The 230,686-nt window shown below is 69.1% G+C and carries 180 protein-coding genes and 29 pseudogenes (2 of these 209 cut by a window edge); 116 read left to right on the top strand and 93 right to left on the bottom strand.

Going from position 1 to position 230,686, the window contains the following annotated elements; translation table 11 throughout:
- From OH809_RS02115 to OH809_RS02090, 6 genes and pseudogenes are all read right to left on the bottom strand, one after another.
- Positions 1-446, bottom strand: the beginning of a protein-coding gene (locus OH809_RS02115; RefSeq protein WP_406424546.1) for a hypothetical protein. 568 nt of this gene lie to the left of the window's left edge; the window shows 446 of its 1,014 coding nt (coding positions 1-446); its start codon is at positions 444-446; its stop codon lies beyond the left edge, outside the window.
- A 43-nt stretch (positions 447-489) separates the two neighbouring features.
- On the bottom strand, positions 490-1,023 hold the full coding sequence (locus tag OH809_RS02110) for a hypothetical protein (RefSeq protein ID WP_406424548.1): 534 nt from the start codon (positions 1,021-1,023) through the stop codon (positions 490-492).
- A gap of 93 nt (positions 1,024-1,116) precedes the next feature.
- Positions 1,117-1,335 (bottom strand): hypothetical protein, encoded by a 219-nt coding sequence (locus tag OH809_RS02105; protein ID WP_406425436.1) that lies wholly within the window; start codon positions 1,333-1,335, stop codon positions 1,117-1,119.
- A gap of 583 nt (positions 1,336-1,918) precedes the next feature.
- Positions 1,919-2,107 carry a ferredoxin gene (locus OH809_RS02100; RefSeq protein ID WP_406424550.1) on the bottom strand — a complete coding sequence of 63 codons (189 nt, stop codon included), beginning with the start codon at positions 2,105-2,107 and terminating at the stop codon, positions 1,919-1,921.
- A gap of 31 nt (positions 2,108-2,138) precedes the next feature.
- Positions 2,139-3,335: a cytochrome P450 gene (locus OH809_RS02095; protein WP_406424552.1), complete on the bottom strand. Its 1,197-nt coding sequence runs from the start codon at positions 3,333-3,335 to the stop codon at positions 2,139-2,141.
- Positions 3,336-3,777: 442 nt separating this feature from the next.
- Positions 3,778-3,923: pseudogene (locus OH809_RS02090) on the bottom strand (ketosteroid isomerase); the annotation flags it as partial.
- Positions 3,924-4,205: 282 nt separating this feature from the next.
- Between OH809_RS02090 and OH809_RS02085 the strand changes: the two are divergent.
- The 6 genes and pseudogenes from OH809_RS02085 to OH809_RS02060 all read left to right on the top strand — a co-directional run bounded on the left by OH809_RS02085 (position 4,206) and on the right by OH809_RS02060 (position 8,629).
- Positions 4,206-4,460, top strand: a complete 255-nt coding sequence (locus OH809_RS02085; protein ID WP_406424554.1) for a WhiB family transcriptional regulator — start codon at positions 4,206-4,208, stop codon at positions 4,458-4,460.
- Positions 4,461-4,476: 16 nt separating this feature from the next.
- Complete coding sequence (locus OH809_RS02080; protein ID WP_406424556.1) at positions 4,477-4,827, top strand: YkvA family protein; 351 nt, start codon at positions 4,477-4,479, stop codon at positions 4,825-4,827.
- A gap of 188 nt (positions 4,828-5,015) precedes the next feature.
- On the top strand, positions 5,016-5,468 hold the full coding sequence (locus OH809_RS02075; RefSeq protein ID WP_406424558.1) for a hypothetical protein: 453 nt from the start codon (positions 5,016-5,018) through the stop codon (positions 5,466-5,468).
- Positions 5,469-5,714: 246 nt separating this feature from the next.
- Positions 5,715-5,906 carry a hypothetical protein gene (locus tag OH809_RS02070; RefSeq protein WP_406424560.1) on the top strand — a complete coding sequence of 64 codons (192 nt, stop codon included), beginning with the start codon at positions 5,715-5,717 and terminating at the stop codon, positions 5,904-5,906.
- A 586-nt stretch (positions 5,907-6,492) separates the two neighbouring features.
- Positions 6,493-7,160 (top strand): annotated as a pseudogene (locus tag OH809_RS02065) (bile acid:sodium symporter); the annotation flags it as partial.
- A gap of 167 nt (positions 7,161-7,327) precedes the next feature.
- Positions 7,328-8,629 carry a lipase gene (locus OH809_RS02060; protein ID WP_406424562.1) on the top strand — a complete coding sequence of 434 codons (1,302 nt, stop codon included), beginning with the start codon at positions 7,328-7,330 and terminating at the stop codon, positions 8,627-8,629.
- Here the strand turns inward: OH809_RS02060 and OH809_RS02055 are convergent.
- Positions 8,560-9,036 (bottom strand): annotated as a pseudogene (locus tag OH809_RS02055) (DUF6262 family protein); the annotation flags it as partial. The gene OH809_RS02060 and the pseudogene OH809_RS02055 sit on opposite strands and share 70 nt — an antisense overlap.
- An 825-nt stretch (positions 9,037-9,861) precedes the next feature.
- Here OH809_RS02055 and OH809_RS02050 point away from each other — a divergent pair.
- The 3 genes and pseudogenes from OH809_RS02050 to OH809_RS02040 all read left to right on the top strand — a co-directional run bounded on the left by OH809_RS02050 (position 9,862) and on the right by OH809_RS02040 (position 11,995).
- Positions 9,862-10,776: an SDR family oxidoreductase gene (locus tag OH809_RS02050; protein WP_406424564.1), complete on the top strand. Its 915-nt coding sequence runs from the start codon at positions 9,862-9,864 to the stop codon at positions 10,774-10,776.
- A gap of 65 nt (positions 10,777-10,841) precedes the next feature.
- A pseudogene (locus OH809_RS02045) lies at positions 10,842-11,142 on the top strand (transposase family protein); the annotation flags it as partial.
- Between the two features lie 592 nt (positions 11,143-11,734).
- Entirely contained in the window at positions 11,735-11,995 is a 261-nt protein-coding gene (locus OH809_RS02040) for a hypothetical protein (protein WP_406424566.1), read from the top strand.
- A 69-nt stretch (positions 11,996-12,064) separates the two neighbouring features.
- On the opposite strand, the gene OH809_RS02035 is transcribed toward OH809_RS02040, so the two are convergent.
- The 3 genes from OH809_RS02035 to OH809_RS02025 all read right to left on the bottom strand — a co-directional run bounded on the left by OH809_RS02035 (position 12,065) and on the right by OH809_RS02025 (position 14,316).
- Positions 12,065-12,604: a DoxX family protein gene (locus tag OH809_RS02035; protein ID WP_406425438.1), complete on the bottom strand. Its 540-nt coding sequence runs from the start codon at positions 12,602-12,604 to the stop codon at positions 12,065-12,067.
- Positions 12,605-13,082: 478 nt separating this feature from the next.
- A complete protein-coding gene (locus OH809_RS02030) occupies positions 13,083-13,427 on the bottom strand; it encodes a hypothetical protein (RefSeq protein ID WP_406424568.1) in 345 nt (114 codons plus the stop codon).
- Between the two features lie 304 nt (positions 13,428-13,731).
- Positions 13,732-14,316 carry a helix-turn-helix domain-containing protein gene (locus OH809_RS02025; RefSeq protein ID WP_406424570.1) on the bottom strand — a complete coding sequence of 195 codons (585 nt, stop codon included), beginning with the start codon at positions 14,314-14,316 and terminating at the stop codon, positions 13,732-13,734.
- 121 nt (positions 14,317-14,437) lie between these two features.
- On the opposite strand from OH809_RS02025, the gene OH809_RS02020 reads away from it, so the two are divergent.
- The 8 genes from OH809_RS02020 (at position 14,438) to OH809_RS01985 (ending at position 21,239) form a co-directional block, all read left to right on the top strand.
- Positions 14,438-15,274 carry an EamA family transporter gene (locus tag OH809_RS02020; RefSeq protein ID WP_406424572.1) on the top strand — a complete coding sequence of 279 codons (837 nt, stop codon included), beginning with the start codon at positions 14,438-14,440 and terminating at the stop codon, positions 15,272-15,274.
- 40 nt (positions 15,275-15,314) lie between these two features.
- Entirely contained in the window at positions 15,315-15,962 is a 648-nt protein-coding gene (locus OH809_RS02015) for an FMN-binding negative transcriptional regulator (RefSeq protein WP_406424574.1), read from the top strand.
- Positions 15,963-16,001: 39 nt separating this feature from the next.
- Positions 16,002-16,709, top strand: coding sequence for a B3/4 domain-containing protein (locus OH809_RS02010; protein WP_406424576.1), 708 nt, complete (start codon positions 16,002-16,004; stop codon positions 16,707-16,709).
- Positions 16,710-17,384: 675 nt separating this feature from the next.
- The gene (locus tag OH809_RS02005) at positions 17,385-17,660 is read left to right on the top strand and encodes a hypothetical protein (RefSeq protein ID WP_406424578.1); all 276 of its coding nucleotides are present in this window, start codon (positions 17,385-17,387) and stop codon (positions 17,658-17,660) included.
- Positions 17,657-18,877 carry an enoyl-[acyl-carrier-protein] reductase FabV gene (fabV, locus tag OH809_RS02000; protein ID WP_406424580.1) on the top strand — a complete coding sequence of 407 codons (1,221 nt, stop codon included), beginning with the start codon at positions 17,657-17,659 and terminating at the stop codon, positions 18,875-18,877. Before OH809_RS02005 ends, fabV begins: the two co-directional genes overlap by 4 nt.
- Before the next feature lie 305 nt (positions 18,878-19,182).
- Entirely contained in the window at positions 19,183-19,722 is a 540-nt protein-coding gene (locus OH809_RS01995) for an NUDIX domain-containing protein (RefSeq protein WP_406424582.1), read from the top strand.
- A gap of 482 nt (positions 19,723-20,204) precedes the next feature.
- Positions 20,205-20,858, top strand: a complete 654-nt coding sequence (locus OH809_RS01990) for a peptidoglycan recognition protein (RefSeq protein WP_406424584.1) — start codon at positions 20,205-20,207, stop codon at positions 20,856-20,858.
- Between the two features lie 45 nt (positions 20,859-20,903).
- Positions 20,904-21,239: a hypothetical protein gene (locus tag OH809_RS01985; protein ID WP_406424586.1), complete on the top strand. Its 336-nt coding sequence runs from the start codon at positions 20,904-20,906 to the stop codon at positions 21,237-21,239.
- A 280-nt stretch (positions 21,240-21,519) separates the two neighbouring features.
- Here the strand turns inward: OH809_RS01985 and OH809_RS01980 are convergent, their stop codons facing one another.
- The 12 genes and pseudogenes from OH809_RS01980 to OH809_RS01925 form a co-directional block, all read right to left on the bottom strand.
- Positions 21,520-21,825: a gas vesicle protein K gene (locus OH809_RS01980; protein WP_406424588.1), complete on the bottom strand. Its 306-nt coding sequence runs from the start codon at positions 21,823-21,825 to the stop codon at positions 21,520-21,522.
- Positions 21,801-22,028: a gas vesicle protein gene (locus OH809_RS01975; protein ID WP_406424590.1), complete on the bottom strand. Its 228-nt coding sequence runs from the start codon at positions 22,026-22,028 to the stop codon at positions 21,801-21,803. The genes OH809_RS01980 and OH809_RS01975 overlap by 25 nt, the downstream gene beginning before the upstream one ends.
- The gene (locus OH809_RS01970) at positions 22,015-22,851 is read right to left on the bottom strand and encodes a GvpL/GvpF family gas vesicle protein (RefSeq protein WP_406424592.1); all 837 of its coding nucleotides are present in this window, start codon (positions 22,849-22,851) and stop codon (positions 22,015-22,017) included. Before OH809_RS01970 ends, OH809_RS01975 begins: the two co-directional genes overlap by 14 nt.
- A gap of 77 nt (positions 22,852-22,928) precedes the next feature.
- A pseudogene (locus OH809_RS01965) lies at positions 22,929-23,276 on the bottom strand (gas vesicle protein); the annotation flags it as partial.
- 9 nt (positions 23,277-23,285) lie between these two features.
- Positions 23,286-24,200, bottom strand: a complete 915-nt coding sequence (locus OH809_RS01960; RefSeq protein WP_406424594.1) for an SRPBCC family protein — start codon at positions 24,198-24,200, stop codon at positions 23,286-23,288.
- 5 nt (positions 24,201-24,205) lie between these two features.
- On the bottom strand, positions 24,206-25,036 hold the full coding sequence (locus tag OH809_RS01955; protein WP_406424596.1) for a histone protein: 831 nt from the start codon (positions 25,034-25,036) through the stop codon (positions 24,206-24,208).
- Positions 25,033-25,299 (bottom strand): gas vesicle protein GvpG, encoded by a 267-nt coding sequence (locus OH809_RS01950; RefSeq protein ID WP_406424598.1) that lies wholly within the window; start codon positions 25,297-25,299, stop codon positions 25,033-25,035. Before OH809_RS01950 ends, OH809_RS01955 begins: the two co-directional genes overlap by 4 nt.
- 1 nt (position 25,300) lies before the next feature.
- Entirely contained in the window at positions 25,301-26,041 is a 741-nt protein-coding gene (locus OH809_RS01945) for a GvpL/GvpF family gas vesicle protein (protein WP_406424600.1), read from the bottom strand.
- 3 nt (positions 26,042-26,044) lie between these two features.
- Positions 26,045-26,377 (bottom strand): annotated as a pseudogene (locus tag OH809_RS01940) (gas vesicle protein); the annotation flags it as partial.
- A 56-nt stretch (positions 26,378-26,433) separates the two neighbouring features.
- A pseudogene (locus tag OH809_RS01935) lies at positions 26,434-26,553 on the bottom strand (gas vesicle protein); the annotation flags it as partial.
- A 268-nt stretch (positions 26,554-26,821) separates the two neighbouring features.
- Positions 26,822-27,714, bottom strand: a pseudogene (locus OH809_RS01930) (iron-containing redox enzyme family protein); the annotation flags it as partial.
- Positions 27,715-28,028: 314 nt separating this feature from the next.
- Entirely contained in the window at positions 28,029-28,229 is a 201-nt protein-coding gene (locus OH809_RS01925) for a CsbD family protein (protein ID WP_406424601.1), read from the bottom strand.
- Positions 28,230-29,414: 1,185 nt separating this feature from the next.
- Between OH809_RS01925 and OH809_RS01920 the strand changes: the two genes are divergently transcribed.
- The 10 genes and pseudogenes from OH809_RS01920 to OH809_RS01875 all read left to right on the top strand — a co-directional run bounded on the left by OH809_RS01920 (position 29,415) and on the right by OH809_RS01875 (position 41,152).
- Entirely contained in the window at positions 29,415-29,570 is a 156-nt protein-coding gene (locus tag OH809_RS01920) for a DUF6131 family protein (protein WP_406424603.1), read from the top strand.
- 309 nt (positions 29,571-29,879) lie between these two features.
- Positions 29,880-30,583, top strand: a pseudogene (locus OH809_RS01915) (PP2C family protein-serine/threonine phosphatase); the annotation flags it as partial.
- Between the two features lie 393 nt (positions 30,584-30,976).
- A pseudogene (locus tag OH809_RS01910) lies at positions 30,977-31,227 on the top strand (Tn3 family transposase); the annotation flags it as partial.
- A gap of 83 nt (positions 31,228-31,310) precedes the next feature.
- On the top strand, positions 31,311-32,438 hold the full coding sequence (locus OH809_RS01905) for a tyrosine-type recombinase/integrase (protein WP_406424605.1): 1,128 nt from the start codon (positions 31,311-31,313) through the stop codon (positions 32,436-32,438).
- A 172-nt stretch (positions 32,439-32,610) separates the two neighbouring features.
- The gene (locus OH809_RS01900; RefSeq protein WP_406514822.1) at positions 32,611-33,279 is read left to right on the top strand and encodes a hypothetical protein; all 669 of its coding nucleotides are present in this window, start codon (positions 32,611-32,613) and stop codon (positions 33,277-33,279) included.
- Between the two features lie 76 nt (positions 33,280-33,355).
- Positions 33,356-34,042, top strand: a complete 687-nt coding sequence (locus OH809_RS01895; protein WP_406415694.1) for a hypothetical protein — start codon at positions 33,356-33,358, stop codon at positions 34,040-34,042.
- 221 nt (positions 34,043-34,263) lie between these two features.
- Positions 34,264-35,061 (top strand): hypothetical protein, encoded by a 798-nt coding sequence (locus OH809_RS01890; RefSeq protein ID WP_406415692.1) that lies wholly within the window; start codon positions 34,264-34,266, stop codon positions 35,059-35,061.
- Between the two features lie 3,258 nt (positions 35,062-38,319).
- The gene (locus OH809_RS01885) at positions 38,320-38,544 is read left to right on the top strand and encodes a DUF6381 family protein (protein WP_406415690.1); all 225 of its coding nucleotides are present in this window, start codon (positions 38,320-38,322) and stop codon (positions 38,542-38,544) included.
- Positions 38,545-38,896: 352 nt separating this feature from the next.
- Positions 38,897-39,442 (top strand): annotated as a pseudogene (locus tag OH809_RS01880) (hypothetical protein); the annotation flags it as partial.
- Positions 39,443-39,784: 342 nt separating this feature from the next.
- A complete protein-coding gene (locus OH809_RS01875) occupies positions 39,785-41,152 on the top strand; it encodes an IS30 family transposase (protein WP_406416556.1) in 1,368 nt (455 codons plus the stop codon).
- On the opposite strand, the gene OH809_RS01870 is transcribed toward OH809_RS01875, so the two are convergent.
- The gene (locus OH809_RS01870) at positions 41,127-41,795 is read right to left on the bottom strand and encodes an IS3 family transposase (RefSeq protein ID WP_406415688.1); all 669 of its coding nucleotides are present in this window, start codon (positions 41,793-41,795) and stop codon (positions 41,127-41,129) included. The two genes, OH809_RS01875 and OH809_RS01870, sit on opposite strands and share 26 nt — an antisense overlap.
- Entirely contained in the window at positions 41,792-42,109 is a 318-nt protein-coding gene (locus OH809_RS01865; RefSeq protein WP_406415687.1) for a transposase, read from the bottom strand. The genes OH809_RS01870 and OH809_RS01865 overlap by 4 nt, the downstream gene beginning before the upstream one ends.
- A gap of 560 nt (positions 42,110-42,669) precedes the next feature.
- Between OH809_RS01865 and OH809_RS01860 the strand changes: the two genes are divergently transcribed.
- Entirely contained in the window at positions 42,670-43,227 is a 558-nt protein-coding gene (locus tag OH809_RS01860; protein ID WP_406415685.1) for a hypothetical protein, read from the top strand.
- A 1,374-nt stretch (positions 43,228-44,601) separates the two neighbouring features.
- Here OH809_RS01860 and OH809_RS01855 read toward each other — a convergent pair.
- From OH809_RS01855 to OH809_RS01840, 4 genes are all read right to left on the bottom strand, one after another.
- Positions 44,602-45,726, bottom strand: a complete 1,125-nt coding sequence (locus OH809_RS01855; RefSeq protein ID WP_406424662.1) for an MFS transporter — start codon at positions 45,724-45,726, stop codon at positions 44,602-44,604.
- A 790-nt stretch (positions 45,727-46,516) separates the two neighbouring features.
- On the bottom strand, positions 46,517-47,464 hold the full coding sequence (bla, locus tag OH809_RS01850; protein WP_406514821.1) for a class A beta-lactamase: 948 nt from the start codon (positions 47,462-47,464) through the stop codon (positions 46,517-46,519).
- Between the two features lie 209 nt (positions 47,465-47,673).
- Positions 47,674-47,841, bottom strand: a complete 168-nt coding sequence (locus OH809_RS01845; protein WP_406415682.1) for a hypothetical protein — start codon at positions 47,839-47,841, stop codon at positions 47,674-47,676.
- A 796-nt stretch (positions 47,842-48,637) separates the two neighbouring features.
- The gene (locus tag OH809_RS01840; protein ID WP_406415680.1) at positions 48,638-49,108 is read right to left on the bottom strand and encodes a transglycosylase SLT domain-containing protein; all 471 of its coding nucleotides are present in this window, start codon (positions 49,106-49,108) and stop codon (positions 48,638-48,640) included.
- A gap of 1,969 nt (positions 49,109-51,077) precedes the next feature.
- Between OH809_RS01840 and OH809_RS01835 the strand changes: the two genes are divergently transcribed.
- Entirely contained in the window at positions 51,078-51,689 is a 612-nt protein-coding gene (locus OH809_RS01835) for a hypothetical protein (RefSeq protein WP_406415678.1), read from the top strand.
- A gap of 514 nt (positions 51,690-52,203) precedes the next feature.
- Here OH809_RS01835 and OH809_RS01830 read toward each other — a convergent pair.
- Positions 52,204-52,359, bottom strand: coding sequence for a hypothetical protein (locus tag OH809_RS01830; RefSeq protein WP_406415677.1), 156 nt, complete (start codon positions 52,357-52,359; stop codon positions 52,204-52,206).
- A gap of 349 nt (positions 52,360-52,708) precedes the next feature.
- Here OH809_RS01830 and OH809_RS01825 point away from each other — a divergent pair, with 349 nt between their 5' ends.
- The 4 genes and pseudogenes from OH809_RS01825 to OH809_RS01810 all read left to right on the top strand — a co-directional run.
- Positions 52,709-53,767, top strand: coding sequence for an NAD(+)/NADH kinase (locus OH809_RS01825; protein ID WP_406415675.1), 1,059 nt, complete (start codon positions 52,709-52,711; stop codon positions 53,765-53,767).
- Between the two features lie 185 nt (positions 53,768-53,952).
- Positions 53,953-55,797 carry a glycoside hydrolase family 15 protein gene (locus OH809_RS01820; protein ID WP_406415673.1) on the top strand — a complete coding sequence of 615 codons (1,845 nt, stop codon included), beginning with the start codon at positions 53,953-53,955 and terminating at the stop codon, positions 55,795-55,797.
- Between the two features lie 427 nt (positions 55,798-56,224).
- Positions 56,225-56,986, top strand: coding sequence for a MerR family transcriptional regulator (locus OH809_RS01815; protein ID WP_406415672.1), 762 nt, complete (start codon positions 56,225-56,227; stop codon positions 56,984-56,986).
- Between the two features lie 141 nt (positions 56,987-57,127).
- Positions 57,128-57,521: pseudogene (locus tag OH809_RS01810) on the top strand (AfsR/SARP family transcriptional regulator); the annotation flags it as partial.
- Positions 57,522-57,650: 129 nt separating this feature from the next.
- Here the strand turns inward: OH809_RS01810 and OH809_RS01805 are convergent.
- Together OH809_RS01805 and OH809_RS01800 are read right to left on the bottom strand one after the other, a co-directional pair.
- A complete protein-coding gene (locus OH809_RS01805; RefSeq protein ID WP_406415670.1) occupies positions 57,651-58,670 on the bottom strand; it encodes an alcohol dehydrogenase in 1,020 nt (339 codons plus the stop codon).
- A gap of 647 nt (positions 58,671-59,317) precedes the next feature.
- Positions 59,318-59,512, bottom strand: a complete 195-nt coding sequence (locus OH809_RS01800) for a hypothetical protein (protein ID WP_406415669.1) — start codon at positions 59,510-59,512, stop codon at positions 59,318-59,320.
- Between the two features lie 571 nt (positions 59,513-60,083).
- Here OH809_RS01800 and OH809_RS01795 point away from each other — a divergent pair.
- The gene (locus tag OH809_RS01795) at positions 60,084-60,569 is read left to right on the top strand and encodes a lamin tail domain-containing protein (protein WP_406415667.1); all 486 of its coding nucleotides are present in this window, start codon (positions 60,084-60,086) and stop codon (positions 60,567-60,569) included.
- Positions 60,570-60,584: 15 nt separating this feature from the next.
- Here OH809_RS01795 and OH809_RS01790 read toward each other — a convergent pair whose 3' ends face one another.
- Positions 60,585-61,082 (bottom strand): hypothetical protein, encoded by a 498-nt coding sequence (locus OH809_RS01790; RefSeq protein WP_406425458.1) that lies wholly within the window; start codon positions 61,080-61,082, stop codon positions 60,585-60,587.
- Between the two features lie 245 nt (positions 61,083-61,327).
- Between OH809_RS01790 and OH809_RS01785 the strand changes: the two genes are divergently transcribed.
- The 3 genes from OH809_RS01785 (at position 61,328) to OH809_RS01775 (ending at position 66,369) form a co-directional block, all read left to right on the top strand.
- A complete protein-coding gene (locus OH809_RS01785) occupies positions 61,328-62,344 on the top strand; it encodes a serine hydrolase (RefSeq protein WP_406415665.1) in 1,017 nt (338 codons plus the stop codon).
- Between the two features lie 816 nt (positions 62,345-63,160).
- The gene (locus OH809_RS01780; RefSeq protein WP_406415664.1) at positions 63,161-63,904 is read left to right on the top strand and encodes an IPT/TIG domain-containing protein; all 744 of its coding nucleotides are present in this window, start codon (positions 63,161-63,163) and stop codon (positions 63,902-63,904) included.
- A 434-nt stretch (positions 63,905-64,338) separates the two neighbouring features.
- Positions 64,339-66,369: an IPT/TIG domain-containing protein gene (locus OH809_RS01775; RefSeq protein WP_406415662.1), complete on the top strand. Its 2,031-nt coding sequence runs from the start codon at positions 64,339-64,341 to the stop codon at positions 66,367-66,369.
- Between the two features lie 87 nt (positions 66,370-66,456).
- Here the strand turns inward: OH809_RS01775 and OH809_RS01770 are convergent.
- Both OH809_RS01770 and OH809_RS01765 read right to left on the bottom strand, forming a co-directional pair.
- A pseudogene (locus OH809_RS01770) lies at positions 66,457-66,857 on the bottom strand (RNA-guided endonuclease InsQ/TnpB family protein); the annotation flags it as partial.
- 107 nt (positions 66,858-66,964) lie between these two features.
- Positions 66,965-68,005, bottom strand: coding sequence for a LacI family DNA-binding transcriptional regulator (locus OH809_RS01765; protein WP_406415660.1), 1,041 nt, complete (start codon positions 68,003-68,005; stop codon positions 66,965-66,967).
- Between the two features lie 191 nt (positions 68,006-68,196).
- Between OH809_RS01765 and OH809_RS01760 the strand changes: the two genes are divergently transcribed.
- The 4 genes from OH809_RS01760 to OH809_RS01745 are packed head-to-tail and all read left to right on the top strand — an operon-like array spanning position 68,197 to position 71,720.
- A complete protein-coding gene (locus OH809_RS01760; protein WP_406415658.1) occupies positions 68,197-69,099 on the top strand; it encodes an ABC transporter substrate-binding protein in 903 nt (300 codons plus the stop codon).
- A complete protein-coding gene (locus OH809_RS01755) occupies positions 69,096-70,208 on the top strand; it encodes an amino acid ABC transporter permease (RefSeq protein ID WP_406415656.1) in 1,113 nt (370 codons plus the stop codon). The genes OH809_RS01760 and OH809_RS01755 overlap by 4 nt, the downstream gene beginning before the upstream one ends.
- A 1-nt stretch (position 70,209) precedes the next feature.
- Positions 70,210-70,953, top strand: a complete 744-nt coding sequence (locus OH809_RS01750) for an amino acid ABC transporter ATP-binding protein (protein ID WP_405691165.1) — start codon at positions 70,210-70,212, stop codon at positions 70,951-70,953.
- Positions 70,950-71,720, top strand: a complete 771-nt coding sequence (locus tag OH809_RS01745) for a type 1 glutamine amidotransferase (protein ID WP_406415655.1) — start codon at positions 70,950-70,952, stop codon at positions 71,718-71,720. Before OH809_RS01750 ends, OH809_RS01745 begins: the two co-directional genes overlap by 4 nt.
- 325 nt (positions 71,721-72,045) lie before the next feature.
- Here OH809_RS01745 and OH809_RS01740 read toward each other — a convergent pair whose 3' ends face one another.
- Positions 72,046-73,002, bottom strand: a complete 957-nt coding sequence (locus OH809_RS01740; protein WP_406415653.1) for an SMP-30/gluconolactonase/LRE family protein — start codon at positions 73,000-73,002, stop codon at positions 72,046-72,048.
- A gap of 122 nt (positions 73,003-73,124) precedes the next feature.
- Between OH809_RS01740 and OH809_RS01735 the strand changes: the two genes are divergently transcribed.
- The 4 genes and pseudogenes from OH809_RS01735 (at position 73,125) to OH809_RS01720 (ending at position 76,515) form a co-directional block, all read left to right on the top strand.
- Positions 73,125-74,111, top strand: coding sequence for an ArsR/SmtB family transcription factor (locus OH809_RS01735; protein ID WP_406415651.1), 987 nt, complete (start codon positions 73,125-73,127; stop codon positions 74,109-74,111).
- Between the two features lie 357 nt (positions 74,112-74,468).
- Complete coding sequence (locus tag OH809_RS01730) at positions 74,469-74,792, top strand: hypothetical protein (protein WP_406415650.1); 324 nt, start codon at positions 74,469-74,471, stop codon at positions 74,790-74,792.
- Positions 74,746-75,762 (top strand): annotated as a pseudogene (locus OH809_RS01725) (hypothetical protein); the annotation flags it as partial. The gene OH809_RS01730 and the pseudogene OH809_RS01725, both read left to right, overlap by 47 nt.
- A 234-nt stretch (positions 75,763-75,996) precedes the next feature.
- Positions 75,997-76,515 (top strand): hypothetical protein, encoded by a 519-nt coding sequence (locus OH809_RS01720; RefSeq protein ID WP_406415649.1) that lies wholly within the window; start codon positions 75,997-75,999, stop codon positions 76,513-76,515.
- 117 nt (positions 76,516-76,632) lie between these two features.
- Here the strand turns inward: OH809_RS01720 and OH809_RS01715 are convergent.
- From OH809_RS01715 to OH809_RS01700, 4 genes and pseudogenes are all read right to left on the bottom strand, one after another.
- Positions 76,633-76,881 (bottom strand): annotated as a pseudogene (locus tag OH809_RS01715) (transposase); the annotation flags it as partial.
- 85 nt (positions 76,882-76,966) lie between these two features.
- Positions 76,967-78,412 carry an argininosuccinate synthase gene (gene argG, locus OH809_RS01710; RefSeq protein ID WP_406415648.1) on the bottom strand — a complete coding sequence of 482 codons (1,446 nt, stop codon included), beginning with the start codon at positions 78,410-78,412 and terminating at the stop codon, positions 76,967-76,969.
- Between the two features lie 185 nt (positions 78,413-78,597).
- Positions 78,598-79,596 (bottom strand): type I glyceraldehyde-3-phosphate dehydrogenase, encoded by a 999-nt coding sequence (gene gap, locus OH809_RS01705; protein ID WP_406415646.1) that lies wholly within the window; start codon positions 79,594-79,596, stop codon positions 78,598-78,600.
- Between the two features lie 103 nt (positions 79,597-79,699).
- A complete protein-coding gene (locus tag OH809_RS01700) occupies positions 79,700-80,656 on the bottom strand; it encodes a GlxA family transcriptional regulator (protein WP_406415644.1) in 957 nt (318 codons plus the stop codon).
- A 362-nt stretch (positions 80,657-81,018) separates the two neighbouring features.
- Here OH809_RS01700 and OH809_RS01695 point away from each other — a divergent pair, with 362 nt between their 5' ends.
- Positions 81,019-81,933 (top strand): class II fructose-bisphosphate aldolase, encoded by a 915-nt coding sequence (locus tag OH809_RS01695; RefSeq protein WP_406415642.1) that lies wholly within the window; start codon positions 81,019-81,021, stop codon positions 81,931-81,933.
- A gap of 326 nt (positions 81,934-82,259) precedes the next feature.
- Here the strand turns inward: OH809_RS01695 and OH809_RS01690 are convergent, their stop codons facing one another.
- The 6 genes from OH809_RS01690 to OH809_RS01665 form a co-directional block, all read right to left on the bottom strand.
- Positions 82,260-83,042: an ABC transporter permease gene (locus OH809_RS01690; protein WP_406415641.1), complete on the bottom strand. Its 783-nt coding sequence runs from the start codon at positions 83,040-83,042 to the stop codon at positions 82,260-82,262.
- The gene (locus OH809_RS01685) at positions 83,039-84,043 is read right to left on the bottom strand and encodes an ATP-binding cassette domain-containing protein (RefSeq protein ID WP_406424660.1); all 1,005 of its coding nucleotides are present in this window, start codon (positions 84,041-84,043) and stop codon (positions 83,039-83,041) included. The genes OH809_RS01690 and OH809_RS01685 overlap by 4 nt, the downstream gene beginning before the upstream one ends.
- A 77-nt stretch (positions 84,044-84,120) precedes the next feature.
- Positions 84,121-84,966, bottom strand: coding sequence for a DUF4097 family beta strand repeat-containing protein (locus tag OH809_RS01680; RefSeq protein WP_406415639.1), 846 nt, complete (start codon positions 84,964-84,966; stop codon positions 84,121-84,123).
- An 82-nt stretch (positions 84,967-85,048) separates the two neighbouring features.
- The gene (locus OH809_RS01675; RefSeq protein ID WP_406415637.1) at positions 85,049-85,567 is read right to left on the bottom strand and encodes a hypothetical protein; all 519 of its coding nucleotides are present in this window, start codon (positions 85,565-85,567) and stop codon (positions 85,049-85,051) included.
- Positions 85,568-85,822: 255 nt separating this feature from the next.
- On the bottom strand, positions 85,823-87,082 hold the full coding sequence (locus OH809_RS01670) for an RNA polymerase sigma factor (protein WP_406415636.1): 1,260 nt from the start codon (positions 87,080-87,082) through the stop codon (positions 85,823-85,825).
- Entirely contained in the window at positions 87,079-87,450 is a 372-nt protein-coding gene (locus OH809_RS01665) for a YciI family protein (protein ID WP_406415634.1), read from the bottom strand. Before OH809_RS01665 ends, OH809_RS01670 begins: the two co-directional genes overlap by 4 nt.
- A gap of 273 nt (positions 87,451-87,723) precedes the next feature.
- On the opposite strand from OH809_RS01665, the gene OH809_RS01660 reads away from it, so the two are divergent.
- Positions 87,724-89,217 carry an MFS transporter gene (locus OH809_RS01660; RefSeq protein ID WP_406415633.1) on the top strand — a complete coding sequence of 498 codons (1,494 nt, stop codon included), beginning with the start codon at positions 87,724-87,726 and terminating at the stop codon, positions 89,215-89,217.
- A gap of 8 nt (positions 89,218-89,225) precedes the next feature.
- On the opposite strand, the gene OH809_RS01655 is transcribed toward OH809_RS01660, so the two are convergent.
- Together OH809_RS01655 and OH809_RS01650 are read right to left on the bottom strand one after the other, a co-directional pair.
- Positions 89,226-90,695, bottom strand: a complete 1,470-nt coding sequence (locus tag OH809_RS01655; RefSeq protein WP_406415631.1) for an IS200/IS605 family accessory protein TnpB-related protein — start codon at positions 90,693-90,695, stop codon at positions 89,226-89,228.
- 395 nt (positions 90,696-91,090) lie between these two features.
- Positions 91,091-92,212, bottom strand: coding sequence for an IS630 family transposase (locus OH809_RS01650; protein ID WP_331743599.1), 1,122 nt, complete (start codon positions 92,210-92,212; stop codon positions 91,091-91,093).
- A 433-nt stretch (positions 92,213-92,645) separates the two neighbouring features.
- Here OH809_RS01650 and OH809_RS01645 point away from each other — a divergent pair, with 433 nt between their 5' ends.
- Entirely contained in the window at positions 92,646-94,187 is a 1,542-nt protein-coding gene (locus tag OH809_RS01645; protein WP_406415630.1) for an FAD-dependent monooxygenase, read from the top strand.
- On the opposite strand, the gene OH809_RS01640 is transcribed toward OH809_RS01645, so the two are convergent.
- The gene (locus tag OH809_RS01640; protein ID WP_406415628.1) at positions 94,180-94,848 is read right to left on the bottom strand and encodes a ScbR family autoregulator-binding transcription factor; all 669 of its coding nucleotides are present in this window, start codon (positions 94,846-94,848) and stop codon (positions 94,180-94,182) included. The two genes, OH809_RS01645 and OH809_RS01640, sit on opposite strands and share 8 nt — an antisense overlap.
- 205 nt (positions 94,849-95,053) lie before the next feature.
- Between OH809_RS01640 and OH809_RS01635 the strand changes: the two genes are divergently transcribed.
- The 6 genes and pseudogenes from OH809_RS01635 to OH809_RS01610 all read left to right on the top strand — a co-directional run bounded on the left by OH809_RS01635 (position 95,054) and on the right by OH809_RS01610 (position 102,165).
- Positions 95,054-95,986 (top strand): NAD(P)H-binding protein, encoded by a 933-nt coding sequence (locus OH809_RS01635; protein ID WP_406415626.1) that lies wholly within the window; start codon positions 95,054-95,056, stop codon positions 95,984-95,986.
- A gap of 177 nt (positions 95,987-96,163) precedes the next feature.
- Positions 96,164-96,376, top strand: a pseudogene (locus OH809_RS01630) (zinc ribbon domain-containing protein); the annotation flags it as partial.
- Between the two features lie 253 nt (positions 96,377-96,629).
- Positions 96,630-96,818: an acyl-CoA carboxylase epsilon subunit gene (locus OH809_RS01625; protein WP_406415624.1), complete on the top strand. Its 189-nt coding sequence runs from the start codon at positions 96,630-96,632 to the stop codon at positions 96,816-96,818.
- Positions 96,819-96,943: 125 nt separating this feature from the next.
- Positions 96,944-98,530 carry an acyl-CoA carboxylase subunit beta gene (locus OH809_RS01620; protein WP_406415622.1) on the top strand — a complete coding sequence of 529 codons (1,587 nt, stop codon included), beginning with the start codon at positions 96,944-96,946 and terminating at the stop codon, positions 98,528-98,530.
- A gap of 320 nt (positions 98,531-98,850) precedes the next feature.
- Entirely contained in the window at positions 98,851-99,732 is an 882-nt protein-coding gene (locus OH809_RS01615; protein WP_406424658.1) for a BTAD domain-containing putative transcriptional regulator, read from the top strand.
- A gap of 141 nt (positions 99,733-99,873) precedes the next feature.
- On the top strand, positions 99,874-102,165 hold the full coding sequence (locus OH809_RS01610) for a (Fe-S)-binding protein (RefSeq protein WP_406415621.1): 2,292 nt from the start codon (positions 99,874-99,876) through the stop codon (positions 102,163-102,165).
- A gap of 186 nt (positions 102,166-102,351) precedes the next feature.
- On the opposite strand, the pseudogene OH809_RS01605 reads toward OH809_RS01610, so the two are convergent.
- Positions 102,352-102,543: pseudogene (locus OH809_RS01605) on the bottom strand (IS982 family transposase); the annotation flags it as partial.
- 312 nt (positions 102,544-102,855) lie between these two features.
- On the opposite strand from OH809_RS01605, the gene OH809_RS01600 reads away from it, so the two are divergent.
- The 8 genes and pseudogenes from OH809_RS01600 (at position 102,856) to OH809_RS01565 (ending at position 112,536) form a co-directional block, all read left to right on the top strand.
- Positions 102,856-103,524, top strand: coding sequence for a ScbR family autoregulator-binding transcription factor (locus tag OH809_RS01600; RefSeq protein WP_406415619.1), 669 nt, complete (start codon positions 102,856-102,858; stop codon positions 103,522-103,524).
- A gap of 609 nt (positions 103,525-104,133) precedes the next feature.
- Complete coding sequence (locus OH809_RS01595) at positions 104,134-104,955, top strand: BTAD domain-containing putative transcriptional regulator (RefSeq protein WP_406415617.1); 822 nt, start codon at positions 104,134-104,136, stop codon at positions 104,953-104,955.
- A 297-nt stretch (positions 104,956-105,252) separates the two neighbouring features.
- Entirely contained in the window at positions 105,253-106,005 is a 753-nt protein-coding gene (locus tag OH809_RS01590; protein ID WP_406415615.1) for a thioesterase II family protein, read from the top strand.
- A gap of 95 nt (positions 106,006-106,100) precedes the next feature.
- Entirely contained in the window at positions 106,101-107,054 is a 954-nt protein-coding gene (locus OH809_RS01585) for an aromatase/cyclase (RefSeq protein ID WP_406415614.1), read from the top strand.
- Positions 107,055-107,231: 177 nt separating this feature from the next.
- Positions 107,232-108,444 (top strand): annotated as a pseudogene (locus OH809_RS01580) (RNA-guided endonuclease InsQ/TnpB family protein).
- Positions 108,445-108,768: 324 nt separating this feature from the next.
- Complete coding sequence (locus OH809_RS01575) at positions 108,769-111,726, top strand: condensation domain-containing protein (protein WP_406415612.1); 2,958 nt, start codon at positions 108,769-108,771, stop codon at positions 111,724-111,726.
- A gap of 244 nt (positions 111,727-111,970) precedes the next feature.
- Positions 111,971-112,111, top strand: a complete 141-nt coding sequence (locus tag OH809_RS01570; protein WP_406415611.1) for a hypothetical protein — start codon at positions 111,971-111,973, stop codon at positions 112,109-112,111.
- A gap of 101 nt (positions 112,112-112,212) precedes the next feature.
- Entirely contained in the window at positions 112,213-112,536 is a 324-nt protein-coding gene (locus OH809_RS01565) for a DUF6059 family protein (RefSeq protein ID WP_406415609.1), read from the top strand.
- Positions 112,537-112,588: 52 nt separating this feature from the next.
- Here the strand turns inward: OH809_RS01565 and OH809_RS01560 are convergent, their stop codons facing one another.
- From OH809_RS01560 to OH809_RS01515, 10 genes are all read right to left on the bottom strand, one after another.
- Positions 112,589-113,179 carry a malonic semialdehyde reductase gene (locus tag OH809_RS01560; RefSeq protein WP_406415607.1) on the bottom strand — a complete coding sequence of 197 codons (591 nt, stop codon included), beginning with the start codon at positions 113,177-113,179 and terminating at the stop codon, positions 112,589-112,591.
- A 183-nt stretch (positions 113,180-113,362) separates the two neighbouring features.
- Positions 113,363-114,340 (bottom strand): 3-oxoacyl-ACP synthase III family protein, encoded by a 978-nt coding sequence (locus OH809_RS01555; RefSeq protein WP_406415605.1) that lies wholly within the window; start codon positions 114,338-114,340, stop codon positions 113,363-113,365.
- 188 nt (positions 114,341-114,528) lie between these two features.
- Positions 114,529-115,704: a hydroxymethylglutaryl-CoA synthase gene (locus OH809_RS01550; RefSeq protein WP_406415603.1), complete on the bottom strand. Its 1,176-nt coding sequence runs from the start codon at positions 115,702-115,704 to the stop codon at positions 114,529-114,531.
- A gap of 4 nt (positions 115,705-115,708) precedes the next feature.
- Positions 115,709-116,770 (bottom strand): hydroxymethylglutaryl-CoA reductase, encoded by a 1,062-nt coding sequence (locus OH809_RS01545; protein WP_406415602.1) that lies wholly within the window; start codon positions 116,768-116,770, stop codon positions 115,709-115,711.
- On the bottom strand, positions 116,767-117,858 hold the full coding sequence (gene fni, locus OH809_RS01540) for a type 2 isopentenyl-diphosphate Delta-isomerase (RefSeq protein WP_406415600.1): 1,092 nt from the start codon (positions 117,856-117,858) through the stop codon (positions 116,767-116,769). Before fni ends, OH809_RS01545 begins: the two co-directional genes overlap by 4 nt.
- A complete protein-coding gene (locus OH809_RS01535) occupies positions 117,855-118,988 on the bottom strand; it encodes a phosphomevalonate kinase (RefSeq protein WP_406415598.1) in 1,134 nt (377 codons plus the stop codon). Before OH809_RS01535 ends, fni begins: the two co-directional genes overlap by 4 nt.
- Complete coding sequence (mvaD, locus tag OH809_RS01530; RefSeq protein WP_406415597.1) at positions 118,988-120,040, bottom strand: diphosphomevalonate decarboxylase; 1,053 nt, start codon at positions 120,038-120,040, stop codon at positions 118,988-118,990. The genes OH809_RS01535 and mvaD overlap by 1 nt, the downstream gene beginning before the upstream one ends.
- On the bottom strand, positions 120,030-121,037 hold the full coding sequence (mvk, locus tag OH809_RS01525) for a mevalonate kinase (protein WP_406415595.1): 1,008 nt from the start codon (positions 121,035-121,037) through the stop codon (positions 120,030-120,032). The genes mvaD and mvk overlap by 11 nt, the downstream gene beginning before the upstream one ends.
- Before the next feature lie 1,656 nt (positions 121,038-122,693).
- A complete protein-coding gene (locus OH809_RS01520) occupies positions 122,694-122,879 on the bottom strand; it encodes a hypothetical protein (RefSeq protein ID WP_406415593.1) in 186 nt (61 codons plus the stop codon).
- Complete coding sequence (locus tag OH809_RS01515; protein WP_406415591.1) at positions 122,876-123,289, bottom strand: hypothetical protein; 414 nt, start codon at positions 123,287-123,289, stop codon at positions 122,876-122,878. The genes OH809_RS01520 and OH809_RS01515 overlap by 4 nt, the downstream gene beginning before the upstream one ends.
- Positions 123,290-123,990: 701 nt before the next feature.
- Here OH809_RS01515 and OH809_RS01510 point away from each other — a divergent pair.
- The 13 genes and pseudogenes from OH809_RS01510 to OH809_RS01450 form a co-directional block, all read left to right on the top strand.
- A pseudogene (locus tag OH809_RS01510) lies at positions 123,991-125,946 on the top strand (FAD/NAD(P)-binding protein); the annotation flags it as partial.
- A gap of 69 nt (positions 125,947-126,015) precedes the next feature.
- Entirely contained in the window at positions 126,016-127,455 is a 1,440-nt protein-coding gene (gene pcaB / locus OH809_RS01505) for a 3-carboxy-cis,cis-muconate cycloisomerase (RefSeq protein ID WP_406424656.1), read from the top strand.
- Between the two features lie 572 nt (positions 127,456-128,027).
- Positions 128,028-129,578, top strand: a complete 1,551-nt coding sequence (locus OH809_RS01500; protein ID WP_406415590.1) for an FAD-dependent oxidoreductase — start codon at positions 128,028-128,030, stop codon at positions 129,576-129,578.
- A gap of 409 nt (positions 129,579-129,987) precedes the next feature.
- Positions 129,988-131,706: a cytochrome bc complex cytochrome b subunit gene (locus OH809_RS01495; RefSeq protein WP_406415588.1), complete on the top strand. Its 1,719-nt coding sequence runs from the start codon at positions 129,988-129,990 to the stop codon at positions 131,704-131,706.
- A gap of 348 nt (positions 131,707-132,054) precedes the next feature.
- Complete coding sequence (locus OH809_RS01490; RefSeq protein ID WP_406514820.1) at positions 132,055-132,411, top strand: DUF3099 domain-containing protein; 357 nt, start codon at positions 132,055-132,057, stop codon at positions 132,409-132,411.
- Positions 132,412-133,001: 590 nt separating this feature from the next.
- The gene (locus tag OH809_RS01485; protein WP_406415584.1) at positions 133,002-134,078 is read left to right on the top strand and encodes a type III polyketide synthase; all 1,077 of its coding nucleotides are present in this window, start codon (positions 133,002-133,004) and stop codon (positions 134,076-134,078) included.
- Positions 134,075-134,632, top strand: coding sequence for a cupin domain-containing protein (locus tag OH809_RS01480; RefSeq protein WP_406415582.1), 558 nt, complete (start codon positions 134,075-134,077; stop codon positions 134,630-134,632). Before OH809_RS01485 ends, OH809_RS01480 begins: the two co-directional genes overlap by 4 nt.
- A gap of 14 nt (positions 134,633-134,646) precedes the next feature.
- Entirely contained in the window at positions 134,647-135,795 is a 1,149-nt protein-coding gene (locus OH809_RS01475; protein ID WP_406424654.1) for a DegT/DnrJ/EryC1/StrS family aminotransferase, read from the top strand.
- 182 nt (positions 135,796-135,977) lie between these two features.
- The gene (locus tag OH809_RS01470) at positions 135,978-137,564 is read left to right on the top strand and encodes a class I adenylate-forming enzyme family protein (RefSeq protein ID WP_406415580.1); all 1,587 of its coding nucleotides are present in this window, start codon (positions 135,978-135,980) and stop codon (positions 137,562-137,564) included.
- 61 nt (positions 137,565-137,625) lie between these two features.
- Positions 137,626-137,831, top strand: a pseudogene (locus tag OH809_RS01465) (adenosylhomocysteinase); the annotation flags it as partial.
- A gap of 145 nt (positions 137,832-137,976) precedes the next feature.
- Positions 137,977-139,050, top strand: coding sequence for a polyprenyl synthetase family protein (locus OH809_RS01460; RefSeq protein ID WP_406415579.1), 1,074 nt, complete (start codon positions 137,977-137,979; stop codon positions 139,048-139,050).
- 240 nt (positions 139,051-139,290) lie between these two features.
- Positions 139,291-140,055: a helix-turn-helix transcriptional regulator gene (locus OH809_RS01455; RefSeq protein WP_406514819.1), complete on the top strand. Its 765-nt coding sequence runs from the start codon at positions 139,291-139,293 to the stop codon at positions 140,053-140,055.
- 237 nt (positions 140,056-140,292) lie between these two features.
- A complete protein-coding gene (locus tag OH809_RS01450; RefSeq protein ID WP_406514818.1) occupies positions 140,293-141,561 on the top strand; it encodes a cation:proton antiporter in 1,269 nt (422 codons plus the stop codon).
- Positions 141,562-141,938: 377 nt separating this feature from the next.
- Here the strand turns inward: OH809_RS01450 and OH809_RS01445 are convergent.
- Positions 141,939-142,187: pseudogene (locus OH809_RS01445) on the bottom strand (IS982 family transposase); the annotation flags it as partial.
- 586 nt (positions 142,188-142,773) lie between these two features.
- Between OH809_RS01445 and OH809_RS01440 the strand changes: the two are divergent.
- The 5 genes and pseudogenes from OH809_RS01440 to OH809_RS01420 all read left to right on the top strand — a co-directional run.
- Positions 142,774-143,341, top strand: a pseudogene (locus tag OH809_RS01440) (2-oxoacid:acceptor oxidoreductase family protein); the annotation flags it as partial.
- An 860-nt stretch (positions 143,342-144,201) separates the two neighbouring features.
- Positions 144,202-145,587 (top strand): MFS transporter, encoded by a 1,386-nt coding sequence (locus OH809_RS01435; RefSeq protein ID WP_406514817.1) that lies wholly within the window; start codon positions 144,202-144,204, stop codon positions 145,585-145,587.
- A gap of 511 nt (positions 145,588-146,098) precedes the next feature.
- Positions 146,099-146,221 (top strand): hypothetical protein, encoded by a 123-nt coding sequence (locus OH809_RS01430; protein ID WP_406415572.1) that lies wholly within the window; start codon positions 146,099-146,101, stop codon positions 146,219-146,221.
- Between the two features lie 12 nt (positions 146,222-146,233).
- A complete protein-coding gene (locus OH809_RS01425) occupies positions 146,234-146,743 on the top strand; it encodes a sigma factor (RefSeq protein ID WP_406514816.1) in 510 nt (169 codons plus the stop codon).
- 37 nt (positions 146,744-146,780) lie between these two features.
- Positions 146,781-147,422 carry a TetR/AcrR family transcriptional regulator gene (locus tag OH809_RS01420; protein WP_406415570.1) on the top strand — a complete coding sequence of 214 codons (642 nt, stop codon included), beginning with the start codon at positions 146,781-146,783 and terminating at the stop codon, positions 147,420-147,422.
- Between the two features lie 179 nt (positions 147,423-147,601).
- Here the strand turns inward: OH809_RS01420 and OH809_RS01415 are convergent, their stop codons facing one another.
- From OH809_RS01415 to OH809_RS01405, 3 genes are all read right to left on the bottom strand, one after another.
- The gene (locus OH809_RS01415) at positions 147,602-149,185 is read right to left on the bottom strand and encodes a DUF6851 domain-containing protein (protein WP_406415569.1); all 1,584 of its coding nucleotides are present in this window, start codon (positions 149,183-149,185) and stop codon (positions 147,602-147,604) included.
- A 124-nt stretch (positions 149,186-149,309) separates the two neighbouring features.
- Complete coding sequence (locus OH809_RS01410; protein ID WP_406415567.1) at positions 149,310-149,438, bottom strand: hypothetical protein; 129 nt, start codon at positions 149,436-149,438, stop codon at positions 149,310-149,312.
- A gap of 119 nt (positions 149,439-149,557) precedes the next feature.
- Positions 149,558-150,475, bottom strand: coding sequence for an aromatic prenyltransferase (locus OH809_RS01405; protein WP_406415566.1), 918 nt, complete (start codon positions 150,473-150,475; stop codon positions 149,558-149,560).
- Positions 150,476-150,870: 395 nt separating this feature from the next.
- On the opposite strand from OH809_RS01405, the gene OH809_RS01400 reads away from it, so the two are divergent.
- Together OH809_RS01400 and OH809_RS01395 are read left to right on the top strand one after the other, a co-directional pair.
- Positions 150,871-151,809: an aromatic prenyltransferase gene (locus OH809_RS01400; RefSeq protein ID WP_406514815.1), complete on the top strand. Its 939-nt coding sequence runs from the start codon at positions 150,871-150,873 to the stop codon at positions 151,807-151,809.
- A 490-nt stretch (positions 151,810-152,299) separates the two neighbouring features.
- A complete protein-coding gene (locus tag OH809_RS01395) occupies positions 152,300-152,803 on the top strand; it encodes a DoxX family membrane protein (protein ID WP_406415562.1) in 504 nt (167 codons plus the stop codon).
- Between the two features lie 286 nt (positions 152,804-153,089).
- On the opposite strand, the pseudogene OH809_RS01390 reads toward OH809_RS01395, so the two are convergent.
- Positions 153,090-153,407, bottom strand: a pseudogene (locus tag OH809_RS01390) (RNA-guided endonuclease TnpB family protein); the annotation flags it as partial.
- Positions 153,408-153,573: 166 nt separating this feature from the next.
- On the opposite strand from OH809_RS01390, the pseudogene OH809_RS01385 reads away from it, so the two are divergent.
- Positions 153,574-153,917 (top strand): annotated as a pseudogene (locus tag OH809_RS01385) (RNA-guided endonuclease InsQ/TnpB family protein); the annotation flags it as partial.
- 183 nt (positions 153,918-154,100) lie between these two features.
- Here the strand turns inward: OH809_RS01385 and OH809_RS01380 are convergent.
- On the bottom strand, positions 154,101-155,381 hold the full coding sequence (locus tag OH809_RS01380) for an NAD(P)/FAD-dependent oxidoreductase (RefSeq protein WP_406415561.1): 1,281 nt from the start codon (positions 155,379-155,381) through the stop codon (positions 154,101-154,103).
- A gap of 479 nt (positions 155,382-155,860) precedes the next feature.
- On the opposite strand from OH809_RS01380, the gene OH809_RS01375 reads away from it, so the two are divergent.
- Entirely contained in the window at positions 155,861-156,274 is a 414-nt protein-coding gene (locus OH809_RS01375; RefSeq protein WP_406415559.1) for a cytidine deaminase family protein, read from the top strand.
- A gap of 240 nt (positions 156,275-156,514) precedes the next feature.
- Here the strand turns inward: OH809_RS01375 and OH809_RS01370 are convergent, their stop codons facing one another.
- From OH809_RS01370 to OH809_RS01345, 6 genes and pseudogenes are all read right to left on the bottom strand, one after another.
- Positions 156,515-157,438 (bottom strand): phosphotransferase, encoded by a 924-nt coding sequence (locus tag OH809_RS01370; RefSeq protein ID WP_406415557.1) that lies wholly within the window; start codon positions 157,436-157,438, stop codon positions 156,515-156,517.
- A gap of 450 nt (positions 157,439-157,888) precedes the next feature.
- Positions 157,889-158,950, bottom strand: a complete 1,062-nt coding sequence (locus OH809_RS01365; RefSeq protein WP_406415555.1) for an alpha/beta fold hydrolase — start codon at positions 158,948-158,950, stop codon at positions 157,889-157,891.
- A 23-nt stretch (positions 158,951-158,973) separates the two neighbouring features.
- Complete coding sequence (locus tag OH809_RS01360) at positions 158,974-160,233, bottom strand: esterase/lipase family protein (RefSeq protein ID WP_406415553.1); 1,260 nt, start codon at positions 160,231-160,233, stop codon at positions 158,974-158,976.
- Positions 160,234-161,090: 857 nt separating this feature from the next.
- Entirely contained in the window at positions 161,091-162,191 is a 1,101-nt protein-coding gene (locus OH809_RS01355) for a hypothetical protein (protein ID WP_406415552.1), read from the bottom strand.
- A gap of 688 nt (positions 162,192-162,879) precedes the next feature.
- Positions 162,880-162,993: pseudogene (locus OH809_RS01350) on the bottom strand (Lrp/AsnC family transcriptional regulator); the annotation flags it as partial.
- Positions 162,984-163,115 (bottom strand): hypothetical protein, encoded by a 132-nt coding sequence (locus OH809_RS01345; RefSeq protein WP_406415550.1) that lies wholly within the window; start codon positions 163,113-163,115, stop codon positions 162,984-162,986. The pseudogene OH809_RS01350 and the gene OH809_RS01345, both read right to left, overlap by 10 nt.
- A 141-nt stretch (positions 163,116-163,256) precedes the next feature.
- Between OH809_RS01345 and kynU the strand changes: the two genes are divergently transcribed.
- Both kynU and OH809_RS01335 read left to right on the top strand, forming a co-directional pair.
- Positions 163,257-164,528 carry a kynureninase gene (kynU, locus tag OH809_RS01340; protein ID WP_406415549.1) on the top strand — a complete coding sequence of 424 codons (1,272 nt, stop codon included), beginning with the start codon at positions 163,257-163,259 and terminating at the stop codon, positions 164,526-164,528.
- On the top strand, positions 164,525-165,952 hold the full coding sequence (locus OH809_RS01335; RefSeq protein ID WP_406415547.1) for an amino acid permease: 1,428 nt from the start codon (positions 164,525-164,527) through the stop codon (positions 165,950-165,952). Before kynU ends, OH809_RS01335 begins: the two co-directional genes overlap by 4 nt.
- A 36-nt stretch (positions 165,953-165,988) precedes the next feature.
- Here the strand turns inward: OH809_RS01335 and OH809_RS01330 are convergent, their stop codons facing one another.
- The 4 genes from OH809_RS01330 to OH809_RS01315 all read right to left on the bottom strand — a co-directional run bounded on the left by OH809_RS01330 (position 165,989) and on the right by OH809_RS01315 (position 170,816).
- Positions 165,989-166,849: a PaaX family transcriptional regulator C-terminal domain-containing protein gene (locus OH809_RS01330; RefSeq protein WP_406415545.1), complete on the bottom strand. Its 861-nt coding sequence runs from the start codon at positions 166,847-166,849 to the stop codon at positions 165,989-165,991.
- Positions 166,850-166,948: 99 nt separating this feature from the next.
- Positions 166,949-167,998 (bottom strand): carbon-nitrogen hydrolase family protein, encoded by a 1,050-nt coding sequence (locus tag OH809_RS01325; RefSeq protein ID WP_406415543.1) that lies wholly within the window; start codon positions 167,996-167,998, stop codon positions 166,949-166,951.
- A 2-nt stretch (positions 167,999-168,000) separates the two neighbouring features.
- Positions 168,001-170,352, bottom strand: coding sequence for an FAD-dependent monooxygenase (locus OH809_RS01320; protein ID WP_406415541.1), 2,352 nt, complete (start codon positions 170,350-170,352; stop codon positions 168,001-168,003).
- A complete protein-coding gene (locus OH809_RS01315) occupies positions 170,349-170,816 on the bottom strand; it encodes an acyl-CoA thioesterase (RefSeq protein ID WP_406415539.1) in 468 nt (155 codons plus the stop codon). The genes OH809_RS01320 and OH809_RS01315 overlap by 4 nt, the downstream gene beginning before the upstream one ends.
- Positions 170,817-170,915: 99 nt before the next feature.
- On the opposite strand from OH809_RS01315, the gene OH809_RS01310 reads away from it, so the two are divergent.
- From OH809_RS01310 to OH809_RS01295, 4 genes are all read left to right on the top strand, one after another.
- Positions 170,916-172,028 (top strand): cupin domain-containing protein, encoded by a 1,113-nt coding sequence (locus OH809_RS01310; RefSeq protein ID WP_406415538.1) that lies wholly within the window; start codon positions 170,916-170,918, stop codon positions 172,026-172,028.
- Positions 172,029-172,065: 37 nt separating this feature from the next.
- Entirely contained in the window at positions 172,066-172,983 is a 918-nt protein-coding gene (locus OH809_RS01305; protein ID WP_406415536.1) for a fumarylacetoacetate hydrolase family protein, read from the top strand.
- Positions 172,980-173,765 (top strand): Asp/Glu racemase, encoded by a 786-nt coding sequence (locus tag OH809_RS01300; RefSeq protein WP_406415535.1) that lies wholly within the window; start codon positions 172,980-172,982, stop codon positions 173,763-173,765. Before OH809_RS01305 ends, OH809_RS01300 begins: the two co-directional genes overlap by 4 nt.
- A 140-nt stretch (positions 173,766-173,905) precedes the next feature.
- The gene (locus OH809_RS01295; protein ID WP_406415533.1) at positions 173,906-175,531 is read left to right on the top strand and encodes an AMP-binding protein; all 1,626 of its coding nucleotides are present in this window, start codon (positions 173,906-173,908) and stop codon (positions 175,529-175,531) included.
- A gap of 199 nt (positions 175,532-175,730) precedes the next feature.
- Here OH809_RS01295 and OH809_RS01290 read toward each other — a convergent pair whose 3' ends face one another.
- Together OH809_RS01290 and OH809_RS01285 are read right to left on the bottom strand one after the other, a co-directional pair.
- Complete coding sequence (locus OH809_RS01290; RefSeq protein WP_406415531.1) at positions 175,731-176,348, bottom strand: TOPRIM nucleotidyl transferase/hydrolase domain-containing protein; 618 nt, start codon at positions 176,346-176,348, stop codon at positions 175,731-175,733.
- Between the two features lie 280 nt (positions 176,349-176,628).
- Positions 176,629-176,832 (bottom strand): hypothetical protein, encoded by a 204-nt coding sequence (locus OH809_RS01285; protein WP_406415530.1) that lies wholly within the window; start codon positions 176,830-176,832, stop codon positions 176,629-176,631.
- A 376-nt stretch (positions 176,833-177,208) separates the two neighbouring features.
- Between OH809_RS01285 and OH809_RS01280 the strand changes: the two genes are divergently transcribed.
- Positions 177,209-177,436 carry a transposase gene (locus tag OH809_RS01280; protein ID WP_406415528.1) on the top strand — a complete coding sequence of 76 codons (228 nt, stop codon included), beginning with the start codon at positions 177,209-177,211 and terminating at the stop codon, positions 177,434-177,436.
- Between the two features lie 243 nt (positions 177,437-177,679).
- Entirely contained in the window at positions 177,680-180,352 is a 2,673-nt protein-coding gene (locus OH809_RS01275) for an alpha-L-fucosidase (protein WP_406415526.1), read from the top strand.
- A 370-nt stretch (positions 180,353-180,722) separates the two neighbouring features.
- Here the strand turns inward: OH809_RS01275 and OH809_RS01270 are convergent, their stop codons facing one another.
- The 3 genes from OH809_RS01270 to OH809_RS01260 all read right to left on the bottom strand — a co-directional run bounded on the left by OH809_RS01270 (position 180,723) and on the right by OH809_RS01260 (position 186,971).
- Positions 180,723-181,085 (bottom strand): hypothetical protein, encoded by a 363-nt coding sequence (locus OH809_RS01270; RefSeq protein WP_406415524.1) that lies wholly within the window; start codon positions 181,083-181,085, stop codon positions 180,723-180,725.
- A 211-nt stretch (positions 181,086-181,296) separates the two neighbouring features.
- The gene (locus OH809_RS01265; protein WP_406514814.1) at positions 181,297-185,973 is read right to left on the bottom strand and encodes an aminotransferase class I/II-fold pyridoxal phosphate-dependent enzyme; all 4,677 of its coding nucleotides are present in this window, start codon (positions 185,971-185,973) and stop codon (positions 181,297-181,299) included.
- A 296-nt stretch (positions 185,974-186,269) separates the two neighbouring features.
- Positions 186,270-186,971 carry a TetR/AcrR family transcriptional regulator gene (locus OH809_RS01260; protein WP_406415520.1) on the bottom strand — a complete coding sequence of 234 codons (702 nt, stop codon included), beginning with the start codon at positions 186,969-186,971 and terminating at the stop codon, positions 186,270-186,272.
- Between the two features lie 359 nt (positions 186,972-187,330).
- On the opposite strand from OH809_RS01260, the gene OH809_RS01255 reads away from it, so the two are divergent.
- The 5 genes from OH809_RS01255 to fabF all read left to right on the top strand — a co-directional run bounded on the left by OH809_RS01255 (position 187,331) and on the right by fabF (position 193,317).
- Positions 187,331-189,601 carry an MMPL family transporter gene (locus tag OH809_RS01255; protein WP_406415518.1) on the top strand — a complete coding sequence of 757 codons (2,271 nt, stop codon included), beginning with the start codon at positions 187,331-187,333 and terminating at the stop codon, positions 189,599-189,601.
- Positions 189,598-190,626, top strand: coding sequence for a hypothetical protein (locus OH809_RS01250; protein WP_406415516.1), 1,029 nt, complete (start codon positions 189,598-189,600; stop codon positions 190,624-190,626). The genes OH809_RS01255 and OH809_RS01250 overlap by 4 nt, the downstream gene beginning before the upstream one ends.
- 214 nt (positions 190,627-190,840) lie before the next feature.
- Positions 190,841-191,653 (top strand): IclR family transcriptional regulator, encoded by an 813-nt coding sequence (locus tag OH809_RS01245; protein ID WP_406415514.1) that lies wholly within the window; start codon positions 190,841-190,843, stop codon positions 191,651-191,653.
- A 74-nt stretch (positions 191,654-191,727) separates the two neighbouring features.
- Positions 191,728-191,976, top strand: coding sequence for an acyl carrier protein (locus OH809_RS01240; RefSeq protein WP_406415513.1), 249 nt, complete (start codon positions 191,728-191,730; stop codon positions 191,974-191,976).
- A 78-nt stretch (positions 191,977-192,054) separates the two neighbouring features.
- A complete protein-coding gene (gene fabF / locus OH809_RS01235) occupies positions 192,055-193,317 on the top strand; it encodes a beta-ketoacyl-ACP synthase II (protein ID WP_406415511.1) in 1,263 nt (420 codons plus the stop codon).
- A 129-nt stretch (positions 193,318-193,446) separates the two neighbouring features.
- Here the strand turns inward: fabF and OH809_RS01230 are convergent.
- A pseudogene (locus OH809_RS01230) lies at positions 193,447-193,626 on the bottom strand (helix-turn-helix domain-containing protein); the annotation flags it as partial.
- Positions 193,627-193,798: 172 nt separating this feature from the next.
- Between OH809_RS01230 and OH809_RS01225 the strand changes: the two are divergent.
- Positions 193,799-194,677, top strand: a complete 879-nt coding sequence (locus tag OH809_RS01225; RefSeq protein ID WP_406415510.1) for an IclR family transcriptional regulator — start codon at positions 193,799-193,801, stop codon at positions 194,675-194,677.
- 237 nt (positions 194,678-194,914) lie between these two features.
- Here OH809_RS01225 and OH809_RS01220 read toward each other — a convergent pair whose 3' ends face one another.
- Positions 194,915-196,036 (bottom strand): PP2C family protein-serine/threonine phosphatase, encoded by a 1,122-nt coding sequence (locus tag OH809_RS01220; RefSeq protein ID WP_406415508.1) that lies wholly within the window; start codon positions 196,034-196,036, stop codon positions 194,915-194,917.
- A 582-nt stretch (positions 196,037-196,618) separates the two neighbouring features.
- On the opposite strand from OH809_RS01220, the gene OH809_RS01215 reads away from it, so the two are divergent.
- Positions 196,619-197,647 (top strand): TrmB family transcriptional regulator, encoded by a 1,029-nt coding sequence (locus OH809_RS01215; RefSeq protein WP_406415506.1) that lies wholly within the window; start codon positions 196,619-196,621, stop codon positions 197,645-197,647.
- 582 nt (positions 197,648-198,229) lie between these two features.
- A complete protein-coding gene (locus tag OH809_RS01210; RefSeq protein WP_406415504.1) occupies positions 198,230-201,619 on the top strand; it encodes a S8 family peptidase in 3,390 nt (1,129 codons plus the stop codon).
- Positions 201,620-201,865: 246 nt separating this feature from the next.
- Here OH809_RS01210 and OH809_RS01205 read toward each other — a convergent pair whose 3' ends face one another.
- From OH809_RS01205 to OH809_RS01190, 4 genes and pseudogenes are all read right to left on the bottom strand, one after another.
- Positions 201,866-203,197, bottom strand: a complete 1,332-nt coding sequence (locus tag OH809_RS01205) for an RNA polymerase sigma factor (RefSeq protein ID WP_406415502.1) — start codon at positions 203,195-203,197, stop codon at positions 201,866-201,868.
- Positions 203,170-203,589, bottom strand: coding sequence for a YciI family protein (locus OH809_RS01200; protein ID WP_037699834.1), 420 nt, complete (start codon positions 203,587-203,589; stop codon positions 203,170-203,172). The genes OH809_RS01205 and OH809_RS01200 overlap by 28 nt, the downstream gene beginning before the upstream one ends.
- A gap of 135 nt (positions 203,590-203,724) precedes the next feature.
- Entirely contained in the window at positions 203,725-203,928 is a 204-nt protein-coding gene (locus tag OH809_RS01195; protein WP_406415500.1) for a hypothetical protein, read from the bottom strand.
- 24 nt (positions 203,929-203,952) lie between these two features.
- Positions 203,953-204,101 (bottom strand): annotated as a pseudogene (locus OH809_RS01190) (IS5/IS1182 family transposase); the annotation flags it as partial.
- A 16-nt stretch (positions 204,102-204,117) separates the two neighbouring features.
- Here OH809_RS01190 and OH809_RS01185 point away from each other — a divergent pair.
- Both OH809_RS01185 and OH809_RS01180 read left to right on the top strand, forming a co-directional pair.
- Positions 204,118-204,573 (top strand): hypothetical protein, encoded by a 456-nt coding sequence (locus OH809_RS01185; protein ID WP_406514813.1) that lies wholly within the window; start codon positions 204,118-204,120, stop codon positions 204,571-204,573.
- Positions 204,574-204,997: 424 nt separating this feature from the next.
- Positions 204,998-205,126, top strand: a pseudogene (locus OH809_RS01180) (IS630 family transposase); the annotation flags it as partial.
- Positions 205,127-205,200: 74 nt separating this feature from the next.
- Here the strand turns inward: OH809_RS01180 and OH809_RS01175 are convergent.
- Positions 205,201-205,578, bottom strand: coding sequence for a nuclear transport factor 2 family protein (locus tag OH809_RS01175; RefSeq protein ID WP_024757633.1), 378 nt, complete (start codon positions 205,576-205,578; stop codon positions 205,201-205,203).
- Positions 205,579-206,782: 1,204 nt separating this feature from the next.
- Here OH809_RS01175 and OH809_RS01170 point away from each other — a divergent pair.
- Genes OH809_RS01170 through OH809_RS01160 form a run of 3 tightly spaced genes read left to right on the top strand, consistent with a single transcriptional unit; the run spans position 206,783 to position 210,134 of the window.
- A complete protein-coding gene (locus OH809_RS01170) occupies positions 206,783-207,634 on the top strand; it encodes a hypothetical protein (protein ID WP_406415496.1) in 852 nt (283 codons plus the stop codon).
- On the top strand, positions 207,631-209,745 hold the full coding sequence (locus OH809_RS01165) for a hypothetical protein (RefSeq protein ID WP_406514812.1): 2,115 nt from the start codon (positions 207,631-207,633) through the stop codon (positions 209,743-209,745). The genes OH809_RS01170 and OH809_RS01165 overlap by 4 nt, the downstream gene beginning before the upstream one ends.
- On the top strand, positions 209,742-210,134 hold the full coding sequence (locus OH809_RS01160; RefSeq protein ID WP_406415492.1) for a hypothetical protein: 393 nt from the start codon (positions 209,742-209,744) through the stop codon (positions 210,132-210,134). Before OH809_RS01165 ends, OH809_RS01160 begins: the two co-directional genes overlap by 4 nt.
- Before the next feature lie 33 nt (positions 210,135-210,167).
- On the opposite strand, the gene OH809_RS01155 is transcribed toward OH809_RS01160, so the two are convergent.
- Complete coding sequence (locus OH809_RS01155; protein ID WP_406415490.1) at positions 210,168-210,914, bottom strand: phosphotransferase family protein; 747 nt, start codon at positions 210,912-210,914, stop codon at positions 210,168-210,170.
- A 528-nt stretch (positions 210,915-211,442) separates the two neighbouring features.
- Here OH809_RS01155 and OH809_RS01150 point away from each other — a divergent pair.
- Together OH809_RS01150 and OH809_RS01145 are read left to right on the top strand one after the other, a co-directional pair.
- On the top strand, positions 211,443-211,736 hold the full coding sequence (locus tag OH809_RS01150; RefSeq protein WP_406415488.1) for a hypothetical protein: 294 nt from the start codon (positions 211,443-211,445) through the stop codon (positions 211,734-211,736).
- Between the two features lie 203 nt (positions 211,737-211,939).
- On the top strand, positions 211,940-213,124 hold the full coding sequence (locus OH809_RS01145) for a TIGR03118 family protein (RefSeq protein ID WP_406415486.1): 1,185 nt from the start codon (positions 211,940-211,942) through the stop codon (positions 213,122-213,124).
- A gap of 210 nt (positions 213,125-213,334) precedes the next feature.
- On the opposite strand, the pseudogene OH809_RS01140 reads toward OH809_RS01145, so the two are convergent.
- Both OH809_RS01140 and OH809_RS01135 read right to left on the bottom strand, forming a co-directional pair.
- A pseudogene (locus OH809_RS01140) lies at positions 213,335-213,958 on the bottom strand (ATP-binding cassette domain-containing protein); the annotation flags it as partial.
- Positions 213,959-214,046: 88 nt separating this feature from the next.
- Positions 214,047-218,270, bottom strand: coding sequence for a S8 family serine peptidase (locus tag OH809_RS01135; RefSeq protein ID WP_406415484.1), 4,224 nt, complete (start codon positions 218,268-218,270; stop codon positions 214,047-214,049).
- A gap of 97 nt (positions 218,271-218,367) precedes the next feature.
- On the opposite strand from OH809_RS01135, the gene OH809_RS01130 reads away from it, so the two are divergent.
- Positions 218,368-219,330, top strand: a complete 963-nt coding sequence (locus OH809_RS01130) for a helix-turn-helix domain-containing protein (RefSeq protein WP_406415483.1) — start codon at positions 218,368-218,370, stop codon at positions 219,328-219,330.
- 225 nt (positions 219,331-219,555) lie between these two features.
- On the opposite strand, the gene OH809_RS01125 is transcribed toward OH809_RS01130, so the two are convergent.
- Positions 219,556-220,458, bottom strand: a complete 903-nt coding sequence (locus OH809_RS01125) for a hypothetical protein (RefSeq protein ID WP_406415481.1) — start codon at positions 220,456-220,458, stop codon at positions 219,556-219,558.
- A 280-nt stretch (positions 220,459-220,738) separates the two neighbouring features.
- Here OH809_RS01125 and OH809_RS01120 point away from each other — a divergent pair, with 280 nt between their 5' ends.
- Complete coding sequence (locus OH809_RS01120) at positions 220,739-221,089, top strand: Ig-like domain-containing protein (protein ID WP_406415479.1); 351 nt, start codon at positions 220,739-220,741, stop codon at positions 221,087-221,089.
- 478 nt (positions 221,090-221,567) lie between these two features.
- Here the strand turns inward: OH809_RS01120 and OH809_RS01115 are convergent, their stop codons facing one another.
- On the bottom strand, positions 221,568-222,116 hold the full coding sequence (locus OH809_RS01115; RefSeq protein WP_406424652.1) for a glycoside hydrolase domain-containing protein: 549 nt from the start codon (positions 222,114-222,116) through the stop codon (positions 221,568-221,570).
- Positions 222,117-222,228: 112 nt separating this feature from the next.
- Here OH809_RS01115 and OH809_RS01110 point away from each other — a divergent pair, with 112 nt between their 5' ends.
- The 4 genes from OH809_RS01110 to OH809_RS01095 all read left to right on the top strand — a co-directional run bounded on the left by OH809_RS01110 (position 222,229) and on the right by OH809_RS01095 (position 227,709).
- Entirely contained in the window at positions 222,229-224,682 is a 2,454-nt protein-coding gene (locus OH809_RS01110) for a beta-N-acetylglucosaminidase domain-containing protein (RefSeq protein ID WP_406415477.1), read from the top strand.
- Positions 224,683-225,186: 504 nt separating this feature from the next.
- Entirely contained in the window at positions 225,187-226,704 is a 1,518-nt protein-coding gene (locus OH809_RS01105) for an alkaline phosphatase (RefSeq protein WP_406415475.1), read from the top strand.
- A 70-nt stretch (positions 226,705-226,774) separates the two neighbouring features.
- Positions 226,775-227,311 (top strand): hypothetical protein, encoded by a 537-nt coding sequence (locus tag OH809_RS01100; RefSeq protein ID WP_406415473.1) that lies wholly within the window; start codon positions 226,775-226,777, stop codon positions 227,309-227,311.
- Positions 227,312-227,373: 62 nt separating this feature from the next.
- Positions 227,374-227,709, top strand: coding sequence for a hypothetical protein (locus tag OH809_RS01095; RefSeq protein ID WP_406415471.1), 336 nt, complete (start codon positions 227,374-227,376; stop codon positions 227,707-227,709).
- Positions 227,710-228,046: 337 nt separating this feature from the next.
- Here OH809_RS01095 and OH809_RS01090 read toward each other — a convergent pair whose 3' ends face one another.
- Complete coding sequence (locus OH809_RS01090) at positions 228,047-228,538, bottom strand: FBP domain-containing protein (RefSeq protein ID WP_406415469.1); 492 nt, start codon at positions 228,536-228,538, stop codon at positions 228,047-228,049.
- Positions 228,539-228,622: 84 nt separating this feature from the next.
- On the opposite strand from OH809_RS01090, the gene OH809_RS01085 reads away from it, so the two are divergent.
- The 3 genes from OH809_RS01085 to OH809_RS01075 all read left to right on the top strand — a co-directional run.
- Positions 228,623-229,204 (top strand): TetR/AcrR family transcriptional regulator, encoded by a 582-nt coding sequence (locus tag OH809_RS01085; protein ID WP_406415467.1) that lies wholly within the window; start codon positions 228,623-228,625, stop codon positions 229,202-229,204.
- A gap of 56 nt (positions 229,205-229,260) precedes the next feature.
- Entirely contained in the window at positions 229,261-230,445 is a 1,185-nt protein-coding gene (locus OH809_RS01080) for a GDSL-type esterase/lipase family protein (RefSeq protein ID WP_406415465.1), read from the top strand.
- A 214-nt stretch (positions 230,446-230,659) separates the two neighbouring features.
- Positions 230,660-230,686: the beginning of an RNA-guided endonuclease InsQ/TnpB family protein gene (locus tag OH809_RS01075; protein WP_406514811.1), read on the top strand. Its footprint extends 1,188 nt past the window's final position; 27 of the gene's 1,215 nt are visible here — the first part of the coding sequence; its start codon is at positions 230,660-230,662; its stop codon lies off the right edge, out of view.

Raw genomic sequence — 230,686 nt, 5'->3', positions numbered from 1 at the left:
ACCTCCCCGGGTCCGGGCTCTTGTCCTGTGATCATGTGATCCAGCCCGAACACGAACAAGGTGTCGGTGTCCGCCAGTACCCGCTCGTCGAGCGGGGTATGGAAACCGGCCTGGTCGATGCGTTGGTATACGGGGACGGGATGTCCGGTGGTCTCCTCGACGAACTGCTGGAACGGCACCCAGGCCCAGAAGAACAACTCCAGTGAGCCGGCGATGCCTTGCTGGAACTGCAACGGCTCGGACCACTTCGGGTCCTCGTAGGCGGGCCAGGTCACCCGCCGGACCTCGGTCATGGTGGAGAACCGGTTGTCCAGCTCGGCAGGGTTCCTGCCCGCCTCCGCTGGATAGCTCCACGAGACGTAGATGCTCACCCGTCGCCGACCAGGGGTGTGTTCACGCGGGATGTGGTTCTGATTGTAGGTGCGTGCGGTCGTGACCTCGTTCATCTGGTCTCCGATCCACAGTGGGACGAGCGTGCGGCAGCCGCTCTCACTGCAGTTGGTCGAGCATCTCCGACAGCGCGCTCTTGATCCGCAGAGCCTTCTTGATCTCGTCGGCCGTGACGAACGGATATTCGCCGTACTCGATGAAGCTCGGGCAGTGGTGTTCACGCACGAACCTGACGAACGCCTCGGGGTTGGTCTTCCAGTCCTCGGGAAATCCTTCGAGGTTCTCGAAAGCCGTGCTCACCCCCGCCTTGCTGAAAAGGGCGACGGCGTCCTCGGTGTACTTGTCGAAGTCGGTGTCGAAGATCCCCTGATACATGAAACGAGTATCATCGTCGAAGAGTACCCAGCGCAGGTAGTGCAGTTTCAGCGGCGCCAGAAGATACGGATCCCGCTCCAGCGCCTTGGCCAGGGTGTTGCCGTGCTCACGGATTGCCTCGGCTCGGCCCGGCTTGACCCTCGCGACGATGGTGAACCCGTAACACGCCGGTGTCTTCGGAAAAACGGGGCCGTACTTCCCCTGCTCGAGATGGCCCGTCTCCTTGGGGATGACAGTCGCCTGCGGCTTGATCTCCATATCTGCTCCCTCCCGCCACCTACCGGCCGGGAACAACTCCCCTCATCGTGCCACGCAGCCACTCCATCCGCCTCATGAACAGCACCGTCGTGATCAGGAGCCTCGCGTGCGGGCAACACCGTCAGCAGCCTGGCCGGATCGGGCCTCGCGGATCTGGGTACGGTGCCCCTTGGCCGATTGGGACGACAGGTCGTATTTCGCGAGTTCATCTGCGGGCAGCTTCACGAGGTCGGCCACGTGGTCGACAGCAGCCCGCGGGAACTCCTCGCCGAACTGGGAGAAACGGCCCTCCAGCTCGAAGAACTTCAGCATCGGCACGAAGCCGAACCGAGTCGTCCTGACTTGTTCGCGGCCAAGTCCCAGTCATCGCCCACCGGCGTCCAGCACGCCACGACCTTCTCCGGTGACCACTCCCGGCGCATGTCTGCTCTCCCGCCCTTCGCCGTTCGGTCGGGCGGCCTGGCGAAGCGGTCGACTACGAGGAATCGCCAGAACGCGGCGGCCGCTTTGCATCTGGGGTCAGAGACAGGCGTCCGGGGCCGAGAATGAACGCCGGGTTCTGATCGGTGGATTCCCGGACTCCGCCTTCGGCGGACTGCACACCGACCTGGTCCGCCCTTGCGAGTCACCCGGGCGAGCAGGAGGGCGGGCGGGCGCGAACCTGAAATCCGTTCACCTGGTCCTGAACTCGCGCCGCCCCTGTTTACCGGGGGACGATCGGCGGTAGCGAGTCTCCCGCAGGCGGCGTACGACCTGTGCAGGATCCCCCGCGGCCGGCGCGGGTGCGGGGCCGGGACCTTCGGCGCAGCTTCTGTCCCGTGTGCCGACACCACCCGGCGACAGCGGCCGGGGCGGATCGGCCGTCAGCGACAACGTGATCCACTCAGCGTGCGGGCTATGTGATCGTGATCGCTTGTACGGGGCAGGCGCGGGCCGCCTCCCCGACCAGGGGGCCGGCGGCGGCGTCCTCGTGGTCCGGCAGCAGTTTGCTGAAACCGTCGTCGTCCTGGGTGAAGACCTTCGGTGCGGCAAGCACGCACTGTCCGGCACCGATGCATACATCCGTGTCGATACTGATCCGCATCACAACAGGGTCCTTTCCGTTCGGATTTCGGTCACCACGCCACCGGCAGTTCAACCATGCCTTGGATAGTGTCACCCGGTTTGAACGGGATATCGTCGGCGGCTACCGCGAGCCGTAGTCCCGGAAGACGGTCGAAGAGCGTACGCAGCGCGATCTCCATTTCGGCCCGCGCCAGATTCTGGCCGAGGCATTGATGGATACCGAAGCCGAAGGCGACGTGGTTGTGCGAATTCCGTCCGAGGTCCAGTTCGTCCGGCGAGGGATATGCGGCCTCGTCCCGGTTGATCACGGACGTGGACAGGATGACGCCGTCCCCGGTCCGGATTGTCACCCCGCCCACTTCGATGTCCTGGGTAGCCACCCGTGACATTCCGTCGGCGATGGAGAGGAAGCGGAGCAGTTCCTCGACGGCAGTAGGCATCAAGTCCGTGGAGGCGCGCACCCGGGCCAACTGGTCGGGATGCTGCAGCAGAGTGAAGGTACCGAGCGAGATCATGTTCGCGGTCGTCTCGTGACCGGCCACGAGCAGGATTTCGGCCAGTCGGACCAGTTCGTCGTGGTTGACGGCCCCGGTGTCGAGCTGTTGGGTGATGAGCTCGTCGAGCAACCCTTCGCCGGGGGCGGACCGTTTGCGTTGGATCAGGGCTCGGAAGTAGTCGTCGAGTGCGTCCCGTGCGGCCTCGATATCGCTGGCTGCAGGGCCGCGCAGCAGCCTGCGCGACTGCGACTCGAAGAACTCGTGGTCGGCGTAGGGCACCCCGAGAAGCGCACAAATGACCATGGACGGAACGGGCAGCGCGAAGGCACTGACCAGATCGGTCGGCGGGCCCTGCTCGATGATCGCGTCCAGCAGTCTGTCCACGGTCTCCTGGATCCGCGGCCGCAGGGCCGCTGTGCGTTTGACCGTAAAGCTCGGAATCAGCATCCGTCGTTGAGCGTTGTGCTCGGGGTCGTCGAGGCCGACCAGTTCGACGCGTCGCGAAGTGGTCGCTGCCACCCGCTCAGTGACCACGGGAAACGCAGGGTTCTCCCGGTCGGCCGACAGCCGCGGGTCGACCAGCAACGCACGCGCCTCCGCATGCCCGGTCACGAGCCACACGGTGCGGCCGTCGAAAAGCCGGGCGGGGGACACCGGCTGTGGTCCCCGGTGCGCAGGCCGGTACCCCGTCGGCGGGTGGTAGGGGCAGGTTCGGTCCTGCGGAAAGGAAATGGTCTCAGTGTCTTCCATGGCGGACCTCGCAAACAGGGTGGGGGATTCCTGCCGGCCTCTCCCCACTGGATTCCTCAGGCACCCAAATGGTCTAGTGAGTGTTCGGCCAACTCGCCGTGGACCGTTGATTCCAGCTGCTGCCTCGCCCGGGCGCTGTGAGCCACCGAGGTGATGCGCCCGGGTTTCCGTACGTAGTTGGGCACGCGCCGCATACGGAGTGCGTGCCTATGGACCCATGAATCAGGACTGCAGCGAGAATGGGGCGACGAGGTCGGCCATGTTCTGCGCGTGCGGTTCTGACTCACGTACGTCATACACGCTATGGAAACCGATGTCGGTTGCCACGCCGATATTCACGAGAAGGGAGGCCGTCCGGCCATCCGCTGAATGGAAGGACGGGGCGCCGTCCCCCTGCACACGACAATAGAGCCGCCTCGTTGCCGTCTACGAGGATGCGCTAGATCTTGGTGGCCGCACGCCCCGGCATCTGATGCTCGGCAAGCTCGCAGTAGTGGGAGGCGGCGTCGGCGCGGGTGAACCGTGACGGATCCACGGGGTGGCGGCGTAGCCGTGTTCGGCCTCCGGCCAGTCCAGCTCGCCGGCGCCGGAGGCCCACGCGGTTACCTCCCAGGTGTGCGCACACATCCCCATCAGTGGTCAGCCCGCCCCGCACTTCGTCAGCCGGGGCGGAGACTGAGTTTCGTTGTCCCCGAAGGTCTTCCCCGCGCCCGCCGCGATCACCTGCCACCTGCTTGATACGGCAGAGGAGGACCGTTCCATGGGGGAAATTGGCCGCGTGCACAGCTCGCGATGGGGTTTCAGGGGGCCGATGCAGGTCACCCGTAAGGCACGAACCATACGGATAACCGGCCATTGGGAGCGGGACACATGGAGAACTGGCGTACGTACGCGGCCTGCCGTGACGAGGATCCCGACCTGTTCTTCCCCATCGGGAGCACAGGTCCGGCGCTGGTGCAGACCGAGGAAGCGAAGGAGGTGTGCCGGGGATGCCCGGTGCGGAAGCAGTGTCTGGAGTGGGCCATGGAGAACGGTCAGGACTCCGGCGTATGGGGCGGGCTGGGCGAGGCCGAACGGCGTGCGCTGAAGCGACGCACGCGCAGGCGTGCTCAGGAATCCGGATGAGGACGGACTATGCACCATGGACACCAGGGCCTGGATTCTTGTCGGCGCGGTCGCCGCACTGCTCACGATGGGGGCTGCCGGCGTACTTCTGGTCAGGCTGTTCCGCGCAAGGAAGCTGCTGATCGACGCGGGGGTCCCGCTGCGCAGCAAGGCGTTGGTGTGGGCCGCGGTGATTTACACCGTGTGCCCTGTCGACCTGATCCCCGACCCCGTCTATCTGGACGACATCGCGTTCCTGTGGTTGGCCCTGCGTTCGCTCTCCGCCCCCGGCCCCGGTCGACTCGGGCGCCGCGTTCCTTGCGAAGGGTGGCCGGGCCCCGCGTCCGACGAGACCGCAGACATAGTTGATCGGGATGGAAGCAAGTGACATACGGTAGTTGCGTCGCCGTCCTCGTTGAGCGCCGGGAGTCTGATGACGAGAGAAGCCAATGGTTCAGAGAACTTGTGCATGTCATCGGGTGGGACGAGAAGGCGCTGCCTGAGGGGGAGCGCTGAGCACTGAAATGGGTGCTCATGGGTCCAGCACCTTGATCCACCCCGTGGGCGCCGGGGTCTTTGGCTTTCCCGCGCCTCGCCACAGCGGAGCAGGTCCAGGCATGGGTGGAGCTGGCCGAGCTGTCCCAGGATCCGGACTTCCGCGCCGGCATGCGGGGGATGGCCGAGGGCCACATGGCAGAGCGTACGAAGGACGGGACCACGCGACTGGGCCGCGACGTTGCGGCGGTGGTCCGTGACCAGGTTGCTCCCGCGCTTGCAGACGGCACCGACCCGGCCTCGCCCCGGGCGGATCCGGTCATCGCGGCGATCACGGCGCATTACGCGTACGTCACCGCCGGCCCCAACGACGTCGAGCTCCGGCGTCGGCTGCTGTCCTGGCTGGAGACCGCGAACGACCCGCGCCGAGACAGGTACTTCCAGCTGGTTGCAGTGATCAACGGCTGGACCGCCCCGCACGGCCTGACGCCGGCATTCGACTGGACCATTCAGGCCTTGCGCGCCCGGTTGTAGCCAGGGCGAACGGCTCGTGCAACGGCATGGCCGGACGACTCGGACCATGCCGCTTCCGCCTTGCCGCGACTTGCCAGCTCGACCTCTGACACCCACAGGGCACGCAGGACAAGGAGAGCGCAACCAGGGCGCTACCACCTCGCCCGCGAACACGAACGCCTACACCCACCCCGACCAGTACGACTTCGACCTCACGGACTGATCGGCGACCTTTCCTCAACGCGAACGACACCCTCCGGAACAAGCGTGCCCGTGCCGCGCCGGTGGCGATGCCTGCGCGCGGTCACCCGGGGCGTCAATCTCCCGATCGACGAGGCCCTCGCTGTGGAGGCCGCCTGCTTCGCCGCCACCGTGCCGACCGACGGCGTACGGACCGGTCTGCGCAGGTTCCTGGACCGCACGGCCGTCTCCGACGTGCCGTTCACCCAGGCGAGGTGAGCGTGTTGCCCCGCCCGGTGCACCGCGCGCAGCGCCTCCCCAAGCCCGACCGCCAGGGCCCGTAGGGCGAGCTCGGGCAGCATCCCGTGCCGCTGCACCCAGTCCGCGAGCCAGGGCGCGGCCACATGCTCCGTGGCCAGCCACTGAGGCCGCTGCCCCGCGGGACTGAAGTCCACAACCGGCACGGCTGTGGCTCCTGTGGAGGGACACCACGACCTGGGGATTCGTCAACTCGATCATGCGACGTTCGTTGGCCGTCAAGACGTCATTGCAGGTGGCCGAGACTGATTTCCTCGCTGCAATGGTGACGCACAAGCAGACCGACCCGGGCATGGCTGCGGTTGCGTCCGCCATCAAGTCGACGGTCAAGGGCGGCATCGGCAAGCTGCGCGAGCGTCCCCAGAGCACCGGTTACCAGCGCACCGTCGAACGGTACGTCAAGGGCCAGTTCAGGAAGCCGCATGCGGACCTCGCGGCCCGGCTCGCCGGTGAGGTCCGCATGCGGTGGCAGATGCGAGTGAAGGAGAAGGCGAAGAAGCAGGCCGCCACCTCCACCGGCATCGTCGTGGAGACGAGGGCCAGGTTCGAACATGCCATCAACCCGGTTTTCGGTGCCCTGCTGTTCGTCACCTTCCTCCAGGTCACCGCTGCCGAACTGTTCCGCTCCCTGCGCGATGGCCGCTTTCTCGCAGCCACCCTGGTCGTGAACTTCGTGGTCGTACCGCTGGTCGTCGCCGCGGTGTTCGCCTTCCTGCCCGCCGACCAGGCCGTCCGGGTCGGTGTCCTGCTCGTGCTGCTGTGCCCGTGCGTCGACTACGTGATCGTCTTCTCCGGGCTGGCCGGCGGCTCCAGCCGGCGCCTGCTCGCCGCCACCCACTCCTCCTCGTCGCGCAGATGCTGCTGCTCCCCGGGTTCCTGTACCTGTTCATCGGCTCCGACCTGGCCGACATCGTGGAGGTCAGCCCGTTCCTCGAAGCCTTCGTCGTCCTGATCGGCATCCCCCTCGCGCTGGCCTGGGCTCTGCAGGCGTGGGCCGCCCGACGCCCGGCCGGACAGAAGGTCGCCGACGCCGCCACCACGACGATGGTGCCGCTGATGGCCGCGACACTGCTGGCCGTCGTCGCCTCCCAGGTCCCCAAGCTTGGCGGCAGCCTTACCGACGTCGCCGCCGTGATCCCTTTCTGCGCGGCGTTCCTTGGCCGCCCGGCGGCAATGTCTTCCACCGCGCTCTGGCTTTTCCGTACGCCGACGCCGCAGCGAGCACGGGGTGCTGGGGTGTCGAGTCCGCACACCTCCGGTGGTGATGGCCGTCGCAGGGCGGTAGAGCGAACGGGGGTATGCACCAGGATGGCCCGGAGGCCTGCACCAGTGCGTCGAGGTTCGCAACAGGCGAGGCTGAACTGAACTTTGTTGAGCCACACTTGGAGGAACTCGTGGTCATCCCCGCCTCATCCTCGTCGCGCAGCAAAACCCGGTACCGCGGCGGTCTTCGGGCGGCCGTGACAGCCGTCTGCTGCGGCCTGCTGCTGAGCGGGCCGGCCGTCGCCACCGCCGCCACTGAGCCCGCCGCTCATGCCCGGACGCAGGCGCAGCACGAGGAGCATGGCCGGGGCTCACTGGTCTCCGCCGAGAAGCTGTACACGCTCGCGACCCCGCACGCCGTGACCGCCGAGCTGGGCGCGGCCGGGTTCGAAGACGACACCGTCCGGTACGGCGTGGTCGCGTACCGGCTGGTCTACCGGACCGTCGATCCGTACGGACGGCCCACCACGGCGAGCGGGCTGTTCGTGCTGCCGCTCACCAGCGAGGGACGGTTGCAGGCGGTTTCCTTCGCCCACGGTACTGGCAGTTACAAGGACGATTCCCCGTCCATGCAGCGCGGCGAGTTCGTGTCCGCACCGGTGATCGCGCACGCGGCGGCCGGTGCCGCAGGGGTCGCGCCCGACTATCTGGGGATGGGCAACGGACCCGGCTTGCACCCCTGGATGGACATCGGCTCCGAGACCACGGCATCCCTGGACATGCTGCGGGCGGCCCGCGCCTTCGCGCCCCGCACCGGACATGTCATGGTCACCGGCTTCTCACAGGGAGCCTCGGCAGCTCTGGGTCTCGGCCGGGCCCTGGAGGCGGGTGAGGACCGTTGGTTCCGGCTGGGCGCACTGGCACCGGTCAGCGGCGCGTACGACTTCGGCGGCGCGGAGTTGCCCGCGCTGCTCGAGGGCAGGCTCGAACCCAAGTCCAGTGTGCTGTACGCGGCGTACACCCTGGTGGCGTTCAACAGGCTCCACCACATCTACGACAGCCCTGGCGAGGTTTTCCGAGTCCCTTATGACAGCACCGTCGAGGCGCTTTTCGACGGCGCCCACACGGGGGAGCAGCTGATACGGGGCACCCCGGGCGCTCTGGACGAGCTGCTGACCGAGCACGGCCGCGAGCTGCTGGCGCATCCGACGGGGCAGATGGCGGCGGCGCTGCGTACAACTGACGCCGTATGCACCGACTGGGCTCCCCGTAGCCCGGTCCGGCTCTACATGGCGAGCGGGGACGAGCAGGCCGTCACCGCCAACACCGCGCACTGCCAGGCGGCTCTGCTCAGGAACGGCGTGGCCGCCCCGGCCGTCGATCTCGGCAATGTCGACTACCACGGATCCCGTCACCTGGGGTCCAATGTCGCGGCCACGCCGGCGATCGTGCGCTGGTTCAGTGAGTTGCGCCGACGGTGACGGTTCTCGGTCTCCGCTGCGCGGGCATCCGCGGCGGGGCGATGGTTCTCGCTGGTCAGCTCCGTGAGTCGTTTCTGAAGGTCGCGGCCGTCCATCTGGTCGAGCTGTCGACCGAGTTGAAGGCGCATGCCTTCGCGCAGGTCGCGGACTTCGTCGCGGAGCCGGGAGATCTCCTGGCGGGCCAGGAGAAGTTCGGTGTGTGCGCTGGTCGGGCTGAGGGTGAGTCCGGCGGCTTCGGCCCGGATGGGTTCGAGGGCCTGGCGCTGGCGGGCCTGGTCGATGTGCTCGCGGACGCCCGGGGCATAGACGAGCCAGGTGGACACTCCGGCCTGCTTGGCGACGGCGGCAAACGTGACGGTCTCGCCCGCCTGGAGCATGTCGTGCACGGCCTTGAGCGCCCGACTCCTCTTGGTGAGGCTGTCCCGTGGTGAGGCTGTCCCGACGACGGGCTGCCTTCAGCACGTCCCCTGACGTCGGGCGGGCAGGTCATGCTCACGGTCATCCTTCGGCCTGATGACAGTCAGCGGCAGCAGCTTGTGGTCCTGGGTGGCTCGGACCTTCCGCAGGATCGAGCTGGCCTCTTCCACTCTGGTTCGTTCCTCGTCAGGCATGTCGTCGAGTTGTTCGCGCATGTTGTTGAGCACGTCGGTGAAGGCGGTGATCTGGGCGATGACCGGTTCACACGGCGCCCACCGGTGCCGGGGACAGGGCCAAGAGCACAGCCGGGGGCGCCGCCGACCGCCGCACCGCTCCCGAAGACAATCCGTGTCACTCCGGAACGTCGGCACCAGGCCGGATCATCCGAGTTTTTCGGCACCAGGCGCCTCAACCCGATCTGCCCGCCACGTCCCAGCCATGGCGTTGGCAGCCAGCTGACCTCTGGAGAGGCCGTCCCTACAGTCTCGCTAAGGCATTCGGACGGCAGCGCCAGCGCCCTGGTTCGCCTCGTTGGCTCAGCACCACACCTGCTTGAGCCACGACCTCGGGGATGCCGCGGGTGCGGGTGGCCCTGAAGTCGTGCACCGCGCGTGGCAGGTCCCGCGCGGTGCACGCGAGAGCACGTCGTCATCCCTGCCTGTCCGGTGCAACCGATCCATAAGTACCGATCCACGCGACGTTGCAGCCGTGCTTGGGAAAACATGACAGAAGGTGTCCGGTTTCTGCGCAACCATCCTGTCGGCGGTGCTCGCACGGGCGTCGGCGCAGTGCGTCAAGGACACGGAAGGACACGCATGTCAGCAACACTGGACGGAAAGGTCGCTCTCGTCGCAGGGGCGACGCGGGGAGCCGGCAGGGCGATCGCAGTGGAACTCGGCGCGGTTGGAGCTACCGTCTACGTAACTGGCCGTAGCACACGGGGGCAACGCTCGGAGTACAACCGCCCCGAGACCATCGAGGACACCGCCGATCTCGTGACCGAGGCGGGAGGTCACGGCATCGCGGTCCCGACCGACCACTTGGTTCCTTCCCAGGTCCGAAGCCTGGTGGATCGCATTGCATCCGAACAAGGCCGGCTGGACATCCTGGTCAACGACATCTGGGGCGGTGAACTCCTCTTCGAATGGGACACCCCCGTGTGGGAGCACGACCTCGACAAGGGATTGCGGCTGCTCCGGCTCGCGGTGGAGACCCACGCAATCACCAGCCACCACGCTGTTCCCCTCCTCCTGCGGAATCACGGTGGACTGGTGGTCGAGATGACCGACGGCACCGCCGAGTACAACCGGGACACTTACCGGGTCTCGTTCTTCTACGATCTTGCCAAGGCCGCGGTGCTGCGCATGGCCTTCGCGCTGGGCCACGAACTCGGTCCGCGGGGCGGCACAGCGGTGGCACTGACGCCCGGGTGGATGCGTTCGGAGATCATGCTCGACCACTTCGGCGTGACCGAGGAATCGTGGCATGACGCGCTGGAGCGCGAGCCGCACTTCTGCATCTCCGAGACCCCGTTCTACGTCGGGCGAGCCGTCGCTGCCCTGGCCGCCGATCCCCAGGTGAGCCGTTGGAACGGGCAGTCGTTGTCCGGCGGTCAGCTCGCCCAGGTTTACGGCTTCACCGACGTTGACGGCAGCCGGCCAAACGCCTGGCGGTACATCCTCGAGGTTCAGGACGCGGGCAAGCCCGCCGACGCCACCGGATACCGCTGAACCGCAATCAACTCTCGCGGTTCGGTTCAGCGCCGAAGGCTCCGGCACGGAATCGGGGGCACCTCCGGATCGCCGCCGATCGGCCGCACTATTCCGGGAAACACCGCAAGCACGGCATGAACGTTCAGGGCATCGCCGATCCGTTCGGTCGTCTGCTGTGCGCCTCGTCGCCCGCGTTGCCCGGCGCGGTCCATGACACCGCGCAGCCCGTACCCAGGGCAGCATGGGTGCCCTGGCCCGCGCCGACACCCGTGCTGGACCGACAGCGGATAACGGAGTGCAGGCGGCACCGTCCGCGCTCCCTCCCGCGGACGTTGGGGAAGCCTGCCAGCCGGAGAGCAGGCCAACGACAGCTCGCGCGTGGAACAGCCCGAGCCGAAGACGCCACGCTCACACCGCGGGCCAGCGGCAGCAATAGCATCAGCCAACTCGTAATCTGCTGCTCCAGCCGTTGCCGGGTTTCCTCAAGAACTTCCCGCAGAATGATCAATGGAGTGATCGGGTCCAGCTCGGTGTCAGGTTCATCAGGTCGCGGGGGTAATGGAATGGCGCAGGGCGAAGAGGTGGAAAGGCAGCGACGACCTGTGCGACGTGATCGAGCCGTTCCAGCCGAAGGTCGACCGCCGCACGAGCCACCCAGATTGCATACGTCTCAAAGAGCGGCGGAGTTTCAGGAGATTCTGTTCCTGCCGCACACGGCGATTGCCTGGGATTATCTGCCACAGGAGTGGGGCTCCGGCTCGGGGATAACCTGCTGATGACGTCCAACTTCACCAAAGAGCAGCACGGAACCTGCTCCGAGTACTGCGCGCCACCCGCACCGATGGCACCGTTCTCGAGCTCACCCCACCCCTCTGACTCACCACGCCCGCCGGCACCCTCGATCCCCCCGGGCGGCCGCCCCCTCACCGACCCGAGCGGCCGCACCGTCGTCGTCACCGTCCACCAGGAGTAGCCCATGACCACCGAGCAGGAAGCCCGCGACGCCATCCACCACGCCTTCGGCGAGACGGCACACGCCGAAATCGAGACCTTCCCGGCCGGGAACCTCTCCATCACCATCACCAAGGGCAAGCACGCCGCAACCATCGACGGGCATCCTGAAAGCGGCTGGGGCTGGACTGTCGACCCGGGCGAGGACGACGGCTTCAGCGGTCACGAGAACGTTGCGACCACCCTCGACGAGGCGCTCGCCAACGTGCGTGCCGCACTTATCTGACCTGGACGAAAGAGGCTCGAACAGCAAGGTCCGAAGGCCAACTGGCCCTGCCTCAGAGAAACGGCCATGCTAGAGGCCGAGCACGATGGCGGCGCCAATGCCACCGAGACACAGAGCGAAACCTGCTTCGCGCCAGCCGCCCTTTCCCCAGCGGAATGGGTGGTCCAGGGCGAGCCGCCCCGGGCCGGTGGCGGCGATGCCAAGTGCAACGGCGGCGATGCACACGTTGTACTCCACGCCGCCTTGGAATTCCCACAAACCGTGTGACGCGGTAACGGTCACCATGGCATTGATCATCACACCGATCAGGGCAGCCGCTGCCAGTGGCGTGAACAGACCCAGAGCCAGGCCGATGCCTCCCAGAAACTCGGAGCCACCGCCGATGACGGCGTAGACGTTTCCAGGGTGATATCCCAGCGCGGTGAACCCCTTGCCCGTGGCAGTGAGGCCGTCGCCACCGAATAGGCCGAAGAGCTTTTGGGAGCCGTGCCCCGCCATCAGCAGGCCGAACGTGATCCTGATGAGGAGCAGACCGCAGTCGCCCGCGGACACTGCCGACCGCGCCGGAAGGGCCGCAGGTTCGGGGGAGGCGCGCAGTCGCTCAGCGATGTAGTTCACCGGGAGCTCTCCTCTGCCCCGAGATCCCGGGACGGTGCCGACGGACCACCGCGGAAGCAGCAGGGCGGGTTGTCCGGTCACCATGACGCCTTCAAGGCATGCCATGCGTGGAGGACCGCGACGCTGCGGGGACACAGCCAGAACTGGAAGACAGCGGGATCACTGCCGGCGTTCGCGCGTCAGTCCGGTCAGGCCGCCGGTCGTTCTCGATATGAGCATGTGACATCGGCTTTGTCTTCTATCATGGCCCCTTTCCTCGTTCCGTGCCGACCGCGCGGCGGGGAGGGGCATGCATTGCCTGCGGCCTGCGGCCTGCGGCCTGCGGCCTGCGGCCTGCGGCCTGCGGTGGACGGGGCGGGCCCGGGTGCGGGCCTGCTTGGTGAGCTCTGGCCTTGGCGTTCCTGCCCTGTCTGCCACGGCCGGGCAGCCTTGGCGGACAGGGCTCACTCGCGCTGGTTCAGGGCTCTTGTCAGCTCGCGGTTGGCGGCGCGGGCGGCCGCCAGCTCTTCGGTCCGTTCGTCGAGTTGGCCTCGTGTGGCGGCGAGTTCCTGGTCAGCATCGTGATGCGTTGCTGGAGCTGGTCGATGTCGGCTGCGGCCCCGAGGCCGGATTCGGTCCAGGCGGTCTCGCCGAGCATTGCGGCAAGGTGCTTTTCCAGTTGTCGCACTCGGGATGCCAGGCGTTTGTTGCGCTCCAGCGCGTTGGCCAGGTTGGTTTGCAGCGAGACTCGGCTGACCGTCGTGATGCGGCCCTCCTGCGGTGGGGCGGTGGCAGCGGCGTGGACGCGGTCGCATGCCTCGGTCTCGCGTGACACCGCGATATCTGTCCGGGCTGGATCGCTCTGCTCTGTCCGAGGGACTCGCCGGGACGGCCCGTCGTGCCGCTCGCATCCGAAAATCGAACACACGTACACATTGATATGTGCCCACGTACGACTTTCCCCACTTTCTCTAGGGGAGTCACTGTGGCGCGAAGCGAGTCGGAGCGACCTTCCGCAGTTCAGCGCAATTTTTAGCGACCGTAGCAAGCGCAACAGATGTGGCGCTATCGCCGGTTCAGGTGATCTGCAAGGCCGGGGTGGTTCGCATGGATCAACAACCTGACCCGCGTTGCGCGGGTCAGGTTGTGGAGGCAGGGCCGGGCGGCAGGTGAACCGTCATGATCAGGTGGCAGGTTTCGGCGCCGGAGCCGCGGTAGGCGTGGGGGGTATCGCCGTCGAAGGTGGCGGTCTGTCCGGCTTCGACGACGTGCTCGGTGCCGTCGACGACCACGGTCATCCGGCCGGACGTGACGCTGACGGTTTCCACGACTCCGGCCTGGTGGGGGTGGCTGGGGTACTCCTCGCCGGGCTCCAGTTGCCAGCGCCAGACCTCGACCGGGGCCGGGCCTGAGGTCGTCAGCATGAGCCGGGCTTCGCTGCCCTGCGCTCCGGTCCACAGGGGGGCCACGGCGTCGGCGGTCACGACGCGGACGCGGCCTTCGGTCGGCCCTTCCATCAGCGCGGACACCGAGATGCCGAGAGTGTCGGCCAGCCGGACCAGGGTGGCGAAGTTGGGGTTGCCCTGAGCTTTCTCCAGTCCCACCAATGCGCCCTTGCTGACCTGGGCACGTCGGCCGAGCTCGTCCAGGGACAGGCCGGCGCGAGTGCGGGCCGCCCTGACGTTGTGCGCGAGCGTCCGCAGGGCTGCGGCTGTCTCGGCCATCCGATCACCATCCTCGCGAGTGGACCGCTGGAATGCACCGTGCGGTCGTTTGGTTGACACGTCCCGGTCGATCCGTTGTACGGTTTAGTCGTTCCATTGAAATGGTAAGGGATGACCGACCGTGATCGCTCTGCTGCTGGCCCTGGGCAGCTCACTCGCTTACGGGTGCGCCGACTTCCTCGGCGGCCTCGGTGCCCGTAGGGCTCATGTGCTGCGTACCGTGGTGATCGCGGCCCCGGCCAGTCTCGTGGTCGAGCTGCTGCTGTGGCCGTTCCTCGGCGCCTCGTTCAGCGCCGGTGCTCTCGGCTGGGGCGCCGCGTCCGGGGTCGCCTCGGCCGCCGCGTTCGCCCTGCTCTACCGAACCCTGGCGATCGGTCCGATGAACGTCCTGTCGCCCGTGACTGCCGTGGTGTCCGCCGCGCTGCCCGTCGGTGTGGGTCTGCTGCAGGGCGAGCACCTGGGCGCCGCCGGGCTGGTGGGTCTGCCGCTCGCGCTGGTGGCGGTGGTACTGGTCAGCGCCGGAAACGGCGCCGGGTCGGCGCGCCCTTCACGTACCGCGCTGCTCCTGGCCCTAGGTGCGGGCGCCGCTATCGCCCTTCAGCTGATCTTTCTGCACCAGGCGCCGTCCGGCAGCGGGGTGGCTCCGCTGATCGTGGGCCGGGCGGTCTCCTCGGCCGTCACCCTGGCCGCAGCAGGGCTGATGCTCCGCAAGCTCGGATCCGAGCGACCCCCATACGCGATGTCGGCAGCCGCAGGTGTGCTGGACTCCATGGCGAACCTGCTGTTCCTGCTCGCCGCCCGCAGCGGGGACCTCGCCGTCGTCGCCGTGATCACCGCCCTCTACCCGGCTGGCACCGTCCTGCTCGCCCGCAGCGTGCTCGACGAACGCATCCACCGCGGCCAAATTGTCGGCCTGGGTACCGCCGCCGTCGCCGTCAGCCTCCTCGCCCTGACCTGAGCGAGCCCGCTGCCCACCCCTCCTACGCAAGGAGAACCGCATGTTCATCCAGCCCTGGGACGCCGGCCTGGACGAAGTCGAATGGCAGACCTGGATCGCCGAAGGACACGACTTCGGAATCCTGAGCGTCAACGGCCTGCACGGCTACCCGCCCATCGCCGTACCCACCCACTTCACCAGCGACGGACCCCGCCTCCTGGTCCACCTCGCCCGGCCCAACCCGTTCTGGAAGGCGATCGAGCACGACCCTAACGTCCTCCTCACCGTCATCGGCGACTACGCCTTCATCCCAGGCCCCTGGCGCGCCAAGGCCGGCACCCCACTCCACGACGGCGTCCCCACCAGCTACTACACGGCTGTCCAGTTCACCTGCCGCGCCAGCATCGTCGATGACCCCGCGGCCAAGGCCGAGCTGCTGCGTCGCCAGCTCGCCCACTTCCAGCCCGACGGCGACCACGCCCCCGTCGTCGTCGACCAGCCCCCCTACGGCCGGATGCTGCCCGGCATCCGCGGCCTGAGCCTGGAAGTCACCGAAGTACTGGCCAAGTTCAAATACGACGACCACAAACCCGTCGAGCACCGCACCGCCGTCGCCGGCCACCTCACCGCACGCGGCCAGGGCCTCGACGCCCCCACCGCACGCCAGCAGCGCCGCCGCCTGGACCGCATCGGCCCCTGGAAACCCTGACTCCCACCCCGCACGCGCACACGAAACGGAACCCCGCACATGACCGACTTCCGCCTCGCCCCCGCCATCGCAGACGCCTTCCCCTACACCCTCGTTGCCCTGGTCACCGCCACCGGCATGCGCGGCCACGAACCCTGGCCCCAGACCGCCGCCGCCCTGGAAGACCTGGAGCAGCAGCTCGCCGACGGAACCTGGCAGCCCGCCGACGAGACCGACCCCCGTATCGAGGCGTGGCACACCGGCTACCGCTCCTTCGGCACCAACCCCCGCCGCATCCGCCCCAGCGTCGACGCGCTCGGCCGCCGCTTCGCGAAGAAGGGGACCCTGCCGCGCATCAACCCGGCCGTCGACTCCTACAACGGCGTCTCCGTGCAGTACGGCCTGCCTGCCGGCGCCTTCGACCTGGACCACGTCACCGGCGACGTCGACATCCGCCACGCGGACGGCACCGAGTCCTTCACCCCGCTCGGCGAACCCAGCACCGTCGAGAACCCCAACCACGGCGAGGTCATCTACGCGGACACCACCGGTGTCCTGACCCGCCACTGGAACCACCGCGACGCCCACCGCACCCGCGTCACCGAGGACTCCACACACGTGGCCTTCGTCCTCGAAACCCTCCACGCCACCCGTGACGGCCACCTCCTCAAGGCCGCAGCGGAGGAGTTGCAGGGGCTGCTTGCCCTTCACGCCGAACAGACCGCGGTGTATTACCTCAGCCCGGCTCAGTCCCACGTCACCGTCTGAGGACCTTCACCGCCCCCTGGGCCCCCGGTGTCGCGCCAGGAAAGCCCCCGCAGATCCTGTGGACTTCTCCGGGCAGCCGTGACACGAGGCTCACACGCGCTGGTTCAGGGCTCTGGTCAGCTCGCGGTTGGCGGCGTGGGCGGCCGCCAGCTCTTCGGTCCGTTCGTCGAGTTGGCTTCGTGTGGCGGCGAGTTCCTTTCGCGTCGGTGGGCCGAGTCGGCCCGCCGGCCGTCGGTCATAGGGTTGGTCATGCGGTCCTTCCGGGACGCAGGTCGGGCAGTGGCTGGCGGATACGGGGAAGACCAGCACCCGGATCCCAGGATCAAGAACCGTCGCAAGACAACAACGACGACAGGGATGCCATGTCACACCACAGCAGGCGGAACCCTGGAGGACGCCACGAACTGGTGCAGGCTCAGCGAGACTGGAACTCCACGTACCAAGCGCTCGCCTGCTGCACCTGTCCGCCCGGATCCAGTGGCATCCCTTCTGGACCTCCGATCCCGGCCGGAGCATCGCGGCCCGGGTGGAACGCCGCCGCCAGGCCCGTCCGGACAGTCGATCAGCGACGCGAGCGGGATGAACGTTGCGAAGTCTTCGCTCACCGCCCCGGCCTGCCACGAGCACCGGGATCGGCCGGTGCGCTGCCGTCCTGGATCGGCGCGGGGGAGGCGCGTGATCGCCCAGACGTTCACGGAGGTCCTTGCCGCGGTCACCGGCAGGTCGGTGACCGAGTGCTCGGAGTCCTGTCGGGTGCCGGAGTCGGGGCTGGGCGTGGCCGGCCTGACCCTGCTCGAAACAGTGGAAACTCTCCAAGGTCGCCTCATCATTACTGTTCCCGACAAGGTGACCGACCGGGTCCGCACGGTCCGAGACTTGCAGGATGCGGTGAGCACTCCGGTGTCCGCCGCGCCCCTGGACATATCGACCGGCAAGGACAACTTCTCATGACTGAACGCATCGTCAGTTCCCGCTCCCGCGGATTCCTGTTCCTCGACTCACACCCTGCCGGCTGCACCCGGCTCGTCCAGGACATGTGGCAGGCCGTTCCCGAACCGGCGCAGGAGGGTCGTACGGACGCGGACGAGGCGCCCGTCGCGCTCGTGATCGGCTCGTCCGCCGGGTACGGGCTGGCCGCCACCATCGCAGGACTCGCCAGGGCCGGTATCCGGGGCGTCGGCGTGTCCTTCGAGAAGGCGCCCGGCCGCCGAACCGGAACGGCCGGCTGGTACCGGACTGCCGCAACGGCCGAACTGGCCGTGAAGCACGGGCGGGACTTCGTGTTCCTCAACGGCGACGCCTTCTCCGACACCCTGAAGGACCAGGTCGCCGACCTCCTCGACAAGCGGTTCGGCGGGAAGCTCGACTACCTCGTCTACTCCGTCGCAGCCCCCCGCCGCACCGACCCCGACACCGGCGTCACGTACGCGTCCGTGCTCAAGCCGATCGGTGAGGCGTACCGCACCAAGACCCTCGTCTTCGACGGCGACGGGGCACCCGAGGTCACGACAGTCGAGACCGGGCCGGCCGAGGGCGACGACATCGAGCAGACCGTCGCCGTCATGGGCGGCACGGACTGGGCCCGCTGGATCGACCACCTCGCCGGGCGCGACCTGTTGGCACAGGGGTTCGCCACTGTCGCCCTGTCCTACATCGGGTCGCCGCTGACCGCCTCGATCTACCGGCAGGGCACCATCGGTGCGGCCAAGGCCCACCTCGAACAGACCGCCCGGGACCTGAACGACCGGCTCGTCAAGGAAGTCGACGGCCGAGCCCTGACCTCAGTCAACGGGGCTGCCGTCACGCAGTCCAGCACGGCGATTCCCGGCATCGCGCTCTATGTCGGGCTGCTGCGTGGCGTCCTCGAAGACGCCATGGTCCCGCCGATTGTCCAGCTCACCCAGCTCTGGGACCAACTCACCGGCACCACACCCCTCGACGTCGACGACGAGGACCGCATCCGCCTCGACACCTGGGAGCTGACCCCCGCCGTCCAGGAGGCCGTCGCCGAACGCTGGAATACCGCCACCACCGAGAACATCCCGACCCTCGCCGCCCTCGACTGGTTCACCGTCCAGGTGCAGCAGCTCTACGGCTTCGCCGTTCCCGGCATCGACTACGCCGCGCACGTCGAGACCGACGTCCCTTGGCCCCAGCGCACCACCTGACACCCAGGAGGAACGCCATGCACCCGCGATGGTGAGTCGTTTGCGGCGGGCGCGGGGGAGCGGCACACGGAGGTTGAAGGAGACCAGTTCGTCGCCCATTCAGTGCGACCCGGCGCTGGTCAGGACGTAGAAGTGAGCGCTCTCCAAGTCACCTACATACGACCACGGTTGGGCGTCTCGACTGTCCCGCCCGCGATGCCGGAGAGCTGCCCCTGATCCTGCCGGTTGCCGATACTGGGCGGCCGAGGAGATCGCACTGGTTGCGTCATCATTCTGCGCCAGGCTGCCGATGCTGGACGGAACCCGTGGGCAGCGCCGCTAGCGCCCTTTTCCATGAGTCCTGCGAAACTGCCCCCGACGAGTACTACGCATCCCTGCCCAAGCACATCGCCGGAGCCGGAGCGATCCTCCACGATGCAGCAGACCGCATCCTGGTGGTCAAACCGTCCTACCGCAACGACACCTGGGAGATCCCCGGCGGCGGGCTGGGCGGGGGAGAGGACCCGCTGCACACAGCCCGGCGCGAGGTCAAGGAAGAGCTGGGCATCGACCACGCGCCGGGCCGGCTGCTGGTCGTCGACTGGATACCGGAGCAGGTCGATGGCCGCCCGCCGCTGGTCAACTACCTTTTCGACGGTGGTCTGATGTCCCAGGACGAGGCTGAGAACCGACTCCACCTGGACCGGGACGAGCTCGCCGAATGGCGGCTGGCCACCCCCGCTGAGTGGGACACCCTGCTCGCCCCGCACATGGCCCGCCGCCTGCGCGCCTCGTCCCGCGCCCCGGCCGAGGGCAGCACCGTCTACCTGCAGCACGGCTTCGACCCCACCCGTCCCGAGAACTGACGCCGTCGAAACCTCCGGTGCAGCATCCATCGGATCACCGACATGGTGAAGGCCATCGTTGTCCCTCCCCGCACCTCACCCTGATGTGGGAAGGGCTCACCCTCGGCCCCTTGGGGGAGCTGGTAGGTGTGTCGAAATGCTCGCCTGACTGCACTAACCCGGCGCGCGCAGTGAACCTCCTATGGCAATGCTATTGGCCATACGCGCTCCCGCCGTCCCCTCGGCGAAAGACTAAAGAAGGTTTTCCTGTGCGTTTGTACCGGATAGTACTGTGGGTCACGATTCCTATGGCAGTTCCTCTCATGGCGGCACCGGCCGGGGTGACGACGGCCGGTGCCATCGGACGGACGATGCCGCGAGGCCCTCTTTCGGTGTGGCGGCCCGGAGCAGTTCCGGAGCCGGCTATCGAATCCGTGCGGCCGTTCCCAGCCCTCGGAGCGGCGGCAGTGGCATTTCCCCATTCCGCACCTCGGCCCGCCATCGTGTCACGGACCCAATGGCGGGCCGACGAGACCCAACGCGACCCCCATGCCCACTACGCGGAAGGGGTGGCGGCGGTCTTCATCCATCACACCGACACCCCCAACGACTACGACTGCGCGGACGTCCCCCGTACCCTGCGCAATCTGTATACGGGCCAGACCCGTGACCAGCGATGGGGAGACCTCGGCTACAACTTCCTCGTCGACAAATGCGGCACCATTTACGAAGGCCGTGCCGGCGGTGCCGACCGCCCCGTCATCGGCTCCCACACCATCGGGTTCAACCAGGGCACTGCGGGGATCGCGGCGATTGGCACCTTCGGAAGAGGGACGCCAGTGCCCGCAGTCATGGAACATGCGATCGCGGCCCTCGCCGCTTGGAAACTCAGCTTGCGCGGCATCGACCCCACCAGCAAGGTGCGGCTCACGTCCACAAATGACAAGAGCCGCTACACGAAGGGCACTTCGACCGAATTCGACGCCATTTCCGGCCACCGCGACGGCTACGCCACTGACTGCCCGGGGGAGGCGCTTTTCGCCCGACTCCCTGCGATCCGCACCAAGGCTGCCGGCCTCCAGGGCAGGTCCCCACGAGCATCCTCTGGCGCCGGGCTCCCCACGCCCTTGCATAGCCTCCACCGCGGCAGCCAGTGACGGTCATCAGGACCCGGGCCGCGCTGCTACAGCAACAGCGAAACCGTGACGCCCTTCGGGCGCTTCGTGCCCAGGCTGGAGAGCGACTTGGCTACGCTCTGCTCGACCGAGCGGGACACACAGGACTCCAGCGAGTACGGACGCGTCGTCGTACCTGCACACTGCGTGTCATCAGGCACAGAACCATCATCAGAACCACAATGTGACCTGAGCGACACCCCGAGTGCCAAGGAGCAGGCACAGCAGGCCCTCTACGAGGCAATCACCGACCAGGCCAAGCACCTTACCCAGTGCAAGGGGCAGGGCAATGCGGCCGAGGCGCTGAAGCGCCTTGCTGAGGCGTATGCCTGGATCGCCAATCCTGGCAAGTTGCCGCACTGACGACGCACCCGGCGCCACACAACCCACCCGGGCATCGGGCTTCACCCCCCATCGCCAAAGGGGTGGACCATGCCACAGCGGTACGTCGACAGCGCGGCGTGAATCACGCGCTCCGCATCGTCTTGGGCTCCTGCACCTGCGGACTCCGAGCAATCACCGACTCGTCCACGATGTCGTTCATGCCCGTCGGCCCCTCGCCCCGCCGCCCTAGCCCGATGCCCAAAGGGTTGAGTGCCCGCAGTCGTACGGGTGACGGCCTCGCCGCCTGACGTCCGCGCGATCAGCGAAGCCCATCGGGAAGGAGTGTGCCCAAGGGGCCGAGGTCGAGGTTGAGGTCCTCACGTCGCAGGTCGTGTTGGGCGCACAGTTCGGTCATGCGCTCGTCGAGCAGCATGAGGGTCGTTCCCATCCGCTCCTCTTGTTCCTCGGTGAGGTCTCCCTGATCGAAACGGCGGATGGCTTGACGTTCCATGAGCTGGCGCAGTAGTTCGACGACGGTCAATACCAACGAGGCCAGATCGCGACCGACGTTTTCGCGGTCGATATCCACGTGCGTGTCCATCACAGGGGCCCGCTGTCGGTCCATGGGGCGGGCACACGATCGTTCACGGACGAGAGCAGTGCGTGCAGGGACAGCCGTACCAGCGGAACTTCGGCGATCGCGATCACCAGGTCGCCGCTGATGACGACGCCTGTGGCCAGCACCCGGTCCAGGAGGTCGACCAGAGGGACCCCGATGGGTGCACCGCTGTCCGGGCCGCGCCAGGCCACCGCGTCAGTACTGGTCATTCTCGTCACGTCCTTCTGTGAACGAGTACGGGACCCAGGGGCCCGAGACTTCGATCTCGACATCCTGCAACGCTGCCTGCCGACGAAGGGACTCGACCGCAGCGGTCAGCTCCGCTTCCCGCCCCTTCGTGACGAGGTAGGCGGCATTCATGACTTGTCGACGCTCCTTGCCCGTGACCTCGGCGCTGTGCAGTCGGCGTCGCACGGAAGCGGCGGCGTACGTCCGCAGAGTGCGGTCCACCTGCTCCGCTACTTCCAAGGCTGCGTCAAAGCGCTGCTCCCAGGCCCTTTGGCGCCCTCGCGCCCGACTCAGGTAGGCCCTGCCACTGCCTGCCGGAGGTGCTGAACCAGGGGACCGGCCCGACGAGTCCATGGATCCGTCTTCCGGATATGCCGTTGTCGGCCGCGGAGGACTGCCGGCGCTCGTGTTCCCTTCCAGTCGGCTCACGGCGTGCACCTTGACGGCCCACTCGGCATGGCCTTCGACACGGTCCAGTGCCTGGCCGAAGCGCCGTGTGTTCTCGCTCAGGGCAGCAAGGGCCCGGACGTCGTCCCGGTAGAGCGTGGCGAGCGGGAGAGGCACGACGGCCCCATAGACGGATGCGGCGGTCACGACCTCGTGGTGAGCCCTTGCGCAGTGCTCGAGCTCCTCGAGCTTCGCCAGCCGTCGGCGCAGTGCGTCTTCGGAGAATGCAGTTGTCGGTACGTCCTGCACGACAGCGGTCTGCTCTCCCACGGAGAGCAGACGGAGGGGACCACCGTCGGTATGCCCTCTTACCTGCTCCAGAACAGTCGGATCACAGGTGCGGGAGACGGCTTGCACGTACGTGAAACAGGCCGCCGACCCGCTGTGGGGGCCGGTGTCGCAATTGGCTTGGAAGTGCGAGGCGACGCTCGCCTGCGCTGTGGTTCCTTCGTCCTGGCCGGTGCGGAATCGGTGTCGGTCTCCAAGGCCTCGACCCTTGCACGCAACTGCTGGTTCTCTTCAGCCAGAGCGTTGTGTGCGGCACGGGAAGACAGCGCCGGATCGGTCTCCCACCAGTCGATGCCTGCCTTCTTGGCGGTGTCGACAGATGCGACGAACAGGCGCAGACGGATGGTGAGGAGTTCGATGTCCAGCAGATCGATCTTGATATCGCCCGCGATCACGATGCCTTTGTCGAGGACACGCTCAAGGATGTCGGCAAGGTTCGTCGTGCCCCCAGCAGACGTCGATGGCGCGTTCTCCCATGTGTCCAGCTGTGTCACCAAGGCTCCTCAACGCTCGGCGTCCTCATATTCGTGCTCATATTCGTCCTCCTCGTCGCTCCCCTCCTCGTCCTCGTCGTACACCGAGTCCTCGTCGTACTCCTCGTTCTCGGTGTCGTCGTCCTCCAGTCCTTCTTCGTGGCTACGGACGACCTCGCCGTCGCGGATCTCTCCGCGCCAGCCCTCGACTTCTTCGTCGCCTGCCAGCGTGACGTGGCGGCCGAAGTGCTTCAGGTCGAGGCGCAACCGCCTGCCCTGAGCACGCCACAAATTTCCGGTCTTCTCGAAGAAGCCCGAGGGGTAGTACTCGACCACCAGCACGATGCGCGTGAGGTTCGGTGTCAACTCGTGGAAACTGACGGCGCCTCGCGTACTGCCCTTCGATCCGTCGGACGTCCATACGATCCGGTCGTCGGGCACCTGCTCCTGGACCGTCGCATGCCAACTGCGCGCCGAAGGCCCTACTTTCACCTTCCAGTCGGACGTCGTTTCGTCGGCCTGGGAGACGCTGCGCACGCCCTTGGTGAAGCTGCTGAAGTCCTCGAACTGGGTCCAGTGATCGTAGACCGTACGCACGGGGAGCCCGACGTCGAGCGTTTCGACGATGTTCGTGACCTTGGTGTTGCCACCGCCGCCGCCACCACCACCCGTGAAGGCGTCCTTGACCTTGCCGACGACTTTGTCCTTGACGCTCTTCGCCTTCGCCGAGACCAGGGCCTTGACCGGTGATTCGCCACCAAGGATGCGGGAAAGCCCGCCGCCCTCGACGGTGTCGGAGAGCTGGTCGGTCAGATCGGCGACTTTGTCGCCGGCCTTGCCCATCCATTCCTGCGCCTGGGCACCCAGGTAGGCAGCAAGTTCGTCCTTGAGCTGATCGAGTCCCGAGCCGCGTTCCTTCTGGTCCTGCCTCTGGTGTGCAGCCACAGCCGTCACCGCCCCCGCCCGGATCGCGAGGGCGTTCTGCTGGAAGTGGTTCGCTTGGACGCCGTCTTCTTGGCCGCCGCCTTCTTCGATGGAGCCCTCTTGGCCGCTGTCTTCCTCGCCGGGGCTGTCTTCTTGGCCGCTGTTTTCTTGGCCGGAGCCTTCTTGGCTGCAGCCTTCTTCGCGGGGGCGGTCGTCTTTGCTGAAGCTGTCTTCTTGGCGGGGGCTGTTTTCTTGGCCGCTGTCTTCTTGGCCGGTCGATGCCTCGGAGTGTGAGTCTTCTCGGCAGGCGCGGAGGGGTGTGACGTGCGCTTTTGGCCTTCACCGCGCCGACGCGCGGGCCTTGAGGGTTCCGGCTCCTCCTGCTCGGCCTCTTCTTCCTCTTCCTCTTCTTCAGGTTCCTCTTCTTGCTCTTCTTCTTCGCCCTCCAGCTCCTCCTCGTATGGTTCTTCTTCCTCCTCCTCTTCCTCGTACGGTTCCTCTTCGTCCTGGTACTGCTCGTCCTCGTCGTACTCGTCTTCCCCCCGTGCGGTGAGCGACTGAGTGCGGTCATGCAGCGCATCGGCCAGCGAAGCGAGCCTGCGGTCAGCCGCGGCCGCCACGGCCGAGCGACCCGCGCTCATGAATTCGCCCCTGACCTGGTCGGCCAGCTCGGCGAACTGGGGGTTCTCGTTCAGTTTCTGCAGCCCTTGGGCGAGCATGTCCCTGGGTGTCAGCCCGAACTGACGTCCAGCCAGGTAGGAGCCGACTGCGAAGGCCAGCTTGGCCTTACGCGTCCTCCCGAGGACATATCCGCCTGCGATCGCCGCTGCCAAAGCGATCTTTGTACTTTCGTTCATGATCTTCTTCCTTCAAACTGTGGAGGCGGGGCGGAAGACGAGCGCCTCTCGAGAAGATCAAGCAGGCGCTCCTCCTCCCTGTCGAACTGCTCCTCGTCGATTTCGCCGCTGTCGAGCGCTCGGTTCAGTGCGCAGAGCTGCGCCCGGATGACCGCCGGGTCATGCAGTTCCTTGTCCGCCGCATCGACGAGCCGTTCGGAGATCCAGATGACACCCCGAACCGGCGCCAGCGGAAGGAGCGCCACCGCAGACAGAAGCCCCATGTCAGACACCTGCTGGCGCGGCATCGGAGGGAACGAAGCTGTAGCAGGGAAGAGGGCCGGTCAGCCGGAGGACCGCCCTGCCCGGCTGAGCGGCGGCCCATTCTTCGACCGTGCCGCTGAAGCGATCGAGGTCCTTATTGCGGACGAGGTAGGACACATTGAGGGCACACCCCTCGACGTCCGGCCCCTGCCGAACCTCAGTGGCCAGCTCACCGAGAGCATCGGCCACATGGTCAGCGAGTTGCCGGGCGCGACGCCGGAGCCCGGGCGCCACCGCCTCGCCCAAGCGCACGCTTGCCTCGTATCCAGGGCGCCGGCGGACCTCCTCGCGAAGTCGGCGCACTTGTTTGTCCTCACGGACTAGATCCGCGAGCGAGCCCTCCGACGGCATGGCCTTGAGGTTCATCTCGACCTGACCGTCGATCCTCTCCAGAGCAGCCAGGTACTCGTCCCGCCGGGCCACAGCCCCAGCCAGTACGGTGTTGTCGTCCGGCGAGACCACTCCGAAGCGCATCGGAAGTACGGGACCATGGAGGGACAGGTCCTCCAGAAGGGTCTGATGGGCCATCAAGTCACGTCGCCGGGCTCGCAGATGCGCGGGCGCCGTACCGACCACCGCCGTGAGACCGGCCTGAGTCAGCAGCCTGACCGCAGCCGCGCTGCCTCCGAGTCCGAGGCCGGCGGCGGGCGGAGGGTGCCCTGCTCTGGTGACGGCGTACACGTACACGCCTGTGGAGTCCATCGGTCACTCTTCCTCTGCTGTGCTACGGCTTCGGGCCCGGGGCCTTTCGCCGGCGCGACGGGAAGCGCTGCGGCGACGGGGCTGCGACTCTTCAGCCTCCTCTTCGGCCTCGTCGCCGATGCCCAAGGTCTCCTTGACCTTTCCGCCGATGGGCTTCGCAGCCCTCTTCGCTCCGGCTTTCCCCACGCTCTTGGCCATATCGCCGCCAAAGAGTTCGGGCACCGTTGCGCTGCAGGTGTCGTGCTCCAAGTCGAGTCGATTGCAGGCTTCGGCGAAGCGCAGATACGTATCCACGCTGGCCACGACGATCCGGGCGTCCACCTCGAGGATCTCGACCAACCGCCGTCGTCGGATCGGGACACGGCGGAGACCCCCTCGGCATCGCGGTCGATCAGCCTGGCCAGGCTCTGGCGCGCGTGCTGAGCAGCGTCTTCCGCGCCCCGTAGCTTGTCGGCTCCTGAGGAAGCGGATCGTGAGCTGGGGCGGGGGCGCCGTGCGCGTTCCTCTGGCATGCCACGAGTCTGTGCACGACTGGTGGAAGGTGCGCGCGGGAGGTGACCGAACGGGTGGCGAGTGGCGCGACAGTGTCAAGTGATGGGTGGGCCCCACCCCGCCAGCGGCTTCTACAGGGCGCGTGTGTCATTGACCGCGGCGCCATCTCGGCACTGCTGTCGCCTTCCGCTGAGTGGCCGAGGCTGGGCACATGGACGAGGACCTTGAGGTTGATCGCGATGGTCGAGCGACCGGAGACTGAGGCGAGGTGGGGTGCCTTCACTCGCTTCACAGCGGCGTGTGGCGGAGTGCAGGGGGTTTGCGGAGCGAAGAGACTCCGGCGCGCCAGGCGTTCCAGAATTGGTTTCCGAGGCGTTCTTCCAAATGTTCGGTCGCTTGGATGCCGAAGGCCACAGCCGCTTCCAGTTCGGGCTCGTTGTCGAGGAGCCCGCCGATTACCTCATGACGGACTACTCGCTCATGGACGGCGTCCGCTTCGACGTGTTTTGTGTAGAAGGATTCCGCGGCGGCACCTGCCCGTGTGTGTTTCATTGTTTGAGCCAAGCGCCGGGAAGCAGGTGATGAGGTGACTTCCACTGCGGCGAAGTGACCGACCAGGGCTCCGCGAAGCGTCGGTGCAGTCCGAAGAGGGACATCAGATTGACCAGCGCGAGCATTTCGGCGCTGCCTTCGTCGAGGTAATAGCCGTACGCGCTGCGGAACTCAAGGTCAGTCATCAGGTCTGCCTATAGCTGAGCATGTACGCGGTCCGCGTGTCCGCCCCCGTACTCGTCGAAGGCGACAGCGGCCATGCTTGCCTTGGCTCGGCCGCGAAGCCTCGGCAGCACCCAGGCGTGCGGACCGGCTTCCTTGAGGTGGTACAGCAACCGTTGTGCGGCGTACTCGCGCAAGTGTCACAGTTCGCCGTGTAGCTGCAGAAAGTGCGACACCCCGGTTCCGTGGACCGGTTCGGCGATGATGGGCGCGAGAGCGCTTTCCGTGCATTCCGAGTGCGTTACTTCTGCACGCAGCGTGTCCAGGAAAATATCCCCAAGTTAGGCGTGCAATGTCAGAATAGTCGGATATCATTCCAACAACCTTGCATCCACCTCGGCGAAACCGCAATACTGGAGCTCGTAGCAGATGTGCAACGCAAGTTGCAGATCGTCACTGTACGGATCGCCATTCTTTATTCACCTGGGGATTGGCAATTCTCCAAGCTCATTCAAATATGCGAGGACGGAATTCTGGAAGGCAACTTTTCGGGATGCTCGGGTCCATTTTTTCGGCGGTGTCGTATCCCTCAATGCTCTCGATCGTTCCTGAAGGAAAAGCAGCTGCCACCACTCCAGCGTGGTGTCGATAGTCGGGATCCGGCCATCCATGTCGGGGCCGAAAAGGGCTTGTATGTGTCGCCATGTCAGGACTGTGTCCGAGCGTCCTGATCTTCGAAGCCCGAGTCCCCCGCCGCGGGACGGGGGCTCGCTTTCTCAGGTCACTCGTCGTCGGTGATGAGCGGGTCTTTCAGGCTGGACTTCCCAGGAATGTTCTTCCGGGTGTCATCCAATGCTTCCTTGGCCCGGCCCTTGGCTTGGTCGGCTTTTCCTTCGGCTACCTTGGCGTGGTCGCCGGTCATCTTGCCCATTGCTTCCTTGGCTTTGCCCTTGATCTTGTCCTTGCCGCTACCGCCAGTCACTGTGTGCTCCTTGCGTGGATGTGTCTTTGCTCTGTCAAGCTAGGTCACAGCTGGACGAGTCGCACGGCGGTGGGGGACCGGCGCCCGCGGTTACGCACGAGTGCCCAGCGCTTTTCGTAACGGCTCCTTCCCCGGACTCGACCGTCCGTGGATGCAGCAATAACGCCAGCCCGCAAGCTGACGCTATTCGAGTGCGTTCTGCTGGCCCCCGCCGGGTGATCGCTCAGGCGCTCGGCTACTATCGGGTCGCCGCCCCCCCGTCTCGGCACTGCATCTTGAGCCGATCCGCCCCTGGCGACCACTCACGGTGACGAGGACGCCGCTCAACGTGAGACCATGAAACGCGCGGGACGCGTGTGCATCGCAAGGCGGAGGAAGGGCTTCCTCATACCCGGCGTATTCGGACGTTCCGACAACGCGGCGAGGTGCGTACCTGTCGTCGTGCGCCCGCCGGGGATTACGGGACATTAGTCCGGGGGCCACCGGTGCGCTGGGCTGCCTTGCCACTCCACCCACCGAGGATCGTCAAGCACTTCTTCCGGGTCGGACAGGCCGGCGCCCTCAAGGAACGCGACCAGATCGCGGTCGGAGTGGGCCAGCCCGAGGACCTCGTCCCTACCGGTTCGATGCACACTTACTATCCGCCCGCCCGTGGGGGACGGCGTATGCACGGTGATCAACGCCGCGGTCATGCAACCAGAATGCAGCTGTTCTCCCCGCGCCGCAGGTCGACATGGTCGAAGTGCCGCGTGCGCTCCTTGATCAAGTCGATCAAGAGACGCTGCAGGCGGTGCTGATCGGGGCTTCTCGGTTGAGCGTCCACCCGCGCCCACCGTGCGCGTGCGGTCTGCTCCACCGCATCCTCGGCGAAAGGACCTGTCGGCCTGCTGAGCGGGCTGCCTTGCGCGTTGCAGGCGGGACGGCAAATGGCGCCGGCAGAAGGGGTCGACGCCCACGAGGCGAGGCGGCGCATGGGTGTACGGGTTGCCGGGGCCCACCCGCAGGACGACTCCTTGCTCCCAGCTTCGTGAACCTGCCGCCAGGCGCTAGCACAGGCATCCTGAGATTGCGTACATCATCGGGACGGTGCACCCGGTCAGTGGTGGGTGTTTCCCGGGACTGCGAGCCAATGCGGAGGAGCACGGCCATGAGCGATAATTCGCCTTGCGGAGACTGGACAGCGCCATGATCGTCCTCGGTGTCATTCTGCTTGTGATCGGGCTGGTGACCGGAATTTCGATTCTATGGACCATCGGAGTTGTCCTCGCCGTTATAGGCGTCACCCTATGGATTCTCGGCGGCGTCGGTCACGCTGTGGGCGGGAGGCGCCACTACTGGTGAGCGTTGTTCCGACGACCGGAAGGCGTGAAGCGTTTGCTCCCGGACGAGACATCGAGCGTCGCTGTCAAGGCCAGACACTCGATCTTCTCCGAGGCGTCCCTTGATTGCCTGCGCACCCAGTTGAGCTTCGATCATGTGGTTTTCCATCAATTCCATAACTATTCAGAAGGGCTGTCGGTTCGTCATACCTGGCAGGTCTGCCCGTAAGGATGGGACAGTACGAACGCAGTCACGTCCTCCACCCGGTGGATGATCCACGCCACCTGTCCGTCCGGCCCGAGCACAGGGGTGTTGATCGGGGACCACCACCGCCAGGTCGCCGTCACCTTGCAGGAGGCCATGCTTCACTCGCCCGACCTGGCCGGGCATCAGGATGTCGCGGTGCGCTACCTGCCCGCTGCCGGATCTCTGAACGTATGCGGTGACTGGTACGACCTGGTCGACCTGCCCGACGACGGCTTCGCCGTCGCGGTCGGTGACGTTGTCGGCCACGGCCTGGAGGCCGCCGCCGTCATGGGCATGCTTCGGAGCGCACTGTCCGCCGCCGTCCGAGCCCTCCACGAGCCCGCCAAGGCGCTGGAGGTTCTGGGCCTGTACGCACGCTCGGTCGAAGGTGCGCTGACCACCACCGCGGCCCAAGTCGTCGTCGCCCCCCACAGCCGCCGCATTGCCTACAGCAGCGCCGGCCACCTCCCGCCGGTCCTGGTGCACCACGACGGCACCATCGATCTGCTCGACCAAGCCACCGACCCGCCACTGGCAGCCCGTCCCAAACACGTCCCGCCCCCCAAGCCGAGCTGCGCTACACCCCCGGCGAGACCCTCGTGCTCTACACCGACGGCCTCGTCGAACGCCGCGGCGAGGACATCGACGCCGGCCTGCACCGACTTGCCGACGCACTCGCCCGCTTTGCGCGCCTCAGCCCCGAACGTCTCGCTGACGCCCTGCTCGCCCGCCTCGGCGTCAGCGCCGGCGCCCGCGACGACATCGCCCTGATCGTCGTCCGTCTGTAGGCCCCTCGGCGCGGGCAAAGGGCGTCCGGGAAGCCCGTCGGTAGTGGTCCAAGCTTTCGCTGTTGGCGAACCGGCGTATGCATGGTGGCAGCCTGGGAGATCAAGCACACCCGGGCCAAAAAGGGGCTTCGTGCTCCCGGGATGTGGGTCTTGGACCAGCTCGGTCCCGATGGCAGGGATCCCGACTGGAGCCCCGAGACGTTGGCGTCCGACACCCTCGACGCACTGGCTCTCACCGCCTCACAAGCCAGTGCTTTCGCGGAGTGCTGGCATGATCTGGTCATTGAGCAGATCCGAGAGCTGCGCCGGAATAAGAACCTGACGGCCCGTCTGGGAAGGTTCGTCAGCCATTTTCAGTCCGGCCCCACGCGAGATCAACTTCTGATCTGGCGCGGCTTGGTCGCTTCGGTGGACGGGATGCGGTTCGTTGTGCCGGTCCTCTCGGTGTAGGCGCGGTCGAACCCGAGGTATTTCGGGCGACGAGGCGGCGCGGCATGGCTCAACATGATCAACGCCCGGCGGCCGGGCTCGGTGGACGAGTGGTGGCCGGCACCCCGTGTGACTCGCTGTACGTGCTGGACGTCCTCTACGACCGCGACGGCGGCAAGCGCCCTGAGATGATCGTCACCGACACCGCGAGCTATGTTGTGACCTGGACACCTCATACCCCGTTAGCCCGAAGGAGCGGCCGGACAGGCCGTCAGACGGGGCTGTTCCGGAGGTTCCTGTGCGTGTCCTGCACCAGCGTGGAGACGATGGGTCGTACCTGGTCGAGCTGCTCGGCGACACGGGTGAGCCGATCGAGGTCGCCTCGGGGTTCCTGCGGTTCCTGGCCGCGCGGGACTGCTCACCGAACATGCTCGTGTTGTACGCCTATGATCTGCGGCACCTGTGGCGGTTCTTCGGCGAGCGCGGCCTGACCTGGGACCGGTTCGCCCCGCCACACGCGATCCCGTTGCTGGAGTACCTACGCTCGGTGCCATCACGCCGCCCACGGCACCGCATGGTGCTCACCGTTGCGACGGTCACCCCGGACGGGCCGGCCACCAAGCTCGCGGCGACCACCGTGAACCGGATCCTGGCTGCAGTGTCTTCCTTCTGCGAGTACGCCATCCTCGCCGGGCTGCTGGACCGGGCCAACCCGATCGAGAAGCGGCCGGACCCCGCACTGCAGCGGGTCTTCGAGCGGCACCAGCCGTTCATGGGGCGGGCCAGTCTCCAGCGCCCCGTGCGCCGCGCGGTCCGGGTCGAGACCGTCCAGCGGCTGCTTCGGCCGTTGGACGACGTTCAGGTCGAGGCACTGATCGGCGAGCTGGGGTCGGTACGCGACCGGGCACTGGTCCTGCTGATGCTCCAAGGCGGGCTGCGGCCCGGGGAGGTCCTCGGCCTCCACCTGGAGGACATCGCCTACGGCCGGAGGCGGGTGGTGATCCGCCACCGCGACGACCACCCGAAGGGCGTGCGGTCCAAGTCGAGGTACGAGCGCGTGATGGACTTGCACGAGCCCGAGGCCCTGGCCGCGGTCAGCGCCTACGTGATGGGCGGCCGGCCCACGGACGCGGAGACGCCGCTGGTGTTCCTGATCGGAGGCCGCGGGGCCCGCCGGCTGGAGCCGCTCGGCTACGACGGACTGGTGCGGTTGTTCGCCCGCGCCTCCACTCGGGCCGGGATCCGCGAGCCGTGGGTGACCCCGCATGCCCTGCGTCATACTCACGCCACACGCATGTGGGAGGGCGGGATGCGGGAGTTGACGCTGCAGAAGCGACTGGGTCACGCCTCTCCGGAATCGACTCGTATTTACACGCGGGTCTCCGATCCGGCCGTGGTGGCCGAGTGCAACCGCGCCCTCGGCTGATACAGCAACTCGGCTGCCGGGGAGGGGAAGTGAGGGCCGAGACCGTCTCCGCGGCGGCGATTGTGGCCAGCCAGGGATCATTCCGCATCAGCATCGCAGCCGGTGGCACTGCCCGGAGGAGGAATGGCGCGCCCACGTCCAGGGCCAGGACGGCAACCGGCAGTACCAGCTGATGAAGCTGCGATTCCTCCGACAGTTTGTCGAGCGCTGGCCCAGGCTGTCCGGCTGGTTCGGCGCCCCGCTGGTCGAACGGGTCGGCCGGTTGCACGGCGAGCCGTACCGCTGTCCGTCCCACCCGGCGTGCTTCCGAGCCCGCACCTACCTGGTCTACCTCGTACTGCGCGGCTACACGACGTTCGACTGCCCGTGGCTGTTCGCCCCTGGGCAGCTCGCCATCATCGAGCCGGCCGCAGCACTCGGCATCGACCTGGGCGCCAAGCAGCTTGTCGACGACGCCATCGACCTGGGCTTCAGCCCGAACTCGGCCCGTCAGGCGATGCACTGGTCGGTCAGCCGCATCGCCCTGCGCACCGGCGTGTTCGACGTGACTGTGATCACCGAGGACCGTTTCGCCGATGCACTGCAGGTGATCTGGTTCTTTGCCGGCCACTCGGGCCTGGAGCGGTTCTACCGCTGTCGCCCGCGCTACCTGGAGGGCGCCGCCAAGAGCTGGATCACCCACCTCCACCGACTGCAGGTCGTGCTCTACTACCGCGGCCAGGTCGCGGCGGGGCCCCGCAAGCTGATGCTGTCTTGGAAGCCACCGCTGCTACTGCCCCCGCAGGTGCAGGCCGTCGCGGAAAAGTGGCTCGTTGTCCGGCGGCTGATCGACGACCGTTGACAAGCTGGAGCTTGCGGTCCGCCGCTTCGGGGATTGGCTTGGCGAACACCATCGCGAGATCGGCTCGTTCGCGGACGTGACCCGCGACCACGGTCTGGGCTGGCTTCAGCGCATCGCCGAGACGCCGACAGGGCAGACCGGCAAGCCCCTGGGTGTCGTATCCCGGATCCAGCGGAGCTCGGGGCTGGGTCAGTTTTTCCGGGGCACCGCCGCCTGGCAGTGGGACGGCGTCCCCGGCTACAGCCTCATCGGCCCCGGCGGCTCGCCGAAGTCACCGGTCAAGGTCCCCCGGTTCATCCCCGACGGCGAACTGGACTGGCTGATGCCGGTGGTCGGGCAGATCGCCTGCCCCTTCCAGTGCGCCGTCCTGCTGGTCGCCCGCTGGTCCGGCGCCCGCCGGGACGAGGTCCGCCGCCTGCCCGCCGACTGCCTGGACCGCTACCCCGACGGCACCGCCCGCCTGCGGCTTTCTGCCGGCAAGACCTTGTCGGGTACCGTTCGGCGAGGCCCGCAATACCTTCCCGAAGTACGCGTCAGCGTCGGTCGGCTTCATCTCCCACAGTGGCCGGCCGTACCAGGACCGCATCTGTTCCGGGTGCCCGACGTCCCCGCGGATCGTGCCGTCCGCCAGCCCAGGCTCGTCCAACGTGAGAATCGGTGGGGGTGGTGGGTGGTGGTTGTTCGGGGTGGTGGTGGGGGTGTGGTTTGTGGGTGTGGTGGGTTGGGGTGGGGTGCTGCTGGGTGGGTGAGGGGGTGGGGGTAAGTCGCTCGGAAGGGCTAATCGTGTGCCAGGGGGGCTTGCTGTCTTATTGTTTGACGGTGTGTCAGGTGGTGGTGGGGTGGGTGGGGGGTGGTGTGTGTACACCCGGTTGGCTCTGTGGTGTCACGCCGTGAGCCCGCCCGATATGACAGGTAATGGGGCGATAAGTACGTTCGTTTCAGGTCGGCTGCCCGGCCGGCGTCTCTGAGACAGGAAGAAGTGACATGACCACGCGTACCGTCGCTGTGACCGCTGCCGTAGTAGGCGCAGCGGTTCTGGCTACTACTGGCATTACGTATGCCTCGGCTGCCGGGTCGGCTCCGGCTGCTCCGTCCGTTCAGCAGGCTGCTCCGGCTGTTGCTCCGCTTAGTGGTGACGGCGGGAATGGCAACGGAAACGGAAACGGGAACGGGAACGGGAACGGGAACGGGAACGGGAACGGGAACGGAAACGGGAACGGAAGCGGGAAGGGGAACGGCAACGGGAACGGGAACGGAAGCGGGAACGGTAACGGGTTCGGGAACGGGAACGGGAACGGGTTCGGGAACGGGAACGGGTTCGGGAACGGGAACGGGAACGGGTTCGGGAACGGGAACGGCGGTGGCGGCAAGGGGAACGAGGGAGGCGGTTACGGCGGTGGCGAGCGTGGCGGCAATGAGCGTGGCGGCAACGAGCGCCGTGGTCACCGGGAGGGCCGGATCTTCATCAACGAGCGGTCGTACTCCGCCCGTGGGGAGGAGGGCTGCATCACGGTGGTGAGCGGTCTGGGTGCCAAGAGCTTCAACGTCCGTAACGACAGCCGCCGCACCGTTGAGTTCTTCCGTGGGGCGACCTGCGACAACGGTTCCCCGGTCGCGACGGTCGGTCCCTGGAGCACCAGCAACGGTGTCTTCACCCGCAAGCACATCCGCGGCGGTGTGTTCGTCCGCAACGGCGTCGTGGGCAGCTTCCGGGTGGTCCGGGACCACTTCGACAGGTTCGACAGGGACGACAGGGGCGGCGGGGACGACAGGGAGTGGTAAGGGACCACTGTGACAAGTGGTGACAGAGCCGCTTGCGTCATAGGGAAGCCCCGGCCCGTCGGAATCGGGCCGGGGCTTCCGGCATGCGGGGCACCTGTGAGCGGGTGCCTGTTCGGGGCGGTGGTGCGTGTGCGTGGCGGGTGTCCGGTGCCCTGTGGATCGGCTTCGCCATATTAGGTGTTCGCTGCTGTCGCGTGTGCCGTGGTGGGCGGGCTCGGACGGCTGAAGCCCTGTGATCCGGGCTTCCGGGGGATTGCTGGTGGGGTGTCCGGCTGCCTGGCCGGCTTGTTCGGGTGCGGCTGGGTCCGGCCGCGAGAACGCACGGTCTTCAGGGCCGTGCATCGTCCGCCGCGACTGCGTGTGCGTGCGCGGTTGCTTCACCCGGTCGTGGCCGGCGGTGGCCGGACGGTTGTCACCCCCGCCGCCACCGGCCCTTTTCCTGTTGTGGCCTGCCTGGCTGCCGGCCCTTTTCTGTTGTGGCCTGCCTGGCTGCCGGCCCTTTCCTGTTGTGGCCTGCCTGGTTGTCTGTCCTGTCCCGCGGTGGGGTGTTTTGCCGTGTGGTGGTCTGCCGTGTGGGGTGTGCTTGCTGTGGCCTCGGGTTCTGTGCGGTCTGCCCGGCCGGTTGGCCGGTGGTGCCGGTTTTGTGGGCAGGCTGCTTACCGGGTGCCTCCGGGCAGCTGTGGGGTGCCGGTATTGTGTGTTGTTTTCTTCTGGTGCTCTGCTTGCAAGCCCGGTGTCAGCGATCGCGTCGGGACGATGGCGGGCACTGGTCATATCCGTTGCAGCCGTGGCCTGTTGTGGGCGCCCGGTTTCCTGGTGCGTTGCGAGCACCGGTTTCCTGGACGGTCGGGGGTGCCGGTCTTCCAGCGCTGTTGTGGGCGGGGGTCTCCTGGCCCGTTGCGAGTGCCGGCTCCCTTTCTGTTGCGTGCGTTGGGCTCCTGGCGTGTCATTGGGCGCGGGTTTTCTGGCCTGTTGTGGGCGCCTGGTCCCTGGCCTGTTGTGGGTGCCTGGTCCCTGGGTTGTTGTGGGTGTCGGGTTTTCTGGGTTGTTGCGGGGGGAGCAGGCCCGCTTGGACGCGTCCCGTTCTGCCGACGTGACGTGCGGTGGCGTGCCTGCTCGATCTGCCGACTACCCCTTGCGTACCGCACCTGAAACCCGGCACGGGACCGGGTGAAGGCCTGGCGGGGCTGTGTGGCTGGGGCCGGGGGTGTCCGGGTGCGGGTGCGGGTGTGGCTGGCGGACGGGTGGGGTGTTCGTGTGCGGCCTGCCCCGGGTGTCCGGGTGTGCGGGGTGTCCCGGGTGTCCGGGGTGTCCGGGGTGTCCGGGGTGTGCGGGGTGTGCGGGGTGTGCGGGTGTCGTGGGTGGCTGTGTGTGGGGGTGGGTGTGTCCGGGTGGTCGGCGGTTGGTTGGTGGCTGTTGGGGGTGTGGTTTCGGGGCGGGGGTGTTGGGGTCTGTGGTTTGGGTGTTGGGGTCTGTGGTTTGGGTGTTGGTGGTTCAGTGGGAAATGGGGGACGGTGCTGGTCCATGCGGGTTACTAAAACGACAATATGCGTGCCGGTGTCGGTTGGTGTGTGGCGGGGGTGTCACTGTTCACGCACTTCCCTGCGATCGTGAGAGTGTCATGAAACTGCTTCCCAGGATTTTCAGACAGTCGAAGGACCCGGCTGACGCAGTCGTTTTGCGGCGGCTTGAGGAAAGTATCGAGAGCGCCGGTTACTGGGCGAAGAGGATGCCGAGGGAAGCGGCCCGTGTGGTGCGTAAGGTTCGTTTGTATACCCTGGCCGCGGCGGTACTGAGTCTTGTCACGGGACTTCTGGCCTGGCCGGTTATCGGTGGATCGTCGCAGCTGACGGCGCAGGTGTTCGTCTCGGTGCTGTCGGGTCTTGCTGCGTTGGCGGTTGTCGTGCCGCATGCCACCGGTCTGAGTGATCGCGGTGATGAGTCCATCAGGCTGTGCAGCACCTATGGTGCGGTGTACCGCGAGCTTGTGGAGGTGCGGGGGCGGCTTGCTGCCGGATCCCTGGATGATCCCTCTCGTGTGGCTGACGTCATCGGTCAGTTCGAGCACATTCAAGAACGCAGGGATGCGTTGGCGCTTGTGGCCGGGGACGGGCATCTGGGGGGTGCGTGCGGTGTGGGGGCGGTCAGGGGCGGCGGGCGGTGGGGGCGCACTGGCCTGGGCGGACTGCGGGAGATCACGGGGCCGTTGCTGCCGTCGGCGAGGGTGCGCCCGCAGGCCGGCCGGACGGCGGGTGGCGATGACGAGGCCGTTCTTGCCGCGCTCGTCTGCGTGTTGAGGGGTGGGTGCGAGCCGCGGCGGGTGCCGCTGTACTCCAGGGTTTCGTCGTCCATGGTGTACCGCTTGTTCCGGGTCCGGTCCCGGGCCGGGGGCCGGGTGGCGTCTTCACCGGGGGGTGCTGGACGTATCCGCCGGCTGGGGCGTGCTGGTTCCTTGACGAGCCGTCCCCGGCTCGGTGCGGGTACGGGTCGCGGGGGCGGTGATTCTGCGGGTCTTGGCCCCTTGGATGGTGACGGGCCGGGTTCTGCGGTGCAGCTCCTGCGCGACGCTGCCGGTGTGCCCCTGATCCTTGGCGTTTCAACGGGCAGCACCCAAGACGCCAGGGCCTGAAACCGGCCGGCCCCTGCCGGGCTCTGTGCTGCACGTCGGCATCCTGGCGGCCTTGCGGCCCGCCCCGCGACAGGCAGTGGGCTTGAGGTGCCGTGCGACTTTGCTTGCGGTGTTGTTGTCGTCCACCGACGCTCCGCGTCGATTCTTTCCTGGGTCTTGCCGTCGAAGCCGCGTGATGCCGCTCGCTGATCCACTCCCCTCGTGGGGGAGGCCGCCCGGTGTGCGGCTGGTTGGCGACACGTCACACGGTCGCACGGGCATGTCCTGGTGGGGGTCTGTCAGCTCTGCGGCCGGGCCGGGCCACGGTGGGCGGGTGGTGCGGCCTGTCTGATGAACAGGGCGGATGCCGGGTGGCATGCGGCGGGGGAGGGGCGCCGCACGCTCCCGCCTGGGTGGCGGACCGTTTCACCGGGAGGCAGGAGGCGGCGCCGGCCCGATCGACGGGACCGCACGGCATGGCGAGCGGCACCGCGGCAGAGCGGGACGCGAGGGGCGCGTTCTCGACGTGACGTGCCCTCTTCAGGGCCGGCTGCCTGCGGTGATTGCGCACGGTGACCCTCCCGGGTGCGTAAGCGGCACAGCGCTGGTTGGCTGCGATGTGTCCCACCTTCCCGTCCCCAGGAGTGATGATGAGCATTGCAGGCGAGTCCGCCAGTCGTGCGCAGCAGATGCAGGACAAGGTCCGTGAGCTGAACGAGCGTGCCGAGCAGACGAGCGATCCCAAGGAACGCCGCAGGCTGCACGACGAGGCCCGGCGCATGCAGGAGCAGTCCATGAAGGAGGGCGGACGCGCGGCCGAGGACAGGCCCGTGCGCCGTGCCGGCAGCCGGAAGGACGAGTTCCCGCCCCGGTGACGCACCATTTGCGTCCAGCGGTACCGATGGCCTCCCCCCGCACTGCGGGGGGAGGCCGTCCGCGCTTTGTGGCGGTCTCGGAAAGCTGGCAGGAACTGCGAAACCGGTGCCGCCGGTGCCGTGATGACAGCTGTCGGCGTTCGCGTGAAAGTGGCTCTGGCAAGATTTTTTGTAGCCGGAGATCATCCCGGTGCGGCGGTCGGCCTGTTTGCGGGGTGGGCAGCCTTTGGGTGTGGGCTGTTGAACTGTCAAACCTGTTACCGCACTTGGCCGGGATGCTGGTGTTCTCGGTCGATACTTCCGGTCCTCTCGTGGTGATCGGGGCGACTACGCGCTCTAGTTGTCCAGCGGGATGCAGCGGGTGCGGCGTCCTGAGCGACTGGATCCACAGCCGCTGTGTCCGGCACCTCGATGCAGCGATCGGCGGCCGGCCGGTCCGGATCGACTTGAGTGTGCGCCGTCTGACTTGCGAGAACGCGGCTCGGCGAAGGTGACCTTCGCCGGGCAGGTGCCGGGGCTGACCGTGCGCTACCAGCGGCGAACGCCACTGCTTCAGCACCAGGTCGAGGCGGTCGGCGTGGTGCTGGCCGGCCGGGGCGGGGCCCGGATGCTGCGCGTCATGAACGGCAGACTCTCCCGGTCCACCGTGCTCACTGAGCTGATGCGGATGCCGCTGCCGCCGCTGGTCACGCCCACAGTGCTGGGGGTGGGCGACTTTGCGTTCTACGGCGACACCTCCAACACCCTCCTGGTCGACGCCACGACCCGTCTTCCGCTGACGCTCTGGGAGGGCAGGGACGCCGAACAGCTCAGCCGATGGCTCCGCACGCATCGCGGCGTCGAGATCGCTTGCCGCGACGGCTCCCTCCCCTACCGGCAAGGCATAGCCGGCGCTGCCCCCGACGCCATCGAGGTCAGCGACCGCTTCCACCTGTGGCAGGGCCTGTCCCGGCGCGTCCAGGACAGGCCAGTGACGGTGACGTCGTCGCGCGTTGTAGTACGTGAGCCATCGGAAGATCTCCAGCCGGGCCTGAGCCGTCGTGGAGATACGTCTTCTTGTGCACAGCTTCTCGTTTCAGCCCCTGCCACAGGCTCCCAGCCAAGGCGTTGTTGTAACTGGAGCCGACCCGGCCCATGCTCCGCCGGATCCTGTGCTTGCCGCAGACCTGCGCGAACGCCGCCGAGGTGTACTGGGTGGATTCAACCGGTCGTCGCAACACCTCGATCATGGAGGTGTCCGATGGGGCGACCGGCAGGGTGGACGACGGCGGTGACGGGGCGCCCGGCGATGCGGTCTCCGGGCAGGCCGCCGGTCCGCCGGGATGTGGAGCGTGCCTTCTGGAAGAAGATCGCTGATGGGCTGACCAGCGAGGACGCGGCGATCGCGTGCGGTGTGTCGGGGCCGGTCGGCTCACGATGGTTCCGGGAACGTGGCGGTATGCCGTCGATCGAGCTGGGCCCGGTGTCGGGCAGGTATCTCTCCTTTGCAGAGCGCGAGGAGATCGCTGTGCTGAAGGCTCAGAACACCGGGGTCCGGGAGATCGCCCGTCGGCTGGGCAGGCACCCGTCCACTGTTTCGCGGGAACTGCGGCGCAATGCGGCCACCCGCAGCGGACAACTCGCCTACCGGGCGTCGATCGCGCAGTGGAAGGCCGAGCTGGCCGCGCGGCGGCCGAAGCCGTCCAAACTTGCCTGCAGCGAGCGGCTGCACGAGTACGTCCAGGACCGCCTGGCCGGAGAGATCCGCCGCCCGGACGGCATGCCGGCGCCGGGACCTGCGGCACCGCCGTGGAAGGGACGGAACAAGCCGAGGCGCCAGGACCGCCGTTGGGGCAACTCGTGGAGTCCGCAGCAGATCTCCCACCGGCTGAAGGTCGACTTCCCTGATGATGATTCCATGCGCATCTCTCACGAGGCGATCTACCAGGCCCTCTATATCCAGGGCCGGGGAGCACTCAAGCGCGAGCTGGTCGCCTGCCTGCGCACCGGCCGTGCGCTGCGGGTGCCCCGGGCTCGCACCGCCGGCCGGGGGAAGAAGTTCGTCACCGAGGACGTGCTGATCAGTCAGCGGCCGGCCGAGGCGGAGGACCGGGCGGTCCCCGGCCACTGGGAGGGCGACCTCATCATCGGCCTCAACAGCTCCGCGATCGGCACCCTGGTCGAACGCACCAGCAGGTTCACGATGCTGCTGCACCTACCGCCCATGCCCGGCCACGACGGCACACGGGCCAAGAACGGCCCCGCACTGGCCGGCCACGGAGCCGCAGCCGTACGTGACGCCCTGACGGAAGCGATCACCCGCCTACCCGCCCAACTACGCAAGTCCCTTACCTGGGACCAGGGTTCGGAAATGGCGCAGCACGCCGAACTCCGCATCGACACCGGCCTGGAGATCTACTTCGCCGACCCGCACAGCCCCTGGCAGCGCGGCACGAATGAGAACACCAACGGGCTGCTACGGCAGTACTTCCCGAAGGGCACCGACCTCAGCAGACACACCCGCGAGGATCTCGCTGCCGTCGCAGCTGCCCTCAACGGCCGCCCCCGCAAAACCCTGGGCTGGAGGACACCCTCCGAGACTCTCAACAGTCATCTACTATCAACATAAAACGGAAGTGTTGCGACGACTCCTTGAACCCGGGCTGCGGCCCGCGGTCGCAGTGGAACACGGCACCGGCCACCTTCCCGCCGCGGGCTGCCACCGCCATGTCCAGCGCGTCGATAACCAACTCGGCCCGCATCTGCGGTGCCATCGACCGGCCGAGCACCCGGCGGGAGCAGATGTCGATCACGCAGGCGAGGAACAGCCACTGGCTGCCGAACCAGATGTAGGTGATGTCACCGCACCACCGCTGATCGAGCCCGGAGGCAGTGAAGTCCCGCTGCAGCAGATCCGGCAGTGGCGGCGCCACCGGGTCGGGGACGGCCGTTAGTCTCCTGCTGCGCAGATGGCGCCCGACGATGCGGTGCACGCGCATCAACCGCGCCACCCGCTTGCGGTTCACGTGGTGCCCGGACCCTTGCAGTTCGGCGTGGGCGCGCAGGGCCCCGCAGGTCTCGCCGGACTCGGCGTGGATCTGGCGGATCTCGGCCGCCGGAGCGTCGTTGGCGGCCTGCCGCTCGGCACGGGCGTCCGCCCCGGCAAGCCACCGGTAGCAGCCCGAGCGGGAAACCCGCAACACTCGGCACAGCTGCTGGACGCCGAACTCGCCGGCGTGCGCGCAGATGAAGTCCCAGCGCCGGGACGTCACTTCATCTCCTGGGCAAAATACTGGGCCGCCCGGCGCAGGATCTCCCGCTCCAGTTGCCATTCCTTCTCCGCCTTCAGCAGGCGCGCATTCTGCGCCGGCAGCCGGGCCGGCTCCGCGCCCTGCGCGTCGGTCTGCCCCGAACCGCCCGCTGCGGCCTGGCCACCGCCCTCGGCCGCGCGCAGCCACAACCGCAAGGTCTCCCGGGTGATACCCAGGTCAGCGGCGACGTCCTTCATCGTCCGCTGCCCCGCCGAAGCCCTCCACAACGCCACCGCGTCCGCCCGGAACTTTGGGGTGTATATCCGCCCTGCCATGTGAACCATCTTCCCGGACCATCAAGATCCGCCATCAGAGTGTCCACATCGCAGGGGCACCTCACCTACCTGATGACCTGCGCGAACGTACAGCGCCGCTGTGCCGGCCCGTCAGCCCCGGCGGCACCGGTATCCGAGGAAGGGCCGTCCGGGCCGGGGAAACAGTTTCGATGACGGTTGTTCAGTAAAGGCCTCTTCTGCACCCCCTTCGATGACGGTCATTCAGCACGCAAGGGGCGTCGATGGAAGTCATGCGGGGCGACGGGGATGATTGCGTTTGCCGGCGTGCCGGAATCAGGCGGCCTGCTGCCGACAGGGTGACCGGGCGTCAGCGAGTCGCCCGGAAAGCCTAATGATGTGCCAGGCATGCGTACCATTCCCCAGTTTTGACGGTTCATCAGTTAATAGGTTGGTGTGCGAGAAGTGCCGTGCGTACACCCGGTCGGCCCTGTGGGATCGCACCTCCGGTATTTCCGATATGACAGCTCATGGGGTCGTCAGTACGTTCGTCTCAGGTCGGCTGCCCAGCCGCCGGCGTCTCTGAGACAGGAAGAAGTGACATGACCACGCGTACCGCCGCCGTGGCCGCCGCCGCAGCAGGCGCAGCGGTCCTCGCCACCACCGGCATCACCTACGCCTCGCCGGCCGGGTCCGCCCAGGCCGCCCCGTTCGTCCAGCAGGCCGCTCCCGCGATGGCTCCCGCCGGTGGTGGCAGCGGCGGCAGCGGCGAGGGGGACCAGGGCCGCGACCGCGACCGTGACCGTGACCGTGACCGTGGCTACGACGACGACGACGACTACGACGACGGCTACGGCTACGGCTACGGGGAAGAGGGGCGGATCCACTTCAACGAGCGGACGTACTCCGCTCACACGGACGGCTGCATCACCGTGGTCAGCGGCCTGGGCTCGCGGAGCTTCAACGTCCGTAACGACAGCCGCAAGACCGTCGAGGTCTTCAGTGGGGTGACCTGCGACAACGGTTCCCCGGTTGCGACGGTCGGTCCCTACAGCACCAGCAACGGTGTCTTCACCCGCTTCGTCCGCGGGGGCGTCTTCGTCCGCAATGGCGTCGTGGGCAGCTTCCGGGTCGTCGACAACTACCGTGACAGGTGGTGACAGAGCCATCTGCATCCCAAGGAAACCCCGGCCCGTCGGAATCGGGCCGGGGTTTCCGGCATGGGGGACACATCGCGGCGGGTGCCCGGTCCCGGGCGGCCGCACCACGTGTGCGGCCCACGCCCGGTGCCCCATAACACCTGCTACGCCATACTAAGTGTTTACCGAGGCCCCCGCGTGTCGCGCCAGGCGGACTCGGCGGGCCGCGGTCCTGCGAACCCGGTCGAAGGTGCCCGGTCGCCGGGCCGGCTCGGTTGGGGCCGTCCGCAAAAACACGCTCGCGGCCAAGATCGCGCAGACCCTCCCGTACCAGGGGCAGGGCGGCGGATGCGGCACACGGATCGCCTGACCGGCAGGGGCCGGGACCTGTGGCCCCCCTTGCTGTGGCGCTTTGGCAGTGGGGCGAAACCTGCGTCGCCGGTCGCGGGGGGCCCGGTCCGGGGACATCCGGCACAGCCGGTGCGGTGCCCCGGTTGACCTCGTGCCGACTGTTTTGGTGAGCATGCTGTGCTCGCCCAGGGTCTTTCGTCTGGACCGGGCCGGATCGCGGAGCGGCTGGTGTGGCCGTGGTGCGTGCAGCCGCAAGGCGCAGGAAGCAGCCCACACGAAGGGGGGTCCCCCTATGCCTTGAGGGCCATGGGGGAGTCGGCGGCTGGAGGCCAGGCCGCAGATGTGCGTACCGGGCCCCGTGAGCCCAGCATGATCCGAACGAGAGGCCGTAGGTCCTGGGACGTTGCCCGGTGTCGTCCCGCTCAGCCGTTTTTCCGGTGTCTGCGGCGCGTACGCAGGAAAGCGCGGCAGGATGTACAGCAGTTGCGGGTCCGGCGCGGCCCCGGCGAGCCGTGGGCCGGCCACCGCCGCGAACGGGAGCAGGAAGCCGGTCACCAGCATTCGCGCCACCGCGGCCCGGGTGCGTACCGCGGGCAGGGTTCGGCCGTCACGGGAATCCAGCCGGCGGGGAGATCCTGGACTTCGATGGCGGCGTGCTGGTGTCCGGTGCCGGCCATGCGGGAGAGGCCGGCCATCGCCACCGCTGCGAACAGCGTGTACGTGGCGGTGACGGGATCGTGCAGGCCGTACAGACCGGTGTGGAAGGCGGCTACGGCTGAGAGCGTGACCCGGACGGCCCGTCGGCCCGCGCGGAGGGGGGTGCCCGTGCCGTGCCGCAGTGCGGTGACGGCCCGGCGCAGTGCCGGGGTGCCGCGTGCCCGGGCCGGTGGCGCTGCCGGCGTCCTCCCAAGGGCCCATGGCCGGCACCCCTGCCCGCTTGCCCGGTTCCAGGATCACATCCGCCCCGAACCGCCGCACGGGTGCGGGCGGTTCGGGGCACTCGCCCCCTGGTGTTCGCCGCCGTGGGCAGGCGCCTGCGGGCGCTCAGGCCCGCCCGGGCGGATGCCGCCACAGGTAGCCGCCCGCCGTGGCGGCCAGCAGCGTCACGCAACCTGCGAACACCAGGCCTGCATTGCGCAGCCCCAGTGCCACCGCCAGCGCGCCGATCCCGATGACGGGCACCGAGATTCCCGCGTACGCGACGACGAAGAACGCCGAGATGGTGGCGCCCCTGTGGGTGTCCGGAGCCAGCGTGCTCACCACGGTCAGGCCTGCCCGGAAGGCCAGCCCCTGGCCGATGCCGCCTGTCACGGCACCCGCGAGGAGGACCGGCAACGACGCCAGCAGCAGGGACGACCCCACCGCAAGCAGGCCGGCCACCAGCACCAGGCAGCCGACGGGCAGGGCGTTGCGCGTGCCGACGGGGCCCATCAGCAACTGCCCGCAGGCCGAGGCGCAGAAGACGCAGAAGACGACGGCGCCGGACACGGCCAGGTTGTGCACGCCCAGTGTCTGGGTGAGGAAGGCCGGCGCGACCGCGGTGAACAGGCCCAGCAGCGAGAATCCGGCGAAGGCGGCGAGTGCGCAGGGCGCGAACACACCGCGTACCTCGGCGGGGACGACCATGCCCTGCGGCCGCAGCGGGGGCCTGGCGCCGCTGCGGTGCACGGTCTCGGGCAGCAGCGAGGTGACAGCCACCGCGGCCGCCAGAAGCGCCAGATGGGTCAGGAACGGCAGTTGCAGCGGCCACGGCGCGTACTGGGCCAGGGTCCCCGCGACCAGGGGGCCGAGTCCCAGGCCGCCCATGTTGGCCGCGGTCGCAGCGAATCCTGCGCGGGCACCGCGCCCGGCGGGTGCCAGTTCCAGTACGGCGGCCGTGCCCGTGCCGCTGAGCAGTCCGGCGGAGAACCCCGACAGGACACGACCGGTGAACAGCAGCGGCAGCCCGCCCTCGAGCAGGAAGCACACCGCGCTCAGCGCGGCCAGTCCCAGCGCGCACAGCAGGACCGGGCGGCGGCCGAGAACATCGGAGAAGCCGCCGGCCAGGAGCAGCGCAGCAATCACACCGATGGCGTAGACGGCGAAAACCACGGTGACGATCAGTTCGGAAAAACCGATCTGCAACCGGTAGAGCCCGTACAGCGGTGTCGGCAGGGTCGTGCCTGTCATCCCGACCGCGAACACACCCGCCGCAGCCAGATATCCGGGCCGGACGGCGCCCTGCTGACGGCCTGTTTCCTGGTTGGTCACAACTCACCATAGGCATCGGACCAGGCGCGCAGAGGCGTCGGCTTCGCCGCAGACGGGCCGATGCACAAGCGCCACCAACACGGCGGAGCCTGCGCCACCCCCTGCTGCCACCGGCCCGCCGGCCCCGCTCATCACCCTCGCGGCAGCCGGGCGCCTTCGTGGATCTGCGAACGCAGGCCATCAGCAAGGACAGGATGGTGGCGGCAGGAAGCAGGAACATCCTCAGCGGACAAACCCCGGCTGACGGTCCTGGACTGCCTGCGTCCTGGACCGCCTCGTCGGCGGTTGCCTTGGTGCCCACCCCCTCCGGCCCCGTTTCCCCCGGCCCAGAAGCCCTGCCGGTACGTGGGGGAGCGGGCGGCCGTCAGGCCGCGCCGGCAGCCCACCGCCAACACCGCCGAACGGGAGGCGACCAAGGCCCGTGCGCAGACCCATTCGTCCGGTGCCACCCGGCCGTACGGCAGTGCCGACCCCATTCGGCCCCGTCTGCCGCGCGGCCGCGCCGGAGCGGGCGGGATCGGGGGCAGCATGGAAGCGGAAGCCCGCCCGGGAGCCCTTCGCACGTCGACCGGGCGGGCCGCCGTTGTGCAGCCCGCCCCGTTACTGGCGGCCGTCGCACACGGCTGCAACGGTCTGCCGACACACGGTGGGCGCCGTCGTGCACGCCGGCGAAGAACGCATGCATGCCACCCCGGTGCCGCCTCGGTGGTCAGCTCAGGGCCGCAGCCAGAACGCCGGCCGTCTTGGCGACCAGAGGGTTGTCGGCGGGGGCGTCCCGGCCGGGCTTGGTGGTCATGACGGCCAGGACCACCGGCGGGCGGCCGGGGGGCCAGGCGACGCCGGCGTCGTTGTTGCCGCCGTAGCTGCCGCCGGCGGTCTTGTCGGCGACGGTCCAGCTGGCAAGAAGCCCGGTGCGGAAGCGTTCACCGCTGGTGGTGTTGGCGAGCAGCCAGCCGGTGAGCAGCCGGCTGTCGCGGGGGGCGAGCGCGTCGCCCAGGACGAGGCGGGCATAGGTCCGCCCGATCGCGCGAGGTGTCGTGGTGTCCGTCTCGCGCCATGGCTCCGCCGAGTTCAGCTCGGGCTCCCACCGGTCGAGGCGGGTGACCGGATCGCCGATGGAGCGGCACAGGCGGGTGATGGCGGTGGGGCCGCCCAGTTCCCGGAGCAGGAGGTTGGCCGCGGTGTTGTCGCTGTGCGTGATGGAGTACCTGCACAGGTCTGCGACCGTCATCCCGCGGGAGAGGTTCTCGGACCTGCCGGTGATCGGCGAGTGGCCGCAGGCCTCCACGTACTGCGCGGTGTAGCGGATACGGCGGGCCAGGAACTCGCCGCCGCGGTCCAGATCGCGAAGGACCGCAGCCGCGCCGATGGTCTTGAACAGGGAGCACATCGCGAAGCGCTCGTCCGCCCGGTACACCACCGTGCGGCCCGTGGCGGTGTCATGGGCGTACGCGCCGAGCCGGGCGGAGTGCTCCCGCTCCAGGGCGCGCAACTGCCCGGTGACCCGGGCCGCCGCGCCGGGCGCGGCTGAGGCGGCGTGCGCGGGGGGCGGCGGGGATACAGCGGCCGGGGCGGCCCCGGCCCCGGCGGCCAGGGCGGCCCCGGCGGCCAGGACCGTCCGGCGGGTCGCACGGGCTCCGATGGATCGCACAGTCATGTGCCTTCCTTCGTACGGCGGGACGTCTGCCATGACATCAGCTCCCGCCCGGCCGGCCGCAATGACCGCACCGACCGCTGCCCGGTGCCCCTGGCCGTCAACCGCTCGAAGCCGGGCGGCCCGGCATCGCCACCCGCTGCGGCCGGGGCGGCTCCGGAACGGCGGAGCCGGCCTCCGCGGTTGCCGGGGCTGGCTGGTGTGGTGGTGTGTCAGGCGGTCTCGGTGAGCGCCTTGCGACGGGGCGGCAGTGTGCGTGCGGTCACGGCGAAGGCCAGGGCGGTGAACGCGGCGGTGGTCAGGAAGGCTGTGCGGGCGCCGGGTACGAACGCGCCGGGACGGCGCCTGCGCAGTACACCGACACGATCCCACAGCGGCATGCCGCGACATGCCCCGGCCGGGCTCTGCCGGATGGCCGGCCTCGAGATCACCCGGATCGAACGTGTGCTGCGACAACGTCTCGCCCTGCCGCAAGAGCGTCCTGGGGCGGCAGGTCCGGGCCGGCCCGGGAGCAACCGGCAAACACCTTGCCCCTCACCGGCTACGGACCGACGGCCGAACGCTTCGACCGCTTCCTGCTCGACGAGTGGGCCCGGGCCGCGGCCCCGCACCAGCAGCACCGGACGAACAGCGGCCCTGGCGGACTTCCTCGACACCTGCAACCGCCACCGCCGGCACACCGCGCTCGCGCGCCGGCTGCCCATCACCCGCATCAACAACCGTGCCGGTCAGTCAATCCGGGCCGGCCCCGTCTGCGGGGCGCTGATCCGGCACGCCGCGGCGTCCGGCCCGCACACAACTGCGCAGCCTGGCCCTCGGGCTGCCCGTGGGGCACTCGAGCACCATCGGCTGCCTCCACCACAACAGCACTGAGCACCGGCCGGCGGGGGTGCGCCGGCACTTCGACGCAGCTCCTCCTGGAAACGGCGCGGGACCGGGCCGCCTTGACCGCGGCCACGATGCTTCGGCGCGCCGCAGAGTCAGGATGTGCCGCCGGTGGCTGCGGGAACGCTGCCACCAGCCGGCCGGTCACGAACACTGCCCCTGCAGTGGTCCGCCCGGTCGGCCTGCTGCGAGGGCTGACCGCCCAGGGCTGACCGATCAGCCTGGGGGCGGGTCCGCAAGGCCGGGCCCCGGGCATGTTCCGGCCGGGTCCGGCCACACCGGCACGTCCGGTCAGTAGGCCGAGTTGACGTGGTCGATGGAGCCGTAGCGGTGGGCGGCGTAGTTGGCGGCGGCGGTGATGTTGGCGACCGGGTCGTAGATGTTCTTGGAGGTGCCGCTCACGTGGTACGTGTTGAACGTGGGGTCGATGACCTGGAGCAGGCCCTTGGACGGGATGCCCTTGGTGGCGTTGGAGTCCCAGTTGTTGACGGCGTTGGGGTTGCCGCTCGACTCGCGCATCAGGTTTTTGCGGATGCCTTCGTAGGTGCCCGGGATGCCCTTCGCGTGCATGACCTTCAGCGACTCCTTGATCCAGGTGTCGACGTTGCCGCCGCCGGACTGGGCGGGGGTGGCGGCCGAGGCTGCCGGGGCGCCTGCGACGGTGCCGGCCACGACCGCGGCACCGGCTGCGAACATGCCCAGCGAGATCTTCTTGGTCCTGGCCATGCGGGCGAACTTCGTGGACATCGCGTTGAACTGCATTCGGTAATTCCTCATCTGTTGTCGGGCGATGCCAAGAATTATTAAGCGAAGGAGAAATGCGGGTCAATGGGCCCCTTTTACTATTCGAATTCGTACCGGCTGAACAAAATGGTTGAGGAATCGCCGTCAAGGCTGCGGAACGTGCCGTGACGGGTCTACTAACCGGCTTCATAGTGACGCCCGTCATATGGCCCACTCCACACGGCAAATGCCTCAAATTGGCACAAGAGTGGCGTAAGTCATGTGGCCTGCGGCACATTAAGGGCGCTCTATTCGCTCACCGTAATTCCGAATGAACACGCTGTACGGGCGGCAGTGCGGCGGGCTGTCGGCGTGAATCGGCAAGGAATTCTGACCGGTGGCCGGCGCGTGACCGCCTCCGGTGGCGGCACGCGACGGCGACACATGGCGGCGGCACGCGGCGCGGACCCCTGCCGTGCAGCATTCGCCTTCTTCGAGGACGGTCACGACTGCGCCGCACGGTCTTCCACCACGGAATCCTCCTGGTCCGCGGAGCCCGGGGCCTGTGGCGCACGGTGGTGGGGGGACGGTCCGGGACCTTGAAGAGCTCGCCACCGAGCGCCGCGACTGCACGGCCCCCGAGGTGGCGCCCCGATACCCGCCCATGGGGTGTCGGCGGCCGGTGCCGTGCTCGCGCCGGCCATTGCGCTCGCAGTGCTCAAACGGGGGTTGCGGTGCCTGGCGAACGGTCAGGGGTCATCCTGTCCTCGGCCGGCTTCGGTGCTCCATCGGCGCGCCACCGGCCTCGGCGGGTACCGCGCCTGCCGCTGCACCTTGCGAGCACTGCCCGTACGAGAGTCTGCCGCCGCTTGACTCCAGCCGGTCCGCGGGCGCCTTTCAGCGGCTCGGCGATGCCGGCGGCCCTGTCCCGGAACAGGTCACGAAGCTCAACGGTGTGGCGGGGGATCTGGCGGCCAGGGGCCTGACGCTGCCGCAGGACTTCGTCACGTTCCGGACCGGCGCGCATGTACGCGCGTATATACGCCTCGCCCGGCGCCGCGGCGGTTGTCGGCCGCAGTCCGTAAGAGATCGCGGCATTCCTGCGTCCTCGGCGCGCCGCAGGGCTTCTTGGTGGTGGCCCCGCCGGCGCGCGGTCCCTGGCCGGTGCGGGACCGGCACCGTCGACGGCGCCGCCGGTATCCCGCGCGCTCCCCGGCGGATCCCCGGCGGATCCCCGGCACTGCCGGCCGCGCTCTTTGGCGAGCCGGCGTCCGCGCAATCCCGCTTCGCGCCGAGCGGCTTTTCCCCGGCCGGGCGGGATGTCCGCCGGTCCAGCCTCGAAGCAGCGAAGGAGCAGGTCGTGTGACTGCCCGGCGCCCTTGGCCGTGGGCGGGCCGGCCGTGGGCCGTCCAGGGCCGCCCGCATCCGGGGTCGCACGCTCCCTGGGTGCGGGGGAGTCCCTCGAACTGGTCGTACTCCCGCGGCCGGGCTGCCGGATGTCTTCGGTCCGGGCCCCGCCGACGTCGGCCCCGGAGCCGGTCTGCGACCCGGCGTTCGCCATGCCCCCGGTAGTGGCCGGCCGCGAAGCGCCGCTGGGGATCGCCGTCTCTCCCGAGCCTGCACCTGCGGGCTGCCGGTCCGCGGAGGCATCGGCGGAGCAACAGGGGTGTGGTGGGTCGCTGTGGCGGCCGGGGCGGTGGGTGGGTGGCGATGACGGCTGTCGGGGGCGGTGGGGGGTGAGGTTCTGGGTGTGCTGGATCCGCGTCCGTGCTGCCGAGAGGGTGATCGGGCGTCATGAAGTCGCCCAGAAGGCCTAATCGTGTGCCAAATAAGCTTACTTTCATATGTATTGACGGTGCGTCATGTGTCGATCGATGTGCGGTGCGGGTCGTTCGTACACCCGGTCGGCCCCCTGCCGATACGTCCGATATGACAGCTAAAGGCGCCATAAGTACGTTCATTGCAGGCCGGTTGCCCGGCCGACCCTCAGAGACAAGGGAGAAGTGACATGAAGACGCGTACCGTCGCCGTGACCGCAGCCGCAGTGGGCGCCGCGGTCATCGCCACTACCGGCATCACCTATGCCTCGGCCGCCGGATCCACCCAGGCTGCCCCGTCCGTCCAGCAGGCCGCCCCTGCTGTTCAGCAGGCCGCCCCTGACGCGGCTCCGCTGGGTGGTGAGGGCGGGAACGGCGGTGGCGGCAAGGGGAACGAGGGAGGCGGCTACGGCGGTGGCGAGCGTGGCGGCAACGAGCGTGGCGGCCACGAGCGCCGTGGTCACCGGGAGGAGGGCCGGATCTTCATCAACGAGCGGTCGTACTCCGCCCGTGGGGAGGAGGGCTGCATCACGGTGGTGAGCGGTCTGGGTGCCAAGAGCTTCAACGTCCGTAACGACAGCCGCCGCACCGTTGAGTTCTTCCGTGGGGCGACCTGCGACAACGGTTCCCCGGTCGCGACGGTCGGTCCCTGGAGCACCAGCAACGGTGTCTTCACCCGCAAACACATCCGCGGCGGCGTGTTCGTCCGCAACGGCGTCGTGGGCAGCTTCCGGGTGGTCCGGGACCACTTCGACAGGTTCGACAGGGACGACAGGGGCGGCGGGGACGACAGGGAGTGGTAAGGGACCACTGCGACAAGTGGTGACAGAGCCGCTTGCGTCATAGGGAAGCCCCGGCCCGTCGGAATCGGGCCGGGGCTTCCGGCATACGGGGGAATTGCCCGGCAGACGCCCGGAACCCCCTGCACCCGCTACGCCGTGCCCGGCGTTCACCGAGGCGCCCCGCGTGTCGCCGTAGCCGGCACCCTGCGGACTACGGCGGATCGAACACTGTGCGGTCCCGGTTCCACCGGATCCACCTGCGCACCGGAGAGCGGCCAGGCCTGTGAAGGCCCGAGCGTCGCCCCAAGGGGGAAAGCCCTCGTGGCGCGATGAGCCCGGCGGACTCGTACACCTTGCAGGCTCGGGCTCTGTCCGCACGGCGACGGCGCGGGGAGCACCGGGATCGCACCGGCGGGACGGCCACGACCCGCGGCTTGAACACTGTTCCGCGGTGGCCCGCCGTGCGTACACCTCGATCTCGATGCTCATCGGGGGCCGGCGCCGCACATGAGCATCGTGGCGGCCGGCCCGGCCTTCAGCTTTCGTCGTCCTCCGCCCGGCGCTCGCCCTCAGCCTGGGACGGCTGGGTGCGTGTGGTGGCCGGATGCCGCTGCTCAGCCGGATTCATGTCCTCTTCCAGCCTCTCGCCCTCGGCCTGCGACGGAGTCGGGTACCCGTCGGTCGGGCGCATGGGTGCCTCCACCGTCGGAACACATGCATACAAAATGAGCGTAAACGCCACGATGTGCGGCCGCTGCTCATGCCGTTCGGTGCGGTCTGCGGATAGCGCGAGGACTTTCGACACCGGCAGGGCAGGAAGAGCTCTTCCCGGACCGCGTGGAAAAGACCGGGCGCCGGCTCCACGGCAACCCGAGGCCGGTGCTGCAGCAGCCGGCGCTGCGACGGAGGCCGGACCGGTCCGTGTTCACGTCTTGTCCTGACCGGCGCAGGAGAGGGACGTTACCGGCCGGTCCGGTGAGCCTGCGGGAAGATCCGTTGGGATCTGCGCGGCTTGCCGGGGCGTTCTACGGTGAGAAGTGATGCCTCTGAATCGGCTGGGTCTGGTTGTCCACCAAGGCCGCCCCGCCGCCGTCGCGGCGGCGCGGACCGCCCGCATGTGGTGTGCCGCGCGCGGCATTGCCTGCACCGACATCGACGTGTGGCGGGAGGGGGAATCGCGGCACGGCGGCCAGGAGGAGGCCGAAGCAGCAGGCCACCCCGGGCTGATCATCACGTTCGGCGGTGACGGCACGTTTCTGCGCGGGGCGCGGATCGCCGCCAAGGACGGGGCAGCGGTGCTGGGCGTGAACGTGGGCCGGCTCGGCTTCCTGACCGAGATCACCACCGACCAGGTGGAGGACGCTCTGGACGTTCTCCACCGCGATCAGGCGGTGATCGAGGAGCGGATGGTGCTCACGCTGCGCGCGTCGCGCCCGCTTCGGACGCCCGTCGGCCTGGACACGGTGCTGTGCTACGGGCGCGGTCCCGCCCTGCCCGCACCGGCCGTGCGCCCCACCGGGGTGCAGAGGGCCGGCTGGGGTGTCGCCCTGGACGTCACCGCCGTCAATGACGTGGTCCTGGAAAAACTCGCCCGGGACCGGCAGGCGAGCGTGGCCGTGTACCTGGCCGGGCAGCTGCTCGCCTCCTACTCGGCCGACGCGGTGATCGTGGCGACCCCCACCGGCTCGACCGCCTACAACTTCGCCGCGGGAGGGCCGGTTCTGGACCCCGCCGCCGACGCCATCGTCTTCACCCCGGTCGCTCCGCACATGGCCTTCGACCGCACCGTGATAGCCGCGGTCGACGAGGCGGTCGTGGTACACGTGCTGCCGCACTCCGGCCAGGTGGCCGTGAGCATCGACGGGCAGACGCGCGGAGTACTGGAACCGGGGGACTGGGTGGCCGCCTACCGCGCACCGTACCGGCTGCGCCTGGCCCGTCTGGCACCGCTGGCGTTCTACCACCGGCTGCGCGAGCGCTTCCAGCTGGCCGACGCCCCGGCGGCCGCCGTCGACCAGACCCCGCTCTTCCACCGGCCCGACACCCCGCCACCCGACGATCTGGCCCACCTGCGCCGGCCCACGCCGCCCGCCGCATGAACGCACGGCCGGTGATTGTGCCGGCTCTGCGAGGCCGGCGAACCCGCCGCCACATCCGCGGCGCGGCACCCGGCGGTGGCGGCTGAAGCAGCAGAGCCAGGTACAAATGCGTGGGCGATTTAAACTGCTGTCAGGGTTGTTTTCGGCTTCACGGCGGTGGCGCCGCGGTGGCAGGGAGGCCTGGCATGGCGTTCGAGAGTGCCGGATGCAGTGGATACGGGCAAGGGGCGGGTTCCCCGCGCTACCTGCCGATCGCCGACCACGGCCTGATCGGCGACCTTCGTACCGTCGCGCTTGTGGGCACCGACGGCACGATCGACTGGTACTGCTGCCCGCGATTCGACGCACCCAGCGTGTTCGGCTCCATCCTGGACGCGGACCGGGGCGGATCGTTTCAGCTGGCCGCCGACGTGCCCGCGCGGACCCGCCAGTTCTACTTTCCCGACACCAATGTGCTGATCACACGGTTCTTCGCCACGGACGGGGTGGGCGAGATCCAGGACTTCATGCCCATCGGCGACGAATCGGGCGAGGTCCACCGGCACCGGCTGATCAGACGCCTGCTCTGCGTCCGGGGCTCGCTTCCGTTCACCGCGCGGGTGGCTCCCCGCTTCGGATACGGGACCGAGCCGCACAGCGCACGCCTTGAGGGCGACAGGGCGTACTTCGAATCCAAGAACCTGTCCCTGGCACTGACGGCCACCGTGCCGCTCGAATGCGACGGCACGGACGCCTGGTCACACTTCAAGCTGCTGGAAGGCGAGTCCGCGGTCTTCGCCCTCGACCGGATCGGGGCAGAGGTCGCTGTGCGCGGGTGTGCCCGGCGCGAGGCGGAGGACGAGTTCCAGGCCACAGTCCGCTTCTGGCGGCACTGGCTGGGCGCCTCGCGCTACCACGGACGGTGGCGGGAGATGGTGCACCGCTCCGCGCTGACCCTGAAGCTGCTCGTCTACGCGCCGACCGGCGCGATCGTGGCTGCGCCGACGACGAGCCTGCCCGAGGAGATCGGATGCGGGCGGAACTGGGACTACCGGTACACGTGGGTCAGGGACGCCGCGTTCTGCATCTACGCCATGCTCAGGCTGGGCTTCACATCGGAGGCCGAAGCGTTCATGGGCTTTCTGTCCTCCTGCATCATGTGCGAGGACGAGGCCACCGGACCACTGCAGATCATGTACGGCATCGACGGACGCCGCGAGCTGCCCGAGCACGAAATAACCCATTTCGAGGGGTACTTGGGGTCGTCCCCGGTGCGGGTGGGAAACGCCGCCGCAACCCAGCTCCAGCTGGACATCTACGGAGCGCTCATCGACTCCATCTACCTGTACGACAAGTGGGGGCAGCCCATCAGCAGCCACCGCTGGGACGAGGTCGGCGCCGTGGTGGACTGGGTCTGCGACCACTGGGACCAGCCGGACGAAGGCGTCTGGGAGATCCGCGGGGGACGACGGGACTTCTTGTACTCGCGCCTGATGTGCTGGGTGGCGATCGAGCGGGCCATGCGCATGGCGACCCGGCGCGGCCTGCCTGCCGATCTGGTCCGGTGGGGGAAGAGCCGTGACGCGATCTACCGGCAGATCATGAGACGCGGCTGGTCGGCCGAGGCCGGCGCCTTCGTCCAGCAACTGGACGGCGACGTCCTGGACGCCTCCGTGCTGATGATGCCCCTGGTCAAGTTCATCTCCCCGGTCGACCCGAAATGGCTCGCGACGCTGGACGCCCTGGGCACGAAACTGGTCGCCGACTCGCTCGTCTACCGCTACGACACGGGAGCCAGCCCGGACGGCCTGCCGGGCACGGAGGGCACTTTTTCGATCTGCTCATTCTGGTACATCGAAGCCCTCACCCGGGCCGGCCGCCTGGAGGAGGCCCGCCTGGCCTTCGAGAAAATGCTCACCTACTCCAACCATCTCGGCCTGTACGCAGAGGAAATCGGACCGACCGGAGAACAACTCGGCAACTTCCCGCAGGCCTTCACCCACCTCTCCCTCATCAGCGCCGCATTCAACCTCGACCGCGCCCTCGGCTGAACCCGCCGGATCCGAGGGACGCCCGAACACGCCGCCCGGCACCGCCCGGCCTGCGGCCGCCGTCTGCGGGCCTGCGCCCACGGCCGTCGCCGTTGCGCCAGGAGGTGCGCTGCACCACCGAGGGCGCCGTGCTCACGATCGGTCACCGGCCCGAGGAAAGCGGCGCACTGTGCGGTGGATGCCCCCGGTGGCGACGCTTCCCGACGCGCCACCCCAGCCGCCGCATACCGCTGCCACGGGCGGTTGACGCGGATCGGACCGCACAGGGGGCCGACGGCGCAGGCCGGCCGGGCGGTGCACGCGCACGAAGGGCCCGGTGGGGCGCAGATTCTGGGTGCCGGGCTTGAAACTGCCGCTGCGGCAGCTTCTACCGTCCTTCACAGGCCCGGAGAGACCGGCCCGGTGAAGCACTCGTGAGGGGGCAGCGATGACCTGGCCGATCGCGGAGGTCGCCCGGATGTCGGGCGTGACGGCCCGGACACTGCGGCACTACGACCAGATCGGCCTGCTGCCACCCGCCCGGATCGGCACCAACGGCCACCGCTACTACGAGGCGCACCAGCTGTTGCGGCTGCAACAGATCCTCGTACTGCGGGCGCTGGGACTGGGACTGTCCGAGATCGGCCGGATCCTGGCCGCGCAGGTCGACGAACTGGACGCCCTGCGCGGCCACCACCGCCGGCTGCTCGCCGAGCGGGACCGGCTTGACGCCCTGGCCGGCACCGTCTCCCGCACGATCACCGAACTGGAGCAGTCCAGAAAGGACGGCAGACCCATGACCAGCATCAACCGACCGGAGAACCTGTTCGAAGGCGTCCAGCCCGCCCAGTACACAGAGAGCCTGCGTGATTTCCCGGAGCTGGCCGAGAGGATCGAGCAGCACACCTCGACGATGAGCCAGGCCGAGATCGACGCGGGACACCGCGAGCGCACAGCGCAGATGATCCGGCTGGCCGAGCTCCTGGCCGCCGGAACGCCCGCCGACGCCGGCCCGGTGCAGGCCGAGATCGATGCCCAGTACCGGGCACTGGCCGAGCTCCGAACGGTCCGCGCCGCGGAGTATCGCGCGATCGGGCGGGCCTGCGTGGACAACGAGCAGTGGCGCGCGGCGTACGAGGCGATCGCGCCGGGCCTGGCCCAGTACCAGCGGGACGCCATCGAGGTATACGCCACCACCCGGCTGAGCTGAGCCGGCACCGGCCACCGGGGCGCTCCTGATGTGCTGCCAAGCGTGGCGTTCCGGCCCTGACAGGGACAGCCGGGCAGCGTACACACCTCCTGATCCACAGGCCCATGCTCACACGCGCCTCCCGCTCGTTCATCTGCGCAGATGACCACCGACCTGACCTTGCTGCCGCAAGTGGCCTACCGCCGCCAGGAGATCACCGCCCCCCGGCTGCGCGGGCTGCTCGCGCTGCTTGCCGAGGATCTGCACACGGGCTGCAGCACCGGGCGGCTGGTGCAAGGGCTGTGGCCCGAGGAGTTGCCGGACCGGCAAAGCGGTGCAGGTGCTGGTCTCGCGGCTCTGCTCACAACTCGGCTCCGACGATATCGCCACGACCCCGGCCGGCTATCGCCCCGCCCTGGACGAGGAGCAGGTCGACAGCTCCGCGCTGCCGCTGCGCGCGGCCGCCGGCGCGGAGCGGGCCCGGGCCGCAGACCACGGCGGGGCGCTGGCCGAGGCCGAGGCAGGGCTCGCGCTGTGGGACGGGGCCGTGGCCGCAGCGGAGAACCCGTGCCGTCCGTCATCCCGGCCAGGGGAGAAGGGGATGCGATGCAGCGCGCAGTGCCCGTGCCGGGGCGCGCAGGGAAGGCTCGCCGACCCGCTCCACGCACCCGGTTGCAGCTGGTGGTCAGTTGCCGGTGGTGAGCACCATGCGGAAACGGGCTGCGCCGCTGAGCATCCGCTGGAAGGCGTCGTCGGCTTCCTCCAGCGGCACCGTCTCCACCATCGGCTTCACCCCGGTCTGCGCGCTGAACGTCAGCGTGTCCTGGACGTCCTGGGCGGTGCCGGACGGGTGGCCGTGGACGGAGCGGCTTCCCCCGATCAGCTGCAGCGGGCTGATCTGCAGCGGCTCGGGGGTAACGCCGAGGACGATCAGCTGCCCACGGTGACGCAGGCCGTCGACGGTGGCAGACATCGCGTCGGAGTTGGCCGCCGTGGCGAGCACGACGCGGGCGCCCCCCAGCGCTTGGAGGGCTTCGGCGACGTTGACGGCGCTGCTGTCGATGTAGTGCCGGGCGCCGAGCTCCCGGGCCAGTGGCTCCTTGCCCCGGCCGCGGGCGATGGCGACGGTGTCGAAGCCGAACTGGTTGGCGTACTGGACTGCGAGGTGTCCCAGGCCGCCGACGCCGAGGATCGCCACGAGGTCACCAGGCCGGGCAGAGCTGTGCCGCAAAGCGTTGAACGTGGTGACGCCGGCGCAGCCGAGCGGCGCGGCCAGGACGGCCGGCAATCCGTCAGGAATGCGCGAGAGCGCGTTATCGGGGGCCACCATGGCGTCGGCGAAGCCGCCGGGATAGGCCCAGCCGGGAACCTGAAGGTTCTGGCAGTCGATGAAGTCGCCTTCACGGCAGGGCAGGCAGTGGCCGCAGTTGCCACCGAACCAGCCGACCTCGACGCGGTCGCCGACCTGCCATCCGGTCACGCCTTCGCCGAGGGCGTCGATCCGCCCGGCGACCTCGTGGCCGGTGACCAGCGGGAACTGCACGCCGGGAAAGCCGGCGTTGACGAAGCCCGCATCGGTGTGACAGATGCCCGCCGCCTCGACGGTGATCCGGACGTGGCCGGGGCCGGGCTGCGGCAGTTCCCGCTCGACGATTTCGAACTTCCCGCCCGCGGCGCTGACCTGGGCGACACGCATCGTGTTCATGGACCTCTCCGTTGTAGGACAAGGGGAAGGGGGAGGCACGAGACCGGTCTCATGCCGGTCGAAACCAAGGCTCGTACGGCTGTTCCAGAGAACGGAATTCCCGAAGGACATAACCGGTCAAGAGATTACTGTTCAGGGTATTCCCGATCTCCCGAAGGACCCGGCAAGCCGGGCGCACGAAGAACTCCCGGAAAAGAATGCCCGTGCCGTTCCAGGTCCTGACCGGCCGATCATGCGCGGAGCCCCGGTGAGCGCGGGCGTCCTGCTGTGTGAGGGGCACCGCCCTCCAACCGACCGGCAAGGAGTTCACAACTGCTGGGCAAGCACAACGTTTTGGCGAACGTGGACACGATGGGGTGAACGGTGTGACGAGCTGCGGGTACGCCCGGCGGGGTGTGCGTAGCGTTCTCGGTGCGATCTGGGACGCCGGGTGTGGCGTCAGCAGTCGGGGCCCCCGTGTCACCAGCGAGATGGTTCGGGGCCTCCCCGTCGCCTCCGGCCACACCCACATGGCCAGGTCGTAGGGATTCCGCCCGCCCGGGACGGACCGCATACGGGATATGCGTCGCCGACCGGGACGCGAAAGCGGAGTACCAGTGCGCCCAAGACCGTTCGGGGCGTGCCGGTGAGACGGGACTCACTCCTGCTCACTGCCCAGGAACGGTGACGAAGAACCCGTCACCGTCCAGCATCCGCCACAACGGAGCCGGGAACCCGGTGAACGCCCGCTGGTTCTGCACGCTCGGGATCACCGCGCGCCCGCACCGCTGCGTACCGCTCGGCCCGTTCGTCGCCGTGCGGGTCTGCGCGAGGATGCCGAAGTTCGACGAACCGTCGCCCACGGGGGAGGCCAGGCGTCGTCGACGCCAACGGCCACCCCGCGCTGCTGACCACCATCGACGGCGGCGAGCAACTGGTGGCGCTCGATGTGCGAGACGGCCGGATCCACGGCATCTTCGCCGTCCTCAACCCGGACAAGCTCACCCACGTACTGATCTGACCTGTCCAGCCCGCAGCTGTCGAGGAAGGCCGCACTCTGCGGGCGGGTGTTCGGCCGCACGATATGTGTCTGAATTGCGTGGCATCGTGGCTGTTACCGATGGGCGTGCTGCTGGACGGGTGGCTTGCGGGGCGGTGCGGCGGGGTGCGTGGAGGCCGGAAAAGGCTTGCCCCCGGTTGCGGAGCGGGTGCGTGGATCCGGCAGTCGATGTCAGGGGCACGCCCGGGCGGGATGTGTGATCAATACAATCGCGAGTTACGGAAATGTCCGCATTAAGTAACACGAACCGGAGTCGCTGCCGGTGGCGGGGGAGGTGCTCCAGGCTGTGGGTTCTCGGCCTGAGGGGCCGGGAACCGCACCGCGCAGCATGGCCCTTGATTGGGTCCTGGGCGCCCTTACTTGAGGGGATATCAATGTCTGCTTCTCGTACCGTCCGCCGCATCGCCGCTACCGCTCTGGCAGCCGGCTCCGTCGTCGCCGCGGCGGCGATGCCGGCAGCCGCCGACAGCGACCACGGCCACGGATACGGGCACGGCCGCCACCACTCGTACTCCACGGTCGTCCTCGGCGACATCCAGTACGACAGCCCCGGCCGTGACGACTGGTCGAACCGGTCCCTGAACCGGGAGTGGGTCGAGGTCACCAACACCGGCCGCCGCGCGGTCGACCTGGACGGATGGACGCTCTCCGACCGCGACGGCAACCGCTACCGCTTCGACGACCTGCGCCTGCCCGGCTACGCCACGGTCCGCGTCCACACCGGGCGCGGCTATGACACCCGTCGGGACGTCTACCAGGGCAGCCGGGACTACATCTGGAGCAACTACGCCGACAAGGCCACCCTGCGCGACGACGACGGCCGCACCGTGGACACCCAGTCCTGGGGCTACCGCCGCTGACCGGCCCCTGCCCCGTCACTGACCAAGGGCGCACCTTCTGACCCCGGCGTGCCGCCCTTCCGAGCCGGCGTGCCACCACCCACACAGGGTGGTGGCACGCCGCTCTCGTATGTCGGCGGCCCCCGGTTCTCGCCGCTCAGCACGTCCAAACGGATCGGCGTGAAGGCCATCGCCATCGAGGACCTGGACTTCGCGGCGGAGAAGACCCGCGAGAAGCACGGCCGCAAACGACGCTTTGTGCAGATCGACCTCGTTCGACTTCAGTACCGCCGAACGCAGTTCCTCCCGCCACTGGGTGTTCGCCAGCGACACGGCCACTGCCTTTGCCGTCCTGTCCTCGATGCGGGTCGCGACGGCTCCGCCTCGCGGGGCGGCCCGGTCGCGGACCGGGCGTACGGAGCGGGACGCGGACTGCTCGGCCTGCGAGAGCGGGTCGCCGTCCACGGCGGCGACCCGAGCGCCCGGCGCCGCCTGGGCGGCGCCGGGCGCGTCCGCGCCCGGATCCCGCTTCACGGGACGCGCCCGCCGACGAAGCCGCGGCCACCGACTGGTCGGCCGCGCTCATCGACTCGACAGCGGCCCGCCTGTCATGGTCGCCATGAGCGGCTGGACCCGCGCGGAAAGTTCATTAATGACCTCATTGAGTGATACTTCCGCAGAGTCCACTTATAGGTAGTGTGTGCGGAATCACGAACCGTGTCGCGCAGCTGTTACGTGGGACATAGCTATTTCACGGATGGTCTTTTTATCCTCGCGCCATGTCTCGCCATTCGTTCGCTCCACTGGTCGTCACGTTCGCCCGGCACCACCCTTCGCGCTACGCCCTGGCCGCACTCGCGCTCGTCATGACCGGCTGGGCGGCGACGGGCGGCTTCGCCGACGCGGCCGGGGCCGACGAGGCGCGGACCGTCCCGCGGTCGGGCCCGACCGCGGGGACGGTGTCCGGCACCGCCCGGCCGGCCGCGATCCTCGCGCTGCCGTCCGCGTCCGCCACAGTGGCGCACTCGCCGTCGGTGTCCGTGGCGGCCCTGCGGACCGCCGGGACCGGTGTGGCTCCTGACCAGGCGCTGTCCCGGCGGCTCGCGCCGGTCGTGGCGGCCACCCCCGCCTCGCTCTCGGTGGCGGTGCTCGATCCGGCCGACGGGCGCGCGGCACGATACGGCGTGCGGGCGGGGACGACGTACGACACGGCGAGCATCGTGAAGGTCGACATCCTGGCTGCCCTGCTGCTCAAGGCACAGGACGAGCACCGCGGGCTCACGGCGCAGGAGAAGGCGTCCGCCGCGTCGATGATCCGGATCAGTGACAACGCGTCCGCCGACGCGCTGTGGCGCGTGATCGGTGAGGCGCCGGGCCTGAACGCCGCCAACGGCAGGCTCGGCCTGACCGGCACGACCGGCGGCGGCGACGGGCACTGGGGGCTCACCCAGACCACCGCGACCGATCAGCTCGCCCTGCTGAGCGCCGTCTTCGGCACCGACTCCCCACTGGACCAGGCGTCCCGGGCCTGCCTGCGCGGCCTCATGGGCGGCATAGCGGCAGGCCAGGACTGGGGTGTGTCGGCGGCCGGCCCCGTCACCGGCCTGAAGAACGGCTGGCTGCAGCGGACCGCGACGGGCCGCTGGGACGTCAACAGCATCGGTCTGGTCCGGGTGGACGGACACGACCGCCTGGTGGCGGTGCTGTCGCGGGGCAGCGTCAGCATGGCGGACGGTGTCCAACTGGTGGAGAAGGCGGCCAAGGCGGCCGTCCAGGCTTTGGACCAGACGGCCTGACCCCGCAACCGCCACCAGGGCGCCGTCGGATCGGTGGTTCCGGTCTGGCGCAAGGACCTGGAGGTGTCCGCGCCGTCTCTGGACTGCCAGGGAATCATGCACATCCCGGCCGACCGTGAACGCACCGGTGAGGACGGTGAGTTGAGCTGCAGAGAGATCACCGGGGGCTGGAGCTGGTGGCGGGGGAAGGTGGGGGAGTACGGTCGAAGGCAAACCAGCCGGCGGCGCGTGGCTGGCCGGTCGAGGACGCCGGCGGATGCTCCCGGCTCGCCGATGCCGTGCGAGGCGGCGGCTCATGGCGCACCGGACGCGGAGCGGCCGCCGGCGTCGAACAGCAGGCATCTCGGCCCCTGGCAGGGGCGGTCGAACGGATACCGGACAGTGATCCCGGAAGATAAATTTCCCGGCCGCCAGTCATATATAGCTATAAACGGCTATTCGCGAATGCGCTATGAGTGTGCCGGGTTTCGCTCCTGAGCGCCCAGTCGAATGACTGACTTCCGGCCTTTGGGTCTTGTGTTCCGATTCACCCTGGTGGGTTAATTCTCATAACCCAATCGGCGAGACGTATGAATGCTCAAGTTTTGCGATAAAGCGCTCCCGATCCTGCGGCAGCAGACATGTGCAGGATCCCTCCCCGCCTTGGTGACTCGGACTGTGCTCCGGCGGCCCTACACCGCCAATCGAACATCAGTACAGGGTCACAGCAAAGCACTTGGCCAGGGGGAGCGCCTCATCGCATGAGGACGTACGGCGAACCGAACGCCTCACTCACTGCTCGGAAATGTACCCCATTTCGAGCGAAGGAGGAATCTCATGCCCATCAGTCCGAACCAGGGATCCAGCGGCGGCGGCACTCTCGTCACCATCACCGGCACAAATCTCTCCGGTACCACCGCGGTGCTTTTCGGCACCCGGTCCGCGACCGCCGTCACCAATGTCTCGCCCACCCAGGTCACCGCCGTCTCCCCTTCCGGCAACGGCGCGGTCGGCGTCACTGTGACCACCGCGGGAGGGGCGAGTAACCCGATCTCCTTCTTCTACGTGGGGGCGCCCTTCAAGCAGTCCATCAGTCCGACGGCCGGGTCGACCGCGGGGGGTGAGACCATCACCATCACGGGAACCGGCCTCTCCACTGCCAGCAGCGTCTCCTTCGGCGCCAACACAGCCGTACCAACGGTGGTGTCCGACAATCAGATCACTGTGGTCGCACCCGCCGGCGCCGCGGGCGCGGTCGGTGTCAGCGTCACAACGGCGGGCGGCACCAACAACGGCCTGTCGTACACGTACGTCGCAGCGCCGACCGTGACGGCGGTGGCTCCGGCCTCCGGTCCGACGTCGGGAGGCACGGCGGTGACCATCACCGGAACCGGCCTTGCAACCACCACCGAGGTCACCGTCGGCGGCACCCCGGCGCCCTTCACGGTGCTTTCCGACACAGCGGTGTCCGCCTTCACCCCGGCCGGGGCCGCAGGCCCCGTTGATGTCGTCGTGAGCAACGACGCGGGCAGCGCGACCGCCACCGGCGCGTTCACGTACGTCACCGGCCCCGGCATCTGACCGCGCCCCCACGGCGCGATCACGTTCGGGGACCCGTCCTACCGGGAGCGGACGCGGTAGCTCCGCAGGACGCCACTTCCGCTCCTCCAAGGGCCCCCGGCCCGGAACCCCTTCCGGGCCGGGGGCCGCGACCCATTACTCCGTTCCACCGGCCCGTACCGGGCCACCTGACACGCTCGGGCGACACAGTGGACAACAGCGACCACCCGGTAACGGCCGTACGACCGAGTGTCGTCGCCGGGCGGCGGGACCACGGTGAAGTTCGGCACCAAGTCGGCCACCATCACCGCGAACACCGCCACCGCGGTCGGCGCACCGTTCAAGGCTTCCCTGAGCGCCACCTCCGGGGCCGGCGCGGGCGGGAACAGCCATCACATCCCACGGGCCCCCGACCGGCACCCGCCGTTGGCCCTTGGCAGAGAGGTACCACGGACATGTCGCAACAGCCCCATCCGGCGGCCGCAGTAGCGGTAACCCTGCCCACGCCCACGTTGACTGTTGTCCATCCCGATCAACGCTCCGGCTCAGGATGTACCACGGTCAGTCTCCGAGGGAGTGGTTTCACGGGTGCGACGGCGGTGAGGTTCGGAACGGACAGCACGGTGTCGTTCGATGTCCTGTCAGACACGGCCATCTCGGCTATGTCTCCTGCGGGCAGCGGTACCGTGCAGGTCGCGGTCACCACCCGGGGGGGCACCAGCAACAGCCTCTCCTTCTTCCTCCTCGCGGCGCCGGCCCTCAGCGTGGTTGCTCCGAGTCAGGGGCCGGTCTCGGGTGGGACGACGGTGACCCTGACCGGCACCAACCTGACCGGGGCGACCGCGGTGAGCTTCGGCGGTACGGCGGCGTCGTTCACGGTGGTCTCCGCCACCCAGGTCACCGCCACCGCCCCGCCCGGAACCGCAGGACCCGTCCAGGTCACGGTGACCACCCCGGGCGGCACCAGCGACGGACTTTCCTACGCCTATGTCGCGGCGCCGGCCCTCAGCGTGGTTGCTCCGGGTCAGGGGCCGGTCTCGGGTGGGACGACGGTGACCCTGACCGGCACCAACCTGACCGGGGCGACCGCGGTGAGCTTCGGTGCCACGGCGGCGGTGTCGTTCACGGTGGTGTCCGCCACCCAGGTCACCGCCACCGCCCCGCCCGGAACCGCAGGACCCGTCCAGGTCACGGTGACCACCCCGGGCGGCACCAGCAACGGATTCACCTACTTCTTCCTCAACACGCCCAGCCTCACCGGGCTTTCACCGAGTCAGGGGCCCGGCGGGACGGTGATTCTGACGGGCACCAACCTGACCGGGGCGACTGCGGTGAGCTTCGGCGGTACGGCGGTGTCGTTCACGGTGGTGTCCGCCACCCAGGTCACCGCCACCGCCCCGCCCGGAACCGCAGGACCCGTCCAGGTCACGGTGACCACCCCGGCCGGTACCAGCAACGGACTCACCTATACCTACCTGGCGGCGCCGATCCTCACCGGGCTTTCTCCGGGTCAGGGGCCGGTCTCGGGCGGGGCTACGGTGACCCTGACCGGCACCAACCTGACCGGGACGACCGCAGTGAAGTTCGGTGCCACGGCGGCGGTGTCGTTCACGGTGGTCTCCGCCACCCAGGTCACCGCCACCGCCCCGCCGGGAACCGCAGGACCCGTCCAGGTCACGGTCACCACCCCAGGCGGTACCAGTGGCGGCCGCGCGTACTTCTACGTCAACGCGCCAGCCCTCACGTCCGCGGCTCCGAGTCAGGGGCCGGTCTCGGGTGGGACGACGGTGACCCTGACCGGCACCAATCTGACCGGGGCGACCGCGGTGAGCTTCGGTGGTACGGCGGCGGCGTCGTTCGGGGTGGGTTCCGCCATCCAGGTCACCGCCACCACGCCGCCCGGAACCGCGGGGCCGGTCCAGGTCACGGTGACCACCCCGGGCGGCACCAGTAACGGACTCACCTACTTCTTCCTCAACCCACCCGCTCTCACCGCGCTTTCCTCCAGTCAGGGGCCGGTCTCGGGCGGGGCCACGGTGACCCTGACCGGCACCAACCTGACCGGGGCGACCGCGGTGAGCTTCGGCGGTACGGCGGCGGCGTCATTCACGGTGGACTCCGCCACCCAGATCACCGCCACCGCCCCAGCGGGCAGCGGGACGGTGCAGGTCACGGCCACCACCCCGGGCGGCACCAGCAACAGCCTTTCCTACGCCTATGTCGCGGCGCCGGCCCTCAGCGCGGTTGCCCCGAGCCAGGGGCCGGTCTCGGGTGGGACGACGGTGACCCTGACCGGCACCAACCTGACCGGGACGACCACGGTGAGCTTCGGCGGTACGGCGGTGTCGTTCACGGTGGTCTCCGCCACCCAGGTCACCGCCACCGCCCCGCCCGGAACCGCAGGACCCGTCCAGGTCACGGTGACCACCCCGGGCGGCACCAGCAACGGACTCGCCTACAGCCGAATCCAGCCACCCGGCATCTGACACCTCCGCAAGCCGTCGCACCAGACCACGCCCCGACCCACCTGCCCTCTTGTGACTCCTCCACCCCCTGAGGGGGGTGGCTCCTCGCTATGACGGTTGGGCTTCGCGACGGACCGGCCCGGCCCGTAGAACGCTGATTGCTCCAACTGTGTCGGCGTGCGCGGTGTGGCCGCAGGCGACGCAGTGGAACTTCTCCTGGGTGGGCCGGTTCTCCTTGACGGTGTGCCGGCATGCGGGGCACCGCCGGGAGGTGTTGTGGAGGTCCACGGCCGTCACTTCCCGTCCGGCGCTTTCAGCCTTGGCGTTCAGGATCGTCAGGAACACCCCCCAACCGGCATCGTTGATCGAACGGTTCAGTCCCGCCCTCGCACCCGCCCCGTTGGGCAGGAACCCGCCCAGCCGGCCGGGGTCGGGCTTCGGTTCGGGGCCCGCCTCATGTGGGAGATCTTGAGGTCTTCGTGCACGATGAAGCCATGCGCGCGTACAAGATCCCCGCCTGAAGACGGGGACTCCCTCCGAAGAACAGGGATGGGCTGCCATCCCTGACCCCGCATCAGCGGCACCTGGTCTGCGCCATGTGCGGGCCCGGCACCGTTCACGCACGGAGTGTGGACCTCCGGACCACGACACTGCACGGCACCATCACATTGCGCGGTGCTTTTCCGTCCAGGACATCGATCAGCATCGTCACGGATTCGGCGCCCAGGCGGCGCGCGTCCAGGCTCAGGGCGGTCAGCGGTACATCCCAGTCCTCGGTGCCGCAGGACTGGTCGCTCTCGCGCATCACGCTGACCATCAGGTCGTCGGGGATGCGCAGGCTCAGTCTCCGGGCCGCGATCACCAGGGCCTGGCCGTATGTCTCGTTGAGGCCGTGGACCGCGTCCGGGCGGTCGGGGCCGGACAGAAGCCGTAGCGCCGCCTCCACCGGATCCTCGGAGGCAGCCGGTGTCTTGACGAGCGCCGGCCGGCCGGCCGCGGTGCACCACTCGCGGTAGAGGCGCTCGCAATCCTGGGTGTACGCGTCGGGTTCCGGGCCCGAGAGGAGACCGACCCGGGTGGCGCCGGAGTCCCGCAGGTGGTCGAGGACTTCGGCCATGCCATGCTCCAAGTCGCTCTCCACGGTGGGTACATCATCGTATCCCGGATCGATGGGGCGGCCGTCGGTGACCACCGGCATGCGGCGCCGCGCGCAGTCCGCGAGCAGCGGGTCCTCCCGTAACGGGTCGACGATGATGAGGCCGTCCATGGGGACGCGGGCCCACAGCCCGGAGGCCGGATCGCTGGGGACGACGACGAGGGCGTAGTCCCGCTCGACGGCGGTCATGGTGGCGCCGGCGGAGAACGCCGCATAGTACGGGCGGTAGGTGCCGGCCCACGGGCGGTCCGACATGTGGCCCACGGCCAGTCCGAGGATGCCGGTGCGTCCGGACACCAGTCCGCGGGCCACGGGGTCGGGGCGGTAGCCGAGTTCCTCGGCAGCGCGGCGGACGCGCTCGCGGGTGGCCGGGGCGATCTGGCCCTTGCCGCGCAGGGCGTGGGACACGGTGGTGATGGACAGGCCGGTGGCCTGCGCCACGTCGCGGATACCGATCCGCCGGCCGAGCTTCCCGGCCCGTGTCGATTTCCGGCTGGTCATGCTTTGGTCGCCCTTCCGTGTCATCCACCGAGCTCCAACGCGCGGCGGCCTCAAGAGTGCCAGAGAACGGCCTGTCCGCACCCTCGAACCCCAAAACGTTTTTCTTTCGCTGACCTCGAGGTCTTGACGTACAAAAACGTTTTGGGCAGTGTAGCGCCACTACTTCCCGACACCTCTCCTCTAGGAGCTACATGCGCAGCGTCCGTCCGTTTGCCTTGCCCGCACTCACCGCCGCGTTGCTCGCCGCCCTCACGTCCTGCAGCGGTTCCGCGGTCGGCAGCGATGACTCCACCACCCACACCACCGACGCCAAGGGGTCCCGCACCTACGGCACGTGCAAGGTGACCGGCGCCCGCGGCTCGATTCACCTCAAGACCGTCGAGAAGGGCACTCTCACCGTGGTCGGTGACCTTCCCAGCCCCGGCTGGTGGAACGGCGACACCGTGCGCCGGATCGACAGCGGCTACGAGTACTGCATGGCCGCGAATCTCGCCTACCGGGCCGGCCTGTCCAAGCTCACCGTGCGCAATGTGTCCTTCGACGCGCTCGTCGCGGGCAAGGCCCAGGACTTCGACATGGCGCTCGCGGAGATCTCCATCACCGACGCCCGCCGCAAGGTGGTGGACTTCTCATCGCCGTACTTCTCCTCCGACATCGGCGTGCTGGTCGAGTCCGGGTCCAAGGTGACCAAGGACAACATCGGGGGCCAGCGGCTCGGCGTGAAGCAGGGCACTACGGGCGCCGACTTCGTCCGCGACCACCTCCACCCGAAGAGCCAGCCGAAGGTGTTCGCGGGCGATGTCGAGTTGCAGGCCGCGCTCCAGGCGGGCCAGATCGACGCCGCGCTCACCGATGTCGCCATCGTGCTCGGCAAGGCCCAGGAGTCCAAGGGCAAGCTCAAGGTGATCGGGCAGTACGACACCGGAGAGTCGTACGGAGCGCTGTACCCCAAGGGCGGCAAGAACTCCGCCGCCCTCGACGGGGCCATCGACGCGATGAAGAAGGACGGCACGCTCGACAAGCTCTCCTCCACCTACCTGGCCGAGGCCTTCGGCGGGGACCCGGCGGCGATCCCGGTATGGAGCGCCAAGTGAGCGTGTCCTCCGATCTGTTGACCGTGCTGAAGACCGAGCGGACCGAGCCGCCGAAGGCCACCGCGCCCCGGCCGGCGCTGCCGCTCGCGGCCGCCGCGGTGGCGGCCGTCCTGGTCACCGTGACACTGACCGCCGCCACTGCCCAGTCCGTGAGCAAGGCCCTGCCCGGCTCCGGCCTGCCGGTCGCCGGCGGTGCGGTCGTCGTGGCCGTCGCCGTGCTCACCCTGCTGAGGCCCGCGCTGCGGGCGGTGCGCTCGGGCCGCGCGGCCGCCACGGCCTGGTCCGAGGACCGGCGGGCCGACGCCCGGCGAGCCGCGTCCGAGGGCCGCGAGGACGCCCGGACCGTACTGGGCTGGTGTCTGGCCGCACTCGTCCTGCTCGGCTCGGTCTGGTTCCTGTTCGCCAACGACCGTGCCGTGCAGCGCACTTTCCTCGACGGCGAAGTGATCGGGATCAGCCTGCGGGAGATTGCCTCCGCGTTCGGCACCAACCTCTTCATCGCCGTCGCCGCGCAGATCCTGATCCTCGTCTGGGGGCTGGCGCTCGCTCTCGCCCGGATGGCGCCGGGGCGTACCGGCCGCCCGCTGCGACTGCTCGCCACGGCGTACATCGACGGCTTCCGCGCCGTACCGGCGATCATCGTCATCTATCTGATCGGCTTCGGACTGCCGCTCGCCGAGGTGCCGGTGCTCAGCTCGCTCAGCCCGGTGTGGTTCGCGATCCTCGCGCTCACCCTCACCTACGGCGCGTACGTCGCCGAAGTGTTCCGGGCCGGCATCGAGTCCATCGCGCCCGGCCAGAGCGCGGCGGCCCGTTCACTCGGCCTCTCGCACAGCGCCACGCTGCGCCATGTGGTGCTGCCGCAGGCCACCCGCCGCGTCGTACCGCCGCTGCTCAACGACTTCATCAGCCTGCAGAAGGACACCGCGCTGGTGAACGTCATCGGCACCATCGACGCCTTCAACCAGTCGAAGATCTTCGCGTCCAACCACTTCAACCTGTCCTCGGTGACCGTGGTCGCGGCGCTCTTCATCCTCATCACGATCCCGCAGGCCCGGTTGGTGGACCGGCTGGTGGCACGTGAGCAGCGCCGCGGCAAGGGAGCCTGACATGGCCTTCATCGAGATCGACGGGGTGCACAAGAGCTACGGGGAGACCCCCGTGCTCCGCGGCATCGACCTGACCGTGGCCCAGCACCAGGTGGTGACCCTGATCGGCGCCTCCGGCAGCGGCAAGTCCACTCTGCTGCGCTGCATCAACGGCCTGGAGGAGATCAGCGGGGGTGAGATCCGGGTCGGCGGTGATGTCGCCTCCGGCCGCGGCACCGATGTGGACCGGCTGCGACGCGATGTCGGCATGGTCTTCCAGCACTTCAATCTGTTCCCGCACATGAGCGTGGTGCGCAATGTCGCCCTCGCGCCGATGCAGGTGCGCGGGATACCGCGCGCCGAGGCCGAGGAGCAGGCTCGCGCCCTGCTCGCGCGGGTCGGCCTGGCCGACAAGGCCGACAGCATGCCCGACCGGCTCTCCGGCGGTCAGCAGCAGCGGGTGGCCATCGTACGTGCCCTGGCCACCGGCCCCCGCGCACTGCTGCTCGACGAGATCACCTCGGCCCTCGACCCCGAACTCGTCGCCGAAGTACTGGCCATCGTCCGCGAACTGGCCGAGGGCGGCATGACCATGCTGCTGGCCACCCATGAGATGGGCTTCGCCCGGGAGGTGTCGAACAAGGTGTGCTTTCTTCATCAGGGCGTACTGCTGGAGGAAGGGCCGCCGGAGCAGATCTTCGGCGACCCTCAGCAGGAGCGTACCCGCGCCTTCCTGCGCCGCATCGTCGAGGCGGGGCGACTGTGAGCGGCGCCCGGGTGCTCGTCGTGGAGCACGAGGACGGCACGGGCCCGGCCCAGTTCGGTGAACGCCTCGCCGAACAGGGCCTGGTGATAGACCTCTGTCGCCCCTGGGCGGGCGACCCGCTGCCCGGCACCCTGGACGCATACGACGGGCTGCTGGTCCTCGGCGGATCCATGGGCCCGTACGACGAGGAGCAGGCGCCCTGGCTGCCAAAGGTGCAAAAACTGCTGCGGCAGGCCGTAACCCGGGACCTTCCCACACTGGGGATCTGTCTGGGCATGGAACTGCTGACAGTGGCCTGCGGGGGCGAGGTCCGCCACGCCGCCCTGCCCGAGGTCGGACTCAATGACCTGATATCCCATCAAGCGGCTTCCGCGGACCCGCTGTTCGCGCCACTCGTGGACCAGGGCAGCTGGTTGCGCGCAGTGCAGTGGCACTGGGAGGAGACGGCCACCCTGCCCGAGGGCGCCGTTGCGCTGCTCACCAGCGAGCGCTGCACCCACCAGGCGTACCGGATCGGCACGGCTGTGTGGGGTGTTCAGTTCCACCCCGAGGTGCTGGCCGATGACATACGCACCTGGGGCGCGTCGGACGTCGGTCCGCTGCACGCCCTGGGCCTTGAACCGGGCGGAGTCGTTGCCGAGGTGGAGCGCGAGGAGAAGCGGCTGCGCACGCTCTGGGGGGCTTTCGCCGAGCAATGGGGGTGCATTGTTGCCGACGGCACGGGCCCGTCCGCCCGACAGCGCATTCCAGTGGAGCGGCGGCCATGAGGGCCCGATGACGGTCGGACCGGCCGGGCTGCGGGCGTGGTCGGTCCAACCGGTCCTCCCCGCCGGCAACGGGTCGATATGAGGCCCCGAAACCGCCACACTCCCCACGTGCACACACGGTTCCCGGTGCGCACCGACTACGCCCGGGCACGAGGTCTGCTCCGGCACCTCCCAGTCCGTCGCTCAGCTGTCCGCCGGCAGGGGCCGGTAGCCGATGGAGCCGCCGCAGGTGTGCAGCGCCCTGACGCACGCGCCGTCCACGACGATCGACGGGCGTGACGCCCATCGCCCCACCGCCCACGCCGAGTCGTGCGGCAGGCACCCGTCAGCGGCGCGGGCAGGTCGGGTCGTCGATCGCGCTGACCGTGTAGGGAGGCAGGCCCGGAGGGTCATCCAGCTGGCTGTTGACGACGTACAGTCGGCAGCCGTGCCGGGCGAGCGCGGTGGGCAGGTCGAACGGCTCGCCGGTGATCCGTTCGGTCACCGTCCCCGTGCGCAGCTCCTCGTCCAGCTCGGCGATGTACACGCCGTGCGGGGCGCCGTAATTGAGCACAGCGTACAGCGTCCGGCCCGACAGAAGCATCCCGTCCGCCCCGAACGACTCACCGCCCAGGCGTAGTTGCTCGATCACGCGCGTCGCGGTGTCCACCCGCCAGACGGCCTCGGTTCCGTTGGACGACACCAGCAGGGTCTTGCCCGAGCGGTCCGCCACGATGCCGTTGAGCAGCCAGTACTGCGCCGGGAACTGCGGGAACGCGGACCGGATGTCCAGCCACGGTTCGAGCTGCCCCGGGCGGCCGTGCCGGAGAGGGGCCCGCAGGACCACTGGATTGGCCCAGTCCGTGACGTAGACGGCGTCCTTCGTGATCACCAGGTCGTTGAGATCCGGCGCGCCGAGCGGACCGGGCGCGGCCGTACGCTCGGCCAGCAGCCTCCCGTTGCGGTCGTGGACGGTGAGGACAGCGCCGCCCACCGAGAACACCCACCCGTGCCTGTCGGTGTGCACGCCGAGGGAACTGGGGCGGCTTTCGATTCCCTCGGCGCGGAACACGTCCAGGCGAGGGTCGCGGACATGGCCGCGGTACAGCGCGCCGGTGCCGTCGGAAGACACGTACACGGTGCCGTCCCGGTCGACAGCGATCCCCTCCGGCAGGACGCCGGGGGCGTCGGAGACGACGTAGGTGCGAGGCAGCGGACGGGCGACGGCCCGCTCGGGAGTACCGCCGAAGACGGCGGCCAGGACGGCGGCGAGGAGACAGAGGAATCGTGAGGTGGCGCGCATCGTTGGGACCTCCAGGAGTTCATGGACCGGCGTGTCCCACGCGAGCCTGGCCGATACGCGATCCGGCCGCATCGCCTTTCGGCTCTCGCGGAAAGGCGTGGCCGGGCCGATAATCAGGCGGCGTGATCCGCTTACACTTCTCCGACGCCGACCTGCGCCAGGTCACGGTGGCCCAGGCTCCCGACGCCCTGCTGGAAACGGCACTCAGCGTGCGTCGTCTCCGGGGCGGGACGCCCACCGGGGGCCTCACGCGCCCCGCCCTCAGCCAGTGGCACAAAGCGATGCGGGACACCCGCCCCCGGCCCGGTGTCCTGCTCGACCTCGTTCCCCGCAACGGTTTTCTGCCGGACTTCCTTCAACAGCCGACGGCCCGGGACTTCGCCACCGCACTCGACCTCGTCACCGGAACTCCCGCCGAACAGCTGGCCCTGGATCTGGGGCTGGCGGACACGCCTGGGTGGAACGGTTCCCTGGAGCAGCCGAGTCACTGGGCGCGAGAGCTCGCGAACGGCTCACCGGCGGCACGACGGGCCCTGCAGCGCGACCTCCAGGGGTACTTCACCTCGGCGGTCGCCCCGCTGTGGCAGCGGGTGAGGGCCGACGCCATGGCCGACCGGGCGGTGCGCGCCGAGATGCTGCTACGCGGCGGGGTCGACGCCCTGCTCACCACGCTCAGCCCCACATGGAGCTGGCAGGCGCCCGTACTGACTCTCCCGTCGACGTCCCGGCACGACATCCCGCTGTGCGGCCGCGGACTGCTGCTCGTACCGTCCTGGTTCGCGGTGAGCGCCATGGTGATGTACCGGCCGGAGAAGCCGACGGTCCTGGTCCATCCGATGCTGCTCGCCGAGGAGCCGGTCTACTCGTCCGACGTGCTGGGACCACTGCTGGGCCGGACAAGGGCAGCTGTGCTCGCCGTTCTGCGCGTCCCGGCCACCACGACCGCGCTCGCCGAACGTGCCGGGACCTCCTTGGCGACGGCCAGCCAGCACGCCACCGTTCTGCGGAACGCCGGACTGGTGGACACCGCCCGGACGGGCCTGTCCGTCCTGCACAGCCTGACCCCGCTCGGACTGGCCCTGCTGACGGGTGAGGAACCGTCGTCCTGAGGCCCGCCCCGGCTCAGAGCCTGTCGGGTGACCTCTGATCGGGCGGCCACGCCCTGGCACGCACGCTTCCGGCGTTGCCGAAATGCCCTGGTAGCTCCGCTACAAGGCCATCCCGGCGCCTTGGAATCGCACGCACCATGCCGCGTCCGCTCTCCGATCGAAGGTCACCCGACAGGCTCTCAGAGGCGGAACCGACCTGATCAGACCTGACAGCTCGTACTGCGGGCGGGGTGCCGCCCGGTCGGCCCCGTTGATACGGCACTCGGCTTCCTGCGGAGCGCTCAGCCCGCCGGCTGGTGCACACCGTGTTCGAAAACCCGAATGCATTGGCCTGCGCGGTCCTGGGACCATGCCCGAATGCCCCAGCGTCTCGAACCCACAATCATCCGGAACACGTACCGCATCCCTGCCCCCGCCGGGCCCGCCGGGCAGGGAGGGGCCGCAGCACGGCAGTTCGACGCCGCGCTGATGTCCGTGGGCTTCAAGCTCTCGGCGAACCTGCTGGAGCATCTGTCGGAACTGGCCGAGGAGACGGTCGTCGACACCGCCGTGCGCACACTGGACACCGTCCGCGAGATGGCCGGCGACCACGTCCAGCACAACGTCTACTTCGCCGACTTCCCGGCCAACGTGCCAGGTCGCCCCGCAGGCTTCCGGCCGGGTCCTGCTGTCGGTCCGTGAGCACTTCCGCAACCGGACGGACGAGACGGGCGAGCCCCGCGTCTTCGTCAACCGCCTCGGCCGTGCCTGGGTCACCACCGACACCCGTCCACCCGTGCTGCCGCCCGAGCGCAAGCGCCTGATCGCCGCCCTGGACGCCGAGACGCGCCGCCGCCTCCTGGAGCCGGGGCACCTGCTGATCGACCCCGACGTCCTCGACGTCGCGCTCCCGCTCAGCGGCCAGGCGACGGCCGCCGGGCTCGGCGTGCTGCCCCGCGGCTCCCTCTCCCCGGTCGACGGGGAACTGCTCCGGTTCTTCGTCCACTGCAAGCAGACCAGCCGCACCACCGACTTCGACCTGTCCGCGCTGCTCCTGAACGCCTCGTACGGGACCGTCTGCCGGCTGTCGTACACCGCGCTCACCCAGGTCGAGGGCGAGCACTCCGGGGACGTCACCGACGCGCCCGACGGCGCCTCGGAGTTCATCAACCTGCGTCTGGGGGCTGTGCGCGGCACCTTCATCGTCCCGCAGGTCAACATCTTCTCGGGAGAGGGCTTCGAGGAGGTCAAGGAGTCGTTCTTCGGCTTCATGCTGCGCGACGCCGAACAGCAGGGCCGCCCCTTCGAGGCGCGCACCGTACGCATGAAGCCGGAGCTGCGCGGCCCGGGCAGGGTCGCGCTGCCGCTGGCGTTCCTGCGCGGGCGCGACGGCAGCTGGCGCGCGAAATGGCTGCACCTCCACCTCAAGGGCAACCCGGCTTGCAACCAGGTCGAGGGAAACCGGGTGTCGGTCGCGACGCTGCTGCGCGGCATCGTCGAGCGCGACTACCTCACCGTCCGGTATCTCACCGACCTGATGGGCGGCCGCGCCACGGCCACCACGCTGTGGGACGGCGAGACGGTCCCGGACGGCCCGGGTCCCCGGCTTCCCACCACCCGGCACGGTGCACGGTTGCACCACCCGGGAAAAAGCTGCAGGGCCCTGGTCTGAGGGCCCAGGGCCCAGGCGTGCGCATCCCGAGGGATCGAAGATGCGCACGCCACAGGGCCCAACACCCGTAACGAGGGGCACGTCACGGGGGCCACGCCCCGAGTCCGGCAGCAGACGCCAAGTACCTGAAGGCACTCTGAGCCGCCGCTGCCCCGAACGCATCAACGCGATGTCCTCGACAGAGACCGGCGAGCGGTGCGTGCGCTGCCTCCTTCGTGCGGTGAAGCTGAGAACGTGAGCATCAGAAGCGTGCACCCGGTGAGTGCGGAGCAGATCTACGCAGCCCTCGTCGCCCTGGGGGCTGAACCAGTACTGGATCCGGACGTGTGGCCCCAGGGCCCGCAGGCCGAGGACCGGCTGCGACTGCTGGGCGCCCTGCTGGCCAAGACAGAACTGGAAATCACCGCCTCGACCGGCATGGGCGGGCAACCGCTGAAGGACGTCGCCGAAGCGCTTCTCGGATGGACGGAGCAGGCAGGACCCGACTCACAGCTTTCGTCCGTCGTGCTGGCGAACCGGTTGCAGCTCACCGCGGTGCAGCTCATGGGGACCGAGGAGGAGGGGCCTCCTCGCCGGGCGGCGTCCTGGGCGGCCGTCGTGGCGGCTACGGACGCACTCAGCGCCCGGCTCTATTTCGAGCGCGGTGACATTCGGGCCACCCGGCGAGCTCTCGACCGGACGGAGGCATCGGTCATCGCGATCCTGGAGGGCTTGCATGACCTCCGCGTAGCCATCGGCGATATCGAGGATTGAAGTGCTCTCCCGGTTGATACTTGAAGCCAGGAGATTCCTGCTTACCTTGCGGCAGCGGGCTTGACGCCTTCACCCCCGCCCTGAAGGACTCTGCTGAGGAATGCGTGATTCGGGTGGTCAGGCCGCGAGCATCAGGGCTTCGAGGCGGGAGGTGCGGGTGCCGCGGAGTGGGGTGCCGGTCAGCCATCGGTCGATGCGGATGATGTTGATCGCGGTGGCGGCGAAGACGTGGCCGAGGCGGGTTGCGGGCAGGCTGCGGTAGCGGGTGCGGCGGAGTCCGGTGACGCGTACGGCCTGGGAGATCGTGCCCTCGACGCCGGCCCGGACCTTGTAGCGCTCTTTCCACTCGTCGGTGTCCTGGGCCCGGCGGGCGGCTTCGAGGCCCCGGCCTCCCGGCTGCGACCGGGCTCGGCCGCTCCGGTTCCCTGCCCGGAGCGGGCCGACGCACCGGTCAGTCGGTGCCGAACTCCATCGCGGCGCGGTCCAGCAGCTCGTCGTCGCCGGAGACCTCGCCGCGGGAGGCGATGGCCTCGGCGCCGCCCTCCGGCATGGTGCCGATCAGGCCGGTCGCCGCCTGGGCGGCGCCGATCAGCGCGGGGTGGGTCGTGCCGACGATGCCGAGGCCGGCGTACTGCTCGAGCTTGGCGCGCGAGTCGGCGATGTCGAGGTTGCGCATGGTGAGCTGGCCGATCCGGTCCACCGGGCCGAACGCCGAGTCCTCGGTGCGCTCCATCGAAAGCTTGTCCGGGTGGTAGCTGAACGCCGGGCCAGTGGTGTTCAGGATCGAGTAGTCCTCACCGCGCCGCAGTCGCAGGGTCACCTCGCCGGTGACCGCCGAGCCGACCCAGCGCTGCAGCGACTCGCGGACCATCAGCGCCTGCGGGTCCAGCCAGCGGCCCTCGTACATCAGCCGCCCGAGGCGCCGTCCCTCGTTGTGGTAGTGGGCGAGGGTGTCCTCGTTGTGGATCGCGTTGACGAGGCGCTCGTACGCGGCGTGCAGCAGCGCCATGCCGGGTGCCTCGTAGATGCCGCGGCTCTTCGCCTCGATGATCCGGTTCTCGATCTGGTCCGACATGCCCAAGCCGTGGCGGCCGCCGATCGCGTTCGCCTCCATCACCAGGTCGACCGGGGAGGCGAACTCCTTGCCGTTGATCGTCACCGGGCGGCCCTGGTCGAAGCCGATCGTCACGTCCTCGGCGGCGATCTCGACCGAGGGCTCCCAGAACCGCACGCCCATGATCGGTTCCACGGTCTCCACGCCGGTGTCGAGGTGCTCCAGTGTCTTGGCCTCGTGGGTGGCGCCCCAGATGTTGGCGTCGGTCGAGTACGCCTTCTCGGTGCTGTCGCGGTACGGCAGCCCGTGGGCGACCAGCCACTCCGACATCTCCTTGCGGCCGCCCAGCTCGGAGACGAAGTCGGCGTCGAGCCACGGCTTGTAGATGCGCAGGTGGGGGTTGGCGAGCAGGCCGTAGCGGTAGAACCGCTCGATGTCGTTGCCCTTGAACGTCGAGCCGTCGCCCCAGATCTGTACGTCGTCCTCGAGCATCGCCCGGACCAGCAGAGTGCCGGTGACGGCGCGGCCGAGCGGCGTGGTGTTGAAGTAGGCACGGCCGCCCGAGCGGATGTGGAACGCGCCGCAGGCGAGCGCGGCCAGGCCCTCTTCGACCAGCGCCTCTCGGCAGTCGACCAGGCGCGCGATCTCGGCACCGTAGACCTTCGCGCGGCCGGGCACCGAGGCGATGTCGGGCTCGTCGTACTGGCCGATGTCGGCGGTGTAGGTGCACGGGACGGCACCCTTGTCGCGCATCCACGCGACCGCGACGGAAGTGTCGAGGCCGCCCGAGAAAGCGATGCCGACGCGCTCGCCGGTGGGCAGGGAGGTGAGAACCTTAGACATGGGAAGAGTATGTATTTATCTGCATGATTATGCAAGGCGACTCCGCCGCACGACATCGATCGCCCCAGCCACCGCAGCCGGGGCGATCCAGACCCTCGCAGGATCAGAGCGTCGCTGCACCAGAGCGCTGACGAGAGGTGCTGGGCAGCGCGGTCTTCGGCGGTGGGGACCGCCCCGGCGTCCGTTCAGCGAGCGGCGAGCAGCGTGACCGTGTCGATCACGCGGTTCGAGAAGCCCCACTCGTTGTCGTACCAGGCGACCACCTTGACATGGCGGCCGTCGACGCGGGTGAGGGCCGAGTCGAAGATCGACGAGGCCGGATTGCCCGTGATGTCGGATGACACGAGCGGGTCGTCCGAGTACTCGAGTACGCCGGCCAGCGACCCCTGTGCCGCGGCGCGGTACGCCTCCAGCACTTCGTCGCGCGTCACGTCGCGCGTAACGGCCGTGTTGAGTTCGACGATCGAGCCCACCGGAACCGGCACGCGGATCGAGTCGCCCGACAGCCTGCCGTCGAGGTTCGGCAGCACGAGGCCGATCGCCTTGGCGGCGCCCGTCGTGGTCGGCACGATGTTCACAGCGGCGGCGCGGGCGCGGCGGGCGTCGCGGTGCGGACCGTCCTGCAGGTTCTGCTCCTGCGTGTAGGCGTGCACCGTCGTCATGAAGCCGTGCTCGATGCCGGCGAGCTCGTCGAGTACCGCGGCCAGCGGCGCAAGTGCGTTGGTCGTGCACGAGGCGTTCGAGACGATCGTGTGCAGGGCCGGGTCGTACGCGTCGGTGTTGACCCCGAACGCGAGCGTGACATCAGCGCCGTCCGACGGCGCAGTGACAAGCACCTTCTTCGCGCCCGCGTCGAGGTGGGCGCGGGCGGCCGCAGCCGACGTGAAGCGGCCGGTCGCCTCGAGCACGATGTCGACGCCGAGCTCGGCCCACGGCAGCTGCTTCGGTTCACGCTCGGCGAGCACCGTGATGCGACGGCCGTCGACGACGAGGACGCTTCCGTCGACCGCCACCGGGCGACCCAGCCGGCCGGCCGTGGTGTCGTAAGCGAGCAGCCGCGCAAGAGCGGCGGGCTCCGTGAGGTCGTTGACGGCGACGACCTCGAGGTCGCTGTCGCGTTCGAGCAGCGCGCGCAGCACATTGCGTCCGATGCGGCCGAATCCGTTGATGGCGATGCGAGTCATGAGCGATGTCCCTTCTGTTCGCCATCAGGTTCGCGCCCAGCATCCGCCCGCGACAGCGGCGTGATCGCCATGGTCCAAAAGGATCTCGCCACGTGATGGCGGGCTATTCGCCCTGGGTGAAGGTGCGCCGGTACTCGCTTGGCGTGGTGTCGAGGATGCGCTGGAAGTGCAACCGCAGATTCGCACCGGTGCCGAGACCGACGTCGGCGGCTATCTGCTCGACGCTCCGCTCCGAACGCTCGAGCAGCTCACGGGCCACGTCGATCCGGGCGCGCATGACCCACTGCATCGGCGTGTACCCCGTGTCTTCGACAAAGCGCCGCGAGAACGTGCGGGGCGACACCGTCGCATGCTGAGCGAGCGCATCGAGGGTGAGGGGCTCGCACAGCCGGTGCAGCGCCCACTCGCGGGTGGCGGCGAACCGTTCGCCGAGCGGCTCGGGCACGCTGCGCGGCACATACTGCGCCTGGCCGCCGCTGCGGTAGGGGGCCGCGACCAGGCGCCGGGCCGCGTGGTTCGACGCGGCAACCCCGAGGTCGCCGCGCAGAATGTGCAGGCACAGGTCGATGCCCGAGGCGGCGCCGGCCGACGTCAGCACGCTGCCCTCGTCGACGAACAGGACATTCTCGTCGACCTGAACGAGCGGATGCTTCGCCACAAGCGCCCGCGTGTAATGCCAGTGGGTCGTGGCGCGCTTGCCGTCGAGCAGGCCCGTGGCGGCGAGCGCGAACGCGCCCGTCGAGATGGCGGCAAGCCGCGCACCCCGATCGTGGGCGGCGGTCAGCGCGTCAATGACGGCCTGCGGCGGGTCGTCGCGGTCCGGGAACCGGTAGCCGGGGACGAAGACGATGTCGGCCCACGCAAGCGTGTCGAGCCCGTGGGTGACGTAGTACGACAGGCCGTCGCCGCCGGTCACGAGGCCGGGTGCCGCGCCGCACACCCGCACCTCGTACGGCATGCTCGCGCGGGTCGTGAAAACCTGCGCAGGAATGCCGACATCGAGCGGCTTCGCACCCTCGAGCACAAGGACGGCGACGCGATGAAGGCGGGAGGCTGGCACGGGAAAGAGGGTACGCGGGGGTGCGGCTTCGATACGCCGGCTCCGTGGGCAGGTCAGATGAGATGAGGTGCCGAGGAGTGCCCGATGCTCAAAAAAGCGTGACACCCACACTTACTGCGCAACTTCAATCACGCTTGGGCAGAAACTATGGGCCCCGCCCGAGCCGCTGTCAATGCCACGCCCGACCCCTGTTTTCCCGCCGTCCGCCAGCTGATCCGGCTTGCCTGCCGCCTCATCTGCGACCGTCCCACCCTCCACGGGTGCACACTCGTGCGTGAATGACGCCCTTTGCGAGCACGTGCAATCATGATTGCCCGCGCCCTGCAGTCCGGGGCACCCAACGTGCTGCCTTGGAGGCTCCCTTGACGCTCGCAGCCATCGGCCCGATGCTCTCCGACGGCCGGGCGCACCACCGCCCCGTCGCCGCCTTCGACGCCCACACGTTCGAGCACCTGCAGGCGATCGTGGCGGGGGCAGAGCTGGCGGGCCGCGGTGTGATCATCCAGATCGGCGAGACGGCGGTGGACCATCACGGTGGGCAGCTCGCGCCACTCGCCCGGGCCGCCGCCGAGATGGCGCGCACTGCCACCGTGCCGGTCGGGCTCCACCTGACGAAGGTGCGCAGGACCGCACTGCTCGCCCAGGCAGCGCACTGTGGCTTCGGCTCGATCATGTACGACGCCGGTCATCTCTCCTACGTCAGAACCGTCGCCGTGACCCGGGACGCGGTCTCGTGGGCGCACGAGCAGGGGCTCTGGGCGGAGGCGGAGTTGATGGACACCGGGGACCGCGGGGCTCCGCGTGCCGCACGGATCGGCACGTCGCCCTGTCCACACGGAGCGCACCTCGCCCCCGGGACAGCCCAGGAGTTCGCCGACGCTACCGGCGCCGACGCACTTGTACTCAGCGGCGAAAGCCACCCCTTCGGCACCTGCACGGCGGATGACCACCGCTCGCTGCTCGCCGGGCTGCGGACAGCGGTGAACGTGCCTCTCGTCCTGCGGGAGTTGTCCGCGGCGAACGCAGCAGAACTGAGGGCAGCGGTCGTCGCGGGCGTGGCCAAGCTCGGCTTCGGGCGCGCTCTCGACGCCGCGATGACGCGGGCGCTGCGCGACAGGCTCGCGGCGGGTGGCACGCAGGACCCAGCCGTCTACCTCGCTGCCGCCCGCCGGGCGATGGCGGACGTGGTCGCCAACCTCATCCAGACCCTGGAGGGCCCGGACGCCGGGACGAGCCCGTGCACCCCTGCCGGAAAGCACCACGCCGGACGGCATTGACGGCCTGACGGGCCGGCTTGGCGGGGGTTTCCAGCGTCGTGAGCAGCTGCAGGGCGGCGCCGGGCCGGGAGTGGTTTCGTGATCAGCCGTCGAGCCGGCTGCGGTAGTGCATGGGGGGCGACGCGAAAGGGGACCCTGGTCCGCCCGGTACCGGAAGAATCCGCCCGCCGGCCGATCTCGGAAAGGCGCTCCGACACGGTGAGTGGAGCACCCGGAACCTCACCGCAAAGCCCTCTGCCGGACCACTGCGAGCAGAGGGCTCTGCGTGCATCGGGCCCTCCGCCGTGGCGCGTGTACGAGATCGGCCGAGGTGGAGAGATGGGCTCTCAGCGCTTGGTGGTGCTGTTGAACAGCGAGCGCGACCAGACGTAGCCGACCAGGGCGATGCCGGCGCACCAGGCGAGCGAGATCCAGCCGTTGTTGCCGATCTCCGAGCCGGAGAGCAGGCCGCGCAGCGTCTCGGTCATCGGCGTGAACGGCTGGTTCTCGGCGAACCAGCGCAGGCCCGGCGACATCGAGTCGGCCGGCACGAACGCGGAGCCGAGGAACGGCAGGAACTGGACCAGCAGTGGCTTGTTGCTCGCGGACTCGACGGTCTTGGAGATCAGGCCGAGCGCCGCCGACAGCCAGGTCACCGCGAACGCGATGGCTGCGAGGAGGCCTGCGGCGGCCAGCCACTCCAGTGGGCTCGCGTCCGACCGGAATCCGACGGCGAGCGCGACGCCCACGACCAGGACGATGCACACCATCGTCTGGATGACGCTGCCGATGACATGCCCCGTCATGAACGACGAGCGTGTGATGTTCATGGTGCGGAAGCGGTTGATGATGCCCTCGGTCATGTCGGAGCAGACCGCGATCGAGGTCGACATCGAGCCGGCGGCCACCCCCATGATGATGATGCCCGGTGTCAGGTAGTTCAGATACGCGTCCCGGCCGCCGCCCATGCCGGCGCCGATCGAGTCACCGAAGGCGTACACGAACAGCAGCAGCATCAGGATCGGCGTCATGGCGCTGCCGAACCCCACGGCCGGATAGCGGATCGCGTGCTTGAGGTTGCGCCGCAGCATCGTCATCGAGTCGTGCACGGTGTAGGTGAGGGTGCTCATCGCAGGGTCTCCTTGACGTGAAGCGGGGAGCCGGTGCCGGTCTTGGTGGTGCCGTCGCCGGTCAGGGCGAGGAATACGTCGTCGAGGTCGGGGGTGTGCACGGAGAAGTCGGCGGCCCGGATGCCGGCGGCGTCGAGCCGGTCGAGCAGGGCGCGCAGCGCGTCGAGGCCACTGTCGCCCGCCACGCGCAGGGCGAGGTTCTCGTCGTCTCGGGCCGCGCCGGGGAAGGCGGCGGCCGCGCGCTCGTACTCGGCGGTGTCGGTGAACCGCAGCCGTACGTGGCTGCCGGGGATCTGCGCTTTGAGTTCGTCGGCGGTGCCCTCGGCGACGATCCGGCCGCCGTCGAGCACGGCGATCCGGTCGGCCAACTGGTCGGCTTCCTCCAGGTATTGGGTGGTGAGGAAGACGGTGGTGCCGCCCGCGACCAGCGAGCGCACCGTGTCCCACATGGTGCGGCGGCTGCGTGGATCGAGCCCGGTCGTCGGCTCGTCCAGGAAGATCACCTGGGGGTCGCCGACCAGCGTCATGGCGAGGTCGAGCCGGCGCCGCATCCCGCCGGAGAAGGTCGCGGCCCGCTTGTGCGCGACGTCCGCGATGTCGAACCGCTGAAGCAACTCCTTTGTACGGGAGCGCCCTTCACGCTTGCCGAGGCGCAGCAGGTCGGCCATGAGGAGCAGGTTCTCCTCGGCGGTGAGCAGGTCGTCGAGCGCGGCGAACTGCCCGGTGACGCCGATTGCGGCGCGCACCGCGTCCGGTGACGTGGTGACGTCGTGGCCCGCGACCTGGGCCTGCCCGCCGTCGGCGGCGATGAGCGTGGACAGGATCTGCACGGTGGTGGTCTTGCCGGCGCCGTTGGGCCCGAGCAGTGCGAACACGGACCCGGCCGGGATGCGCAGATCGATGCCGCCCAGCACGGTCTTGTCGCCGTACGACTTGCGCAGACCGACGGTGGAGACGGCGGCGGGCGACTGCAGACCGTCACCCCGCCTGGGCGTGGGCATGACAGAAGAAGGCATGGAACCCTCCCGTTCGAAGGCTGAAGTGACTGGGGGAGTGGGCGAGTTGGCGGGACCAGTGCTCAGGCCCGGGCGCGGAGCACGTCGATGTTGCCGTTACGGGTCCGGGCGCGAACCTCGACGGTGTCCTCGGTCTTCTGCGGGGTCTCGGAGGCGGTGAGCGTGTTGCGCACCTGCCCGGAGCCGGAGCTGGCGTCGATCCAGGCGGCGGTGCCCTCGCGGATGCCGACCTCGATGGCGCCGTAGGAGGTCTCCAACTGGACGGTGCCGCGGGCCACGTCGGCGACGCGCAGGGTGCCGTGGGCGGTGGTGGCGGCGACCGAGCCCTCGGCGCGCGCGATGTCGATGTCGCCGTGGGCGCCGCTCACCCGCAGGTCGCCGGTCACGGCGCCGACGGTCGTGGTGCCGTGCGAGTTCTTCAGGACGGCGGGGCCGTCGACGGCGCCGACGCGCAGGCTGCCGGAGCTGGTGGTGATCTCGGCCATGCCCTCGACCCGGTCGACGGTGATCGAGCCGTGGGAGGCGGTCAGCTGGAGCGGCCCGGTCGCCTCGAGGCGGACGTCACCGGACGAGGTCTTCACGCGGACCTCACCGAGCCGCCCCTCGCCGAGCACCTGGGCCCAGGCGCCGGTCATGTCGACGCGCGAGCCCGTGGGCAGTTCGACCGTCACGTCGACGGTGCCGGTGCGCCCGAAGAGATTGCGCGGCCTGGGCGTCCTGACCGTCAGGGCGCCGTTCGCGTACGTGACCTCGGTCTGGTCGGCCGACCGCACGTCCTGATCCCGCTTCGGGTCGCGGGGTTGCACCTCGACGACCGTGTCGAGGCGGTCGCCCGCGGTGAACCGGATGGAACCGGCGTACACGTGGGCGGTGGCCGAAATCGGTTCGGGAGTGTCAAAAGAAGGCATGGCTGTCCCGTCCTCTTGAGTCTTCGGGTCGTCCCCGCTGGTGGGACGTGGTGTGGGTGAAGTGGGGCGGACGCGGGCGCGGCTAGCGCACCCAGCCCGTGAAGTGCTGTCCGATGGTGTGGGTCTTCTGCGTCGTACGCGGCCGCGTGCCGCCGTCGACCGCGGCCGACACGGCCCGCACCAGCCACGCGTTGACCGACAGGCCCTCGCGGCTCGCGGCCTCCTCGGCGCGCGCCTTGAGGTGGGCCGGCAGACGCAGATTGACGCGGGCGATGCCGCCCTCGTCGCCGTCGGCGGGCGCCTGCGCCTTGAGCGGTTCGACGGGCGCGGCGACCGCTTCCGTGGGGCCGCCGTCGGCGGGCGGCGGCGTCACCACGAAGTCGGGGTCCAGCCCGCGCAGCCGTACGTCGACCGAGCCGGGGGCGAGCTCGCGGGTGATCTCGTCCATCGCGGCGGAGAGCACATTGAGCATGGTCAGACGGGTCGCCGACTCCAGAGGAGCGGTGAGCCGCTCGGCCAGCTCGCGGGCATCTTCCCCGCCCGCTTCGGCGGCCACCGCGAGTTCGCGGCGCAGGGTGTCGACATACGGAGTGAGGTCCATGACGTTATGATGGCACCATCATGGCACCATGCGCAAGTCTGAGTGGCGCCTTATGGGGGGGGCGGGCTTGAGGGTGGCCGCCCTGAGCTGGCAAAAGGCGAAGGGGTCGACCTGAGTCATTGTGGCGCCATGCGTGCCCATGTGCTTTCCGGAGCGTGGAATGATGTCGTGCGGCACCGGATGATGCCAAGTGGTGCCACCCGGCACCATGTGGTGCCATGCGATGTCTACCCGGTAGGTAGGCGTCCTCGCAGCTCAGTGGCTGTGACTCGGCACTGCATCGATCGCAACACCTGTGGTGCCAAGGCGTGTCACCCGGCTGGCCCGGGACTCCAGGTAGCGTTGCTCGGCCATGCTGGCGGTGGACTTCGCGGCGCGCCGGTAGTGCTCGTACGCCCCGGCCGTGTCGCCGGTCCTCTCCAGCAGATGCGCCCGCACGGACAGCAGCCGGTGGTGCCCGGCCATCCGCTCGTCACTGTCCAATGTGGACAGCAGGGCCAGCCCGGCCGGCGGGCCCTCGGTCTCGGCGAGCGCGATCGCCCGGTTGAGGGTGACCATCGGGTTGGGCGCGATCCGTTCCAGAATCAGGTAAAGGGTGTGCACCTGCGGCCAGTTGGTCTCCTCGGCCGTGGCCGCGTCGGCGTGCGTGGCGGCGATGGCGGCCTGCAGCTGGTATGACCCCAGCGCCGGGCCGGCCAGCGACGCCTTGACCAGCTCCAGCCCCTCGTCGATCAGCCCGCGGTCCCACTTCGCACGGTCCTGCTCGTCCAGCGGCACCAGGTCGCCGGCCGCCGTCGTACGCGCCTGACGGCGGGCGTGGGTCAGCAGCATCAGCGCGAGCAGCCCGGTCACCTCGCCGTCCTCGGGCAGCTGCGCGTGCACCATCCTGGCCAGCCGGATCGCCTCGTGCGCGAGGTCGGCGCGGTGCAGCTCGCTGCCCGAGGAGGCGGTGTAGCCCTCGTTGAAGATCAGGTAGAGCACGTGCAGGACGACTCGTAGCCGCTCCTCGCGCTCCGCGCCGTCCGGCAGGCTGAACGAGCTGCCGGCGGCCTTGATGCGCTGCTTGGCCCGGCTGATCCTGGCCGCCATCGTGGCCTCCGGCACCAGGAACGCGCGGGCGATCTCGGCAGTGGTCAGGCCGCCGACGGCCCGCAGCGTCAGGGCGGTCTGAGAGGCCGCGGTCAGCGTCGGATGGCAGCACAGGAACAGCAGGACGAGCGTGTCGTCGGTGTCCGGTACGTCCTCGGGCACCACCTCGGTGGCCGTCGCCGACTCCCGCTCGCGGCGCGCGTGGTCACTGCGCATCTGGTCGATGAGCCGCCGGGACGCGACAGTCACCAGCCAGCCGCGCGGGTTGTCCGGCACTCCCTCGGCCGGCCACTGCACGGCGGCGGCGAGGACGGCCTCCTGCACGGCGTCCTCACACCCTTCGAACTGGGCGTGCCGACGTACCAACGTGCCGAGGACCTGCGGCGTGAGCTCACGCAGCAGGTCCTCGAAGTCCGGTGCTGTCATGCCTCCAATTGTCCGTCAGCGAACATCACCTGCCGCACCTCGACCCCCAGACCCTCGATCGCGGTGTCCGGGATCTGCGCTGCCAGCTCGATCGCCCGATCCTTGTTCTCGCAGTCGATCAGGTAGAAGCCGCCCAGATACTCCTTGGACTCCAGGAAAGGGCCGTCGGTCACCACCGGCTGGCCGCCTCGTACGGACACCACAGCGGCCTGTGACGGGTCGACCAGCGCCTGCGTGGTGATCAGCTCGCCGGACGTCTTCAGTACCTCCATGAACTTGCCGTGGCCGTCGCCGATCGCCGCCTTCTCCTCGTCGGTCAGCGCATCGATCACGGCCGGGTTGATATGCATGCTGATCAGGAACTTCATCTCGTGCTCCTCGTGGTTCGCGAGCCCCGGCTGGGCCCTTCGCCCGGTTGGTCGGAGCCGCCGCCGTTGTCTTGACATCCCCGCCGACACGTTCGCATGAGTTTTTCGCCGTCGCATCGCCCGGACCGTGAAGTCGTCATGTCCGGTGACACCTCACCGTGGGTGACGCCCCACAGTGGCGGACGCGAGAGATTTCCGTCCGTACCGATGTCAAGAAGCTCTCGACCGCTCCGACCAACCGGCGAAATGTCGAGAGAACAGGGAGTTTCGGATATGCGAGTCAACCGGGCATGGCTGGGACTGGTCGTCCTCATGCTGCCGACATTGCTCGTCGCGATGGACATGACGGCGTTGCTCCTCGCGCTCCCACGGCTGAGCGCCGACCTGGGTGCCACCAACGTCCAGCAGCTGTGGATCAGTGACAGCTACGGACTCATGGTGGCCGGCCTGGTCATCACGATGGGTACGCTCGGCGACCGGATCGGCCGCCGACGGCTGCTGATGATCGGCGCAGCGGCGTTCGCGGTGCTGTCGGTCGTGGCCGCCTTCGCGGTCAGCCCGCTGATGCTGATCGTCGCGCGTGCGCTGCTGGGCGTCGCCGGCGCGACCCTGGCGCCGTCCACACTTGCCTTGATCACCAACATGTTCCGCGACGAACGGCAGCGCGGGCAGGCCATCGCGATCTGGGCGACCTGCCAGTTCACCGGCGGCGCGCTCGGACCCGTACTCGCCGGATTCCTGCTCCAGTACTTCTGGTGGGGATCGGTGTTCCTGGTCGCCGTGCCGGCGATGGCGTTGCTGCTGCTCGCCGGGCCGGTCCTGCTGCCGGAGTTCCGCAGCGACCAGGCCGGCCGGCTGGACCTGGCCAGTGTCGGTCTTTCGCTCGTGGCGGTGTTTTTGATGATCTACGGCATCAAGCAGCTGACCGACGAGAGCGTGCCAGTCGTGCCGGCGGTGGCCCTCGTCGTCGGCGCAGCCATCGGATTGCTGTTCGTACGCCGGCAACTGCGGCTTCAGACGCCGCTGCTGGACCTGCGGCTGCTGCGCAACCGCCCGTTCACGGCCGTACTCGTCGCGCTGGTCTTCGCCGGCATCGCCATGGCTGGTACGGGCCTGCTGGTGACCCAGTACCTGCAGAGCGTGCTGGGCTTCTCGCCGGTCGCGTCGGCGGTGCTGTTCGCACCCATGGGCCTGGGCGTGGCGGTCGGCACCATGGCCGCGCCGGCGCTGGCCCGGCGGATGAAGCAGACGACCGCGATCGCCGGCGGGCTGGTGGGGTCGGCGCTGGGCAGCCTGCTGCTGGTCGGCATCGACACTGCGAGCGCCCTGCCGCCGGTGATGATCGGCATCGCCGTACTGGCGCTGGGCACCGGCCCCCTGTTCGCGCTGGGCACCGGGCTGGTCGTCGGGTCCGTGCCGCCGGAGCGCGCCGGCTCGGCGGCGTCGATGTCGGAGACCGGCAACTACTTCGGCGGTTCGCTCGGCTTCGCGCTGCTCGGCGTGGTGGCCGCAGTGGTCTACCGCAGCCGGATGGACGGCACGTCCGACTCGCTGGCCGGCGCAGTCGCCGCCAGCCAGCACCTTCCCGCCGGCCAGGGCGCGGAACTGCTGCACACCGCACGGGAGGCGTTCACCGCCAGCCTGCACGTCACCGGCGTTGTCGCCGCGGTCATCTTCGCCGGGCTGGCCCTGCTGATCCTGACCATGCGCCCGGCAACCCGGACCACCCCGGCCGCACTCCCCGACTACGAGGCGACTCGCTCGTAGAACCGTTCCTAACCAGTGTGCGTAAGTGAGTCTTGGACCCACTGTTGCGTGCTGGGCGCATCCCGAACGGTTTTGGATGCGCTGGGTTCCCGCTTTCGCTTCCCCCTCGGCGACGGTCCTCCAGGGGGCCGGTCCGTTGTGGGTGGGCGGGTTCCCTCACGCCCCCGGTCACCTGGTCCGGCCTGGACGGTCCGATGCCCCGCACGATCACTCCGGTCGTGCGGGGGCGGTGCCGTCCGACGCCGGACCGGGTGTCCGAGGGCGCGTCGACCGATCGCGATGCCCGCGGCATCGTGACGGGACATCTTTCGGTGGGGGGTGGCCAGCGGTTTCTGCCAGTGCCGGCCACCCCACTGGGAGGTGTAGGCGGGGTCGACCGCGATGATCGCGAGACCGTGTTCGGCGGCCATGGACACGAGCCGGGCCTTGAGCTTGCCGGTCGGGATGCCGGAGATGAGCTGCCGGAACCGTTTCCGGCGGCCGTGTTTCTCGCGGGTCTTCTCGGTGGTGAAGTCGAGGTCCTCGATGCCGATCGCGGCGACACCGACAGACTTGGCCCAGTTGATCAGGCGGGTCAGCGCGTGGCGGATCTGTGCGTCGCGGTGGCCGGCCGAACCGGACAGGTCGTAGCCGAAGCGGTGCGGGTCACCGACCGGATTGCCGTGCCGGTCGAGAAGGTAGGCGGCGAAGTGGTCGGCGTTGGTGTCGACGCCGATCATGCCCTGGGCGCGGGCAGTCTCCAACGGGATGGTCTGCACCACGGGGCGTTGCCAGGACGCGGTGAGATACCAGCGGCCTCGCTCCGTATCGAGATGGATGCGGTAGGCCACGGCCCGGTTCGCTTCGATGCGGTCGGCCCACTCCGCGCCCCGGTGCGCGAACGCCACGGTGGAGGCGAGGACGTACCGGCCGTGCCGGGCGTTGGCCAGGTGCGCGAGCGGGGCAGGCAGCTTGATGCTGACCTCGCCGTCCGGGGTGACGCGGATCGTCTCGTTCCCGAACCGCTTCCCCGACTCACCGTCAGCGGCGATGAACCAGCGCGCCGCCTCCCACCGTTCCCGCCACTGGTCTTCGGTGAGCCGGGCCTGGGTGAGATGGTGGCGGGTGTTCAGGAGACGTTTACCGCCCCGCACCACCCGCACCCGCCCGGCCTGCCAGTCGACGACAGCAGCAGCATGCCTGGCTTCCAGTGCCGCGACACGGCGGGACTTGCGGAACCACTCGCCCTTCGACCGGTAACCGCCCGCAGCCCGCTTCGTTCCGGGCTCCCCGACCGGGAGGGACAGCCGGTGCCGCAGCATCTTGATCCCGGCCGCCAGCTTGCGAATGTGCGCCGCCTGGCAACGGCGTGCGAGCGCCCACTGATCGTGCGTGGCCTTGGTGATCGCACCCGCGATCCGCGACGACGACAGCGCCGTCAGCCGCTGCGAGCGAGAGCCCGCTCCGACATGTGTTCGGCCGCCCGAGGACCAGCTCACTCATGTTGTGCGGCGGCGGGTCCAGTAGAATTTGAAGCCTGAGAACAGCGCAGTGCCGGCGATGTAGAGCGCTGCCTCGATCAACTGAAAGGGCCAGTAACGCCTGTTCGGGGGTAGGTGGCTGTCGCATGGAGATCCTGCTTCGCCAAGCAGTCGATCGTTTGCGCGAACTGGCCTGGTGTCATGCAGGTGCTGAGCTTGGCCGCGCGGGGAGACTGTCCGGCCGGGTCGAGTGCGTGGCCGGCGGATACGACCCAGGCGTCAGGGAGCGAGATCTGTTAACTCGCCCAGATGGCCCGGCGCGAACGCCCCGCGGCAACCGCTACCTCATGAGAAATGACAGACTTGGCATCCAATGGAGATCCTGCTGAACAGTGATCTTGGTCGACACGGTTCTAGTGTCCTGCGCCGGAGATCCGTTGGCAGAAGCGGGCGAGTGAGTCGAGAATCTCTTCGGCTGTCTTGGTCCAGATGAACGGTGTTGGGTTTTCGTTCCATTCCTTGACCCAGGATCGGATGTCGGCTTCCAGGGAACGTACGCTTTTGTGTGCACCGCGGCGGATCTTCTGGTCGGCGAGGAAGCCGAACCACCTCTCCACCTGGTTGATCCAGGACGAACCAGTAGGGGTGAAGTGCAGGTGGAATCGGGGGTGCTTGGCCAGCCATGCTCTGATGGCGGGTGTCTTGTGGGTGCCGTAGTTATCGCAGATCAGGTGGACCTGGAGGTGCCCAGGAACCTCCTTCTCGATCTTGATGAGGAACTTCTTGAACTCCGCTGCCCGGTGCCGACGGTGCAGCGAGGTGATGACCTCGCCGGTCGCGACGTCGAAGGCCGCGAAGAGGGTGGTCAGACCGTTACGGACGTAGTCATGGGTGCGACGCTCGGGCATGCCCGGCATCATCGGCAGCACCGGCTGGGACCGGTCCAGCGCCTGGATCTGCGACTTCTCGTCCACCGACAGCACCACCGCCCCTTCGGGCGGATTGAAGTACAGCCCGACCACGTCGTAGACCTTCTCCACGAACAAGGGGTCCGTCGACAGTTTGAAGGTGTCCGTCAGATGAGGCTTGAGATGGAACTTCCGCCAGATTCGGCCCACGGTCGATTTCGACAGCCCACTGCGTTCGGCCATCGACTTGCGCGACCAGTGGGTGGCATTCTTCGGGATCTCCTCCAGCGTGCTGACCACGACCGCTTCCACCTGGTCGACGCTGATGGTGGGCGGCCGGCCCGGCCGGGGCTCGTCCACCAACCCGTCCAGCCGGGCGGCCAGGAACCGCCGACGCCACTTGCGGACCGTGTCCGCCGCTACCCGCAGATCCCGCGCCACCACAACAATCGGCGGAACGTCAGGGCCTGCACACGCCAGCACGATCCGCGCCCGTAACGCCACCGCCTGCGCAGACGTCGCCCGCCGGGCCCAACGCTCCAACACCGCACGCTCGTCAACGGACAACAACAACGGTTCCAGCTTCGGACCACGACGCGGTGCGGGCACACCCGCAGAAACACTCATACAGGTACTAACGACGGATCTCCGGCGCAGGACACTAGCAGGAGCTCCATCTCCGCTTCAGGCGGCTTGACACATCAACACGCGCCTAACGCCTAACTACACGGCATATGCCGTCGGCATTGGTACTAGGGGTGGTGCGCGAGCGGGGCCCGGGCTCCCTTACCGGCCGGCAACACTGATCATCTTAAGCGCCGTGGCTCGGCGGCATGGAATGGCTCCCAAGAGGGTTGCAAAGAACCGTCCACTCGGTATATTTCTTTTCGTTATTCGCACAACAGGGCGATGCGATCAACTTCGCGTGAGTTGGGCGGAAGGGGTATTCACCGTGCACTCGCACTGCACGGTGTCGCTGGGTTCTGTCTTTTCCTCCCCCATCGCTGCTTGGTTCGGTGCGCTGACAGCACAGTCTGGGAAAAGGGGGAGGCCCGGGATCGTGGGTGACTTGCAGGCGCAAGTGGTGGTCGTGGGCGGAGGCCCGGTCGGGTTGCTCCTCGCCTGCGAGCTGGCGGGATACGGGGTCCGCACCCTGGTCGTCGAGGCGGAGACCGGTGTGTCCGGCCGGCCCAAGGCGACCACGCTGCATGCCCGGACCGTGCAGTCCCTGGTCCGGCGTGGTTATCTCGGCGGGCTCGCCGGCGCAGGGAAGGAGGCGAGCTCCGCCTTAGCGAGCTGCACTTTTCACTTCGCAGGGATTCCCGGCCTGACTATCTCGGCCCCGGCCACGGAACCGCAGCCGATCCTCAAGTGTCCGCAGGAGGAGCTGGAGAGCCTCTTCGAGGAGCGGGCCCGGGCCGCCGGTGCGATGATCCTGCGCGGTCACCGGGTGACCGAGGCACACCAAGGGCCGGACGGGGTCCACGTCACGGCGGAGGGACCGCGCGGCCGGGTGACCTGCGCGGCCGAGTACGTGGTGGGAGCGGACGGCGCGCGCAGCACAGTGCGCGAGCAGGCCGGCTTCGACTCCCGGACGTACCCGGCCACGGTCTCCGCGATGGCGGGCGATGTCCGTCTCGAGAAGGCGGACGCCCTGCGGCAGGGTTGGCACCGCACCTCTCGCGGCTGGATCGTTGCCAAGGACGTCCCGCACGGCGGGATCCGCTTGCGGACACTCAACTGCGCGGGCACGTACCGGGCACGCCATCTGCCGCTCACCCTGGAGGAGCTGCGCCGGGAGGTCTCCTGGATCGCGGGACGGGACATCGCGATGCGGGCGCCGAAGTGGCTGAGCAGGTTCAGCGATTTCTGCCGGCTCGTCCGGTCCTACCGGAAAGGGCGGATCCTGCTGGCGGGGGACGCGGCGCACGTGCACTTCCCGATCGGCGGCCAGGGGCTGAGCACCGGTCTGCTGGACGCCCTCAATCTCGGCTGGAAGCTGGCGCTCACGGTGCGCGGCTCCGCGGGTGAAGGGCTGCTCGACACCTACGACCAGGAGCGCCGGCCCGCCGCGCAGCGGGTCATCGACAACACGCGGGCGCAGCTGGCCCTCATGCGGCCGGATACCGAACTCGACCCGCTGCGCGCCCTGTTCGGTGAGCTGCTGGCCGGAGGATTGGAGAGCGGCGTATTGGCTTCCGTGATCAGTGCCCAGGACACGGTGCTGCCTGCGCGCGGCGCGGATTCTTCCCCATGGGAGGGAAGCTTTCTGCAGAATGTCGAACTGACCACCCGGGAAGGCCGCACCGATGTGATCGGCCTGCTGGGCGAGGGGCGGCCGCTGCTCCTGCTCTTCGGCGGGCAGGCCGGCGGCTACGAGACGCAGGCGCAGGCATGGGCCGGGCTGCTGCGGATGGTGCGTGCCGAGCCGGTACCCGATCTGCCGTGTGAGGCAGTGCTGGTGCGGCCTGACGGGTACGTGGGCTGGGCGGCGGGGGGAGGCCAGCTCGCCCCCGCTCTCAAGGCGTACTTCGGTGAGGGCGGGGGAGCGGTGGCCGATGGTGTGGAGGCCAAGGGTGCTCGTTCGGGCGCGGTCAGCTGAGGAACGTCGGCTGCTGCACGATGTGCATGTCCTGCAACTCGCTGTGGACCGAGGCTCCCCTGCCCTCGGAGAAGTCCACCGCAGCGAGCACCGGCGGCACCACGACACTGGGCAGCACGTACCGCAGCAGGGCGCTGACTCTGCGCGGCAGGTCTTCGTAGTTGGACATGGCCTGGGACATGGCCTGGACGCCGGCGAAGGCTCCCACCAGGACATCGGAGGTCTCTGCCGGCACGACGTGAGGCATCAACTCGCCCTGGGCCTGCGCTTTCTCCAGCAGATCAATGCCCACCGTGCTCCAGCGCAGGAAGGGGCCGCTGCGGTCGAGTCCCTGAGCCTGATGGTCGAGCGACAGCCGGACACCGGCCCGGACGAGGAGGTCGGTCTGCAGGCGGTAGGCCTGCAGGAACGTCGTGTCCACCAACTGCTGGACCTTGCAGGCACGGTCGGGAATGGGCAGCTGGTGATCCTGCTCACGGATCACCCCCTCCGCCAGGTCTTCCTTCGTAGGGAAGTGGAAGTAGAGGGCACCCTTGGTCACGCCGGCGGTGGTGAGGATTTCGCTGATCGTCGCGGCCAGGTAGCCGCGTTCCTCGAAGACCTTGGCCGCCGCTGTGAGGATCGTCCACCGGGTGCGGATCGCCCGGTCCTGCATCACCACTCTCGGCCCCCCCTTTCTTCGATGAGGCCCGAGACCCCAATAAAAAACCGTCTGGTTCGTATCTTACAGCGGAGTTGCGATTCGCATGCCTCCCCCATGGACGTACCAGATTCAATGCATGGCCAAAACGAACACAGGGGAGAGCGAGGAGCGGATGACAGGGTGCGGCTGCTGCGGTCGGCCGGACGGGGAGAGGGAGGCCCCAGTGATCCTGGTGACGGGTGCCACCGGAACGGTGGGGCGGGAAGTGGTCCGGCGGCTCCCCGCCGATCTGCGCGTTCGCATCATGGCCAGGGACCCCGCGAAGGTCACGGGGGCGTCATCGACGGCGGAGACAGTCGCCGGGGACTATGAGGATCCGCGGTCGCTGGCCCGGGCTGTGACGGGGGTGCGGACGGCATTCCTTGTCACCACCCGCGTCACAGGCGACGACGACTCCCGGTTCGTTCGCGCCGCACAAAGAGCCGGGGTGCAACGGTTGGTGAAACTCTCCGCGGCAGCTGTCCTCGACCAACAGGCCGACGACCTCATCACCCGGTGGCAGCGTGCCAACGAGGAACTGCTGCGTGCCTCCGGCATGGAGTGGACCCTGCTGCGTCCGCGCGCGTTCATGTCCAACTCCCTGGCCTGGGCGGCCTCCATCCGGTCCGAGCGCACCGTCCGCGCGCTCTACGGGACGTCGGTCAACGCCTGTGTGGATCCCAGGGACATCGCCGAAGTCGCCGTGCGGGCCCTGACCGAGGAGAGGCACGCCGGATGCACCTACACCCTTACCGGACCGGAGGCGCTCACCGCGATCGGGCAGACGGAACAGCTCGGCCGGCTGCTCGGGGTTCCCCTGGACTTCGAGGAGTTGAGCCGGGACGAAGCGTGCGCTGCACTGAGAAGGCGCTATCCGGCGCCGGTCGTCGAGGCGCTGCTGGAGAGCGCGGAACGGCAGCGGGCAGGCGCCAAGGCTCAAGTGGAGGACACCGTCCGTACGGTGACGGGCCGGTCGGCGGGATCCTTTCGGGGGTGGGCCGAGGACCATCTCGAGGCCTTCGCCCTGCAAGAGCCGGGGACGCCGGTCCCGAGCCGATCCGTGCAGCATGCTCGTTCGTCACAGCCGCGGAGGACGGATCGGAGTGGAGGAACATGACACGGCGTCAGCTTGGAGGGGGCTGGTGCCCAGCACGCTGCGCACCGGCCCCGGGAGGTCACCCCGTGAGCGACGTCATGGTCACGGTGGCCCGGAACGCAGGTATTTCCTCCCGCTGGGCGGTCACGAGCACGGCCTCCTCGTGGTCCGTGCACGATGCCGGAATCCGGCGCGCCTCAGGCTGAAAGCGCCGGACGGGAAGTGATCGCTGTGGACCCCCGCAACACCTCGCGGCGATGCCCCGGATGCGGGCACACCGCCAAGGAGAACCGGCCCACACAGGAGAAGTTCCACTGCGTCGCATGCGGCCACCAGGCGCACGCGGACACCGTGGGAGCGACCAACGTTCCACGGGCCGGGCTGGTCCGTCGAAACGCCAACCCGGCGTAACGAGAAGCCCCCTCGTTCACGAGGGGGGAGTCACATCGAGTCCCGTGTGGCCTCGTGAGGGCGGCCGTCGTCGACCTCTGTCTGTGGGACCTCGGATGACGCCGTGGCGAGCTGTCGCCCTCGTGGCATGGTCATCTTCCGGTCCCGGAGTGTCGTTGAGGCGCAGCCCGGGTTGAGCCTCCAGCGATCCCTCAGCACTTCTCGAGTGTCCCGATCGACCATGGCCCGGGGCTGTGAGGAGGGGATGGGCCGGATGGAGAGCACAGAAGCTGTGCTCCGCGTGGAACGCGGCCAGGCCAGCCAAGAGGAGCTGGCCGCTCTCGCGGCGGTGCTGCTTGCTTTGCGCGCACGCGACCGGGCGGAGCCCGAGCAGCCGCTGTTGCTCGGATGGAATTGGTGGAAGCGGCCGCAAGGCTACGCTCCGCCCGGCAGCTGGCGGTGAGCCGACCGCTGCCCGAGGCGCCTTCCATCACAGGAAACGAAACCGTATAGGCGGTTTGACCATGTTCTCCAGGAACCGGGGCGGGATCTCCTCAGCCTTGTCCCAGAAAGGGACCAGAGATGGCGATGACGACTTCCCCCGCGCCGACCGGGACAGGGCCGACCGACCTACGCGGTCGCGTGGCGGAGTTGCACGCGATACGGGCTCAGGTGTTGGACGGGCCGAGTGAGGAGGCGACGGCGGCGCAGCACGCCAAGGGCAAGCTGACGGCCCGGGAGCGTATCGGGCTGCTGATGGATGCGGGTTCGTTCCAGGAGGTCGAGCGGTTGCGCCGGCACCGGGCGACGGGGTTCGGGCTGGAGGCGAAAAAGCCGTACACGGACGGTGTGATCACCGGCTGGGGCACGGTGGATGGGCGGATAGTGTTCGTCTACGCCCACGACTTCCGGATCTTCGGTGGTGCGCTGGGTGAGGCGCATGCAACGAAGATCCACAAGATCATGGACATGGCCATCGCGGCCGGCGCGCCGCTGGTGTCGCTCAACGACGGTGCCGGGGCGCGTATTCAGGAGGGTGTGAGTGCGCTCGCCGGGTACGGCGGGATCTTCCAGCGCAACACCAGGGCGTCGGGTGTCATCCCGCAGATCAGTGTGATGCTGGGCCCGTGTGCGGGGGGTGCGGCCTACAGCCCGGCTCTGACGGACTTCGTGTTCATGGTGCGCGACACCTCGCAGATGTTCATCACCGGCCCCGACGTGGTCAAGGCGGTGACCGGCGAGGAGATCACCCAGAACGGTCTGGGCGGCGCCGACGTGCACGCCGAGACGTCGGGCGTGTGTCACTTCGCGTACGACGATGAGGAAACCTGCCTTGCCGAGGTCCGCTACCTGCTGTCGATGCTCCCGCAGAACAATCGGGAGGCGGCGCCCCGGGTGCGCAGCGGCGACCCCGTCGACCGGCGTAGCCACGTGCTGCTGAACCAGGTTCCGGCGGACGGCAACCGCCCTTACGACATGGGCAAGGTCGTCGAGGAGATCGTCGACGACGGCGACTACCTGGAGATCCACGAGCGCTGGGCCCGCAACATCATCTGCGCGCTGGCCCGCCTGGACGGCCGGGTCGTCGGCATCGTCGCCAACCAGCCCCAGTCGCTGGCCGGTGTTCTGGACATCGAGGCCAGCGAGAAGGCCGCTCGGTTCGTGCAGATGTGCGACGCCTTCAATATCCCGATCGTGACCTTCCTGGACGTCCCTGGCTTCCTGCCCGGCGTCGACCAGGAACACGGCGGCATCATCCGGCACGGCGCGAAACTGCTGTACGCCTACTGCAACGCCACCGTGCCCCGGATCTCGCTGATCCTGCGCAAGGCGTACGGAGGTGCCTACATCGTCATGGACAGTCAGTCCATCGGCGCCGACCTCACCTACGCGTGGCCCACCAACGAGATCGCCGTGATGGGCGCCGAGGGCGCGGCCAACGTCATCTTCCGCCGCCAGATCGCCGAGGCCGAGAACCCTGAGGCCTTGCGGGCCCGGATGGTCAAGGAGTACAAGGCCGAGCTCATGCACCCCTATTACGCGGCCGAGCGCGGCCTGGTCGACGACGTCATCGACCCGGCGGAGACCCGCGAGGTACTCATCCGGTCCCTGGCCATGCTGCACAGCAAGCACGCCGACCTGCCCTCCCGTAAGCACGGCAACCCCCCGCAGTAACAGCACGACCCTTGACGGCAGTACGAGTCAACCGCACGACAGTTCTGTTATTTTGCCCGAGAGGTCTGCTGTGCCCGCGAGAACGCCCGTTTGTCAGGGCAGATTTCCGCCGGGAATCGATGGACGCCTGCACGCGTCCTTGCGGTCGGGCAGCATGGAGTCGCGTGAATCCCCTCCTCAGAGGCGTACGGGAGGAGGTCGCGCATGCCTGGCTGACGGTACATCAAAACAGCACCAACGGTTTGCCGTTGACAAACCGGCCGGCCTGTTTTGTACTCGTGAGGTGCCGGGAAATGCACATTCACCGAGGGGGCAACGGCGTGCAGATCGACGTACTGGGCATATTAGACGTCAGGGAGAATGGGGCGTCCATCGCTCCTACTGCGCCGAAGCCCCGGCAGGTGCTCGCCCTTCTGGCGCTGCACGCCGACCAGGTGGTGCCGGTCTCCGCTCTCATCGACGAGCTGTGGGCGGGCCGGCCCCCGCGCAGCGCGCGCACCACGTTGCAGACCTACGTCCTGCAACTGCGCGACCTCATCACGCTCGCGCTGGAGAAGGACACACGCGCCGCCGAGCCTGCTTCGCCCCCGCGGCGCCGCGCCAAGGACGTCCTGGTCACCTCGCCCGGCGGGTACATGCTCGTCTCCGGTGGCGGGACCAGCGACGTCCGGGAGTTCGAACGGCTCGCGGGCGTGGGCTACCGCGCGATGGACGCAGGAGACTTCCAGGGCGCCTCGCGCCTGCTTGGTGAGGCACTCGCCCTGTGGACCGGCTCGGCCTTCGCGGACGTGCAGACCGGTGCGCAGCTGGAGATGGAGGCCAAACGGCTGGAAGAGAGCCGGCTGTGCGCCCTCGATCAGCGCATCGAGGCCGACCTCCGGCTCGGCCGCCACCGCGAACTGCTCCCGAAACTGACCGTGCTGACCAGCCGTTACCCCACCCACGAGAACCTGCACGCCCAGTTCATGCTGGCGCTGCACCGCTCGGGGCGGCGCGGCGAGGCCCTCGACGTCTACCACCGGCTGCGCAGCACCCTCGTACGGGACCTGGGCCTGGAGCCCTCGGCACGGTTGCGCCGGCTCCAGCAGTCGATCCTGACAGCCGCGCCGGAGACTCCGCTGGCCGCGGAGCAGCAGATGCCTGCCACGGTTCCTCCCCCCTCTGCCCGTGCGGGCAGCGCACGCTCGTTACCCGTGAACTGACGTGTGAGAGGCGGGTCGTGCCACAGCGGCGCAGATCACCGCGACTCTGGCTGCAGTGCGGCGCAATAAGTGGGTAGCCTCAGACGAAATGGTCAAGTTACCACTTGGTAACTGACTTTCGTCGGTTCGAGGAGCCCACTCATGCAACTCGTCGCGATCATCGTGTCGCTGGCCCTGATCGTGGTCGGCTTCGCGCTGTTCTACCGAGCCACCTTGCAGATCTATCACTTCGTACGGCTTGGCCAGCCCGTCCCCAAGGGCTTCCGGACCAACAACCCCTACCAGCGCAGTGTGACGCTGGTCAGGGAGTTCGTCGTCCACACCCGGATGAATCGCTGGGGTCTCATCGGAGTGGCGCACTGGTTTGTGGCAGTGGGCTTCTACTCGCTGCTCCTGACCCTCGTCAACGCCACAGGCCAGCTTTTCAATGCCGACTGGGTGCTGCCGGTCCTCGGCCACTTCACGCCCTACAACGTCTTGGTCGAGTTCCTCGGCACAATGACGGCGCTCAGCATCCTGACCCTGATCGCCATCCGCCAGTTGAGCCGGACCTCGACCCCGGGCCGCAAGTCGCGGTTCGCCGGTTCCAAGACGGGCCAGGCGTACTTCATCGAGACCGTCATCCTCATCGTGGGCACCTGCATCGTGGTGCTGCACGCCCTGGAGGGCGCCCTGCACCACGTCGACCACTACGAGGCCTCGTACTTCATCTCCTACCCGTTGGTCGCCTGGTTCCAGGGGATGAGCCTGTCTACCCTGCAGCACCTCGTCTACTTCTTCGCTGGCCTGAAGATCGCGACCTCGTTCATCTGGATGATCGTGGTCTCGCTGAACACCAACATGGGTGTGGCCTGGCACCGCTTCCTGGCCTTCCCGAACATCTGGTTCAAGCGCAACGCGACCGGTGAGACGGCCCTCGGCGGCCTCCAGCCGATGACCTCGGGCGGCAAGCCGATCGACTTCACCGACCCGGGCGAGGACGACGTCTTCGGTGTCTCCCAGGTCGAGCAGTTCTCCTGGAAGGGCCTGCTCGACTTCTCCACGTGCACCGAGTGCGGTCGCTGCCAGTCGCAGTGCCCGGCCTGGAACACGGGCAAGCCGCTCTCCCCGAAGCTGTTGATCATGTCGCTGCGCGACCACGCGCACGCCAAGGCGCCCTACCTGCTCGTCGGCGGCGGCAAGACCATGGAGGGCGAGGAGAAGGCGTCCGAGGAGCAGCTGAAGGACGTTCCCGCCGCCGCCCTCGCCGAGGCCGGGCGCCCGCTGATCGGCAGTCTCGAGGAGAACGGCGTCATCGACCCGGACGTGCTCTGGTCCTGCACCACCTGCGGTGCGTGCGTGGAGCAGTGCCCGGTCGACATCGAGCACATCGACCACATCGTCGACATGCGCCGCTACCAGGTGATGATCGAGTCCGCGTTCCCGTCCGAGGCGGGCACGATGCTCAAGAACCTGGAGAAGAAGGGCAACCCCTGGGGCCTGGCCAAGAAGCAGCGCCTCGAGTGGCTCAAGGAGGTCGAGTTCGAGGTCCCGGTCGTCGGCAAGGACATCGAGGACCTCTCCGAGGTCGAGTACCTGTACTGGGTCGGCTGCGCCGGCGCCCTGGAGGACCGTGCCAAGAAGACCACCAAGGCCTTCGCCGAGCTGCTGCACATCGCGGGCGTCAAGTTCGCGATCATGGGCGGCGACGAGAAGTGCACCGGTGACTCCGCCCGCCGTCTTGGCAACGAGCCCCTGTTCCAGGAGCTCGGCATGGAGAACGTCATGGCCCTGAACATGGCGTTCGGCGAGGAGATGGATGACGACGGCAAGGTCACGTCCGAGTCGAAGAAGCCGAAGTCCGCGAAGAAGATCGTCGCGACCTGCCCGCACTGCCTCAACACGCTCGGCAACGAGTACCCGCAGCTCGGCGGCGACTACGAGGTCATCCACCACACGCAGCTGCTCCAGCACCTGGTGGACGAGGGCAAGCTGATCCCGGTCACCCCGGTCGAGGGCATCATCACGTACCACGACCCCTGCTACCTGGGCCGTCACAACAAGATCTACACGCCCCCGCGCGAGATCATCGCGAAGGTGCCGGGTCTGCGGAACGAGGAGATGCACCGCCACAAGGAGCGCGGCTTCTGCTGCGGCGCCGGTGGTGCCCGGATGTGGATGGAGGAGCGGATCGGCAAGCGCATCAACAACGAGCGCGTCGACGAAGCCCTCTCCCTCAACCCGGACATCGTCTCCACCGCCTGCCCGTTCTGCCTCGTGATGCTGACCGACTCGGTCAACGGCAAGAAGAACGAGGGCCAGGCCAAGGAGTCCGTCCAGGTCGTGGACGTCGCCCAGCTCCTGCTGGAGTCCGTGAAGACCCCGGTCGACGACGAGCCCCCGGCGGGCGCGTCGGAGGTGGATAGCGAGCCGGAGCCCGAACCCGCGACGTAACGCCGTAAAGAACGTGATGTGAAGGCTACTGGGGGGCCGCGCGGTGGCGGCCCCCAGTCGGTTCTCCGCCCCTGGAGTGCGGGCTGCTGAGCCCACCCTTGCCGCGCCGCTGGAGCGGCGCGAAGCCCGGACCCGCGCGGCCGCCCTGCCCGCGGTCACCGTGACGCTGTTCTCGCTGGTCGCTGGTCGCTGGTCGCTGGTCGCCGGGCGCATGGCGAGCATCGCCCGCATCATCGCCAGGGTGACCAATTCGGCGTCGGTGAGCTGCGGCGCGATCCCCACGGCCGGCCGGCACGGCGCCAGGTCCGGACGCTCTTTCAGCAGGTCGTCGGTCGTCGCATAGAGTGCTGTCGCTAGGGTGTCTAGGTTGTTCGTCACAAAACGATCTTGGACACCCTCGTTCTTGCGTCCGCAGGCACCCCTTGGAATTGATCATCTAGGCGCCGCACCGTGGGAGACAACCCGCGAGGGCAGGGCGAACGGTAATGACCAGTCATGTTTTTCGTTCCTCCATATATAAAACCACCCACGCGGTTTGTTAATGTGCGTGTGGCTCCTGCACGGCCATGCCCGCGCCGGCCTGCGGATTCCGCGAGCACGGCACCCCCCCCACGCTAGGTGCGTTGCAAGGGGCATGAGATGTCTGCGTCTTTTCCGGCTTTCGACGTCCCGTTGCCCAGGAGGCAGCACATGGTCAAACAGGAGCGAGCGGCACGCACGCGGCGTTCGCTGATCCAGGCCGCGGCCGAGGTGTTTGCCGAGGTGGGCTTCGTCCATGCGTCGTTGGGCGCCATCAGTAAACGAGCCGGTGTCAGCAACGGGGCGCTGTACTTCCACTTCGCCAACAAGAGCATGCTCGCCGAAGCGGTCGAGGCAGAGGCCACCGAGACCGTTCGTCGGCTCACCGAGGGGGCGCGGGCCCGGCAGGGCGACTCCTTGCAGTCGGTGGTGGACGCCACGCACGAGCTGATGGGCACCCTGGCCCAGGACGTGGTGGTCCGCGGCGGCTTCGAACTCGCCGGTGACATCGCGCGCCGTGCGAAATCCCCGCTGCGGAAGGAGTGGCAGCGCTGGGTCGAGGACAGCCTCCGCCGCGCCGAGCGCAGCGGTGGCCTCGCGGATGGGGTGTCCTGGGTCGACGCCGCCCGTGTCATCGTCGCCGCGACCACGGGCCTGGAAGTGCTCGGCGGCAGGGATGCTTCCTGGCTGTCCCGGCAGAACCTCACGCGGTTCTGGGAGTTGCTGCTGCCGCGGCTTACCGACCAGCGGGCCCTGAACACACTGGTGTGCTCCGGCTCGCGGCCGCCGACTGCCGTACCCGCACGGGCGCAGTCACAGCTGACAGCCCCCGAGCGGTAGCAGGCACTCGGTCTGTTTACTGCGTGTTCTGCGGCATCGTCCCCTCTTCGGCTCTCGGGGTGTCGCACAGGACAACCCTCGATTCCCTTGAACTTCGCTGCACCAAAGGAGGGTTGAGCTCATCGCCGCCGCCTTGGAGCAGGGCCGACCGGGGCGGGACGCGGCGGACGGCCAAGGACGTCCTGGTTACCATGCCCGGCGGCTATCTCCTCGACCAACGCCTGATCCTCACGGCCGGCCCCGAAGCCGCGTTCGGCCGGACGGCGGACGACGGCCGCGAGCGCCTGGTGCGGAGCGTCTGAGCAGAGGGCTCGCGCGAAGAACCCAGGGCATGAACGGGGAGGCCGCATGCGAGGGGGGTACGCAGCGCACCCGCATGCGGCGGCCGAGTGTGAGGAGAAAGATTTTCGAGTCGTCCGCGTTTTCTTTCCGGCCGAGTTCTCAGGACTTCCTTCTGCGTTTCTCAAAGCACGCCTTCCCTGTCTGTTCTTTGAGGATTGCTCAAATGTCACTGAAGGAACCGATGCCTCCGGTGTGGGTACGGCTAGCGTGCGGGTTCGCCGACGACTTTCCGCGATCTGGAGTGCAGGACGACGAACGGAGGGAACCATGGAGATTCAGGTTTTGGGTCCGCTGTGTGCCGCCGTGAACGGGGACTCGATCGTCCCGACTGCCAGGAAGCCCCGACAGGTTCTCGCCCTGCTTGCGTTGTATCCGCGCCGCGTCGTGCCTGTGTCGACGCTGATGGAGGAGATCTGGGGGACGGAGTTACCGCAGAGCGCGATGACCACGCTGCAGACGTACATCATGCAGCTGCGCCGCTGCCTCGGCACCGCGATGGGGCCCGACGCGCCGGGTGCGGCGAAGGACGTACTGGCCACTCGGCACGGCGGCTATGTGCTCCAGATCCCGCCGGAGTCCGTGGACATGCACACCTATGAGTGCCTGGTCGCCGAAGGCCAGGAGGCCTTCGAGGAGGGCGAGGACGAACGGGCTGCCCGCTGCTTTAGACAGGCTCTCGCCCTGTGGCAGGGGCCTGCACTGGTGGACGTACGACTCGGTTCGGTCCTGGAGATCGAAGTCACGCGGCTGGAGGAGTCCCGGCTGGTGACCATAGAGCGGCGGATCGACGCGGATCTGCGGCTCGGCCGGCACGCGGAACTGATAGCCGAACTCACCGACCTGATCGCCCGCCACCCCCAGAACGAGGGCCTGTACGCGCAGGCGATGGTGGCCATGTACCGGTCGGGGCGGCAGGCTTCTGCCCTGGACGTGTACCGGAGGCTGCGGGAGGGACTGATAGAGGAGCTCGGCGTGGAACCCTCGCCACAGCTGCAGCGCCTGCACCAGGCCATGCTCGCGGTCGATCCGGAACTCGACGTGGTGGCCGGTGCGCGGCGCGGCTCCACCTTCAACCGGTACGCCGCCTGACCTCGGCGTTTCGGTTGCGGCCGGTGAGGTGTAGTTCGCGGTTGGCTTGGTGGTGGTCCGGTCGATTTCAGGTGCCCCACCACTTCCGACCCGTCAGCGCTGACATGGACCTTGGGACGCGACCCGACCCGGGCCACCAGCTGGACCCGCCTCAACCGAAACGGCGAGGCTAATACTCCAGCAGCGGTTCGCGTCCTGAGCCGCGGGCTCGGCTCGGTCTCGAGTGCAATTCGAGGCTGTGCGGCGATTCTCGAACCCCGCCCCGTGGCACCTGGGGCGGACGCAGAGGAGGATGCCATGTCGGACGAACAGCCAGTGCGACTGTATTGTTTCGCACACTCCGCTGAGGGCGTCTTTGTCTTCGACGACTGGGCGGCGAGCGTCGGACCCGGTGTGGAGCCGGTCCCGGTCCTCATGCCGGGCTGCAAACAGCGCCGAACCGAACCCCGGGTGACCACACATGAGGCGCTGCTCACCGATGTGCTGCCCCTGTTCACCGACCCGCACCCCGGCCCGTTCGTCCTGTACGGGCATGGTCTTGGTGCGATGATCGCGCTCACCGTGACGCGCGCCCTGCACGAGGCGGGCCTGCCGGGCCCGGCGCTCCTCGCCGTCGGCTCCTGCTCGCCGCCGCGCATGCCCCCCGAGCTGCCGGATGCCCGCCGGGCAACGGACGACGAACTGCTGCATCTCCTGAGCGGCAGGGGCGCCGTGCCGCCCAGCAGCGACGAAGGGATCTTTCTCCGGGCCATGCTGCCGTTGCTCCGCGCCGACCTGGAACTGGCCCAGGCCTTGCACGAGGCGGCCCGCATGCCCTCCCTGGCTGGTCCGCCCACCACCCCGGTGCTCGTCGTCGCCTCGCAGGACAACCCGCTGGCCCCGCCCTCGACAGCCGACGGCTGGCGCCAGTGGACCGAGGGGCCCACCTGGTTGCGCACCGTCCCGGGGCGCCACTTCTTCGTCCGCGGCGGCCGTGAACTGCCCCGGCTCCTGGGTCGGGTCTGCCGCGTCACCCGCCGACTCCTCCAGGAGCCGGCGCCCGTCAGCTGATCCCCGTGCTCCGGCCACCCGATCCGGGTTCTCATTCGGCCATCCGGACTCTGTTCGCGTCCCGGCCCGCGCGATGTGATGGGAGAGGTGTTCAGATGTCTGCTGAGCGTGTCGACAGGGCGACGCACCACGTACACGTGGCCGCGCCCGCCGGTGTGGTCTACGCAGTGCTTGCCGATGCGGCGAAGCTGCCGCTCTATTTTTCCCCGAACGTCCATGTGGAGCGCCTGGAGTTCGACGGCGAGCGGGAGCGCCTGCGGATGTGGTCCCTCATGGACGGGCAGCTGAAATCGTGGACCTCGTGGCGACACTTGGACCTGGTGGAGCGCCGCATCGAGTTTCGGCAGGAACTGCCCGCGGCCCCGCTGGACTCGATAGGCGGCGTCCTGAGCCTACGCGGCAAGGGCCCGTACGACACCGAGCTGGAACTGCTGTACGGCTTCACGGTCATCGACGACCTGCCCGACGACGCGGCGTGGGTGGAGCGGGTCGCTGGCTTGAACAGCCGTACTCAGCTCGCCGACCTGAAGAGTTTCGCCGAGCGGTGGACACGCCTGGACGAACTGGTGCTGTCCTTCGACGACTCGATGCGCATCAACGGCCCGGCCGAGCTGGTCTACGACTTCCTGTACCGGGCCGGGGACTGGCCAGAGCTGGTGCCGCACGTCACCCGGGTTGGCCTCACCGAGGACGCACCCGGAGTGCAGCGTATGACCATGGAGACGCTGACCGAGTACGGCTCGCACACCACCGAATCGGTGCGGATCTGCTTCCCGCACGCGGGCCGCATCATCTACAAGCAGACTGCGACCCCTGCGCTGCTGGCGGCACACACTGGTGAATGGTCCGTCGTCCCGGACGAGACGGGGGTGACCGTCACGGCGAAGCAGAGCGTCGTGCTGCGCGAGGAGAACATCACCGCGGTGCTGGGCGAGGGCGCGGACCTCGCACACGCCCGCCGCCATGTGCGTGCCACGCTGGGCCGGAACTGCCTGGCCCTGCTCACCCTGGCCAAGCAGCACGCGGAGAGCGCCGTCCCCATGCTGTGACGGTTCCGCATCCGTCACCGACGCGGTGAACGGCCATCCCTGATCTTCGCAGGGAATCCCGGCCTTCAGGCCGGGCGGGAATGCGATCCTTGGACCGGAGGCGCGGAGCGTTGGAGTGCTCTGCGTTGTCAGTGGCGCCAGCTATGTTGATCGGACTGACCGAAGGGGGGTGGCTGGGTGATTCGTGCGTACAAGTTCCTCATGCGGCCCACCGTCCGGCAGGGCCAGGCGCTCGGTGAGATGCTGCGAGATCACTGCTCGCTCTACAACGGGGCATTGGAGGAACGGCGTGATGCCTACCGTCATGTATCGAAGACGAGCATCAAGTACGGGATGCAGTCGGCGCAGTTGAAGGATATTCGGGCGTTCGACCCGGAGCGTCAGGGGCGTTGGTCGTTCTCCTCGCAGCAGGCGACCTTGCGCCGGTTGGACAGGGCGTTTGCGGCGTTCTTCCGGCGGATCAAGGCTGGGGAGACGCCTGGATACCCGCGTTTTCGTGGGGTGAACTGGTTCGACACGGTGGAGTTTCCGAAGGACGGGGACGGCTGCCGCTGGGATTCCACCCCGCACGACCCTGTCACGCGCGTGCGCTTGCAGGGTGTCGGACATGTCAAGGTCAACCAGCACCGGCCCGTAGTGGGCAAGGTCAAGACGGTCAGCGTCAAGCGCGAGGGCCACAAATGGTTCGTCGTACTGACCGCTGAGCAGGAGCGGCCCGAGCCACTGCCGGCAACGGGCAGCGTGGCCGGCATCGATCTGGGCATCGCCAGCTTCCTCGCCGACTCGGGCGGCGGGTTCGTGGAGAACCCCAGGCACGGACGCCGCGCTGCCGCGAGGCTCGAAGCCGCCCAGCAGGCGCTGTCCCGGTTCCCGCGCCGCAAGGCGAAGGACCGCACCGCCAACCACCGGCGGGCCGTGGAGCAGGTCGCCAAACTGCATGGCAAGGTGCGCCGTCAGCGCCTGGATCACGCGCACAAGACCGCCCTCGGCCTGGTCCGCGCGCACGACGTCATCGCGCACGAAGATCTCAAGATCCGCAACATGAGCAGGGCCCGCCTCCAGGCCGGACCCCGACCAGCCGGGCACCTTCCTGCCCAACGGTGCCGCCGCGAAGGCCGGGCTGAACCGCTCGATCAACGATGCCGGTTGGGGGGTGTTCCTGACGATCCTGCACGCAAAGGCTGAAAGCGCCGGGCGGGAAGTGGTCGCCGTGGACCCCCGCAACACCTCCCGTACGTGCCCCGAATGCGGGCACACCGCGAAGGAGAACCGGCCCACACAGGAGAAGTTCCACTGCGTCGCATGCGGCCACAGCGCACACGCCGACACAGTCGGGGCTCTCAACGTCCTACGGGCCGGGCTGGTCCGTCGCGAAGCCCAACCGGCATAGCGAGAAGCCCCGCTCTTCAGGGCGGGGAGGAGTCACTAGCGTCTCATCCCGACCGCCGTGGACGCAGGCAGGCCAGGAGGCCGACATGGGCGAGAGCCAGTACGGCCCGGCCTGGCCGGCGTACGCCCCGCCCTCCGCTGCCCGTGTCGCATCCGCTCCTTCCGCCCCGGCCTCACCGGGCCTGCGCGCGACTTCCGGCCCCGGCGGCCGCCCCTGGGCCGGCGCCGGAGCCGTTCAAGGGCCCCGCACGCTCGTCCAGTGCCCGTAGAAAGGAGAGAGAGGGTACCCGGCCCCCGCCGCAGCGGACCGTACACCCCGGACACCATGACCTTTCACCGCTTCCCGCATGCGCCGATCTCCGTGGTCGTCGACCCAGGGTCCCCTCCGTACGCAGCGCCGTGGGACCTCGAACTGCGCGGGCCGCTCGACGCTGTCGCACTGGAACACCTCCTGGGCCAGCTGACCGCCGGTGCCCCGGGCCGGCCCGCCTGGCAGCACTGGTTGTTACGGCACGGCCCCGATCACCACACGCTGCGGTTCTCCATGCCGCAGGGAGCGCCCGCCGCCTTCGTCTCGGGCCGCATCGCCGATCGGCTCACCCAGCCGCCGCCTGTCGACCGCCCGCTGCCCTCCGCCCAGCGCGCGGCCGCCGACGAGACTCCGGCGCGGCCGCAGCCCGTACCGGACCGTCTGGCCTGCTGGGTCGCCGAACTGCGGGAGCTGGCCCGTGACTCCGCCGAGGCCCAGCACTGGAGCCTTGTCGCCGAGCGCAGGTCCCGGGTGGCACGCTTCCACCAGCCCGCCCGGGTGACAAAGCCGGGCGATGGGCCCGATGCCGCCCCGGCACAGGCGCCGAGCCCCGGGCCGCGCGAGGTCCGGCACACCGGCTTCACCCTGGACGAGGGCCTGACCGAGCGGATCACCCACGGCCTGGCCCGGTGGCTCGCGCTGACCACCGGGCAGGTGCTGACCGGTGTGTTCGCCCTGGCCCTCGCCCGCTGGCAGGGATCCGACGAGGTCGGCTTCGACGTACGCAGCGACCCCAGGACCGGCCGCCAGAGCCTGCGACGCCAGGCGGGCCGGCTCACCGACCCGTACCCGGTCCACCTCACACTGGACCCCGGCCTCAATTCCCTCACTCAACTAACCGCTCTGGCAGGCCTCTTGGCCGCTTGCCCCGGCCGCGCCGGGGGCGGCGCGGGCTTCGGGGCCTGCCGCGAGTGGAGCCCCGATCCTTCGCTGCGTCGTGCCCTGCGCGAACTGATGCCCGCCCAGGCCTGCTTGACCCTGGACGACCCCGGCCAGCCGCTGCCCGGCTCCGCCCGGCCCGTGCACGGCGGCGCACCGAGTCGGCCCGTGTACCGCGTCGAGGTGCGGGCCCAGATCGTCGACGGCAGGCTGCACATCGGTCTCGACTGGGTGAGCGACCACGCGGAAGGCATCACCGACACCTCCGTGGACGCCCTTCAGCACCTACTGCGGGAGCTGCTGGGGGAGCTGGCCGACGCCGCGCCCGCCGCCCCGATCCCGCCTGCCTTCCGGGCCACCCCCCAGCAGTCGGCGCTCTACACGGGCGGCGATGCGCAACCCGGCACCGGACGTCATGTCGAGCAGCTCGTATGGGTCTGGCGCGGCCCGCTCGACGCCGGACGCTTCACCGCCTCCTGGCAGTCGGTCTTCAACTGCGAGACGGTGCTGCGCACCGCGTTCACTCCTGGTCCCGAACCGCTGCTCGTGGTGCACGACCGGGTCGCGCCCGAGATCACCCGCCGGTCCTTCCACGACGGCGACTGGTTCGCCCTCCTGGAGCGCGACCGGCTGCGTGGCTTCGACCTGTGCCGCCCCGGAGCGCTGCGCTTCACGCTGCTGGAGCCGGAGCAGACCCAGCCCGCCGGCACCGTCGCACCCACCCGGATCCTGGTCACCTACCACCGGGCCCTGCTCGACACCTGGAGCGCGCACCTCCTGCTGCGCGAGTTCTACCGCGCCTATCTCGCAGGCGGCACCCTGCCCGGCGGTGAGCGCCGCCCCGACCTGCGCGACTACACGGCCTGGGTCGCCGCCCAGGACCTGGAGCCCGCCTGGGGGTTCTGGGCGCGCATCGCGCCGCCCGACGGTGCGGCGTCCAGACCGGGCCGGTCCGCCGGGACCACCGGCCTGACCGGCATCGGCCGTGCCCGGCTGCGCCTGGACCCCGTTGAGACCACCCGCCTCGCGCGCTGGGCGGGCACCTGGGGCACCGCCGAGAGCAGCGTGCTGCAGGCCGTCTGGGCCATGCTGATCTACAGGGCCTCCGGCGCCACCGGACCGGCCCCGGTCTGTTTCGCGGTGACCGTGTCGGGGCGTGGCATACCGCTCGACGGCGCGGCCCGGATGGCGGGGCCGCTGCGCAATCCACTGCCGATGTCCGTCGAGGTCGATCCGGCGGGCACCGTGCCGCGCCTGCTGCGGCAACTGCGCGACCGCACCCTGGACATGGCCGCCTACGAATGGGTGCCCGCCGACTGGATCCGCGCCTGGATCCGCGCCTGGGGCCGCAGCGGTGCGGTCGCCAACACGGTCATCGTCTTCGAGGATCCGCCGCATCCGTGGGAAGGCCTGGAGGCCGAACTCGCCGCCCACGGCATCCACGCCGAGTTCCCAGGCACCCTGCCGGCCCGCTCTGTGCTCCCCATCGGGCTGCTCGCCCACCACGACAGCGCGGGCGGCTTGGTCCTCACGGGGGTGCACGACCGGGCCCTGCTCGACGAGGACGCGGCCGCTGAACTGCTGGCGCAGAGCGCCATGTTGCTGCGTGCGCTCCCCTTGTCGGCGGGCGAGTCCACCACCGTCGGGGAGGCCTTGAAACTCCTGGAGGGCAGTGCCGTACCACGCATGGCCGAAGCCCCCGGGGCCGGCAGGGACACCCCGCTGGTCACCTTGCGCGCGGCGCGCCAGGACCAGGCGGGCACGATCTGTCTGATCCCGGCGCCGGGCGCGCCCGAGACCTGCTACGACCTGCTGGCCCGCACCTATCCGGGCCCCCAGGAACTGCTGGTGCTCACCACCGGCCCCGACGCCGACGGCGCGGAGCCCGTCCTCGCAGCGCTCGGCACCGGCCGGTCCCTGCTGCTCGCCGGATTCTCCGGTGCCGGCGCCCTCGCCTGCGACATCGCCCGACGCATCGTGGCGGACGGCGGCCGCCCGCCACGGGTGGTGATCGCCGGTGCGGCTGCGGACGAGTGGGAGCGGGCCCGCAATCTGGCCGGGGCTCTCCAGGCCGCCACCGGACCGGCCACCTGAAGCCGACGGACCGGCCACCTGAAGCCGACGGCCGCAAGCCGACGGCCGGAAGGACGGGCCGGGGGGCACGACCCGGCAGCGGCCCTCTATGCCTTTCCCATTGTTCTTCAAGCGTCCCTCATCCGGAGTTCTGCATGGTGGCTGTGGCACGGGTCACCCCGCCCGGTCGCCGGCCACAGCCAGCCGCCCGCCTTCGCCCGGCCCAGCCACTGTCCCTACTGAGCCGACCGAGCAGGAGGATCAGATGTACGACACCGAAGAAGAGGACAGCAGGATGTCCGAGGAGACACCGGATCTTTCCCCGCACCACATCCCGCCGCTCCGGCTTGCCGGAATCGACGAGGACGACACCTGGGAGCCCCACGTCGTGCGCGGCATCGACTGACGTCCGCAGGGCAGCCGCAGCATGGGCGTCCTCGACCGGTCCGCGAGTGGACCTTGGCAGCCTCTGGAGGAAGCCGCGAGCGAAGGTGCAGAGGGGCGCTCATGAAACGGTTGTTGCGTGGTGGTCGGCAGGTGCTGGCGGACTACTGCATGCGCCCGCTGTGGCGATCCCTGGTGGTCTTCGGGTCCATTTACAGAGGCCCCACGGTCTTACACGAGCTGTCGGCGTCCTCGTCGGCCCCGCACGCCGAGGGTCCCTTCGCGCGGTACGCCCGAGGAGGGTCGCAGATGCCGGGGCCCGGAGGGCCGCCGCCCGCCCACCCCGAGCGACTGTGCGAGGACCTTCCGCTCTCCGAGGCGGAACGGCTGCTCGCCCGTGAGCTGTGGCCGACGGACGACACCGGACGGCGGGCTCCCGGCGGCTGACCACCGCTCGCCCACGACCACCTTCACCCGCGCACCGGCTGCGGCCGGGCGATCAGACGGTGGTGATGACCTCGTCGATGTCCAGGCGCGGGGAGCGCGGGAACCAGGCGTTCCCGCCCGGCTTGCCGATGTTGACGACCATCAGCGGGATGTGGTCGTCGTCCAGGAACTCCTTCTGGACGCCGGCGAAGTCGAAGCCGGTCATCGGGCCCGCGGCCAGGCCGGCGGCGCGGATGCCCAGGATGAAGTACGCGGCCTGCAGGGCGCCGTTGACCAGGGCGGACCGTTCACGGACCGGGCGCTGGGCGTAGATCACGTCCTTGGCTTGCGGGAAGCGCGGGAGCAGCCTGGGCAGTTCCTCGTGGAACTCGTTGTCCGCGGAGAGGATGGCGACCAGCGGCGCGGCGGCGGTCTTCCGGCGGTTGCCCTCGGCCATGTGCTGCACCAGACGTTCGCGGGCCTCGGGGGAGCGGACCAGGGTGATGCGCAGCGGGGACTGGTTGAACGCCGTCGGACCGTACTTGACCAGGTCGTAGATCGCCTGGATCTGCTCCTCGGTCACCGGCTCGTCGGTGAACGTGTTGGCGGTACGGGCCTCGCGGAACAGGAGGTCCTGAGCGGCGGCGTCAAGGACAAGCGACATGGGTGCAGCCTTCCTGGCAGGGGCGGCGGTGGGCGCGGACGAACCGCTGGCTCGCCGGGCCGCGTCCGGCGGGCTTCATGCGCTGCACGCCCTGTGTGCTCCGCCGAGCCGCGGTCTTCGAGCGGCCGGCCGCTAAGACCCCCAGAACGGTCTACGGGAGCGCGGGAACAAGGAGTTCTCTGGTTACCACTCGACCAGCGCGAAACCCGCTGCCATTCCGCCACCGAAGCCGGCTAGGAGGATCAGGTCGCCCGGGCGGAAAGCACTCGTGCGGGCAGCCGCGTCCAGGGTGATCGGGATCGAGGCGGCTCCCGTGTTGGCGTAGTGCGTCAGCGTCCGATGCAGGGTGGCGCGAGGGAGGGCCAACTCCGCGAAGACGGCGTCGAGCATGACGCCGTTGGCCTGATGCGGGACGAAGTGGCTGATGTCGTCGGGTACGACACCGGCCTCCTGGAGGAACTGCTTGGCCAGCTGCGGCAGATGGTCCGCGACGAAGCGACGCACCCCCTGTCCGTCCATCGCGAAGTACTGCAGGCCGGCCTCGAGGGCGTCCTGGTCCAGGGGCAGCCGGCTGCCGCCCGCGGGCACCTCTATCAGGCGCGACAGTTCGCCGAACGTGTGCAGCGCGACATGCCGGACGCGCGAGCCCTCGCCGCCCGGCCCCAGGACCAGCGCGCCGGCACCGTCCCCGAACAGGACGACCGTCTTGCGGTCGGCCCGGTTCAGGATGCGCGAGTACAGGTCCGCGCCGATGACCAGCGCATGGCCGCGCTGCCGCGCGAGCACGCCCTCGGCCGCCGAGAGCGCGAACACCCACCCGGAACAGACCGCGTTGACGTCGAATGCCGCCGCGCCGATCGCACCGAGGCGCTGCTGGACATAGGCGGCTGTGGGCGGCTGGGGCCGGTCCGGTGTGGAGGTGGCGACCACGATCACGGACAGCTGGTCGGCGGTGATGCCGGCCGACTCCAGTGCGGCATGCGCCGCGGCCGTGGCCAGATCGGAGGTGGCCTGGTGATCGGCGGCCCAGCGCCGTTCCCGGATCCCGGTCTTGCCGGTGATCCAGGCGTCGTCGACCCCGGCCGCCGCACCGGCCTCGTTATTGGAGACGACCCGGTCCGGCACATAGGCACCCGTACCGAGGATCCTGACGTCGCTCATGCGGCTGGCCTCCCCTCAAGTGGTGTGAAAATCGCTGTGCGAGAGGCCGGCGGCTGCGCGGCCCTGACTGACCCGTAGGTGGGGCAGCCCGAACGGAGCTGCCCACATGCCTGCGGGACCCGAAGGCCCTCACTCGTTCAAGATCACCCGACCGTGATCGCTGTCACCAACCTCCGTGGACAGAACATCTAGCGCTTCTCGTAGATGCGCTTGTGGTCGCTGAGCCCGGCCAGCCGGAAGAGCCCGGTGGTCTGCGACGGGGTGGGGTAGTCGCCGCCGTCGGCCGGGAAGGACCGTTCGTGCAGCTCGCGGTAGTCGGCGTAGCCGACCGGCGTGCGCCGGGCGATCGCCTCTCGGTGCGCTGCAGTCCGCAGGTGCTCCCGGTACCCGGGAACAACGGTGCCGGCGAAGAACTCGGCGACACTGCCGGAGCCGTAGCTGAGGAAACCCAGGGACCGGCCGGTCAGGTCGTCCGCCTGGTCGAGCAACGAGGCGAGGCCGAGGTACACCGACGCGGTGTAGCTGTTGCCGATCACGGCGTTGTAGGCCGTGGTCTGTCCGATGGCGCGCTCGACCGCGGCCTTGTCGGGGTCGAGCCCGCAGTAGTTCAGCAAGTGGCGGTGGGCCTTGTAGGCCATCTTCGTGAACGGCTGGTGATAGCAGAACGCGGCGAACTCCTCGAGCGAGCGGCCGCCCTGCTCGCCGTAGTCCTTCCAGCTGCCTTCCACCGCCTGCAGATACGCGGAGATGGACTCCTGCCCGTCGACCAGAGCGGCCTCGCGGTAGTTCGGCCGCCAGAAGTCCATGACGTCGGCGGTGAACAGGCCAGACGGTTCCTCGATACGCACCAGGGCGGGGTCCGCACCGACCAGCATGGCCACCGCGGCCGCGCCCTGGGTCGCCTCACCCGGGCTGTCCAGCTCGTACTTGGAAACGTCGCTCGCGACCACGAGGACCTGCTGAGCGGGGTCACGCCGTACGAGGCCGATGGCGAACTGCAGGGCCGCCGTCGCCCCGTAGCATGCTTGCTTCAGTTCGACGACCCGGCTGGCCGACGGCAGCCCGAGCAGTGAGTGCACGTACACACCGGCCGACTTCGCCTGGTCGATCGACGACTCCGTCGCGAACACGACCGTCCGTATCCGATTGGTCCCGTGCCGGGCGATGATGGGCGCCGCGGCGGCGGCGCCCATGGTCACGATGTCCTCGTCGGCGGCGGGCACACTCATCGACTGCTGGCCGATGCCCAGGTGGTACTTGCCGATCTCGGTGCCGTTGTACTCGGCGAGCACCGTGTGCGGCAGGACGAACTCGGTCGTCGCGAATGACAGATCGTGAATTCCGATCGCGGAATCGTTGGACATACCCTTATGCACCAACCTTTACTGTCTTGTCGTCGCGTTCCAACTGAACGTGTGCGCGCATGAGTTCACCGGGATTTGTTTGTGCCGCGAGGAGCGAGAGTTCACCGCACAGCACCGTCGCGGCCGCGATGACGGCGAGTCGGCGCGCGTTCTCTCCGGGTGCACGGTCGGTCCGGCAGCCGAGCCGGGCCAGATTCGTCTCCACGAACCCGAGCCCCTTGCCGTTGCCCACCGTGCCCACGATCAGGTTCGGCAGCGTGCAGGAGAAATAGAGGTCACCGTCCCGGTCCTCGGCCATGGTGACGCCCTGCGACCCTTCGATGATGTTGGCCGCGTCCTGGCCCGTCGCCAGGTAGAACCCGAGCAGCATGTTCGCGAAGTGGGCGTTCGCCGAGCGGATACCACCGGCGAGCAGGGTCCCGAGCAGGTTCTTGCGTATGTTCAGCTCGACTATCTTGGCAGCCGACGTGTGCAGTACGTCGGTGACCACGTCACGGGGCACGAGCAGCTCGGTGACCACGTTCTTACCGCGGCCGAGGATGCCGTTGATCGCGGTTGCCTTCTTGTCCGTGCAGTAGTTCCCCGAGATCGATCCGTAGGAGATTCCCGGGATGGTCTGCAGCAGGTGCTTCAGGAGCGCGTCGGACGCGAGCGTGACCATGTTGTGCCCGGACGCGTCGCCGGTGGAGAACTCGAACCGGATGAACAGCAGGTTGGCCGTGATCTCGTGCCGGATGCCGATCAGCTCGGCGAACCTGCTGCAGGTGCGCACCACGCCGCGAAGCTCGTCGATCCGCGCGTCGATGGTCCGCGCGGTCATGTGCGCGGTCTGCGCGTCCGTCGCCTCGACGAGCACCGACCGCGTCATCCGCTCGTCGACGAGAGTGGCGACGATGCCCTGCTCGGCCAGCATGGAGACCTTCGCCCCACGGCCCACCGACGGCCACAGCGGTGACTCGTAGGTGGCGAGTGGGACCTGGGTCTCGGTGGTGGCGACGTTCCCCGAGATGCGCAGGGGCCCCACCCACCTCATCGGGACACCCGCGATCGCGTGCGCGTCAGTCATCGTGTGTTTCCCGTCTTCTCGTGGAGGGCGTCGACGGAGCTGGAACGCTGGGCGAGTGGCCGTGTGTCGATGCCTCGGTCGGCGCAGAAGGAACGAAGGTCGTCATGGATCAGCAGATCGCAGCTCGTCAGGTCTGCGGGGGTACGCGCGCCGAGCATGGTCATCAGCGCCGCGAGCTGGTCGAGCCATGTCGAGATCTGCGTGATGAGCGCCGATACGCCGTCGTCGAGCAGGGTGCGGAGGAAGCCCCCGGACGCTCCGACGCCGGAGGCGCCGAGCGCCAGTGAGCGGGCGACGTCGAGCGGGTGGCGCACGCCGCCGGAGGCGAGCACAGGGATGCCGACGCCCTGCGCGTCCAAGAGGCAGGCGGCGGTGGACTGCCCCCAGCCGTGGAGGAAGGCGTAGTCGGCGAGCTCCCGTCGGCCGTTCTCGATGCGGGTGAAGTCCGTGCCGCCCCGGCCGCCGAGATCCGCCACCCGCACACCCAGGTCCTGCAGTGTCAGGACGGTCTGACAGCTCAGCCCGTTACCGACCTCCTTGACGATCACGGGGACGTCGACGTTCTTCGCGATCTTCTCGATCTGGGGGACCCAGGACGAGAACGACCGGTCGCCCTCCGGCATCACCGTTTCCTGCGCCGTGTTGATGTGGATCTGCAGGGCGTTGGCCTGCAGCAGGTCGACGGCTCGCCGCGCCTTGTCGACCGACGCCGTCGCGTTGACGTTCGCCATGACGAACCCGTCAGGGTTCTCCTGGCGCAATACCTGGAACGTGTCGGCGCACGAAGGGTCCTTGAAGTACGCGCTCATGGATCCCGACGCGATGGGCACCCCGGTCTCACGGGCGGCGATGGCCAGGTCCCGGTTGATGACGCCGGTTTTGACGCTGCCGCCTGTCATCGCGTTGATGTAGAGCGGTACCTGCCAGGTGATGTCGGCGAAGGTCGTGGCCAGGGACACGTCCGGCCGGTCGATGCCGGCCAGGGCGTGGTGGACGAACGACACCTCGTCGAACTGATTGCGTCCGCTGCGCTCGTGCTGCTGCTCGACAGCGAGCCGGACGTGGTCGTCCTTGCGTTGAGCGATCATTTCTCGTTCCCTTCCAGGGCGGGACGGATCGGCAGGGGCAGTACCCCGGCCGCTTCCCACCGTTGCCGTACGTGTGAGATCTCCCGCGACGCCTCGGCGTCCAGCAGGGCGATACCGCAGTCGCCGCCACCTGCCCCGGAGGGCTTGGCCGCGCCGCCGACGGCCTCGGCGGTGTCGCACAGTGCCGTCAGCTTGGCCGTGAAAATGCCGAGGCCGACCTCGTCGTCCAGGCGCGCCAGCTCCTGCCGGGCCCGGCGGATCTGCTGCAGCAGGTCCTGCCGGTCACCGGTCTCCAGGGCGGCGGCCGCGGCGCGCACACAGTCGGTGGTGGTTTCCACGAACCTCTGGTGGGACGCGGTGCCCCGCCAGGTCCGGCGGTGCAGGCCGGACACCAGGGAGGTGGTGGAGGCCGGCTCTCCGGTCCAGCCGACCTCGAAAGACAGGCCGTCGGGGGGCGGCAGCCGGCGCACCTCGAAACCCGGCCAGGGCGCGGCAAGCGTCCGGTCGACACCCAGGCGCCGGGCCAGGTCGAGCACGAAGGCCCTGTCGGGCGCCCGGTAGGCGATCCAACCGCCCCAGGTACTGGCGGCGAGATCACCGCCGGAGGCCTTGGCGTCGATCTGGGCGGTGGCGAGCAGGGCCAGGCGGTAACGGGCCTCGGGCGACAGCTTCAGCCCGCAGAAGGACGCCACGGCCGCAACCGTCGCCACGGTCACCGCGCCGCTCGAACCCAGCCCGTACTTCCTGCCGTCCTCGTGCAGGCGGCTGCCGACCGACAGGCTCAGCGCGGGCACCGGCAGGCCGCGTTCGGCCAGCAGCCGGCCCACGACCTCGATCGCCGACGCGACGTACGTCACTCCGCTGGGCGCACGCTGCTCGCCGTCCGTGCCGCACACGGCAAGCCGGCCGTCGTGCCAGCGCAGCCGCACCGGCTCAGGAGCGAGGTCGGAGCAGAGCACGACGTCGGACTTGCCGCAGCCGGAATCGGGGTCGGGGCCGGACACGGTGACGGTGACCTGCCGGTCGACCGCCACCAGGATCGCCGGGTTCCCGGGCTCCACCACCGCGTACTCGCCCACGACGAACAACTTGCCCGGCGCCTGCCGGACCACCGTGCGCGGCGGCGTCATCATCCGTCCTCGTTGAGCAGGCGGGCGCCTTGCCCCGGCCCGGCGATGACCACCGTGCCCTTGCGGGCGGCGCCGCGGACGGCCTCGGCCACCCGCTCCGCATCCGCGCGGTGGCACAGCACCTTCACGTTCGGCCCGGCGTCCATGGTCGCGTAGGCGGCCATTCCGTCCCGCCTGAGCTGTAGCACACGGTCGAGCACGGTGACCGTGGCCGGCGACAGGTACCGCACCGCGGGGCGCGCCGCCAGCATGGTCGCGTGCATGCCGAGCGCGTTGCGCTCCGCGATCTCTCCCACCGCCTGAAGGTCGCCGCGGCGCAGCGCCGCCCGTATGTCGGCCAGGTCGTCCTTGCTGGAGGCGGCCCACGGCCGGTACAGCGGCGAGGTGTCGACGGTCTGCCGCATGGCCTGCCGGCTGGAGACGGTTTTGGACCCCGCGTTGACCACGGCGATGACCAGCGCGGGGTCGATGTCCGCCGCGGGCACCGGCTCGGCGTAGGAGCTGATGTCCGCGTCCGCGGCCGTGCCGGTGTCCGAGCCGGCGTGCCAGAGGGCGAAGCCGCCGAAGATTGACCGCGACGCCGACCCGGACCCGCGCCGGGCCAGGCGGGACAGTGCGGTGGCGTCGAGATCGAGCCCGTACGCGGCGGCCGCGGCCACCGCGAGGGCGGCGAACCCGCTGGCGGAGGACGCCAGGCCCGCCCCGGTGGGGACGGTGTTCTGGCTGTCGACGACGGCCCGCTGGCCGAGCCCGGCCCTCTCGCGCACCAGCTTCAGGAACGCGGTGATGCGCCGCAGTGTCTCGCCCGTCGCGGGCACGCCGTTGAGCGTGGCCCGGTCGTGCCCGGCCTCGGGATCGAGCCGGACACGGGTGGTTGTGGGGAAGACGTCCAGGGTCATCGACAGGCTGTCGGTGACGGGAAGGACGAGGCGCTCATCGCGCTTGCCCCAGTACTTGATCAGCGCGATGTTCGGGTGCGCGACGGCGATGGCACTTCTGGCAGTGCCCTGCTGCAGCGGTCGCAGCACGGCGGTCGGGTGTTCACGGCGCATGGTTGTCGAGCCCCTTCAGCGATACGACCCACGTCTGTACGGCGCCGGCCTCGTGCAGCTGCCGGGTGACCTCCCGGGCCCGCTCCGGCCGGGTCAGCGCGATCACGCAGCCGCCCAGGCCACCCCCGGTGATCTTGGCTCCGAGGCCGCCCGCCCAGAGCGCGGCCTCGACCAGCGCGTCGATCCGGTTGGTGCTCAGGCCAGCCGCGCGCAGCAGATCGTGATAGTCCGTCAGCCGCGAGCCGAGTTCCTCCGGCTTGCCGTCGGCGAGGGCCTGCCGGGCCGCGTGGGTCAGGTCCGACGCCCGGCCCACGAACCTCTCCTGCGCCCCGGGATGGCACCTGAAGCCCTCACGCAGCAGCTCGACCGCTTCCTTGGTGCTGCCCGCGGCGCCGCTGTCGGCGATGATGAACAAGCCGTCCCAGCCGATGCTCAGTTCCTCGACCTTGCCGGCCTGGAACAGCAGCGGGGCGGACGCGCCGACGGCCCGGGCGTCGACGCCGCTGGCCCGGCCGTGCGCCATGTTCTCGGTCGTCTGCACCAGGTCGAACACCGTGCTCTCCGTCAGTTCGCGGCCGAAGAGATCGGCAAGGGCTAAGGCGATCGCACGCGAACCTGCCGCGCTGGAGCCGAGCCCCCGGCCGGGCGGGATCGCACTGTCGAGGAGCACGTCGAGGTGCGGCCCGCCCGTCACGCCCGTTCTCGCCTTGAATTCCGCGATCAGCCGGCGCAGGCCGTCGGAGGCCTGCGTCACCAGCGCCCGCGACGGAGTACCGGTCATCGTGTAGGACAAGTCGCCCTGGCTGTCGGAGGCGTGGGAAGACCACCCGGCGCTGGCCGTGACCGTGAGCTGCGGAATCGGCAGCGCGAGCGCCGGAGCGCCGTAGACGACTGCATGCTCCCCGAGCAGGATGGCCTTGGCATGGGCGCGGCCGATGCCGACTGAGCAGGCCCGGCGGCTTTCTGATACCCCCTCCGCTGAGGTCGGAAGAGTCAACGCACTCAGCTCCCTTTGTCTTTTCTGCATGGAGATCGCATGGTCATGGGGATCGCATCGTCCGGAGTTCTGAAACAAGGAATGAAGCAGGACGTCAGAAGCGGCCATGTCCGCACAAGCAGCGTGCCTGTGCGGACATGGCCGCTTCGGGAAAGACAGCGGGCCGTCACGCGGCGCCGCCCTGATGCGACAGCCCGGAGGGGTGCCGCGACGAGGGGCGCGAGACCATCATGTGATGCCGTGCCAGCCGGGCACCGGCGCAAAACACCCGGGCAAGCGGTTGACCGGATGCGGAAGGAAAACTGGTGCCGTACGCGCAGGGATCCGGTCCTTCGTGCGCAGACCGGCCGGGACGACACGCGATCCACTGCCGCGCAGCAACTTTTGGGCAGGGTAGACGTGGGTAGATAGTGACACGGGGGCTACGCGACGCCAACACCACGCCGAAGTGACCTGGGTCACGTCGGCGGGGCTGGCTCGTGGCATCGCACGGGACAGCACCTTCGAGCGGATGCCGCGGGCCGGGCGGGCGAACACGTCGGCGCGGCAGGCGACTTCGGCCGTCCGGTGCCGGCCGGCTCCGCCGCCGTCCGCGCCCCGGCGCGCCCGCCGGGGTCCGGGAGAACGGGGCCCGCAGCCGGGCGCTGGGACGCTTCCGGCCCGTCGGCCTGCACGATTCACCTGCCGTGCGACGGCGCCGGAAGCCCGCCCGTCGTCGCGCTCGTGGGCCGGCACACCGGCGGTCGCACCCGCTCCGCCTCCTGGCAAGGGCCGTCCCGGGTGCCCCGCGCCGCCCGGACAGCCCCCGGGGGCGCCCCACGGCCAGGGCGGCAGGGGGGGGCGGCTCGCAGGCCATCGGGCCCGGCCCGGCTGCCGCGGCCGGTGCCGCCTCGCCGCAGCCAGGGCGGGCCTTCACCGGTTCCGGCTCCGGGGCGCGCGGTCCTGGCCGTGCCGTCTGTTCTCGAGGCCGGGCGGGCGAGGCCGTCGCCGAGGCCCCGGGGGCAGCCTCAGTGCGGCGACGGTCTCCTCGGCGGGTCCGGCGGCGCTGCGGGCGGCATCGCGTGGGCGGGCGGCCCGCAGCCGACCGGGGTACGGCTGAGCCGGCCGAGGCCCACGGACAGGGCCTCGGCCGGCTCACCCGGCGGCGGTCAGCCGTTGGGCCGGCGCCTGGCGAGACGAACGCGTCAAGACGGCCCGGCCGGGCGCGCAGGGCCGGTACCCACGCCGCATCGCCGGGCCCGGACGGACGCCCGGGACGCCCCCGGGCCGCGGGCGGCGGTCAGTGGCCGGGCCCGGACCGAGAAGGCCGGGGGGCCACCGGCACGCTTCGACGACGGGCTCGGCCTGCTGGCCGAGGACGACGGCAAGGGCGCCTCGCACGAGCTGTACGAGGAGGGCGGCCGCGACGGTCAGGGCCACGGCCTGATCGGCATGTGCCGTGCCTGGCCTGCGGCTGGCTCCGACCGCTCGCAAAGTTCGGGTACGCCGGGTGTGTGGGGGAGGGCTTGCCGTCTCGGCCCGGCTGTTCGGGCGCTCCGGGTACTTCGGGCTCCGGCGCTCGGCCGGAGCGAGTGCCACGGTGCGGTGGGCCCTGCCCGCGGCGGGCGGCCAGAGGGCCGGGTCCTGTCGCCGCCGGTGTGTGTCCTGCCCGCCGGGTCAGGGCCGACGCTGCAGGGCGATCTCCGTGAGTTCCTCGATGTCGAACTCCGAGCGGCAGTGAGGCGCGCCGTAGCGGGTGACCTTCCCGCGGCTCACCCACTTGCGGATGGTCGCTTCGGACACCCCCACGGCGAGTGCGGCCACTTTCGTGGGGACGAGCCGGTGGCTCGGTGGCTTGGTCATGCGTTGACGCCCTTTCGCTGCCGCTCCATGAGTTTCCTGAGACCGAGCCACTCGCGCATCTCCCATGAATGCCCTGAAGAGCAGGTTATGCTGCTGTTTCCCGCACTTGCGCTGTTCTTCGGTGAAACACTGATCGTCCCGGAGCAGTTGTCCACGACGCACTTCCTGATGAGCGTCTGCAGATCACTCGGCTCGGGATCGATCGTCTGACGCAGTTCCACGACGAGACCCTCGATCTCGTCCGCGAATTCGACCGCCGGGGGCTGGGCGGCAAGCCACTCCATGTGCAGCGTGAGAAACCGCGCCAAGTGGGGCACGGTACGAGGCGGGGCAGTGGTGCCGAGCTTCTCCACGACCATGCCCGACCACGATTCGAGAATGGCGAGAATGTTGTGGCGGGCGTCGAGCACCGAGATATCCAAGTAGTCCCGCTTACGGCTTCCCGAAACCTTTGTCGGGTTCGTTCGCCTGGCGGTCGTCGGAGACACCTGGTGCAGGCACTCCTGGTGGAGACCGGGGAGTGCGCGCAGGCTGCGCCCCACCCGCCTGATGCAGGGAGCGCACAGGACGGACCCGGCGGCGGCTCGGCTGTCCTGAGTGTGGCCTCTGGGGCATGGGTGAGACTTCATCGAAGCTCCTTCATGAGGTGGCTCGCCCCCCGTGTGAATCGCGTGCATGTCCCGTGCCGGTCGCGGCAGTCAGCTCAGTGTTTCCTCTCCGTGGCTGATCGGGTCCGTAGAAGGACTTTGCATTCCGCTCTGTGTCCCGGGTCCGGTGCGGCGGTGCGCGCCCCGGCGAACAGACCAATTACCCGGCCGACGACTCGAGTCCCGATACAGCCTCGTTCGGGGCCTGCTTGCGAACGGCGGCTCAAGCCGGCTTCCAGGCGGAAGTGAGTCCTGGTTGAGCGCCTGCGCCGACGATGGCTGAGGAAGGAGGCACTGTGGACGGTACGCACGGAGGCGAACGCGCAGTAGGCGCCGCACTCCCCGCAGGGCGGCTCGTGGCGGCGGCCGCTCAGTTCCCCCCGGGTGATGCGCTGTCACCCGGGCGCCCGGACACCCGCCCATCCGCACCTCCGGCCGGGGACGGCACGGCCGCACACCTTCAGGTGTGCCTCGTCGGCGCCGGTCCCCGGGGCCTTTCCGTACTGGAACGGCTCTGTGCGCAGGAACGGAAGTCGCCCCGCTGGGACACCGTCACCGTGCACGTCGTCGACCCGGACCCGCCGGGCTCAGGGCGGGTGTGGCGCCCTGACCAGTCCCGGCACCTGCTGATGAACACCGTCGCCTCCCAGGTGACGATCTACATCGACTCCAGCGTCCGCATCGAAGGCCCGCTGGAGGAGGGGCCGAGCCTGTACGAGTGGGCCAAGGTCCTGGAGTCGGGCACGCTCGACACCGGCCCGCAGACCGCCCACGACGACGAGGTCCTCGCCGAGGCGCGCGGTCTGGGCCCCGACGCCTATCCCACCCGCGCGCTCTACGGCTGCTATCTGACCTGGGCGTTCCAGCGGGTCGTCGCGAAGGCCGCCGCGCACTTGACGGTGCGCACGTATCCCGTGCGGGCGGTCGCCCTCGAGGACGCCGGTGGCGCGGCCCGGCAGGCGGGGCCACAGACGGTCGTACTGGAGGACGGCACCCGGCTGACCGGCCTGTCCGCGGTCGTCCTCGCCCAGGGCCACGTCCCGGCCCAGCCCACCGACACGGAGCGGGAGCTGACCGACTTCGCCGCCCGGCGCGGGCTTGTGTACGTGGCCCCCGCCAACCCGGCCGACGTGGACCTGTCGGGCATCCGGCCCGGGCAGAGCGTGCTGCTGCGCGGGCTCGGGCTCAACTTCTTCGACTACATGGCACTGTTCACCCAGGGCCGGCGCGGCGTGTTCACCCGCGTCGGCGGCCGCCTGGTCTACCGGCCCTCGGGCCGCGAGCCGCGCCTGTACGCCGGCTCCCGGCGCGGTGTGCCCTACCAGGCACGCGGCGAGAACGAAAAGGGCGTCCACGGCCGCTACTTCCCCCGGCTCCTGACCGCCGGGCACATCGCGGCGCTGCGCGCCCGGGGCACCCGCGGCGCGGCCATCGACTTCGCCGCCGACCTGTGGCCGCTGATCTCCAAGGAAGTGTGCGGCGTCTACTACGCGGCCCTGCTCACGGCGCGCGGTGAAGACGCCGCGGCCGTCGAGGAGTTCACCGAGCGGTATCTGCACGCCGCACCGGGCCGGGCGGAGGACAGGCTTCTTGACGAGGCCGGGATCGGCGCGGCCGAGCGCTGGGACTGGCAGCGCGTCGCCCGCCCCTACGGCCCTGGCGCCCTGAGCAACCTGGCCGCCTTCCGCAGCTGGCTGCGCGGCCACCTCGACGACGACGTCCGCCTGGCCCGCCAGGGCAACGTCAGCGGACCGGTCAAGGCCGCCCTCGACGTCCTGCGGGACCTGCGCAACGAGGTGCGCCTCGCCGTCGACCACGCCGGCCTGACCGCCGCGTCCCACCGCGACGACCTCGATCGCTGGTACACACCGCTCAACGCCTATCTGTCCATCGGCCCGCCCGCGTCCCGCATCGAGGAGATGGCCGCGCTCATGGACGCCGGCATCCTCGACGTGACCGGCCCCGGGCTGAGCGTCACCGCCGACCCGCACGACCCGCTCGGCCCCTGTTTCACCGCTACGTCCAGCGAGATCCCGGGCGTGCGGGTGCGGGCCACGGTCCTCATCGAGGCCCGCCTGCCCGAGATCGACCTGCGGCGCACCGCGGACCCGCTGATGCGCCAGCTGCTGCGCACCGGGCAGTGCCGCCCGTACCGCATCCCCCGCCCGGCGGGCGGCCCCGGCGACGGCGGCGCGGGGGACGCCGACTACGAGACCGGGGGCCTGGCCGTGTCCGAGCGGCCCTACCACCTGATCGACGCCCACGGCGTGCCGCATCCCAGGCGCTTCGCCTACGGGGTGCCGACAGAATCCGTGCACTGGGTGACCGCCGCGGGCATCAGACCCGGCGTCGGCTCGGTCACCCTGGAGGACTCCGACGCCATCGCGGCGGCGGTCCTCGCCCTGCCCCCGGCACCCGCCGTGCCGGCAGCAACCGTCCACCGCCGCGGCGGCCCGCACAGCCGCCGCCCTGAGCGCGAAGGCAGACGCATGACCTCCCGCTACGAGCCCCCGGAACCCGCGGCCCTGCCCGCCCACCTGGACGCCGGGCTGCTCTCCCCGGTCCGGGCGGGCACCGACGTCGAGGCGGCCGTGGGCGATGGCGCCTGGCTGCAGGCGATGCTCGACGCGGAGGCGGCCCTGGCCCGAGCCCAGGCCCGCTGCGGCACGGTGCCCGCACACGCGGCCGAGGCCATCACGGCCGCCGCCCGCGCGGACCTGCTGGACGTGCGCGAGCTGGCGCTGGCCGCGCGGGAGACCGCGAACCCGGTCGTGGGGCTGGTCAAGGCGCTGACCGCGGTGGTCGCCCAGCGTTCCCCGCAGGCCGCCGAATATGTGCACCGCGGCTCCACCAGCCAGGACGTCTTCGACACCGGCGCGATGCTGGTGGCCGCCCGCGCGCTGCGCCTGATCGTCGCGGACCTGCACACCGTGGCCGCCGCGCTGGGCGACCTCGCGGCCGCGCACCGGGACACCGTGATGGCGGGCCGCACCCTCGCCCTGCACGCCGTCCCCACGACCTTCGGGCTGAAGGCGGCCGGGTGGCGCCAGCTGGTCCTGGACGCGGTCGAGCGCCTGGAGCGGATCGCCGACGGCGGGCTTCCGGTGGCGCTCGGCGGCGCGGCCGGAACACTGGCCGGTTATCTGCAGTACGCCGGTGAGGGCACCGATCCCGCGGCCGTACTCGACGGCCTCGGCGCCGCCTTCGCCGCCGAGACCGGGCTGTCCGCCCCCGTCCTGCCCTGGCACGTCCTGCGCACCCCCGTCGCCGACCTGGCGACCGCCCTCGCCCACACGGCCGGGGCCCTCGGCAAGATCGCCGCGGATGTGCTGGTGCTGGCCAGGACCGAGATCGGCGAGGTGGCCGAGCCCGCGGTCGCCGGGCGGGGCGCCTCCTCGGCGATGCCGCACAAGCGCAACCCCGTGCTCGCGACCCTGATCCGCTCCGCCGCCCTCCAAGTGCCCGCCCTGGCCACCGTACTGATGCAGTGCCTGTCCGCCGAGGACGAGCGCTCGGCCGGGGTGTGGCATGCCGAGTGGCAGCCGCTGCGCGAATGCCTGCGCCTGACCGGCGGCGCCGCGCACACGGCCGTCGAACTCGCGCAGGGACTCACCGTCCGCCCGGAACGGATGCGCGCCAACCTCCAGGCGACCGGCGGGCAGCTGGTCTCCGAGCGGGTCTCGGCCGTCCTGGCGCCGCGCATCGGCAAGACGGCCGCCAAGGAACTGCTGACCCAGGCCTCGCTCCTCGCCGCCCGGGCCGGCCGGCCGCTGGCCGACGTACTGGCCGAACTCCCGCAGCTGGCCGGCGTGCTGAACAGCGGCGAGGCGGCCGCCCTCCTCGACCCGGACGGTTACACCGGCGCCGCCGGTCCTTTGGTGGACCGGGCGCTCACCGAGCCGGGGTGCGTGCGGACCCCGGCGCCGTAACTGAGACCGGCCGGCAATTGGGGGGTGGCGTCACGGGGCTGGGGCACGTACCTCGCGGCGTTGTCGTCCATCACCATGTTCCCCGAGCTCTCGGCTTCGCTCGAGCAGGGGAGGCACCATTCGCCATGGCTCAATCCTCCGCCTTGCGATGCACGCACCCCAGCCCCGCTCCTTCACCCACCCCCCAATGGCCGGCCGGTCTGACAAGGACGGCTGGTGCGGGATGGGCGCGGCCCAGGGGTGGTCGTCATCTCGTTCGCGTTGTGCCCAGCCCCTTTCGCCGCGAGGCAGACGTGCGTTCGAGGTCGCCCGCCGGCGGGAAGCTCCGCCGGCGGCATCCGGGCGACGGATCACGGCCGGGGCTGCGAGGCCCCGCCGGTCCCCGCACCGGCGGCGGGCTGGACTCGGCCGAGACCCACCGCTTCTTGCCGCCCCCGCGCGATCCCGCTCGAGTTCTCCTCGTGACTGCCTCGAAGGCCACTCGAACTCCCGCCCTCGACGGGCCGAATTCCCTCGTGCGGGTGGCCACGCCCCGCATGATGCAAGCACAACCCACTGGGAAGGCAGGTAAGTTGAGTCTGAACGCGGGTGTTATCGACGGGGGTGACGGCCACGGCCACGCCGTGATCATCGGCTCGGGCATCGCCGGGCTCACCGCGGCGCGGGCCCTGGCCAACTTCATGGACCGGGTCACCGTGATCGAGCGCGACTGGGTGCCACGCGGACCCGCGCGGCGCCGGGGCGTGCCCCAGGCGCGGCACACGCACAGCCTCATGACAGCTGCCCAGCAGGGCCTGGAGCAGTTGTTTCCCGGCATAGGCCAGGACCTGACCGGCGCCGGAGCGGTGCGCGTCCGCATGCCCGAGGACATGCTGCTGCTCGGCCCGGGCGGCTGGCTGCCCCGGTTCGACTCGGACCTGTCGATGCTGAGCGCTAGCCGCGATCTGATCGACGCGGTGATGCGCGACCGGCTGCTCGCCGACTCCAAGGTGACCTTTTTGCAGGAGCACGAGGTCGTCTCCCTGCAGCCCGGCCGCCACGACACCGTCACCGGCGTATGGGTGCGCGGGCGGGACCGGAAGGCGACCGACGGATGGGCTGCCCGGCGCCTGATATCCGCCGACTTCGTGGTCGATGCCACCGGACGCGGCTCGTGCGCCCCCCAATGGCTTGCCGAACTCGGTTACGAGCCGCCCAGGGAAACGGTGGCCGATGCCCGTACCAGGTACACCACCGTCGTGTTCGCACCGCCCATCGGCCATGTCGCCGACTGGAAGAGCCTGTTACTCATGGCTTCGGCCGAAAATCCGGTGCAGGGCATGCTCAATCCCATCGAGGGCGGCCGCTGGTCGGTGTCGATCTGTACCAGTGACGACAAGCGATCACCCGCCGACCACGAGGGGCTGCTGCGCGCGGCGGGCGCCCTGCGTCACCCGCTGCTGCGCGACGTCATCGAGTCCGCCACCCCGCTCGGCCCGATCTACGGCAGCGGCCGGACCGAGAACCGCTGGCGTCATTACGAGAAGCTGCGCCGCTGGCCCGACCAGTTCATCGTCGTCGGCGACGCCCTCGCCGCCCTCGACCCGGCCCACGGTCAGGGCATGACGATCGCGGTGCAGTCCGCCCTCGTCCTCGATCACATGCTGACCAGTCACGGCACAGCGGTCGGCCTGGGCTACCGGCTGCGCCGGGCCCTTGCCCACCGCCTGGCCCCCGCCTGGCACATGAGCACCCGCAATCTGCGCGTGGCGAAGGCGGGCCAAGAGCCGCGTGCCGGAGTGCGCACCCGGCTCAGCAGGCGGTACGCGGACCGGATCGCGGCAGCTGCGACCACCGATCCGTACGCGGCGACGCTGCTGCTCGAACTGCTGCAGACGGCTGCCGAGCCCGCCGCGGCGCTGCGGCCGGGCGCGCTGCGGGCCGCGCTCCGCGGCCCGCGCGGCCCGGCCCAGGCGACGCCGCCCAGCACCACCCACGGCCAGGACGCGCTCCGGCGCCGCTCCGTCGCGCCGGACGCATCTGCCGCCGGGGTCTCCACCGGCTCTGCCGGGCGCAGACCCACCACGGGGTCCTCGGCACAGTGGCCTGCCGCGGCGCCCGCCGGTGACCGGCGGCGGCCGTGAGTGCCGCGCTCCGGAACGCGCGGCAGGTTGTAGCCGGTCGCGAGCCGCGCTGAGCGCGGGCCTATGCTTTCCGTGTGACAAGAGTGGATCAACTAGCAATTTTGCAGGAGCAGTTGAGCGAAAGGCGGGCACCATGCACGGCCAACGAGGCCGGGAAGCATGGCCAGTTATTCACGGAGATGGCCGATGCGCACCCCACTGACTCGCAACTCGCTCAAGAAACAGTCGAGTTAGGCTTGAGATTCGGCTTGAAGTCGGTTGTTCGTTCGAGTCGCGCGTCGATAGCGTTCCATCTGCTCCAGGGCACGGGCCCGCTTGTGCCGCGGCAGGCCGCCCCCACCACCGACCGTTCGCTGGCCGGACCGGGTGTGCCTGTGACAACCGAGCGGCGAGGGGAGGGCGCGCGGGTATGAGCACGACCGAAACAGCGCCGCAGGGTACGCGCACCGAGACGCCGAAGGGCGAGCGCATCGCCGATTGGGCGGACGAGCGGCTCGGGATCTACAACTTCCGGTTCCTGATCCGCAAGGTGTTTCCCGAGCACTGGTCGTTCATGTTCGGCGAGATAGCGCTCTACAGCTTCATCGTGCTGATTCTCACCGGGACCTGGCTCACCTTCTTCTTCGAGCCGACCATGGCCGAGACCGTCTACCACGGCCCGTACGGCCCGCTCGAGGGCGTGCGGATGTCGGGGGCCTACGCCTCCACAGTGGAGATCAGCTTGGAGGTGCGCGGCGGCCTGTTCATCCGCCAGCTGCACCACTGGTCGGCCCTGGTCATGATCGGTGCGCTCTGCCTGCACACGCTGCGGCATTTCCTCACCGGCTCGTTCCGCAAACCGCGTGAGGTCAACTGGCTGATCGGCTTCGTGATGCTTGTCCTGGTGAGCCTGGAGGGCTTTTTCGGGTACGCGCTTCCCGACGACCTGCTCTCCGGCACCGGTATGCGCATCACCTCGGGCATCACGCTCGCCGTCCCGCTGGTCGGCACCTATGTGCACATGCTCGCGTTCGGCGGCGAGTTCCCGGGCCACGACCTCGTGCCCCGGGTCTACAGCCTGCACATCCTGCTGATCCCAGCACTCGTGTTCATCCTGCTCACCGTCCACCTGATCCTGGTCTTCTACCACAAGCACACCCAGTTCCGGGGCCCGGGCCGCACCGAGAAGAACGTCGTCGGTGAGCCCCTTGTGCCGAACTACACGGCCAAGGCCGGCGGCTTCTTCTTCCTGGTCTCCGGGGTGCTCGCGCTGCTGGCGGGCATCGCGCAGATCAACCCGGTGTGGATGTACGGTCCCTACCGCGCCGACCAGATCTCCCAGGGATCCCAGCCGGACTGGTACATGGGTTTCCTCGAAGGCGCGCTGCGGGCCTTCCCGGCCTGGGAGTTCACCATCTGGGGCGGCTACACCATCAATCTCGGCATCGTGGTCCCGGCCGTCATCCTGCCCACGGTGATGGCTGGCGTGATCGCTCTCTGGCCGTTCCTGGAGGCCTGGGTCACCGGGGACAAAAGGGAGCACCATCTCCTCGACCGGCCGCGCGACCACCCCACGCGGACCGCGTTCGGCTGCGCGTTCGTCGCCCTTTACCTGGTGCTGTTCTTCGGCGGCGCCAACGACATCCTGGCCGAGCGTTTTCATCTGTCCCTGAACTCGATCACATGGGTGATACGGATCGGGGTCTTCCTCGTCCCGGCGCTGACCTACGTCATCACCCGACGGATCTGCCTGGGCCTGCAGCGCAGGGACCGCGACAAGCTCCTGCACGGCCGCGAGACCGGAAAGATCCAAAGGCTGCCGCACGGCGAGTTCGTCGAGATGCACGAGCGCCTCGACCGCGGACAGGAGTACGCGCTGCTGGCCAGGGAGTCCTACGAGCCGCTGCCGGCGCCCGCGACGGAACGCAACGGCGTGCCCAATCCCAAGGCCCGCAAGGAGGTGCTGCGCTACCGGCTCAGCCGCTGGCTGTACGGCAACCAGATCGCCAAGCCGACCCCGCAGGAGATGGAGCAGGCCCTGGAACACTTCGGCCACTCGGCCAACGGGCACGGCTCGGCAGACGGGCACCTGGAAATCGGCGCCCAGCGCGCGCCCAAGGAGCGAGAGCCGGACCAGGACGTGCACTGACCCGGCGGCCCACAGCCGAAAACCGGGCCAGGGACGGCGGCGCGGGTGATCAGAGGACGGTCACCCGCGCCGCCGCCGTTGCACCGCCCGCGGCCCGCCGTTCGGCCTTCTGCCGTTCCACTGTCCACCGTCCGCTGTTCCACCGCCCGCCGTCACTCCGGCGGTGCACGGCACACGGCAGCCATCCGTGACCCGACGACCGTACGGCGCCGTAGCGGCCCGCCGCCCCGCGGCACGGCCGCCCAGTAGGTGAACGTCCGCACCGCACGGGATCCTTCGTCCAACCGGCAGGGTCCAGCCCCCTTTTTTCCGGTTCCGGCGCCGTGCCGGAGTGTCCACGGAGGCCCGATGAACACCACTCCATGGCGCCGGGATGCTGCCCGGGCCGAGTCCATCACCCGGGCGCGCACCGGCCTGACGCGGGACCTGCGCGGCCGTCAGCGCCGCTACCTCGCAGCCATGCTGGTGCGCAGCGCCTGTGTGGTGGTGATGGCCGTCACCTGGAACCGCTGGCCCGCCCTCGCGGTCTGCGCGCTGGTCGGCGCGGGTGGCATTCCCTACGTCGCCGTGGTGGTGGCGCAGGCCGGGTGGCGCCAGCACCGGGGCGCGCGGCCTGCGCTGGCACGGGTGAACGAAGAGCCCGCCGCCCGCGTCGTCCTCGAACCCACCCTGATCCTGCCGCCGGAACACAACACGGCGGACTGACCCGGCACTTCACTGCACACCGGCGACCCCACGACCTCGGCTGACGTGACTCACGTCACTTTGAGGTGCTCTTGGCGCGAAGATGCCAACCGTGTCACTATTTCAGCACGCCTACCCTGCCCGAAACCCGCCGTGTGGCCGTGGATTGAGTGCCGCGTCCACCGGCCCGTACCGGCGAGACCGAGTCCGTGTCAGGTGTGTGGCGCTGCACCCGGGCGGTACCGTCCGAACGCTCGTGGGACGTTGAGCGGCGAGCGGCGGACTTCACCAACACCTCATCCAGGCCTTCTTGTTGCAGGGCTTTGCGTGCAGGTTCCCGGACGGCGTTGAACCGCCTGCCCGTGCGCGCCAGGAGACGGCAGGCCCGCACGCCGGCGCCGGCCGATGAGCATCCCGGCCTGCCGCGCAGCCGGTTCCGGTCCCACCGGGCGTGACCCGCCGTGCCCTGTCCACCCGTCACCACCACGGCCCCCTGTGCGGTGGCCGTTCTGTGTGCTGGGCAAAAGCGGCCGGTAAAAGGCTCCGGACGCTGTGCACAAAAAGAATCTTCACGTACCGAAGGCAGACTCTAGAGAAAGAAGATTCCAGATATGCCGAGGCTATGCAAGCCCGCGGTGAGCACGCCGGAATATGTCATCACGATGGAAGAGACTCTGGAATTCGCCGAGAGAGTCCACGGTGGAAAGCCTCAGCTTCCTTTAGCGCTTCGACTGATTCGGAACACGGGGGTGCAGAAGCGGCATATTGTGCAGCCCATCGAGAAGACGCTCACCCACCCGGGCCTGACGGAACGCAACCGCATCTATGAGCTCGAGTCCAAGAAGCGGTGCCCGGAGGTCATCGAACGAGCCCTGGAAAACGCCGACGTGGTGGAACGGGACATCGACGCGATCATATATGTATCGTGCACCGGGTTTCTGATGCCGTCGCTGACGGCATGGCTGATCAACAAGCTCGGATTCCGGTCCGACACCCGCCAGATCCCCATCGCACAGCTGGGATGCGCGGCGGGCGGCGCGGCGATCAACCGGGCCCACGACTTCTGCCTGGCCCACCCCGGCAGCAACGTTCTGATCGTGGCGTGCGAGCTGTGCTCGCTGTGCTACCAGCCCGATGCGGACGACATCGGTTCGCTGCTGTCCGACGGGCTGTTCGGTGACGCGGTCGCGGCCGCTGTGGTGCGGGGGACCGGGGGCGTCGGCATCGAGCTGGAGCGCAATGCCTCCTACCTCATCCCGAACACCGAGGAGTGGATCGCCTACTCCGTGCGGGACACCGGCTTCCACTTCCAGCTGGACCGCCGGGTGCCCGGGACGATGGAACCGCTGGCCCCGGTGCTGCGGGAGTTCGCCAAGGACCACAGCTGGGATGCCGGCAACCTCGACTTCTACATCGTCCACGCCGGCGGCCCCCGGATCCTGGACGACCTCGCGAAGTTCCTCAACGTCGACCGCAAGGTGTTCCGCCACAGCTGGGCGACCCTGACCGAGTACGGGAACATCGCCAGCGCCGTCGTACTCGACGCGGCGCGCCGCCTGTTCGAGGAGGACACCCCGGCAACCGACGCCACCGGTCTGATCGCGGGCTTCGGTCCCGGCATCACCGCGGAAATGGCGCTGGGCCGGTGGACTGTCGATGCTCCGGCCGAACCGGGCAACGCCGCATGACCGGCCTCATCGTCCCGCCCGCCGGGGGCCGGAAGCTGATCACCAAGGCGCAGGAAGTGACCTTCAAGGCCACCAAGGAGCAGGGCTCTTCCGTGTCGATCTTCGAGGTGGTCGTGCCGCCCGGATTCGACGTCGGGGCGCACGTCCACAACGATTCCCAGGAATTTTTCTACGTCCTGGAAGGGGAGCTTCAGCTCCTGGCGTTCGAGCCGGCCAAGCGCACCGAGAACTCCTGGCACGACTGGGAGTCGACCGACGGAGACCGGGTCGTCAGCGCGACCGAGGGCGCCTGCATGTTCGTTCCCCCGGGGACCCCGCACGCCTTCAGGAACGCCTCGAACGAACCGGCGCGCATGCTGTTCCAGTGCTATCCGTCGCCCTATCACGAGTACTACTTCGAGGAGATCGCGGAAATCTGGCAGGCCGGCGGGCCGGTGGACGCCGAGGCCGTGGAGCAGATGCGCCGGCGTTATGACGTCCATCAGCTCACACCGCTGCGCTACGAACCCCCCGCTCTCCTTCCATCCCAGTCGGCAACGAAGCGCGGAGCGTGAGCGACATGAGCACGATGGACACGATTGACCTGGTGCAAGCGAGCCTGGGCGAACAGGAACTGGCCGCTGTCGCCGAGGTGTTCGCCTCGGGCTGGCCCGCCGGCCAGGGCCCGAAGGGCAAGGCGCTGGAAGCCCAGCTGAAGGAGCGTTACGGCGCCGGTGACGTGGTGGCGGTGAGCAACTGCGGCGCCGCGCTCCACCTGGCCATGCTCGCGCTCGGCGTCAAGCCGGGCGACGAAGTCATCGTCGCCGACTACACCTTCCCCGCCCCCGCCCATGCGGTGCGCTACGTCGGCGCCGTCCCGGTCTTCGCCGACGTGCGCGCCGACACCGGCACCATCGACCCGCAGGCGGTGGCGGACCTGATCGGCCCGCGGACCGTGGGCGTGATCGCCGTCGACACGGTCGGCATGCCCGCGGACTACGCGCAGCTGCAGACGCTCGCCGACTGCCACGGGCTGTTCGTCGTCGAGGACGCCGCCTGCGCGGTCGGCGCGACCTACCAGGGACGCGAGGCGGGCGCTCTGGCCGAGGTGGCCTGTCTGTCCTTCCACGGACGCAAGGGTGCCACCAGCGGTGAGGGCGGGGCCCTGATCGCCGCCGACCCGGCCGTCGCGGCGGACGCCAGGCTGCGCTCGTCCTTCGGCATCGGCAGCATCTTCGACCAGGCGCAGGTCGTCGGCCTGCCGATCCCGGAGTTCACCGAGATCGGGTACAACTTCAAGCTGTCCGACATCGCCGCGGCGATCCTGCAGGTGCAGATAGGCCGGATCGGCGAGCTGCTGGAGCGCCGCCGCGCCGTCGCGGCCCGCTACGCCGACCTGCTCGCCGGCGAGGAACTCCTCACCCTGCCGCAGGTGCCCGAGGACCGCACCCACGCCTGGCAGTCCTACATGGTGACGCTGGGTGAGAGCGTGGACCGGGCGGCGGTGGCCAAGGACCTGCGCGCCCAGGGCATCGGCTGCGGGCACGGCACCTGGGCGACGCACGTCCAGCCGGTGTTCGAGTCGAAGCAGACCTGCCCGGTCTCGGCGGACCTCTTCCGCCGCAATCTCGCCATCCCCATGCACGCCGAGCTGAGCCAGGGCCAGGTCGAACGGGTCGCGCAGGTCCTGCGGACCGCGCTGCGGACCCACACGTCGTCCACCCGGCGGGCCGCATAGAAGTACCCGCGCCCCTCCCGGGCCTCGTCACCGCCGGCTCGGCCAGGAGTCGAGCGGTCCTTGAGGAGTTGTCCGTACGCCCCCGGAGCCCGCACGGAACCCGGTGGCGTCGGCCGGCTCGGCCACGGATCCCGCACAGTGCGCCGTTGACCTCGCAGCGTGCCTCGAAGGAGACAGTCCCCATGAAAGGCTCCATAGCCTACAAATCGATACAGAAGCGCGGTCTTCACATCGGCCTGCTGCCGGAGATGGCCGCGGCCGTGAACGGGTCGACGCCGATCATCCTGGACCACGATCTGGACGTCCTGCCCGAGGCTGGGCGGCGCCTGACGGTGGCCCAGTACGCTGACCACGTGGACGACCTGGCGGGCCGTCTGTGGGCGGCCGGTGTCCGTCCCGACGAGCACGTCGTGATCCACAAGACCCACAACGCCGACATCTGGATACTCGCCGCCGCGGCGTCCCGCATCGGAGCGGTCGTGGTGATGCTGTCGCCCGCCCTGGATGCCGTGACCGTCGGCGCCCTGCTCGAGCGGGTGGACCGGCCGAACCTGCTCACCGACGTGCACAAGCTCGACAAGCTGGCCGAGATCCCGCTCGCGGACCTCACCCAGCGGGTGATCGCGGTGGCCGGCGAACGGCCGGGGGCGGTCTCGCTCGCCGAACTCGCCGGTGCGCCGCGGGTCAAGCCGGTGGTCCGGCCGATCGACGAGGCCGCCGTGATCACCCACACCTCCGGCACCACCGGGATTCCCAAGCTCGTGGTGCACACGCCCCGCACCCAGGGCATCCGCCTCGTCCCGCAGTGGCGGCTGCTGGCGCTGATGCGGAAGAAGGAGACCGTCGCGATCCACATCCCCTTCGTGCACTCGCGGATGGTCGCGGCAATGTCCCTGGCGCTGCTGAAGGAGTTCCCGGTCCTGCTGCTGAGGGAGTCGGACCCCGCCGACGTCGCCGAGCAGTTCATCGAGCACCGGCCGGTGTTCGTCGAGGCGCTGCCCAACTCGCTGATGGAGTGGGAGGAGCTGGCCGAGGACCCGCGCATGCCGTTCGGGTCGGTGAAGGTCTTCAGCAGCACCTTCGACGCGATCCACCCCAGGACGAGGAGCCAGCTGCTCAAGGCCTCCCACCGGCGCGGGGCCCTGTTCTTCCAGATCTACGGGCAGAGCGAGGTCGGTCCGGCCGTCGGCCGCGCCTACTTCCGCAACTCCGCCCACAAGGCGAACGGGCGCTGCGTCGGCTGGGCCATGCCCAAGGGCGCCGCCAAGGTCCGCGTGGTGAGCCGGAACGGCGAGCCGCCGTCCGAGACGAACCCCGGCTACATCGAGGTCGCCTGGGACGGCCTGGCGAAGACCTATTTCGCCGAGCAGGAGCGGTACGACGCCAACCGCAAGGGCGACTGGTGGCGGACCGGGGACGTCGGCTACCGCACCAGGTTCGGCTGTCTGCACATGCTCGACCGGGAGATCGACATGATCTCCGGGGTGCGCAGCTCCCTGGAGATCGAGGACGTGGTGCTGGGCAAGCTGGACGAGCTGTGTGAACTCGTCGTCGTGCAGGGCCCGGACTCCCAGCCGGTCCCGGTCATCTGCACCCACGACGACAGGCCGCTGGACCGGGACCGCTGGCGCGCGGCCGTCGCCGACTTTCCCCAGCTGGCCGACCCGATCCAGATCCCGCAGGCCGAGCTGCCGCGCACCGCGACGCTGAAGGTGCAGCGGGTCGCGCTGTCCCACCGGCTTACCCAGGAGCACCGGAACCGGGCGTGACCGGCGATCGGCCGGCCGCCGCGGCGGTTGAGACACGTAGCTCGCAACAGACCGACGCAACGACGCCGCGCCGGCCCAGAGCGAGCTGTTCAGCAAGCCCGAGGCGTATCCGGCCGACGTCTATGCGCTGCCCAAGCACTTGGACGAGAAGGCCGCGCGCCTGGACCTGGACGCCCTTGGGGGAAGCTCACCGAGCTGCGCCCCGAGCAGGCCGACCGCATCGGCGTGAAGGTCGAAGGCCCGTACAAGCCCGGCCACTACCGCTACCGACCGGCCGGTCATCGCTCATGTTGCCTCTTGGGTGTCGGCAGGCTTCCCACCGGACACGTCGACCACCCGAGTCCAAGCTCAGCAGTGCCGTTCACCACGCCCCGCCTCACGTGCTCATACGTCCCGCCCAAGGAGATATGCAGTGACTACCGAAGTGACCCCCTGGCCCGCCACCGGTCAGGAGTCGACCGCCTCCGTGCGACGTATCACTGATGACCTGCTGCAGCGGGTGGAGCACAGGCTGCGCTCGTTCCTCTCGGCCGAGCGCGCCCGCTATGCCGAGGTGGACGAACGGGCGGTCGTCGCCGTCGACGCGCTGTCCGATTTGGTTGCGTCGGGCGGCAAGCGGATCCGGCCCGCCTTCTGCATCACAGGCTATCTTGCCGCCGGCGGTGATCCACACGACCCCGGGATCGTGGCGGCGGCTGCAGGCCTGGAGATGCTGCACGTCTCCGCCCTCATCCACGACGACATCCTGGACAATTCCTCCCAGCGGCGTGGAAAGCCGACCGTGCACACGGCCTTCTCCGAGCTGCACGAAACCCGTGGCTGGCGGGGCGAGTCACGCCGGTTCGGCGAGGGTGTGGCCATCCTCATCGGCGACCTGGCGCTCGTCTACTCGGAGGAGCTTGTGTCCCAGGCGCCGTCGGGGGTGCTTGCGGAGTGGTACAGACTGCGCTCCGAACTGCACATCGGCCAGTGCTTGGATATCGCCGCTGCTGCCGAGTTCTCGGTTGATCCCCGGCTCTCTCGCCTGATCGCCCTGATCAAGTCCGGCCGTTACACCATTCACCGGCCGCTGGTCATGGGGGCGAGCGGGGCGGGCCGGGCCGACCTCGCCGCCGCCTTCGTGGAGTACGGCGAGGCGGTGGGCGAGGCATTCCAGCTCCGTGACGACCTGCTGGACGCGTTCGGGGATTCCGCGGAGACCGGCAAGCCCACCGGTCTCGACTTCAGCCAGCACAAGATGACGCTGCTGCTGGGGTGGGCGATGCAGCGGGACGAGGGCATCCGCAGTCTGATCACGGAGCCGGGACACACCCCTGACGAGGTGCACCGCCGCCTCCAGGACACGGGTGTTCCCGAGGATGTCGAACGGCACATCGCCGACCTCGTCGAGCGGGGCTGCGGTGCCATCGCAGACGCGCCCATATCCCCGGTGTGGCGGAACGAACTGGCGGACATGGCCGTGCGCGCCGCCTACCGGAACAACTGAGCCCGCATCCGCGGCCTTCCCGCTTGCCGTCCGCGCCGTACCAGTTCGCCAGCCTCGGCCTTGGATCTGATCCATCCTGACCGCGTACGAGGACGCACTCCCGCAGGCCCTGATCGCTTTCCGGGTGACGACCGCCCTGCGTGCGCTCCACGCCGATCAAGTGGTCCCCGTCGCATCGCTGACCACCTTCAAGATCTCTGGCGGCAGTACTGGCCAAATGATCGCGACCAGGAGCCCTTCATGGAGCACCTAATGCAGCATGCCGTCACCACAATTCGCGAACGCTTCTGGGAGCCGCTGACCCTCGATGATCTTGCGCAGAGCGTGATGGTCAGCAAGTACCACTTCCTGAGAGTGTTCAGCCGGGTCACCGGTGTCACTCCAGGACGGTTCCTGAGTGCTGTGCGGCTCCAGGAGGCCAAGCGTCTGCTACTGAGTACCTCGCTCAATGTCGCCGACGTCTCGGCGCGGGTCGGATACAGCAGTACGGGGAGTTTCACCCGCCGTTTCACCGAGTCGGTCGGTCTCTCCCCCACGCAGTACCGGAAGTTGTCGCTCGGAGCCTGCAGCGAAACGCGGGAGCCCGCGTTGTCCGAAGCGGCGTCAGCCGCGTCCGTGCCGGTGCCGGTGGCCCGGTCCACCGGCTCTGTGACGGGGGTACTGCGCACCACCGGGGCCGAACTCTCGAACGCCTATGTCGGAGCCTTCGACGGCGCCATACTGCAGGGGATCCCCGCGTCCTGGAGCAACGCGTCCGCGCCGGGACACTTCACCCTGGCCCGGATCCCCACGGGCACTTGGTACATCCATGCGGTAGCCCAGGGCAGGCACCCCGACAGCGCCACCGATCTGGATCTCACACTGCTGATGGCCACCGTGGGCCCGGTGCAGGTGGAGGGCGATACGGGGCGCCCCCTCAACATCACCTTGTCCCCGATGGACTGGACCCGACCGCCGATCCTCTCCGCCCTGATGGGCATCGACCCGCAGCCGACAGCGGCGTGATCCCGGCCGAGTCCGGCCCGTCCTCCGCCCCGGCGGCCACACCCGTCTGCCGAACCTCTGCCGGTTGACGTCCCCGTTTGCCGAGCTGCAACGAACCGTGACCGGCGCCGCTCGGCGAGCCAGGACACCAAGCAGCGCTCTGCTGCGCCGGCCTCCACCTCACGCCGCCTGCCATGCCTGCTCGCCCGCGCTACCCGCACGGGTGCGCAGGGACCCCGGCTTACGGAGACAGAACGGATGAACACACATCAGACCACGTCACTTCTCCTCGGCCTCGCCGCCGTCGTGCTCCTGGCACGCCTGCTCGGCGCGCTGGCCCGGCGGCTCGGCCAGCCGGCGGTGACAGGCGAAGTCCTTGCCGGTATCGCGCTGGGACCGACCCTGTTCCACGGGGCGATCTCCGACGCCCTTTTCCCGGACACCGTTCAGCCTCTGATCAGCGCCCTGGCCGCGATCGGCATCGCGATCTTCATGTTCATCATCGGCCTGGAGTGGGACGCCACAATGATCCGCGGCAATGGAAGCCTTGCCGCCACCGTCTCGTTCAGCTCCATCCTGGTGCCATTCAGCCTCGGCATGCTCCTGGCGCTCTACCTGATGGACGACTACGGCACCGACGACAAGACGGCGTTCATGCTCTTCATGGGCATCGCCATGTCGATCACGGCGTTCCCGGTACTGGCCCGCATCCTCACCGACCGGCAGATGATGCGCACTCCGCTGGGCGTGGTGGCACTGGCCTGCGCCTCCATCGACGACGTCCTCGCGTGGTTTCTGCTCGCCGCCGTGGTCGCCATCAGCGGCTCGGCCGGCCCCGACCAGTGGCGCATCCTGCTCGCCATCCCGTACCTGCTGGGCATGCTCTTCGTCCTGCGCCCCCTGCTGCACCGCTTCGCAGCTCGCCGGCCCGTACTCCGGCTCACCCCGACCGTGTTCGCCTGCGTCCTCGCGGGCCTGCTGCTGTCGGCCGCCGCCACCGAGTGGATGGGGTTGCACTACATCTTCGGCGCGTTCCTCTTCGGTGTGATCCTCCCGCGTACCGGCACCGAGCGGCTCCGCGCCGAAGTGCACGACCGCCTGGGGCAGATGACCGGCACGCTGCTGCTGCCGGTGTTCTTCCTGGTTGCCGGCCTCAAGGTTGATCTCTCAGGGCTGGATATGGGCGGACTGGGAGCCCTGGCGTTGATCCTGCTCGTGGCCGTCGGCGGCAAGTTCACCGGGACGTTTGCCGCCGCCCGCCTGAACGGGATGCCGGCGAGGCAGTCCGCCGCGCTCGCCACGCTGATGAACACCCGCGGCCTGACCGAACTCATCGTCCTGAATGTGGGCCTGCAACTGGGCTTCCTCGGGCAGGGCCTCTACTCGCTCATGGTCGTCATGGCCGTGATCACGACCACGATGACAGGTCCGCTGCTGAACTGGATCCTCGGCCGGCCGAAGGGCAACGACCTCGAGGCACCCGACGTATCCGAACGCAAGCCAGGGACAGTAGGCACGGCTGCCTAGACGATCAATTCCAAGGGGTTCACAACTGCTGGGCAGACACATCGTTTTGGCGAACATGGGCATGATTGGGTGAACGGCGCGACGAGCTGCGGGTATGCCCGGCGGGGTGTGCGTAACGTATTCGGTGCGATCTGGGACGCCGGGTGTGGCGTCAGCAGTCGGGGCCCCCGTGTCACCAGCGAGATGGTTCGGGGCCTCCCCGTCGCCTCTGGCCACACCCATATGGCCAGGTCGTAGGAATTCCGCCCGCCCGGGACGGAGCGCATACGGGATATGCGCCGCCGACCGGGACGCGAAAGCGGAGGACCAGTGCGCCCAAGACCGTTCGGGGCGTACCGGTGAGCCAGGACTCACTCCTGCTCACTGCCCAGGAACGGTCAGTGATCGTAGGCCGTCAGCGACCGGAGGACGTGTTGTCCGGTGGCGTCGTTGTGCCAGATCGCGGCCGTCAGCGCGAGGATTCGCTGCATGACACGGGCGATGACACCGCCGGGTGTGCGTCCTCGGTGCCGTTCGAGGTCTAGCTGTCTCTTGAATGACTCGTTGATCGACTCGATGACCTGCCGCAGCGGCTTGAAGAGGGATCCGCCGGGCCGCTGCCGTTCGCCCTTGCGAGTCGGCCGAACAGCTGCGTACGGTGCTGGGTGCGATCGGGCCGACGCCGGCCGGCCGGGCTGGAGCCCGGCTCGCGGGAAACTGATGGGGATCACGACCAGTTGCAGCACGCTGCTGCGCCGGGCGATGGACCTGCCCGACCCGCCCGCGACCGAGCCGAGGGCGGTCGGGGTGGACGACTTCGCGCTGCGGCCGACCTGACCAACGTACTGCCCACGCCAGGCACCCCCGCCAGGAAGCCGTCCGAGCAGGCCGAGGCAGCGTGATCCTGGCGCGAGTCCACCCCAGACCTGCGCCTCCGGCGCCCGGCGACGCCCGGGGCCGGGCACCGACGCCGGCTCACGACCCAGCGCATCGAGCCCCTGCCGGGCTCACAGTTTTCTTCCGAGGAGTTTTCATGCTCGATCCGTCGCGGATTGCGAGGGGTCACGATCAGTCCCTGGCCCCCTTCGTCCGAGAGCGCACCACCACCGATGAGCGGGGCGTGTGTACGGCGTCCCTGTGCCGGACTCGGCGGGGAGGACGCCCGGAGCCCACACCGTCGCACCAGGTGCAAACCGCCCCGTGGCGCAGCTCCGGTCCCGGATTCCGGACCTCATGGGGGTGGCCGGCGTGACCCGATACCCGTCTCGGTCCGGCGGCAGGACCGTGCAGCGTCTGGATCGGGTGGTCATCCGGTTCGCGGGTGACTCCGGTGACGGCATGCAGCTCACGGGTGACCGCTTCACCTCGGAGACGGCCTCCTACGGCAACGACTTCTCGACGCTGCCGAACTTCCCGGCCGAGATCCGCGCGCCCGCCGGGACGCTGCCGGGCGTTTCGAGCTTCCAGCTGCACTTCGCGGACCACGACGTCCTCACCCCGGGTGACGCGCCGAACGCGCTGGTCGCGATGAACCCGGCCGCCCTGAAGGCAAACATCACCGACCTGCCGCGCGGCGCCGAAGTCATCGTCAACACCGACGAGTTCACCAATCGGGCGATGCAGAGGGTCGGTTACTCGGCCAACCCGCTGGAGGACGGTTCGCTGGACGGGTATCGCGTGCACCCGGTGCCGCTGACCACGCTGACCACGCTGACCAGGGAGGCCCTGAAGGACTTCGGCCTCTTGCGCAAGGACGCCGAGCGGAGCAAGAACATGTTCGCGCTCGGCCTGCCGTCGTGGCCGATCACCTTCGGCACCGACGGATCGAAGGGCGTTGTCCGCGACCCGGCCACCGGCGACCTCAAGGTCGTCGCGGTCACCGAGGACAACCTGTCCCAGATCCTGGTCCACGACGCCCACGCCACGTCCCCGACCACCGCATTCGCCCTCGCCCGCCTCGCCGACCCCGACACCCTCCACCACACCCCCATCGGCGTCTTCCGTGACGTCGAACGTCCCGTCTACGACGCACAGATGGCCGACCAACTCGTCGCCGCCATCGAACAGAACGGCAAGGGCGACCTCGCCACGCTGCTCGCCGGCGGCGACACCTGGACCGTCGTATGACCTGGGCCCCGATGACGGCGAGCATTCCGCAGACTGCGTCCCCCGGTCGCGCACTACTCCCCACGCCGACGGCATCGCGCTGTCCGTGCCGGGGCATGCGCGCTGTCCGCGTGGGTGTTCCCGCTGCGGTGGCAGCCGCGGCCGCCGCGTACTGACCGGATCCAGGCCGGCGTGAGCGAGGTCGAGGACGCGGTGCACGAGCCTGGCTGCGCTAGGGGGTCGCCCCCACAGGCGTGCTGCGCTCGAACGGGTCACCCGAGCTCGGCGGCCGGCTGCGGGCGGAGCCGCGCAGCGAGGGCGGCTGCACCGGCCAGGCCGGACTCCCCGTGGACCGAACAGCATGATCCGTGTCCTGCTGGTCGACGACCAGCCGCGCTCGCCCGGCAAGAAGCGGGCGGGGCGGTCCGTCATACCCGTTCGGATCTGCGGCCTGACCCGCCCGCCAACCGCGTCTTTGCGCACGAGCCGTACGCGTTCGCCGCGCGATCCATGCCTGCGCACGTTCCACGTACCTTCGGACGAAAGGGTCCGCCCATGACCACGGATGCCTCGGCAAAGTGGGGTCCGCAAGAGTTCATCGACCAGAAGCCGATGAGCCGTCGGCAGCGGCTCATCGTGGCGGTGTGCCTGCTCATGATGGTGGCCGAAGGACTGGACACCACCATCGCCGCCTTCGTCTATCCCAGGATCGTGAAGGACTGGGGAACCGATCTCGACACCGTGACCGCCACCGTGACGCTGGGGGTCGCGGCGATGATCGTCGGTGGTGTGGCCGCCGGTCCGCTCGCCGACCGGTACGGACGCAAAGGCGTCACCGTCATAGGCACCACTGCCTTCGGCCTGGGCACGGCCGGCATGGGGCTCGCGCACGGTATCGGCGTCCTTGCCGGGTTGCGGATCGTGGCCTGCCTGGGGCTCGGCGCGGTGCTGCCGACCGTGATGGCTCTTGTCGCGGACTGGACGCCTGCCAAGCGCAGGGTCCAGATGGTCGCGTTGGCCTTTGCCGGGGTGACGGCCGGTACCACCGTCGGCGGAATTCTCGCCTCGGCCCTCATTCCCGCATACGGCTGGCCCACGCTGCTGGGTGTGTGCGGGATCGCTCCACTGCTGCTGATCCCAGCGGTCGTCTTGTTCATTCCGGAGTCCGTGAGCGTGCTCGCCGCCCGCAGGCGGCCACCGGCGGAGCTGCGAAGAGCCCTCGCCGCTGTTGCTGCGGACCAGGATCTGTCCCGCGTGGACTGGGACCAGAGCACGGTGCGGCGACGCCCGCGGCCCGCGCCACGGGTCATTCTGTCCCGGGGCTTCGCCCCCACGACTCTCTTGCTGTGGCTGTGTTTCTTCCTGGCGCAGGGGGTCGTGTTCGTGATCCTCAGCTACCTGCCCCTGCTGGTCGAGCGCATGGGCCTGACGGCTGCACAGGCCGCAGTGTCCGTCGCAGTGTTCGGGTGGGGCGGCCTGACGGGACAGCTCTCGGTGTCCTTCGTCCTCAAGCGATTCGACCGGTTCCGGGTACTGGCGGGCCTGTGGGTGATGAGCGCGCTCGGCCTCGGGGCGGCCGCCCTGTGGGCTGCGCAATTCACCCCGCTGCTCGCCACGGCGTTCCTCCTCGGGCTCTGCCTTCCGGCGGTCACCTCCGCGCTGCAGGCGATCGCCGCAGTCGCCTACCCGTCGTCCGCGCGCGCCACCGGAGTGAGCTGGGCGAACAGCGTGGGAAAGCTGGGTCCGTTGGTCGGTGGTCTGCTCGGCGGCATGATGGTCGACGCGGGCTGGACGTTGGCCACGGTTCTTTTCGTCCTCGCCGTGCCGGTCGGGGTCGGCCTCCTGACCACGCTTACGCTGCACGCCCGGAGCCGAGGGCAGCGGGCTGAGCCGCATTCCGAGCCTCGGCCCCTTCCGGGCCTCGTTTCCGAGCAGTCGTGATCGCGCTGATCAGGGCGCGATGATGGGCGTGCGGGTGGGAGTGCACCTGATGGCCGCTTGGTGAACCTCTTTCGAGGTCATGCGGTGAGTCCGGTGGGCAGGGCGGTCTCGTCGCTTTCCGGCTCGTTTCATCGCGCTCGGGCCGGCTGGCGACGGGGTGCGGGGCCATGCGACCTTCCCTGCGGTGTACGCCGCACAGCAGGAGCAGCAGGATCTCAGCGGCGGCTCGACCTGGAGCCGTGCTGCAAGTGAGCTCGAAGTTCCGCAGCACGTACGAGACTTTCTGATCTGCCGCTCCTAGGGTCGAGCCCGCAAGTCCCCCTCCCTGGGCGCGCCCGCCGGTCTTCATCCCCCGACGGCGGGCGCGCCTGCCTGTGAGCACATGGGGCGACGGCCACCCGCGAACTGTTCCCGACTCTCTTCGTTCTCTGTGTGACAGCCGTCCGGGCCGTCTCGTCTCGGGAGCGAGCGCGATGGCTGAGGCCGGGAGCACCAGGCGACGGTTGGTGCCGTGTCGTTCGGTCAGGCGGTGGCCGAGGCACAGTCGGACCTGATGGTGCACCAGATCACCACCGCCAAGAGCGAACGGGAGCCCGCGTGGAAGCCGTTGCCCGTTGTGGAGCCCGGGTTTTAAGGAGGAGCCGGGGTGACCAGGACCGAGGAGTTCGAGGAGCTGCGGCCGCTGCTGTTCGCGATCGCCGACCGGATATTGGTCAGTGCGAGTGAGGCGGAGGACGCGGTCCAGGCGACATGGCTGCGCTGGGCGGACACCCCGACGCGGCCCGCGTCGATCGAGGGCCATCTCGCGGCCGAGGTCACCCGGATCTCCACCAATGTCCTGCGGTCGGCCCGCCTGCGGCGGCAGGCGCATGTCGGGCCGTGGCCTGCCGAGGCGCTGCTGGGCGGCCCTCACCAGGACCCGGAGCAGTCGGCGGAGTTGGCCGACTCCCGGCAGGGCGATGAAGTCCCGGCTGCCGAGGAAGCCGAAAATGCGACGAAATATCATTTGACTGCAACTTCCAAAAATCTTTGGCGCTGGCGGGTCTGCCCCTCAGCGTGCCCGTCATCGCCGGCCTCGCCGCGGCCGTCCTCGCCGCCTTCAAGCTGCCGGACAGCCGGAAGGCAAAGGGTGAGGAGGCAGGAGATCAGGCCCTGACCGAGGCGCTGTCCGGCCCGGCCGATGGTGCGCGATAATGAGCCGTATGCCCTCTGCCACGTCCAGCACACCGACGTCACCAGCGATCGCAGACGCCGAAGCCGGCCTCGGCCTGCGCGAACGCAAGAAGCTGCGCACCCGCCAGGCGATCCGCGAGGCGGCCCGTCGGCTGATCGACGAGCGAGGGTACGACAACACCACCATCGAGCAGATCGCCGCGGCGGCCGAGGTCTCGCCGAGCACCGTCTTCCGGTACTTCCCCAGCAAGGAACACATCGTCCTGACGGACGACTACGCCAAGTCCAGCATCGCCTTCCTCCGCGACCGCCCGGCGGACGAGCCGCCGCTGGTCGCCCTGCGGGAGGCGCTGACCGAGATGGTGCGCAGGATCGCCGACGATTTCAGCGCGGAGTACCGGTGGCGGAGGGAGCTGGTGCGCCAGGTGCCCGCGGTGCGGGCGCTGGTGGGCGAGGCCCAGGACAGGATGATCGAGGCCACGAGCTCGGTGCTCGCCGAACGGGCCGGCCGGCCGGCGGACGACCTCGAAATCCGCGTACTGGTGGGCGCCGTGACGGGCGGTTTCCACCAGGTGCTGTGGGGCGACCACACTCAGGAAGACGATCTGCTGGAGATGATCGACCGGGCCCTGGCGGTGCTGGAGCGCGGCCTGACACTGTAGGGCGCCCGGCGGGCGTCAGGTTGAGCCTCGGTGACCTTCTCCCAGTGAGAGCATGAAGGCAGGGCCTCTCGGTAGCTCGGTGGACTGCGAAACCAACCGAGTGCCGGGAGGCCCCGATCCCTTGTCAACGGCGTTCCGAGGGAGCGGTAGTTCCCAGAAGGCGTTCGAATGCCGGACTGTCAGTTCTTGACGTCGCCCTTGACGTACCGCTGCACGAACTCGTGGGCCAGGTCGCCGAATTGCGCGCCGAGCGTCAGGGACCTGTCGACGGTCTTCTGGAAGTGGACCCCGCCCCACACCCGGCTGTTGGCACAGATCCTGCTGAACTCGGTCCAGGTGGGAATGTGCAGCTCGAGGTCCTTTCCGGGGGTGACCCCCGGCTCCACCAGCGACTTGCCGGCAGAAATGGTGAATCTCCAGTCCAGGACGTCGGTGCCGAAGTAGCGCCGTGCGGACTGCGCCGACGCGGCGGCGAGCGTCGTGGAGCCCGACGGGTACTCCGAGTGGTCACTCACGTTCAGGTAGCCGGCCCACTGGTCGGCGGGCATGTCGTTGACCGTCCCCTTGCCGGGTCCGCCCCAGGCGGTCACCTTTCGGCTGCCGTACACGTGCTGGATGGCGCTGAACGGCCGCACGGAGTCGTACCTGACCTTGTGATGCCAGGCGACGATCGTCGGTTCGAACGTCGCCAGGATGTGCTCGAGGAGATAGTGAATCCACCCGTGCATGCCCAACTCGCCGTTCCGGTCGTGCTTCCGAGCCATGACGATCGCCGAGTGGCCGATGCCCCAGACCTTGTTGTCCATGACCTCCGCGAGCATCTTCTGCTTGTCGGTGAGCGCGGCCGACGCCTCCAGGATCTCGTCCACGGAGCGCTTGTAATCCGTGGGCCGGGTGTGGTCGGTGTGCGTGGGCGGAGCGAGGTCGAACTGGCGCGGGTTCTTGAAGATGTGGGCCTTGACCTGCCCGAGGTGCGGGGTGACCATGTGCTGGACGACGAAGATGCCCATGTCACCGTGGCCCCCGCCGAGGCGGCGGCCGTTGTGAGGACCCAGCTGCGGCTGCCAGCGCGAGGGGTTGACCAGCTCGAAGGCAGTGTTCACGGGCTCGTAGCCGGTGTAATCCGACCAGGGCCTGGGGTTGTACCGGCGGCCGCCCTCGTAGCCGAGGAAGTTCATGCCGTCGTTCTTGAGACCCTCCCAGACGGCCTTGGTGGCTATGTTGGCGATGCCGACCGGAGTGGTCGGATTCTCCGACTCGTCGTCAGGGTTCAAGCCGAGCGCGGTCATCATTGCCCGCACGGACGCCATCTTCGTCGGCAGCACCTCTTTCCACACCCGGTACGTGGCGTGGATGGCGGCGGTGTTCATGTTTCGGTTGGTGGCGGACTCGCTGGAGGGGCGGCGTCGGATCCGGGAGTACACGCCGACCGCGGTCTCGTGGTAAGGCGCCAGCGCGTCGAACACCGCGAGCGCCGTCAAGCGGTTGATCCAGAGGAATACGGTCACGTCCATGGGGCCGAACAGATCTGCGTTGGGCGACATCCCGGCCATGTCGTCGCTGGGCTGCGCCCATTCGAGGTAGTTGCCGGTGTCGAAGTCGAAATCGACCTTGAGCGGCTTGTCGCTCTGGCTCGCGGCGGCCGTGCCGGTGTAACCCAGCGTGGTCAGCGCCGCGGTTGCGGCACCGCCGAGCCCACCGAACAGCAGCGTTCTGCGCCGCGGTGAGAAGCCTGAGACAGGAGAATGTCCGGACGTCGTCATGATTGTGTTCCTTATCCCTTGAAGAGAATGTTCCGCTTCTGAAGGTGAGGTCTCTGGGGACGGATCTTTTTGGGAAATGGGCGGCGGGCTGCGGGGGCGGTGCCCGCCGCCGCGGTGGGAAGGGTCAGTCCCCTGGGGCCATGGCGTCCGCCGGAGGAAAGCCCCCGCCGCCGTGGGTGGTGACCAGGTCCCGGATGAAGTTGCCGTTGTCGAAGTCGAAGGGGATCTGCTGGGCGCGACCGGATGTCGTCACGGGGTGTGTCCTTTTTTCAGAAGAGGGCTCCGCAGTCAAAGGCGAGGTCCGGTGGCGTTGGCCCAGGTCCATTGCACGCACCGACTGTTCCGGCGCTTCCATAAGAGCGGATGCGCCCGTTATTCCTGTTCTTCGCCGGCTGCCGTCAATGCCTTCAAATGCAGAGGCGAAATCTGATAGTACGCTGCAAGATCAAGGAATTCCCTGTCGTGCGACCACTTGGCAGCCGAAGCATTGATGAGATCGCCGGCGTACTTGTGCGGAGTGGTCCTCATGAACTGCTCGAGCCTCGGTTCCAGCCGGGCGGGAAGTGCCGACAGATCCATGTCGCGACGCGGCTTGGGGCCAAAGGAGACCCGGTGGATTTCCGAAGAATCCCAGCTGAGGGTGGTATAGATCCTGTACGATTTGGCTGCGTACGCCAGCATCTGCTCGTCCGGTTCGTGCATCCCGGTTTCGCGAAGCATGGACAGGACGGTCTTCGGCTCGAGGTTGCCTGCAGTGGCAGCGGGGAGCTGGAAGTACAGATTCATTGTTCTGTGCTTGTAGTCGACCCCGATCAGCACCACGTCTTCCAGACCGTAGCGGGCGAAGAAATCGGAATTCTCGTCCACCGCGCGCGGCATGGAGGGGATGCCGGCAAGCTTTGACACCTTCTGCGCGTCATGAGGGAAGTTCGCGTAGATCTTCTTGAAACCGCCAACGACTCCGCAGTCAATATAGTATTCGCCGCCGGGGATTCGCGCCTGGATGTCCGAGAGCAGGGCGCTGACGGGATGGTCCGTCTCCGCAACAAAGCCGTTCGACAGAGCATGGGCATAGGGATCATCGATCCCTGGAGAAACCTGGACGGTGTATTCAAGCTCCTCTACGCGCTCACCGGCCTGCAGGCTGAAAATAACCCCGCCCGCCCCGAATCCGTCCCGGTATGCGGACAGGACCGGCCAGACCTTGTCGCGTGAAAAGGGCGCATCCACCAGTCGAGCCGATTCCTCAATGGCCGAGTACAGCTCTTCCGTCGTAATGCCTCCGGACATCAATACTCCATGCAGTCGACGTCGACAATTGTTTCCACGTGGAATCCTGCTCTACCTTACTGCCCGTCGCTAGAGAGCCACTCGAAATCAACTAAGATTAGCGATCACCTTGACACGCACAGTACCCGGCGTCGACACTTCACGGAGCGGTGAAAATGGGACACGCCATGCCTGGTGTTGGCACGGCTCACCCGGACGATGTTCTTATGGCCCGGGCGGGATGGTGCCGATTCGTTCGGTCGCTGCGGCTGCTTCGGTCCTGGTCCTCGGCAATGCGGTCGCCAATCGGTCATTCGTCAGATCGTCAACGAGTAGACCAAACCAAATGTCCAGCCGGCCACTGCGAATCATCTGCCCTGATTCACATAGATGCCCAGATCGACACTGGAGGACGAATGACCAGGACAGATATGGAAGGTCTTTACTCTGTTATCGAGGAAACAGCTGGACTGCTGGATATATCTCCCTCGCGTGACAAGGTCTGGCCTATCCTGACCGCGTACGAGGATGCCCTCCCGAAGACCGTTGTCGCTTTCAGGGTGACGACGCGCGCCACGCGAGATCTGGACTGCCGCTTCACGGCGCTTCCCGCGGACGTCAATCCATATGCCTTCGCGGTGTCGAACGGCCTCGCTCCGGAGACGGACCATCCGGTCGGCACTCTGCTCTCGGACGTCCAGGAAAGATTGCCTATTACTGCCCACGGTACTGACTTCGGAGTCGTTGGCGGCTTCAAGAAGACCTGGACGTTCCTCCCTGTGGATGATCTGCAGAAGCTGTCGAAGCTTGCCGACATCCCGTCCATGCCGCGCAGTCTGGCCGAGAACCTCGGGTTTTACGCCCGCTACGGCCTGGACGACAAGAACAGCATGATCGGGATCGACTACGCGAGCAGAACGGTGAATGTCTACTTCCTTCAGGCACCCGCTGAGTGCCGCGAACCGGAGACCGTCCGGTCGATGCTGCGCGAATTGGGGCTGCCGGATCCGAGTGAGCAGATGCTCAAGCTCGCCCAGCAGGCGGTCGGCATCTATACCACCCTGAGCTGGGATTCTCCGAAGATCGAGCGGATCACCTTTGCCACCATGGTCCCGGATGTGAGGGCACTTCCCACTCGCGTTGAAGTCGATCCGAAGATTGAGAAGTTCGCGAAAAACGTTCCGTACACGTACCGTTCCCCCGGTCAGGGCCTCTACAACGTCGCATCGTATGCCGGCGGGGAATACTTCAAGCTCCAGACGTACTACCAGTTGAGCGAGGGCTCCCTGGAGGCGAAGGTGCTGCTCGGCCCCGCGGGCTCCGGCGTGTCGTCGTCCCCTGATGCCGGCCAGTAGCGTTTCGCCCGGAACGTGAGAACGCCTGGTGGATCGGCGGTTGTTGAACCGTGATCACCAGGCGTTTCGCGTACCGGTGTCGATTGCCTGCCTCAATCCATCACAGGGCGCACGCCTCGCCGATTCCGAGTCTCGTGAGGTGTGGTTGACCTCGATGCGTCAGCGGGCTTCGGCCGTTGATCGGTTCGGAGGTTCGCCCGTAATGTCGTCGACCGATCGAGGGCGGCCGTCGCGTGACGCCGCGGGTGCGCCGCGTTCCACGGGCCCGGTGTGCTGCTGGTCCTCTCCCGCCAGGAGCTCAGCCCGGTCCCGTCGGTGGCGCAGCCGTTTGGCATTCCCCAGACGATCAACCCGAAGATCGTCGCACGAGGCCTTTCTCGGGCAACCTGACAGTGCCGCCCTGCCGTGTCTCCACCAAGTCTTAAGCGGGACATGAGATCTTCAAGGAAAATCAGCCGGATAGTGAGATACATGCGGGGGGTCAAGGCCCATGCGCACCTTTGGACAGGTTGCTCGCTTCCTCGAAAAACTCGGTGCCTCATTCGGGATCACGGCACTTCGGATCTCTATAGGAATCATCTACCTGTGGTTCGGAGTGCCCAAGTTTTTCCCGGGGGTTAGTCCTGCGGAACCACTGGTCGCGGAAACTGTGGAGAGACTGACGTTCGGGATCATCCATGGAACGGTTGCTTCCGTCCTGACCGGAGCACTGGAAGCCGTGATCGGGGTACTCTTGATCAGCGGGAAAGCGCCTTCTCTGACGATCATGATACTCCTCGGGCATATGGCAGGAACGTTCACTCCGCTCTTTGTTTTCCCGAGAGAAACCTGGGAGTCTCTCTGTATTGGAACCCTTGAAGGGCAGTACATTCTCAAGAACTTGGTGATCGTGGCGGCTGCTCTTGTGATTATTGGTCAATCGAAGTCACGGAACCGGCCTGCGCCTGCCGAGAACCCCATCCGTGCAAGTCAAACGGCAGGCTGGCATTCGTGAAGGGTGCCGCCGAGTCGGTCGTGCCGTCGTACGTCGAGGCGGGCGATGCGCGCCGGATCTGTGAGAGTTCGGCTGCGCCGGTGAGGTCGCACGTGGGCCAGGCACAGCTGGTGCTTGCTTCAGCTCGCCCAGTCGCGTGCCAACGTAGGCCTGGCAGCGGTCGTGGACGGTGACCGCGCCGGGTCCGAGGCCGGCCGGCACGGTGTGCCGGAACGTCTTCGTGACTCCTCGACCCCCTGAGGGGGGTGGCTTCTCGCTATGCCGGTTGGGCTTCGCGACGGGCCAGCCCGGCCCGTAGAACGCTGACGGTCTTGACCTTGCCGGCCACCGGCCGGTGCCGGTGTACCTTGACGTGCCCGACCCCTTGGAGGCGGACGCGGGTGACAAGGTCGTGCGGGGTGGAGTCCCAGCGGCAGCCGTCGCCGTCCTTCGGGAAGACGACCGTGTCGTAGTGCCCGACGCCTTTGAAGCGCGGGTACCCCGGCGTCTCGGCATTGTTGACACGGCGGAAGAACGCGGCGAACGCCTTGTCCAAACGCCGCAGCGTCGCCTGCTGGGAGGAGAACGACCAGCGGCCCTGACGCTCCGGGTCGAACGCCCGGAGGACTTCACCACCGTCGCGAAGTACGGTTCGGAGTATCGCGGGTTCGTCCAGTGCCACCTACGCCCAGGCCGTGACACGGCTGGGCGTGCTGCGCCGGGGCAGGGAGACGTCGATGCTCAAGACCCCTGGCCGCGAAGCACAAGTCGACCGTCACGAAGCTGGTCCGCAGGCCGCCGCGCCGAAGCCCGGCCCCGACCGGCCGGGCGGTTTCCTGCCGAACGGGGCCGCGTCCAAGGCCGGGCTGAACCGCTCGATCGCTGATGCCGGATGGGGGTGTTCCTGACGATCCTGAACGCCAAGGCTGAAAGCGCCGGACGGGAAGTGATCGCTGTGGACCCCCGCAACACCTCGCGGCGATGCCCCGGATGCGGGCACACCGCCAAGGAGAACCGGCCCACACAGGAGAAGTTCCACTGCGTCGCATGCGGCCACACCGCGTACGCCGACACAGTAGGCGCCCTGAACGTTCTACGGGCCGGGCTGGTCCATCGAAACGCCAACCCGGCGTAACGAGAAGCCCCCTCGTTCACGAGGGGGAGGAGTCACGGGTACGCTTGATGGCCATGCGCAAGCGCGGCGGCCTGCTTCACTTGACGGGCGGGGACTGGAAACGGAACTCGCAGTCAGTCCCCGTTCACGGAGACTGACTGCACCCTCGTCCCGTTCTGACCGTCCGTTCCGGAACCCTGGACGTCAGTGCCCGGCGGTGGACGGACCCGTGGCGTCCTCGATGAGGTCGTCAAGGTTGAGCTCGAACAATCCGCCCTGCCGTCCGCTGAGTCCGGAGATCAGCTTGACGAAGTCGACCTCCGCGTCGTTCTTCTTGTCGGGGTCGATCATGTCCTGGGCCATGTTGAAATAGAAGCCCTTGGTCTTCGAGCGGTCGTAGAAGCTCTCCACGAACCTGCGGATGTCGTGGAAGAAGTCCTGGTACGCGGTGGAGTACCGGTCGAGCGCCTTCTCCTCGATTTCCGGGTGCCGGAGTATCTGGTCGACGACCTTCGACAGCGTGCTGGCCGCCAGGGTCGCGAGCGCGACACCGGTCGAGAACAGCGGGTCCACAAAGGCGGCGGCGTCGCCGACCAGAACCCAGCCGTTTCCGTGGAAGCGCTCATTGGTGTACGACCAGTCGCGCGCGGAGCGGTAACCCGCGGCCTGGGTCGCGTCCTTGAGAAGGTCCTTGAGCTTGGTGGTGTGTGCGATCTCGGACTCGAAGAGGGCCTCGAGGGACTTGTCGGACGCGCTCGCGAGCTCCGAACGCGTCACATAACCGACGCTGAAGACGCCCTTGTCGATCGGAATACCCCAGAACCAGCCGTCCCGGGTTCCCTCGATGAGGATGTTGCTCCACTCGTCGCCCGGGAGGCGGTGGCAGTTGTCGAAGTACGTCCACACCGCGACGTTGCGCAGCTGCTCGTTCCAGTTGACCTCGGAGTACTTCCGGCCGAGCACGCGGGCCTGCCCGGAGGCGTCGACGACCAGGGAGGCCCTGGCCTCGTGGATTTCGTTGAGGCCGCGCAGGGCGTAGCGGACGCCGACGACGCGGCCGTCCTCCTCGATGGACTCCTTCACCGTCGCGTCCTCCACGACGAAGGCACCCAGCTCGCGGGCCCGGTCCAGAATCAGCGCGTCCAGGTCGGCACGGCGCGTGTGAAAGGCGTAGGGGATACGACCGCCCGTGGTGAACGAGAAATTCCACGGGACCTCGTTGTTGCCCCAGACCAGAGTGCCACCATATTTGCGCTCGAACCCCTTGGCCTCCATGCGCTCCTTCAGGCCGAGTTCCTCCATGGGCACCATGACGCCAGGGATGAGTGATTCCCCGACGTGATACCGGGGGAATCTCTCACGGTCGAGCACGAGAACACGGTGTCCGCGCTTGGCGAGAAGCGCTGCGGTGGTCGCACCGGCGGGTCCGCCGCCGATGACGATAACGTCGAAATCGCCAGAAAACCCGAAGAGAGTGGACGACATGCGAGACCTTCCCCAGTTCCGATCCGGCCGCACTCGCGAGTCGCGTGAAGACTTCTTCAGCTCCCGCGGAGCGTGTTCACAGACCAGAGTGCAGGGATCAATCAGTCGGTGTCTTCGCCCAGATTGCTCAGCGGGGAACCCGCCGAGACAGGTCGGGATCCCAAGCCGTCGCACGTCGCTGAGGTGAGGTCCTTGAACAGCTTCCCGGGCTCGCCCAAGCCCTGGAGAAACAGGACTTCGAGGCGCTGGCAGACAAGTGCGATCTCTCGGTTTGGTGTCGGTGGTGGTGAGAGTCGGTGGTGTGGTGTTTCGGTGCTGGTCAGTGGGGATGTGAGCTGCTGTTGGTTTGCTGTCTGAAGCGAGTGGTGGCGTGCGGGCACCGCTACATCATCTGGCGGAACAAGCACACCGCCGATATTCGCTTGCGCACCCTCGTCACGCGGGTCAACGTCGCTTGACACCCGACGAAGGCAGAGAAGATGACCATGCAGACCCAGCACGTCGACCACGAACTCATCCAGGCCGCGGCTCACGTGGCTCGCACTCGCTGCCGGGGCGACAACCACACCATGGCAGCCGCAGCCCGCGCCCAGGACGGCCGGATCGTCACCGCGGTGAACGCCTTCCACTTCACGGGAGGCCCCTGCGCTGAGCTGGTACTCATCGGCGCGGCAGCCGCACAGGGTGCCTACGAGTTGCACACAATCGTCGCCGTGGGCGACCGCGACCGAGGTGTTGTTCCCCCGTGCGGCCGGTGCCGTCAGGTCCTTCTTGACTACTTCCCCGCCCTCAAGGTCATCGTCGGCGAAGACGACCGCATCCGAACCGTCCTTATCACCGACTTGCTGCCCGAAAGCTACATCTGGGCCGACCACCAACTCGAGGCCGAGTAAACCGCTCCACTCAGCATGGGCTGATACCGGCAGCCGACAACAGGCATCATGCACCTGACGATCGCGATCGTTCGCAGCGGCCCTCCGGTCCCGTCTCCCGCCGCACACCCCGCCCCGGCCACTATGAAGCGTGGGCCAGCAGTGAAGGTAGCTGGGAGCGACGCCACGCTGGTGGCCTGCCATTCGGAGAGGGAACAGGCCGCCGCGTCCGCCGATATGGCAAACGCACGTTCGCCTGCGTCACGCCGCGGTGAACCATGCCTCAGCGAGCGAAGGCAGCGTTCCTTCGGCGGGTACGTGCAATTCCCGCATGTACCAGGGGAGGTTGCTGTAGACGTGTAGCAACGTGTACGCGAGCAGTTCGGTCGGTTCGAAGATGTGGCCATACGACTTGGCGAGCCGGGCCAGCAGTTCCGGATCACCTCGGGTGACGAACAAGCCGACACCAACGAAGTCGTATGCGCGGTCACCGATCATGGCCGGTTCGAAGTCAAAGAGTCCGGTCAGGCGCCACCCGTCGGGATCAACGAGGAAGTGCTGCTGCATGACCTCGGTGTGCAGCAGGGAACGGTGTGGGGCGCGTGACAGGGGGACCGAGGCGAGGAACTCCGGGATCTGCTCCAGCCAGCCGGCCGGCAGTCCGTGTGCGCGCTGCTGTTCCACGGTGCCTTCACGCCGGCGGTCCAGGAAGGCGCCCCAGTCTCCAGGACCGAGGACGTCCTCGAGGGGACCGGGATCAAGAGAGTGAAGAACTGCGAGGGCCTCTCCGATCTCGGCGACGAGCCGTTCACGGTGGGCCTGCGGTATGCGGTCCCAGGCGTGGGCCAGGTTTTCGCCGCGGAGCCGGGACATCAGGACGAACTGCCAACCGTTCTCGTACGGGCCGAACTCGCGCACCTGCGGCGTCGTTATTGGTAGCCGCCCCTGGAGATAGGACAGAACACGGCCTTCAGCGACGCCGTCCTGTGCAGCGGCTCCGGGGAATAGCTTGAGGACATGCTCGTCGCCCACCGCGTATACCGGCTGCGACCCGTCCGGGAAGCGAGTCAGCGGTGCGTCGGCAAGACCGACGCGTGCACAAAGGGCCTCCACTCCAGGCCGCATCACCGTCTCGTCAGGAACGACCGCATCCCACTGTTCGTCTGTTTCCACCGGAGGCAGCATGATCAAGACCGTAAGCCGCCCTTTGCCAGTAGGCAACGGAGTTTCGCGGCCCTCACGCCCGAGACCGTTCGACCGGGCTCGTGACCTGTCGGACAGGACCTAGCCTCGCGGTTTCGGTTGGGGCGGGGTCAGTTGGTGGCCAGTAATGCGAAAGAGCCTTCTGGGCTGCAATGCCGGTGACTTACCGCGTTTCCGCAGTTCAGGTGCTTGCCGGTGGTGGATTCGGAGCGAAATATCCCCGGGCAGTGTTGCGGGGTTCGTCACTTCTCGTGATGTACCTGCGAAGGCCGGGACGCGGCAACGGAGCACGCTGCAGCCACGATGTGACACCGCCCGCAGCGAGAGCACCGACCTGGCGTGAAGCCGGTGGACGAGGAACCACGGACACGCTGCTGATCCTGACGGACGCGGGCAACCTCGTCGGTCTGTCTGGCCTTGTGCCGGGCCGCTTCACCGGCCCGCGGTGAGGGTGTCCAGGAGGGCGGCGGTGAACTCCTTGGGTTTGTCGATGTGTACGGCGTGGCCGGCGTCGGGGATGGCAGTTTCGCGGACGTGTCCGCCCGCGGCGGCGTAGTGATCGAGTGCGTGGCGGGTCTGGGCGAGCATCGGTTGGGCAGGGCAGTGGTAGGCGCCGGGCCAGCCGGGTACGGCGCCGAGTGCACCGAGGTGGGCGAGGTCGAAGAGCGAGGTGTCGGAGACGATGAGATCGTCGGTGCCGCGGATCCAGCCGATGGGCGGTTTGAGGTCGATCCGGTGCAGGTCGTCAATACGGAAGTGGGTGGGGGCCATGGCGTTGAGGACACCTCGGGGGCCGGGGGCGGTGCCGGGCCAATGGTCGCTGGGACGGGTGTCGCCGGGGTAGTGGTCTTCTCCGGTGCGGGTGGAGAGCATGGCGTCGACGAAGGCGTCCTCGAGTGCGGGGCGCAGCGGCGGTCTTACATAGCTGGAGGCAAGGACAGCGCGGGGGGACAGTGGTGAGTCCTCGCTGCGGTCGCCTTCGGTGAGGCGCCGGACGAATTCGGGGTTGACGGTGCCGGCGCCGGAGCCGGCGCCGTCGTGGTGGTTGAGTCGGCCGTCGGGGCCGTGGGTGCCGCCGAAGCCGTAGGGGGAGACGGGGTTGACGAGGGTGAGGCTGCGGACGGCGGTGGGGTGATCGCGGAGGTGCTGGAGGGCGATGCCGCCGCCCATGCTCCAGCCGACGAGGTGGACGCGGTCGAGGGCGAGGGTGTCGCGTAGGGCGGTGAGGTCGTCGCTGTAGTCCCGGAGGCCGTGGGTGGCGTCGATGGGAAGGGGGTCGGTGCCGCCGAAGCCGCGGAGGTCGACGGCGAGGGGGCGGTAGGCCTGGGGCAGGTCGAGCATGGCCTGCTGCCAGAAGGTGGCGGCGGAGACGTTGCCGTGGACGAAGAGGACGGGTTCGCCGGTCCGGTCGGGGAGTTCGAGGAGGTTGAGGGTGAGCCGGGGGGTGGTGATGAGTCGAGCGTGGATGCCGGGGAGGAGTGCGGGTGCGGTCATGGTCCGTCCTTGGGAGTGGCAGGTCAGCCGAGCCAGGCGGCGATCTGGGCGCAGGCGGAGGAGTTCCAGCCAAGTTGGAGGTGGTTGGCGGTGGCGATGAGGGAGTTGCCGGCAACGTTGGCGATGCCGGTGCGGTCGAGGGCACTGTTGACGAAGACCACGCCGTCGCTGGGGCCGCGGTTCTCGTTGTAGATGCCGAGGACGTTGGGGGATCCGCCGGCGAGGAGGTAGGTGGCGACGGTGCCGGGGATGCCTGCCTTGTGGAGGGGGGTGATCAGGGAGCCGGCGTCGATGGCGGTCTGGATGCCACTGCCGGAGGTGTAGACGCCCTGGCCACCGTGGTAGGTGGTGTACCAGTCTTGTTGGGTCATGTCGATGCCGTAGGCGGTGTCCCAGCGGGCGAGCATCTGGCGCTGTCCGGGATAGGCGTCGTAGCCGCTGGTGGGAGCGAAGGCGAATTCGGGGTGTGCGGTGTAGGTGCCGTAGCAGGTCATGTAGAGGTGGGGCGAGGGGGCGTTGACGCTGCCGCCGCATTGGGGCCAGACGCTGAAGTCGTGGGCCCAGCCATGAGCGTAGGGGTAGTCGTAGCCGCCGTTGGGGCCGCCGAGAGTGATGAGGCGGCGTACGTCTCCGGCGTAGGGACGTCCCCAAGTGGGGTGCAGTGAGGAGACGTAGGCTCGGGTGGACATCTCCCCCTTGCTCCAGCCGACGAGGTCTACCTGGCTGACGCCGAGCCGGTCCTTGATGACGGCGATGGCGTCGCCGACCTGCTGGGCCTGCATCAGGTTGTCGCCCTGCTTATGGGCGAAGTTGATCGCGAAGACGCGGTAGCCGCGGTCGGCGAGGTACTGCATGAGTCCGGTGCTGGGGCAGGAGATGGTGCCGCAGCCGTAGCCACCGGCTTCGCCGGGGTTGGCCCAGGCGCGGTCGGCGTTGTCGTTGGCGCCGTGGACGAGGAGGACGGGGGTCGGGCGACTGCCTCTGTTCCAGCCGGGGGCGGAGTAGAGGAGAAAACGGCCGGAGTAGGGCTGCTTGACGCCGCTGAAGAAGGTGCGTCGCTGGCCGTCCTGGTCGCCACGGCCGTCCGGGGGGTACTGCTCGGAATGAAAACCGCTGGTGGTGTCGAGGTAGCGGTCGACGCGGTCCCAGCCGTTGGCAACGGTGGTGTAGGTGGCTTCGAGGGTGAGATAGGTGGGTGGGGCGGCGTGGGCCGGTGTGGTGGCTGCTCCGAGGCTCAGCAGTGTGAGAAGCAGGCCGAGCAGGGTGCTCGTTATTCTGCGCATCGCGGCTCTCCCGTCCGGGGCGGGCTCGGTGGTCCAGGTCCGCCACGGTAGGGCGGTGCGGGAGACCTCCCCCATGGGGCGGACGGCCATAGATGCGGGTCGGGGGGTGTGCGGTGTCGCCATGCGCTGAGGGACGCGTGGGCTCCCCGGAGAGGGGTTCGGTGATGCGGGGGGCATTTCCGAAGGGTTCACAACTGCTGAGCAAGCACATCGTTTTGGCGAACATGGGCACGATGGGGTGAACGGTTTCACAAGCTGCGGGTATGTCCTGCGGGGTGTGCGTAACGTATTCGGTGCGATCTGGGACGCCGGGTGTGGCGTCAGCAGTCGGGGCCCCCGTGTCACCAGCGAGATGGTTCGGGGCCTCCCCGTCGCCTCTGGCCACACCCATATGGCCAGGTCGTAGGGATTCCGCCCGCCCGGGACGGACCGCATACGGGATATGCGTCGCCGACCGGGACGCGAAAGCGGAGTACCAGTGCGCCCAAGACCGTTCGGGGCGTGCCGGTGAGCCAGGACTCACTCCTGCTCACTGCCCAGGAACGGTGGGGCTGTCCACGCCGACGCGGTGGACGCGGACGAGGTTTCCGGAACCGGCGAAGCCCGGTGGGGAGCCCGACGGTGATGACGACGACGTAGCCCCTGCGGCAGCGGCCGATCAGCGCGAGGCCGCTGCCTGGCTCTACCCGCTCGCGGACTGCCCCTCTCGGAGGGCGTTTTGAGGGTATTTGGCAAGCGGTGCTCGGCCCTGGCGGAGGTTCGTCGACGACCACTTTCACGATGCTGTACCAGGCAGCGCTAGGCGATACTCGTCCCGTGGAGTGGTTCGAGCAGTCTCAGGCGTGGTCGGGCCGTTTCTACGAGGCCGCGCCTACGGCCTTCTTCGCCGGGGTCTTGCTCTGGTAGGGGCAGGCGAGCTGGTGCAGGATCTCCTGCGCAAGCAGATCCTCGGGCCCCTTCAGCGCGTCCGCTAGCTTCTGGTCAACGGGGAACACCATCTCCGCCGCGACGTTGTCCTGCACGATCCGGGCCAAGTTGTCGAGGGCGACGAAGACCGGGTCGGCGGGCAGCTGGGCCGTCGGCAGGTCGATCAGGTGCGAGTCCGCCTTCGCGGGGTCCATGAACTGCTTGACGATAATCGAGTTCTGGTTCAGGGCGGACGTCGTCCAGATCGACAGAACGACGACGTACAGACCGGGCCAGTCCTCCTTGCCGACCTTGCCCCGCCACCGCTTCATGAGATCTTCCACGCCGTCGATCTGCGCCTGGGTCGCATACCTCACGTTGGTACCGATAGCGTCGTTCAGGCCGCCCGTGAAGTTCTCGAACGACTTCATGTCAAAGGAGCCGCGCTGCATGGACTCGTTGATGAACCTGAGCGCGACGTCGAGGATCTGCGTGCTCGACGCTTCCAGCTCCTGCGGCATGTGCGCGTTGTCGAGCTGCTGTCGGGCGGTGGTCAAGGTGGTACCGAAAGCCTGAAGTGGGCTGACCCAGTCGTTCGTTCCGGGCCCCTTGAACGCCACCATGTCCACGTCGTGCTGGTCGAGACAGGCGGAGCTGGGGAGGTTCGGGATCTGGCGGCTCAGGTACGGCGCGATGACCGAGTAGATGCCCAGCGGAGCGTGGGCGATCGACTTGGCCAGCTCGAAGATTTCGGAGACAGGGTGCAACGACTCCTGCTCTCCGTTGTGGATGAGGGTGTACAGGCCACCCCGGTCGTCATTCTGAACGACGATGACCGGGCTGAGATGCTTGATCAACTCGGCCCGGAGCGCGTCGTAATTCTTCTGGGTGTCGGTATCGACCGCGAAGATTGCGTTGCGGGCCTGGAGTTCCAGGGCCGCCGAGTCCGGTCCCGGATCGCCCTCGTCTGCAGATGCGGCCTGAGTGCCGCCGAGAAACGCCATGGCACCGACTGCGGTAGCGGCGCCGAGGAATTTCCTACGCGTGCTCACTTTCCGTCTTCTCCCCGTTCGAGCTTCGATCATTCACTTGCACGAGGTTCGTGATCACAACCCCGGATTTACGCAGTCCGCACATGCCTGCGACAGCCCCGGAGCCACGAACTCACCCGTACGGTCCAGCGACTTCATCGCCGAAACGACACTGCTTACGCCGACCGCGGCACCGACGCCCTCATACGCGCCCGGGACCATCCCGAGCTCGGCGGCCCGTACGCCCTGCGCAGGGCCGCTCCCGCCCACTTCACCCTCGGCCCCCGCCGGGACATCCTCACCGACCGGCAGATGACCCCCCGGACGGCGGGCTATCGCTACGACCACGAGACCTGGACCCACTTTCCCGCTGAACGGACATTGACAAGGTCGAATCCGCCCTCGTGCCGGACAGCATGGTGAGTGCCCTCCGAGGCCGAACTGCGGACGAACCCGACCCATCCGTCGATGGTCGCCTTCCGAAGGAGTCACTCCACGGCTTCCATCACCACCCCGAACTCGTCCTCGTGAACACAGGTGCGAAAGGTGAGCGCCCACGGAACGCTGCCGTCAGGATCCGCCCTATCGACGGCACGGACCAGCAATGCGGTGTCCGCCCCAGCAAGCGAATGGCTCGCCGCACCTCCGCTCGCGCTGCGCCGGGTGGGCGGCCGGTCTGTGCCGCGGGGGTCTGGCGGCCCGCTCGGGTGCGGGTCGTGCTGCCGATCTCCTCGACGAGGGGCAGCAGCCGATGCGGGACCCGTTCGCGCAGGGCCACCTCGGTGCGGGTGCGGACCACGGCCGGGAGCCGGATCACCTGTCGCGCACGCCGGTGCCCGGCTGCTCCAGCAGCAGCCGCAGGATGCGGGTGTCGAGCTCGTCGACGGCCATGGTCCGGTGGCCTCCTCCGGGACAGGGGTGATCACTGGGGACTGTACGGGTCACGAGGCCCGGCTCTCACTCAGGCTCTTGCACTTTTGTGACGACCGTCGAATAATCGACGCATGCTCTGGCGTGATGGTGTCGTCCTCTGTCGGCTGCCGCGTCCGGCACGCCATGCGCCGCCCTCTCCCGAAAGGCCCCTCGATGGCTGTTCCCGACACCGCTGTGTCCTCACCGAGCGCCCTGGCGCGAAAGGCTCGCGCCTTGGACGAGGCGGACCCGCTGCGGTCCTTTCGTGACCGCTTCATCGCTCCCGGGGGCTCCGACCTGGTCGCCTACCTGGACGGAAACTCGCTCGGCCGCCCCGCCCGCGCCGCCGCCGAGCAGATGCAGCGCTTCATCACCGAGCAGTGGGCCGGGCGCCTGATCCGCGGCTGGACGGACGGTTGGCTCGACTGGCCGCAGACCGTCGGCGACCGCCTGGCCGCCGCAGCGCTGGGCGCCGCGCCCGGTCAGACGGTCGTCGCGGATTCGACGACCGTCATGCTCTACAAGTTGGCGCGGGCAGCGCTGATGGCCCGCCCTGGCCGCCGCGAGATCGTCCTGGACACCGACAACTTCCCGACCGACCGCTATGTCCTCGAAGGCATAGCCGCGGAGCTCGGCCTTGCCCTGCGGTGGATCGAGACCGATCCGACGGGCGGCATCACCGAGGAGCAGGTCTCGGAGGCGGTCGGAGCGGACACCGCCCTCGTGGTCTTCAGCCATGTGGCCTACCGGTCCGGGTATCTGGCCGACGCCGCCGCGATCACCCGGACCGCACACGCCGCGGGCGCCCTGGCCCTGTGGGACCTCAGCCACTCCGTGGGCTCCGTCCCGCTCCAGCTGGACGCGTGGGGCGTCGATTTCGCCGTCGGCTGCACGTACAAGTACCTGGGCGCCGGTCCGGGCGCGCCCGCGTTCGGGTATGTCAGCCGCCGGCACCACGGAAGCACGCAGCAGCCCGTGTGGGGCTGGATGGGGCGCAAGGACGCGTTCGAGATGGGCCCGGGGTTCGAACCGGCGGAGGGGATCCGGTCGGTGCTCAGCGGCACCCCGCCCATCCTCGCCATGCTGCCGCTGCTGACCGGTCTGGAGATGCTGGAGGAGGTCGGCATCGAGGCCATCCGCGCCAAGTCCGTGCTAATGACCGAGTATGCCCTGGAGCTCGCCGACGCCTGGCTCGTCGACCAGGGCGTCACGGTGTCCTCGCCCCGGGATGCGGACCGGCGGGGCGGCCACATCACCCTGAGCCGGCCCGACTTCCGTGAACTGACCGGGCAGTTGTGGAAGCAGGGGGTGGTGCCCGACTTCCGGGCGCCCGACGGCATCCGGATCGGGCTGGCGCCACTGAGCACGTCCTTCGCCGAGGTGCACCGGGGCATGGCCGTCCTGGCGGAGCTGGCCGGAGCCACGGGCATCGGAGACGCCGAATGACCGCCCCGGCCGATGGGTCCGCCGAGGACGAGCGCGAACTGTCACGGTCTCTGACCCACCGGCACATCACGATGATCGGACTCGGCTCGGCCCTGGGCACCGGCCTGTTCCTGGGATCCGGCTCCGCCATCGCCACGGCGGGCCCGGCCGTGATCCTCTCGTACGCCGCCGGAGCGGCCCTCGTCGGGATCATCGGCCTGGTCCTCGGGGAGATGACGATCGCCCACCCCGTCCGGGGCGCCTTCGGTTCCATCGCCCAGCGCTATCTCGGGCCGTGGGCGGGCTTCCTGACCCGCTGGCTGTACTGGGAGGGGGCCGTCGTCGCGGTCGGTGGTGAAGTCGTGGCCGCCGCCGTCTACATACGCTTCTGGTGGCCGAACGTGCCGCTGCTCGCGGCGGTGCTCGCCGTCGCGGCCGTCGTCCTGGGTGTGAACCTCATCAGCGTGAGGTCGTTCGGCGTCGCGGAGTTCTGGTTCTCCACGATCAAGGTCACCGCACTCATCGTGTTCATCGCGTCGGGTGTCCTGCTGGTCTTCTTCGGCATGCCGCACACCCCGGCCGTGGGTCTCGGGAACCTGACGCGGGACGGGGGCTTCTTCCCTGCGGGCGGCAGCGCTGTGTGGGTCGCCATGGCCGTGGTCATGTTCGCCTTCGCCGGATTCGAGACCACATTCATCTCGGCGGCGGAGACCTCGGACCCCGGCCGGTCCATCCGGACGGCCATGCGCTCGCTGGTCTGGCGGCTCGGACTCTTCTACGTGGTGGCGATCTCCCTGGTGGTCACGCTGCTGCCGTGGCGGGAGTCCGCCGGGGGCGACGGCAGCGTCCAGGCCAGTCCCTTCGTCCGGGTGTTCGCCGACATGGGGATACCCGCGGCCGCCTCGCTCACCAACGCGGTGGTCCTGATCGCGGCGATCTCAGCCGCCAATGCCAATCTCTACGGCGCCAGTCGCCTGCTGCACTCCCTGGGGCACGACCGGCTTGCCCCGGCCGCGCTGGGCCGGCTCAACCGGCGGGGTGTCCCGGTCTTCGCCCTCATCGGATCGGCCTGCGGGATCGCCGTGGCCGCCGGGCTGGCCGCCTACGGCGTCAGCAACGTCCTGAGCGTGCTCGTGTCGATCGCGATCTTCGCGATTCTTCTCGTCTGGCTGCTGATCCTCGCCTCGTATCTCGCCTTCACGCGCGGACGCGGGCACGCGTCGGCGGACGGGCGCGGAGGCCGGGTGCCCGGCGGCCGTCGCACCGCCTGGGCCGGCATCGCAGGGGTGCTGGCGGTCATGGCAACGGCGGCTGTCGTCCCGGCGATGCGTCAGGCTGCGGTCATCGGCCTGGGCTTCACGCTGGTGCTCCTGGCCGTCTACGCCGTGGTGATCCGGCGGCGCACCGCACCGTCAGCCGTCGAGGAAGAACCCGTCACCGTGTGACCTTCGCGGTCCCGCCGACTGTCCGGGACGGGGCGGTCAGCGGGACCGCACCCGTTCCACATGGCGGCGGGCCGGTCCGGCCAGCCGGGCGTGCAACTCGTCGAATACTTCCGACGCTTCGGTGCCGCTCCACTTGGCGGGCAGCAGTTCCCGGGCCACGCCGGGATCGAGGTAGACCAGCCGGCGCCAGTCGGTGAGCACCCTGATGTGGGCCGTGAAGGCCTCGGCGTCCGTCGCCGGGCCGCCCTGGGCCAGGAGTTCGGTCACCGGGCGGTGGACGGCGAGGAACTGGAGGTAGAGGTCCTGCAGCCGCTCGGTGTCCCACCAGCGGCGCACCTTCGTGGGCAGGTCCGGGGTCACGGCGAGGTAGTCGGCCCGGAAGAGGTCCGCGTAGGACCGCAGTTCCAGCCGGGCGAGCACGTCCTCCACCTCGTCGTGGACATGACCGGGTGCGATCCACACGCCGGGGGAGGCGGCGCCGAAGCCGAGCCGGGTGAGCTGGGTGCGCAGGGTGTGCCGCTTGGCCCGCTCGGACTCCGGCACCGAGAACACCACCAGCACCCAGCCCTCGTCCAAGGTGGCCCGCCGGGCCGAGAAGATGCGCTGATCGCCGTCGCGCAGCATGCGCCGCGCCTGGTCGGAGAGCCGGTATCCGGCGGCTGCGGCCATCGCTTCGGACTCGAGCATCCCCGCGCGCTTGAGACGTGACACGGAGGAGCGCACGGCGGACTCGTCGACACCGAGGTCGGCCAGCAGGTGGACCAGGGAGGCCACCGACATCCAGCCGTCCGTGGCGCGTGAGTACAGTCCGTAGATCGTCACGATCAACTGCCGGGGTGGAATCTGCCCCGCCGGTCCCCAGTCCCCATCGGACTCATGTCCGCTCGCTGTCGCCATGACGTCATCCTAGGACACCGTCACACCGCTGGGACTTCCGTCACGAGAGCGGCATGGGCGGGCGGCGCACCCGTGGTGAGCCGTCCGCCCAGGGAGCGATCAGGACTGGGCCGCACCGTCGCCCGGCGCCGATGTCCGGGACGTCCAGGGGCCGGTGAGAGGAGCGTCGCCGGACGGTTCCTCGGTGCGTACGAGAGGCTGCTGGGGCGTGGTGTCGTGGTGCAGCCGGAAGACGTCGAAGCGGTTGTAGTGGCCGACGATGTCGTGCATCTGCTTGGGCTGGATGCAGCGGGCCAGGTCGATCTCGGCGTACACGATGCCTTCCTCGTCCACGAGCGGTTCGGTGACCGGACGGCCGTCGGGGCCGAAGACGCCGGACAGGGCGCTGCGGGGGCGTCGCATTGCCTGGGCGATCTCCGGGTCGTGGCCGGCCGCGACCTCGACCATCTCCTCGGTGATCGTCGAGCAGGCCACGATCGAGAAGAGCTTGCCCTCGAAGGAGTGGGCCGCGGTGCGGATGGCGATGGCCTCGGACATGTCGTAGTCGGCGGGTGCGACCGGCAGCGAGATGTAGTTGGAGACGTGGATGAGTTCGCCCTGGGCGAGGAGCGAGAAGCGGGCGAGGGTGTTGGTGTTCTCGCCGCAGGCCAGCACGCCGAGCGGGCCGAGGGGCGTGTGGTGCACCCGCACCGAACTCCCGTCGCCGCCCGTCCAGGTGAGCTTCTCCGCCCAGGTGGGGACGAGCTTGCGGTGAACGCCCAGAAGCGCGCCGTCCGGGCCGATGACGAGCACGCTGTTGTAGAGCACACCCAGGCTGTGGGCCCCGCGCTCGTTCACGCCGATGACGACCGTGGTGCCCGTCGCCGCAGCGGCGGCACGCAGGGTGTCCACGTGGGGGCCGGGTACGTCGATCGCCGAGCGGTAGAGCCTCTCGTACCAGGGGGAGCCCTGGACCGGGTTCATGGTCCAGTTCCAGTAGGGGTAGCCGGGGACGAAGACCTCGGGGAAGGCGATGAGCCGGGCGCCGTGGCCGGCGGCCTCGTGGATGAGCGCGACGGCCTTGTCGACGGTCGCGGTGGCATCGAGGTAGACGGGGGCCGTCTGGACGGCCGCCGCGGTGAAGCGGGGGAAGTCCTCCAGGTGTCGCATGCTCAGACGATCCTTTCCTGACGAGCCGGGCGCCAGCGGTGGTGGATGTCGGGCATGGCGGCCGGGCGCAGGGTCAGCGCCGGGCGTTGCCTGCTGCCGTCCGGGGGCGGGGTGCTGCCCGCGCGAAGGACCCGGGGCCAGTAGGCGGCCGGGCCCCGGTGACCGAGTGCGGCGGCCGCGTGCAGCGTCCACGCCGGGTCGCGGAGCTGGGCACGGCCGAGCGCCACCAGGTCCGAACGACCCGCGAGAATCGTGGAGTTGGCGTCGTCATACGTGGAGTAGCCGCCGACCGCGATCACCGGCACCCCGGCCTGGGCGCGCAGGCGGGCCGCGAACGGCGTCTGGTACGTACGCCCGTACGCGGGACGCTCCCAGGGCACGACCTCGCCGGTGGAGACGTCGATCGCGTCCGCGCCCCGGGCATGCAGGGCGGCCGCGACGGCGACCGAGTCCTCGATCGTCGTGCCGCCCTCGGCCCAGTCGACGGCGGAGATCCGCACGATCAGCGGCTTGTGGGCCGGCCATGCGGCGCGCACCCGGTCCAGGACCCCCAGCGGGAAGCGGAGCCTGCCCGGCAGGTCGCCTCCGTAGGCATCCGTGCGGCGGTTGGTGAGCGGGGACAGGAAGGAGGAGAGCAGGAAGCCGTGGCCCGCCTGGAGTTCCAGCACGTCGAAGCCCGAAGCGTCGGCGCGCCGGGCCGCGTCCGCGAACTCCTCTGCGATCAAGCCGAGTTCGTCCTCTTCGAGCGCGTGCGGCGCGGGGTGGTCGCCCCAGGCCAGCGCCGAGGGCGCGACGGTGCGCCAGCCGCCCTCGGACAGGGAAGCACCCAGTGAGCCGCGCGTGGGGACGCTCGTCGCGCCCTTGCGCCCGCTGTGGCTGAGCTGGACGCCGACAGCGCTGCCGCTGTGCGCATGCACCAGGTCGGTGATCCGCCGCCAGCCGGGTATCTGTGCGTCGTCCCACAGCCCCGGGCAGAGCGGGGTCACTCGGCCCGCGGGGCTGACCGCCGTCATTCCGGCGAACACCAGGCCCGCCCCGCCGAAGGCCGCGCCGCCCAGGTGCACCAGCTCGGTGTCGCCGACCACGCCCTCACCGGTCGCCGTGTAGGTGGCGACGGGCGCGGCCACGACGCGATTACGCAGCTCCAGCGAGCCCAGCCGATACGGCTGGAACAGCGGGGGCGCCGCCCGCTCCCCGCCGAACCAGCGCTCCACCCCTGCCGCGTACTGCGGATCGCGGGCCCGCAGATTGTCGTGCGAGACCCGGCGGCTGCGGGTGAGCAGATTGAACGCGAACTGCTCCGGCTCCTGTCCGACCGCGTGCCGGATCGTCTCGAACCACTCCAGGCTGGCCTGCGCCGCGCGCTGCGTGGACTCGACGACGGGCCTGCGCCCGCGCTCGTACCGGTCGAGGGCCGCCGCCAGGTCGCCGGGCTCGGCCTCCAGGCTCGTGGCGAGCGCGAGCGCGTCCTCCATGGCCAGCTTGGTGCCGGAGCCGATGGAGAAGTGCGCGGTGTGCGCGGCGTCGCCGAGCAGCACGATGTTGCCGTGCCGCCAGGTGCGATTGTGCACCGTCGTGAACTGCAGCCACTTGGAGTTGTTGGTCAGCAGCCGGTACCCGTCGAGGTGGTCTGCCAGCAGTTCGGCGCAGCCCGCGACGCTCGCGTGGTCGCTCTCGCCGGGGCCGTACCGACGTGCTGCCGACCGGTCGAAGCCGGCCTTGCGCCAGGTGTCCTCCGGCATCTCGACGATGAAGGTGGACCGGTCGGTGCCGAATGGGTAGGCGTGCACCTGGAGCGGGCCGTGCTCGGACTCGGCGACGATGAAGGTGAACGCCTCCAGCGCCCGGTCGGTGGCGAGCCACATGTAGCGGCAGCCGTGCACGTCCAGCGAGGGCTGGAACACGTCGGCGTGCTTGGCACGGATCGCGGAGTTGACCCCGTCGGCGGCGATCACCAGGTCGTACGCGCGCGACAGCTCGTCGGCGGGCGGGGCCTGGGTACGAAAGCGCAGGTCGACGCCGAGTTCGGTGCAGCGCCGTTGCAGGATCTGCAGCAGCCGTTTGCGGGCGATGGCGGCGAAGCCGTGCCCCCCGGAGGTCTGCACGCTGCCCCGGTAGTGGATATCGATGTCGCTCCAGCGCGCGAACTCGGCCTCCATCCCGGCGAAGACGGCCGGGTCGGCGCCCGCGATGCCGTCGAGTGTCTCGTCGGAGAAGACGACGCCGAAGCCGAAGGTGTCATCCGGGGCGTTGCGCTCCCAGACGGTGATCTCGCGGGTCGGGTCGAGCTGCTGGGCGAGGGCGGCGAAGTACAGACCGGCAGGGCCCCCGCCGATGATCGCGATGCGCGTCATGCGATCGCCCCCGGGGCAGTCGCAGGTGCGCCCTCCCGCGTGTCCCGTTCGCCCTCCAGCGCGTCCCGCACGTCCTGCGGCCAGGGTGTGGCCGCGGGTGAGTCGGGCTCGGCATGGGCGACGACCAGCGTGCCGTCGGCGGCGACACCCTCACGGCCGCGCACCTCGAAGGCATAGGTGAGGGAGGTGCGCCCGAGTCCGACCACGCGCAGCCGGGTGGTCACGGTCTCGCCGAACCACAGCCGGGCACGGTAGTTGACCTCGTGGCGCACCCGCGGGGTGCGCCCGAACAGCCGGTCCAGGCCGTGGTGGCGCAGTAGCTCGGCCTCCGCGGCCTCCACCCAGCGCAGCACCGCGGAGTGGTGCTGATGGCCCGAGGCGTCGGTGTCGTACCACTCGACCCGACGCTCCACGGCCGCCTCGGAAGCCGTACGGGGTGTGGATCCGGGATCCGATGTGTCCATCGCTCTTCCTCCAGCCTCTTGACACCCCGGAAGCTATAGCGTGATGCTGACGACCGTCAAGATAACGGGATGACGGCGAGGCGAGGAGGCCGAGCGGACATGACGTACAGCGACGACGTACCGGGCCGGGCGCGAGTCAGCGACACTGCGGACCTGAGCGCGTACTACGAGCGGCTCGCCGAGCACGAAGCCGGAGCGCTATGGACCGTCGCCAACGAGATCGAGCCGTGGTACCCGCAGCCCAAGTCGGTCCCCGTGCACTGGTCGTACGAGCGCCTGCGCCCGCTGGTGCTGGAGTCGCTCGACCTGGTCAAGGCCGATGACGCAGGTCGCCGAGTCGTGATGCTGGTCAATCCCGGCCGCAAGGACGTCTCCGCCGCCGTCGGCATGCTCTACACCGGACTGCAGATCATGGGACCCGGCGAGTCCATGACCGCGCACCGCCACCAGGCCGCGGCGCTGCGCTTCGTCATCGAGGGGCAGGGCGCCTGGACGATCGTCGACGGACAGAAGCTCAAGGTCGGCCCGCGCGACTTCGCCATCACCCCGAACTGGGCCTGGCACGAGCACGGCAACGAAGGCGACGACGCCCCCGTCATCTGGCAGGACGGCCTGGACATCCCACTGGTCAACGCGCACGACGCGGGCTTCTACGAGGTACACCCGGACCTGCACCAGGAGCAGGGGAAGGTCGTGAACTCCTCGCTGCTCACCTACGGCGCCGGCGAGCTGCGCCCGTACGGCTTCGAGGACGGCTGGACCAAGCCCTACTCCCCGCTGTTCGCCTACCCCTGGGACCAGGCGTACCCGGCGCTGCTGAACGCCGCCGAGGCGAGCGACGGCTCCCCGTACGACGGGATCATCCTCGAATACAGCAACCCGCTCACCGGCGGTTCCGTGATGCCCACCATGGGCGCCCACCTCCAGCTGCTGCGCCCCTCGCAGGCCACCAAGGCGCACCGGCACACCGGCTCGGTCGTCTACAACGTCGCCAAGGGCCAGGGCCACTCGATCATCGCCGGGCAGCGCTTCGACTGGCGGGAGGGCGACATCTTCTGCGTCCCGTCCTGGGCCTGGCACGAACACGCCAACACCAGCAGCACCGACGACGCCGTCCTCTTCTCCTTCAACGACTTCCCGGTCATGCGCTCCCTCGCCTTCTGGCGCGAGGAGGCGCACACCGACAACGACGGCCACCAGCCCACCGCCTGAACCACCCCGGAACCGCGCACACCTCCAAGGAGTCCACATGCTGCTGGTCAGCTACACCCGTGACGGCGACGAGGCGCGCCGGCTGGGCATACAGCGCGACGACACCGTCATCGACATCGCCACGCTCACCGCCGAGTACCGCGCCGTCGTCCCCGGGCTCGGGGCAGCTCCCGCGACCGTGCTGGACCTCGTCCACGCAGCACCCGAAGCCGTCGCCGCCCTGACCGAACTGCTGACCCGTCCCGTGCCCGAAGCGGCGCGGCATCCGCTGGCCGAGGTCACGCTGAAGGCGCCCCTGCGTCCCGGCAAGATCGTCGGAGTCGGCCTCAACTACACCGAGCACGTCGCCGAGTCGGCCCGCACGCTCGACACCGACAAGGAACTGCCGCAGCGGCCCGTGCTGTTCAGCAAGCCCGCCACTGCCGTCACCGGACCCGGCGAGCCCATCTGGCACGACGGCGACCTCACCGCCCAGCTCGACTGGGAATGCGAGCTCGCCGTCGTCATCGGCAGGACCGCGAAGAGGGTGCGGCCCGAGGACGCGCTCGACCATGTCTTCGGCTACAGCATCGTCAACGACATCAGCGCCCGCGACCAGCGCCGCTCCGGGCAGTGGTTCTACTCCAAGGGCCAGGACTCCTACGCCCCCCTCGGCCCGGCCGTCCGCACCGCCGACGACGTACCGGACCCGCACGCCCTCGACCTGTCCCTGCGCGTCAACGGCGAGGTGAAGCAGAAGGGCAACACCCGCCACATGCTCTTCCGCATCCCCGAACTGATCGCCGACATCAGCGCCGGCATGACCCTCGAGCCGGGCGACGTCATCGCCACCGGCTCCCCGGCCGGAGTGGGCGCGAGCTTCACCCCGCAGCAGTTCCTCACCCCCGGCGATATCGTTGAGGCAACAGTCGAGTCGATCGGCACCCTGCGCAACCCGGTGGTGGACGCACGATGAGCGAACGCCCCAAGACCTTCCGCATCGGCCAGATCGTGCCGAGCTCCAACGTCACCATGGAGACCGAGATCCCGGCCCTCTTCCGGGCCCGGGAGACCGTCGCCCCAGAGCGGTTCACCTTCCACTCCAGCAGAATGCGGATGAAGCAGGTGCGCAAGGAGGAACTGGCGGCCATGGACGCCGACTCCACCCGCTGCGCCGCCGAGCTGTCGGACGCCCGTGTCGACGTGCTCGGCTACGCCTGCCTCGTCGCGATCATGAGCATGGGGCACGGCTACCACCGCACGTCCGAGCGGAAGCTGACCGCGGTGACCCGGGAGAACGGCGCTCCCGCGCCGGTCGTCACCAGCGCGGGCGCACTGGTCGGTGCGCTGCACACGATGGGCGCCCGCTCGATCACCCTCGTCGCCCCCTATCTGCGGCCGCTCACCGAGACCGTCGTCGACTACATCCGCAACGAGGGCATCGAGGTCGGCGACTGGACGGCACTGGAGATCCCCGACAACCTCCAGGTCGCCGCGCACGACCCGCGCGACCTGGTGCCCATCGTCCGCAAACTCGACCACGGCGACGCGGACGCGATCGTGCTCTCGGCGTGCGTGCAGATGCCGTCACTGGAGTCCATCGAGGTCGTCGAGCAGGAACTGGGCAAGCCTGTGCTGTCCGCCTCGATCGCCACCGCCCACCAGATGATGCGCGCCCTCGGCCTGCCTGCTTTTGCTCCCGGCGCAGGCCGGCTGCTGTCCGGCGCCTACGCCGACGCCCCCTTTCCAGCCGTCTGATTCACCACCCCACGCCGCATGTACGACACGGGCCCTCGCCGCTCCGGCCGTACGACACCGGGCCGTCGCCCACCCGCACGGCAGCGGCCCGCCCCTCAACCCGCGCTCCGGACACCGCCAGTCAGAAGGGGGCGCTGCCCATGCAGCTCTCGCCGTCCGCGCACCACGACACGTACTGCCGTGACCATCTGCCGCCCGCCGATCAGTGGCCGGAATTCCACTTCGACCTGCCCGAACTGCGCTACCCCGAGCGCCTGAACTGCGCCGAGGTCCTCCTCGACGAAACCATCCGCCGATTCGGCCCCGACCGCCCCTGCCTGCGCACGCCCACCGAGAACTGGACGTACGGCGAACTGCGGCGCCACACGGACCGGATCGCCCAGGTGCTCACCGACGACCTCGGTCTGGTGCCGGGCAACCGCGTACTGCTCCGCGGCCCCAACACCCCCTGGGTGGTGGCATGCTGGCTCGCGGTCGTCAAAGCGGGCGGGGTGGTCGTGACCACCGTTCCGCTGCTGCGCGCCGGCGAACTCACACCGCTCATCGAGCTGACCCGCCCCAGCCTCGCCCTGTGCGATCACCGTTACGCGGACGACCTGCGCACGGCGGCGGGCGACGGTCTGCCCGTCCTGTGCTTCGGCGCCGACGGCGATCCGGACGACCTCACCACCCGCGCCGCCACCAAGAGCGGCGGGTTCACCGCCGTCGACACCGCCGCCGACGACGTCGTCCTGCTCGGCCCCACCTCCGGCACCACAGGCAGGCCCAAGGCCACCATGCACTTCCACCGCGACGTCCTCGCCAGCGCCGACACCTTCTCGCTGCACGTCCTGCGGCCCACACCGGACGACGTGTTCACGGGCACCCCGCCGCTCGGCTTCACCTTCGGGCTCGGCGGACTGATCGTTTTCCCGCTGCGTGCCGGTGCCTCGACGCTCCTGCTGGAGCGGGCCACACCCGGCGAACTCGCCGACGCGGTCGCCGAGCACGGTGCCACCGTCCTGTTCACCGCCCCCACCGCGTACAAGGCGATCCTCGCCGCGGGCCGCGCGTACGCCCTGAAGGGCATACGACGTTGTGTGTCGGCCGGAGAGCACCTTCCGGTCACGGTGTGGGAGGAGTTCGAGCGGGCCACCGGCATCCGCATCATCGACGGCATCGGCGGCACCGAGATGCTGCACATCTTCATCTCCGCCGCTGACGAGGGCATCCGGCCCGGCGCCACCGGCCGCGCGGTCCCGGGCTTCCGCGCCGCGATCATGGACCTCGACGGCAACCCGCTCCCGGACGGCGCACCGGGCCGACTCGCCGTCCAGGGACCCACCGGCTGCCGCTACCTCGCCGACGACGACCGGCAGCGGGTCTTCGTCCAGCACGGCTGGAACATCACAGGCGACACCTACCTACGCGACGCCGACGGCTACTTCTGGTTCCAGGCCCGCAACGACGACATGATCATCTCCTCCGGGTACAACATCGCGGCGCCCGAGGTCGAGCAGGCGCTGCTCGCCCACCCCGATGTGGCCGAGACCGCGGTCGTCGGAGTACCGCACGCCGAGCGGGGCGCGATCGTCAAGGCGTTCGTCGTCCTGCGCGAAGGGGTGCCGAGCGACGACGCGAAGGCGACCGAACTCCAGACCTTCGTCAAGGACACGATCGCGCCTTACAAATACCCGCGAGCCGTCACCTTCCTGCCCGAGCTCCCGAAGACCCCCAACGGCAAGATCCAGCGGTACCGGCTGCGCAGCGGTCGGCAGGCCCCCTGACATCGAGTCCGCGACAGAGACGAAGACGGCTGATCTTCCGCGTCCAGCGCGACGTCCGCGCGGGTTGCGTCCAAGACAAGTGGTGATCTTCGCGATGGCTTCGAGGGCGTCTGCCTCCGCGACTCTGGACCGGATCCTGTGGAGCTTGCGTGCTTGGCGCCGGACCTGCCGCTGCTGCTGACCTCGATCAGTGCTTCGGTCACAGGCTCGCGAGCAGGTTGTCGAGGGGAGCAGGTACCCGCTCGGAGTCGAGGGCCTCGACCAGGAGGCGGCCGTAGCGGATCTTGCGGCCCTTCTTCGTGCCGAGGAAGCGCCGCATTTGTTGCTGCGGGGGCCGGCCCTGGTGTGCAGGTTGGCGCACGAAAGTCTGCCAGGCTTGGAGTTCGCCCTCAGCCTGGACGATCTCCTCAACCCGTGCCACGCCCAGCGCGCGGATGAGTTCGTCCTCCAGGTCCGTCACACACACGAAGAACCCTTGGCGCGGCGCACGGGCCCGCTCAAGAGCGCGGTCGTAGAAGCGCTGCTCGCCCTCATCGCACAGTCCGGCGAGGCGCAGACCCAACCCCGGCGGCCCGAGGAGGCTGGCGTAGCGGCCGACGCTCATCGCTCCACCCATGGGCATGACGCACACCCCCTCGGCGGGCAGGTCCCGACCATAGCGCGCGGCCAGCGTCTCAACGGCCGCGAGGTCGCTCAGCCCTTCCAACAACACCGCAGTCCGCACCCGCAGTCGCACGGCCAGCTCACTCGCCAGCCCACCGGGGCTGCCCGCCGCCCAGCTGGTGACCGCGTCCCGGAACGTTCGTATGTCAGCCATGGGGCGATTCTGCTCCTGCGCGGGCGGGCGCGGCACGGAGTTTTCGTCGGCCGCGCTCCGGGGGCTTCAAGTGAGGAGGAAGAGCGAAACTTCCAGCCCCGGCTCCTGCACTGCTTCCGGGCGATCCGGGGAAGCGTGCCCTTGCGGAGCATGCCGAGCAGGATCGGCTCGGCCTCCCGCTCGATCTCGAACACCTCGTAGGCCAGCCCCTCGAACCCGCTGCGGGCCAGCTCCTCGATCCGCGCGGCGTCCCGCTCGATCCGCGCCGCGCGTTCCCTGCTCAGCTCCGCGTCAACGGCCTCGGTGATCTCGACTTCCATCCCTGTTCTTCGGAGGGAATCCCCGTCTTCAGGCGGGGAGAGAATCCGATGTGCAGCAGCGCGGACTCCACCGCGGCTTGGGTGTCGTCGTGCTGTTCCTGGTTCTCGCCGTCGGCCTGTTCGGCGCCGACGATCCGGCCGTCCTTGTCTCGCCGAACGTGCACCTTGGGAGGGGGCGCAAGCTGAGTAGGCCCGGAGCGCGGTGCCGGGATTGCTCCCGGTCCGTTTCTCCGGACCTACTCAGCGGTGACGGATCGTGAGTATGGGGTATCTCTACCTTGCAGAGAGTGCGGCTGGTGCTCTGACCTCGATGCTTTGAAGCGGATGGCAGCGCATCGGGGGCGCTGAGCTTGTCGCGCCGGACTCTCACGGACAGACGCCGGGCCGATCGGTCGGCCCCAGGGAACGACCGCTGTGGTGCACGGACCTGCGGCTTCGTGATCGATGGCCTATTCGTCGCCGTCGTGACTTTCAGTCACCACCGGATGTGAGCCAGAGCCCAATCAACGGTGGATCTGCTGATCAAGGGAGAGACGCCAAGTGAGCGAGACGACGATCGAGCACGAGTCCGTCGAGGTGTCGGCCGGCGGTGCGATGCCGTCAGCTGTGTCGGACGAGCAGCTCGTCGCGATGCTGGTCGACCGGGCCCGCAGCGAGGGCCCGCAACTGACCGGTGAGGGTGGTTTGTTGCTGCAGTTGACCAAGCGGGTGCTGGAGTCCGCACATCCCGTCACGGCAACCGAAACGGCGAGGCTAGTCATCGGATGACTGGCGCCTCCTCTCTTGTCCGAATAGGAGTCAGCTGTTAACTTCCCCCACAAACAACCGAGGTGTAGACCTGTTGCTCCCTTGGGAGGAAGCCACATGGTACGTAGAGTTTCCGGGTGGGTGGCTGCCGTGACGGCAATCATCCTCGGGGCGTCCGTCCCGTCAGCTTTCGCAGACCCAACCACTGCCGGGTCTCCTCCGGGGGCCGGGTCGGCGGCACCCCGCGCGCAGACACTGCTCAAGGTGGACTTCGAGGGATCGTTCGAGGGAAAGTCGTACACCCCCGCAGGTGGCGAGATCGTTCGCGGCACACTGGCCCGGGACGGATCCGATGTCCGGGTTGACCGGGGCAAGGCGACGCTGCCCGGCGGAGCGTCCGGGCTGCGCTTCACCCCCGGTACGCCGCTCGCCGCCGACGGGCACATCACCGGCAATCTCGTCGCCGAGGCCGTGGTGAAGCGGAGCACCGATGTGCCGCGACTCGGCACGCTGCTGAGTCTGTTCGGCTCGCCTTACTTCCGCTACAAGGACGCCAACGACTTCGAGACAGAGTTCGGTATGTCCGCCGACGGTGCCGCCCCGGTACGCGGCCAGGGACTGGTGGTTCCGAAGACGCAGTTCCGGCACGTCGCGCTCGTCTACACCTCCGTGAGCGCGACGCGTTCGACGCTGCGGCTGTTCCTCGACGGCTGCGCGGTGGGTAAGGCGCTGGAGCTGGGGGCTCTCGCCCCGAGCCGCTCCGAGGCGGTGGGCTTCGGCCGCGACACCAACCCGTCGGCCGCGGACCGCGGCTTCGCGGGCGGACTGGACGGCATCGCGCTGTCCACCTTCGACGGCGAGTTCTCCAGCGCGGACTTCCGACTCGAAGCCCCCGCCCAGCGGCAGACGAAGGGCCCCGGGCAGGTCGTGACGCTTTCGCCGTGTGACACGGCCAAGGACATCGAAGCCAAGGCGGCCAACGTCGTCCCGAGCGAGCGGCAGAAGAAGTGGATGAACGACGAGCTCACCGCGTTCGTCCACTTCGGGATCAACACCTTCGCCGGAGCCGATGGCGTGGAGTGGGGATCAGGCGAGGTGCCACCATCGCAGTTCGCCCCGACCGACCTGGATGCGCGGCAGTGGGCGCGCGCCCTCAAGGACGCCGGTTTCAAAGTGGTGATCTTCACGGCGAAGCATCATGAGGGCTTCTCCATGTGGCCGTCGCGCTACACGGACTACTCGGTGAAGAACAGCCCGTATCAGGGCGGCAAGGGCGATGTGGTGCGTGAGTTCGTGGAGGCCGCACGCGCGGAGGGCCTGCGCGCCGCGCTCTATCTCTCGCCGGCGGACGTGCACCAGTACAAGGAGGGCGTCTACAACAACAACAGCGCCTGGAAGAAGACCACCATCCCGACACTGGTCCGTGACGACAACCGGGCCGAAAAGGTGGCCTCTGGCGAGCTGCCCACCTTCGACGTGGTGAGCAACGACTACAACCGCTATTACGAGAACCAGCTCTACGAGCTGCTCACCGAATACGGATCGGTTGACGAGGTATGGATGGACGGCGCGAACCCGGTCGAGATCGAGAACCCTGGTGCTCCCGTCTACGAACGGCACGACTACGCAACCTGGTACCGCATGGTCCGCGCACTCCAGCCCCAGGCCGTCATCCAGACCGGCCCCCAGTCGAAGGTTGAGTACTCTGGTCCCGACGCCCGCTGGGTCGGCAACGAGTCCGGCGTGGGCCGGGAGACCGAGTGGAGCGTGCTGCCGATGTACGGCGACGCCCACGCCAACGAGGTCGGCACCACGCCCTGCTGTAGTAAGGTGCTCGGCGCACGCGAGCAACTACCCTTCCACGACTACCTGCGCTGGCTCCCCGCCGAGACCGACGTTTCGATCCGGCCCGGCTGGTTCTACCACAGCAGTCAGGACAGCCAGATCAAGTCGCTCCCCGCGCTGCTCGGCATCTACAACAAGTCCGTCGGCCGCAACGGCGTGCTCCTGCTCAACGTACCGCCGGACCGGCGCGGGAAGTTCACCGACGGCGACGTGCGGCGGCTGCGCGAGTTCGGCGAGGCGATCCGTACGATCTTCGGCAAGGACCTCGCCACGGGCGCGACCGTCACCTCGGCCGACCCGAAGGAGACGACCGGCGAGCACCGCACTGCCACGGTCGTCGACGGCGACGCGTCGACGTACTGGACCCCGCGCTCGGGCAGTGTCCCGGCCGAGCTCGTGCTCGACCTCCCGGAGCCGCGCAGGTTCACCACCCTCTCGCTCCAGGAGAGCATGGACGTCGGCCAGCGCATCGAGAAGTTCGCCGTCGACGCCTGGCTGGACGGCGGCTGGACCGAGATCGGCACCGGGACCACCGTGGGCTACAAGCGGCTGCTCAACGTGGCTCCGACGACGACCGACAGGCTCCGGCTGCGCATCCTGGAATCCAGGCTCGCGCCGAGCGTCGCCGGCCTCGGCCTCTTCCTCGACCCGGCGGTCGGCGACCCCGGCATCGCCGTCCGCAAGCCGGCCCAGCAGTCCTCGACCGCGTACGACGGCACACCCGACCGCGCCGTCGACGGCAACACCGACGGCGTGTGGGGGAACGGCTCGGTCACGCACACCTCCGAGACCCAGTCCCAGCCGTGGTGGCAGGTCGACCTCGGCTCCAGCAAGTCGATCAACAAGATCGCGATCTGGAACCGTACGGACTGCTGCGGGCAGCGGCTCTCCAACTACTACGTGATCGTGTCGGACACGCCGTTGCCGGACTCCCTGGACGAGGCCCTGGCCGCGCCGGGCGTCTGGTCCTCGAAGCAGACGGCCCAGGCGGGCACTCCCACGGAGATCCCCGTGGGCCGGTCCGGTCGTTACGTGCGCGTGCAACTCACCGGCACGAGTGCGCTCTCGCTGGCCGAGGTGCAGGTGTTCTGACGCCTTGTGATGTGTTGTGACGTGCTCCGCCCCTCGCCGCCGCGCCGTGCGCCGTCGCCCTCGGCCTCGCCGGCCGCACCGCCTTCGTGACCGGAGCCGCCGGCCCGGCCGCTGTTACGCGGTTCTCCGCGAACTCCAGGCCCTCCTGGCCACCTGGACCGGCGCCTGCTCCATATGCGGCCAACCCGCACCAACCTCCGACCCCCACCATCGCACCTAACAAAGCCCTACTAGGAACGGGGTCTGACAGTCCAGCCCCACAGCGGCAAAAGCGCTGACAGTACGAGACCCCGGGCCATGACTCCCGGGGTTTCTCTGTGTACCGGTATGTCCGGCCGGGTTCAACGAGCCGCTGGTGCCGCTATCACGCCTACTCCACGCCCAGCTTCCCCAGCGCGTCCAGCTGCTCTCGGGCGAGCTTGTCTCGCCTCGTGCGGGTGTTCGATACCCATGTGTCCAGCTTCACGAGCACCGGCTCCGTCTCTCCGTCGGCCGCGATCTCCTCACCGTGCCCGCGCGGCACTGGGAGTCTTCGCTTCTGTGTCCGGGATGGTTCTCGGTTCGGTGTCCGGCCTCGGGCGCTGTAGGCCGGGCCGTCACGGTCGCCGGAGCGGGGCGCGGCCATGACCTTGACGAGCATCTCCCGGTGCGAGAGCAGCACGGTGAGCGACGGCCCGGCCGGCTCGTCGACGACCGGACGTGGAGGGGGAGTTCGGGGCGCGGAGAAAGTCATGGGGGCTCCTTGAGGAGGAGAGGTGAAGTGGGAAGGGAGAGGGGCGCCGGGGCCGGCCGGCGGCGGGGCCGGCCGGCGGCGGGGGATCCGTGTGCACGGCCCCGGTGCGGATCGGGGGAGAGCGGCGACCGCGTACAGAGCGGTCCCGGGGGCTTCCTGGCCGCCGACGGCTGCGGAAACGGGCCGCCGGCGGCCTTGGAGCGGCTCCGTCTCAGAACGGCCGGGCCAGCTCCTCGGCGAGGATCTGGATGGTCGCCGTGATCTGTTCCTCCGTGTGCTCGGAGGTGATGAAGAACCGCAGTCGGGCGAGGCGCTCCTCCACCGCCGGGTGCAGGATCGGGTTGGCGCTTATCCCGCGGTTGTAGAGGCGGTCGGCGAGGTGCAGCGCCTTCATGGAGTCGCCCGTGATGCACGGCACGATCGGGGTGCCTCCGCTGGTGCCGACCTCGACCCGGGCTTCGCTCGCGAGCCGCAGGAACAGCGCCGAATTGTCGTGCAGCCGGGTGACCCGCTCGGGCTCCTCGCGGATCAGTCGCAGCGCGGCCAGCGCGGCGGCGGTGCTGGCCGGTGGCAGGCCCGCGCTGAACACGAAGCCCGGCAGCGTGTACCGGAAGTGCTGGATCAGTTCGTGCCGTCCGGCCACGTAACCGCCGCAGCTCGCAAGGGACTTGGAGAGCGTGCCCATCCAGACGTCGACGTCCTCGGGCGTCACCCCGGAGTGCTGGGCCATGCCGCCGCCGGTCTTGCCCATCACGCCGATGCTGTGCGCCTCGTCGACCATGAGCAGGGCGTCGTGCTTCTGCTTGACAGCGATCAGCGCGGCCAGGTCGGCGGTGTCGCCGTCCATGCTGTACACGCCCTCGACGACGATCAGCACCCGGCGGTAGCGGTCGCGGACGTTGGTGAGGATGCGGTCCAGGGCGGCCGTGTCGTTGTGCGGGAAGGGCTGGCGTGCGGCCCCGGACTGGCGGCAGCCCTGGAGGATGCTGTCGTGGGCGAGCGCGTCGTGCACGATCAGGTCGTCGGGGCCCATCAGGTGCCCGATGACGGTGACATTGGTGGCGTGACCGCTGACCAGGGTCAACGCATCCTCGGCGCCGATGAGGTCGGCCAGGGCCCGGTCCAGCTCCTCGTGCAACGGGCGGTTGCCGGACAGGATGCGGGCGGCGGACACTGAAGAGCCGTACCGCTCGACGGCCTCCCGTATCGCCTCGGCGACCATCGGATGGCCGGACAGGCCCAGGTAGTTGTAGCTGGAGAACGAGATGAGTTCCTCGCCGTCGACCCGGGTGGTGTCCCGGATGGTGCCCTCGTGCGGCAGGAAGTAGGGGTTGCGCACCCCCGCCTGCTCGGCGACCCGGCTCCGCTCCAGCGAGGCGAGGACCTCGGGGAAGACCCGGACGTCGGCGGTCTGCTCACGGTCCACGGCCGGTCGTACGGCCTCTGCGGGAGCGGCGGATGCGGCCGGGGCGTGCGCCCGCTGCGCGGGTATGGCCGCCGTGCTCTGTGACGCGACGGCGGCGACCGCGCCGGGCGACGGTGCCGCGGATGCCGATCCGAACCGGCTCTGCACCGTCGCGATCAGCTCTCCGATGGTCGCGATGTTCACCACGTCCGCAACGTGCACCTCCAGGCCGGGCCACTCCTTGCGGAGCCGGGCGGTGAGGTCGGCGAGCATGATCGAGTCGAAGCCGAGGTCGGTGGCGAAGACGTGCTCCGCGCGCAGGAAGTCCTCGGAGTACGCGCTGACCTTCGAGATCGCGGCGAACACCCGCACCGCCGCTTCGTCCGCGGCGACCGCGGGCTTGGGCAGCTCCCGTACCCGGACGGGTTCGGCCACCAGGACGTGCTGCGCGGGACGGGGCGCGAGCGCGGCTTCAATCAGCCGCTCCTCGGCGGCCGGGTCCAGGTGGGGCTCCCCGGTTGCGTCGGCTGCGGCGTTGCAGGACTGGAGCAGGGACAACTGGGCGTGCATCAACTCGATGAGACCGCTCATCCTCGGCTCTCCGATCGGGTGCGTGGGGACGGGGGATGGAATGACCGTGCGGATGCTCGGCACGGGTGCGGCTGCCGGAGCGGCACCAGGGGAGGTGGCGGGGCGCTTGCGGTCCCCACCGGTGCGTACGGTGTAGGCCGCCGTCTCCAGCGGGGACACCGGAAGCGACAGCAGCGGCGAGGTGTTCCGGGCGAAGAGCGGCGCCGGGTCGACGGGGACGCCGGCCACCGCGAGCCGGCCGAGGGCGGTCAGCAGGGCCCGGCCGCCGTCCGGCCGGTTGGCGGTCAGGGGGAGCAGGGTGAGCGCGGTGCCGGCCTCGTCCTGGCGGGCCATCCGCAGCAGGGTGTCCCCGCCGTAGATCTGCACCAGGAAGCGGACCCCGGCGTCCGTCACGGACCGTACGGCGCGGGTGAAGCGGACCGGGGCGGTGTTGTGCCGGGCCCACAACTCACGTATATGGTCCGGCTGTTCGCAGGTGAGGCCGCTGACGCTGGAGACGAAGGCCCGGGTCGGCCCGGTCAGAGGCAGGGACGCGATCGTCTCGGCCATCGCCTCGTCGGCCGCGGCCACGAGGGGGGAGTGGAAGGCGTGCGAGACCTTGAGCCGGACCGCCGCGACACCCTCCTTTGCGCAGTGCGCCCGCAGCCGGTCCACTGCCTCAACGCTGCCGCTGAACACCAGCTGGCCCTTGTGGTTGTAACAGGCGGGCCACACCCCCTCCACGGCGGAGGCGACCCGCTCCGCCTCGGTGACCGGTGCCTGCACGGCGAGCATGGCGCCCGTGCCGGGCGGCACGGCGGCGGCGAGGGCGGCGCCGCGCCGTGCCATGAACGCGACCGCGTCAGGTCCCGCGAACGCGCCGGCCGCGACCGCCGCCGGGAACTCGCCGACGCTGTGTCCGACCGCGAGGTCCGGTTCGACCCCGCAGGCGGCGAGCAGTTCGGTGGTGGCCACCCCGCAGATGCCGAGGCTGGGCTGGCACATGTCGGTCACCATCAGGGCGGCCTGCGCCTCGGCGTCGTCCGGCTCCCGCTCCCACAAGAGCTCGGCGAGGGAATCGGGCAGCGCGTCGTTCTGATCAGCCATCAGCGCGGTCAACTCGGCGGCACGTTCGGCCAGTACGGGGAAACGGCGCACCAGATCGGCCAGCATGCCGGGATGCTGGGAGCCCTGGCCGGGGAAGGCGAAGGCGACCTTACGCTCCTCGGGCGGCAGCGGCTTGTCCGCCGCGTGGATGCCCGGGGCCAGCTCGCCGAGGCCGCCCTCCGCCAGTCGGCGGGCGGCCACGTCGAGGCGGTCGAGCAGTTCCTCGCGGGTGGCGGCGACTACGGCGAGCCGCGCGGTGAGCAGTTCCCGGGCGGCCAGCGTCCGGGCCACCGCGGCGGGTGTGGCCTCCGGGGCGGCGGCGACATCGTCCCGGACCTCCGCGGCGTGGCGGGCCAGCAGCGGCACGGACCCGGCGGAGAGCAGGAAAAGCCAGGGCGTGTCCGCCGACTCCTCGGCCTGGTCGGCGGGTTCGGTGGGCGTACCCTCAAGGACGGCGTGCACATTGGTGCCGCCGAAGCCGAACGAACTCACCGCGGCCCGGCGCGCTCCCTCCCTGGGCCACGGCCGCTGCTCGGTGGTGAGGCGCAGCGACGCTTCGCCCAATGCCAGGGCGTCGTTGACCCGGTGCTCGGCGGGCTGCGGCGGTACGACGCCGTGGTGGATGGCGAGGGCCGCCTTGACCAGGCCCGCCGCGCCGGCCGCCGAGAGCGTGTGGCCGATCAGCGCCTTGGAAGAGCCCACATAGCAGGGGCCGGCCTGCCCGGACTCGGCGCGCAGCAGCCGGATCGCCTCGATCTCGGTCCTGTCGCCGACCGGTGTGCCGGTGCCGTGCGCCTCCAGCAGGTCGATCTCGCCGGGGCTGATTCCGGCGTCCCGGTAGGCGGCGCGCAGGGCGGCGAGCTGTCCCGTGACCTGCGGGGTCATCGGGCCGCCGCCCTTGCCGTCGTTGGCGGAGCCGACCCCGGTCACCACGGCGTAGATCCGGTCACCGGCCGCGACGGCGTCCTCCAGCGGGCGCAGCACCAGCAGGGCGCCGCCCTCACCGAGCACGAAGCCGTCCGCGCGCTCGTCGAACGGGCGGCACACCCCGTCCCGGGACAGGGCGCCGGAGCGGGCGAAACCGACCAGCGGGGTGGGCGAGAGGCTGAGGTAGACCCCGCCCACCAGGGCGGTGGAACAGGCCCCGGAGCGCAGGCTGCGGACCGCCGCGTCCAGCGCCACAAGCGCGGACGAGCACGCCGCGTCCACGGAGAGCGAGGGGCCACCGAGATCGAAGACCTCGCTCACTGTGCACGGCACCATGTTGGCCAGACAGCCCGGAATGGTGAACGGGTTCATGGGCATCAGCGACGAACCGGTCGCGTCGTGCAGGGCGGCCATCAGCTCCGGGTCGCCCTCGTCGTCGTGCAGCGAGCCGTCCGCGAGCAGATTGGCGCTGATCCTGGAGACACTGACATCGCGGTGGTCCAGCGAGGTCACACCCGCGAACACACCCGTCGAGGCCCGGTCGAAGCCGTCCCGCTCCCAACCCGCGTCCTGCAGGGCCTCCCGGGCCAGGTCGACGAAGAGCTTCGCCTGCGGGTCCATGGTGCGGGCGCGGCGCGGCGGGATGCCGTAGTGCGCGGGTGCGAACTGATCGACCTCGGAGAGGAAGGCCACCTGGTCGGTGTAAACGCTGTGCGGCTCCCGGAAATCTCCCGGCCGGTAGTAGGCGGAGTGGTCCCAGCGGCTTCGCGGCACCTCGGAAAACTGAGGCTCGGCGCGTATCAGCATTTCCCAGAACTCATCGATGTTCGTGGCTCCGGGAAAACGACACGACATGCCAACAATAGCTATACCAGCCATGGTCGATACCTCGATCAAACGTTGACTGATGAATTTGGTACGACGGCAGAAATACACGGCGGTGGCATCGACGGAAAATCTCCGGGAATCACCGTGAGCGCGGTTACTGCCATGTCTTCCTGACGTCGGGATTCAAAGTCTCATGAGCCGGCGACGGACCGGACAACCCTGCTTCTCATCCAGCGGAAAAGCTACTCGCCCGTAACTGGTGAATCGGGTCACCTCGGCGTCTCCACAGGGCCTTCATCACCTTTACTGCGCCTCTACGACGCCTCTACGACGTCTCTGGGACGCTTCTACGGCCTGAAGCCGGCCTGCCGGGCCAGTCCGAGCACCGCCTGGTCGAACAGATCGTCGCGGGCGTCGACCACCCGGTCGAAGCGTCCGAAGACCTCGAAGCTCAGCAGTCCGAACAGCTGCGCCCAGACGGCGGCCAGCTGTGGCACGGCCGCCGGGGACAGCTCGTGGCCGGACTCCCGCACGATCTGCCGGGCGTCGGGGCCGATGCCGTCGGCGGCCGGGCCCGCCGCGGCCGGCACCTCCAGCGCGCCGGCCGCGTGGGCGCTCGCTGCGATGGAGAAGAGGACGAGGACGACCCGGGAGGCCGGGCCGACGGTGTCCGAGGGGGCGGAGTAGCCCGGCACGGGGGAGCCGTAGATCAGCGCGTACTCGTGCGGATGGGCTAGCGCCCAGCGGCGAACGGCCTGGCAGACGGCGATCCACTCCTCGATTGAGCCGGCCGGCCCGGACTTCCCGAGTGCCCGCTCAGCCGCCGCACCGATGGCGTCGTACGCGTCCACGATGAGCGCCGTGAGGAGCTCGTCGCGGCTCGGGAAATATCGGTACAGGGTCGAGGAGGTGATGCCCAGCTCCCGGGCCACTGCCCGTAGGGACAGCCTGGCGGCGCCCTCCGCGAGGACCTGCTTGCGGGCCTCGTCCTTGATCGCCTTGGTGACTTCGGCCCGTGCGCGTTCCCTGGCTCCTCGAATGACACCCATGTGAACAGTCTGCCACCGTTCGGTGCAGTGACCAATAACAAGAGCAGTGCTCTTGCTTCGGGCCACCGCTCGGTGTAACACTGCACTCAAGCGAGAGCGCTGCTCTCTGAACCCTTCGCCGACTTGGCCCGCCGCCAATGCCCGGCCGGAGGAAAACAAAACGACCAGGCCGGATCGAATAACAAGCTGTACCCCCGGCGAATCCCCCGAATTCGACAGTGCGCTTCGCCGTGTCGACGGATCCGGGCGGGATTCCGCATCACGAGCCCCATCCGAACCGCACCACCCCATAGGAGTTCACGGGCGATTCATTCGCCCTTGATCGCCTCCTAGCAGAAGTAGCAGAAAGGATCCGTACGATGGCTGCCTCGGTGCCCTCCGGGAGCGATCGGAAAAATCGCCGCGGTCCGTGGTTCACCCTGTTCGCGGGGTTGCTGTTCCTACTCATCAGCGGTGCCGCCAGCGCCGGTGTGCTCGACAATCTCAAATCGGGCGGTTTCGACGATCCGGGCTCCGACTCCGTGCGCGCGGCCTCGGCCCTGGAGCGCTCGTTCCCCGACAGCCAGCCCAACCTCGTCATCCTGGTGAAGGACGCCCAGGACGGGGTGGACGGCTCGCGGGCCGCAGCCAAGGCCGACGACATCGACAAGACGATCGGTGACACCTCGTCCGCGCGGGTCGTGGCCTCGTACTTCGAGACCCCCGACAAGACGCTGCGCTCCGGTGACGCGGGTCTGATCCTGGTGCGGGTCGACGGCGACGAGAACGAGAGCATGCACACCGCCGACGATCTGCACGAGAAGCTGTCGGACCCCGACGGCGCCGTGTCGGTCTCCTTCGGCGGCATCACCGCCATCAACAACGACATGAACAAGCAGGTCGAGAAGGACATCGTCGCGGCCGAGTCGATCGCGATCCCGATCACTCTGCTGCTGCTCGTCATCGTCTTCCGTGGAGTGATCGCCGCGCTGCTGCCGATGCTGCTGGCGGTGCTCACCATCGTCGGAGCGCTGGCCGCCGTGAACGTGGCTGCCCAGTTCACCTCGGTGTCGGTCTTCGCGGTCAACCTCATCACCGCGCTGGGGCTCGGCCTCTCCGTCGACTACAGCCTCCTCATCGTCACCCGCTACCGGGAGGAACGCGCGGCCGGCCGCACCAACGCCGAAGCCCTGCGCGTCACCCGCGCCACCGCGGGCCGTACGGTCCTGGTCAGCGGGGCCGTGGTCGGCGCCGCCCTGGCCGCGCTGCTGGTCTTCGACCAGTACTTCCTGCGCTCCTTCGCCATGGCGGGCATCGCGGTGGTGGCGTTGGCGGTCCTCGGCTCGCTGCTCCTGCTGCCCCCGGCGCTCGTCCTGCTCGGCGACCGGATCGACGTGCTCGCCCTCCGCCGGCGCCGCCGCACCGCGCCCCGCCCCCCGGCGGACACCTTCTGGGGCCGGTTCGCCGCCCTCGCCTTCCGGCGTCCGGCGCTGCTCGCCACCCCGGTCGTCGCGCTGCTGCTGGTGATGGCCGTGCCGTTCGGCGGCGCCCAGTTCGGCGTGCCGGACGAGCGGGTGCTGCCGAAGGACGTCGAGAGCCGTGTGGTGACTGAGGCGGTACGGGACGACTTCGTCGCCGGCGACGACCGCGCGCTCAACGTGGTCTCCACGAACTGGAAGGGTTCCGCCTCCCAACTTGCCGACTACACCGCCGAGTTGTCCAAGACCTCAGAGGTCACCCGAGTGACCAGCACGGCCGGCGTCTACACGGACGGCAGCAAGGTCACCGACCTGCCCGCGCAGACGGCGGCCGGGTTCCAGAAGGGCGATGGGGTCCGGCTGCTCGTCGAGACGGACCTGGTGCCCTACTCGGAGAAGGGCGGCGACCTCGCCCGGGACATCCGCTCGGTCGACCCGCCGGCCGGAGCCGAGATCCTGGTCGGCGGCCAGGCGGCCCAGCTCGTCGACATCACCCACTCCATCGCCGGCAAGCTGCCCCTCGCGATCGTCCTGATCGGCCTGTTCAGTCTGCTCTTCCTGTTCCTGCTGACCGGCAGCGTGCTGATGCCCCTCAAGGCGCTGTTGCTCAACACGCTCAGCCTGGTCGCCATCCTGGGCACGACGGTCTGGATCTTCCAGGACGGCCATCTCTCCGGAGCCCTGGGCTTCACACCATCGCCGCTGGCCGTGTCGATGCCGGTGCTGATGTTCTGCATCGCCTTCGGCCTGTCGATGGACTACGAGGTCTTCCTGGTCGCCCGCATCAAGGAGCGCTACGACCACACCGGCAACCTGGCCGGCTCGATCCGCGAGGGCCTGGGCGGCAGCGGCCCGGTGATCACCGCCGCGGCGGCCATCCTCGCGGTCTCCTTCTTCGCGATGCTCAGTTCCGGCGTCTCGCTGATCAAGATGTACGGCCTGGCCACCGGCCTCGCGATCGTCATCGACGCCTTCCTGGTACGCGGCGTGCTGGTGCCGGCGTTCATGCGGGCTGTCGGCCCCTACAACTGGTGGGCCCCCGCACCGCTCAAGGCCCTCCACCGCCGCTTCGGCATCAAGGAGTCGGCCGAGGAGGAACCGGCCACCGCCGCCCCCCGCACGGAAGAGACCACCACCGCGAGCCACCGCGAGAAGACGGGACTGCTGCCATGACCACGACCGAGAGCGAAGAGAGAGGCTCCCTGCACCGGCTGCGGGAAATCGCGACCACCGCGGCCCGGGCGGCCAACGCACACAACACCCAGCCGTGGGAGCTGCGTTACCACACCGACCACGTCGAGGTCGGCTGGCGCACCGAGTACGCCCTCGGCCCGAGCGACCCCTCCCACCGCGATCTGCGGCTCTCCCTGGGCACCTATGTGGAGACCCTGCTGATCTGCGCCGCCGAGGCGGGCGTCCCGCTCGAATTCGAATCCGACCACGACGCCGAGGCCACCCGGGTCGGCCGGCTCCGGCCCGCCGGAACGCCTCGTACGACCGCGTACAAGGTCTCCGACGTCGAGGGCCGCCGTGTGTGGCGCGGGCCCTGGTCCACCCGGCAGGTGGAGCTGCCGCTGATCGGGGCCGCCCAGCAGACCGCCCGGGAGGCGGGGTTCAGGGTGGCCGTGGTGTCCACGGCCGCGGCCCGGCCGCTGCTGGTCCGTGCGTACCACTGGTTCTTCGGCCACGCCGGGATTGCCGCCGAACTGCTGGCGTGGACCCGGCTGGACCCGCGCCGCCCCGAGTACCGGCAGGACGGTCTCAACGACGTCATGCTTGTGCTCAACCGGGCGGAGCGCTCCGCGATGCGGGTGCTGTTCTCCCCCGTCGTCTACCGGCTGCTGCGCCCGCTGGGCCTGGTCCGGCTGCTCACCGTGCTCTCCTCCAGCGCGACCAGCGGCGACGGCGCGGTCCTGGTGATCCTGGGCAAGGGCGGCGACCCGGCGCGGGACGTCGGCGCGGGGCGGCTCGTCACCCGGCTATGGCTGCACTTCTTCCAGCAGGGCGTGTACGTCCATCCGCAGAGCCATGTCATCGACTGTCCCGGCACGGTCGACGACCTCGCGGAGCTGTGCGGGGCCGAGGACGGGGAGCGGCCCCTGGTCTTCTTCCGGGTGGGCTTCCCGGCGACCGACCCGGCGCTCCGGCCGCGGCACCCGCGCCGGGAGGAGGCGGGGGCACCGGCCTCCGTCGCCTGAGCGCGAGCGGGACCGGCACGGGGCCGACGGATTCCGTCAGCCCCGTGCGGACGGAATTCCCATCTGCACATCGAAATTCACATCTGCACGCGTACAATTATGGCGGCTCTTTTAAAATTCCCCTGCTTCTCTTTCCGAGTTTACTCAAGGATGCAACAATTCTTTTGGTTCTCGACCGGAGCCTGCGCCTTGAATGTGAAGGGAAGTCTGCCGGATGCCCGCCCCGCAAGTCAGCGGAGACCGCTCTATCATCGACCGCACCTTCAGTGTTCTGGAAGCCTTCAATTTCCGGGACCGTACCCTTACGATGAGCGATATCAGCCAACGATCCGGTCTGCCGGTGGCGACCACCTACCGTATCGTGAAAAAACTTCTCTCCTGGGGGGCTCTGGAGCGAACAGAAGGAAGTCGCTACAGTATCGGTCTGCAGCTCTGGGAAATCGCTTTACTCGCCCCGCAGTACTCGGCGCTCCGCGCCGTGGCCATGCCGTACATGCTGCAACTCCAGGCCCATGCGCGCGCCTCGGTGGCGCTCACCGTCCAGGACAAGCTGGAGGGAATCTGCCTGGAGAGCGTGTGGAGCGGCGAGGCGTCCTGCCGCGGCGCCGGCAGTGTGGGAAATCGTTTCCCGCTCTACTCGGCCGCCTCCGGACGGGTTCTCCTCGCGTACGCGAGCCCCGAAATGCAGGAAGAGTTCTATGCTCAGGATCCGCACGCATACACGAAGTGGACCGAAACCGACCCGCTGGTCCTGCGCGCCCATGTCGACCGGGCGAAAAGGCAGGGATACGCGATATGCGACCGTGAGATGAACGAGAACTATTGCAGTGTCGCAGCCCCCGTATTCGACGGCACCGGAGCCGTCATCGCCGCCATCTCCCTCATTACCGGCACGGAAAATGGCGATGCAACACAACGCGCCAAACCTGTACTGACCACCGCCAAACTCATATCCGAACGGTTCGCGGCCCTGCACGGCCCCGAGGGCGAAAAGAGACGAAGACGTCCCGCCCGGCAGAGTCGTTAAAAACACCCGAACTGCCTTCGTGTTCACGAAATTAATTCGCGCAAGTAAATAAAACTACTGATAGGGAGAAGTACATGACCGTCACCAAGGAAGAAGTCCTCGCCGGGCTCGCCGAGATCGTCAACGAGATCACCGGGGTCCCCTTGGAGGACGTCGTCATGGAGCGATCCTTCGCCGACGACCTGGACGTCGACTCGCTGTCCATGGTCGAAGTGGTCGTCGCCGCCGAGGAGAGATTCGGGGTCACCATCCCCGACGAGCGGGCGAACGGACTGAAGACCGTGGGCGAAGCCGTCGAGTACATCCTCAGCAACCAGGGCTGACCAGGCACTCACCGACCGGTGGCCCCGCAGCCGCCGCTCCGTCCGGCAATTCCCCCATCCAGACGTGGAGTGATTCCTGTGAAAGCGATCGACCGCACCGTCGTCGTAACCGGTGTCGGCGCCACCACCCCGCTCGGTGGTGACAGCGCCTCGACCTGGGAGGGCCTGATGGCCGGCCGCTCCGGGGTCCGGCAGCTCACGCACGACTGGACCGCCGAGGTCCAGGTACGCATAGGCGCCGAGGTCGCCGTGGAGCCGACGGAGGTCCTGCCCAGACCTCAGGCCCGCAAGCTCGACCGTACGGCCCAACTCGCCCTGGTGGCGGCCCGCGAGGCGTGGGGCGACGCCGGATTCACCGGCCAGGCGGGCGAGGACGCCTCGGTCGACCCCGACCGGCTCGGCGTCGTCATCGCCTCCGCCATCGGCGGGGTGACCTCGCTGCTCGAACAGTACGAGATCCTCAAGGAGCAGGGCGCCCGCAAGGTCTCCCCGCACACCATCCCGATGATGCTGCCCAACACTCCCTCCGCCAACGTCGGTCTGGACGTCAACGCCCGCGCCGGTGTGCACAGCCCCATCAGCGCCTGCGCCTCGGGCGCCGAGGCCATCGGCTACGCCATCGAGATGATCCGCACCGGCCGCGCCGACGTCGTCATCGCCGGTGGCACCGAGGCGGCCATCTGCTCCCTCAACATGGCCGCCTTCGGCAACATGATGGCCATGTCCAAGCGGAACGACGACCCGACCGCCGCCTCCCGCCCCTACGACACCGACCGTGACGGCTTCGTCATGGGCGAGGGCGCCGGCGTCGTCGTACTGGAAGCGGCCGAGCATGCGGCCCAGCGCGGGGCGCAGGTCTACGCGGAGGCCGTCGGCCAGGGCCTGTCTGCCGACAGCCACCACATCACCCAGCCGGAACCGTCGGGCCGTGGCATTGCCGCCGCGTTGACCAGCCTGCTGGACACCAGCGATCTCGAGCCCGCCGAGATCGTCCACGTCAACGCGCACGCCACCTCGACCCCGAAGGGCGATGTCGCCGAGATCCTCGCCCTGCGCAAGGTGTTCGGCGACGACACCGACCACTTCGCGGTGTCCGCCACCAAGTCGATGACGGGCCATCTGCTGGGCGGCGCCGGCGGTGTCGAGACCGTCGCCAGCGTCCTCGCGCTCTGGCACCGCCTTGCCCCGCCGACCATCAACCTCGACAATCCCGACCCCGACGTGGACGCGGACATCGTCCGCGACACGCCCCGCCCCCTCCCGGAGGGCCGCATAGCCGCCCTGAACAACTCCTTCGGATTCGGTGGCCACAACGTGGTACTGGCATTCCGTACGGTGTGACGAAACCGCACGTTTCCGGGCAGGCGGTACACCCTCGCGGTGTGCCGCCTGCCCGTGTGCCGCAATGCGCCGATGCCGAAATACCGAACAGGGCAGGGCGGTGCGTGCCGTCGGGTCCTGCCGGAAAGCTCCCGGTGGCACATTCACCCGGCGCATGAAGAACGTGCTGAAGTTGGTCACTTCGGTGAACCCGAGATCATGCGCGATGACACCGATTCCCCAGTCCGCGTGCACGAGAAGCCGTTGTGCCTCCAGGGCCGCCCGGGCGTCTATCAGATCCTTGGTGGATTTGCCGGTGACGGCCGGCAGGCGGGGGTGTACGGAATGACGGGGATCGGTAGCGTTACGGAATTGACCATGGCCGTTCCGTAATCAACCCTTCTTTGCTCACCTGAGGCTTCAATTATGGGGAGTTGATCGCCCGCTACCAGAACACGTCTGGCGCGCAGACGAGTTGGACAAATGAAGGGAAGTCGACGGGATGACCACTCACCCCAGCGTCCCCGAACGCTCGGCTGTCGACCGCACGCTCGGCGTCCTGAGCGCCTTCGACCGACGTAACCGCGTCCTGACGCTCAGCGGCATCAGCCGCCGCTCCGGGCTCCCGGTCGCCACCGCCCACCGCATCGTCACCAAGCTGCACCGACTGGGTGCCCTGGGTCGGACGGCGGACGGGCAGTACAGCATCGGCCTCAGGCTGTGGGAGACGGGCACACTCGCTCTGCGCTGTTCCCTCGTCTCGGAGATCGCGCAGCCCGCCCTGGTGGACCTGCACAGCCAGACCGCGGCCGCCGCCCTCTTGACGATCCGAGACGGCGACGAGACCGTCTGCCTGAGCTTCGTCTCCCGTGACCCCGGCCATGCGTCCGCCCCGGGCGCCCGGGGCCGACGGCAGCCGCTGCACACCACCGCGCAGGGCCTGGTCCTGCTGGCCCACGCGAACGCGGGAGCAGCGGACCAGCCGGTCACCGGCCTGGGGAGCGCGGAGTTGCAGCACTCCCTGGCGAAGATCAGGCGGCAGGGCTACGCGGTGACCGTCGGCACCGTCTCGCCGGAGACGGCCGAACTGGCGGCCCCGATCCGCGACGCGCTGGGCACCGTGGTGGCCGCCGTCGGCGTGGTGACGCCCGTCGAGACGTTCCGGCCGCTGCGGCTCGCGCCACCGGTCCTCGCCGCGGCCGAGGCCGTCTCCCGGCGCGTCCAGGCATCCCGCGGACCGGACTGGTGGCTCGACGAGCAGGCGCTCCCCGGGCAACCGAACCCGTACGACTACGACGTACCCGCCGACGCGGCCCGCCCCGAGCTCCCGCGTGTCTGCTCTGACGGAATCCCAACAAAGGCCCGCTCTCCTGCGAGTTGACGGTTCACAGCCGTCGCGTCGGCGCGACCGCCATACCCCGGCCCCGGTCCAGTCCCGCAGACGCCGCCAGGCCGTCACCCCACTGCAACCGACCCGCTCCGCGGGAACGTCCCGCCGGCTCACGCTCTTGCACAGCACGATCGGGGTGCCGGTGAAGGCGAGCAACGTGGCGTGCGGGAGTGCGTCCCGCAGGTGGCGGGCGTAACCGTCGATTGCGTGACGTGCGCTGCGATGCGCTCAGCGGTGCGGTGACCGTCGGACGGACAGGACCGCCACATCGTCGTGCTGGCCTCCCTCCCCGGCGAACGCGCGCGCGTCGTCGTAGAGGGCGCGCGGCAGGTCGGTGGGGGAGAGGGACACGCGCTCGGTGAGGCGTTCGGCGACGGGGTAAAAAGTGCCGTCGGCAGAGCGGGTCTCGGTGAGCCCGTCGGTGGTCAGCAGTAGCGTCGCGCCGGGTGGGAAGGCGAACCAGTCGACGGTCGCGGGTTCGGCGGCGAGTTCGGCGAGACCGAGAGGGACGCCGGAGCCGAGGGCCGGCGTGATGACGGTGGCGTCGTGCAGCAGGTGCGGCGGAATGTGCCCGCAGTTGATGACTTGTACCTCTTCGTGCGCGTCGACGTTGACGATGAGGGCCGTGACGAACCGTTCGTCGTCGCCGGTCTGCGCGGCGTAGGAATTGTGCCGTACGACAGAGGCATCGAGGGCATCGACGAGCGCGGTCAGGGTGGGCTCCCGGTGGGCCGTCGCACGGAAGGCGCCGATGACGGCGAACGCGGCGCCGACCGCGGGCAGGCCCTTGCCCTGGACATCGCCGATCAGAACCCGGGTTCCCCACGGAGAGACGACGACGTCGTAGATGTCGCCGCCGATGAGCCGGTCCTCCTGGACGGGCTCGTACACGCCGTCGACCAGGACGTCGTCGGTGAGCAGAGGCAGAGGGCGCAGGATGTGGCGCTGCATCGCTGCGGCGGTGGAGCGCAGCCGCAGCATCTCGTGCTCGCGGTGGATACGACGGTGGCAGGCGTAGACGGAGGCCGCGCCCATGGCGACGGTGAGCAGCATCATCAGGATCCTGTCGAGCCACGACCGCCCGTCACCGTGCCGGACCAGCACGGTGACGATGACCACAAGCGTGGTCCACGCAGACACGAACTTCGTCTGGCGTACGGTGCACAGCGCGGACGCCGTCCCCGGCAGGAATACAAGGAGCCCGAGAAGCCACACCGGGGACTCGGACAGGGCACCGAGGGCCACCACCAGGACCGTCACTGACGCCACGCCGATCACTACTTCGGCGTCGCGCGGTGGTTCGATGGCCTCGAAGGGACGCGCGAAACTCTTCGGATGCTTACGGGGCACGGGACCTCCCGGTCAGGTGGTGTACTCCCCGTACGGTAGGCAGGCCCGGCCGTGGGTGAGCCGCGCCCCGCCGGACGATGTCCCCTGTGCGGTGACCAGCACTACGTGCAAGGTGAGCGGCCCGTGTACACCTTCGACCCGGGCGCATCCGCTGGTCACGCCCGGTGGCGGAGCCGCGGGTCGAAGACTCGGGTCATCCGGGGCACGGTCGCCCCCGTCCGAGCCTTCAGAAATGTCGATGGCCGACGCCGGGCCGGTGGGGCGGTCAGGACTGTGACGGTGCCTGCCACGAACGTCCCTGTCGGGACGCACCCACCGGTTCGGCGGCAGCGCACGCCGCTCAAGCGTGGTCGCCAGATCAGCGTGCAGGGCACGAATCACAGCACCAGCCATGTCGCGGAGCCCTCGTTGCGCGGTGTCTCCCACCCGGGAGGCCGGTCCGGACATCCCAGGTGGGGTGCACAACAGGCAGCTGCCAACGGCGACACCCTGACAGCGGGATAGGGTCGGCTGAGAAGAATCCGCTCGGTCCACCCGAGCTGCGCCAAGGCCAGACACGGCGGCCGCCCGAGGGGGAGCTGGATGCTGCAGGCACTGGGATTGGGCCCGGCCGAAGAGGCCATCTACACGGCACTGCTGGCCCGCCCGACAGCCTCCGCGCAGGACCTCGCCCGGCAGACCGGAATCGAGAAGGCCGAGACCGCCCGCATCCTGCTCGACCTGGCGACACGTGGGCTGGTCGCGGTCGCCACCGAGGCCGAGAGTGGGGCACCCGACTCGGCCGACTGCGGGGCCGGCCTCCAGTCCGCCCGCTACCGGCTCACACCACCCTCGGTGGCCCTGGCCCCGCTCCTCGTCGAGCAGCGCAACGCGCTGCACCGGGCCGAGACCGCGTTCTCGATGCTGACCGAGCAGTACCGCAGTACCGCCGCACACCCTGCGGGCAGCGTCGTGGAGGTGGTCGTCGGTGTGGAGCAGGTCGCACACCGGTTCCACCAACTGCAGCGCGGCGCCCAGCGGGAGTTGCTCGTCTTCCTTGTCGGCGCGCCCATCGCGGTGCCGCGCGAGGATGCCGACGCGTCGGAGAGTTCCGCGCTGGACCGCGGAGTCGACTTCCGGGTTGTGGCTGCCAAGGACTATCTCGACGGTCACGACGTAGCGCGGGACGTGCGGGCGGCCGTCACGGCGGGCCTCGAGCTCCGCCTGGTCGACTCGCTGCCGCTGAAGATGGTCGTGTCGGACCGGGAGCGTGCCATGGTGCCACTGGACATGGCGGACTCCGGCGACGAGCCGAGCGCAATCGTGGTGCACCGCAGCGGCCTGCTGACGGCACTGGTCCATCTCTTCGAGAAGGAATGGGCCCAGGCCCGGCCGCTGTACGCCACCACCACGGGTGTGCGCGCGGAGCCGGCAGCCGATGAGCAGCCGACCGAGGGGGAACTGGAGGTCCTCGCCCTGCTGCTGGCAGGGATCTCCGACCGGCGGGCGGCCTCCCAGCTCGGCCTCTCCGTACGCACCGTGGAGCGGCGGACACGCCGTCTGATGGACCTCGCCGGAGCGGATTCGCGCCTGCAACTCGGGTGGCACGCCGCACGTGCGGGCTGGCTTTGACCTCCTCCTCCTCCTCCTCGGCCTGAGGGCCGAGGTGTCTCCGTCTGTGGGTGGTCACCGTTCCTGGGCAGTGAGCAGGAGTGAGTCCCGGCTCACCGGTACGCCCCGAACGGTCTTGGGCGCACTGGTACTCCGCTTTCGCGTCCCGGTCGGCGACGCATATCCCGTATGCGGTCCGTCCCGGGCGGGCGGAATTCCTACGACCTGGCCATGTGGGTGTGGCCAGAGGCGACGGGGAGGCCCCGAACCATCTCGCTGGTGACACGGGGGCCCCGACTGCTGACGCCCACCCGGCGTCCCAGATCGCACCGAGAACGCTACGCACACCCCGCCGGGCATACCCGCAGCTCGTCACACCGTTCACCCCATCGTGTCCACGTTCGCCAAAACGTTGTGCTTGCCCAGCAGTTGTGAACCCCCACCTGCCAGGTCCGAAGCCCCAACGAGCTGACGAACCGGTTGATGTGACCGCGTGACGGAAAACCGACATGCGGGAAACCCGTCACACGCAGCATCCCTACACGATCCGTGTGTCTGCCAGGCTGCGGAATGGCATGTTCACGGCGTCAAGTAGGGAGACTCATGCGCCCCATAACGCGTACAGCCTTGGGCGCGGCGACCGCCGCGGTCCTGGCCGTGACCGCGGTCGGGCCATCCGGGGCGGCGGATACGCCGCCTGACGGTGCCTCGGGGAAGCGGCCCATCGTCGGCAGCGGGACCACGGCAACGGGTGGCAAGCGGGTGACGGTCACGCTCGTCACCGGCGACAAGGTGCTGGTGACCACGGACAGGTCGGGCCACAGCTCGGCGGCTGTGCTGCCCCGCGAGGACGGCACGCAGCCGATGGTCCAGACCTATCAGAGGGGCAAGGACCTCTACGTCTACCCGGAGGACGCCTCCCAGGCGATTGCCGAGGGCAAGGTCGACGAGCAGCTGTTCAACGTCACTGGGCTCATCCGCCAGGGATACGACGACACACACACCGACACGCTGCCACTCATCGCCACTTACCAGAACAGTGTGAACGTTGCCGACAGCGCGCCGGCGGCCCCTCGCGGGGCCGAGCGAGGCCTGAGCCTCCCGGCTGTGGACGGCGTCGCGCTCAAGGCCGGCAAGGACACTGCCGCCACCTTCTGGCAGGACGTCACCAACCCCCGCTCACGTTCTGCCTCCACGCTGAAGAAGCTGTGGCTGGACGGCAAGGTCGAGGCCACCCTGGACCGGTCCACCGCGCAGGTGCACGCGCCGGAGGCCTGGGCGGCCGGCTACGACGGCAAGGGCACCAAGGTCGCCGTGCTGGACACGGGCGCGGACGCCGAGCACCCGGACCTGGCGGGCCGGATCGCCGCGTCCAAGAACTTCACCGACTCCCAGAGCGTCAAGGACCGGCAGGGGCACGGCACCCACACCGCCTCCACGGTCGGCGGCTCCGGAGCGGCCAGCGACGGCCGCAAGAAGGGCGTAGCCCCCGGGACCGACCTGCTCATCGGCAAGGTCCTCAACGACTCCGGCTACGGGCAGACCTCCTGGATCATCGAGGGGATGCAGTGGGCCGTCGACCAGCAGGCCGACGTCGTCTCCATGAGCCTGGGCAACTCCGCGGTCGGTGACTGCGGCGACCCGCTGGCCGCGGCGACGAAGGAGCTGTCGCAGAACAAGCACACCCTGTTCGTCATTGCCGCCGGCAATCTGGGTTCGGGCAGCGAGACCGTCTCCTCGCCGGGCTGTGTCCCCGGTGTGCTGACCGTGGGCGCCGTCGACCGCGATGACACCACCGCGTGGTTCTCCAGCCGCGGTCCCGTGGCTGTCACCCACACCCTCAAGCCCGAGATCGCCGCCCCCGGCGTCGGCATCTCGGCGGCGGCCGCGGGCGGCCGCGGCACATACGCGTACCAGACGATGTCGGGCACCTCCATGGCGACCCCGCATGTCGCCGGTGCTGCGGCCATCGTCCGCCAGGCCCACCCGGACTGGACCGCGCAGCAGGTCAAGGCCTCTTTGGTCTCCTCCGCCCGCACTGATGGCAAGGTCGCCGGCGCTGACGAGACCGGGGGCGGCGTCCTCGACGTGGCCACCGCGGTGGACCAGCAGGTGCTCTCCGCACCGGCTGTCCAGGCCGGCAGCTACAACTGGCCGCAGGACGCCTCGGACCGCACCACCGTGCAGGTGCCCTTCACCAACACCAGCAGCAGTGACATCACCCTGAGCCTGAAGCTCAGCGGCGTGCATGGCAACGACGGCAGCGACGTCAACTCCGGCACCATCAAGCTGGAACAGGGCAAGGTGACCGTCCCCGCAGGGGCCACCGCCCAGGTGCCGCTGCAGATCGACCCCACCGCCCGCCTCAAGGCCGGCCAGTACGGCGCTGTCACCGGCCGGATCCTGGCCACCGGCGGCGATGCGCACGTCTCCGTGCCCGTCACGCTCTACGTCCAGCCGGAGACGGTCACCCTCCGGGTCAAGGTCATAGACCGTAATGGCAAGCCCGCGACCGGCCCCACCTCCCTGGACCTGGTCAGCCTCGACACCGACAAGGGCGAGCGCCGCAGCAACGCGGGTGCGACCACCCAGACGTACAGCGTGCGCCCGGGCGACTATGCCCTGAGCAGCTTCGTGGCGAGCTACGACGCGAACAACAAGCCCGAATCGATCAGCTACCTCGGGAACCCGCAGCTGCGGATCACCCATGACACCACCGTCGTCCTCGACGCCCGCAAGGCCCACCAGCTGAGCCTGCACACCGACCGCCCCTCGACGGTGAACAACACCACGCTCAGCTACGCCCGCACGTGGGACGACACCTGGCAGATATCCGGATCACTCATGGCCGGCAACACCGTCCAGAAGTTCTACGCAGACGTCGACGGACGTGCCGAGAACGGCACCTTCGAGTTCCGGCCCACCTGGCGCGCGACCGGCTCCGAGGACGGCTCGCCCTACGTCTACAACCTGTCGTTCCCGACCCAGGGTCCGCTGCAGTCCGACCAGGTCTACAAGTCCGAGGACTCCAAGCTGGCCCAGGTCACCGAAACCTGGAACGCCATGGGCAAGGAGGCCGACTACATCGACGCGATGTTCATCCGCCCCTCCGGGAGCAGCGGCGCCTACGTCCCCGTGAGCCCCTTCGGCTCCGTTCACGTGCCCGGTACCCGCACCGCCTACTACACGACCGGCGACGACGCCTGGTACCACGGCGCGATGACCAGCTTCCCGTTTGCCGCGTTCATGAGCGACCAAGAGCGCACCTACCGGGCCGGAGAGCGGCGTGCCGAGGAGTGGTACGGCGGCCCCCTGCGGCCGGCCGCGCCGCGCGACGCCGACGGCAAGCTGATGCTGACCGCCGAGCGGCAGGGCGACCTGATCGGCTTCCAGAACGCGCTCTGGCTCGACGCCTCCGGCGACCACTGGTCCTACGGCGGATCGTTCGGCGACCTCGGCAACCTGGTGCTGAAGCGCAACGGTGAGCAGATCGCCACCAGCACCTACCCGTACGCCGTGTTCAAGGTGCCGGCTGAGGACTCCGCGTACGAGCTCACCCAGAACCTGGAGAAGATCGACACCTCGGACCGGAACTGGCTGCGCTCCACCGCTGTCAAAACCACCTGGAGCTTCCGCTCCCACCTGGAGCCGGACGTCTACTCGCGCGGCCTGCCGTTCCTCTTCCCGGCGTACGACGTGCCGGTGGACGGCATGAACACCCTGCCCGCGCAGAGCGGCATCAAGGTCGGCCTGTCGGTCGAGGGCCACGCCGGGTACACCCCGGGCGCGATCACGGCGGCCTCGCTTTCCTACTCCTACGACGGCGGCACCACCTGGACCCAGGCGCCGACCGAGCAGCGGGACGGCAAGTGGACGGCAGTCCTCGACCACACCGGCGCCTCCGGCAAGCAGGTCACGATGAAGGCCACCCTCACCGACGCCAACGGCAACGCGGTCACCCAGACCATCACCCGCGCCCACGACGTCCGGTAACCACATGGTCCGGCCGGGCGGTCTCCCGCAACGGGAGGCCCGCCCGGCCGGCCACCCGCTGCCCCACCCCTGATCATCAGGGCGCAGCCCAGGCGTGTCAGAACTCGGCGCATATGAGTTGATCTGCAGGTTCGCAGCCGAGACTGAGCCCCGGCACACTCGCTGCTCATGTGGTTCCGGCTGCTCCGCAGCGGCCCGTCCGACTCGGTCGGTCCGCCTCCCCGGACAGCGGGAGGCGGGCGGGTATCACGCCAGCGCGGCCGCCTTACGCAGCAGCACCGAACGCTCGCGGACGTTGCGGCACAGCCGGGCGGCGAGCTCCAGCTCGGCCTGCGCCTCGGCGGTCCGGCCGAGCCGGACGAGCAGTTCGCCGCGCACGCTCGGGAGCAGGTACGACCCCGACAGGCGGCCGGAGGCGACCAGCTCGTCCACAATGGACAGCGCCTGCTGTGGTCCATTCGCCATTGCGACGGCGACGGCCCGGTTGAGTTCGACGACGGGTGACGGAGCCACGCGGCCGAGCGCCTCATAGAGGAGCACGACACGCTCCCAGTCGGTCTCCGGCACCGAGGACGCCGACGCGTGGCAGGCGGCGATCGCTGCCTGCAGCCCGTACGGTCCGAGGCCGCGCCCGACAGCCGAGGCCCGGCCGATCGCGGCCAGACCACGACGGATCGCCGACCGGTCCCACAGACGCCGGTCCTGATCCTCCAAGAGCACCGCCTCGCCATCGGGCCCAGTGCGTGCGGGAAAGCGCGCGGCCGTGAGCTCGAACAGAGCGAGCAGCCCGTACACCTCCGGCTCATCGGGCAGCAATGCGGCCAGCATCCGGGCCAGCCGGATCGCCTCGTACGCGAGATCGGGGCGCAGCAGGCGGTCACCGGTCGTCGCTGTCGAGCCCTCCGTGAAGATCACGTACAGCACGCTCAGGACACCGCCGAGCCGCTCGCGCCGCTCCTCGGACGGCGGCAGCTCGAACGGCACTCCCGCCGCGGCGATCGTCTTCTTCGCCCGCGTGATCCGTGCCTGGACCGTCGGCACGGGCACGAGAAACGCCCGGGCGATCTCCTCGCTCGACAGGCCGCCGGCCGCGCGCAGCGTCAGGGCCACACGGGCCTCGGGCGAGAGCACCGGATGGCAGGCCACGAACATCAGCGCGAGGACGTCGTCGTCGACCCGGTCGGGGTCCCACGGCAGGTCGTCCGACCGGTCCCGCGGGGCCACCGCGCCCGAGCTCGCCTCCCCCTCGGCGAGCCGGCCGGCGAGTACGGCGTATCGCTCGTCGAGTGCCGACCGGCGGCGGAAGCTGTCGATGGCGCGCCGTCGCGCGGTCGCCAGCAGCCAGCTCACCGGGTTCGCCGGCGCACCGTCGCGCGACCAGGTGAGGAGTGCCTCCGCCACCGCCTCCTGTGCGACGTCCTCGGCCAGCTCGAAGTCCCCGGTGTAGCGGGCCAGTGCACTGACGATCCGTGCGGACTCGATCCGCCAGACGGCCTCGACGGCCCGCCGCGCCGACTCGGTGCTCGGCGGACCGCTGGTGGCTGCGGGCGTCAGAGCTGGCCGGTTCGCTCGCGCCACGCCCGCTCCTTGATGATCCACTCGTTGTCCTGCGGGAATTCGTCGATGCTCGGCACGCGGCGGATCTCGCACTTCGTGCCGGCAACTGCCGGGAGTCGCTTGGCCCACTCGACCGCCTCCTCCTTTGAAGCCACGTCGATCACGTAGAAGCCGCCGAACAGTTCCTTCGTCTCGCCGTACGGACCGTCGGTGACCACCGGCGCCTCGCCGCTGAAGTCGACCACCACGCCCTGGGCCGGGTCGTCCAGGCCCTCGGCGGCGACGAGCACGCCGGCCCGGATCATCTCCTCATTGAAGCGACCCACCGTCTCGAGCATCTGCTCGAAGGGCGTCTCCATCATCTTTGCGACGGATTCGTCCGTGCCTCGCATGATCAGCATGTACTTCGCCATCTTCGGTCTCCTTGATGTCGGGGCCGCTTTCGACCCTCTCACTCCAAGGTCGAACGGGGCAGCCGCGGATCGACACGGCAGACGGACGTGGGCCATTTTTTTTGCACCCGACGAGGGTCCGGCCCGTCGGTCCGGTCAGGCCAGGTGCACCGACCGGGCCGGCTCGACGGCCGCGCCGAGCTCCTGGCCGATCCGGACAGACAGGCCCGCGGCGAGCCGGGCCAGCAATCGGACCTGCCTCTCCCCGGTCGGGACGAGCACGAGCCGCCAGGGCTGGGCACGTGGACCGGTGAACCCGACGACCGCCGCGTCGACGGTGTTCGCATGTCTGACCTTCACCCTTGGACCGACCGGCAGTAGGTGTCACTTGAGGCGGCGGGTGGTGGGCCGGGTGTCCCAGCGGTACAGCGTCGCCGCGCGGCGGATGAGCATGCGGAGCGTGACGATGCGGCGAGGCGGAGGTAGAAGTTCACCGCCTTGCCACTCCTCTCGGTGCAGCGTCGCAGCTTGCCCTAGCCGTTCATGCCGGTGTCTGCTGAGGTACAGAGCGCCAAGGGGGCCGAGCTGCCGGATGGACCGTCGTCACGTGGCGACCGTGCCGAGGCCAGGCTGCTGGAGCCGGTCGCCACGGACAACGCCGAAGACCGCGAGTGCGCGGCCCAGGCCGTCGCCGTGTTCGCCAGGCAGTATGGGGCGAAGTTCCCCAAGGCCGTCAAGAAGATCGTCGAGGACGAGGACGAACTGCTGGCGTTTTACGACTACCACCTGCGGACGACGAACCGTTCCTGGGCAGTGAGCAGGAGTGAGTCCCGGCTCACGGGTACGCCCCGAACGGTCTTGGGCGCACTGGTCCTTCGCTTTCGCGTCCCGGTCGGCGACGCATATCCCGTATGCGGTCCGTCCCGGGCGGGCGGAATTCCTACGACCTGGCCATATGGGTGTGGCCGGAGGCGACGGGGAGGCCCCGAACCATCTCGCTGGTGACACGGGGGCCCCGACTGCTGACGCCCACCCGGCGTCCCAGATCGCACCGAATACGTTACGCACACCCCGCCGGGCATACCCGCAGCTTGTGACACCGTTCACCCCATCGTGCCCACGTTCGCCAAAACGATGTGCCTGCTCAGCAGTTGTGAACCCCATCGAGACGACCTTCGCGACAGTCCGCCTGCGCACGAAATCACCCAGGCCGGGGCCTGGCCGTCGGCGCGACGGCCCCGGCAGCCGCTGCCGCGCCCGAGACGCCGGTGAACATCCGCGACATGGCCTCGCCCGGCTTCCGTCAGGCGCTCGCTTGTGTGCGCTCGGTCTATGACCGGAGCTAGTGCTGTGACCGCATAGGTTCGCCGGGTTGGTCGTCGTGGCGGTTGGATGTGCGGTGACGTCCGATCCGACCGCTGGAGGCGCGGTGGCCGAGCCTGTCCGTGTGCGCAGACTGACCGACCAGGAGGGGCAGCGGCTGCAGCAGATCTTGCGCCGGGGCAGCACCAACTCGGTGCGCTATCGGCGCGCGATGATGCTGCTGGCCTCGGCCGGATGATCTCGGCTGGGCAGACCCGGAGCCCCGAACGGGGCCGGTTCAGGAGAAGGACGGCGCCAGAGGAGAATGACTCAAGAGGCGGACGGCTCGATCTCCCCCGCGAAGACGATGACCTGGTCGATGAGGCTCCGCCGCAGATGGACGACGTCCGTTCCCGCCAGGCGGGGGCCTCCATCCGGCGTCGTGAAGACCCACTGGTACCGGGCCCACTCGTCCGGCATGTCCACCGCCGAACAGCGCACCATCGTGCCGGTCCCCGCGGGGTGGCGCCGGATGTCCAGCACGAACCGCTCGACCGCCTCGATCCCCTCACTGCGGCCCAACGGTCCCCAGAAGACCACGTCCGAGGTTAGGGCCTGGGAGAGCAGCGCAGTCACATAGCTGTCGTCCGAGGCGTTGAACGCGGAGATGAACGTGTCGATCGCGGACCGCGCGGTCTCTTCTTGCATGCACCAGTAATACCAGTCGCCTCGCGGACCGCGCTCGTCCCGTGAGCCGTCTCCCGACCACGGTGAACCATCCCGGTCACAGCACTAGCTATGGTCCGGGTGTGTTGGGGAGGAAGCGCTGGTCAGTCCACTACAGCTCGCGGGAGCTTCCAGAGGCCGCCGAGCTGGCCTGGGCGGTGCCGGGGTTGCCTCTGACCTGGGAGTCTTGGCTTGACGAGGCAGGAATCCCGGATGGGACGCCATACCTGTTGTCACCGACGTTCGCGTACGACGTCGCGCTAAACGCGTACTTCCATCGGGTGATCCTGCTGGAGGCGTCGTGGCACTCCCAGAACAACGCCGCCGAGGCGATGGCGAGGTACTTCAACTTCCTGTACTTCTCGCGGGGCGGCAAGGACTGGCGGCAGGCCACCGAGGAGGACCATTTGGCCTTCCACCATTGGCGGCGCCGGGACGAGAGCGGGCCGACGGTTCAGGGGACGACGTGGAGCACGGAGGTCTCGCACGTCAACCAGTTCTACCAATGGGCGGTCGGCAGGCAGCTCGTGTCCGAGGTCCCCATTCCCCAGCGGGATCGGCGGAGTCCGCCGCCCGGACTGACGGTCGCCCCTCGCCGGTCTGGGAGGTCTGGGCGGGAGACGGTTCCGGCGACCTACGCCCACGACGAGGCCGGCGAGAGGATCGAGTGGCTGCCGGCGGCGTCCTACCGGCGCTGGCGGGACGTCGGCGTCCGCGGCTACGACGTCGCGGGCCTGCCACGGACGCGGTTCCGAGGCCGATGGGCCTCGCGGAACGCGCTCTACACCGACTTGATGGTCCGCACCGGGATGCGGATCTCCGAGCAGTCCGCGGTGACTGACATGGAGATGCCAGCCGGGCCGGGGTCTGCGGGTTTCCGCCGGTTCTGGCTTCCGGAAGCGATCGCGAAGGGCGGTTCGGCCCGCTGGATCTATGCCCCGGGCTCGGTGGCGAGGGATCTGGCCAACTACCGGGACATCGACCGGGCCGAGGTGGTCGCTGAGGCCCGGGCTGCCGGCCGTTACCGCCGAATCCGCCGCCCGCTGGTGATCGCCGACCCAGACCGCCCGATGATCGCCACCCGAACCGGTGGCACGGCGGCCGGCCAGCAGGTCGACGTCCGGCGCCTGAAGTCGCGGAGCGTTGCCGACTGCTGCGGGAAACGGCCGACGGCCTGGAGCCGGCGATGTTCTGGCTGGGCGAGTCGGGCATGCCGCTGGCGGTCTCGACCTGGAAGGACATGTTCACCACGGCGAATCAGCGGTGCGCCGAACAGGGCCTTGCCCTGCGGGCCCGCGGCAACCTGCCGCTTGCCCGCTGGGCCGCCTCCCGGGCCAAGCCGCTGCTGGCCGACGTCGCCCCGGAGGCCGGAAACGGCGAGGAGGTGGCCCCGGCTCCGCCGGGGCCACTGATCGTGACCTTCAACCGGATCAAGACCTCCGCCGAGGCCCGCCGCACCAAACGGATGGGCGGGCACTTGCCCTCGGCGGCGAAGTCGAACACCGCCCAGGTCCTCTACACCAACTATCTGCGGCCCGACCCCACCATCCGCGAGTGGGCCGAGGAGGTCATGGGTGAGGCCCTGGTGGATGCGGAACAGGCGGCCCGCACCGCCCACGAACGGGCTGCCCTGAAGGTCCATGAGGAGCGTTCGCGGGTCCGCGGTGGCGGCCCGGCCGTCGCACCGGACGCGGACGCGACCGGCACGGACACCGCCTGGGGAGCCTGCACCGACCACGACCATCACCCGGAGACCGGCCGGCCCTGCCAGGACTCGTTCCTGGCCTGCTTCCACTGCGGCAACTGCCTGATCACCCGGGACAAGCTACCCCGGCTGCTGGCCCTTCTGGACGCGATGCACACCCGGCTGCAGCAGATGGACGAGGACACCTGGTGGAAGGCCTACGGCCCGACCTGGACCGCGATCCGCCGCGATGTGCTGCCGAAGTTCAGCCCGGCCGAGGTCGCCGAGATCCGCAAGCACCCCCTGCCCGACGCCCTCCTCGATCTTGTCGAATCACCCTGGGAACACCCGTGACTCCTACCGCGACCGCTGTCCTGCCTTCCGCCTTGCCCGAGCATGCGGCGGACCCGTTCGTCCTGCACGGCCGCCAGCTCGGCTCAGGTCTGCGGCTTGAGGACACCAGCCGCTACAGCGACCCGGTCTGGCGGATGGATTCGGCCCAACTCATGGCCCACGACCGCGCGTTGATCCTGAACTTTCCCCGCGTCCCGGAAAGGTTCCGCCCGGCAGGCAAACGGCTGTTCTATGAGTTGTTGTCCGGGCCACTGCCGGACGGCGAGGACCGCCTTGAGATCGTCACGATCCGCACCTACTTCGGAGAGTTCGTACGTTTCACGAAGTGGCTCGACAAACGGTGGTCCCACCATCCCGATCTCCTCCACCTCGGCTTGATCACCGGCCCTGACCTGCAGGCATACCTTCGGCACCTGATCGTCGTCCTGTCGGCCGGCTCGACCCGCGGCGTCACGGCCCGGTCCTTCGTCCGTCTGCTCTGGCGATGGCGCACGGCTCTTGGGCCGGATGCGCTGGCCTTCGACCCGCTCCACCTCGACGACTGGAGCAGTCCGCACTCGTCCGGCAGCAGGAGCGAGAACGCAACCTCCAGGCTGCCCGAGTCCGTTCTGGGGCCGCTGGTCGTCTGGTCCCTGCGGTTCATCAACGACTTCGCTCCCGACATCCTGGAGGGCAGCCGCCAGTGGCACGAACGTCGCCGGTCGGGCCGGAGTGACACGATGCCGCGACGGCCCCCGGCGGAGGTCGCCGCACTCGTTGAGGGCTTCCTCGCCGAGCACATTGAGGCCAACCGTCCCCTGCCGGGGTTCCTTGGCCACCCCAACGTCACCCAGATCGCCCGGAAGATCCGGGCCAAAAGCCGCCAGGTGTCGCTGCACACATCGCAGATCGAAGAGGCAGCCGCACACGTCGGAACGACCTACTCTGCCGGGATGGACATCCCGATCCGAGGCCGGCTGGACGGTCAGCCCTGGATCACCGATATCGAATGCCACCACACCACCCCGCAGAGCCTGGCCGTTCTCTCCCGCCAGCTCATGGCCGCGGCCTACGTGATCATCGCGTTCCTCAGCGGCATGCGGGACTCCGAGGTCAAGCACCTGCGGCGGGACTGCCTCCACGTCAAATGCGACGCCGACGGCAACCCCTACCGCTGGAAAGTCACCAGCTTGGCCTTCAAGGGCGAGGACGAGAGCGCGGGCGTGATGGCCACCTGGGTCGTCGGCAAGCCGGTCGCCCAGGCGATCAAGATCCTCGAACAACTCCAGCCGCCCGAGGCCGACTACCTCTTCAACGGTCTGCCGCACGGCCCGGGCAGCAAGAAGACCGTTGTCCGCTCGGCCCTCTGCACCAGCAGCACCAATCAGCAGCTGAACGACTACATGAAGTGGATCAACAACTACTGCACCGCCACTGAACGGCCGGACAGCATCCCGAAGGTCAACGGCAGCGTCCTTGCCCTCAAGACGAGTCTCTTCCGGCGCACCTTGGCCTGGTTCATCGCCCGCCACCCCGGAGGCGTCGTTGCCGGGGCCCTGCAATACCGCCACCACAGCATCCAGATGTTCGAGGGCTATGCCGGCACCAGCTCGTCCGGCTTCCGCGCGGAGGTCGAAAGTGAGCAGGCCCTGGCTCGCGGCCAGGGCCTCATCGGGATGGTCGAAGGACACGAACACCGCGACCTCGCCGGACCGGCTGCCGACGAAGCCGAACGGCGCCTTGATGAGTTCGGCGAGCGCTCCCAGTTCCAAGGCACCGTCGTTCTCGACGAGCGCCGACTAGAAAGGATCATGAAGCGGCATGATCCGGCGGTCTATCCAGGCGACTACATCACCTGCATCCACGACTCGACCAATGCCCTCTGCGAGAAGGCCAAGCGCGGCCGGGCCGAAGACATGCCCGAGCACGGCGGATGCCAGCCGCTGGCCTGCCGCAACGTCGCCCTCACACCCGCCAACACAGCGGCTTGGCACCGCGAACTCGACCGGATCGAGTGCCGGCTCGACGCCCGCCCGCCCCTGCCGCCGCTGCTGGCCGACCGCCTGCGGAAACGACAAGAAAAGATCACCGAGTTCCTCCGGGACAGCGGCCGGCTGGAGGCCTCAGCATGAACACCGTCCCCGAGGCCCTGATCCGCAAGAAGCTCCAGGAGATGCTCACCGCCTGCGAGCAGCACAACCGTCGCCCGAGCGTCCTCGCCCTCGCGCAGAAGGTCGGCATGAGCAACACGACCCTCCGCCGCAACTACCCCGACATCGCACGCGAGATCGGGCTCCGCCGCTCGGAACCGACGAAGCCGACCCCCGGCACCCGCAGCGAGCACGACCGGCTCACCGCCAGGAACGCAAAGCTCCGTCGCCGCAACCGAGAGTTGAAAGATCAACTCAAGCTCGCCGCCGCACAGATTCAGTTCCTTGCCCTCCGCGCTGCCCAGGCAGAGGAGGCGCTGGAAGCACAGGCGAAAGTCACGCACATCAGCAACCACCGCTACCGCGGTTGACAGACAAAACCCGGCAGATTGGCCCGCGCAGCCTCACATCCGGGATCTCAGCACGTCGACCTCACAGCCCGGCGCGGAGGGGTCGAAGCCGTGCTCGATCAGCCAGCGAACTGCCAGCAGGCTTCGCAACGACCACCACGCGTGGATCACGTCGAGGTCGATGTCGGTGCCATAGCCGCCGATGACGTCGTCGAGGTGCTCCTCGTGTCCGAGCGTGAAGGTGGCGAGGTCGTACAGGGCATCACCCTGGCCCGCCTCGGACCAGTCGATGATGCCGGTGACCTCGTCGCCGTCGACGAAGATGTGCGCGATCTGCAGGTCGCCGTGTGTGAACGCCGGAGTCCACGGCCGGAGCGCGGCCTCGGCGACCTGGCGGTTGTGGGCGACCAGGTCAGCGGGCAGGAGGCCGTTCGTCACGAGCAACTCGCACTCGTCGTCGAGTTCCGCCGCCAGCGCGACGATGCTCCGCCCGGCCCGGCCGGGCCGGGGCGGCAGCGGCGCTTCGTGCAGCTTCCGGATGGCGGCGCCCGCCGCGGCCCACGCCGCCGGTGACCCGGTCGACGGCCCGCCGAGGCGCCCAAGCGTCGTCCCCGGGAGTGCGGCGATCGCGAGCACGGGCGGCTTGCGCCACAGGACCTCCGGGGTCGGGACCGGGGCGAGGGACATCGCCTCGACCTCGACGTCGATGCGTGCCTGATCGGCGTCCACCTTCAGGAACACGTCGCCGACGCGCAGGGTCGCGCGCTCGGAATGGGCGACGACGACTTTGACCTCATCCATGGGCGACAGTATCCCGGGGATGATCGCCGACGTCGCACGGGTTTATCGCGTGCGATTACGCGGCTGACCACGTCCCGCTACCGGCGGCCTCATGCACGACACCGACCCGGTCCCACCACTTTTGTTAGGAGTCCAAGAGTCACCAGGCGCCAAGGACAAGCTGCACCAAGAACGGTCAACGGTCAGCCCAGAACCCCGTTCACAAGCTCGCCGCTCACCAGGCCGTCACGCCCGTGCGGCGGGTGGACCCGGGCATCGCGGAGGCGGTCGAGCGGCAGACCCGCGCGATGCGTGAGTTCAGCGCCCGGGCGTTTCCCGAGCCGGGGACGGTCCCGGACGATGCGCCGGCCACGATCGAGGCAGCCTGCGTTCGGCGCCGCTGCCACCGAGGCCGCAGCCCTGCGGGGGAGCGCTGCACCGCCGCCGACTGCTCCGCGCCGACCGCCATCACCCGCCTCTATGGCGGGTTGTTGCACCACGCCGCCGAGCTTGAGCCCTCGCGGAACGACCCGGCTGGCGCCTCCCCCCGTGAGCGTGGCCTCGCTCCAGGCCGACCTCGCTAACGCTCACGCCCGCAATATCCGGCTCATCGCTCGGGTTCACCAACTGGAGAAGCCGTTGTCGGAGCTGATGGGCGAGCAGACCTGGCGCGAGTCGGACCTGGGCGCTCCCGCGGACATCGAGGAGTTCCAGCGCACGATTACCCGGCTGGAGCAGAAGAGCGTCGAGCTGTCGTCGCACCCGGAGGAGCGGGAAGCTGAGCTGGAGGCCGCGCGGGCAACCAACCGCGAGCTGACACGCGCTCTGAACCAACGTGGGTGACCGGCACTGGTATCTCGGGTACCAGAGCCGGCGACCGCGGCGTAAGGGACCAGCGACCGCGGCGTAGGGGCAGGTCCGCCTCGTGCCGCGCAGGGAGCCGCCCACCGGGGTGTGACGATCCGGTGTGTCGACTGGCCAAATGACACCCCGTCACATCTGATGACTTTTGCCAGTTTGTCTGATTGCGGTAGAGGAGTATCTGAATGGCACAGCACGTATCGGCCTGTCGACCCCGGCCCCTTCGAAGGCGGCTGACGGCGGCGGCGCTGGCCCTGGGCACGGTCGGCGCCCTCGCTGCCGCGGCACCGCCCGGGTCGGGGGAGTCGCCGCACGGGGCCGATCACGGCTTCCGGGAGCGTGATCTCGTCTCCGATATCCCCGGCAGGGCGGAGGCGACCGACGGGAACCTGGTTAACCCCTGGGGCTTGGCCGCCGCGCGCACCGGAGAGGTGTGGGCCTCGGACAATGGCATGGACAAGGCCACGATGTACTCGGGCGCCGTCCGTGGGAAGCCGGTCAACATCCTGGACCTGGTGGTGTCGATCCCGGAGGGCGGCGCCCCGACCGGGATCGTGCGCAACGACACCGACGACTTCCGCTTCAGTGGCTTCGGCAAGAGCGGTGTCGCCCAGTTCCTGTTCGCGGGCGAGAACGGCGACCTCTTCGCCTGGAGCCCGGACGTGAACCTGACGAACGCCGTCCAGGTCGCGCACGAGAACAGCGACGGCGAGAACGCCGTCTTCAAGGGCCTGACCCTGATCCCGGCCAAGAAGAAGCACAGCAGGGCCTGCGCACAGCGCGGCAAGACGGCCGGCAACGACAAGCGGTCGCGGCTGCTTGTCGCCAACTTCCGTGACGCCCGCATCGACGTCTTCGACAAGGACTTCAACCTCCTGCCACCCGACGACCGGTTCCAGGACCCGAACATCCCCGACGGCTTCGCGCCGTTCGACGTCAAGAAGATCGGCTCGCGCGTCTTCGTGACCTACGCCAAGCAGGACGAGGACAAGAAGGACGACGTCCCTGGTGCGGGCAACGGCTTCATCGACACGTTCAGCACCGAGGGCAAGCTGCTGAAGCGCTTCGCGAGCCGCGGCGTGCTCAACTCGCCCTGGGGCCTGGAAATCGCGCCCAAGAAGTTCGGCAAGTTCTCCGGCGACCTGCTCGTCGGAAATTTCGGGGACGGCCACATCAACGTCTTCAACCCGAACAGCGGCAAGTTCAAGGGCACGCTGCGGGACCGCAAGGGCAACGCGATCGAGATCCCCGGGCTGTGGGGGCTGCTGCGCGGCACCCAGAAGTCCGGTGGCAAGGACTCCGTGTGGTTCGCCGCCGGAATCGAGGGCGAGGCCCACGGACTGCTCGGCACCCTGCGCGCCGAGGACTGACCGACCCCGCCGCCCGAGCCCGGCGCACTGCCCCACGCGCCGGGCCGGCGCCTGCCCCGGCCACCGGTCCTCGCCGACCGTGAACGCCCCGGTCGGCGGGAAGCCGTTGCTTCCGTAGGACGCGACGAGCATGCGGTCGTCGCCCGCGTAGCGGTCGACGCGCAGGAGGGAGATCCCTGCCCGGCAGGTCTCCTCCACGGCGTGCGCGAGCAGCGCGCCGACCGAGCCCAGCGGCACCGCCTCGGCCCGCTCGGCACCCAGCGCCAGCTCATAGGTGTCCCGGACGGACCGGTCCGGCCGGTCGAAAACGGTGTTCTGGGCGAGCAGTCCCACGGTCAGTCCGCGCCGCCGCATCTCGCCCTCGGGTGCGAGCCGCCCGGCGAGCACGGCCAGCAGAGTCGACTTCCCGGCCCCGTTCCCACCGGTGACCAGCAGACGGTCCGTCGCCGACACCTCCGCACTCACCGCTGCGAGCCGGCCCGGCACCCGTACGTCATCCAGGGACACCAGCGGACCGTCGCCCTCCGCCGCCGGTGCGGCGAGCGCCGTGCTCTCGAACCGCAGCGGCTTCGGCGGCTCGCCGACCTGGGAACGCTCCAGCTCCTCCAGGCGGCGGGTGGCGTTGCGCACCCGCCGGGAGATCTGGCTCTGGACCCGGCCGGCGCGGTGGCCGTAGCCCATCTTCTCGTTGTCACGCGGCCCCCGGTCCTGTGCGACGCGGTGCGCGGTGACCCCGGCGGAGACCCGTAGCGCCGCCCGTTCCCTCCGCTGCCGCCCGGGGAGCGCAGCTGCGAAACCGCCGCTGAAGCGCCCGCGCTGGGCGGCCCGGCCGTCGTGGTCGTTGCGCTGATCCACCGGCCGCGTCAACGCGCGGACCGGGCGCCCGGACAGAGGTTCCGTCCGGGCGCCCGGTCCGTAGTGATCAGTGGCGCAGGTTGAGACGGTGCACGCCGCCGTCGACGGTGCCGACGTAGAGCGTGCGGCCGTCGGGGCTCGCGGCCAGTTTGGTGGTGTCGGTGTTCTGCAGGCCGGTTGAGATGTTGTGCCAGCTCAGACCGTGGTCGGTGCTGCGCAGTACGCCGCGGCCGCCTTGCAGGAGGCCGCTGGCCCCGGAGCTGGTGGTGGCCGCGTAGAGCGTGTCCTCGACCCGGAGCAGGTCGGAGACATGGATCGCGAGAGCGCCGGTGTCCGCGGTGCGGAAGGCCCGGCCGCCGTCGGTGCTGACGCGGACGCTCTCGCCGCCGACGACGAGACGCCGTCCGTCGAGGTCGATCGCGGTCACCGGGCCGTCGGCGACTTTGGTGACGGTCACCCCGCCGTCGTCAGACCGGTAGAGACCGGCGGTGTTGCCGAGCCACAGGCGCAGCGGATTTGCGGGGTCGCCCGCGATGGTGCCGAAGGAGCGCTCGTGGTAGAGGTTCTTCCACGTCGTGCCGCCGTCGCTGGTGGCGAACAGCCCCCGGCCCAGAAGGCTTTGGAAGCTGACCATGACCCGGTTCGGGTCGGCGGGGTGGACCAGGAGCGCCGTCGGCACCTCCGCCGAACGGCCCTTCTCCTCCCAGGTGGCACCACCGTCGCCGCTGCGCTCGACGGTGAATGAGCTGAACGCGGTGCGCCGCACCTTCCAGATCACCTTCGGATCCTTGGCCGACACGGCAAGGTGCGGGACGGTGACGCCCCTCATGCCCTCGCCGCCCGACTGGCCCCACTCCGGGCTCGCGACGGGAAGGGCGGTGCGGTAGACCGCGCTGTCGGTGGCGGCGAGCAGATGGCCGTCACTGACCACGAGATCGTTGACAGTCAGTCCCTGGACGCCGATCCGCCGATATCCGGTGCCGTCCGCGGCACCCCGGTAGAGACCGTCCTGCTCGCTGGAGACGGTGACGGAACCGTCGGCCCAACGGTCGTAGTCCATCGGTACCGATGCGCGCGACGGCGCGGCGACCGTCGTCCACGTCTGCCCGTGGTCGCGGCTGAGACGGCCGCTGCCGGACAGCGTGCTCAGGTACAGGTCGTCACCCGAGATGGTCAGGCGGAGGCCGCCGTTCGTCATGGACAGCAGGGTGGTCCAGGTCTCCCCGCCGTCACGGGAACCGACAACTCCCCGGCCCGGGACATACACCGCCACGACCGAGGAGTCGGCGGCCAGCCCGCCGACGGTCTCGCCGGACGGGTCGAAGAGCAGGCGTGCCTCGCCGGGGTTGCCCGAGCCGATGCCGGAGCGGGCCCAGACGCCGTGATACGTCGTCATATAGAGGGTGTCACCGGTGACGACGGCGGCGGTGATGCCGCCGGTGACGCCGGTCGGATACGTCGTCCAGTGGTCGCCCGCGTCCGTGCTGACCAGCAGTGCGTCCGAGGTGACCGCGACCAGGGTGCGGGTCCGTTCATCGGCGGCGAGCGCCGCGATGCGGGTGTCCGGGACGTCGAGTGTGCGCCAGGTCCGCCCGTTGTCATCGGTGCGCAGGATGGCGCCCCGGCGACTGCCGTCGTGAACGCTGTTCACGGCGTACCACCAGCGGTCGGGATTCTTCGCGTCCACCACGAGCGGACCCGTGCCGTCCGCGACAGGCAGTCGTCCCAACTGGCGCCAGGAGGCGCCGTTGTCGGTGGTCAGCCAGGGAGCCGCCTTCTTGTACTGGGTGAGGACGGCCTGCTTCGGCCGGCTCGACGAGAGGGTGATGGAGCCGGCCTGGCCGTTGGGACCTACCGGCTCCCAGCGGTTCCTGCGGCTGTCGACCGGGGTGACCTCGAAGGCACCGGCGCCGGTGAGCCGCTGCCCGGTGCCGGCGGTGCCGCCTACCGAGACCCGGTAGGCGCCGGCCACGCTGCCGGTCACCTCGGCCCGGTAGTAGCCGCTGGCGGGATCGAGCGTGGAAGTGACGTCGACGGCCTTGCCGCGAGGCGGGGTGACGGTGACGACCGGCGGTGCGGCCAGCCGGGTCGGCGGGGCGATGTGCACGGTCGAGTGACCGTCGCTCGGGTCGGGTGCGGCCTGGACGGCCAGATACCGGACGGCGAGCAGGTAGGGCACCCCGATCGCTGATCCCCGGTCGGGAGTCGCCGTGAGACGGCCGCTGATCTCGGTGTCGGCCGCCGGTCGGGCGACGCGCAGCGAGACCGTGACGGTCGCGGTCCCCCCGGCCGGTACGGTGACCCGCTTCGCCGAGACCGTGGCCGGACCGTCGGTCCGCAGCGAGGTCGCGACCGGCCGCTTGCCGGAGTTCCGCAGCGTCACCTTCGCGATTCCGCCGACGTGACGCCCGGACAGATCGGCGAGTCCGAACGACACCGACGCCGGCGAGGCGCTGACCGTGGCCGAGGCGGCCGCGGCCACATCGAGCCGGCCCGAGCCCTGCGTCGTGGGCCCGTTGCCGCTCAGCGGCTTCGCGGTGCCGACCAACGCGGCCTTGATCTCGGCAGGCGCCCGGCCGGGATGCAGCTGGCGCAGCAGGGCCGCAGCGCCGGCGACGTGCGGGGTCGCCATCGATGTGCCCGACATGCGGTACTCGCCGGGCCCGTACAGTGCCTTGGGCACGGTGGAGCGGATCTCCACGCCCGGTGCGACCAGATCGGGCTTCAAACCGAAGCCCTGTGCGGGACCGCGTGAGGAGAACGAGGCGATCCGGTCGGTGGTGTCGGTGCCGCGCAGCGTCACCGAGACCTTCCCGGCGGCGAGTCGGGCGCTCAACTCCGTGTACTGGGTCGAGTCGATGCCCATGACCACCAGGTGGTCCATGCGCAGCGAGTCGCCGGAGGCGTCGATCCGCGCGGACGAGGACGGCACCTGGGCCACTCCCGGCTCAGGGCTCACCTCCGGCGGCCCGACCTCTCCCGGTGCTCCGGCGACGAACACCGGGCCGTCGTTGGAGGGCAGGCCGGCCAGCACGGCGATCGCGCCGCGCTTCTCCGCCTCCTTCGCCCACTCCACGGCCCTCGCCGTCAGGTACTGGGCGTTGGAGGCGATGAGCATCTCGGCCCGTACGATCTTTCCGCGTACGTCGCCGACCCGCTTCCAGTCCTCGGCGGTGCCCTCGCCGACATCGACCAGCGGCGCCGTGACGGGGTGCTCCGGCGGGTTCGCGGACAGGATGCCGCGGTAGGTCTGGATCAACTCGGGTTTCTGGCCGGCCAGATAGGCGCTGGGCAGCCGCAGATTGCTTGTCGACGCGCCGACCGCGACCACGCCGTCGGCCGTTGCGGGGCTGCTGACCGTACCCGTGCCCGGTCCGTCGTTGCCAGCCGCGGCCACCACGACCACACCGGCCTGTACGGCCGCGGTCGCGGCGCGGCCCAGCGGGTCGGTGCCGTCGCCGGGGCCGCCGAGGCTCATGTTGATCACATCGGCGCGGTGCGGGTTGGCCGGATCGGAGGCCGCCTCGATTCCGGCGATGATGTCCGACGTGTAGCCGGAGCCGTCGGCGTCCATCACCTTGTAGGCCAGCAGATTCGCGCCGGGCGCCACGCCGGTGACGCCGCCCTTCTCAGCCGCCTTGCCGGCGATGATGCCGGCGACGTGGGTGCCGTGGCCGTTGTCGTCCATCGGGTCCTCGTCACCGTTGACGAAGTCGTGCCCGCCGACGACCTTGTGCCCCTTGCCGAGTCCGCCGCCCAGGTCGGGGTGGGTGTAGTCCACGCCGCTGTCCAGGATCGCGACGGTGGTCCCCTTGCCGGTGACGCGGCTTCCGGCCGTGTCCTTGCGCTGCCAGACGCCGGGTGCGCCGATCAGCGGCACGCTCACGTCCGTCTTTGTCAGCACCCGGGTGTCGGGGCGGACCGCGGTGACGCCCGGCAGCGAGGACAGCCGCCCCACCTCGGACGCGGGCACCGTCATTGCCACGGCATCGACGAGCAGACCCAGTTTGCGGGTCGCCGAAGGGTGCAGCCCGGCGCTCTTCGCCGAGCCGAGGAACGTCTCCTGCCGCGCGTCGAGCGCGCGGCGGGCGGCGCCGACGCCGCGGGCGGCCTCGGCGGACAGCAGCGATCCACCGGGCGCGGCGGTGACCGCTGGGTTCCCGGACAGTTCGACGAGCACTCGTTGCGACGGGTCGGGCGTGGACGCGTTGGCGGCACCCGGTGTCACCGCCAACGTGCCGGCGAGAACAACGGCGGCGAGGGCGGCATGACGCGATCTTCGTGACTTCATTGCCATGCGTAAAGGTCCTAGTGGCGAGGGCACTTGCCGCACAACTGATCTCCATGGCCCATTGCTGCCGCTGGCACAATTGGGCCACCATCCGTCCATGACTCCCGAGACACCGCAACTCACGGCGGCAGGCATCGATCCGTTCGACGAGAGCGTCTACCGCGCCGTCCTGACCCGGCGGACGGCGGCGCCTGCCGAACTCACCGCGGATCTCGACTGTTCGGCCGAGCGCGTCGCCAGGGCGCTGGACCGGCTCCGCGACCACGGGCTGGTCGGCCGGCTCGCCGGCTCCCGCCGCCGGTACGCCGCGATCGAACCGGGCGCCGCCGTCGAGGCGCTGGTGCGGGCCAGAAGCAATGAACTGGAGCGGGTCCGTTCGGCGGCCGACGAGCTGTCCCGGCTGTTCGCCGCCGCGCGCACCGGCGCGACCTATGAGGACGAGGTGGAGATCACCACCGGCAGCGAGGCGCTCGGCCGCTGGTTCGTCCGCCTTCAGCAGGAGGCCCACGAGGACGTGATGACCCTGGACCGGCCGCCGTACGCCCTGACCACCTCCAACCCGGTGGAGGCGACGGCGCTCGGCCGCGGCGTACGGTACCGCGCGGTCTACGCCCCCGAGGCCCTGGAATGGCCGGGCGTCCTCGACGACGTCCGCGAGCTGGTCCGGCACGGCGAACAGGCCCGCGTCCTGCCCGGCCTGGGCATCAAACTCGCCATCGCCGACCGCAAGCTCGCCCTGATGCCGCTCTCCCTCGACCTCAACGACGTCCGCGCCGCGGTGATCCGCCCGTCCACCCTGCTCGATGCCCTCACCGGCTACTGGGAAATGTGCTGGAAGCAGGCCCTTCCCCTCAACGCCCCCGCCGAGGACCCCCTCGGCGAGGAGGACCGACTCGTCCTCACCCTCCTGGTCAGCGGCCTCAAGGACGAGGCGATAGCCCGCCAGCTCGGCTGGTCCGTCCGCACCATGCGCCGCCGCATCAGCCGCCTGCACGACCTCCTCGGCGCCGCCAACCGCTTCCAGGCCGGAGTGATCGCGGCCCGCCGCGGCTGGTTGTGAGACAGCACGCCGGCAGCAGGTGGGGCGGCAATGAGTGGATGTGGTCTCGGCGCGCGTTCCATGCCTGCACAATTCGGCTTGTGACAGCAGCTGCCGGTGGGCGACACCGTAGGAGCGGAGCTTGTCGGTCACCAGCACCCGCGGTGCGGTCGGCGGTGGCGCAACTGGCGGGCGTACTCGGGACCGAACTTGGCGCACCACTGCCGGATGGTCTCGTGGCGCGGCTCAGCTCCAGCTCGGCGAAGGCCCGTGCGGCGGCCTGTAGGGAACCGGTCGGCCGGTGTGTGCGTCGAGCAGCACGCGGTCGCCCACGGCTCGGTCCAGCTTCACTGTCACCTGCTGCAACTTCCCCTGCTTAGTACAGTGCCCGCCGTCCGCCTGGTCCTTGACGGATGCTGACAGCACGACGCTGCCGCGTGTTTCGAGCACATTCATTGTGGGGCCGTAGTCGCAGACGCCATGAAGGGTTTCCACGGTGACCGATCGCCTGTCTGCGGACATTCGGACCATCCTGTTGAGTGAATAACCGGGGACGTCGATAGCCCGCTTGATCGGCGACTGGGGGAGTTTCGACGGGATGACAGCCGCCTGCTTGAGGGGAGAGCCATAACCCTTGAGACTGAACAGCCAGGCTGGGACCACCGCCGCTCCGCGGGCGGTGGCCACGCTCATCTCACCCAGCCTCGCCCCGGTCACGGTGAGGTGTGGCTTTCCGCCGACGCGGTCGCCGCCAGCCACGGTCTTGTACGACTCATCCGCCCCCACCAGCGGTCGCGTGAGTGTCCTACCGTCGTTCCATGCCACTCGGCCCTCCTTCGGCGAGGTGGTGGGCAACTTGCCTTCAAGAACGAAGCTGTGGTCTTGGTAGGCCTGCCGATCAGACTTGCTCCGCAGTCCGCCTCGCGGTAGTTGGACCACGTTGCTCATGGGGTGGAAACCATCACGCCATGTGGCAGCCGCGGCTGACCCGTCCCAGGCCGCGGCGACCTGTTGAGCGCGCTGCGCCTGCATTTTCGTGCTGCGACTGGTTTCCTGCTCACTGCCGCAACCGGCGGCGGCCCCCAGGCCGGCGGCAGACAGAGCGATTCCAGCGAGCAGGCTGACGGACCGCGCTGTCCTGATACGCATGTGGCCTCCCTGATGAACGGACTGGTGGGTTGTCCGGTCTTTGTGACGTGGCTGGGCCGGGACAGGTTTCACCGGTTGGGGCAGCTGGTTGGGGTAAGCCGTCAGTAGACGTGCAGGCCACGTTCGTTCAGCACGGTCTGCACCTTCGTGAAGTAGTTCCGGTAGGTGCCGCTGGAGGAGGCGTTGCACACCGTCTCGTCGGAGCCGCCGGAGAGAAGGCCCAGCGCCGTCGTACCGTGCGTAGGCCGGGGTGAAGCACAGCCCGAGACGCTGCCCGCGCGTGGACACCGCGCCGCTGTTCACCTTCGACGGCGCGCGCGGTGTCACGATCGCGAACAACGACTACGACGACGGCTTCAACAGACGGATCGACACCCGGAACATGGACCCGGTCGAGATCACAGCGGACGGCGAGGGGCTCGCCCTCAACGCCGACCGCCAGACGTCCGGTCCGGTGGAGATCACCTATGCGAGCAGCGACGAGTCGGTCGCGCGAGTCTCCGCCGACGGGCTCGTCATGGCCGTCGGCAGCGGCAAGGCCCTGATCCGTGCCCATGTCACCGTCGGCGGGCGGGAGGCCGTCTCCGACCCGGTGCGGATCAAGGTGACGGGCGAAGCGGACGACGGCTGACGCCGGCCGCCGTTGAGCGTCGCCTCCGGCCGGTGAGCCGGCCGGAGGCGACGCTCGCGTCCGTCATCCCGGGCGCGGGTTGCTCCGCTTCCGGGTGAAGGCCTGCTCAGTCCCTGCGCGGAGGACTGCTCCGTTCCCGGGACCGGAGTGGCGCCAGGGCCGTGCGGTGCGAGCTGGAGGCCGTGCGGGGCGGGCTCGGGGGCAGTGCCGGGGGGCCGTCCCTCCGCTGTGGAACGATCCGCGCTGACAAGTGTCCACAGGGCGGAAGGACTGCATGAGCGGCCGACGAGATGCTGAGGGCGGCGCGCCCGCACGGGTTCCGATCGGGGCAGAGAGGCGGGGGAGACCGTGGCCGACCGGTTGTGTCGGACGCAGGACGCGCTGACGCCGGCCGAACGCAGGAAGGCGGGCGTCGCGGCGCACAGGACCAGCGACAGCACACCCCGTCAGCCATCGACGTGCCGCGGTCATGACGGGATCACCTCCACCTCGGCCAGGGACAGCGGAGCGGTGGTCGCGAGCTGGATTCGCACGTAACGCCCGGTGGCAAACCAACAGCAGCTCGCAACCCCTTCGAGCCCACGCCGAAGTCCCACTCGTTGGCGAAGTTCCCGCACCGCTCGCGCAGCGCGGCCGCTTTCGCCGACTCACCGAGACCGCGGGCCATGTCGGCCAGACCGCAGTCGGCTAGCGCGTACTCCAGCGTCGCCGAACCGGCTTGCCGGGAGTCGCCCCAGACGTAGCCGCCCTTGTCCTGGTAGCCGATCCATCCGTTGCGCACATACGTTGGGTTGCCGTCCCGTCCACGGAACACCGACGGATCGGCCGGAACCTCGGTGACGTTCTTCCACAGCGCCTCGAACAGGGCCCGCGCCGTGGGCTTGTCGAGCAGCCCGCGCGCGTACAGGGAGGTGATGAACGGCGTCGGACCCTCCCCGCTCATCACGTTGGTCTCGCTCGGCCCCAGCGCCCAGCGCGGAAGCCAGCCGCCGTCACCGGTTTCTCCCCGACCGGCCCCTGTTGCCAGAGGCGCGGCACGAGCCCCTGCCGCAGCCGACGGGTCGAATGTCTTGACAGTGAACCGAGTGGGACCAGTAGCCTCTTAAGGCCAAAGTGGTCTAGACCATGTGGAGGGTCTGATGAGAAGGCGTAGAACAGCCTTCGGCGTGATCGCCATAGCCGGCTGTGTGACGCTCGGGGTGCTCACCCCCGGAGCCGGAGCACAGGCCGCGGAAACCACGGGAGCGCGCGCGGCCCCGGCGGGCACCCGCCCCCTGCCGACCGTCTCCCCGACACCGCAGGCCATCTCCCGCTCGGGCAACGATGTGGCCGTCACCGGCCGGGTACTCGTCGTCGCGGACGCGCACACGGACGCCGCCGCCCGCGACCGCCTCGTCCGCGAGCTGAGGGAGCATGGCGCCGCGCGTGTCGACAACGTTTCCCCCGACAGCGTCCCGTCGGCGTCCGACGGACTGCTCACCGTCAGGCTGGGGCCCGCCGACCGCCCGGACATTGCCAAGGCGCTCGGTGACACCGCCGTGCCCGGCCACGCCGAGGGCTACGCCCTACGGGTCACGGGCCGGCAGTCGCATCCCGAGATCGCCCTCGGGGGCACGGACGCCACGGGCCAGTTCTACGTTGTGCAGACGCTGCGCCAGCTCTTCCAGCGCGCGGGCGACGACTGGAAGGTGGCGGGCGCTCAGGTCAGCGACTACCCGTCGATGCCGCTGCGCGGCACCATCGAGGGCTTCTACGGCCCGCCGTGGACCGCACAAGAGCGCCTGGACCACATGGACTTCCTCGGCGAGATGAAGTCCAACACCTACGTCTACGCGCCGAAGGACGACCCCTACCACCGGGACAAGTGGCGCGAGCCCTACCCGCAGGCCAAGCTCGCCGAACTGCGCGAACTGATCGACCGCGCCCTGGCCGACCACGTCCGCTTCACCTTCGCCGTCTCACCCGGCGCCTCCATCTGCTACTCCGACTACGCCGACACCAAGGCGCTGACCGACAAGATGCAGGCGATGTACGACGCAGGCGTACGGTCGTTCTCCATCCCCCTGGACGACATCAGCTACACCCGCTGGAACTGCGACGCGGACGCGCGGAAGTTCGGCCCGCCGGGCCGCGGCGCGGCGGCCCACGCCCAGGTGAGCCTGCTGAACACGGTGCAGCGCGACTTCATCGCCGAGCGGCCCGGGGCCAACCCGCTGCAGATGGTGCCCACGGAGTACGGCGACCTGACCGACACCGCGTACAAGCAGGCGCTCCGTGCCACGCTCGACCCCGAGGTCCAGGTGATGTGGACCGGGACGGACGTGGTGCCGCGGGAGATCACCAACGCCCAGGCGTCCAAGGCCGCCGAACTCTTCGGCCGCAAGGTCTTCGTGTGGGACAACTACCCGGTCAACGACTTCGGCCGGACCGCCGGGCGACTGCTGCTGGCGCCGTACGACAAGCGTGAGCCGGGACTGTCCGACCACCTCAGCGGCATCGTCTCCAACCCGATGAACCAGGAGGCCGCCAGCAAGCTCGCGGTCTTCACGATGTCGGACTTCTCGTGGAACGACCGGGGCTACGACCGCGACCGCTCCGGGCGCCAGGCCGCCCTCCACCTTGCCGCGGGTGACCCGCGTACGGCCGACGCGGTGCAGGTGTTCGTCGACCTCAACCACGCGGCCCCGACCTTCGGCTCCGAACTGTGGCAGCCCCAGGCCCCGGTGTTCAGCGCCGAGCTGGAGCGGTTCTGGAAGGCGTACGCAACCGATGAGCGATCCGCGATCAACGGTTTCCGCCCGTCCGTCCGCGCGGTCACGCGGGCACCGGCCGTCATCCGCGAGGGCGTCCCCGACAAGCTGTTCCTCTCCGACACCTCCCGCTGGCTGGACGCCACGGAACTGTGGGGCCGGGCAATGGAGCACGGCCTGAACGCGCTCGCCGCGATCGACGCCGGCAACACGACCGAGGCGGCCAGGGAACGCAAGGCCATGGACTCCCTCGCCGCCGAGGCGTCGCAGATCATGGTCGACCCGGCCGAGCACCACCAGCACGGCCCGGTGAAGATCGGCGATCCGTTCGTCGAGGATTTCGTCACGCGTGTGGAGAACCTCCACGACGAGTCGATGGGCCTGCCGCCCCTGCGCGAACTCGCCCAGGGCAAGAAGGCGACCCAGATCTCCGACTACGCCTGGGGCGGCACCTTCCCGTTCAGTGCCGACAAGGCCGTCGACGGCGACCGCTTCAACTTCTCCACCACCAGTGGCCGGGAAGTACAGCCATGGTGGCAGGTGGACCTCGGCACCAGCGCCGACCTCGAGAAGATCAAGATTTACAACCGGACGGACTGCTGCGCCGACAGGACGAAGGACTACTACGTCCTGGTCTCCGACCAGCCCTTCTCCGGCACACTCGCGGACCAGCTCGGCAAACCGGACGTCTGGAGCCAGCACGAGACCGCCCAGGCCGGCAGCCCGACCACCATCGACACCAACGCCCGGGGGCGTTATGTGCGGGTGTGGCTCGCCGGCAAGAACCCTGTGGAACTCAACATGGCCGAGGTCGAGGTCCTCGGCCGCGTGAAGCAGGGCTGACCAGGGCTGACACCGCCGGGCCACCCACCGCCCGGCCCGCATGCGGCCGCCCTGACGGGGGCGGCCGCATGCCGGAGCCAGGGCCTGCTTCGTCGTCGGTGCCGGCGCCGGGATGTGACCGGCTTCTTATTCGCTGGAATTGTAGGCGGGTGGTGTTCTCGGCGTCGCGGCATCGGCCGCATGTGTACCCGCCCGGCGGCAGGCACCAGCCGCACGAGAAGAGCAGCGGCGCGTGACAACGAAGTCAGTCGAGCCTGGTCAGAGCAATGACGTCGACTGACTTCATTGTCGAAGGACAAGACACGTCCGGGCGGCCTGGTCTACTTCACCCTCGGCCGGATAGCTGTCTGCAGAAACCACGGCTGGAATCCTGGCACGCCGCGTGAGGGGCCGATAGGAGCCGGCGGTGTTCGACTCGGCGACGCCCAGGGAAGGTGGCGTGTTCATGTCCCGCTCCTAACGTCGGCGGCCCGAGTCACACATTTTGAGGGGAATCTCCCGAGCATGCGACGTAGACCTGTGAAGACGCTGACGGTCCTGGCCCTGACCGGCGTCGTGGCCGCCGGTACGGCGATCACCGCCAACTCCGCTCCCCAGCAAGACGGTCAGGGGAAGGAGATACGCAACGTCATCTACCTGCTCGGTGACGGAATGGGCCGCACTCACGTCACGGCCGGCCGCGACCGCTACTACGGGGCGGCCGGCAAACTCAACATGGAGCGCCTGCCGTACACGGGCGCGGTCGCCACCTACGCCGTCGAGAAGGGCAGCGAGCAGCCCGCATTGGTCACCGACTCGGCCAGCTCGGCCACCGCCTGGTCGTCCGGCATCAAGACGTACAACGCGGCGATCGGCGTCGACACGTACGAGAAGAAGGTGTCGACGCTGATGGAGGAGGCCAAGTCGGCCGGCTTCGCCACGGGAAACGTCTCCACTGCCGAGATCACCGACGCCACTCCGGCGGCCCAGTTCAGCCACGCGCTGCTGCGCGGCTGCCAGGGCCCGGTCTACTCCGACGCCGCCTGCCTGCCGAAGAAGGCCGACGGCACGTATGAGCCGGCGCCCCAGGACAAGACGCTGATTACGCCGATCGCCGAGCAGATCGCCCGCAACGGCACGGCGGACGTGATTCTCGGCGGCGGCCTCGCCCGCTTCGAGCCGGACGACCAGAAGGCGCTGCAGGCGCAGGGCTATCAGGTGCTCGGCAGCTTCGGCGACCCGTCGCTGACCGCGCAGACCGCCGCCAGCCAGAAGGTCGCCACCAAGACCGACCTGGACATGGCCCAGGGCAAGAAGGTCATCGGCCTGTTCAACCGGGGCAACCTGAGCGTCGAGCAGGCGAAGGCCTCCCTGCCCGCGGACGCCCCGCAGAAGCAGGAGCCGACACTGGCGGACATGACCAAGAAGTCCCTTTCGCTGCTGAACGGCCGCTCGAAGAAGGGCTTCCTGCTCCAGGTCGAGGGCGCCCAGATCGACAAGCGCTCGCACGCCAACGACGCCGCCCAGACACTCGCCGAGGTCAAGGCGTTCGACGACGCGGTCAAGGCAGCGTACGACTTCGCGAAGAAGGACGGCCACACCCTGGTCGTCGTCACGGCCGACCACGAGTGCGCCGGCTTCAACATCATCGAGAAGGGCACCTACACCAACGCCGAGGCCGTCGCGCCCCCGGCCAACACCGACGCGGGCAACCCGGCCAACAACAGCACCCCGTCCCGCTCGTCCTCCGGCGCCAAGGATGCGGCCCGCTCCAGCGGCATCGTCAACGGCGCGGGCTCCGGCGACGCGAAGAACTTCGCGCCCGCCACGTTCCGTACGCCCGACGACCCGAAGGGTGTGCAGGACGGCAGCAAAGACGCCAGCCTCTGGCTGACCTACCTGTCCGGCAACCACACCGGCGCCGACGTGCCCATCTACGCCTATGGTCCGAACGGCAGCGCCTTCGCCGCCAGCCAGAACAACACCGAGCTGTACGGAAAGCTGTACCGCTCCCTGTTCGGCACCGCGCCCCATCACGGCTGACCTCTTTGAGGCCGGGGCCGAGAGGGTTTCCCCCTCCCGGTCCCGGCCCGGATGCATCTGGAGTACGACGATGAGACACCTCACCCACTCTCAGGCGTTCGCCACACTGGGCGCCGTCATGCTGGCGGCCCTCACCGGCTGCAGCACCGCCGCGGACGCCGACCGCGCCGATGCGCAGCCATTGCCGACGCTCACTCCGGCCGCCCTGCCCGCCCCGCGTTCCGCCCCTGCCCCGGCTCCCACACTCACCTCACTGCCAAAGCGGGGCGAAGTACGTATCGAGGAGGGACCGTTCACCGACCGGGTACGCGTCACCGGTCTCGCCCTCACGAAGAAGCCGACAGTCACCGGTCATGTGGCCATCACCTCTGATGTCAGTGACGTCCTCGCCCTGGAACTACGTGCCGCTTACTACGACGCCGACGGCCGCCTGCTGGGCACGGGCAGCTTCCAGTACCAGGAAGAAGGAGAGGACGCGCACGGCGACGCCCACCATGACGGCCCGCGCGCGGCCGGGAACGGCATCGACTTCACCGTGCCCGCGAAGAATCTCACCGGCACTCCGGCCACCGCGGTGGTCTCCATCCCCGTACTGGTCAACGAGTAGTCGACCCAAGGCGGTAGCCGGGCCTCGATTCGGGTCTGTCAAACGAGAGGCACGTCGGCCTGGTGGTTCTGGTCAACAAGTACGCTGGGATCGACCTGCCCCGCAAAGCCTGCGAGGTGCTGGTCCTGGACGGACTGCCGCAGGCTTACGGCGGTCTGACTCGCCGCGAGGCGATCGTGCTCGGCGACTCCGACGAGATGGTCAACCGGCAGCTGCAGCGGATCGAGCAGGGCATGGGCCGCGGGGTCCGCTCCGTCAATGACCATTGCGTGGTCCTGCTGATGGGGCCGCACCTGTCGCAGCTGATCGCCTCGCCCAGGTACCGCTTCCGCTTCAGCCCCGCCACCCGCGCCCAGATCGAGTTTCGCTCAACAGCGAGTTCGTGGGCCAGGCGATGACCAAGGCCATGCAGGTACTCATCGTGACCAGCTTCATCGCGGGCATCCTCGCCCTTCCGTGATGAGGACGTCGCACGGCTGTCTCCGCTCAAGCAACGAAACGTGAACGTCCTGGGCCGCTACAGCTTCATCGCCTCCGTCCCGCGCGAGGGCCTGCGTCCGCTGCGCAACCAGGACACCCCCGGCCTCGACGATGACGGCAACGGGGCGGATGAGGGCTGAGCGAAGATCAGGGGCCGGCCAGGGCAGTGATCAGTTTGCGAGCCGATGCCTCGGTCGGCCACTTCAGGGCCGGGCAGCGCCGGCGATACGGGTGGGATCGGGAGGCGGGCCCGGGTCACGCGGTCACCTTGGCGATGAACGCGGCGAGGTTCGCCACGGTCCGCTGGACCTTCTCCTCCAGGGTGAGGGACTCGTGGAGGCGTGCGCCGATGCCCGCGTCCTTCTTCCCGCGTACATAGAGGGAGCAGGCCAGGTCACTGCACATGTAGACGCCGACCGAGTTGCCCTGCTGCCCGGCCTTCCCGGACCTCGGCGCGACCATCAGGGAAACGCCCCCGGTGTGAGTGGTCACACACACCGAGCACATGCTGCGTCGCATCTGCCAGGAGCCGACGCCGGAGGAGCGCAGCTGGATGCCGACCGGGCGGCCGTCCAGCTCGGCCACGAGGTAGGCCCGGTCGGGGGCCTGGGGATCTCGCCAGCCCAGGAAGTCCAGGTCGTCCCAGCACTGCTCGGCCAGGTCGCGAGGGACGCTCAGGCGCTTGGCTTCGCCCTTGGTGCAGTTCACAAACGCGGTACGAATCTCTTGCTCAGTCAGCGGCTTCATAAAAGCCACGCTAATTTGCCTAATGTAATTAGGCAAGTGCATAATCATCGATGTCAGGGATGAGAAGCGATTCGGAGGATGAACATGGCACGGGCTGGACGCGTAGGACTGACCACGGAGCGCCTGGTCCGGGCGGGGGCAGAGCTGGCCGACGAGGTCGGCTTCGAGCAGGCGACCCCCGCGGAACTCGCCCGGCGGTTCGGTGTCAAGACCGCGAGCCTGTACTCGCACGTGAAGAACGCCCACGACCTCAAGACCAAGATCGCCCTGCTCGCCCTGGAGGAACTCGCCGACCAGGTCTCCACCGCCGTGGCCGGACGGGCCGGCAAAGACGCCCTGACCGCTTTCGCGAACGTCTACCGCGACTACGCGCTCCAGCACCCGGGGCGCTTCGCCGCAGCCCAGTTCCGGCTCGACCCGCAGACGGCGGCCGCCAGCGCCGGCGTTCGGCACGCCCAGATGACGCGGGCGATCCTGCGCGGATACAACCTGGCCGAACCGCACCAGACGCACGCGGTGCGGCTGCTGGGCAGCGTCTTCAGCGGCTACGTCGGCCTGGAGACCGCCGGCGGCTTCAGCCACAGCACCCCCGACTCGCAGGAGAGCTGGTCCGAGATCCTCAACGCGCTCGACGCCCTGCTGCGCACCTGGCCCACCACCTCCTGACCAACCCTTCCGGCCGCCTCTGCCAACTGACCCTCCTGATCGAAGAGACCGACGAGATGAACACCGACCACGACTGGACCACCACTCCCATCACCGCCGGCCTCCTGCGCGGCGCCCTCGACCTGGAGCGCACCGAACGCGGTGTACTGCCCCACCGGTTGCCCGCGCGCGCCCGGCAGCAGATCCCCGACGGCCAGCTGGCCATGGCGGAGTCACAGCCCTCCGGGGTGCGGCTGGCCTTCCGCACCCGGGCCACCGCCGTCGAGCTGGACGTCGTGGCCACCAAACGGGTCTACGTCGGAGCGCCGCCACGCCCCGACGGGGTGTACGAGCTCCTCGTCGACGGGCGGCTCGCGGGGCGGGCCAGCGCGACCGAGGGCGACACGCTCACCATCGACATGGCCTCCGGAACCGCACAAACCCGGCTCGGGCCGGTGGAGACCCTGCGCTTCACCGGCCTGCCCGACGACGAGAAGGACGTCGAGATCTGGCTGCCGCACGACGAGACCACCCAGCTGGCCGCCTTGCGCACCAACGCCCCCGTCCACACACCACCGCCCAGCGGCCGCAAGGCCTGGCTGCACCATGGCAGTTCGATCAGCCACGGCTCCAACGCCGCCACCCCAACCGGGATCTGGCCCGCCCTAGCCGCCGCTCTGGGCAAGGTGGAGCTGGTCAGCATGGGATTCGGCGGCAGCGCCCTGCTCGACCCGTTCACCGCCCGCACCATGCGCGACACCCCCGCCGACCTGATCAGCATCAAGATCGGCATCAACATCGTCAACACCGATCTGATGCGGCTGCGCGCGTTCGGCCCGGCCGTTCACGGTTTCCTCGACACCATCCGCGACGGCCACCCCACCACCCCGCTGCTGGTCGTCTCGCCCATCTACTGTGCCATCCACGAGAACACGCCCGGACCCACCGCCCCGGACCTCAGCGCGATGAGCGAGGGGCGGCTGCGGTTCGTGGCCACCGGCGACCCCGCGCAAACAGCTGCCGGGAAACTGACCCTCACCGTGATCCGCGACGAGTTGGCCCGCATCGTCCATCAGCGCGCCACCAGAGACCCGAACCTGCATTACCTCGACGGCCTCGACCTCTACAGCAAGACCGACCACGCCGAACTGCCGCTGCCCGACAATCTGCACCCGAACCCCGCCACTCACCAGCGCATCGGCGAACGCTTCGCCCACCTCGCCTTCGGCGAAGACGGCGCTTTTGCCGCGGAGAACCGCTGACCGCCGACCATCGGGAGGGTTCGTGGCCGTCGCCGTGGCCGCGTTGTCCCTTCACCCCGTCCTTTCTTCACCATCCCTGATCTTCGCAGGGAATCCCGGCCTTCAGGCCGGGCGGGAATGCGATCCTTGGACCGGAGGCGCGGAGCGTTGGAGTGCTCTGCGTTGTCAGTGGCGCCAGCTATGTTGATCGGACTGACCGAAGGGGGGTGGCTGGGTGATTCGTGCGTACAAGTTCCTCATG

The organism is Streptomyces sp. NBC_00873 (genome assembly GCF_045207415.1).
In the GTDB taxonomy this organism is placed as follows: domain Bacteria; phylum Actinomycetota; class Actinomycetes; order Streptomycetales; family Streptomycetaceae; genus Streptomyces.
This window is presented reverse-complemented; position numbering and strand designations above follow the sequence as displayed.

Coding starts and splice junctions, on each gene's coding strand:
- OH809_RS02110 (WP_406424548.1), bottom strand. CDS start 1,023: ATGGAGATCAAGCCGCAGGCGACTGTCATCCCCAAGGAGACGGGCCAT.
- OH809_RS02105 (WP_406425436.1), bottom strand. CDS start 1,335: ATGCTGAAGTTCTTCGAGCTGGAGGGCCGTTTCTCCCAGTTCGGCGAG.
- OH809_RS02100 (WP_406424550.1), bottom strand. CDS start 2,107: ATGCGGATCAGTATCGACACGGATGTATGCATCGGTGCCGGACAGTGC.
- OH809_RS02095 (WP_406424552.1), bottom strand. CDS start 3,335: ATGGAAGACACTGAGACCATTTCCTTTCCGCAGGACCGAACCTGCCCC.
- OH809_RS02085 (WP_406424554.1), top strand. CDS start 4,206: ATGGAGAACTGGCGTACGTACGCGGCCTGCCGTGACGAGGATCCCGAC.
- OH809_RS02080 (WP_406424556.1), top strand. CDS start 4,477: ATGGACACCAGGGCCTGGATTCTTGTCGGCGCGGTCGCCGCACTGCTC.
- OH809_RS02050 (WP_406424564.1), top strand. CDS start 9,862: ATGTCAGCAACACTGGACGGAAAGGTCGCTCTCGTCGCAGGGGCGACG.
- OH809_RS02040 (WP_406424566.1), top strand. CDS start 11,735: ATGACCACCGAGCAGGAAGCCCGCGACGCCATCCACCACGCCTTCGGC.
- OH809_RS02025 (WP_406424570.1), bottom strand. CDS start 14,316: ATGGCCGAGACAGCCGCAGCCCTGCGGACGCTCGCGCACAACGTCAGG.
- OH809_RS02015 (WP_406424574.1), top strand. CDS start 15,315: ATGTTCATCCAGCCCTGGGACGCCGGCCTGGACGAAGTCGAATGGCAG.
- OH809_RS02010 (WP_406424576.1), top strand. CDS start 16,002: ATGACCGACTTCCGCCTCGCCCCCGCCATCGCAGACGCCTTCCCCTAC.
- fabV (WP_406424580.1), top strand. CDS start 17,657: ATGACTGAACGCATCGTCAGTTCCCGCTCCCGCGGATTCCTGTTCCTC.
- OH809_RS01980 (WP_406424588.1), bottom strand. CDS start 21,825: ATGGACCGACAGCGGGCCCCTGTGATGGACACGCACGTGGATATCGAC.
- OH809_RS01975 (WP_406424590.1), bottom strand. CDS start 22,028: ATGACCAGTACTGACGCGGTGGCCTGGCGCGGCCCGGACAGCGGTGCA.
- OH809_RS01955 (WP_406424596.1), bottom strand. CDS start 25,036: ATGAACGAAAGTACAAAGATCGCTTTGGCAGCGGCGATCGCAGGCGGA.
- OH809_RS01950 (WP_406424598.1), bottom strand. CDS start 25,299: ATGGGGCTTCTGTCTGCGGTGGCGCTCCTTCCGCTGGCGCCGGTTCGG.
- OH809_RS01945 (WP_406424600.1), bottom strand. CDS start 26,041: ATGGACTCCACAGGCGTGTACGTGTACGCCGTCACCAGAGCAGGGCAC.
- OH809_RS01920 (WP_406424603.1), top strand. CDS start 29,415: ATGATCGTCCTCGGTGTCATTCTGCTTGTGATCGGGCTGGTGACCGGA.
- OH809_RS01900 (WP_406514822.1), top strand. CDS start 32,611: ATGAAGCTGCGATTCCTCCGACAGTTTGTCGAGCGCTGGCCCAGGCTG.
- OH809_RS01890 (WP_406415692.1), top strand. CDS start 34,264: ATGACCACGCGTACCGTCGCTGTGACCGCTGCCGTAGTAGGCGCAGCG.
- OH809_RS01885 (WP_406415690.1), top strand. CDS start 38,320: ATGAGCATTGCAGGCGAGTCCGCCAGTCGTGCGCAGCAGATGCAGGAC.
- OH809_RS01875 (WP_406416556.1), top strand. CDS start 39,785: ATGGGGCGACCGGCAGGGTGGACGACGGCGGTGACGGGGCGCCCGGCG.
- OH809_RS01865 (WP_406415687.1), bottom strand. CDS start 42,109: ATGGCAGGGCGGATATACACCCCAAAGTTCCGGGCGGACGCGGTGGCG.
- OH809_RS01860 (WP_406415685.1), top strand. CDS start 42,670: ATGACCACGCGTACCGCCGCCGTGGCCGCCGCCGCAGCAGGCGCAGCG.
- OH809_RS01855 (WP_406424662.1), bottom strand. CDS start 45,726: ATGACAGGCACGACCCTGCCGACACCGCTGTACGGGCTCTACCGGTTG.
- bla (WP_406514821.1), bottom strand. CDS start 47,464: ATGACTGTGCGATCCATCGGAGCCCGTGCGACCCGCCGGACGGTCCTG.
- OH809_RS01845 (WP_406415682.1), bottom strand. CDS start 47,841: ATGCCGCTGTGGGATCGTGTCGGTGTACTGCGCAGGCGCCGTCCCGGC.
- OH809_RS01840 (WP_406415680.1), bottom strand. CDS start 49,108: ATGCAGTTCAACGCGATGTCCACGAAGTTCGCCCGCATGGCCAGGACC.
- OH809_RS01835 (WP_406415678.1), top strand. CDS start 51,078: ATGAAGACGCGTACCGTCGCCGTGACCGCAGCCGCAGTGGGCGCCGCG.
- OH809_RS01830 (WP_406415677.1), bottom strand. CDS start 52,359: ATGCGCCCGACCGACGGGTACCCGACTCCGTCGCAGGCCGAGGGCGAG.
- OH809_RS01825 (WP_406415675.1), top strand. CDS start 52,709: ATGCCTCTGAATCGGCTGGGTCTGGTTGTCCACCAAGGCCGCCCCGCC.
- OH809_RS01820 (WP_406415673.1), top strand. CDS start 53,953: ATGGCGTTCGAGAGTGCCGGATGCAGTGGATACGGGCAAGGGGCGGGT.
- OH809_RS01815 (WP_406415672.1), top strand. CDS start 56,225: ATGACCTGGCCGATCGCGGAGGTCGCCCGGATGTCGGGCGTGACGGCC.
- OH809_RS01805 (WP_406415670.1), bottom strand. CDS start 58,670: ATGAACACGATGCGTGTCGCCCAGGTCAGCGCCGCGGGCGGGAAGTTC.
- OH809_RS01795 (WP_406415667.1), top strand. CDS start 60,084: ATGTCTGCTTCTCGTACCGTCCGCCGCATCGCCGCTACCGCTCTGGCA.
- OH809_RS01785 (WP_406415665.1), top strand. CDS start 61,328: ATGTCTCGCCATTCGTTCGCTCCACTGGTCGTCACGTTCGCCCGGCAC.
- OH809_RS01780 (WP_406415664.1), top strand. CDS start 63,161: ATGCCCATCAGTCCGAACCAGGGATCCAGCGGCGGCGGCACTCTCGTC.
- OH809_RS01775 (WP_406415662.1), top strand. CDS start 64,339: ATGTCGCAACAGCCCCATCCGGCGGCCGCAGTAGCGGTAACCCTGCCC.
- OH809_RS01765 (WP_406415660.1), bottom strand. CDS start 68,005: ATGACCAGCCGGAAATCGACACGGGCCGGGAAGCTCGGCCGGCGGATC.
- OH809_RS01760 (WP_406415658.1), top strand. CDS start 68,197: ATGCGCAGCGTCCGTCCGTTTGCCTTGCCCGCACTCACCGCCGCGTTG.
- OH809_RS01750 (WP_405691165.1), top strand. CDS start 70,210: ATGGCCTTCATCGAGATCGACGGGGTGCACAAGAGCTACGGGGAGACC.
- OH809_RS01740 (WP_406415653.1), bottom strand. CDS start 73,002: ATGCGCGCCACCTCACGATTCCTCTGTCTCCTCGCCGCCGTCCTGGCC.
- OH809_RS01730 (WP_406415650.1), top strand. CDS start 74,469: ATGCCCCAGCGTCTCGAACCCACAATCATCCGGAACACGTACCGCATC.
- argG (WP_406415648.1), bottom strand. CDS start 78,412: ATGTCTAAGGTTCTCACCTCCCTGCCCACCGGCGAGCGCGTCGGCATC.
- gap (WP_406415646.1), bottom strand. CDS start 79,596: ATGACTCGCATCGCCATCAACGGATTCGGCCGCATCGGACGCAATGTG.
- OH809_RS01690 (WP_406415641.1), bottom strand. CDS start 83,042: ATGAGCACCCTCACCTACACCGTGCACGACTCGATGACGATGCTGCGG.
- OH809_RS01685 (WP_406424660.1), bottom strand. CDS start 84,043: ATGCCCACGCCCAGGCGGGGTGACGGTCTGCAGTCGCCCGCCGCCGTC.
- OH809_RS01680 (WP_406415639.1), bottom strand. CDS start 84,966: ATGCCTTCTTTTGACACTCCCGAACCGATTTCGGCCACCGCCCACGTG.
- OH809_RS01675 (WP_406415637.1), bottom strand. CDS start 85,567: ATGGACCTCACTCCGTATGTCGACACCCTGCGCCGCGAACTCGCGGTG.
- OH809_RS01670 (WP_406415636.1), bottom strand. CDS start 87,082: ATGACAGCACCGGACTTCGAGGACCTGCTGCGTGAGCTCACGCCGCAG.
- OH809_RS01665 (WP_406415634.1), bottom strand. CDS start 87,450: ATGAAGTTCCTGATCAGCATGCATATCAACCCGGCCGTGATCGATGCG.
- OH809_RS01660 (WP_406415633.1), top strand. CDS start 87,724: ATGCGAGTCAACCGGGCATGGCTGGGACTGGTCGTCCTCATGCTGCCG.
- OH809_RS01650 (WP_331743599.1), bottom strand. CDS start 92,212: ATGAGTGTTTCTGCGGGTGTGCCCGCACCGCGTCGTGGTCCGAAGCTG.
- OH809_RS01625 (WP_406415624.1), top strand. CDS start 96,630: ATGGAGAGCACAGAAGCTGTGCTCCGCGTGGAACGCGGCCAGGCCAGC.
- OH809_RS01620 (WP_406415622.1), top strand. CDS start 96,944: ATGACGACTTCCCCCGCGCCGACCGGGACAGGGCCGACCGACCTACGC.
- OH809_RS01610 (WP_406415621.1), top strand. CDS start 99,874: ATGCAACTCGTCGCGATCATCGTGTCGCTGGCCCTGATCGTGGTCGGC.
- OH809_RS01600 (WP_406415619.1), top strand. CDS start 102,856: ATGGTCAAACAGGAGCGAGCGGCACGCACGCGGCGTTCGCTGATCCAG.
- OH809_RS01595 (WP_406415617.1), top strand. CDS start 104,134: ATGGAGATTCAGGTTTTGGGTCCGCTGTGTGCCGCCGTGAACGGGGAC.
- OH809_RS01590 (WP_406415615.1), top strand. CDS start 105,253: ATGTCGGACGAACAGCCAGTGCGACTGTATTGTTTCGCACACTCCGCT.
- OH809_RS01585 (WP_406415614.1), top strand. CDS start 106,101: ATGTCTGCTGAGCGTGTCGACAGGGCGACGCACCACGTACACGTGGCC.
- OH809_RS01575 (WP_406415612.1), top strand. CDS start 108,769: ATGACCTTTCACCGCTTCCCGCATGCGCCGATCTCCGTGGTCGTCGAC.
- OH809_RS01570 (WP_406415611.1), top strand. CDS start 111,971: ATGTACGACACCGAAGAAGAGGACAGCAGGATGTCCGAGGAGACACCG.
- OH809_RS01565 (WP_406415609.1), top strand. CDS start 112,213: ATGAAACGGTTGTTGCGTGGTGGTCGGCAGGTGCTGGCGGACTACTGC.
- OH809_RS01560 (WP_406415607.1), bottom strand. CDS start 113,179: ATGTCGCTTGTCCTTGACGCCGCCGCTCAGGACCTCCTGTTCCGCGAG.
- OH809_RS01555 (WP_406415605.1), bottom strand. CDS start 114,340: ATGAGCGACGTCAGGATCCTCGGTACGGGTGCCTATGTGCCGGACCGG.
- OH809_RS01550 (WP_406415603.1), bottom strand. CDS start 115,704: ATGTCCAACGATTCCGCGATCGGAATTCACGATCTGTCATTCGCGACG.
- OH809_RS01545 (WP_406415602.1), bottom strand. CDS start 116,770: ATGACTGACGCGCACGCGATCGCGGGTGTCCCGATGAGGTGGGTGGGG.
- fni (WP_406415600.1), bottom strand. CDS start 117,858: ATGATCGCTCAACGCAAGGACGACCACGTCCGGCTCGCTGTCGAGCAG.
- OH809_RS01535 (WP_406415598.1), bottom strand. CDS start 118,988: ATGACGCCGCCGCGCACGGTGGTCCGGCAGGCGCCGGGCAAGTTGTTC.
- mvaD (WP_406415597.1), bottom strand. CDS start 120,040: ATGCGCCGTGAACACCCGACCGCCGTGCTGCGACCGCTGCAGCAGGGC.
- OH809_RS01520 (WP_406415593.1), bottom strand. CDS start 122,879: ATGACCAAGCCACCGAGCCACCGGCTCGTCCCCACGAAAGTGGCCGCA.
- pcaB (WP_406424656.1), top strand. CDS start 126,016: ATGACCTCCCGCTACGAGCCCCCGGAACCCGCGGCCCTGCCCGCCCAC.
- OH809_RS01495 (WP_406415588.1), top strand. CDS start 129,988: ATGAGCACGACCGAAACAGCGCCGCAGGGTACGCGCACCGAGACGCCG.
- OH809_RS01490 (WP_406514820.1), top strand. CDS start 132,055: ATGAACACCACTCCATGGCGCCGGGATGCTGCCCGGGCCGAGTCCATC.
- OH809_RS01485 (WP_406415584.1), top strand. CDS start 133,002: ATGCCGAGGCTATGCAAGCCCGCGGTGAGCACGCCGGAATATGTCATC.
- OH809_RS01480 (WP_406415582.1), top strand. CDS start 134,075: ATGACCGGCCTCATCGTCCCGCCCGCCGGGGGCCGGAAGCTGATCACC.
- OH809_RS01475 (WP_406424654.1), top strand. CDS start 134,647: ATGGACACGATTGACCTGGTGCAAGCGAGCCTGGGCGAACAGGAACTG.
- OH809_RS01470 (WP_406415580.1), top strand. CDS start 135,978: ATGAAAGGCTCCATAGCCTACAAATCGATACAGAAGCGCGGTCTTCAC.
- OH809_RS01455 (WP_406514819.1), top strand. CDS start 139,291: ATGGAGCACCTAATGCAGCATGCCGTCACCACAATTCGCGAACGCTTC.
- OH809_RS01450 (WP_406514818.1), top strand. CDS start 140,293: ATGAACACACATCAGACCACGTCACTTCTCCTCGGCCTCGCCGCCGTC.
- OH809_RS01435 (WP_406514817.1), top strand. CDS start 144,202: ATGACCACGGATGCCTCGGCAAAGTGGGGTCCGCAAGAGTTCATCGAC.
- OH809_RS01420 (WP_406415570.1), top strand. CDS start 146,781: ATGAGCCGTATGCCCTCTGCCACGTCCAGCACACCGACGTCACCAGCG.
- OH809_RS01415 (WP_406415569.1), bottom strand. CDS start 149,185: ATGACGACGTCCGGACATTCTCCTGTCTCAGGCTTCTCACCGCGGCGC.
- OH809_RS01405 (WP_406415566.1), bottom strand. CDS start 150,475: ATGTCCGGAGGCATTACGACGGAAGAGCTGTACTCGGCCATTGAGGAA.
- OH809_RS01400 (WP_406514815.1), top strand. CDS start 150,871: ATGACCAGGACAGATATGGAAGGTCTTTACTCTGTTATCGAGGAAACA.
- OH809_RS01395 (WP_406415562.1), top strand. CDS start 152,300: ATGCGCACCTTTGGACAGGTTGCTCGCTTCCTCGAAAAACTCGGTGCC.
- OH809_RS01380 (WP_406415561.1), bottom strand. CDS start 155,381: ATGTCGTCCACTCTCTTCGGGTTTTCTGGCGATTTCGACGTTATCGTC.
- OH809_RS01375 (WP_406415559.1), top strand. CDS start 155,861: ATGACCATGCAGACCCAGCACGTCGACCACGAACTCATCCAGGCCGCG.
- OH809_RS01370 (WP_406415557.1), bottom strand. CDS start 157,438: ATGCTGCCTCCGGTGGAAACAGACGAACAGTGGGATGCGGTCGTTCCT.
- OH809_RS01365 (WP_406415555.1), bottom strand. CDS start 158,950: ATGACCGCACCCGCACTCCTCCCCGGCATCCACGCTCGACTCATCACC.
- OH809_RS01360 (WP_406415553.1), bottom strand. CDS start 160,233: ATGCGCAGAATAACGAGCACCCTGCTCGGCCTGCTTCTCACACTGCTG.
- kynU (WP_406415549.1), top strand. CDS start 163,257: ATGGCTGTTCCCGACACCGCTGTGTCCTCACCGAGCGCCCTGGCGCGA.
- OH809_RS01335 (WP_406415547.1), top strand. CDS start 164,525: ATGACCGCCCCGGCCGATGGGTCCGCCGAGGACGAGCGCGAACTGTCA.
- OH809_RS01330 (WP_406415545.1), bottom strand. CDS start 166,849: ATGGCGACAGCGAGCGGACATGAGTCCGATGGGGACTGGGGACCGGCG.
- OH809_RS01325 (WP_406415543.1), bottom strand. CDS start 167,998: ATGCGACACCTGGAGGACTTCCCCCGCTTCACCGCGGCGGCCGTCCAG.
- OH809_RS01320 (WP_406415541.1), bottom strand. CDS start 170,352: ATGACGCGCATCGCGATCATCGGCGGGGGCCCTGCCGGTCTGTACTTC.
- OH809_RS01315 (WP_406415539.1), bottom strand. CDS start 170,816: ATGGACACATCGGATCCCGGATCCACACCCCGTACGGCTTCCGAGGCG.
- OH809_RS01310 (WP_406415538.1), top strand. CDS start 170,916: ATGACGTACAGCGACGACGTACCGGGCCGGGCGCGAGTCAGCGACACT.
- OH809_RS01305 (WP_406415536.1), top strand. CDS start 172,066: ATGCTGCTGGTCAGCTACACCCGTGACGGCGACGAGGCGCGCCGGCTG.
- OH809_RS01300 (WP_406415535.1), top strand. CDS start 172,980: ATGAGCGAACGCCCCAAGACCTTCCGCATCGGCCAGATCGTGCCGAGC.
- OH809_RS01295 (WP_406415533.1), top strand. CDS start 173,906: ATGCAGCTCTCGCCGTCCGCGCACCACGACACGTACTGCCGTGACCAT.
- OH809_RS01290 (WP_406415531.1), bottom strand. CDS start 176,348: ATGGCTGACATACGAACGTTCCGGGACGCGGTCACCAGCTGGGCGGCG.
- OH809_RS01270 (WP_406415524.1), bottom strand. CDS start 181,085: ATGACTTTCTCCGCGCCCCGAACTCCCCCTCCACGTCCGGTCGTCGAC.
- OH809_RS01265 (WP_406514814.1), bottom strand. CDS start 185,973: ATGGCTGGTATAGCTATTGTTGGCATGTCGTGTCGTTTTCCCGGAGCC.
- OH809_RS01260 (WP_406415520.1), bottom strand. CDS start 186,971: ATGGGTGTCATTCGAGGAGCCAGGGAACGCGCACGGGCCGAAGTCACC.
- OH809_RS01255 (WP_406415518.1), top strand. CDS start 187,331: ATGGCTGCCTCGGTGCCCTCCGGGAGCGATCGGAAAAATCGCCGCGGT.
- OH809_RS01250 (WP_406415516.1), top strand. CDS start 189,598: ATGACCACGACCGAGAGCGAAGAGAGAGGCTCCCTGCACCGGCTGCGG.
- OH809_RS01245 (WP_406415514.1), top strand. CDS start 190,841: ATGCCCGCCCCGCAAGTCAGCGGAGACCGCTCTATCATCGACCGCACC.
- OH809_RS01240 (WP_406415513.1), top strand. CDS start 191,728: ATGACCGTCACCAAGGAAGAAGTCCTCGCCGGGCTCGCCGAGATCGTC.
- OH809_RS01225 (WP_406415510.1), top strand. CDS start 193,799: ATGACCACTCACCCCAGCGTCCCCGAACGCTCGGCTGTCGACCGCACG.
- OH809_RS01215 (WP_406415506.1), top strand. CDS start 196,619: ATGCTGCAGGCACTGGGATTGGGCCCGGCCGAAGAGGCCATCTACACG.
- OH809_RS01210 (WP_406415504.1), top strand. CDS start 198,230: ATGCGCCCCATAACGCGTACAGCCTTGGGCGCGGCGACCGCCGCGGTC.
- OH809_RS01200 (WP_037699834.1), bottom strand. CDS start 203,589: ATGGCGAAGTACATGCTGATCATGCGAGGCACGGACGAATCCGTCGCA.
- OH809_RS01175 (WP_024757633.1), bottom strand. CDS start 205,578: ATGCAAGAAGAGACCGCGCGGTCCGCGATCGACACGTTCATCTCCGCG.
- OH809_RS01170 (WP_406415496.1), top strand. CDS start 206,783: ATGTTCTGGCTGGGCGAGTCGGGCATGCCGCTGGCGGTCTCGACCTGG.
- OH809_RS01160 (WP_406415492.1), top strand. CDS start 209,742: ATGAACACCGTCCCCGAGGCCCTGATCCGCAAGAAGCTCCAGGAGATG.
- OH809_RS01155 (WP_406415490.1), bottom strand. CDS start 210,914: ATGGATGAGGTCAAAGTCGTCGTCGCCCATTCCGAGCGCGCGACCCTG.
- OH809_RS01145 (WP_406415486.1), top strand. CDS start 211,940: ATGGCACAGCACGTATCGGCCTGTCGACCCCGGCCCCTTCGAAGGCGG.
- OH809_RS01135 (WP_406415484.1), bottom strand. CDS start 218,270: ATGAAGTCACGAAGATCGCGTCATGCCGCCCTCGCCGCCGTTGTTCTC.
- OH809_RS01130 (WP_406415483.1), top strand. CDS start 218,368: ATGACTCCCGAGACACCGCAACTCACGGCGGCAGGCATCGATCCGTTC.
- OH809_RS01125 (WP_406415481.1), bottom strand. CDS start 220,458: ATGCGTATCAGGACAGCGCGGTCCGTCAGCCTGCTCGCTGGAATCGCT.
- OH809_RS01110 (WP_406415477.1), top strand. CDS start 222,229: ATGAGAAGGCGTAGAACAGCCTTCGGCGTGATCGCCATAGCCGGCTGT.
- OH809_RS01105 (WP_406415475.1), top strand. CDS start 225,187: ATGCGACGTAGACCTGTGAAGACGCTGACGGTCCTGGCCCTGACCGGC.
- OH809_RS01100 (WP_406415473.1), top strand. CDS start 226,775: ATGAGACACCTCACCCACTCTCAGGCGTTCGCCACACTGGGCGCCGTC.
- OH809_RS01090 (WP_406415469.1), bottom strand. CDS start 228,538: ATGAAGCCGCTGACTGAGCAAGAGATTCGTACCGCGTTTGTGAACTGC.
- OH809_RS01085 (WP_406415467.1), top strand. CDS start 228,623: ATGGCACGGGCTGGACGCGTAGGACTGACCACGGAGCGCCTGGTCCGG.
- OH809_RS01080 (WP_406415465.1), top strand. CDS start 229,261: ATGAACACCGACCACGACTGGACCACCACTCCCATCACCGCCGGCCTC.